General features: G+C 38.0%; 233 protein-coding genes and 3 tRNA genes (1 of these 236 cut by a window edge). 146 read left to right on the top strand and 90 right to left on the bottom strand.

The features are described from left to right. The 4 genes from DEU42_RS06760 to DEU42_RS06745 all read right to left on the bottom strand — a co-directional run. On the bottom strand, positions 1-388 hold the 5' portion of the coding sequence (locus DEU42_RS06760; RefSeq protein WP_114757518.1) for an ABC transporter ATP-binding protein. The gene continues 431 nt to the left of window position 1, outside the view; 388 of the gene's 819 nt are visible here — the first part of the coding sequence; it begins with the start codon at positions 386-388; its stop codon lies beyond the left edge, outside the window. Continuing rightward, positions 385-1128, bottom strand: coding sequence for an MlaE family ABC transporter permease (locus tag DEU42_RS06755; RefSeq protein ID WP_114757517.1), 744 nt, complete (start codon positions 1126-1128; stop codon positions 385-387). The genes DEU42_RS06760 and DEU42_RS06755 overlap by 4 nt, the downstream gene beginning before the upstream one ends. 83 nt (positions 1129-1211) lie before the next feature. Continuing rightward, positions 1212-2060 carry a glycosyltransferase gene (locus tag DEU42_RS06750; protein WP_114757516.1) on the bottom strand — a complete coding sequence of 283 codons (849 nt, stop codon included), beginning with the start codon at positions 2058-2060 and terminating at the stop codon, positions 1212-1214. Between the two features lie 6 nt (positions 2061-2066). Next, positions 2067-2591, bottom strand: a complete 525-nt coding sequence (locus DEU42_RS06745) for a methyltransferase (RefSeq protein ID WP_114757515.1) — start codon at positions 2589-2591, stop codon at positions 2067-2069. Between the two features lie 99 nt (positions 2592-2690). Here DEU42_RS06745 and DEU42_RS06740 point away from each other — a divergent pair, with 99 nt between their 5' ends. Then, positions 2691-4160, top strand: coding sequence for a lipopolysaccharide biosynthesis protein (locus DEU42_RS06740; RefSeq protein ID WP_114757514.1), 1470 nt, complete (start codon positions 2691-2693; stop codon positions 4158-4160). Between the two features lie 4 nt (positions 4161-4164). On the opposite strand, the gene DEU42_RS06735 is transcribed toward DEU42_RS06740, so the two are convergent. The 3 genes from DEU42_RS06735 to gcvP all read right to left on the bottom strand — a co-directional run bounded on the left by DEU42_RS06735 (position 4165) and on the right by gcvP (position 8674). After that, positions 4165-5223 carry a 3-oxoacyl-ACP synthase III family protein gene (locus tag DEU42_RS06735; protein WP_114757513.1) on the bottom strand — a complete coding sequence of 353 codons (1059 nt, stop codon included), beginning with the start codon at positions 5221-5223 and terminating at the stop codon, positions 4165-4167. Between the two features lie 127 nt (positions 5224-5350). Continuing rightward, on the bottom strand, positions 5351-5722 hold the full coding sequence (locus tag DEU42_RS06730; RefSeq protein WP_114757512.1) for a group III truncated hemoglobin: 372 nt from the start codon (positions 5720-5722) through the stop codon (positions 5351-5353). Between the two features lie 102 nt (positions 5723-5824). After that, positions 5825-8674 (bottom strand): aminomethyl-transferring glycine dehydrogenase, encoded by a 2850-nt coding sequence (gcvP, locus tag DEU42_RS06725; RefSeq protein ID WP_114757511.1) that lies wholly within the window; start codon positions 8672-8674, stop codon positions 5825-5827. A 135-nt stretch (positions 8675-8809) separates the two neighbouring features. Between gcvP and DEU42_RS06720 the strand changes: the two genes are divergently transcribed. Next, positions 8810-9631 carry a hypothetical protein gene (locus DEU42_RS06720; RefSeq protein ID WP_114757510.1) on the top strand — a complete coding sequence of 274 codons (822 nt, stop codon included), beginning with the start codon at positions 8810-8812 and terminating at the stop codon, positions 9629-9631. Positions 9632-9636: 5 nt separating this feature from the next. Here the strand turns inward: DEU42_RS06720 and DEU42_RS06715 are convergent, their stop codons facing one another. Genes DEU42_RS06715 through DEU42_RS06700 form a run of 4 tightly spaced genes read right to left on the bottom strand, consistent with a single transcriptional unit; the run spans position 9637 to position 11837 of the window. Next, positions 9637-10512, bottom strand: a complete 876-nt coding sequence (locus DEU42_RS06715; protein WP_114757509.1) for an SAM-dependent methyltransferase — start codon at positions 10510-10512, stop codon at positions 9637-9639. A gap of 11 nt (positions 10513-10523) precedes the next feature. After that, on the bottom strand, positions 10524-10955 hold the full coding sequence (locus DEU42_RS06710; RefSeq protein ID WP_114757508.1) for a hypothetical protein: 432 nt from the start codon (positions 10953-10955) through the stop codon (positions 10524-10526). Then, the gene (locus DEU42_RS06705) at positions 10936-11274 is read right to left on the bottom strand and encodes a hypothetical protein (RefSeq protein WP_114757507.1); all 339 of its coding nucleotides are present in this window, start codon (positions 11272-11274) and stop codon (positions 10936-10938) included. Before DEU42_RS06705 ends, DEU42_RS06710 begins: the two co-directional genes overlap by 20 nt. A 56-nt stretch (positions 11275-11330) precedes the next feature. Further along, complete coding sequence (locus tag DEU42_RS06700; protein ID WP_114757506.1) at positions 11331-11837, bottom strand: GbsR/MarR family transcriptional regulator; 507 nt, start codon at positions 11835-11837, stop codon at positions 11331-11333. A 168-nt stretch (positions 11838-12005) separates the two neighbouring features. On the opposite strand from DEU42_RS06700, the gene DEU42_RS06695 reads away from it, so the two are divergent. Further along, positions 12006-12668, top strand: a complete 663-nt coding sequence (locus DEU42_RS06695) for a hypothetical protein (RefSeq protein WP_114757505.1) — start codon at positions 12006-12008, stop codon at positions 12666-12668. Between the two features lie 199 nt (positions 12669-12867). Beyond that, positions 12868-13392: a hypothetical protein gene (locus DEU42_RS06690; RefSeq protein WP_114757504.1), complete on the top strand. Its 525-nt coding sequence runs from the start codon at positions 12868-12870 to the stop codon at positions 13390-13392. Positions 13393-13450: 58 nt separating this feature from the next. On the opposite strand, the gene DEU42_RS06685 is transcribed toward DEU42_RS06690, so the two are convergent. The 4 genes from DEU42_RS06685 to DEU42_RS06665 form a co-directional block, all read right to left on the bottom strand. Further along, positions 13451-15478 carry a M3 family metallopeptidase gene (locus DEU42_RS06685; RefSeq protein WP_114757503.1) on the bottom strand — a complete coding sequence of 676 codons (2028 nt, stop codon included), beginning with the start codon at positions 15476-15478 and terminating at the stop codon, positions 13451-13453. 298 nt (positions 15479-15776) lie between these two features. Beyond that, positions 15777-16007: a hypothetical protein gene (locus tag DEU42_RS06675; protein WP_114757502.1), complete on the bottom strand. Its 231-nt coding sequence runs from the start codon at positions 16005-16007 to the stop codon at positions 15777-15779. Between the two features lie 30 nt (positions 16008-16037). Next, a complete protein-coding gene (gene purE, locus DEU42_RS06670) occupies positions 16038-16526 on the bottom strand; it encodes a 5-(carboxyamino)imidazole ribonucleotide mutase (protein ID WP_114757501.1) in 489 nt (162 codons plus the stop codon). Between the two features lie 71 nt (positions 16527-16597). Next, positions 16598-17749 (bottom strand): 5-(carboxyamino)imidazole ribonucleotide synthase, encoded by a 1152-nt coding sequence (locus tag DEU42_RS06665; RefSeq protein WP_114757500.1) that lies wholly within the window; start codon positions 17747-17749, stop codon positions 16598-16600. 208 nt (positions 17750-17957) lie between these two features. Between DEU42_RS06665 and DEU42_RS06660 the strand changes: the two genes are divergently transcribed. After that, a complete protein-coding gene (locus DEU42_RS06660) occupies positions 17958-19421 on the top strand; it encodes a glycoside hydrolase family 130 protein (RefSeq protein WP_114757499.1) in 1464 nt (487 codons plus the stop codon). Positions 19422-19499: 78 nt separating this feature from the next. After that, the gene (locus DEU42_RS06655; protein WP_233506634.1) at positions 19500-20780 is read left to right on the top strand and encodes an MFS transporter; all 1281 of its coding nucleotides are present in this window, start codon (positions 19500-19502) and stop codon (positions 20778-20780) included. 65 nt (positions 20781-20845) lie between these two features. Here the strand turns inward: DEU42_RS06655 and DEU42_RS06650 are convergent, their stop codons facing one another. Both DEU42_RS06650 and DEU42_RS06645 read right to left on the bottom strand, forming a co-directional pair. Next, complete coding sequence (locus DEU42_RS06650; protein WP_114757498.1) at positions 20846-22078, bottom strand: cation:dicarboxylate symporter family transporter; 1233 nt, start codon at positions 22076-22078, stop codon at positions 20846-20848. 12 nt (positions 22079-22090) lie between these two features. Beyond that, positions 22091-22651, bottom strand: a complete 561-nt coding sequence (locus DEU42_RS06645) for a hypothetical protein (RefSeq protein WP_114757497.1) — start codon at positions 22649-22651, stop codon at positions 22091-22093. 377 nt (positions 22652-23028) lie between these two features. Here DEU42_RS06645 and DEU42_RS06640 point away from each other — a divergent pair, with 377 nt between their 5' ends. Beyond that, entirely contained in the window at positions 23029-23637 is a 609-nt protein-coding gene (locus DEU42_RS06640; protein WP_114757496.1) for an acyloxyacyl hydrolase, read from the top strand. On the opposite strand, the gene DEU42_RS06635 is transcribed toward DEU42_RS06640, so the two are convergent. Then, positions 23634-25778: a TonB-dependent receptor gene (locus tag DEU42_RS06635; protein WP_114757495.1), complete on the bottom strand. Its 2145-nt coding sequence runs from the start codon at positions 25776-25778 to the stop codon at positions 23634-23636. The two genes, DEU42_RS06640 and DEU42_RS06635, sit on opposite strands and share 4 nt — an antisense overlap. 75 nt (positions 25779-25853) lie before the next feature. Then, positions 25854-27131 (bottom strand): PQQ-dependent sugar dehydrogenase, encoded by a 1278-nt coding sequence (locus tag DEU42_RS06630; RefSeq protein ID WP_114757562.1) that lies wholly within the window; start codon positions 27129-27131, stop codon positions 25854-25856. 183 nt (positions 27132-27314) lie between these two features. Here DEU42_RS06630 and hpt point away from each other — a divergent pair, with 183 nt between their 5' ends. From hpt to DEU42_RS06620, 3 genes are read left to right on the top strand one after another with little or no spacing between them, the layout of a single operon-like run. Beyond that, the gene (gene hpt / locus DEU42_RS17585) at positions 27315-27845 is read left to right on the top strand and encodes a hypoxanthine phosphoribosyltransferase (protein WP_233506633.1); all 531 of its coding nucleotides are present in this window, start codon (positions 27315-27317) and stop codon (positions 27843-27845) included. A gap of 21 nt (positions 27846-27866) precedes the next feature. Beyond that, positions 27867-28439, top strand: coding sequence for an adenylate kinase (locus tag DEU42_RS17580; protein ID WP_233506632.1), 573 nt, complete (start codon positions 27867-27869; stop codon positions 28437-28439). Between the two features lie 15 nt (positions 28440-28454). Beyond that, entirely contained in the window at positions 28455-29732 is a 1278-nt protein-coding gene (locus tag DEU42_RS06620; RefSeq protein ID WP_114757494.1) for a hemolysin family protein, read from the top strand. A 45-nt stretch (positions 29733-29777) separates the two neighbouring features. Here DEU42_RS06620 and DEU42_RS06615 read toward each other — a convergent pair whose 3' ends face one another. Continuing rightward, positions 29778-30515, bottom strand: coding sequence for an MBL fold metallo-hydrolase (locus tag DEU42_RS06615; protein WP_114757493.1), 738 nt, complete (start codon positions 30513-30515; stop codon positions 29778-29780). Between the two features lie 241 nt (positions 30516-30756). Between DEU42_RS06615 and DEU42_RS06610 the strand changes: the two genes are divergently transcribed. From DEU42_RS06610 to DEU42_RS06585, 6 genes are all read left to right on the top strand, one after another. After that, positions 30757-32202: a T9SS type A sorting domain-containing protein gene (locus tag DEU42_RS06610; protein WP_158537858.1), complete on the top strand. Its 1446-nt coding sequence runs from the start codon at positions 30757-30759 to the stop codon at positions 32200-32202. Positions 32203-32366: 164 nt separating this feature from the next. Beyond that, complete coding sequence (gene obgE, locus DEU42_RS06605; RefSeq protein ID WP_114757491.1) at positions 32367-33368, top strand: GTPase ObgE; 1002 nt, start codon at positions 32367-32369, stop codon at positions 33366-33368. Between the two features lie 196 nt (positions 33369-33564). Beyond that, on the top strand, positions 33565-35583 hold the full coding sequence (locus DEU42_RS06600; protein ID WP_114757490.1) for an LTA synthase family protein: 2019 nt from the start codon (positions 33565-33567) through the stop codon (positions 35581-35583). A gap of 197 nt (positions 35584-35780) precedes the next feature. Then, a complete protein-coding gene (locus DEU42_RS06595) occupies positions 35781-37925 on the top strand; it encodes a S46 family peptidase (protein WP_114757489.1) in 2145 nt (714 codons plus the stop codon). 122 nt (positions 37926-38047) lie between these two features. Beyond that, positions 38048-39406, top strand: a complete 1359-nt coding sequence (locus DEU42_RS06590) for a UDP-N-acetylmuramate--L-alanine ligase (RefSeq protein ID WP_114757488.1) — start codon at positions 38048-38050, stop codon at positions 39404-39406. A 140-nt stretch (positions 39407-39546) separates the two neighbouring features. Continuing rightward, entirely contained in the window at positions 39547-40152 is a 606-nt protein-coding gene (locus DEU42_RS06585) for a hypothetical protein (RefSeq protein ID WP_147278073.1), read from the top strand. 464 nt (positions 40153-40616) lie between these two features. Here DEU42_RS06585 and DEU42_RS06580 read toward each other — a convergent pair whose 3' ends face one another. Further along, positions 40617-41219, bottom strand: a complete 603-nt coding sequence (locus DEU42_RS06580) for a DUF1287 domain-containing protein (protein WP_114757486.1) — start codon at positions 41217-41219, stop codon at positions 40617-40619. Between the two features lie 92 nt (positions 41220-41311). On the opposite strand from DEU42_RS06580, the gene radC reads away from it, so the two are divergent. Continuing rightward, entirely contained in the window at positions 41312-42010 is a 699-nt protein-coding gene (gene radC / locus DEU42_RS06575; protein ID WP_114757485.1) for a RadC family protein, read from the top strand. Between the two features lie 33 nt (positions 42011-42043). Here the strand turns inward: radC and DEU42_RS06570 are convergent, their stop codons facing one another. Further along, complete coding sequence (locus tag DEU42_RS06570; RefSeq protein WP_114757484.1) at positions 42044-42682, bottom strand: NAD(P)-dependent oxidoreductase; 639 nt, start codon at positions 42680-42682, stop codon at positions 42044-42046. Between the two features lie 248 nt (positions 42683-42930). Between DEU42_RS06570 and DEU42_RS06565 the strand changes: the two genes are divergently transcribed. The 6 genes from DEU42_RS06565 to DEU42_RS06540 are packed head-to-tail and all read left to right on the top strand — an operon-like array spanning position 42931 to position 47291. After that, positions 42931-43335: a hypothetical protein gene (locus DEU42_RS06565; RefSeq protein WP_147278072.1), complete on the top strand. Its 405-nt coding sequence runs from the start codon at positions 42931-42933 to the stop codon at positions 43333-43335. Between the two features lie 58 nt (positions 43336-43393). Next, a complete protein-coding gene (locus DEU42_RS06560) occupies positions 43394-44020 on the top strand; it encodes an ABC transporter ATP-binding protein (protein ID WP_114757482.1) in 627 nt (208 codons plus the stop codon). After that, a complete protein-coding gene (locus DEU42_RS06555; protein WP_114757481.1) occupies positions 44020-45384 on the top strand; it encodes an FtsX-like permease family protein in 1365 nt (454 codons plus the stop codon). The genes DEU42_RS06560 and DEU42_RS06555 overlap by 1 nt, the downstream gene beginning before the upstream one ends. Further along, on the top strand, positions 45377-45874 hold the full coding sequence (locus DEU42_RS06550; RefSeq protein WP_114757480.1) for a hypothetical protein: 498 nt from the start codon (positions 45377-45379) through the stop codon (positions 45872-45874). Before DEU42_RS06555 ends, DEU42_RS06550 begins: the two co-directional genes overlap by 8 nt. Beyond that, a complete protein-coding gene (locus DEU42_RS06545; protein WP_114757479.1) occupies positions 45874-46563 on the top strand; it encodes a YjjG family noncanonical pyrimidine nucleotidase in 690 nt (229 codons plus the stop codon). The genes DEU42_RS06550 and DEU42_RS06545 overlap by 1 nt, the downstream gene beginning before the upstream one ends. Positions 46564-46568: 5 nt before the next feature. Continuing rightward, the gene (locus DEU42_RS06540; RefSeq protein ID WP_147278071.1) at positions 46569-47291 is read left to right on the top strand and encodes a hypothetical protein; all 723 of its coding nucleotides are present in this window, start codon (positions 46569-46571) and stop codon (positions 47289-47291) included. Between the two features lie 57 nt (positions 47292-47348). Here the strand turns inward: DEU42_RS06540 and DEU42_RS06535 are convergent, their stop codons facing one another. After that, positions 47349-48623 carry a replication-associated recombination protein A gene (locus DEU42_RS06535; RefSeq protein ID WP_114757477.1) on the bottom strand — a complete coding sequence of 425 codons (1275 nt, stop codon included), beginning with the start codon at positions 48621-48623 and terminating at the stop codon, positions 47349-47351. 118 nt (positions 48624-48741) lie between these two features. Here DEU42_RS06535 and DEU42_RS06530 point away from each other — a divergent pair, with 118 nt between their 5' ends. Beyond that, positions 48742-49548 carry a rhomboid family intramembrane serine protease gene (locus tag DEU42_RS06530; protein WP_114757476.1) on the top strand — a complete coding sequence of 269 codons (807 nt, stop codon included), beginning with the start codon at positions 48742-48744 and terminating at the stop codon, positions 49546-49548. Between the two features lie 10 nt (positions 49549-49558). Here the strand turns inward: DEU42_RS06530 and rlmB are convergent, their stop codons facing one another. From rlmB to DEU42_RS06505, 5 genes are all read right to left on the bottom strand, one after another. Then, positions 49559-50293 carry a 23S rRNA (guanosine(2251)-2'-O)-methyltransferase RlmB gene (rlmB, locus tag DEU42_RS06525; protein WP_114757475.1) on the bottom strand — a complete coding sequence of 245 codons (735 nt, stop codon included), beginning with the start codon at positions 50291-50293 and terminating at the stop codon, positions 49559-49561. 70 nt (positions 50294-50363) lie between these two features. Continuing rightward, positions 50364-51263 (bottom strand): hypothetical protein, encoded by a 900-nt coding sequence (locus DEU42_RS06520; protein ID WP_147278070.1) that lies wholly within the window; start codon positions 51261-51263, stop codon positions 50364-50366. Between the two features lie 12 nt (positions 51264-51275). Then, the gene (locus DEU42_RS06515; protein ID WP_114757473.1) at positions 51276-52970 is read right to left on the bottom strand and encodes a SusD/RagB family nutrient-binding outer membrane lipoprotein; all 1695 of its coding nucleotides are present in this window, start codon (positions 52968-52970) and stop codon (positions 51276-51278) included. Between the two features lie 11 nt (positions 52971-52981). Beyond that, positions 52982-56131 (bottom strand): SusC/RagA family TonB-linked outer membrane protein, encoded by a 3150-nt coding sequence (locus DEU42_RS06510; RefSeq protein ID WP_114757472.1) that lies wholly within the window; start codon positions 56129-56131, stop codon positions 52982-52984. Positions 56132-56247: 116 nt separating this feature from the next. Beyond that, positions 56248-57912, bottom strand: coding sequence for a hypothetical protein (locus DEU42_RS06505; RefSeq protein WP_233506630.1), 1665 nt, complete (start codon positions 57910-57912; stop codon positions 56248-56250). 181 nt (positions 57913-58093) lie between these two features. Between DEU42_RS06505 and rpsL the strand changes: the two genes are divergently transcribed. The 46 genes from rpsL (at position 58094) to DEU42_RS06275 (ending at position 92416) form a co-directional block, all read left to right on the top strand. After that, positions 58094-58474, top strand: coding sequence for a 30S ribosomal protein S12 (gene rpsL / locus DEU42_RS06500; RefSeq protein WP_114757561.1), 381 nt, complete (start codon positions 58094-58096; stop codon positions 58472-58474). Positions 58475-58500: 26 nt separating this feature from the next. Further along, a complete protein-coding gene (gene rpsG, locus DEU42_RS06495) occupies positions 58501-58977 on the top strand; it encodes a 30S ribosomal protein S7 (protein ID WP_114757470.1) in 477 nt (158 codons plus the stop codon). 20 nt (positions 58978-58997) lie between these two features. Beyond that, entirely contained in the window at positions 58998-61133 is a 2136-nt protein-coding gene (gene fusA / locus DEU42_RS06490; RefSeq protein ID WP_114757469.1) for an elongation factor G, read from the top strand. A gap of 11 nt (positions 61134-61144) precedes the next feature. Then, positions 61145-61450, top strand: a complete 306-nt coding sequence (rpsJ, locus tag DEU42_RS06485; RefSeq protein WP_020213633.1) for a 30S ribosomal protein S10 — start codon at positions 61145-61147, stop codon at positions 61448-61450. Positions 61451-61701: 251 nt separating this feature from the next. Then, complete coding sequence (rplC, locus tag DEU42_RS06480; RefSeq protein WP_114757468.1) at positions 61702-62319, top strand: 50S ribosomal protein L3; 618 nt, start codon at positions 61702-61704, stop codon at positions 62317-62319. Further along, entirely contained in the window at positions 62319-62948 is a 630-nt protein-coding gene (gene rplD, locus DEU42_RS06475) for a 50S ribosomal protein L4 (RefSeq protein ID WP_114757467.1), read from the top strand. The genes rplC and rplD overlap by 1 nt, the downstream gene beginning before the upstream one ends. Positions 62949-62955: 7 nt before the next feature. Continuing rightward, positions 62956-63246 carry a 50S ribosomal protein L23 gene (rplW, locus tag DEU42_RS06470; protein ID WP_114757466.1) on the top strand — a complete coding sequence of 97 codons (291 nt, stop codon included), beginning with the start codon at positions 62956-62958 and terminating at the stop codon, positions 63244-63246. A gap of 6 nt (positions 63247-63252) precedes the next feature. Further along, on the top strand, positions 63253-64077 hold the full coding sequence (rplB, locus tag DEU42_RS06465) for a 50S ribosomal protein L2 (protein ID WP_114757465.1): 825 nt from the start codon (positions 63253-63255) through the stop codon (positions 64075-64077). A 10-nt stretch (positions 64078-64087) separates the two neighbouring features. Beyond that, a complete protein-coding gene (gene rpsS, locus DEU42_RS06460; RefSeq protein WP_114757464.1) occupies positions 64088-64366 on the top strand; it encodes a 30S ribosomal protein S19 in 279 nt (92 codons plus the stop codon). A 9-nt stretch (positions 64367-64375) separates the two neighbouring features. Further along, positions 64376-64789 carry a 50S ribosomal protein L22 gene (rplV, locus tag DEU42_RS06455; RefSeq protein WP_114757463.1) on the top strand — a complete coding sequence of 138 codons (414 nt, stop codon included), beginning with the start codon at positions 64376-64378 and terminating at the stop codon, positions 64787-64789. A 5-nt stretch (positions 64790-64794) separates the two neighbouring features. After that, positions 64795-65550, top strand: coding sequence for a 30S ribosomal protein S3 (rpsC, locus tag DEU42_RS06450; RefSeq protein ID WP_114757462.1), 756 nt, complete (start codon positions 64795-64797; stop codon positions 65548-65550). Between the two features lie 19 nt (positions 65551-65569). Beyond that, the gene (gene rplP / locus DEU42_RS06445; RefSeq protein WP_114757461.1) at positions 65570-65989 is read left to right on the top strand and encodes a 50S ribosomal protein L16; all 420 of its coding nucleotides are present in this window, start codon (positions 65570-65572) and stop codon (positions 65987-65989) included. A 13-nt stretch (positions 65990-66002) separates the two neighbouring features. Further along, positions 66003-66194, top strand: coding sequence for a 50S ribosomal protein L29 (gene rpmC, locus DEU42_RS06440; protein WP_114757460.1), 192 nt, complete (start codon positions 66003-66005; stop codon positions 66192-66194). A gap of 17 nt (positions 66195-66211) precedes the next feature. Next, positions 66212-66469, top strand: coding sequence for a 30S ribosomal protein S17 (gene rpsQ / locus DEU42_RS06435; protein ID WP_057671665.1), 258 nt, complete (start codon positions 66212-66214; stop codon positions 66467-66469). Positions 66470-66471: 2 nt separating this feature from the next. Beyond that, on the top strand, positions 66472-66840 hold the full coding sequence (rplN, locus tag DEU42_RS06430; RefSeq protein WP_007803649.1) for a 50S ribosomal protein L14: 369 nt from the start codon (positions 66472-66474) through the stop codon (positions 66838-66840). An 11-nt stretch (positions 66841-66851) separates the two neighbouring features. Next, positions 66852-67166 carry a 50S ribosomal protein L24 gene (rplX, locus tag DEU42_RS06425; RefSeq protein WP_114757459.1) on the top strand — a complete coding sequence of 105 codons (315 nt, stop codon included), beginning with the start codon at positions 66852-66854 and terminating at the stop codon, positions 67164-67166. Between the two features lie 2 nt (positions 67167-67168). Beyond that, positions 67169-67720, top strand: coding sequence for a 50S ribosomal protein L5 (gene rplE / locus DEU42_RS06420; RefSeq protein ID WP_114757458.1), 552 nt, complete (start codon positions 67169-67171; stop codon positions 67718-67720). A gap of 3 nt (positions 67721-67723) precedes the next feature. Next, positions 67724-67993 (top strand): 30S ribosomal protein S14, encoded by a 270-nt coding sequence (rpsN, locus tag DEU42_RS06415; protein ID WP_114757457.1) that lies wholly within the window; start codon positions 67724-67726, stop codon positions 67991-67993. A 71-nt stretch (positions 67994-68064) separates the two neighbouring features. Continuing rightward, positions 68065-68463, top strand: coding sequence for a 30S ribosomal protein S8 (rpsH, locus tag DEU42_RS06410; RefSeq protein ID WP_114757456.1), 399 nt, complete (start codon positions 68065-68067; stop codon positions 68461-68463). 16 nt (positions 68464-68479) lie between these two features. Then, entirely contained in the window at positions 68480-69022 is a 543-nt protein-coding gene (gene rplF / locus DEU42_RS06405; protein WP_114757455.1) for a 50S ribosomal protein L6, read from the top strand. Positions 69023-69043: 21 nt separating this feature from the next. Continuing rightward, the gene (rplR, locus tag DEU42_RS06400; protein WP_114757454.1) at positions 69044-69394 is read left to right on the top strand and encodes a 50S ribosomal protein L18; all 351 of its coding nucleotides are present in this window, start codon (positions 69044-69046) and stop codon (positions 69392-69394) included. Positions 69395-69400: 6 nt separating this feature from the next. Next, a complete protein-coding gene (gene rpsE / locus DEU42_RS06395) occupies positions 69401-69925 on the top strand; it encodes a 30S ribosomal protein S5 (protein ID WP_114757453.1) in 525 nt (174 codons plus the stop codon). A 14-nt stretch (positions 69926-69939) separates the two neighbouring features. Then, positions 69940-70122 carry a 50S ribosomal protein L30 gene (gene rpmD, locus DEU42_RS06390; RefSeq protein WP_114757452.1) on the top strand — a complete coding sequence of 61 codons (183 nt, stop codon included), beginning with the start codon at positions 69940-69942 and terminating at the stop codon, positions 70120-70122. A gap of 12 nt (positions 70123-70134) precedes the next feature. Next, on the top strand, positions 70135-70587 hold the full coding sequence (gene rplO, locus DEU42_RS06385) for a 50S ribosomal protein L15 (protein WP_114757451.1): 453 nt from the start codon (positions 70135-70137) through the stop codon (positions 70585-70587). 14 nt (positions 70588-70601) lie between these two features. Then, positions 70602-71945, top strand: a complete 1344-nt coding sequence (gene secY, locus DEU42_RS06380; RefSeq protein ID WP_114757450.1) for a preprotein translocase subunit SecY — start codon at positions 70602-70604, stop codon at positions 71943-71945. 8 nt (positions 71946-71953) lie between these two features. Next, complete coding sequence (infA, locus tag DEU42_RS06375) at positions 71954-72169, top strand: translation initiation factor IF-1 (protein ID WP_026714631.1); 216 nt, start codon at positions 71954-71956, stop codon at positions 72167-72169. A gap of 12 nt (positions 72170-72181) precedes the next feature. Next, the gene (gene ykgO, locus DEU42_RS06370) at positions 72182-72298 is read left to right on the top strand and encodes a type B 50S ribosomal protein L36 (RefSeq protein ID WP_002987490.1); all 117 of its coding nucleotides are present in this window, start codon (positions 72182-72184) and stop codon (positions 72296-72298) included. Positions 72299-72300: 2 nt separating this feature from the next. After that, entirely contained in the window at positions 72301-72675 is a 375-nt protein-coding gene (gene rpsM / locus DEU42_RS06365; RefSeq protein WP_114757449.1) for a 30S ribosomal protein S13, read from the top strand. Positions 72676-72683: 8 nt separating this feature from the next. Then, positions 72684-73067: a 30S ribosomal protein S11 gene (rpsK, locus tag DEU42_RS06360; RefSeq protein WP_114757448.1), complete on the top strand. Its 384-nt coding sequence runs from the start codon at positions 72684-72686 to the stop codon at positions 73065-73067. A gap of 84 nt (positions 73068-73151) precedes the next feature. After that, positions 73152-73757 carry a 30S ribosomal protein S4 gene (gene rpsD / locus DEU42_RS06355; RefSeq protein ID WP_114757447.1) on the top strand — a complete coding sequence of 202 codons (606 nt, stop codon included), beginning with the start codon at positions 73152-73154 and terminating at the stop codon, positions 73755-73757. Positions 73758-73778: 21 nt separating this feature from the next. Then, entirely contained in the window at positions 73779-74771 is a 993-nt protein-coding gene (locus DEU42_RS06350; protein WP_114757446.1) for a DNA-directed RNA polymerase subunit alpha, read from the top strand. 32 nt (positions 74772-74803) lie between these two features. Further along, positions 74804-75307: a 50S ribosomal protein L17 gene (gene rplQ, locus DEU42_RS06345; RefSeq protein WP_114757445.1), complete on the top strand. Its 504-nt coding sequence runs from the start codon at positions 74804-74806 to the stop codon at positions 75305-75307. A 164-nt stretch (positions 75308-75471) separates the two neighbouring features. Beyond that, positions 75472-76581, top strand: coding sequence for a glutamine-hydrolyzing carbamoyl-phosphate synthase small subunit (gene carA, locus DEU42_RS06340; RefSeq protein ID WP_114757444.1), 1110 nt, complete (start codon positions 75472-75474; stop codon positions 76579-76581). A gap of 188 nt (positions 76582-76769) precedes the next feature. Beyond that, positions 76770-78065: a phosphopyruvate hydratase gene (eno, locus tag DEU42_RS06335; protein WP_114757443.1), complete on the top strand. Its 1296-nt coding sequence runs from the start codon at positions 76770-76772 to the stop codon at positions 78063-78065. A 226-nt stretch (positions 78066-78291) separates the two neighbouring features. Then, positions 78292-80217: a tetratricopeptide repeat protein gene (locus DEU42_RS06330; protein ID WP_158537857.1), complete on the top strand. Its 1926-nt coding sequence runs from the start codon at positions 78292-78294 to the stop codon at positions 80215-80217. Next, complete coding sequence (locus DEU42_RS06325) at positions 80210-80971, top strand: LytR/AlgR family response regulator transcription factor (protein WP_114757441.1); 762 nt, start codon at positions 80210-80212, stop codon at positions 80969-80971. Before DEU42_RS06330 ends, DEU42_RS06325 begins: the two co-directional genes overlap by 8 nt. 99 nt (positions 80972-81070) lie before the next feature. Further along, the gene (locus tag DEU42_RS06320) at positions 81071-83149 is read left to right on the top strand and encodes a T9SS type A sorting domain-containing protein (protein WP_114757440.1); all 2079 of its coding nucleotides are present in this window, start codon (positions 81071-81073) and stop codon (positions 83147-83149) included. A gap of 118 nt (positions 83150-83267) precedes the next feature. Beyond that, a complete protein-coding gene (locus DEU42_RS06315) occupies positions 83268-85343 on the top strand; it encodes a T9SS type A sorting domain-containing protein (RefSeq protein ID WP_114757439.1) in 2076 nt (691 codons plus the stop codon). A 174-nt stretch (positions 85344-85517) separates the two neighbouring features. Further along, a complete protein-coding gene (locus tag DEU42_RS06310; protein ID WP_114757438.1) occupies positions 85518-86801 on the top strand; it encodes a citrate synthase in 1284 nt (427 codons plus the stop codon). A gap of 156 nt (positions 86802-86957) precedes the next feature. After that, positions 86958-87872, top strand: a complete 915-nt coding sequence (locus DEU42_RS06305) for a dimethylarginine dimethylaminohydrolase family protein (protein ID WP_114757437.1) — start codon at positions 86958-86960, stop codon at positions 87870-87872. A 10-nt stretch (positions 87873-87882) separates the two neighbouring features. Continuing rightward, positions 87883-88818 carry a citrulline utilization hydrolase CtlX gene (gene ctlX / locus DEU42_RS06300; RefSeq protein WP_114757436.1) on the top strand — a complete coding sequence of 312 codons (936 nt, stop codon included), beginning with the start codon at positions 87883-87885 and terminating at the stop codon, positions 88816-88818. Position 88819: 1 nt separating this feature from the next. After that, positions 88820-89233 carry an RrF2 family transcriptional regulator gene (locus DEU42_RS06295; RefSeq protein ID WP_114757435.1) on the top strand — a complete coding sequence of 138 codons (414 nt, stop codon included), beginning with the start codon at positions 88820-88822 and terminating at the stop codon, positions 89231-89233. Between the two features lie 78 nt (positions 89234-89311). Then, a complete protein-coding gene (locus tag DEU42_RS06290) occupies positions 89312-89575 on the top strand; it encodes a DUF2061 domain-containing protein (RefSeq protein WP_114757434.1) in 264 nt (87 codons plus the stop codon). Further along, on the top strand, positions 89544-90263 hold the full coding sequence (locus tag DEU42_RS06285; protein ID WP_114757433.1) for a phosphoadenylyl-sulfate reductase: 720 nt from the start codon (positions 89544-89546) through the stop codon (positions 90261-90263). The genes DEU42_RS06290 and DEU42_RS06285 overlap by 32 nt, the downstream gene beginning before the upstream one ends. Before the next feature lie 3 nt (positions 90264-90266). After that, positions 90267-91172, top strand: a complete 906-nt coding sequence (gene cysD, locus DEU42_RS06280; protein WP_410501018.1) for a sulfate adenylyltransferase subunit CysD — start codon at positions 90267-90269, stop codon at positions 91170-91172. A gap of 2 nt (positions 91173-91174) precedes the next feature. Beyond that, complete coding sequence (locus tag DEU42_RS06275; RefSeq protein WP_114757432.1) at positions 91175-92416, top strand: sulfate adenylyltransferase subunit 1; 1242 nt, start codon at positions 91175-91177, stop codon at positions 92414-92416. An 80-nt stretch (positions 92417-92496) separates the two neighbouring features. On the opposite strand, the gene DEU42_RS06270 is transcribed toward DEU42_RS06275, so the two are convergent. The 3 genes from DEU42_RS06270 to DEU42_RS06260 form a co-directional block, all read right to left on the bottom strand. Next, positions 92497-93129, bottom strand: coding sequence for a MarC family NAAT transporter (locus DEU42_RS06270; protein WP_114757431.1), 633 nt, complete (start codon positions 93127-93129; stop codon positions 92497-92499). A gap of 34 nt (positions 93130-93163) precedes the next feature. Beyond that, positions 93164-93550: a hypothetical protein gene (locus DEU42_RS06265; protein WP_114757430.1), complete on the bottom strand. Its 387-nt coding sequence runs from the start codon at positions 93548-93550 to the stop codon at positions 93164-93166. A gap of 199 nt (positions 93551-93749) precedes the next feature. Beyond that, positions 93750-94472, bottom strand: coding sequence for a hypothetical protein (locus DEU42_RS06260; RefSeq protein WP_114757429.1), 723 nt, complete (start codon positions 94470-94472; stop codon positions 93750-93752). Positions 94473-94631: 159 nt separating this feature from the next. Here DEU42_RS06260 and DEU42_RS06255 point away from each other — a divergent pair, with 159 nt between their 5' ends. Beyond that, entirely contained in the window at positions 94632-94994 is a 363-nt protein-coding gene (locus DEU42_RS06255) for a CoA-binding protein (RefSeq protein WP_114757559.1), read from the top strand. Here DEU42_RS06255 and DEU42_RS06250 read toward each other — a convergent pair. Further along, on the bottom strand, positions 94978-96477 hold the full coding sequence (locus tag DEU42_RS06250; protein WP_114757428.1) for a sodium:solute symporter: 1500 nt from the start codon (positions 96475-96477) through the stop codon (positions 94978-94980). The two genes, DEU42_RS06255 and DEU42_RS06250, sit on opposite strands and share 17 nt — an antisense overlap. A 111-nt stretch (positions 96478-96588) precedes the next feature. Here DEU42_RS06250 and recR point away from each other — a divergent pair, with 111 nt between their 5' ends. From recR to DEU42_RS06090, 32 genes are all read left to right on the top strand, one after another. Further along, complete coding sequence (gene recR, locus DEU42_RS06245) at positions 96589-97209, top strand: recombination mediator RecR (RefSeq protein ID WP_114757427.1); 621 nt, start codon at positions 96589-96591, stop codon at positions 97207-97209. Between the two features lie 109 nt (positions 97210-97318). Then, positions 97319-98308 carry an SDR family oxidoreductase gene (locus tag DEU42_RS06240; protein WP_114757426.1) on the top strand — a complete coding sequence of 330 codons (990 nt, stop codon included), beginning with the start codon at positions 97319-97321 and terminating at the stop codon, positions 98306-98308. A 9-nt stretch (positions 98309-98317) separates the two neighbouring features. Next, positions 98318-99589, top strand: a complete 1272-nt coding sequence (locus DEU42_RS06235) for a nucleotide sugar dehydrogenase (protein ID WP_114757425.1) — start codon at positions 98318-98320, stop codon at positions 99587-99589. Positions 99590-99744: 155 nt separating this feature from the next. Beyond that, positions 99745-101139, top strand: a complete 1395-nt coding sequence (locus DEU42_RS06230) for a UDP-glucose 6-dehydrogenase (RefSeq protein ID WP_114757424.1) — start codon at positions 99745-99747, stop codon at positions 101137-101139. A gap of 56 nt (positions 101140-101195) precedes the next feature. Next, positions 101196-102251, top strand: a complete 1056-nt coding sequence (gene rfbB / locus DEU42_RS06225) for a dTDP-glucose 4,6-dehydratase (RefSeq protein ID WP_114757558.1) — start codon at positions 101196-101198, stop codon at positions 102249-102251. Next, positions 102251-102799, top strand: coding sequence for a dTDP-4-dehydrorhamnose 3,5-epimerase (rfbC, locus tag DEU42_RS06220; protein WP_114757423.1), 549 nt, complete (start codon positions 102251-102253; stop codon positions 102797-102799). Before rfbB ends, rfbC begins: the two co-directional genes overlap by 1 nt. A 1-nt stretch (position 102800) precedes the next feature. Then, positions 102801-103658, top strand: a complete 858-nt coding sequence (gene rfbD, locus DEU42_RS06215) for a dTDP-4-dehydrorhamnose reductase (RefSeq protein ID WP_114757422.1) — start codon at positions 102801-102803, stop codon at positions 103656-103658. Beyond that, positions 103658-104536: a glucose-1-phosphate thymidylyltransferase RfbA gene (gene rfbA, locus DEU42_RS06210; RefSeq protein WP_114757421.1), complete on the top strand. Its 879-nt coding sequence runs from the start codon at positions 103658-103660 to the stop codon at positions 104534-104536. The genes rfbD and rfbA overlap by 1 nt, the downstream gene beginning before the upstream one ends. Before the next feature lie 69 nt (positions 104537-104605). Beyond that, positions 104606-107020, top strand: coding sequence for an SLBB domain-containing protein (locus DEU42_RS06205; protein ID WP_114757557.1), 2415 nt, complete (start codon positions 104606-104608; stop codon positions 107018-107020). 8 nt (positions 107021-107028) lie between these two features. After that, on the top strand, positions 107029-108102 hold the full coding sequence (locus DEU42_RS06200) for a lipopolysaccharide biosynthesis protein (protein WP_114757420.1): 1074 nt from the start codon (positions 107029-107031) through the stop codon (positions 108100-108102). A 62-nt stretch (positions 108103-108164) separates the two neighbouring features. Next, positions 108165-109436, top strand: a complete 1272-nt coding sequence (locus tag DEU42_RS06195) for a nucleotide sugar dehydrogenase (RefSeq protein ID WP_114757419.1) — start codon at positions 108165-108167, stop codon at positions 109434-109436. Positions 109437-109495: 59 nt separating this feature from the next. Further along, a complete protein-coding gene (lhgO, locus tag DEU42_RS06190) occupies positions 109496-110680 on the top strand; it encodes an L-2-hydroxyglutarate oxidase (protein ID WP_114757418.1) in 1185 nt (394 codons plus the stop codon). 22 nt (positions 110681-110702) lie between these two features. After that, positions 110703-111830: a DegT/DnrJ/EryC1/StrS family aminotransferase gene (locus DEU42_RS06185; RefSeq protein ID WP_114757417.1), complete on the top strand. Its 1128-nt coding sequence runs from the start codon at positions 110703-110705 to the stop codon at positions 111828-111830. A gap of 5 nt (positions 111831-111835) precedes the next feature. Then, positions 111836-112408: an acyltransferase gene (locus tag DEU42_RS06180; protein ID WP_114757416.1), complete on the top strand. Its 573-nt coding sequence runs from the start codon at positions 111836-111838 to the stop codon at positions 112406-112408. Positions 112409-112423: 15 nt separating this feature from the next. Next, positions 112424-113434: a Gfo/Idh/MocA family protein gene (locus tag DEU42_RS06175; protein WP_114757415.1), complete on the top strand. Its 1011-nt coding sequence runs from the start codon at positions 112424-112426 to the stop codon at positions 113432-113434. 2 nt (positions 113435-113436) lie between these two features. Further along, positions 113437-114690 (top strand): oligosaccharide flippase family protein, encoded by a 1254-nt coding sequence (locus DEU42_RS06170; protein ID WP_158537856.1) that lies wholly within the window; start codon positions 113437-113439, stop codon positions 114688-114690. A gap of 448 nt (positions 114691-115138) precedes the next feature. Continuing rightward, positions 115139-116002, top strand: a complete 864-nt coding sequence (locus DEU42_RS06165; RefSeq protein ID WP_147278068.1) for a hypothetical protein — start codon at positions 115139-115141, stop codon at positions 116000-116002. Then, on the top strand, positions 115974-117050 hold the full coding sequence (gene wecB / locus DEU42_RS06160; RefSeq protein ID WP_114757412.1) for a non-hydrolyzing UDP-N-acetylglucosamine 2-epimerase: 1077 nt from the start codon (positions 115974-115976) through the stop codon (positions 117048-117050). The genes DEU42_RS06165 and wecB (DEU42_RS06160) overlap by 29 nt, the downstream gene beginning before the upstream one ends. A gap of 1 nt (position 117051) precedes the next feature. Further along, positions 117052-118257, top strand: coding sequence for a glycosyltransferase family 4 protein (locus DEU42_RS06155; protein ID WP_114757411.1), 1206 nt, complete (start codon positions 117052-117054; stop codon positions 118255-118257). After that, positions 118258-119475, top strand: a complete 1218-nt coding sequence (locus tag DEU42_RS06150; protein WP_114757410.1) for a glycosyltransferase — start codon at positions 118258-118260, stop codon at positions 119473-119475. Positions 119476-119477: 2 nt separating this feature from the next. Next, the gene (locus DEU42_RS06145) at positions 119478-120926 is read left to right on the top strand and encodes a right-handed parallel beta-helix repeat-containing protein (protein WP_114757409.1); all 1449 of its coding nucleotides are present in this window, start codon (positions 119478-119480) and stop codon (positions 120924-120926) included. Positions 120927-120949: 23 nt separating this feature from the next. Beyond that, positions 120950-122095, top strand: coding sequence for an N-acetyl sugar amidotransferase (locus DEU42_RS06140; protein ID WP_114757408.1), 1146 nt, complete (start codon positions 120950-120952; stop codon positions 122093-122095). Next, complete coding sequence (gene hisH, locus DEU42_RS06135; RefSeq protein WP_114757407.1) at positions 122095-122718, top strand: imidazole glycerol phosphate synthase subunit HisH; 624 nt, start codon at positions 122095-122097, stop codon at positions 122716-122718. The genes DEU42_RS06140 and hisH overlap by 1 nt, the downstream gene beginning before the upstream one ends. Then, positions 122712-123488 (top strand): AglZ/HisF2 family acetamidino modification protein, encoded by a 777-nt coding sequence (locus DEU42_RS06130; RefSeq protein WP_114757406.1) that lies wholly within the window; start codon positions 122712-122714, stop codon positions 123486-123488. The genes hisH and DEU42_RS06130 overlap by 7 nt, the downstream gene beginning before the upstream one ends. Positions 123489-123581: 93 nt before the next feature. Then, positions 123582-124616, top strand: coding sequence for a polysaccharide biosynthesis protein (locus tag DEU42_RS06125; RefSeq protein ID WP_114757405.1), 1035 nt, complete (start codon positions 123582-123584; stop codon positions 124614-124616). A 1-nt stretch (position 124617) separates the two neighbouring features. Next, entirely contained in the window at positions 124618-125040 is a 423-nt protein-coding gene (locus tag DEU42_RS06120; protein ID WP_114757404.1) for a sugar epimerase, read from the top strand. Between the two features lie 14 nt (positions 125041-125054). Next, complete coding sequence (locus tag DEU42_RS06115; RefSeq protein WP_114757403.1) at positions 125055-126173, top strand: NAD-dependent epimerase/dehydratase family protein; 1119 nt, start codon at positions 125055-125057, stop codon at positions 126171-126173. A 30-nt stretch (positions 126174-126203) separates the two neighbouring features. Further along, positions 126204-127343: a non-hydrolyzing UDP-N-acetylglucosamine 2-epimerase gene (gene wecB / locus DEU42_RS06110; protein ID WP_114757402.1), complete on the top strand. Its 1140-nt coding sequence runs from the start codon at positions 126204-126206 to the stop codon at positions 127341-127343. Positions 127344-127356: 13 nt separating this feature from the next. Next, a complete protein-coding gene (locus DEU42_RS06105; RefSeq protein ID WP_114757401.1) occupies positions 127357-128529 on the top strand; it encodes a glycosyltransferase family 4 protein in 1173 nt (390 codons plus the stop codon). Between the two features lie 5 nt (positions 128530-128534). Further along, on the top strand, positions 128535-129428 hold the full coding sequence (locus DEU42_RS06100) for an NAD-dependent epimerase/dehydratase family protein (protein WP_114757400.1): 894 nt from the start codon (positions 128535-128537) through the stop codon (positions 129426-129428). Positions 129429-129448: 20 nt separating this feature from the next. Next, positions 129449-130399 carry an MraY family glycosyltransferase gene (locus DEU42_RS06095; protein WP_114757399.1) on the top strand — a complete coding sequence of 317 codons (951 nt, stop codon included), beginning with the start codon at positions 129449-129451 and terminating at the stop codon, positions 130397-130399. A 335-nt stretch (positions 130400-130734) separates the two neighbouring features. Continuing rightward, positions 130735-132660: a polysaccharide biosynthesis protein gene (locus DEU42_RS06090; protein WP_114757398.1), complete on the top strand. Its 1926-nt coding sequence runs from the start codon at positions 130735-130737 to the stop codon at positions 132658-132660. Between the two features lie 63 nt (positions 132661-132723). Here the strand turns inward: DEU42_RS06090 and DEU42_RS06085 are convergent, their stop codons facing one another. Both DEU42_RS06085 and DEU42_RS06080 read right to left on the bottom strand, forming a co-directional pair. Continuing rightward, positions 132724-133842, bottom strand: coding sequence for a DUF4105 domain-containing protein (locus DEU42_RS06085; protein WP_114757397.1), 1119 nt, complete (start codon positions 133840-133842; stop codon positions 132724-132726). A 4-nt stretch (positions 133843-133846) separates the two neighbouring features. Then, positions 133847-134836 (bottom strand): PorV/PorQ family protein, encoded by a 990-nt coding sequence (locus tag DEU42_RS06080; RefSeq protein WP_114757396.1) that lies wholly within the window; start codon positions 134834-134836, stop codon positions 133847-133849. 187 nt (positions 134837-135023) lie between these two features. Here DEU42_RS06080 and DEU42_RS06075 point away from each other — a divergent pair, with 187 nt between their 5' ends. Together DEU42_RS06075 and DEU42_RS06070 are read left to right on the top strand one after the other, a co-directional pair. Next, on the top strand, positions 135024-135776 hold the full coding sequence (locus tag DEU42_RS06075; protein WP_114757395.1) for a CDP-alcohol phosphatidyltransferase family protein: 753 nt from the start codon (positions 135024-135026) through the stop codon (positions 135774-135776). A gap of 3 nt (positions 135777-135779) precedes the next feature. Further along, positions 135780-136640, top strand: coding sequence for a glycoside hydrolase family 25 protein (locus DEU42_RS06070; protein WP_114757394.1), 861 nt, complete (start codon positions 135780-135782; stop codon positions 136638-136640). A 145-nt stretch (positions 136641-136785) separates the two neighbouring features. Here the strand turns inward: DEU42_RS06070 and DEU42_RS06065 are convergent, their stop codons facing one another. From DEU42_RS06065 to DEU42_RS06045, 5 genes are read right to left on the bottom strand one after another with little or no spacing between them, the layout of a single operon-like run. Beyond that, positions 136786-137235: a GNAT family N-acetyltransferase gene (locus tag DEU42_RS06065; RefSeq protein ID WP_199509061.1), complete on the bottom strand. Its 450-nt coding sequence runs from the start codon at positions 137233-137235 to the stop codon at positions 136786-136788. Positions 137236-137283: 48 nt separating this feature from the next. Beyond that, the gene (gene lptB / locus DEU42_RS06060) at positions 137284-138069 is read right to left on the bottom strand and encodes an LPS export ABC transporter ATP-binding protein (protein WP_114757393.1); all 786 of its coding nucleotides are present in this window, start codon (positions 138067-138069) and stop codon (positions 137284-137286) included. A 12-nt stretch (positions 138070-138081) separates the two neighbouring features. Further along, positions 138082-138444, bottom strand: coding sequence for a carboxymuconolactone decarboxylase family protein (locus DEU42_RS06055; protein ID WP_114757392.1), 363 nt, complete (start codon positions 138442-138444; stop codon positions 138082-138084). Then, positions 138437-139273 carry a twin-arginine translocase subunit TatC gene (gene tatC, locus DEU42_RS06050; protein WP_233506629.1) on the bottom strand — a complete coding sequence of 279 codons (837 nt, stop codon included), beginning with the start codon at positions 139271-139273 and terminating at the stop codon, positions 138437-138439. The genes DEU42_RS06055 and tatC overlap by 8 nt, the downstream gene beginning before the upstream one ends. After that, the gene (locus tag DEU42_RS06045) at positions 139273-140238 is read right to left on the bottom strand and encodes an SIS domain-containing protein (RefSeq protein ID WP_199509060.1); all 966 of its coding nucleotides are present in this window, start codon (positions 140236-140238) and stop codon (positions 139273-139275) included. Before DEU42_RS06045 ends, tatC begins: the two co-directional genes overlap by 1 nt. Before the next feature lie 88 nt (positions 140239-140326). Between DEU42_RS06045 and recQ the strand changes: the two genes are divergently transcribed. Next, entirely contained in the window at positions 140327-142522 is a 2196-nt protein-coding gene (gene recQ / locus DEU42_RS06040) for a DNA helicase RecQ (RefSeq protein WP_114757391.1), read from the top strand. 199 nt (positions 142523-142721) lie between these two features. Here the strand turns inward: recQ and DEU42_RS06035 are convergent, their stop codons facing one another. Continuing rightward, positions 142722-142958 carry a hypothetical protein gene (locus DEU42_RS06035; protein ID WP_114757390.1) on the bottom strand — a complete coding sequence of 79 codons (237 nt, stop codon included), beginning with the start codon at positions 142956-142958 and terminating at the stop codon, positions 142722-142724. A gap of 160 nt (positions 142959-143118) precedes the next feature. Between DEU42_RS06035 and DEU42_RS06030 the strand changes: the two genes are divergently transcribed. The 3 genes from DEU42_RS06030 (at position 143119) to DEU42_RS06020 (ending at position 147667) form a co-directional block, all read left to right on the top strand. Beyond that, entirely contained in the window at positions 143119-144174 is a 1056-nt protein-coding gene (locus tag DEU42_RS06030) for a DUF2891 domain-containing protein (RefSeq protein WP_114757389.1), read from the top strand. Positions 144175-144281: 107 nt separating this feature from the next. Beyond that, positions 144282-145847 (top strand): NAD(P)/FAD-dependent oxidoreductase, encoded by a 1566-nt coding sequence (locus DEU42_RS06025; RefSeq protein ID WP_114757388.1) that lies wholly within the window; start codon positions 144282-144284, stop codon positions 145845-145847. Positions 145848-146053: 206 nt separating this feature from the next. Then, positions 146054-147667, top strand: coding sequence for a serine hydrolase domain-containing protein (locus DEU42_RS06020; RefSeq protein ID WP_114757387.1), 1614 nt, complete (start codon positions 146054-146056; stop codon positions 147665-147667). Between the two features lie 42 nt (positions 147668-147709). Here DEU42_RS06020 and DEU42_RS06015 read toward each other — a convergent pair whose 3' ends face one another. The 5 genes from DEU42_RS06015 to DEU42_RS05995 all read right to left on the bottom strand — a co-directional run bounded on the left by DEU42_RS06015 (position 147710) and on the right by DEU42_RS05995 (position 151119). After that, a complete protein-coding gene (locus tag DEU42_RS06015) occupies positions 147710-148417 on the bottom strand; it encodes an alpha/beta hydrolase (protein WP_114757386.1) in 708 nt (235 codons plus the stop codon). Position 148418: 1 nt separating this feature from the next. Beyond that, the gene (gene ygiD, locus DEU42_RS06010; protein WP_199509059.1) at positions 148419-149309 is read right to left on the bottom strand and encodes a 4,5-DOPA dioxygenase extradiol; all 891 of its coding nucleotides are present in this window, start codon (positions 149307-149309) and stop codon (positions 148419-148421) included. Positions 149310-149393: 84 nt separating this feature from the next. Further along, on the bottom strand, positions 149394-150221 hold the full coding sequence (locus tag DEU42_RS06005; protein ID WP_114757385.1) for a helix-turn-helix domain-containing protein: 828 nt from the start codon (positions 150219-150221) through the stop codon (positions 149394-149396). 11 nt (positions 150222-150232) lie between these two features. Then, positions 150233-150694: an RES family NAD+ phosphorylase gene (locus tag DEU42_RS06000; protein ID WP_114757384.1), complete on the bottom strand. Its 462-nt coding sequence runs from the start codon at positions 150692-150694 to the stop codon at positions 150233-150235. Continuing rightward, positions 150691-151119 (bottom strand): antitoxin Xre-like helix-turn-helix domain-containing protein, encoded by a 429-nt coding sequence (locus tag DEU42_RS05995; RefSeq protein WP_114757383.1) that lies wholly within the window; start codon positions 151117-151119, stop codon positions 150691-150693. Before DEU42_RS05995 ends, DEU42_RS06000 begins: the two co-directional genes overlap by 4 nt. A gap of 230 nt (positions 151120-151349) precedes the next feature. Here DEU42_RS05995 and DEU42_RS05990 point away from each other — a divergent pair, with 230 nt between their 5' ends. Beyond that, the gene (locus DEU42_RS05990; protein WP_114757382.1) at positions 151350-152009 is read left to right on the top strand and encodes a TetR family transcriptional regulator C-terminal domain-containing protein; all 660 of its coding nucleotides are present in this window, start codon (positions 151350-151352) and stop codon (positions 152007-152009) included. A 1-nt stretch (position 152010) separates the two neighbouring features. Continuing rightward, positions 152011-153321 (top strand): ABC1 kinase family protein, encoded by a 1311-nt coding sequence (locus DEU42_RS05985; protein ID WP_114757381.1) that lies wholly within the window; start codon positions 152011-152013, stop codon positions 153319-153321. Positions 153322-153373: 52 nt separating this feature from the next. Here the strand turns inward: DEU42_RS05985 and DEU42_RS05980 are convergent, their stop codons facing one another. The 3 genes from DEU42_RS05980 to DEU42_RS05970 form a co-directional block, all read right to left on the bottom strand. Then, positions 153374-153766 carry a DUF1398 domain-containing protein gene (locus tag DEU42_RS05980; RefSeq protein WP_114757380.1) on the bottom strand — a complete coding sequence of 131 codons (393 nt, stop codon included), beginning with the start codon at positions 153764-153766 and terminating at the stop codon, positions 153374-153376. 68 nt (positions 153767-153834) lie between these two features. Further along, positions 153835-154554, bottom strand: coding sequence for a siderophore-interacting protein (locus DEU42_RS05975; RefSeq protein ID WP_114757379.1), 720 nt, complete (start codon positions 154552-154554; stop codon positions 153835-153837). Positions 154555-154630: 76 nt separating this feature from the next. Further along, positions 154631-155497: an AraC family transcriptional regulator gene (locus DEU42_RS05970; protein ID WP_114757378.1), complete on the bottom strand. Its 867-nt coding sequence runs from the start codon at positions 155495-155497 to the stop codon at positions 154631-154633. 130 nt (positions 155498-155627) lie between these two features. Between DEU42_RS05970 and idi the strand changes: the two genes are divergently transcribed. The 6 genes from idi to DEU42_RS05940 all read left to right on the top strand — a co-directional run bounded on the left by idi (position 155628) and on the right by DEU42_RS05940 (position 158404). Beyond that, on the top strand, positions 155628-156155 hold the full coding sequence (idi, locus tag DEU42_RS05965) for an isopentenyl-diphosphate Delta-isomerase (RefSeq protein WP_114757377.1): 528 nt from the start codon (positions 155628-155630) through the stop codon (positions 156153-156155). 63 nt (positions 156156-156218) lie between these two features. Next, positions 156219-156629: a 6-carboxytetrahydropterin synthase gene (locus DEU42_RS05960; RefSeq protein ID WP_114757376.1), complete on the top strand. Its 411-nt coding sequence runs from the start codon at positions 156219-156221 to the stop codon at positions 156627-156629. Between the two features lie 23 nt (positions 156630-156652). Continuing rightward, complete coding sequence (locus tag DEU42_RS05955) at positions 156653-157618, top strand: type I phosphomannose isomerase catalytic subunit (RefSeq protein WP_114757375.1); 966 nt, start codon at positions 156653-156655, stop codon at positions 157616-157618. A 55-nt stretch (positions 157619-157673) separates the two neighbouring features. After that, positions 157674-157940 carry a hypothetical protein gene (locus tag DEU42_RS05950; RefSeq protein ID WP_114757374.1) on the top strand — a complete coding sequence of 89 codons (267 nt, stop codon included), beginning with the start codon at positions 157674-157676 and terminating at the stop codon, positions 157938-157940. Positions 157941-158021: 81 nt separating this feature from the next. After that, positions 158022-158095 (top strand) — tRNA-Thr (locus DEU42_RS05945). Positions 158096-158330: 235 nt separating this feature from the next. Beyond that, positions 158331-158404 (top strand) — tRNA-Thr (locus DEU42_RS05940). 40 nt (positions 158405-158444) lie between these two features. On the opposite strand, the gene DEU42_RS05935 is transcribed toward DEU42_RS05940, so the two are convergent. The 13 genes from DEU42_RS05935 to DEU42_RS05875 all read right to left on the bottom strand — a co-directional run bounded on the left by DEU42_RS05935 (position 158445) and on the right by DEU42_RS05875 (position 167423). Further along, positions 158445-158891 carry a hypothetical protein gene (locus tag DEU42_RS05935; protein ID WP_114757373.1) on the bottom strand — a complete coding sequence of 149 codons (447 nt, stop codon included), beginning with the start codon at positions 158889-158891 and terminating at the stop codon, positions 158445-158447. Between the two features lie 60 nt (positions 158892-158951). Further along, a complete protein-coding gene (locus DEU42_RS05930; RefSeq protein ID WP_114757372.1) occupies positions 158952-159353 on the bottom strand; it encodes a hypothetical protein in 402 nt (133 codons plus the stop codon). Positions 159354-159371: 18 nt separating this feature from the next. Next, the gene (locus tag DEU42_RS05925; protein WP_114757371.1) at positions 159372-159671 is read right to left on the bottom strand and encodes a hypothetical protein; all 300 of its coding nucleotides are present in this window, start codon (positions 159669-159671) and stop codon (positions 159372-159374) included. Positions 159672-159830: 159 nt separating this feature from the next. Continuing rightward, on the bottom strand, positions 159831-160382 hold the full coding sequence (locus tag DEU42_RS05920; protein WP_114757370.1) for a hypothetical protein: 552 nt from the start codon (positions 160380-160382) through the stop codon (positions 159831-159833). A gap of 337 nt (positions 160383-160719) precedes the next feature. After that, the gene (locus DEU42_RS05915; protein WP_114757369.1) at positions 160720-161448 is read right to left on the bottom strand and encodes a DUF4369 domain-containing protein; all 729 of its coding nucleotides are present in this window, start codon (positions 161446-161448) and stop codon (positions 160720-160722) included. A 145-nt stretch (positions 161449-161593) separates the two neighbouring features. Then, a complete protein-coding gene (locus DEU42_RS05910; protein ID WP_114757368.1) occupies positions 161594-161905 on the bottom strand; it encodes a hypothetical protein in 312 nt (103 codons plus the stop codon). Between the two features lie 44 nt (positions 161906-161949). After that, a complete protein-coding gene (locus DEU42_RS05905) occupies positions 161950-163779 on the bottom strand; it encodes a peptidase M61 (RefSeq protein ID WP_114757367.1) in 1830 nt (609 codons plus the stop codon). Between the two features lie 83 nt (positions 163780-163862). Beyond that, entirely contained in the window at positions 163863-164171 is a 309-nt protein-coding gene (locus DEU42_RS05900; protein WP_114757366.1) for a DUF3784 domain-containing protein, read from the bottom strand. A gap of 8 nt (positions 164172-164179) precedes the next feature. Further along, on the bottom strand, positions 164180-165568 hold the full coding sequence (locus tag DEU42_RS05895; protein WP_114757365.1) for an alpha/beta hydrolase: 1389 nt from the start codon (positions 165566-165568) through the stop codon (positions 164180-164182). Positions 165569-165596: 28 nt separating this feature from the next. After that, positions 165597-166175, bottom strand: a complete 579-nt coding sequence (locus DEU42_RS05890) for a YIP1 family protein (RefSeq protein WP_114757364.1) — start codon at positions 166173-166175, stop codon at positions 165597-165599. Between the two features lie 13 nt (positions 166176-166188). Then, a complete protein-coding gene (locus tag DEU42_RS05885) occupies positions 166189-166470 on the bottom strand; it encodes a DUF2089 family protein (protein ID WP_114757363.1) in 282 nt (93 codons plus the stop codon). 123 nt (positions 166471-166593) lie between these two features. After that, positions 166594-166863, bottom strand: coding sequence for a DUF2805 domain-containing protein (locus DEU42_RS05880; RefSeq protein WP_114757362.1), 270 nt, complete (start codon positions 166861-166863; stop codon positions 166594-166596). A gap of 206 nt (positions 166864-167069) precedes the next feature. Continuing rightward, positions 167070-167423, bottom strand: coding sequence for a DoxX family protein (locus tag DEU42_RS05875; protein WP_114757361.1), 354 nt, complete (start codon positions 167421-167423; stop codon positions 167070-167072). Between the two features lie 43 nt (positions 167424-167466). Between DEU42_RS05875 and DEU42_RS05870 the strand changes: the two genes are divergently transcribed. Beyond that, positions 167467-167979 (top strand): hypothetical protein, encoded by a 513-nt coding sequence (locus tag DEU42_RS05870; RefSeq protein WP_114757360.1) that lies wholly within the window; start codon positions 167467-167469, stop codon positions 167977-167979. Positions 167980-168101: 122 nt separating this feature from the next. Here DEU42_RS05870 and DEU42_RS05865 read toward each other — a convergent pair whose 3' ends face one another. Then, positions 168102-168509 carry a DUF2721 domain-containing protein gene (locus tag DEU42_RS05865; protein WP_114757359.1) on the bottom strand — a complete coding sequence of 136 codons (408 nt, stop codon included), beginning with the start codon at positions 168507-168509 and terminating at the stop codon, positions 168102-168104. Between the two features lie 152 nt (positions 168510-168661). Between DEU42_RS05865 and DEU42_RS05860 the strand changes: the two genes are divergently transcribed. Further along, positions 168662-169198, top strand: a complete 537-nt coding sequence (locus tag DEU42_RS05860; protein ID WP_114757358.1) for a pyridoxamine 5'-phosphate oxidase family protein — start codon at positions 168662-168664, stop codon at positions 169196-169198. A 68-nt stretch (positions 169199-169266) separates the two neighbouring features. On the opposite strand, the gene DEU42_RS05855 is transcribed toward DEU42_RS05860, so the two are convergent. Then, on the bottom strand, positions 169267-170025 hold the full coding sequence (locus tag DEU42_RS05855) for a helix-turn-helix domain-containing protein (protein WP_114757357.1): 759 nt from the start codon (positions 170023-170025) through the stop codon (positions 169267-169269). 88 nt (positions 170026-170113) lie between these two features. Between DEU42_RS05855 and DEU42_RS05850 the strand changes: the two genes are divergently transcribed. Then, positions 170114-170362 carry a hypothetical protein gene (locus tag DEU42_RS05850; protein WP_114757356.1) on the top strand — a complete coding sequence of 83 codons (249 nt, stop codon included), beginning with the start codon at positions 170114-170116 and terminating at the stop codon, positions 170360-170362. Positions 170363-170365: 3 nt separating this feature from the next. Continuing rightward, positions 170366-171073 (top strand): DUF3667 domain-containing protein, encoded by a 708-nt coding sequence (locus DEU42_RS05845; protein WP_114757355.1) that lies wholly within the window; start codon positions 170366-170368, stop codon positions 171071-171073. A 78-nt stretch (positions 171074-171151) separates the two neighbouring features. On the opposite strand, the gene htpG is transcribed toward DEU42_RS05845, so the two are convergent. Further along, positions 171152-173032: a molecular chaperone HtpG gene (gene htpG, locus DEU42_RS05840; protein WP_114757354.1), complete on the bottom strand. Its 1881-nt coding sequence runs from the start codon at positions 173030-173032 to the stop codon at positions 171152-171154. A gap of 362 nt (positions 173033-173394) precedes the next feature. On the opposite strand from htpG, the gene DEU42_RS05835 reads away from it, so the two are divergent. Continuing rightward, positions 173395-173847, top strand: coding sequence for a lipocalin family protein (locus tag DEU42_RS05835; RefSeq protein WP_233506628.1), 453 nt, complete (start codon positions 173395-173397; stop codon positions 173845-173847). A gap of 24 nt (positions 173848-173871) precedes the next feature. Beyond that, positions 173872-174570, top strand: a complete 699-nt coding sequence (locus DEU42_RS05830) for an OmpA family protein (protein WP_114757353.1) — start codon at positions 173872-173874, stop codon at positions 174568-174570. Positions 174571-174681: 111 nt separating this feature from the next. Here DEU42_RS05830 and DEU42_RS05825 read toward each other — a convergent pair whose 3' ends face one another. Then, on the bottom strand, positions 174682-175296 hold the full coding sequence (locus tag DEU42_RS05825) for a hypothetical protein (RefSeq protein ID WP_114757352.1): 615 nt from the start codon (positions 175294-175296) through the stop codon (positions 174682-174684). Positions 175297-175682: 386 nt separating this feature from the next. On the opposite strand from DEU42_RS05825, the gene DEU42_RS05820 reads away from it, so the two are divergent. Further along, positions 175683-176642, top strand: a complete 960-nt coding sequence (locus DEU42_RS05820) for an ABC transporter ATP-binding protein (RefSeq protein WP_114757351.1) — start codon at positions 175683-175685, stop codon at positions 176640-176642. Here DEU42_RS05820 and DEU42_RS05815 read toward each other — a convergent pair. Next, positions 176639-177025 carry an energy transducer TonB gene (locus DEU42_RS05815; RefSeq protein ID WP_114757350.1) on the bottom strand — a complete coding sequence of 129 codons (387 nt, stop codon included), beginning with the start codon at positions 177023-177025 and terminating at the stop codon, positions 176639-176641. The two genes, DEU42_RS05820 and DEU42_RS05815, sit on opposite strands and share 4 nt — an antisense overlap. A gap of 211 nt (positions 177026-177236) precedes the next feature. Here DEU42_RS05815 and DEU42_RS05810 point away from each other — a divergent pair, with 211 nt between their 5' ends. After that, positions 177237-178250, top strand: a complete 1014-nt coding sequence (locus tag DEU42_RS05810) for a 3-oxoacyl-ACP synthase III family protein (protein ID WP_114757349.1) — start codon at positions 177237-177239, stop codon at positions 178248-178250. 192 nt (positions 178251-178442) lie between these two features. Continuing rightward, positions 178443-178946 carry a murein L,D-transpeptidase family protein gene (locus tag DEU42_RS05805; RefSeq protein WP_114757348.1) on the top strand — a complete coding sequence of 168 codons (504 nt, stop codon included), beginning with the start codon at positions 178443-178445 and terminating at the stop codon, positions 178944-178946. 150 nt (positions 178947-179096) lie between these two features. On the opposite strand, the gene DEU42_RS05800 is transcribed toward DEU42_RS05805, so the two are convergent. Continuing rightward, positions 179097-181499 carry a TonB-dependent receptor domain-containing protein gene (locus DEU42_RS05800; RefSeq protein ID WP_114757347.1) on the bottom strand — a complete coding sequence of 801 codons (2403 nt, stop codon included), beginning with the start codon at positions 181497-181499 and terminating at the stop codon, positions 179097-179099. 379 nt (positions 181500-181878) lie between these two features. On the opposite strand from DEU42_RS05800, the gene argS reads away from it, so the two are divergent. The 5 genes from argS to DEU42_RS05775 all read left to right on the top strand — a co-directional run bounded on the left by argS (position 181879) and on the right by DEU42_RS05775 (position 189781). Beyond that, entirely contained in the window at positions 181879-183660 is a 1782-nt protein-coding gene (gene argS, locus DEU42_RS05795; protein ID WP_114757346.1) for an arginine--tRNA ligase, read from the top strand. 10 nt (positions 183661-183670) lie between these two features. Next, entirely contained in the window at positions 183671-185170 is a 1500-nt protein-coding gene (locus DEU42_RS05790; protein ID WP_233506627.1) for a hypothetical protein, read from the top strand. Continuing rightward, on the top strand, positions 185160-186593 hold the full coding sequence (locus tag DEU42_RS05785) for a LysM peptidoglycan-binding domain-containing protein (RefSeq protein ID WP_114757345.1): 1434 nt from the start codon (positions 185160-185162) through the stop codon (positions 186591-186593). The genes DEU42_RS05790 and DEU42_RS05785 overlap by 11 nt, the downstream gene beginning before the upstream one ends. Before the next feature lie 3 nt (positions 186594-186596). Further along, positions 186597-188267 (top strand): MBOAT family O-acyltransferase, encoded by a 1671-nt coding sequence (locus DEU42_RS05780; protein WP_114757344.1) that lies wholly within the window; start codon positions 186597-186599, stop codon positions 188265-188267. 113 nt (positions 188268-188380) lie between these two features. Next, positions 188381-189781, top strand: coding sequence for a peptide-N-glycosidase F-related protein (locus DEU42_RS05775; protein WP_114757343.1), 1401 nt, complete (start codon positions 188381-188383; stop codon positions 189779-189781). A 49-nt stretch (positions 189782-189830) separates the two neighbouring features. Here DEU42_RS05775 and DEU42_RS05770 read toward each other — a convergent pair whose 3' ends face one another. The 3 genes from DEU42_RS05770 to DEU42_RS05760 are packed head-to-tail and all read right to left on the bottom strand — an operon-like array spanning position 189831 to position 193817. Then, positions 189831-192353 (bottom strand): TonB-dependent receptor plug domain-containing protein, encoded by a 2523-nt coding sequence (locus DEU42_RS05770; protein WP_114757342.1) that lies wholly within the window; start codon positions 192351-192353, stop codon positions 189831-189833. Beyond that, entirely contained in the window at positions 192353-193252 is a 900-nt protein-coding gene (locus DEU42_RS05765; RefSeq protein WP_114757341.1) for a FecR family protein, read from the bottom strand. The genes DEU42_RS05770 and DEU42_RS05765 overlap by 1 nt, the downstream gene beginning before the upstream one ends. Positions 193253-193295: 43 nt before the next feature. Then, positions 193296-193817: an RNA polymerase sigma factor gene (locus tag DEU42_RS05760; RefSeq protein WP_114757340.1), complete on the bottom strand. Its 522-nt coding sequence runs from the start codon at positions 193815-193817 to the stop codon at positions 193296-193298. Between the two features lie 274 nt (positions 193818-194091). Here DEU42_RS05760 and DEU42_RS05755 point away from each other — a divergent pair, with 274 nt between their 5' ends. From DEU42_RS05755 to DEU42_RS05740, 4 genes are all read left to right on the top strand, one after another. Beyond that, positions 194092-194562: a hypothetical protein gene (locus DEU42_RS05755; RefSeq protein ID WP_199509058.1), complete on the top strand. Its 471-nt coding sequence runs from the start codon at positions 194092-194094 to the stop codon at positions 194560-194562. Between the two features lie 203 nt (positions 194563-194765). After that, the gene (locus DEU42_RS05750) at positions 194766-196100 is read left to right on the top strand and encodes a LamG domain-containing protein (RefSeq protein ID WP_114757339.1); all 1335 of its coding nucleotides are present in this window, start codon (positions 194766-194768) and stop codon (positions 196098-196100) included. Between the two features lie 196 nt (positions 196101-196296). Continuing rightward, positions 196297-197637, top strand: coding sequence for a signal recognition particle protein (gene ffh / locus DEU42_RS05745; RefSeq protein ID WP_114757338.1), 1341 nt, complete (start codon positions 196297-196299; stop codon positions 197635-197637). 97 nt (positions 197638-197734) lie between these two features. Continuing rightward, the gene (locus DEU42_RS05740) at positions 197735-198619 is read left to right on the top strand and encodes a bifunctional 5,10-methylenetetrahydrofolate dehydrogenase/5,10-methenyltetrahydrofolate cyclohydrolase (protein WP_114757337.1); all 885 of its coding nucleotides are present in this window, start codon (positions 197735-197737) and stop codon (positions 198617-198619) included. Between the two features lie 43 nt (positions 198620-198662). Here the strand turns inward: DEU42_RS05740 and DEU42_RS05735 are convergent, their stop codons facing one another. The 3 genes from DEU42_RS05735 to rluF all read right to left on the bottom strand — a co-directional run bounded on the left by DEU42_RS05735 (position 198663) and on the right by rluF (position 203475). Beyond that, positions 198663-199499 (bottom strand): SDR family NAD(P)-dependent oxidoreductase, encoded by an 837-nt coding sequence (locus DEU42_RS05735; RefSeq protein ID WP_114757336.1) that lies wholly within the window; start codon positions 199497-199499, stop codon positions 198663-198665. Between the two features lie 181 nt (positions 199500-199680). Next, positions 199681-202251, bottom strand: coding sequence for a fibronectin type III domain-containing protein (locus DEU42_RS05730; protein WP_114757335.1), 2571 nt, complete (start codon positions 202249-202251; stop codon positions 199681-199683). A 354-nt stretch (positions 202252-202605) separates the two neighbouring features. Further along, positions 202606-203475 (bottom strand): 23S rRNA pseudouridine(2604) synthase RluF, encoded by an 870-nt coding sequence (gene rluF, locus DEU42_RS05725; protein WP_114757334.1) that lies wholly within the window; start codon positions 203473-203475, stop codon positions 202606-202608. Positions 203476-203647: 172 nt separating this feature from the next. On the opposite strand from rluF, the gene DEU42_RS05720 reads away from it, so the two are divergent. Further along, positions 203648-205315: a S8 family peptidase gene (locus tag DEU42_RS05720; RefSeq protein ID WP_114757333.1), complete on the top strand. Its 1668-nt coding sequence runs from the start codon at positions 203648-203650 to the stop codon at positions 205313-205315. Positions 205316-205339: 24 nt separating this feature from the next. On the opposite strand, the gene DEU42_RS05715 is transcribed toward DEU42_RS05720, so the two are convergent. Beyond that, positions 205340-206200, bottom strand: coding sequence for an alpha/beta hydrolase (locus DEU42_RS05715; RefSeq protein WP_114757332.1), 861 nt, complete (start codon positions 206198-206200; stop codon positions 205340-205342). A gap of 46 nt (positions 206201-206246) precedes the next feature. Continuing rightward, positions 206247-207026, bottom strand: a complete 780-nt coding sequence (locus tag DEU42_RS05710; RefSeq protein WP_114757331.1) for a zinc ribbon domain-containing protein — start codon at positions 207024-207026, stop codon at positions 206247-206249. Positions 207027-207175: 149 nt separating this feature from the next. Between DEU42_RS05710 and DEU42_RS05705 the strand changes: the two genes are divergently transcribed. Further along, a complete protein-coding gene (locus DEU42_RS05705; protein WP_114757330.1) occupies positions 207176-207691 on the top strand; it encodes a DUF6584 family protein in 516 nt (171 codons plus the stop codon). A gap of 2 nt (positions 207692-207693) precedes the next feature. On the opposite strand, the gene DEU42_RS05700 is transcribed toward DEU42_RS05705, so the two are convergent. After that, positions 207694-208785 carry a Nif3-like dinuclear metal center hexameric protein gene (locus tag DEU42_RS05700; protein ID WP_114757329.1) on the bottom strand — a complete coding sequence of 364 codons (1092 nt, stop codon included), beginning with the start codon at positions 208783-208785 and terminating at the stop codon, positions 207694-207696. Between the two features lie 264 nt (positions 208786-209049). Here DEU42_RS05700 and DEU42_RS05695 point away from each other — a divergent pair, with 264 nt between their 5' ends. The 3 genes from DEU42_RS05695 (at position 209050) to DEU42_RS05685 (ending at position 211420) form a co-directional block, all read left to right on the top strand. Continuing rightward, on the top strand, positions 209050-209484 hold the full coding sequence (locus DEU42_RS05695) for a hypothetical protein (protein ID WP_114757328.1): 435 nt from the start codon (positions 209050-209052) through the stop codon (positions 209482-209484). A 126-nt stretch (positions 209485-209610) separates the two neighbouring features. Further along, entirely contained in the window at positions 209611-210636 is a 1026-nt protein-coding gene (gene lpxK, locus DEU42_RS05690) for a tetraacyldisaccharide 4'-kinase (protein ID WP_114757549.1), read from the top strand. Next, positions 210608-211420, top strand: a complete 813-nt coding sequence (locus DEU42_RS05685) for a purine-nucleoside phosphorylase (RefSeq protein ID WP_114757327.1) — start codon at positions 210608-210610, stop codon at positions 211418-211420. The genes lpxK and DEU42_RS05685 overlap by 29 nt, the downstream gene beginning before the upstream one ends. A gap of 34 nt (positions 211421-211454) precedes the next feature. Here DEU42_RS05685 and gap read toward each other — a convergent pair whose 3' ends face one another. The 3 genes from gap to DEU42_RS05670 all read right to left on the bottom strand — a co-directional run bounded on the left by gap (position 211455) and on the right by DEU42_RS05670 (position 214397). Next, positions 211455-212459 (bottom strand): type I glyceraldehyde-3-phosphate dehydrogenase, encoded by a 1005-nt coding sequence (gene gap, locus DEU42_RS05680; protein ID WP_114757326.1) that lies wholly within the window; start codon positions 212457-212459, stop codon positions 211455-211457. Between the two features lie 40 nt (positions 212460-212499). Continuing rightward, positions 212500-213390: a lipoyl synthase gene (lipA, locus tag DEU42_RS05675; RefSeq protein ID WP_114757325.1), complete on the bottom strand. Its 891-nt coding sequence runs from the start codon at positions 213388-213390 to the stop codon at positions 212500-212502. 179 nt (positions 213391-213569) lie between these two features. Beyond that, on the bottom strand, positions 213570-214397 hold the full coding sequence (locus DEU42_RS05670) for an energy transducer TonB (RefSeq protein WP_114757324.1): 828 nt from the start codon (positions 214395-214397) through the stop codon (positions 213570-213572). A 140-nt stretch (positions 214398-214537) separates the two neighbouring features. On the opposite strand from DEU42_RS05670, the gene bla reads away from it, so the two are divergent. Beyond that, on the top strand, positions 214538-215266 hold the full coding sequence (gene bla, locus DEU42_RS05665) for a BlaB/IND/MUS family subclass B1 metallo-beta-lactamase (protein ID WP_114757323.1): 729 nt from the start codon (positions 214538-214540) through the stop codon (positions 215264-215266). Here the strand turns inward: bla and DEU42_RS05660 are convergent. From DEU42_RS05660 to recF, 6 genes are all read right to left on the bottom strand, one after another. After that, positions 215263-215829, bottom strand: coding sequence for an RNA polymerase sigma factor (locus tag DEU42_RS05660; RefSeq protein ID WP_199509057.1), 567 nt, complete (start codon positions 215827-215829; stop codon positions 215263-215265). The genes bla and DEU42_RS05660 overlap by 4 nt on opposite strands. Further along, positions 215820-216926, bottom strand: coding sequence for a glycosyltransferase (locus tag DEU42_RS05655; RefSeq protein WP_114757322.1), 1107 nt, complete (start codon positions 216924-216926; stop codon positions 215820-215822). The genes DEU42_RS05660 and DEU42_RS05655 overlap by 10 nt, the downstream gene beginning before the upstream one ends. Positions 216927-217019: 93 nt before the next feature. Continuing rightward, positions 217020-217391 carry a four helix bundle protein gene (locus tag DEU42_RS05650; protein ID WP_114757321.1) on the bottom strand — a complete coding sequence of 124 codons (372 nt, stop codon included), beginning with the start codon at positions 217389-217391 and terminating at the stop codon, positions 217020-217022. Between the two features lie 65 nt (positions 217392-217456). Continuing rightward, positions 217457-218479, bottom strand: a complete 1023-nt coding sequence (gene murB / locus DEU42_RS05645; protein ID WP_255418242.1) for a UDP-N-acetylmuramate dehydrogenase — start codon at positions 218477-218479, stop codon at positions 217457-217459. A 37-nt stretch (positions 218480-218516) separates the two neighbouring features. Next, positions 218517-219182: a DUF2461 domain-containing protein gene (locus tag DEU42_RS05640; RefSeq protein WP_114757319.1), complete on the bottom strand. Its 666-nt coding sequence runs from the start codon at positions 219180-219182 to the stop codon at positions 218517-218519. Between the two features lie 52 nt (positions 219183-219234). Beyond that, positions 219235-220314 carry a DNA replication/repair protein RecF gene (gene recF / locus DEU42_RS05635; protein ID WP_114757318.1) on the bottom strand — a complete coding sequence of 360 codons (1080 nt, stop codon included), beginning with the start codon at positions 220312-220314 and terminating at the stop codon, positions 219235-219237. 145 nt (positions 220315-220459) lie between these two features. Between recF and DEU42_RS05630 the strand changes: the two genes are divergently transcribed. Together DEU42_RS05630 and ribH are read left to right on the top strand one after the other, a co-directional pair. Continuing rightward, positions 220460-221236, top strand: a complete 777-nt coding sequence (locus DEU42_RS05630; protein ID WP_114757317.1) for a tetratricopeptide repeat protein — start codon at positions 220460-220462, stop codon at positions 221234-221236. Positions 221237-221238: 2 nt separating this feature from the next. Next, entirely contained in the window at positions 221239-221730 is a 492-nt protein-coding gene (gene ribH / locus DEU42_RS05625; protein ID WP_114757316.1) for a 6,7-dimethyl-8-ribityllumazine synthase, read from the top strand. A gap of 265 nt (positions 221731-221995) precedes the next feature. Here ribH and DEU42_RS05620 read toward each other — a convergent pair whose 3' ends face one another. From DEU42_RS05620 to trxB, 5 genes are all read right to left on the bottom strand, one after another. After that, the gene (locus DEU42_RS05620; protein ID WP_114757315.1) at positions 221996-222367 is read right to left on the bottom strand and encodes an iron chaperone; all 372 of its coding nucleotides are present in this window, start codon (positions 222365-222367) and stop codon (positions 221996-221998) included. 49 nt (positions 222368-222416) lie between these two features. Continuing rightward, positions 222417-222887 carry a VOC family protein gene (locus DEU42_RS05615; protein WP_114757314.1) on the bottom strand — a complete coding sequence of 157 codons (471 nt, stop codon included), beginning with the start codon at positions 222885-222887 and terminating at the stop codon, positions 222417-222419. A 110-nt stretch (positions 222888-222997) separates the two neighbouring features. Then, positions 222998-224155, bottom strand: a complete 1158-nt coding sequence (locus DEU42_RS05610; RefSeq protein ID WP_114757313.1) for an FAD-dependent oxidoreductase — start codon at positions 224153-224155, stop codon at positions 222998-223000. A 29-nt stretch (positions 224156-224184) separates the two neighbouring features. Continuing rightward, the gene (locus DEU42_RS05605; protein ID WP_114757312.1) at positions 224185-224940 is read right to left on the bottom strand and encodes a helix-turn-helix domain-containing protein; all 756 of its coding nucleotides are present in this window, start codon (positions 224938-224940) and stop codon (positions 224185-224187) included. An 83-nt stretch (positions 224941-225023) separates the two neighbouring features. After that, entirely contained in the window at positions 225024-225989 is a 966-nt protein-coding gene (gene trxB / locus DEU42_RS05600; RefSeq protein WP_114757311.1) for a thioredoxin-disulfide reductase, read from the bottom strand. 166 nt (positions 225990-226155) lie between these two features. Between trxB and DEU42_RS05595 the strand changes: the two genes are divergently transcribed. The 3 genes from DEU42_RS05595 (at position 226156) to DEU42_RS05585 (ending at position 229759) form a co-directional block, all read left to right on the top strand. Next, positions 226156-226230: transfer RNA gene (locus DEU42_RS05595), tRNA-Pro, on the top strand. A gap of 292 nt (positions 226231-226522) precedes the next feature. Continuing rightward, complete coding sequence (locus DEU42_RS05590) at positions 226523-227755, top strand: site-specific integrase (protein ID WP_114757547.1); 1233 nt, start codon at positions 226523-226525, stop codon at positions 227753-227755. A 618-nt stretch (positions 227756-228373) separates the two neighbouring features. Further along, entirely contained in the window at positions 228374-229759 is a 1386-nt protein-coding gene (locus DEU42_RS05585; protein ID WP_114757310.1) for a S41 family peptidase, read from the top strand. Positions 229760-230686: the final 927 nt, after the last annotated feature.

Genomic DNA, 230686 nt, shown 5'->3' with positions numbered 1-230686 from the left:
CATCCTTAAGGTTAACCCTGTCCAGTACCTGATTTACCCTTTCTTTTATCTCACGGCTTCTCATATTGGTAAACATCTTAAGCGGAAATGCTACGTTATCCTCCACATTCATGGAGTCAAATAGAGCACTTCCCTGAAATACCATTCCTATCTCTGTACGAAGTGTTCTTTTCTCGTCAGGAGTAAGTTCAGAGTATATCCTTCCATCAAAAGAGATGGTACCTGAGTCAGGTGTATGAATGCCTAAAAGTGTTTTTAGCATAACGGTTTTTCCCGATCCGCTTCGCCCTATGATTAGGTTTGTTTTTCCTGTGTCAAATGTTGTTGAGATGCCTTTTAATACTTTAGACTCCCCAAACGCTTTCTCTATGTCTTTAACTTCAATCATGAGCTTAAAAGTAATTGGGTTACTATATAGTTAACCAAAATGATTACAACACTGGTCCATACAAAGGATGTTGTACTTGCTTTTCCTACCTCCAGTGCTCCGCCTTTCATGTAATATCCGTGGAACGAAGGTATGGTTGCCAAAAGAAACCCGAATATGGATGTTTTAAAGAATGCATAGAAAATGTGGAAAGGAATAAAGTCCTGTTGTAACCCCTGAAGGAACTGATCACTGCCTACAAATCCGCCATACACACCAGCCAGCCATCCGCCAAGAATACCAAGGAACATAGAAACAGCAATGACAAACGGATATAAAAGGAAAGCGATGATTTTAGGGAATACAAGATAGTTTAATGAATTAACCCCCATTACTTCAAGGGCGTCTATCTGTTCAGTTACGCGCATAGTACCTATACTCGAAGTAATGTACGAACCGGCACGTCCGGCCATAATGATGGAGATGAATGTTGGTGCAAACTCCAGGATAACGGATTGTCTTGTTGCAAATGCGATAAGCATTTTTGGAATAAGCGGGTTGGTAAGGTTAAGTGCAGTTTGTATTGCAACAACCCCACCAATAAAGAACGAAATAAAGGATACAATTCCCATCGAGCCTATAATAAGGTCGTCTATTTCTTTAAAAATCAAAGGCTTCATTACCGTCCACTTTGTAGGTTTGTTGAAAACCTCCTTCAGCATCAGGAAATAGCGCCCTATCTGGTGTATTGCTTTTATCATTTAGAGTCTGGAAATAAATGGCTAAAATACCGAATTGTAGCCAGTAATCAGTATTAGTTAATAGTTTTTTAATACTCCCGTGTTTAGAATAGTTTCTCTTTTATCTTCTTCCACCTATAACTGCGGATGTATTTTGCCTGCTCTTCGCTAACCAGTAATGCTTTGCCTTCTTTTTTGGCTTTCAGAAAGCCATTTATGTAATCGATGAAAAGAAAAGGTTTCTTTTTGCGCATGGCCAGTTTTGCTCCGGCAATAGCGGTTATTGTAAATCCGTAGCCCAGTGTGTAAAAAGCTTCACCTTGTTTGTAACGTGCTGCTTTGTTGTAGTTGGCTCCGGTAGGTTTAAGGTGCTTTACTTTAAGCCTTTCGATAGTTATTACTTTCCAGCCGTAGAATTTTGCCAATAACTCGTCAACGGTGTCCCATCCCATTGCAGTACGAAGTCCGCCCATTTGGATGAAAAGTTCTTTACGGTATGCTTTAAATGCTCCACGGATGTGGTCTTTATCGGTCAGGTTTTCCAGTATCCATTCGCCGTTTTTTTCTATGTAGGCAAATCCTCCTGCCATACCTACTTTTTCATCGTTTTTAAAGGCTTCTAAAACCGTTTCAAAATAGTCAGAAGGAAGGATGAGGTCAGCGTCCAGTTTTACGATGATATCATAATTGTTATCAATTGTTGCCTGTCCGGCATGAAAAGCCTGTATTACTTTGCTTCCCGGCATGTGTACAGCATCTGATTGTTTGTTTACCAAAGTGATCCACGGATGCTTTTCGGCAAAATCAGTAACTATCGCAGCTGTTTTATCAGTTGAATTATCATTTACCACAACAACTTTGGCCGGTAGTACAGTTTGCGCTGCAAGCGATTGCAGGGTCAGTCCCATAAAGGCTTCTTCGTTGTGGGCAGGTATGATTGCGTAATATCTCATTATGAATTATTTTGCCCTTTCGGCATAAACAATATAATATCTTGGGGTTATCGAGCGTAGCAGTGGTCGGATACCCAGTTTTTTTGCAGGGTTAGTCCATTTTTTACGGTCTTTAATCACCCATCCTGTTTTTTCCAGAAGCCAGTCCAGCTGCCAGTCTTCAAACTCATGGTAGTGCCTGTCCCACATGTCTGTCTTACTGCGATATGCCGGACTAAACCAAAGACGTAACGGAACAGAAATAATAAGCTTGTCACTTTTTACATTCTGTAATACCGTAAAAGGATTCAGCAAGTGTTCAAAAATCTCGAATGCCGTAAATACATCATAACCACCTTTTGCCAACGCGCTTTGGTCCACATCAACATCTTCGCCTGTAGTATTGGCAACAGTATAGCCTTCCTTTTTCATAATTTCAGAGAAAGGATTTTGTACACCAAGATCCAGTATGGAATTGTTTACAGGGATATGTTTTTTGAGGAATTCAAGCGTTAACGCATAGCGTTTATGGGGAAAGGTATTTTCGTACATCGCGACAATTATATTGAAGGTCAAAAATATGAAAAAGTATAGTCTTATTTGATAATTGCAGCCTATATTTGTTATTGGCTTATATCACACCCTTCACTATTGAAAAGCAAAACGTTACATAAGCAGGTTGTTTACTTTGCTATTATCAACTACCTCGGTACTGCCATAGGTATTATTTCGGCACTATTTATCTATCCAAGGGATTTCGCCTTCTCGGGAACAATTAAATTTGTTGATAATATGGCTCAGATGCTGTATCCCATTATGGTGCTGGGGGCCTCTCATGCCCTGATAAAGTTTTACCCCGAGCTTAATGATGAGAAAAGAAAACAACTTTTCAATTACAGTATGCTTTCGGTTGCCACAGTAAGTGTGCTTGTACTTCTTGGAATTTTCATTTTTAATACAGTTGCAGATTATAAAGATGCCATGCTGATTTATTTTGCGTTTCCGGTAGGTCTTTCCCTTGCTTATATCGATCTTTTTAGGAAACAGGCACAGGATCTGCAAAGACTTGCCGTACCTACTCTTTTCGAAAAAATCATACCTAAAGTTGTGCTTCCGTTATTGTTTCTTTTAGTTATAAAGAACATTGCAGGTGTAAACGAATCCCTCTTTATTTATGCAATTTCTTTTGTGCTGATAGGCGTGTTTATTGGAGTATACCTTTTCAGGCACTTTAAGCCGGGCTTCAACTACAGGTTCAAGACGTTATTTGGAGAAATTTCGAGAAAAGATTATTTCAAATACAGCCTTTTTTCCTTTACGGCAAGTTTAGGCTCGTTATTAGCCTTCAGGATAGACGGTATTATTATTTATAACTGGATATCCGAGGAAGCAAATGGTATATTCAGTAACGGAGCTACACTGGCCTCTACATTACAGATTCCTGCAGTGGGAATGTTTGCCCTATATGCACCATTGATCTCTAATTACCTTAAAGATGGTAATCTTACCGAGCTGAATGTGAAATACAAAGAAGTAGCCCGCTTGCTTTTCTTCATAGGAGCAGTATTGTACAGTTGTATCGTTTTGGGTATAGATGATCTTTTCAGTCTGCTTCCTACGGGTCCTGCGCTAAAGCAAACAACACCTATCATTTATATTTTAGGGTTTAGTGTACTGATAAATATGGCTACTGGTTTTAATACCGAGATTATTACCTATTCTAAATACTACAGGTTCAACATGATTGCTATCTGTTGCCTTATATTTGTAAATATTGGGCTTAACATATTCTTTTTGAGTTGTACTGAATTAGGAATAATAGGAGTTGCCTATGCTTCTTTTATATCTGTCACTTTATTTAATATTCTTAAGCTGCTGTTTCTTTATAAGAAATTTGGGCTTTTGCCTTTTGATGTTAAATTCGCAAAGATGATGTTGCTTTTTGCTCTGAGCGGAGTTTTGGTTTACATTTTGCCTGATTCAGAATACCATTTGCTAAATCTTGTCTATAAAACAGGACTTTCCCTGCTTATAAATGTAATAGCTGTATATAAATTAAGGCTTGTCTATCAGGTAAATGTTACCATAGACAAAGCCTTAAATAAATTGTTCAGAAAGTAAATCCTTAAATCTGATATACAAAAGCATTGATGTTCATTCCGGCACCTACTGATGCAAAAATGACTATATCGCCTTTATTTAGCCCCTGATCTTCTAACTGTCCTTTTATAAGTAAATCATATAGAGTAGGTATTGTTGCCACACTGCTGTTGCCAAGGGTATGAATACTCATAGGCATTACTTTTTCGGGAACTGATTTTCCATGTAGTTTATAAAAACGCTGTACTATGGCTTCATCCATTTTTTCATTAGCCTGATGAATCAAAATTTTCTTTACGTTATCTATACTAACGCCGCTTTTTTCAAGACACTCCTTCATAGCTTGTGGAACACGGCTCAAAGCAAACTCATATATTTTACGCCCGTACATTTTGATGTAGCGCACATCAGGATCATGATCTTTGTTGAATGAATTTCCGAAGAAAAGAAAATAGGCTTCTTCAAAAGTGTAGGAAGCTGTTTCGTGAGCAAGGATTCCACCTTCGTCTTCGGTGGCTTCAATGATACTGGCACCGGCACCATCAGAATAGATCATGCTATCCCTGTCGTGCGGGTCAACTACTCGCGAAAGTGTTTCAGCACCTATTACAAGGCATCTTTTGGCCATACCGGCCTTGATATACGCCTGCGCCTGAATAACACCTTCAACCCAGCCCGGACAGCCAAACAGGATGTCATAAGCAACACATTTAGGGTTTTTAATTTTAAGACTGTGTTTGACACGTGAAGCAAGGCTTGGTAGTATATCAGTTTGTATAGCACCGTCTTTTACATTTCCAAAATTGTGTGCAAAGATGATGTAATCTAATGTTTCGGGGTCTATTTTTGCATCTTCAATAGCTTTTTGAGCTGCAAAATAAGCAATATCAGAAGTTAGCAGGTTTTCCTCTACATAGCGGCGTTCTTCAATGCCGGTAATCTGTTTGAATTTTTCGGTTACTACTTCGTTGGTATATGAAAGTGGCGTTCCGTCATCGTCTAAAAACAGATGTTTTGCAAAGTCAGCGTTGGTTACAACGCGGTTTGGGATGTAACTCCCGGATCCTGTTATTCTGATATTCATAGTATAGTATGTTTGTTTAAGGCTAAGTTAACCAAATATACCATACAAAAAGGTTAAAAGTAATATGCTTGCATACTATTTTAAAGAATAGTTATTTTTTTGTTATAAAAATTAATCAGTCAATAATTTAGTGTGCCGAAACCTTTATTTTCATAATTGTAGCTATTGAAAGAGCGCGTGTTTTTATCTTTTCTGCATTTGCACCTTCAAACAATTCATCTACAGTATCATTAAAATGACCCAACCAAACGTCAAAGTGTTCGCTTGTAAGCTGTTCTTTATCGTTTAGTTCCATGTGCACATGCATTGGGTTGTTGTGATATGGGCCTGTATGGAACATACTTAGTTCCCAAAAGTCTGTAATTTTAGGCAAATGACTTTCCAGGTCTATTTTAGCTATATCAGTAAATATATAATTAACTCTCTCGTCGTTTAGTAAGCGTGTGTAGAATGCTCTTGTAAACACTTCAAGATCGGTTCTTGATTCTATGTCTTTCATTTCAAATTCTTTTCAGCAAATGTAGTCAATGACTTTTATTCGTTTTTATGATATAAGTCAATAACTGGTAAAAGAAAAGGGCTGCAATCGCAGCCCTTTATATTAGTTTTCCATGTAAGCCTCAATTGGCGCACAAGAACAAACAAGGTTCCTGTCTCCGTAGGCATCATCAACACGACGAACACCAGGCCAGAATTTATTCTCGTGTAGGTACTCAAGCGGGAATGCCGCTTTTTCTCTTGTATAAGGGAAATCCCAGTTGTCTGTAGTAAGCATTGCTAAGGTATGTGGAGAGTTCTTCAGTACGTTGTTTTTGTCGTCTGCTGAAGCCTCTTCGATTTCTTTACGGATAGCAATCATCGCATCACAGAAACGGTCAAGTTCCTCAAGGTTCTCACTCTCGGTAGGCTCGATCATTAATGTTCCAGCTACGGGGAATGATACTGTTGGCGCGTGGAAACCGTAGTCCATTAAACGCTTAGCGATATCAGTAACCTCGATACCGTTAGCTTTAAACGGACGGCATTCGATGATCATTTCGTGAGCAGCACGACCCATTTCACCTGTATAAAGTGTATCATAGTGACCTGCTAATCTCTCTTTAATGTAGTTAGCATTAAGGATAGCATGGTGTGTAGAGCTTGTTAGTCCTTCAGCGCCAAGCATAGTGATGTAGCCATAAGAGATAAGGCATACAAGGGCAGAACCCCATGGTGCAGCCGATACAGCAGTAATAGCATTGCTTCCTCCTGTAGGTATTACAGGGTTTGTTGGAAGGAATGGCACAAGGTGCTCCGCAACACAGATAGGTCCAACACCCGGTCCACCACCACCGTGAGGGATAGCAAACGTTTTGTGTAGGTTAAGGTGACATACGTCAGCACCAATAGTTGCAGGGTTAGTAAGACCAACCTGAGCATTCATATTAGCACCATCCATATATACCTGACCACCATTTTCGTGGATTATGTTTGTAAGTTCGATGATAGAAGCCTCGTATACACCATGTGTAGATGGGTAAGTAACCATCAAACATGCAAGGTTATCCTTGTGAAGGATAGCTTTTGCTTTAAGGTCTTCTACGTCGATGTTTCCGTTCTCAGAAGTTTTGGTAACTACAACTTCCATACCTGCCATGTGAGCAGTTGCAGGGTTGGTTCCGTGAGCCGATGCAGGGATAAGTGCAATGTTTCTGTGGCCTTCACCTCTTGACTGGTGGTAAGCACGGATAACCATTAGTCCTGCATATTCTCCCTGAGCACCAGAGTTTGGCTGTAATGTAGTACCTGCAAAACCAGTGATTACGTTAAGTTGCTCTTCAAGTTTTTTAAGCATCTCCTGGTAGCCCTGAGCCTGTTCAACAGGAGCAAACGGGTGAATGTTGTTCCAGTTAGGCATACTTAGAGGAAGCATCTCTGATGCTGCGTTAAGTTTCATGGTACAAGATCCAAGAGAGATCATAGAGTGGTTAAGGGCAAGGTCAAGACGCTCCAGTTTTTTGATGTAGCGCATGATAGCCGTTTCACTGTGGTATTTGTTGAATACATCGTGAGTAAGGAACTCGCTTGTCCTGTTTAATGAACCAGGGATAGCAACAGTTTCAGTAAGGGCAGTTACCTTATCAGCAGTTTTTCCTGCAGCTTCAGCAAATATGCTTACGATGTCGTTAATGTCGTTTAGAGAAGTTGTCTCGTTGAAAGCAACTGCTACAGTGTCGTTAGACGGGTAGTAGAAGTTGATCTCTTTTTTCTCGGCAGCAGCCTTAACTTTAGCAGCATCCGCTTTTACAAGAATGGTGTCAAAGAAAGAAGTGTTTACCTGCTCAATACCAAGTTTAGCAAGAGCCTCTACAGTTGTAGCAGCAGATGCGTGAACTTTATCAGCAATATACTGAAGACCTTTTGGTCCGTGGTACACAGCATACATACCTGCCATTACAGCAAGAAGTACCTGAGCTGTACAGATGTTAGATGTAGCTTTTTCACGTTTGATGTGTTGCTCACGAGTCTGTAGTGCCATACGTAAAGCACGGTTACCGTTAGTGTCGATAGTAACACCAATGATACGTCCCGGCATGCTACGCTTGTATTCTTCTTTAGTAGCGAAGAAAGCAGCGTGAGGACCTCCATAACCCAGAGGAATACCAAAACGCTGAGTAGTACCTACCGCAACGTCAGCTCCCATTTCACCAGGTGAAGTCAATTTTACAAGGCTTAATATATCAGCAGCAACAGCTGTTTTGATGTCGTTTGATTTTGCTCTTGAAATAAAAGCAGCATAATCGTAAACCTGACCATGTTTGCCAGGGTATTGAAGCATAGCTCCGAAGAAATCGTCGCTGAATTCAAATGTTTCGTGGTTGCCTATTACAAGCTCAACACCAATTGGAGTTGAACGTGTTTGAAGTACAGAAAGGGTCTGAGGAAGAATTTCTTCAGAAACGAAGAATTTGTTAGCATTAGCTTTTTTCTTTTCGCGAGAACGCACGTCAAATAAAAGTGCCATAGCCTCAGCAGCTGCTGTACCTTCATCAAGAAGTGATGCGTTTGCGATTTCCATACCTGTAAGTTCAATTACAGTAGTCTGGTAGTTAAGCAAAGCTTCAAGACGTCCCTGAGCAATCTCTGCCTGGTATGGTGTATAAGCAGTATACCATCCCGGGTTCTCAAAAATGTTTCTTTGGATAGGAGCCGGAACAATAGCAGGGTGGTAACCTAAACCGATATAAGACCTGAAGATCTTATTTTTGTTTCCTAACTGCTGAATGTGGCTGCTGTATTCATATTCCGTCATTGCCGGCTCAAGGTTCAGAGGAGCCTTAAGGCGAATGTCATCCGGTAGTGTTTCGTAGATTAATTGGTCAATAGATTCGACACCAATGGTCTTAAACATATGTTTCAGATCATTCTCCCTAGGGCCAATGTGTCTTAAAGCAAAAGCATCTGTTTTCATTATTTTCTTATGCGTTGTTTTTAGAGGCACAAAATTAGTTATTTATATTCAATTTTTAATGCCTTTTTGCGACCGAATTTTGTGATTTTTTCATTGTAAATATGTTACTGTTAGGATATTGATTAATTTTGTAAGATGAGTGTTATAAAAAAGCTTTTCTGGCTCTATGTCTATGGTAGTATGCACGTTGGCGCATCGGTGCTTGCACTGATACTGATGACCAACCATATGTTTCATATTCCCTTTAACTGGGCAGTAGCGGTTTTTGGATTCTGCGGAACCATGTTCAGCTATAATTTTATGAAGTACGATGGACTTTTCCGCGTTAAAAAAACAGCAGGAAGGCGGGTAAAATTTGTAGTTTTTCTTAGTACGCTCGCGCTGATTGCAGCCGGAGTAAGCTTCTTGTTTCTGGAACGCATAACCCAAATTACAGCAATAGTATTTCTGGTACTGACGGCCCTTTATACCGTTCCGTTTTTTCCGAATACCAAAAACCTGCGAAACTGGAGTGGGGTTAAGATCTATATTGTGGCATTTTGCTGGGCTGGTATCACTACAGTTGTGCCTATATTAAATGCACACGCACCCATAAATAGTGACATATTTCTGAAATTTACCCAAAGGTTTATGCTGGTGATTATGCTGATACTCATTTTTGAGATCATCGACCTTAAAGAAGATGATCCACACCTTAAAACCATACCGCAGCAGATAGGAGTGAGGCGTACTAAAATACTGAACCTGATTTTTTTAGTGCCGTTCTTCTTTTTAGAATTTCTAAAGATCCATGTTGATTATCGCCAGATAGCGGCGAACCTCATCATGGTTATTACCACGGCATTATTTACGGTTTACGCTACGCCTCAACGCCCAAAATACTATACGTTATTTTGGGTGGAGAGTATACCGATCTTTTGGTTGGGACTGGTTTTGCTGATAAGTAGTTTATGTTAATTCTGCTATTTAGTACATGTTATTATATAATACCCAAAATTGTTCATCTGCACTCCTGATAACAAAGCAAACAGAGAGCCCTTAAGGTTATTGATGGTTTGTGCTTTCAGTTTTTCATGGTTCAGTATTTTACGTAACACAAATCCGCTGATTGCAAAAGGCACATGCAGTACTGATGGTGCAACCCTAAAAGAAATGTCTTCAATAACTATATTGCTGAAACCGATCTCTTCAAGGCTTTTTTTGACAGAAGGAATATTACCCAGTTTTTCAAGGCTCCATCCATTGCAAAGATTTTTATAGCAGCAGCTACCGCCTGGACACAGGTCTTTGATTTCTTTTTTAAGAAAAGCATCGGATACAACCAGTTTGGCTCCGGGTTTTAATATGCGGTAGGCTTCTGCGAAAGAATCATTACTATGTCCGCTATGGCAAAAGCTTTCTATTGCGATGGCACCATCAAGTGAATTGCTTTGAAAAGAAGTGTTATTGTAGTCTTCAATCTTTATGTTGCCATTAAGTCCGGCAAGCATCTTATTGCCTTCCGTAGCTTGGAATTCGGATAATGTTACTCCATGAATGCTCAGGTTTTGAAAATGCCTTAATCCATAGCGCATTGTTCCGCCCATGCCACACCCAAGGTCTGCAAATGTTTGATTGTTATTGGTAGTAAGTCGAGTAAATATCTGACGGTTCATTTCATTGAGCATGCTGTCCCTTCTGAAAAGGTTACTTCGAGTTGGACTGTAATAACCAAAGTGCATATTGTAATCACGGCTCCAGAATTCGTAGTCTTCTGTAGCTTCATTATAGAGTTCAGCGGTTTTAAAGTTGTTGTCTTCATGAAGAAGACTGGTGTGTTGGTGTTGTAGCGTAGTCATGGTTGATTGGTTTATAATAATTTAAGGTTGTGAAGCAGTAGCAGGGTATAAACAACAGCAAATAATACAAACAAGACGTTCATAAAATAGCTGCCAATTTTGAAATGCAGCCTTTGCGGAATCTGGTACATGGGGTAATAGGCAATTTGCGTAGCCACCTTGCCAACCCAATACGCAGCAATTAATCCGGTAATGGCAATAGCCAGATGGGTTTGATTCTTCAGGTCGTTAGTAAGGAGAATAGCAATTAATCCAAAGCTGAAGTTCAATCCCTGAATGTACCTGCCATAGGTTTTTGCAATTTCCTGATTGAGGGGTTTGAGTTGTTTTACATCATTATACCAGTCAAATACCTGATGCCTGATATATGGATAAATGAGGGCTGTAAAGATCTGGCCGCATCCTCCAAAAATGATTAGCCAGTTAGGGATGGTTAGGTTCATGATTTTCGTTTTTAGCTTCAACAAATAATATAGCAGTCAGGTATATTGCCAGTAGTGGAGGCAAAGCCCATATCCACTGCCACGATGTGTTTATCCATAGTAGGAAGAAGAGAATGGTTACGATAAAGTAAATTGAAAGAAATACGTCCTTGAAATCTTTTTGAATGAACAGGCATATTGCCCATATTACCTGGAAAAAGCCTGTGAATATTGGAATTATGGCAGCTATAAACCATAAGGGATTGTAAATGAATCCCAGTAGCGCCAGAGCGATTGGTGTTCCTACAAAGAAATAATTGAGATGTAAAATATTTTTCATTATATTGATAATTTTAAACTTTCAGAAAAAAATGAAACATTTTTTGATAAAAAAAGCTAACGCATTAGCTTCATAACAAGTCCGGCAAGCCAGTTGTCTTTATATTCGGTTGCTTTTTCGAGCATGTTATCAGCTTTTAGCACAAAGTCATACAGCTTTTCTGTCTGATCCGTAAAATGTTTTGCCTCGGCAGATTTATCATCTTTTACTCCTGTAGATACTTCTTTAAGTACTTTAAGGGCAGGTTTAATTTCTCTTTTGCTGCGTTCCTGTGCAATTTTTACGGCCAGTTCGTCAAGGTCTTTCTCGGCAGTAAAGAACTCACGGCGTTCTCCCTGTTTGAATTCTTTATACACAATGCCCCAATCCATAAGGGCACGAAGGTTCATGCTGGCATTACCACGAGATATTTGCAGTTCCTCCATAATGTCTTCCATAGAAAGCGGTTCGTGAGAAATCATGAGTAGGGCATGAATTTGTGCCATGGTCTTATTGATTCCCCACTGAGAGCCTAATGCCCCCCAGGTTTGTACGAACTTATTTTTTGCTTCTCTGAATTCCATACCCCAAATGTATAAATTTATTTTCAAACTTTCAAAAATATTTGAAAGTTATTTAAGGAGATTTCTCTATAGGTAAAAACCTATTCCTTTTCAGTTGAATACAGAAGTAATTCAAAAAAGGTAATAGTGAATTTTGAGGTATCATAAATAACCTTAAAATATACTATTATGAAAACAAAAATTACAATGCTGATGCTGCTTATATGTGCGGCAATACAGGCTCAGACTGTAAAAGTGAGTGCTTCTGAACCTGATGCGAATATTATAGTTAACGGACAGCAGGTTGCTGTAGGGACCTATAAACTAAAGATCGATAAAGACGAATGCTACAAAGTGAAAGTTGAAAAACCGGGTTTTCTTAAATATGAATCAACGGTATGTGGAAAAAAAGCGGGTCCGGAAGCGCCTAAAAGCGTTTATTTTGAAATGAAAAGAGATGATGCTGAAGAAGCTTCCATTAAAACTGACCATGCTAATGTTGATTTTTCAATTGAAGTAAATAAAGACCTGAATATTAATGAGGCATGGAAGCTTACTTCCCAAATCGTAACCGATTATTTCGATGCTATTGAAGTTAGCGACAAAGAGACTTCATACCTGCGTACGGCATGGAGTGTGCAGTCGTTCCAACAGAATACTATAAGAACACGTCTTATAATAAAATTGTCTAAATCAGAACCGCTAACATTTAAAGTGAAACTGGTGAGCGAATCATCAGGGGCAAGTGGTACAAGTGTTAAGGCTGATGAACAGTTTCACGACTGGGATAGGGTACTTCGCAAATACCAGAATGTTATCTCCGATTTCTCAACACGTCTTGCAAAAAAATAATTATTAAAACATGGTTATTTTATGATAGGTGCCTGTCGTTTATTGGCTGGTTTGGCACCGGTAATTATGTGTAGCCCTGCGGATTCATCCCGGGGCTATTTTTTTGTTTCTGAGAGGTTTGAAAATCAGGTAAAAACACCTATTTCAGGAACTGGATTTATGTTGAGATTTGTATCTACACATTAACCTATTTAAATTTATGACACCACAACAGATTATAGAAAAAATTTTACTGGGAGGTCTTCTGGGTCTTTTGGGACAGGGTATTAGAATGGCTATTGGACTAAAGAAATTATCTGATGCCAATGCACAAACCAGCAACAAGGAGGATCTTAATGGGGGCCGACTTATGGTTAGCCTTTTTATTGGATTTTTAGCTGGTGCGTTGTATGTTTTGGTAAATGGTTTTTCCGATCAGCCTGATGTGCAGAATGGCGAATATATAGGGAATCAGTTTGTTTTTACTGTAATTGCGGCCGGTTATGCGGGTAGCGATTTTATTGAAGGCTTATTCAGTACTTATATTGCTAAAATGCCAATGACAAACTCAGGAAGCGGAGGTGTTGCGGTAGCAACAACAAGTCCTGTTGATGTCACGCCTGTTACTGCACCCGATACACCGGCTATAGTCAGTCCGCCATCAGCGGAAAACACACAGCCTGTAACTGACGCACAGGTAAACGAACCACATGACGAATCAGGTCTTACGCCAAATCCGGCCTAAAAAATAAACCCCAAAGTCGAATGCTTCGGGGTTTTTTGATATTAGAGTTTTAAATAATCTATAATAATCCTGCTCTTTTCAATAAAGCTTCAGGTCTTGGTTCGTGACCTCGGAAACGTTTGTAAAGTATCATAGGGTGTTCCGTTCCTCCTTTAGAAAGAACATTGTCTTTGAATTTATTAGCGGTTTCCCTGTCAAAGATGCCTTTCTCCTGAAAATATTCAAAAGCATCGGCATCAAGAACCTCAGCCCATTTATAGCTGTAGTAACCCGATGAATATCCTCCCTGGAAAATATGAGAGAAAGCAGTACTCATTGCGTTTTCCTTTACATCTGGATAAAGCTGGGTAGGGGCAAACTGTTCGGTTTCAAAAGTTTTAAGGTCGGTAATGCCTGTTGGGTCGGAGCTATGCCATCCCATATCCAATAATCCAAAGCTTAACTGGCGCATTGTAGCCATTCCTTCCTGAAAACTCGCACTTTCTTTTATCTTATTAATATACTCCATTGGAATAACTTCACCTGTTTGGTAGTGGTGAGCAAACAAGGCTAAAGCTTCCGGCTCATAACACCAGTTTTCCATTACCTGGCTTGGTAGTTCTACAAAGTCCCAGTATACACTCGTTCCACTCAGGCTTGGATAAATAGTGTCGGCAAGCATACCGTGTAGGGCATGCCCAAATTCATGGAACAACGTGGTAACTTCGTTAAATGTAAGTAGCGAAGGTTTTGTTTCAGTTGGCTTTGTAAAGTTGCAAACTATAGAAACATGAGGTCTTTCGTTTACACCCTCTTTTACATATTGCGATTTGAACGACGTCATCCAGGCGCCATTGCGTTTCCCTTTACGCGGGAAGAAATCGGCATAGAAGATTGCGACAAGATTATCGTTTTCGTCTTTTACTTCGTATGTAGTAACGTCTTTATGGTATTTGTCGATGTCCTGCACTTCTTCAAATGTAAGGCCGTATAATTTACCGGCAATGGTAAAGGCACCGTTAAGCACGTTTTCCAGCTTGAAGTATGGTTTTAGTTTCTCGTCGTCAAGATTGAATAATTTTTGTTTCAGCTTTTCGGAATAATAGGCACCATCCCATTTCTCCAGATGATCAATGCCGTCAGTTTCCTTAGCGAAAGCTGTCAGTTCGGCAAATTCTTTTTGGGCAGCCGGTTTAGCTTTAGCTAAAAGGTCGTTCAGGAAAGATTTTACCTTTTCAGGACTTTCTGCCATACGTTCTTCCAGTACAAAATTGGCATGAGAGGCATAGCCTAATAGCTCGGCGCGCTGATGGCGTAGTTTAGCTATTTTTAAGACAATTTCCTGGTTGTCAAATTTGTTCTTCTGGAAACCTTTGGCACCAAAAGCGATAGCCAGTTCTTTACGTAATTCGCGATTGTCCGCATACGTCATAAAAGGAACATAGCTAGGATAGTCCAGTGTAAATATCCAGCCTTCTTTTTCAAGTGATGCTGCCAGTTCACGCGCTGCTTCTATAGTTCCTTCCGGCAAACCTGAAAGATCAGCTTCGTTAGTTATGTGTAATTGGTAGGCATTGGTTTCAGCCAATACGTTTTCCCCAAACTGAAGGCTAAGCTTAGAGAGCTCCATGTCTATTTCGCGAAGTTTATTCTTTTTGTCTTCCGGTAGATTGGCTCCGTTACGAGCAAAGCTTTTGTACTGTTTGTCAAGAAGTGTCTTTTGTTCTTCAGTAAGGTTCAGACTGTCTTTTTGGTTATAAACCGCTTTTACGCGTTCAAAAAGTGCAGTATTGAGTCTTACATCATTGCCAAATTCTGATAGAAGGGGAGAAACCTCCATGGCAATCTTCTGTATCTCATCATTGGTTTCTGCTGAATGCAGATTAAAGAAAATGCTTGAAGCACGTTCCAGAATCTCACCGCCAAAGGTCATGGCTTCGATAGTGTTTTCAAAAGTAGGTGTATCAGGATTGGCAACTATCGCGTCAATTTCTTGGCGTGCTGCATCAATGCCTTGTTTTATGGCAGGTAAAAAGTCTTCATTCTTTATGCTGCTAAAAGGAGCAGTATCATGTCTGGTGGTGAATTTTTTAGTAAGTACGTTCATCTTACATTAAGATTATTTTAGTTTAAATTTGCTTAAATCCTGATAGTTATTCCAGAATCTAAGTAATTCTATTCTATTGTCGTCAATTCTATAGAATAATGAAACTTGTTTTACGATGATTAGTTTGTAAACATTTTTATAACCTGTCTTTACAAAAAAATATTATTTTTTTGAAGTAGATCGATGTTATATTCAACTTCTTTAATAAAAGAAATGACCTCTTTGGGAGACCATTCATTTTCCAGATATTCGATATTTTTCCAATAATCAATCTTTGCAAGAGGAGACCAGATTATCTTCATTCTTTAAAATATTTTGAATATCTGGCTTTTGTTTCTTCCATTACCATACTGTGCGGTATTCCTTGCCCATTTTCTAATTCAGAAATTGAAGCATCGATGTATTCTTTTTGTTTAGAACTTAAATTAGTCTCAGATTTTAGTAAATCCATGATTTTCTGAACTAATTTAGAATCTTCTAAATCAAGAATCAATTTTGCAAGTTCTATTTTTGAAGCCTGAATATCCATAGCAGCTTTGTTTTTACCAAAGTTACAAAACTATTTTCTATTCTTCAATTCTTCAGATGCCTTGTTTACAGCTTCTTTAAGGCTTAATTTATAAGCAATCATTTTTGCCTGTACAAGTTTGTCATGGCTGCCTAATATCTGCGCTGCAAGGATACCTGCATTTTTAGCTCCGTTAAGAGCTACTGTTGCTACAGGTACGCCACCCGGCATTTGAAGGATAGAAAGCACGCTGTCCCATCCGTCAATAGAGTTGCTTGATTTTACAGGAACACCTATTACAGGAAGTGGACTCATACTCGCTACCATTCCCGGTAGGTGGGCTGCTCCACCTGCACCGGCAATAATTACGTTTACACCACGAGTATGTGCTGTGGTGCTGTATTCAAAAAGTTTTTCGGGTGTACGGTGAGCCGAAACGATATCTACTTCTGTTTCGATTCCAAATTCTTTTAATACATCTATGGCATCCTGCATTACCGGCATATCCGATATAGAGCCCATTATAATTCCTACTTTCATTTTTAATGTTTTGAGTTTCGGGTTTTGAGTTTCGGGTTAACGCTGGACCCTAAACTTATAACCTTGAATAATTAAGCGATTACTCGTATTGTGTTTTTTACTTCGGCTGCAATTCTGCGTGCTTCGGCAATGTCTTCATTTACTATGGTAACGTGTCCCATTTTACGGAAAGGCCTTGTTTGTTTCTTTCCATAGATGTGAGGGGTAACGCCATCCATACCAATTATCTTTTCGATGTTTTCGTAAACAACATTTCCTGAAAAGCCTTCCGCTCCTACAAGATTTACCATGATCCCGGCTACTTTACTGTCAGTGTTTCCAAGTGGAAGGTCAAGTATGGCACGGATGTGCTGTTCAAATTGTGATGTATAGCTGGCTTCAATAGAATAGTGTCCGCTATTGTGTGGTCTTGGAGCTACCTCATTTACTAAAATCTGGTCATCTTCCGTCTGGAACATTTCTACAGCTAAAAGACCTACATGGTTAAAGTGTTCAGACACTTTAAGAGCAATGGCTCTCGCTTTATTAGCAACTGTATCATCAATACGGGCAGGGCATATAACATACTCTACCTGATTAGCCTCTGGATGGAATTCCATTTCTACAACCGGATATGTTTTTATATCGCCGGAAGGATTTCTGGCAACAATAACAGCAAGCTCGTTTTTGAAAGGTATCATTACCTCAGCAATACACTGAACATTCGGCATTCCGTTAAAACTTTCTGCACAGCGTATTACTTTAACGCCATTTCCGTCATAACCACCTTCGGTGCTTTTCCATATAAAAGGAAAAGAAAACTCTCCATTAGCAACAGCCTCTTTTAGTGTATCAAGATTGTCAAATCTTTTATATTCGGCTGTTGGTATATTATGTTGTGCGTAAAAATCTTTTTGAGTTCCTTTATTCTGTATAAGGTTAAGGTTTTTTGGTGAAGGATAAACTTTAATACCTTCTGCTTCCAGTTTTTCAAGAGCCGGAATGTTTACCAGTTCAATTTCAAAAGTCAGGACATCAACCTGTTTTCCAAAGTTATATACGGTATCAAAATCCATAAGGTCGCCCTTAAAGAATTTGTTGCTTCCTACCTTGCAGGGAGCTTCATCACTAGGGTCCAGTACATACGTTTGAATGTCAAATTTACGGGTATCGGTTAGCATCATTTTGCCAAGCTGTCCGCCCCCTAAAATGCCTAACTTAAAATCAGAAGAAAAATAATTCATTTATCAGCTTTTATTTTGCAACCGCAAAGATACTTAAAACTATTGTGAATTTTACATTTCGCTATCATTACTCCTGGCTTCTTTATGTAGTTTTCGTGTAGTATTTTACCTTAACTTTAGCATTTTAGCCCGATATTGATATAAATTATATTTGTATTTTAGAGGTTCACAAAATCTGCCCCCTTTAGCAGATATAAATACTATCCTTATGAGACTGACGATTGAAAGGAAACCTGTTAAGGTGTCGCCGGATGCTACTCGTGTTATAGCTCGTTATTTTTTTAATGGAGAAGAGCGCGCTATAGATTTGATTCGAAAAATATTGGTGTTGGATAAAGATGAGGTTTTTGCATTGGTATCACCACTGTTGCAGGATTTCTCCAAACGACACCGTAATATTACCCGTAAGCTATTGCGCAATTGCGAACGCGTAAAACGCTACATTGACATCGCCGGAGGTGATTTTGAAAAAATGGATGAGTTTTGCAAACTGCTTATAGGGTCTTACTTTACCCATGAGTATTCTATTGAGTCGGCTGCATTCTTTAATCCGTCTGTTATTCCGGATCCCGACCAAACCAATCTTGAGGAAGGACAGTTACGTGTTATTATAAGCTTCAGAGCGGTTGGGGAAGGACACGTTTCGTCAGTAGCATTTCGCAGGGCTATTATTGACAGGAATAATGATATTACCGTTATCCCGGCCAGTAACTACATAGATGAAGCTGAAAAGATACATAATGTAATTTATCAGAAACACCTGTTTCTTAAAAAAGCGCAAGAGGCCGATATAAATGAAGGATTTCTTAATGATGTTACCGAAAAGCTAGATGACCGTTTTGATTATGAACAACTGAAAAGCCTGGTAGCTGAGGCAAAGGGAAAAACATCTGATGCCAAGACTATAAGGCAGTACAATCTTGTATTGGCACTTTCGGATAGTTACCGAAGGATATCTTTTTCTAAAGATACTGATATCAGCGACAGGGTTATCTTTCCAATTTCTGATTTTGAGAGCAAAGGTATAGAAGATGCCCGTTTTGTTAAGTTTACAGATGATAGTGGAAGGACTATTTATTATGCCACTTATACAGCTTATGATGGGGTACATATTATGCCAAAACTTTTAAAAACAACTGATTTTTATGAATTCAAGACCAGTCCGCTAAATGGTGCCGGGGCAAAAAATAAAAATCTGGCTTTGTTCCCAAGAAAGATAAACGGAAAGTATGCAATGCTTTCACGTATCGATGGCTGGAATAATTACCTTATGTATAGCGATAATATTAACGAGTGGGATGATCCTGTAAAGATACAGGAACCAAAATATCCATGGGAGTTTGTTCAGTTGGGAAATTGTGGTTCACCAATTGAAACAGAGGCCGGCTGGCTTATACTTACCCACGCCGTGGGATCAATGCGCAGGTACAGCATTGCAGCCTCCCTGTTGGATATAAATGATCCTTCCATAGAAATTGGAAGACTGAAAGATCCGTTGATTGTACCTAACCCCGATGAGCGTGAGGGTTATGTGCCTAATGTGGTATATTCCTGTGGAGGGATAATTCATAACGGTGAGCTTATTATTCCTTATGGATTGTCAGACCACAGCTCGGGTTTTGCTACGGTAAATCTTGATACATTGCTTGACAGGCTAAAAAACGGAGGTTGATAGTTTTCAGTATCAGCCTCAGTTTTCAGTCCTGAAATAGAATATCTTTGTGTAAAGTAACCAATAGCATACATTACATTGGAAAATGAATTGCCTGAAGAACCAGGAACCGGATTTTGGGCTAAGAACCCATCGTTAAAAATAAAAGAATTCCAGTCATTTCTAAGCATACGTTTCGGGCTCATTTTTGCCCTTAATATGCAAATTACCATAATCTATTACTGGGTTTATCATATCACTAATGATAAGCTTTCTTTAGGTTTGGTCGGTCTGGCCGAGGTAATACCGGCAATTGGCTGTTCGCTTTTTTCAGGGCATTTCGTAGACCTTAACGAAAAACGGAAGATGGTGCTCTTTTGCATTGTTTCCTATGCTATTATTGCGGTGTGTCTTTTTACGCTTACTACTCCTTTTTCACTTGATGAGCTAGGTGTAAATACAACATTGTATTTTATCTATTTTCTTGTTTTTTGTGGAGGTATAGTTCGTTCGTTTATGGGGGCTTCTGTTTTTTCATTGTTCGCTTTGATAGTGCCAAGGAAAAACTTTGCCAATGCTACGAGCTGGGGTAGTATGGCCTGGCAAACGGGTTCAATGCTGGGGCCATTGGCGGCAGGACTGGCTATTGCGTTAGATGGTGTGTTAGCGGGAATGTTTACAGTGGTTATCATTCTTTTGCTACTGCTTGTTCCGATTCTCTCTATAAAAACGAAACCTATACTGAAAAAGGAAAAAGAGCCCATGCTGCAAAGTCTTACCCAGGGTATTCGCTTTGTGCTTAAAACTCCTGTGTTGCTTGGTGCACAGCTGCTCGATATGTTTTCGGTTTTATTTGGTGGGGCGGTAGCGTTACTGCCGGTATATCAAAAAGAAATATTACATGTTGATGAGGTAGGTTTTGGATTATTGCGATCTGCACCGGGTGTAGGCGCTATGCTTACGCTGGCTATATTAGCCTTTTTGCCGTTGAAAACTTATCCCGGGCGTAAACTGTTCGTCGCTGTGACCGGATTTGCACTTTGTATTATAGGTTTCGGACTATCGACTAATTTTATACTCTCATTTGCGTTCTTACTGTTTTCCGGAATGTTTGATGCAGTAAGTGTTGTGATAAGAAGTACTATACTTCAGCTGGTAACACCGGATGACATGCGTGGCCGTGTTGGAGCAGTTAATACCATTTTTGTAAGCTCGTCTAATGAACTAGGTGATTTTGAAAGTGGTGTTATGGCGCATTGGTTAGGCACGGTTCGGGCAGTTGTAGCAGGCGGTTGTCTCACACTGGGGGTAATTGCTATAACATTCTTCAGTGCACCGCAACTACGAAAATTTGGTTTTGACGAAGACAAGGAAGAGTAAAGTAAGCAGTGTTCAGTATTTAGTAAACATACTCAACTGCCAACTGAATACTGAACACTGAGGGGCTATTCAATTCTCGGATTATCAGCGTCTACAAACTCACCTTCCGATTTTGAGATGACAATGGTTGCTACACCATTTCCTATAAAATTGGTTAGAGCGCGGGCTTCACTCATAAATTTGTCTACACCAAGTAAAAAGGCTAGTCCTTCCAAGGGTATTTTGTGTATGGCAGTAAGGGTAGACGCAAGTACGATAAATCCGCTGCCTGTAACACCCGCAGCTCCTTTAGAAGTGATCATTAGTAACCCTATGATGGTAAGGATCTCTTCAAAGCTCAGATGTACATTATATAATTGAGCCAGAAAGATAACAGCCATGGAAAGGTAAATGGAGGTGCCATCAAGGTTAAAAGAATAACCTGTGGGTACTACCAATCCTACGACCGATTTACTGCATCCCATTTGTTCGAGCTTTTCCATCAGGTTGGGTAAGGCAGTTTCTGAAGATGAGGTTCCCAGTACAATAAGCAGCTCGGCTTTAATATATTTGATGAACTCAAATATGCTGAACTTATAATACCACATTATACTGCCTAAAACGACAAAAATAAAAAGCCCCATTGTTATATATACCGTGAGCATCAGTTTTCCTAATGGAATGAGTGTGTGCAGTCCAAACTTACCAACGGTATACGCCATGCCTCCAAAAGCCCCAAGCGGAGCAAGGTACATAACAATCTTCAATGCTTTAAAAACATAATCGGAACATACGTATAGTATTGATACTCCTTTTTCGCGTTTAGGGCTGTAGTTTAAAATAATACCTGCTAGTATTGCGGCAATTAGCACTTGTAAGGTGAAGTTGTCTAAAAAGAACTGCCACCAGCTAAAACTGCTTCCGCCCGAGGTGTATTGGCTGGCGTCCTGAACATCCAGTCCAGTTTTATCTATCTTTCCCGGTTCAAGGAGGTAAGCAACTCCCACGCCTATTGCTAGGGCGAAAGTAGTTACAACTTCAAAATACAATAATGATTTGATGCCTATGCGACCTACTTTTCGCAGGTTGCCCATACCGGCTATACCCAGCACTATGGTAAGGAATATAATAGGACCAATAAACAGTTTGATGATTTTAATGAACCAGTCGCCTATAAATTTCATTTGTGTTGCGTTTGCCGGATAATAATGTCCAAGCAAGATTCCGCACAAGATAGCGATCAGTACCCAAAAGGTCAGATTGGTTACTATTGTATATAGTGTTGATTGTTTTTGTTCTATAGAAGACTGTTGTTTCATTTGTCGAAGATACTAAAAGCGGTTTTGTTTGCTTAATCTCTTAAGAATATCTTTGGCGGCGGCTTTATAAGCGGCGGTATGTTTGGGAGTATCTTCCGTTAGTATTCGGGTAAGTTCAGGGTAGATCCATTCTTCATTTTTACCCAAAAGAAAAAGCGTTCGCATAGAATAAGCTTTAGTGGCTACTTTAGTTTCGGGGTTGATAAGCCAGTCAAAGCAGGCTTCGGTTATTAGTTCTTTGTGCTTTGCGCTAAGAAATCCGTTTTGCTTACTGTTCTGTTCGGTAGCAAAAAGACATATTTTAGATATTGGGCGCAGAGCACTTTCGTTTTTGAAAAGTGACAAGGTTTTGCAAAATGTATCGAGATAGGGAGATAACCATTCAATCTCAGTTTCAAAAACAAGTTCACATATCCAGCAGGCTTTATGATGGTTTTTGTCGGTAACGTCAAAAGCGATAGTAAGCAGGTCGGGTAGCAGGTTTCTGTCGTTTAAAACCTCTCCTGAAAGTAAATCACGAATAGGGCGATGCGCAGTGCTGTTTACTATTTGATTATAGAAGTTAGTATTCACGGTTTTTGGTTTTGAAGCGAAAAATACAAAAATAAAAAACGGGGCGAATTGCCCCGTTTAACAAAATTGACCGAATTAGTAGTTTATGATTTGTAGCCGCTTCCCGGTTTACTTAGCTAAACAAAACCTTTTTTATGAGGATTTGAGTTTGGCAAGCGAAATAAGGTCAGTTTCATTTCTTTAAGGTTGTTTGTCTAAACTCATCTTAACTAATGCAAATTTCTCAAATGAGTTTTGTAATTCAATAGTGTTATAGCGGAAAAAACGTGACATTATGGGTAAAAGTGGAGATATTTAGTCTGTTTTATTAAAAAAACGGCTTCGTATATGATGGTGTATTAAAATAGGTATATTTGCCCAACCAATTTAACAGCCCCATGCTTCGTAAAATTACATTCTTAATGCTATTGTGCTGCGCCGGTCTACAGGCGCAGGAAACTGAAAAAACGTCACGTTATACTATAGGTCTTGCTTATGGTAACGGTGGTGAATTCAATAATACGGATTACACCTATACTAATAACTACATTCAGGGACAAATCTATTATTCGCTAAATCCCGGAAAGAAATGGGAATTTCAGGTGGCTTTACAACCGGAAGTTAATTTCGCACGCCACAGATTGAAAAATCCTTATTTTGTAAAACCGGGTGAGTCTGATGAAACAAGGGCAGAATACATGAAACTTAAAGATATTCGTGAATACATATTAAATGTTGCCTTTTTTGCACGTTATAATATTACAGAAGATTTCAGTATGTATGCAATGGGTAATGTTGGCCCTATGATAACGGATACAGAAACGGAAAGGTTAACTAAAGGTTTTGCTTTTTGTGATGTCTTTGCTTTGGGAACTACCTATAAATTTGGAAAAGTAGGTCTTGATGTCAGGGTTGCCGCCAGACATACATCAAATGCAGGGTTACAGAATTCTAATGCAGGGTTTAATACTAAAAATATACAATTTGGTGTAATAATGCCACTTTAAAAACTATAACTAAACGTTACGTTTCCATAATAGTTTACAGGTAATCCGGGATAGTAATATCGGGGTGCAGCTCCGTTTGTACCAACTGCATTTACCAAAACCATACTTGCATAATGGGTATTGGTAATATTGTTCACGCCCGCTGAAATATGTGATGATAATCCTTTAAAGAGCTCAAAGCGATAACCTGCTTTTGCGTTAAGTAATGAATAACTATCAGCATAGGCAGAGTTAGCATCATTCATAGGTGTCTTATCAACATAATAAAGGTCAGATGACAGATAGAATCCTTTTTTTTCTATCATTATTCCTGCATTTATCTTATTTGATGGAACTCCCGTAAGTTTATTGCCTGAATAATCAATACCGTTATTGAGGAACTCTTTAAACTCATATTTTCCTATCGAAGCAGTTGCATATGGTGAAATCGTGAGGATTTGCTCAATATCCCAACGGTAATTAATATTTACTTCAATACCCTGATGAAGTGTTTCTCCGGCATTGACTCCAATATACTGATCATCATCTACGCGTTGTGCCACGAGCAGGTCGTTGATTTGCATATGGTATAATGAAATTTCGGCATACAGATTTTTATTAAGAAAATAGAATTTGCCTCCCACTTCAAAATTATAGCCATTCTCAGGTTTTATGTTCGGATTGATTGTACCATTGGCGGTTAATGTTTCCTCTATTGCCGGTAATGAAAAGCCACGGCTGACAGATGCATAAACCGTTTGCAGCGATGTGGGTTTAAATAGTAGGGATAGCTGAGGTGACCAGATGCCTTTATAGCTGTAATCTTGTGACGAAATTATATCGGGAGGGTATGTCGTGTCAAGTTCAAATTGGGTTTTGTTGTAGTTTACACCTGCCTGTATTTCCCATTTTTTGGCCAGCTGCAAACGCAATTGTGCAAATGCATTAATAAAATTCCTTTGTTGCTTGCTACCCGTTAGCTGTGCTCCCTTTAATGTGCCATTTCCATTATTGTCCTGATACAAATTCTCATACGTACCACCATCAAAACCATCATTAAAATATTCAAGGCCGGCAATGAATTCGGTTTTCATATTCCCGATTTTTCCATTCCCAAAAAACTGTGTACGCCCTCCCCAGGCAATATTATCCTGAGTAAGAATGTCAAACGGACGTGGTTCGTAGCTGTCTTTAGCATTGATAAATACTGAGGTTGAATTTTTTAGCCAATCTGTTGCTTTCCAGTCATAAGCTAATCCACCCAGATAAGAATCATACTGTTCATAGCCTTTTGATGCTGCCCATGTTGGAGCTGCTGTCCTTGGATCGTTGTCAAAAGTTTCTTTGTTGACAGAACTGGGGATGTAAGCTTTCATATAAGTGTAGTTGCCAAAATACGTCAGTTTACTGTTTTCCTTTCTGAAAAGTTCGCCTGCAAGTGTTATGCCTTCCCGTTTATAGGTGCTGTTGTTACGCCAACCGTCAGTTTCCAGTTTGTGATAGTTCAGGTTCAGGCTTCCGTTTTTACTGTCAAATCCATAACTTATAGTGTTTTTGTTTAATCCGTACGAACCTGTAGTTGTGCTTATGGCTGCCCTACTACTGTGGTAGGCAGATTGTTTTGGCGTAAGCAGTATGGCTCCGCCAAGGCCGGCGCCATACAGGCTTGAAAAAGGGCCTTTTATTACTTCAACCTGATTAACGATTTCGAGGTCTATGTCTTCTATTGTGGTCTCGCTATCGCCTGATGTTAGTGGAATACTACCATAAAATGCACGGATCTTATTGGTTCCGTAAGGCGTCCTTGCTCCGATACCACGAATAGAAATCCGGTTTGTATTCAGTCCGCCGGATTGCATATATACTCCCGAAAGCGTATTTAATGATGCTGAAATGTCAGAATTGTTATTGCGCTGCAACTGGGCTGACGATAATATTCCTATTGCTGCGGGTGCATTTAACAGACTATCGTTGATGTGATAGTTGCTTATTATAACTTCATTTAACGTGTTAGCATTTAGAGGTATGATTTTACCTGCTAAAAATGACAGGTCAACAGTTTTTGTAATAGAATCTGTTTTTGTTTTTTCCGGACTATCCTGGGCGAAGGATTTTCCCGATAAAATCAAAAGCAATATAAGGAGTATTGTTTTTTTTGTCATTGGATGGTAAGTTACCGCTAAAGTAAAAAACCTGCAGTTTATGCTGCAGGAATTGATGTGATATTATGTGTTATTTTATTTATTCGCAGAAACTCTCCATAGTGTGTTGCCACTGTCATCATTCACTAATAGCGAGCCATCATTCATAACTGTTACATCTACGGGGCGACCATAAGCCTGGGCTTTTTTCTCATCTGCGATAAAGCCTGTTAAGAAATCTTGTGGCGGACCAGATGGTTTACCATTTTTAAAAGGCACAAATAAAACTTTATATCCGCTCAAAACAGATCGGTTCCATGAGCCATGCTGTCCTACAAAAGCACCATTGCGATACTGTACAGGAAATACGTCTTTATTATAGAATGTAAGTCCAAGTGAAGCTGTATGATTTCCAACGGGAACATCAGGAATAATCGCTTTTGCTACAAGGTCTTTGGCTTGTCCTTTCAATCTGGGATCTTCGATCTGTCCATAGTAAGAATAAGGCCAACCGTAAAAGCCGCCTTCTTTTACACTGGTTATGTAATCAGGGACAAGATCATCGCCCAGATCATCACGTTCGTTTACGGCAGTCCATAGTTCTTTGTTTACAGGGTTCCAGTCCATGCCCACGGGATTGCGGAGCCCGCTTGCAAAGATACGCTCTCCCGTTCCGTCAGGATTAATCTCAAGAATATTGGCACGTCTAAATTCAGTTTTTATACCGTGTTCTGCCACATTACTCGCTGATCCTACCGAAATGTATATTTTAGATCCATCGGCATTAGCCAAAAGATTACGTGTCCAGTGATTGTTATAGCCTCCGGCAGGAAGCTCTACAATTTTTGTTGCTTTATCGGTGCGTAATTTAAGTTCGCCTTCTTTATAGGGGTAGCGGTACAATCCGTCGGTATTGGCAACATAAAAGTAATCCTTGAGGATTAGCATACCATAAGGCTGGTTCAGCTTTTCGGCGAAAATAGTTCGGGTCTCAAAATTCCCATCTTTATCCTTATCCCTAAAAACAGTTATTTGGTCTGCGCTGTTCATTGTTCCCGATTCGGCTACAAAAATATCGCCATTGGGAGCTATGTATGTATTGCGTGGATTTTTAAGGTCACCTGCGAATTTAGTAACTGTAAAGCCAGCGGGGGCTTTTGGGGTTTGTCTCTCTGGCCAGTCTTTCATGCCATTTCGCTTGGTTACTGATTCTGAGGAATATGGTGCGGGTAATGTAAGGTCTCCTATAGCTGTTTTTACCGTAGTGCTGCCTTCTGCTTGTGCTTGCTGTTTTTCTTCTTTTGAAGGTTGTTGTTTACATGAGCTTACAGCTAACAATCCCAAAATGGAAAAGGTAATTATATGTTTTTTCATAATGTAGGAATAATAGAATGATTTGTTTTTACCTAAATTAGATATTTTGGCAGCTAAAGCCTTGAGTATTAATTCTACTTTAACAGTCATAAAAATATTGCAAAATAAAGCGGCACATGTAAGGAGCTGATTGGTAATTAGTATATTTGCACATTGTCGTAAATAATAAACAATATTAAAACAGTGATACAGCTTCACGATAAACATTTTGTTCCTTTTATAAGTGCTGCCGAAATTGATGCTACAATAGGCAGACTGGCCAAGCAGGCTGAAGAAGATCTTAAAGGAGAAATACCGGTTTTTATAGGAGTATTAAATGGCTCTTTTATGGTAGTATCTGACTTTGTGAAAAAATATTCACAGCCTTGTGAGGTAAGCTTTGTAAAGATGTCTTCTTACGAAGGTACTACGAGTACAAACAGTGTAAAACAACTTATAGGCCTGAGTAAAAGCCTTGAAGGTAGAAGTGTTGTTATAATTGAAGATATAGTTGATACAGGGAACACCGTTGCTGAACTTAAAAAGATTTTTGAAGGAAATAACCTGAAACAATTGAAGATTGCAACATTGTTTTTTAAACCTGAGGCCTACAAGCAGGATATAAAACTGGATTATATCGGGTTTGAGATTCCTGATAAGTTTATTGTAGGCTACGGTCTTGATTACGACGAATTAGGCCGAAACCTGCCGGAGGTTTATCAATTGAAAGAATAAATAATACAACTTAAATATAAAATGATCAATATTGTACTTTTCGGAAAACCGGGTGCCGGTAAAGGGACTCAGGCTGAGTTTTTAAAAACTAAATACAACCTTACCCATATCTCTACAGGTGATATTTTCCGTTACAACATTAAAAATGAAACGCCTCTTGGACTTGAAGCGAAATCTTATATCAACAAAGGTGAGCTTGTTCCGGATGCGCTTACAATAAAAATGTTACAGGATGAGATAGAAAAGAACCCTGATACAAAAGGTTTCCTTTTTGATGGTTTTCCGCGTACGACTGAACAGGCTGATGCACTTGACGAATTTCTGAAGACTAAAGGATGGGGAGTAACTGCTACTGTAGCGCTTGAGGCTGATGATGAGGTGCTTGTTGCCCGTCTTCTTGAAAGAGGTAAAACCAGTGGTCGTGCGGATGATCAGGATGAAACTCTTATCCGTAACCGTTACCAGGAATATAACGAGAAAACTGCTCCACTTATTGAATATTACAAAGCGCAGGGTAAATTCCACGCAGTAAACGGTATAGGTGAGATAGCTGAAATAACAAACCGATTAAGCGCGGTAATCGATACGCTTTAATTTAAAACTTAACGCTTGGAAATAGCCATAATATTATTTCTGATTATTTTAAACGGGGTTTTCTCCATGTCAGAGATCGCATTGATTTCGGCAAGAAAAAATCGTCTTGAATCTGCAGCTAAAAAAGGTAATGCAAGTGCACAAACGGCACTTGATCTTGCGAACTCGCCTAATAAGTTCCTTTCAACGGTGCAGATAGGTATTACACTTATCGGTATATTAACCGGTATTTATTCGGGTGATAAAGTAACCGACAATGTTAAGGTTTTTATCGAAAGTTTTGAAGTGCTTAAGCCTTATGCAGCAAATATATCAGTAGGTATAGTAGTTGTTATACTAACGTTTTTCTCATTGGTTCTTGGTGAGCTGCTTCCTAAACGAATAGGACTAAATTATCCGGAAACTATAGCGAAAGCGGTGGCTATACCGATGAAGTACATCTCGATAGTTACAGCTCCGTTTATTTGGCTGCTTACTTCGTCTACAGAATTCCTTTTGAAGGTTTTCAACATTCGCCCAACGGCAGATGGAAAAGTTACCGAAGAGGAAATCAAAGCCATTATTAAGGAAGGTACAGAAGGAGGAGAGGTTCAGGAGATTGAACACGACATTATGGAAAGGGTATTTCATATTGGAGATCGTAAGGTAAATTCCCTTATGACCCACCGTAAATCAGTGGCTTATCTTTCTACCGATTCTAACAATGAAAAGGTTCGAGAGATAATGCTTCAGGAGCTACATTCTGTATATCCTGTTATTGATGGGGCAAGCCTGGATGATGTGATAGGGGTAGTGTTGCTAAAAGACATTTTTGCTAATTATGACAGGAATGATTTTAGCCTGAAAGAAATCGTAAAAGAGCCTGTATATCTGATAGAGCATACCTCGGCATACAAGGCACTTGAGATATTCAAAAAAACTAAAGTACACTATGCATTGGTAACAGATGAGTATGGTGTATTCCAGGGATTAATTACCCTTAATGATATCCTTGAGGCATTAGTAGGTGATGCTTCCGATTTTTATGAAGACGAGTTTAAGCTTGTTGCTAATGAAGATGGAACCTGGACGGTAGACGGACATTATCCGCTGCATGATTTCCTTACTTATTTTGATCTGGATGATTTGACGAATGATTATGAAGTGACTACCGTTAGCGGACTTGTAATGACAGAGCTTTCATACATACCAAAAGTAGGTGAGAAGCTTGCATGGAATCTTTATGAGCTTGAAGTTTTAAAAATGGACGGTGTAAAGATCGAGGAAGTAAAAGTAAGATCACTAAAAGAATAACATTTTTTAGAAATATGAAAAGCCGGTTTATCCGGCTTTTTCTGTTTATAATGGCGTTACATTACGGCTAAATTCATGGTAGAATAATACTGTCCAGTTTTCAGTTTTAGCCTGTTCTTCCCATAGCAGCCTTAATTCTTTTGCTTTTTTGCCGTCGTAGTCTGATTTGTAGGCGATATGGAATTTCAGGTAGCTTTTTTGAGGGAGATTATCTGCGCCATAAAAAGCAGTTTCATTTCCTTCTTTTATCCAGAATACCTGATGAAAAGGAGAGTGTCCTCCTGTTACCTGATATGTAATATATTCGTTTATGTTGCCCTCGATGTCATTCATGGCAACAAGGTTTGGTAGTTTTGAGAAGAGTTTTAAGTATTCGTGATCGAACGAATAGCTTTCTGTTTGCTCTAAAGCATACTCTAATTCTCTTTGCTGATAATATATTTGAGCATTAGGGAAATAGGGTTTAATAGCGTTGCCATTAATTTGTCCTAAGCCTTCGATGTGGTCTTTATGAAGATGCGATAGCAGAATCTTACTTACCTGCTCCAGTTGATAGCCGGCCTCCTCTATGCGTTGAAGCAGTACAACCTGATTGTTTTTTATGTAACCCGTTCCTGCATCGAATAAAACCAGCTCGTTGTTAGGCAACACTATCAAAAATGGACATACGCCCATTTTTAACAACTTTGGATCGGCTGTTTCAACTTCATTTCGTTGTATTTGAGTAAATATTTTGTCTTTAGTAACGGTAAATATGCCCTCATTGAGCGGTATGATCTTCATGTATTTCATATTTGATGCAAGTTACTAAATGATGGTCTAAGTTTGGGTAAACATCTGTTAATTATAGTATTTAAAAACACGTGGTTTTAATTAAAGCATTCTCAGTTGTTGTTTTTATAAAGCGTTGATTTATAGTTGTTGTCACGTTTTCGTTTAAAAATGTCACGTTTTGTCCGCAATTAAATAATGGTTTTTTGAGAAGCATTATTGTCATTTGTAGTATAACAAAATGAACTCTATAATGATTAAAAAACTATTCGCATTCTTCTTCATTGTGTTTACTGGGGGAGTATTTGCACAGGCGCCGACTATTGAAGGTGATGTAATGTTGTGTCCTTACACAGACGGAACAGCAATGATAACAAATACTGATGAATATGATTCTTATCAGTGGTATTTCAAGTATTGGTTTTTAAATGATGACTTCGAAGCTATAGAAGGAGCTAACGCTGCATCATTTACATATGATTGGTATACTTATGACCAAGCACTTTTAAAAGTTGTAGTTACTAAAGATGGCCAGACGTATGAGTCAAATGAAATTCAGATTGACAGTTATAACTGGTCTAGTCTTTTAATAAGAAACCAACTTCAGGGTAACGTACATTTTGAATTTGATGAAGAAACGTTACAGCAAAAGTATGTAATGTGTACAGGAGCAAAAATTGTACAAACAGTTCTTGAGCCTTATACCATTGTTCAATGGTATAAAGATGGTGTTGCAATTGAAGGGGCAACTTCAATTACTTACACTATTACTGAGCCAGGTGTTTACAATGTAGTTGCAGGGGTAGAAATATGTCCTAATGCTACTTCAGCATCAATACCTGTAAATGTTGTTGCAAGCGACGATTGTGGTCCGGCTACCCCATCTCCACTCGTGATTCAGGGAGATACTATGCTTTGTCCGGACACTTACGGGCTGACTTTCGTAACTAATGCAGTAGGTTATGATACCTACCAATGGTATGCAAAATTTGGTGATGAGGAAGAATTCACAGCTATTGAAGGCGCTACGGTTGCATCTTTCGAATATGACTGGAATACTTATGATCAGGCTACTTTAAAAGTAGTTGCAACAATTGGTGAAGATTCTTATGAGTCGAATACTATATTTATTGACAGTTATAACTGGTTACCGCTTTCATTCACTGCAACACCAAGTGAAGATGTAGAAATGGATGGTCCTGATTACCTGCTTTGTGAAGGTGATACAGTTGCATTGGCATTACCGGGAGCTGCAGAAGATTATATCAATATTCAGTGGTTTAAAGACGGTCTTCCTTTAGAGGATGGTTATGAAGCAAGCTATGTAGCGACTACTCCGGGTGTGTACCATGTTGATGCAGCAATGGCTGTATGTGCTAATAACATAATGAGTACTTATGATAACCCATTAACAATTACTGCTAATCCTGATTGTACATTAGGAGTTAATGATCCGTCACTGTCAAATGCAGTTACAGTATATCCAAACCCAACAAACAACATCCTTAACATTGCTCTAGCTGAAAATTCCCCAATTCACGATTACAGCATTGTGGATGTTTCGGGGAAGGTGCTTCTTAATGGAAAAATTAATGCATCTCTAACAGCTATTAATGTAGAAAGCCTTTCTTCAGGCACCTATTTTATTAAGCTTAATGGCAATAACGCTCAGGCTGTAAAAATGTTTATAAGAAACTAAAGAGACTACTAAATTTTGTCAACTTGATGAAGCGGGGCACTTGAGCCCCGTTTTGTTTTTTAATAAGTTCTGTTTTGTCTAAAGTGGCTTAAATAGGCAAATTCATAAAAATAGCTTACTTTTGCACCCACAACCACAAAACAATAAACAATTAACAGGAAAGCATGACAGAAGGGAATTTTGTAGATTACGTAAAGATATATGTGTCTTCCGGTAAAGGAGGTAAAGGGTCTACACACCTGCACAGAGAAAAGTTTATTGAAAAGGGTGGGCCTGATGGAGGTGATGGTGGCCGTGGAGGACATGTTTACCTGATTGGGAACAAGAGTTTGTGGACATTGTATCACCTTAAGTTTGCAAGACACATTAAAGCTACCCATGGTGGCGATGGTGGTAGTGCACGCAGTACCGGTGCAGATGGTGAGGATAAATACATTGAGGTTCCGTTGGGAACTGTGGTTCGTGATAAAGAAACTAACGAAATACTTTTCGAGATTACAGAAGATGGCGAAAAACAAATTGTAGCCAAAGGTGGTAAAGGAGGTTTGGGGAACTGGCATTTTCGTAGTGCAACAAACCAGACGCCAAGATATTCGCAGCCGGGAATGCCTGCAGAAGAACGCGATATCATTCTTGAGCTTAAAGTTCTTGCTGATGTTGGCTTGGTAGGTTTTCCTAATGCCGGAAAATCAACATTACTATCGGTACTTACTTCTGCTAAGCCTAAAATTGCCGATTATCCGTTTACGACTCTTAAACCTAATTTAGGGATTGTAGCCTACAGAGATTTCCAATCATTTGTAATTGCCGATATTCCCGGAATCATTGAGGGGGCTGCAGAGGGTAAAGGACTAGGACATTATTTTTTAAGGCATATTGAACGTAACTCAACATTATTGTTTTTGATTCCTGCGGATGCTGAAGACATCAAAAAAGAATATGATATACTTCTGGATGAGCTAAGACGTTATAATCCTGAAATGCTTGATAAAGACAGGCTGATTGTGGTTTCTAAATGCGATATGCTTGACGATGAACTTAAGGCTGAAATGAAAACAGCACTTGATAAGGAATTTAAAGGTATGCCTTATATGTTTATCTCGTCTGTTGCGCAACAGGGACTTACTGAACTGAAGGATAAGCTTTGGCAAATGCTGAACAACTAATACTATTCTTAAATATACTAAGGCCGACTTTTAAGTAGGCTTTTTTTGTGTTTTATACTTAGTTTTCAATACATTAAAAATTAAACATTTGTTTAAATAATCGCATTTGTTAACTTAATTTTAATAAAAACCCTATATCTTTGCATCGTAAAAATTTTTAGTTAACATTTTTATAACTATTTGATAGCAAAATATTATGAAATTCAATTATAAAAACAGTCTTTTTGTTTTGTTAGTGAGACTGTTTACGGTGTATGTGGTTTTTATGTTATGCCGTCTCGCTTTTTTATACTTTAATAGTGATCTTATTGATCCGATACAGGGAAAAGATGTGTTAAGTCTTTTAAGAGGCAGCCTGATGTTTGATACGGTTTCTATAATTTACATCAATTTGTTATTTATCGTTATGTCTTTGATTCCATTCCATTTCAGGGAGAATAAAATGTATCGTAAAGTAATGTTCTGGGTGTTTATGGTGACTAATGGACTGGGTTTGCTGATTAATGTTGCCGATATTTTTTATTACCCTTTCAAACAGGCAAGAATTGTATTGGGCGATTTCTTTCTTTTGGGAGAAGATGCTTTTGTGCCGCTTTTAGCTGATTTTGTTGCAGACTATTGGTACGGCTTTATTTTTTATTTTCTATTGCTGGTTATTTTATACCAAAGCTATAAATGTTCATGTGAAGGAAAACAGGAGTTTTTAGAAAAAAATGAAACTGTTACTCCTAAAAGATATTATATCGTTAATAGTGGTTACTTTTTGGCAATGATGGTAGTAGTGGTATTCTTTGTGAGGGGAGCTACATTTTCAGCGGCATCGTTTCCTATAGGTATGAACGATGCATTCCTGTATACCGAAAACCCTACGCATACCTCTTTTATGCTAAGTAATCCGTTTTGTTTTATTAGGACAATAGGTAAGTCGAAAGAGGCAAAGGCATTGAAATATTTTGATGATAAGATTGCCGAAAATATATACCCTACCACTCATAATCCTGAAATATTAGAGGCGTTTGATATTGACAGAAAAACCAATGTAATGGTTATTATATTGGAAAGTTTCGGTAAGGCTCATATAAAAAGCCTTTCAGATCAGTTTAAACCCGGACAGGAAACCAATACTCCTTTTCTTGACTCACTTTTTCAGGAGGGTTATCTGTTTACTAACGGACATCAGAATGGTTACCGCTCGGTAGATGCTCTTCCCGCTATCTGGGCATCAATACCAACATTTAAAGAACACTTTTTGTCAATGCCTAACTCGGTGGCTCCTTATTATGCATTGCCACAGTGTATGAACGATATGGGGTACAATACGGCGTTCTTTCATGGAGCTGTAAAAGAATCTATGGGATTTGTGTCTTTTGGTAAAAATACGGGGATAAAGAATTTCTACTCCCGTGGCGAATATGAGCAGGAGAATGGCACGGCTGATTTTGACGGTAAATGGGGTATATGGGATCACAAGTTCATGCCTTTTGTTCACAAAAAGCTTAATAAGATGAGTGATACCGGCAAGCCATTTTTTGCTACATTCTTTACGCTGTCTTCACACCATCCGTATGCTATTCCTCCGGGATTACCCAAACAGTTCAGCGAGGGCACATTGCCCATTCACCGTGCTATAAAGTATTCAGATTATGCATTGGGTGAATTCTTTAAAAGCATTGAAAAGGAACCATGGTATAAAAACACTCTTTTTATAATTACTGCCGACCATTCATCAGGGGCAGATAATAAGAAATTTAAAAAGGCGCCGTTTGACTATACCATTCCGATATTCTTCTTTAAGCCGGGCAGCACAATGAAAGCGAAAGATGATAAGATTATGCAGCATATTGATATTATGCCTACACTGCTGGGAATGATGAATTATGACAAACCGTATTTCGCTTTTGGTAAAGATCACTTTGATAAAGAGGCTGCCAAAAATCATTTTGTGATTAATTTTTCCAATGGTGCTTTCAATTTTATAACCGATGATTATTACTATCTGTTCAATGAAAAAGATGTATTGCTTAAATCGGATTACAGAAAAGACCCGCTTGGGAAGCATAATCTTATTAAGCATATAACCAAAGCAGACGAAGAAGATATCAACAGATTTAAGGCTTTTATACAGGAATATTATACCCACTTAAATAAACGCGACTATCTGCCGGAATCTGAAAAGAAAAAAGGACTGGCCATGGTTGGGTTATCAAAAGAGTAATAAGATGCCGAAAGGCATCTTTTTTTTACGGGAAAATGTATTCTTTACATAGTTTTTACAACCCTATAATTTTATTGAATTCTCAAAAAAAAGTATCTTCGCAGCACAAAATTTAAAAATAGTTAGTGGTTATGCTGTAACAAAAATGAATTTACAGTGACTATTAGCTAACGACTATTAACTTTTATCCACAACAAATGAAAAAAATTATTTTATTCCTTACCATGTCACTCATGGTTCTGCCGGTAAGAGCTGACGAGGGAATGTGGTTTTTGATGTTCATTGAGCGTCTTAATCACAGGGATATGCAGAAAATGGGACTTCAGTTAACAACTGAAGAGATTTACAGCATTAACAACCATAGCTTAAAAGATGCTATCGTTCAGTTTAATGGTGGCTGTACAGCTGAGATCATCTCTAAAGACGGACTTGTTCTTACGAACCACCACTGCGGTTATGAGGCAATCGCTGAACTTTCTACTCCTGAAGCTAACTGGCTTAAAAATGGTTTCTGGGCTGCTAACCATGCAGGGGAGCTAAAGCCAAAAAGCCTTTCAGTTCGTTTCTTTGTAAGAATGGACGATGCTACAAAAAGAATATTAGGGAAACTTAATCCTAATATGACTGAAGCAGAAAGAGAAAAAGCTATCCAACAGGAAAGCGCTGCTATCGAAAAAGAAAACAGTGAGAACGGTAAATATGTAGTTTCTGTTCGTTCTTTCTTCCAGGGTAATGAATTCTATTATTTTGTTTACCAGGATTATAACGATGTTCGTCTTGTAGGTACACCTCCTGAGAGCATTGGTAAATTTGGTGGAGACACTGACAACTGGGAGTGGCCTCGTCACACAGGTGATTTCTCAATGTTCCGTGTATATGCAGATGCAAACGGTAACCCAGCTGAATACTCTGAGAAAAACGTTCCTCTAAAACCTAAACACTACCTACCTGTAAGTTTAAAAGGTGTTCAGGAGAACGACTTTGCAATGATCCTTGGATACCCGGGCCGTACTAACCGCTGGATGCCGGCTGGTGGTATCGAGCAGAATGTTAAGTATGCTTACCCTGCCTGGGTTGAGTCATCTAAACTTGGTATGGACAAAATGAAGGTGCATATGGACAAAGACCAGAAAGTGCGTCTTAACTATGCATCTAAATATGCTCAGGTTGCCAATTACTGGAAAAACCGCCAGGGTATGATCGATGCGCTTACAAAGCACAAAACAGCAGCGACTAAAGCTAAAAATGAAGCTGAGTTCAACAAATGGGCTAACAAGCCTGAGAACAAAGCTAAGTATGGGGATGTAATCACTACTATTAACGGTTACTATGCTAAAACAAACGAGAAAGCGCGTCATGATAACTACCTTGTAGGTATGCTTAGAACAAGTGCTTTTGCAGCTACACCAGCAGGTTTAGGTCGTGGACTTGAGCAGTATGCTAACTCTAATGAATCAGGAAGAGCGGCTATGAAAGGTGATCTTGATGCTTATATCGAAGAAGTATACGGTACAATGTACCTGCCTATAGAGAAAGATGTGCTTGCAGCGCAGCTTAATCTTTACGCTACTAAATCAACAGGATACGAAATTGCTCCGCTTGTTGCTAAAATTGGCAAAGAGAACAATTACAACTACACTACTTATGTAAATAATGCATTTGACAATAGTATCTTTGGTACGAAAGAGAAACTTGAAGCATGGTTGGCAAATCCAAGTGTTGAGACACTTAAAAATGACCCGCTTTACCTTCTTTCATCTGATTTGATGACTAAATACAGAGCTAAATCTGAAGAGCAGCAAAAACTTGATGCTGATTTCTCTAAATCATTCCGTTTACTTGTAGAAGGTCTTAGAGTTGCTAATCCGGATGTTAAATATTATCCTGATGCTAACAGCACACTGCGTTTAACTTACGGTAAAGTACGTTCGCTTCCTAAAGATAAGAGAAACGATGCTAAGAAAAACTACTACACTACTATGCAGGGTGAAGTAGCTAAATACAAACCAAATGATGAGGAGTTCGATCTTCCGAAAAGACTTCTTGAGCTTTATGAGAAAAAAGACTTCGGTCAGTATGCTGATAAAGCAGGTTATATGCCTGTAAACTTCCTTACGGATAATGATATTACAGGTGGTAACTCAGGTTCTCCGGTACTAAATGGCAAAGGTGAGCTTATCGGTCTTGCGTTTGACGGTAACATCGAAGCTATGGCCGGTGACGTTATCTTTGATAAAGACCTTCAAAGAACCATCAACGTTGACATCCGTTATGTACTTTGGGTAATCGACAAATACTCAAATGCTAAACACATTGTTGACGAGATGACAATCGTAAAATAATTATATAATTACGTTCATATTCATAAGAAATCCGCTTCTCATTGAGAAGCGGATTTTTTTGTTTTTTACAACTATATAATTCTTTCATTTTGGCTACATTTGAAGTCTTAAGAAATAAAATAATGCGTACACATTTTATAGCTATAGGTGGTGCTGCTATGCACAATCTGGCACTGGCACTTCACTCAAAAGGATATCAGGTAACGGGCAGCGACGATGCCATTTTTGAACCTTCACGTTCACGCCTCGAAAAGAAAGGACTGCTTCCGGCAGAAATGGGTTGGTTTCCTGAAAAGATAACAGCTGATATCGAGGCTATAATTTTAGGAATGCATGCCAAAGCCGATAACCCTGAATTGCTTAAAGCCCAGGAGTTAGGTTTGAAGATCTATTCATATCCTGAATTTCTGTATGAGCAATCTAAAAATAAAACCCGTGTGGTTATAGGTGGTTCTCATGGAAAGACAACCATTACAAGCATGATACTACACGTTATGCACTATCATAATATTGATGTTGATTATATGGTGGGAGCTCAGCTGGAAGGATTCGATACGATGGTGCACCTGACAGAAGAAAATGATTTTATTGTTCTTGAAGGCGATGAATACTTGTCCTCACCAATGGACAGAAGGCCAAAATTCCATTTATACCAACCGAATATCGCTTTAATAAGTGGTATTGCCTGGGATCATATCAATGTATTCCCAACGTATGAGAACTACGTTGACCAGTTTAAGATATTTATCGAGAAAATTACTAACGGTGGTATTTTAGTTTATAATGAGAATGATCCGGAAGTAAAACGTGTTGCAGAAGAAGCTACAAACCCTATCCGTAAATTAGCATATCATACTCCTGAATATACTGTTCAGAATGGGGTAACGCTTCTTGAAACTCCTGAAGGGCCTATGCCTATAGAAGTTTTTGGAGCGCACAACCTGAACAATCTTGCCGGGGCAAAATGGATTTGTCAAAATATGGGTGTTGATGAGGCTGATTTTTATGAGGCTATTGCCAGCTTTAAAGGTGCAAGTAAACGTCTAGAGAAAATCGCTCAGAATGGTAAGAATGTAGCCTATAAAGATTTTGCGCATTCGCCAAGTAAAGTAGCTGCAACAACTAAAGCTGTAAAAGAGCAGTATCCTGATAAAACCCTTATTGCCTGTCTGGAACTCCATACTTACAGCAGCCTTAATGCAGAATTCCTGAAAGAATATGAAGGAGCGCTTGATAATGCTGATGTGGCGGTAGTGTTCTATTCTCCTGATGCAGTAAAGATTAAACAATTGGAGGAAGTAACTTATGAGCAGATAGCTAAAGCCTTCAATCGCGAGGACCTGATTATCTATACCAATCCTGATGCTTTTAAGGATTATCTTTATAACCTAAAGTATGGTTCTGAAGGGGTTGCTCTGTTGCTGATGAGTTCGGGTAACTATGGAGGGCTTAATTTTGATGAAGTAAAGAATCTTATATAGTTGAAATAACTTATATAAATAGCCTGCTGGTGAAAACTTAGCAGGTTTTTTTTGTTTTAAAACAATAAAATTGTAGGTTTTGCAGTACAATATAAGTTTTTGATTTTGGTTATATGCTTATAAATCAAACTTCAATCACTATGAAAAAAATCGTAACAATAATGGCTATTGTCATTGCTTTGTCATCTTGTTCTAATGATGATGACAACAACAAAAAAGAATTCTTTAACCTTAAAGTCGGGAACGAGTGGGTGTATAAAAGATATACTATAAATGGAGATCAGGAAAATTATTCCGGTAAAACAGATACTGTAAAAGTTGTTGGAATTGAAAATATCGATGGAAAAGAATATTTTAAACTAACAAGTGCAGATGATTTGTTGGATGGAGAAGCGTTTTTAAGAATTGACAAATCGGGTCATCTTATTAATTCTTTAGGGAGGGTTTTACATCCGGGAACCGATAGTAGTTTTACAGAAACACGTCCTGCAAATTTAAATTATGAATTTGGTACTACAACTTATACTTTAAAAGATAAGACTACCATAACGGTAGAGGGGCAAAATTATGAAGTATTCCCATATTCAGGTTATTTTACTCCTTACCCGGATAAAAATTTGCCTGAGGGAGTAGGGGTTGTAGAGGGGTATTCTCCCGGTATCGGTTTTGTCATTAAAAAGTACAGGTATATATCAACCGCGACAGGTTTCATAGAATACAGACTTGTTTCTTATGATCTGAAATAGAAATAGATGATTTATTGAGTATCTGAAAGTACTATATGATGTTTCAGATGTATTTTTTACACCCTGCTGGTAGAAAGCTTATTTTCTGTTAGTAGGGTTTTTAGTTGCTTGAAAAATAAAGTTTTAGAGTAAGTATGTCACTTAAAATACCCGATTATGTCACTTTTTTCCCGCGCTTATTTATACCGCCTTATTAAGATTCAATAAAAAAATGTGCTAATGTTGCCTAAAATTTCAAATAATAAGTTTTAGGTATTCCGGGTTCGCCATTTTTAGATTTTAAAGTTTTTAATTAAAAGTAGTGTAATTTTTTCTTTAGAGGTCTAATAATTTAGGTTTAGCAAGTCATAAAGGCGGCCCGGTTTTTTAGCATTAACAGGGGCATAAGGCATGATGATAAATTTTGGTAATCCAATCCATCCAACCAATCCAAACCAATAACTGTCTTTTTAGCCCCTGTTTTTTTATTTTTTATATCGGTAATGCCCGGTAATTTCATAGTTAAAAAGCACATCTTCCATTACCTGTCCTGAGCCAATATTATGCACGATCAGGTATCTTCCTGATGCTGCTTTTTTGCCTACAACCATTCCAATATGCACATGTCTGTCGGATAATCTCCAGGTAACGATATCTCCGGGATTATAATCGGCAGTTTTTTGCGTTTTGGGAAGTACTTCTCCAAAACGGGAAAAGAAAACCTGTAAGTTAGGCACGCGTCTGTGGTCTATGTTAGAATCGGTGGATTTTAATCCCCAGGCTTTTGGGTATTTGTCAAAATTCTTTTTCATGTCTTCATGCACTTCTTTTTGTAAATCGATACCCAATTTGCGATAGGAACGAATTACAACATCGGTACAAACGCCTTTGTCTTTAGGAACATCGCCATTAGGGTAAGGAATGGTGAAATAGGTGGGGTCGTATTCAATTGAAGGATTGACTATAGATATTGCCGCGTCTGAAAGTTTTTCATAAAAGTCTTTAGGTTTTGTAGGTTTCAGATTTGTAGTATCAGAGGTGACATTGTTAGTGCATGCTAATAAAAGCACAAATAGTATGTGTTTCATAGTGAGATTGTTTTGTTTTGAAACGAAAGAAATATCTCATATAGTATAATTTCAACAGTCATTTTCTGTACATTAGTATTTTACATCTTACTATGGAAGAATCTACAGGTAATTTCTCAATTAAATACTGGGCGGAAGACGATCAGCCACGTGAAAAGCTTATGCTTAAGGGAAAGGCAGCCTTAAGTGATGCCGAACTCATTGCCATACTTATAGGCTCGGGTAGCCGTAATGAAAGTGCGGTTGAGTTGAGTAAAAGGATATTAGCCAGTGTAGATAATAACCTTAATGCGCTTGGTAAGCAGAGTTTACAGCAATTAATGAGTTTTAAAGGAATTGGCGAAGCTAAGGCTATTACTATTGCTGCGGCGATGGAACTTGGACGAAGAAGACGTGATGAAGCCGGAGTTGATTTAAAGCGAATTACGTCAAGCCGGGCGGTGTTTGAGATCATGCAGCCTATAATTGGTGAATTGCCCCATGAGGAGTTTTGGGTGTTATACCTGAATAACTCTAATAAGGTTACTTATAAGTCACAGCTTAGTAAAGGCGGTATAACCGGTACTGTGGTAGATGTTCGTATTGTGTTTAAAACCGCTTTAGAGCAAAACGCTACGGGTATAATTTTGGTACACAATCATCCTTCGGGCATATTACAGGCGAGTGAACCTGATAAGCAGATAACACGTCAGCTTAAAACGGCAGGGCAGGCTTTAAGTATTAATGTTCTTGATCATGTTATAGTAACCGAAAATGGTTATTTAAGTTTTGCTGATGACGGGATTTTGTAAAATAAACGGTGAGCCTTGGCTCACCGTTACAGTTTAAATATTTGCTATAAAAGGAGCTTTCCTGATATAGGTAGGGTCGTCAATCTGATCAATGACAAACTTAGCAAGTGATGTCGCGCTGATTGCATAACCCGGACAATCCAGGAGGCTGATGTTTATTTCCGGTTTTTCATCGGTTTGCATAATCATAGGCAAGCGAACCATTGTCCAGTCTACATCACTCTTAACAAGTAGTTCGTATTCCTGTTGTTTGTTTTTTGTAGTTTCGGGATAATGTGTCATCATCCATCCGGTAGCCATTTTAGACTTTTCTCCTTTATCATCATAAGGAGTGTCAACATTTAATCCGGTTATAACAATATAACGTCTAATGCCTGTCTCTTCCATAGCCTTAATAATATTAGCCGTTGAAGTCGTGAAAATCGTTGATGGATTTGGCGAGATACCCATGCCCAGCATGCTTATAACAGCATCACAGTCTTTAAGTAGTGATACGAAAGTCTCGTAATCGCTTACATTGCCTTTCAGAAATTGTTCAGGAGAGAAATTCGAATTTTCAGGATTTCTAACCATTGCTTTAAATTTGATATGGTGCTTTTTGAGCTCTTTTATCAAAAAGCTTCCGGCTTTTCCGGTGCCGCCGATAACGGCAATTTTTATGGTAGGTTTCATATATGTACTTTATTAAATAATAATAGATTATTTCTCCGGTAGCTGGAAATGCTCCGGAAACTGCAAAAGACCTGCTTTTGCCTACGGTATTATTTTATAAAGCAATCCTGATAGGGCAAATATAGTGTAAATTAAAAAGTAATCTTAATGTAATCAGTATTTTGAATTAAACCTTTCCTATCGTTTTGTTAATTAATTTACGGGGTTATAGTTTATGTTTTAATTTTAAAATAAAAAAAAAAATAGCTATGCATAACTACACTATGACCTTTAAATATGATGGGGAGTTTGATTTGCCCGATGAGCCGGAAGTAAGGGATAGGGAGTTGCCTGCGATGGTACTTGAAAAACTTGAAAAACACCAGTTTGAACTTGTCGATTTTAATCTTACTGAAAATTATGACAGGGAACACGCTAAAGTCTATATAAGTGATCCTTACATTCATCGTTCTGTTTTGGAAATTCGCCTGGATTTATCAATGACAGACCTTAAAAGCCGCAAGTCTATTTATGCACGTTGCCTTGATGCTCTTCAGGATGATGAGTTAAATCTTGAACGTGCTTTTGAAAATGATGATAAAGAAAAAGGCATGTTGCAAAGTATTATTGTCTTTGAGATGAGAAATAACCATAATGTTGAGCACAATGCCTAAGTGTTAACTTTTTTTATCATTCTCTTTTCGCTAAATTGCAGGTCAATTACAAATTGGCATGATAAGTACAAAAAATATAAACTTCTCTTATGGGCAAGGGACAGCATTCAGCTTTCCTGATATAGCCACATCGAGAGGAGAGAGCCTTCTGATAACAGGAGGTTCCGGAAAAGGAAAAACTACACTTTTACATCTTTTAGGAGGGTTGCAAAGACCCCAAAATGGCGACATAATTATAGAGGATACCAATATTGTTACTCTTTCAGAAAAACAACTGGATCATTTCAGGGGAAAAAATATAGGGCTGGTGTTACAGCAATCTTATTTTATTGCTTCACTGGATGTACTGGAAAATGTTGTGCTGGCTTCATGGCTGGCAACAGGTAAACAGGCTGGCGATAAGGCCAGACAGCTTTTAGAACAGCTTGATCTTAAAGAGCATCTTCATAAATTACCATCACAATTAAGTATTGGCCAACAGCAAAGGGTTTCAATTGCCCGCGCACTTATTAATGAGCCTAAGCTGTTATTAGCCGACGAACCAACCTCGAGCCTTGACGATGAGAATGCTTTTAAAGTTGCCGATATGCTCGGTCATCTTGCAAAGCAGTTTGGAACTGCATTGGTAATTGTAACACATGATCAAAGGTTAAAAGACCGTTTTCCTAACCAAATCTCTCTGTAATGATCACAAAAATAGCCTGGAAAAATATTTGGTTCAAGCCATTAAATACAGCACTAAGCATTATACTCTTAACAGCCAGTGTTGCAATCATAACCTTGCTGATACTATTGGAGCAGCAATTCGAAAAAAAATTCAATGATAATATTGATGGTGTGGATATGGTGCTTGGTGCACAGGGAAGTCCGTTACAGTTAATATTGTCGTCGGTTTATCAGGTAGATGCTCCTACCGGTAATATTGATTATACTGAAGCAAAAAAATGGATGCACCATCCTTTTGTTAAAAGCGCTATTCCATTAGCTTTTGGAGATAATTACAGAGGTTTTCGTATAGTAGGTACTACGCCTGAATATCTTTCAAAGTACGGAGCGACAGTGTCTAACGGTAAAGTGTTTATCAAAGACTTTGAAGTTGTGGTTGGTAGTGAAATCGCCAAAAAAATGGGGATAAAAGTAGGTGATAAATTTTTTGGCTCTCATGGGGATGCTGAAGAAGGAGAGGTGCATGATAGCCATTCTTATATCGTTACAGGAATAGCTTCGCCTACAGGTAAGGTTGTAGATAATCTTATACTGTGTAATATACAAAGCGTATGGGCAATGCACGATCATGAGCATGAAGAAGGGGCAGAAGAGGAACACGACCATGCACACGAGGCTGTTGCTGATACCCATGATCATCATGATCACGCTGAAGAAGTCCATAATCACGATCATGAAGCCCATACAGACGAAACACACAGCCATGATCATGATGGCCATGTTGGGGAAACCCACGACCATGATCATGAAGAGGCTACTGTAGTTAATGAAGAAGGAAAAGAAATAACAGCCGTATTATTGAAATTCAGGAATAAGAATGCAATTTTTATGTGGCCAAGGATTATTGCCCAAAATACTAAAATGCAGGCAGCTCTTCCGGGTATAGAAATCAACAGGCTGTTTACTTTATTTGGTATTGGTCTTAATGCATTACAGTATCTGGCATATGGTATAATGTTAATATCTGGAATCAGTATTTTTATAGCATTATTCAATACGCTAAAGGACAGGAAATACGAATTTGCATTATTGCGCGTTAATGGTGCAAGCCGTTTACAGTTATTATCTCTTGTTCTTATAGAAAGCCTTCTTTTATGTATTACAGGCTATGTGTTTGGAACGATTGTTGGTAGGATAGCACTGGTGTTTATTTCGGGTTCATCGGAGGATGAATTTAAAATGTCATTCAATCCTTTTGAGTTTGTTTGGGAAAAGGAAGGATATTTGTTCCTGCTCACTATCTTTGTAGGGATTTTGGCAGCGGTTATCCCTGCCGTGAAAGCATATAGTTTAAATATTTCAAAAACTCTTGCAAATGCGTAAGACTTATTTATTTTTTGCCCTTATTGTTTCGGGGTTCGTTTTAATGTCACTTGGTACACCTTCAGATACTGCGGTTAACAAACCGAAAGGAGAAGCTACCTACATAACCGCTAATGATACACTTACGTGGAAATTGTTAGCTCAGATAAAATACCTTAAAAAGCCAAGCAAAGATTATCCTGAAGGGGTAATGTATCCGGTAATTAACCCTACACTTAAGGCAAAAAACAAAAAGCCCGTTACCATGAGTGGTTTTATCGTGCCTATTGATAATAAGAACTATGCCCTGAGCAAAAATGTTTTTGCTTCTTGTTTCTTTTGTGGAAAAGCAGGACCGGAGACCATCATGGGGCTAAAGTTTAAAAATCCGAATATTAAGCTTAAGACCGATCAATATGTAACTGTTGAAGGGACTTTCAGATACAATGATACTGACGTTGATGACTGGATTTATCATGTAGATAATGCTGTTATTACTAAAGGTAACTAATGAAGATAACTAATAAGAGAGCTGTTTTTTTTGATCTCGACCATACGTTGTGGGATTTCGAAAAAAATTCTGCGCTTGCTTTTCAGGTTATTTTTGAAGAACTCGATATCAAAGTTTCCCATCAGGAATTTAATAAGCATTATTCACCTATAAATGCTAAATACTGGAAGTTATATCGTGATGGTGAAATAACGCAACAGGAGTTGCGCTATGGGCGCTTAAAAGATACTTTTTTGCTGATCGATTTTACCGCTGATGATATTCTGTTGGAAAGGATTTCGCAGCGATACATAAGGCTGCTGCCTGAAAATAACAACCTTTTTGAAGGTGCTGTTGAAGTACTGGATTATCTTAAAGGAAAGTATAGTCTGCATATTATAACTAATGGTCCTGACGAAGTTCAGGAACGTAAGCTGAAAAATGCTAATATTGACCATTACTTCGATACTATTACAAATTCTGAACTGGCTGGTTGCAAGAAGCCCCATGCGGGTATTTTTGAATATGCTCTCAAGGCGGCAAATGTCGACAGGAAAGAAAGTATAATGATAGGAGACTGTATTGAGGCCGATGTACAGGGAGCTATTGACTGCGGTATGGAGGCTATTTTTTTTAATGAGCATAATCTTGAAGCTCCTGCTTCAATAATGCAAATCAATCACTTACTTGAAATAAAAAAGATTTTATAATTGCTATGAAAAAGACTATACTATTGTTTGTTTTGCTAATGTCGGGAATCGGCTTTGCGCAAAGTATAAATGACTATAAATATGTAGTTGTCCCTGAAAAATTTGAATGGCTAAAAGAGGATAACCAATATAACCTGAATTCATTAACTAAAATGATTTTTGAAAAGTATGGGTGGCAGGTTTATCATCCAACTCAAAAGATGCCGGATGAACTTGCCTTGGACAGGTGTAAAGCACTATATGCTAACGTAAAAAATGACTCAGGATTACTGAGTACTAAGCTGGTTATTGAGTTGAAAAATTGTGATGGTAAAGTTGTATTTACCTCTGCTGAAGGGACTAGTAAAGAAAAAGCATATCAAAAAGCATATTATCAGGCGCTTCGTGAAGCATCACAATCAGTAGCGCAACTGGATTATAAATATTCAGGTAAGAATGATAAGCCTGTGAAAGCTGCTGCTTCAGTTCCGGCACATCAACAGGCTGCAACTCCTGAAACGGTAAACAATACTAACCAGCTTTTTGCACAGCCAATAGCTAATGGCTATCAATTGGTAGATAGTACTCCTAAAGTGATTTTGAAAATATATAAGACATCGCAGCAGGATTCATATACTGCTGTATCAGAAACTAAAAATGGGGTAGTGTTCAAAAAAGGTAATGACTGGGTCTTTGAATATTACCAAAATGATAAATTGGTTTCTGAAAAACTAAATATTAAGTTTTAGTTTCAAAGTTTCAAGGTTTTTTGACTTAGTTTCTCTGCGGCTTTGAAACTTTGCTATTTAATACCCGTACTTCTTCCAGCGGTTTCTTAAAAATTCTCGGGTAGAGTTTTCTCTTGAATTATTTCCCGGGTCATAAAAAGCTGTGTTTTTAATTTCATCGGGCAGGAATTCCTGATCGGCAAAATTATTGTCATAATCGTGTGCGTATTTATATTCATCACCATAGCCTAACTCTTTCATAAGTTTGGTAGGAGCATTCCGCAGATGTAATGGTACCGGTAAGTCTCCTGTTTGTTTTACAATTTGCTGGGCCTTTCCTATGGCCATATAGCTGGCGTTACTTTTAGGAGAAGTAGCGAGGTAAATTGCACATTGGCTCAATAGTATTCTCGATTCCGGGTAACCGATGGTTGAGACAGCCTGAAAGGTGTTATTTGCCATAATTAAAGCTGTTGGATTTGCATTTCCAATATCTTCTGACGCTAGTATTAGCATTCTTCGCGCAATAAACTTCAGGTCTTCGCCACCTTCAATCATTCTTGCCAGCCAATAAACGGCTCCATTGGGGTCGCTCCCTCTCATAGATTTTATAAAGGCTGAAATTATGTCATAGTGCTGTTCTCCAGTCTTGTCATACAGTACAGTGTTTTTCTGAACGAGCTGCATTACTCTCTCGTTAGTTATCTCAATTATTTCGCCATCGGTAGCATTTATTACCAATTCAAAAATATTCAGGAGTTTACGGCCATCGCCACCCGAAAGGCGAAGTAGTGCCTCTGTTTCTTTTAGGTTTATATTTTTGGTTTTCAGGTAGGCATCGGCTTCCATTGAACGATGCAACAGTGCTTCAAGGTCATCTTTTGTAAAAGCATTGAGGATATATACCTGACAGCGGGATAATAAAGCGGGTATAACTTCGAAGCTGGGGTTTTCAGTCGTAGCACCTATAAGTGTAACCCAGCCTTTCTCAACAGCTGCCAAAAGCGAATCCTGCTGTGATTTGCTGAAGCGATGGATCTCATCAATGAATAATATCGGATTCTTAGCGGTAAATAACCCGCCACTTTGTTTGGCTTTGTCAATTACATCACGGATATCTTTTACGCCTGCATTTATGGCGCTTAATACATAAAAAGGGCGGTTACTTTCCTGAGCCATTATTTGCGCCAGAGTTGTTTTTCCGGTGCCGGGAGGTCCCCATAAAATTAATGATGGAATGATACCGCGTGCAATCTGGTGTGTTAACGAGCCGTTCGGCCCTACAAGATGCTGCTGGCTTATATATTCTGATAAATGTTGCGGACGTATGCGTTCTGCCAAAGGTGCTTCCATGTTGTAAAATTACATATTTCGATATTGATGACAATATGAGTTAGCATAAGTTTTATATTTAAAATATGACAAAAAAGCATAGATTTTAGTTTGGATATATTTTTGATTTCAAAGCAGTATGACCGATACAAACGAATTTAAGTTTTCACCTTCCGTTTTTGCCTGGCCGCTCTATTTTGTATTGTTGCTTTGGTTAGTATATTGGGTAGAAGTGAAATACCATATATATCTTAATGATTATGGGATTCTTCCAAGAAGCCTGAAAGGATTGAGAGGAATAGTATTAAGTCCTTTTCTTCACGGAAGCCTGGAACATCTCTATAATAATTCGATACCGTTACTTGTGCTTGTTGCTGCGCTAAGGTATTTTTACAGGCAGTATGCCTTACAGATAATTGTATATGGCATTTTGCTCTCAGGATTTATTACATGGTTGATAGGCAGGGATTCTTACCATATAGGCGCTAGCGGACTTATATATGTGCTTGTCAGCTTTATCTTTTTTAAAGGAATGCAAACGGGTTACTATCGATTGGTAGCTTTATCACTTACTATAATTGTACTTTATGGTGGAATGGTATGGTATGTTTTTCCGGGTGAAGACCAAACAATATCCTGGGAAGGCCATTTGGGCGGACTAGTGAGCGGACTGTTGTTTTCAAGAATATATAAAACCCCTGAATATAAAAGACAAATTGTTTATGACTGGCAGCGACCGGACTTCGACCCCAAAGGAGATCCTTTTATGAAGCGGTTTGATGAGAATGGCAATTTTGTAAACCCACCCAAACCTGAAGATATAGAGGTTGTAGATGCTGAAATACTGTCTCCTTTGCCTTCACAAACTATAAGGATTGTATATACTTATGTTCCAGTTCAGAATGGTAATGACCAAAAAAAAGAGTCTGATGAACAGACTCTTTAATTAAGTGTTTTTATTGTCTTTGTCTTACAGCTTCATATAAAAAAGCACCACAAGCCACAGATACATTTAGAGAAGAAATTGTTCCGAACATTGGCAGTTTTGCCTTTTCATCTACAATCTTCAGTACTGAAGGATTGATACCTCTGTCTTCTGATCCCATAATTATAGCTACAGGTTCTGTTAAGGCAATGTCATAAATATTGTTGTCCGTTTTTTCAGTTGCGGCAACGGTTTTTATTCCTGAGCCCTGAAGATGAAAAATAGCATCCTTTATATGCTCCACTTTACAGATAGGAACATTAAATACCGCACCGGCAGAAGTTTTTACAGTGTCTCCATTTACAGGTGCTGAACCCTGCTTTTGAACGATGATGCCATCAACTCCGGTACATTCAGCGGTCCTGATTATAGCACCAAAGTTACGCGCATCTGATAATTGATCTAAAATAAGGAATAGGGGAGTTTTTCCGCTTTCCATTACTTTTTCAATTAATGACTCCAGGTTATGGAAAGAAATAGGGGCGATGGTAGCAACAGCACCCTGATGGTTGTTATGGGTTAATCTGTTCAGTTTTTCTACAGGAACGTAGCTAAAGTTAACATTGTTGGCTTTCATGGCCTTCATGAGGTCTTTCATAAGATCTCCCTGCGCATCTTTCTGAATAAATACCTTGTCAATTTCTTTTCCTGCGTGTATAGCTTCTATTATAGCTCTTATACCGAAAATCTGATGTTCTTTTTCCATGGTGCAAAGGTATAAAAAAGAGGATGGCTATTGCCATCCTCCATTGAAATATTGAATATAGAAATTTCTCTTATGGAACTTTGGTTAATGTAGTTGTTCCTGTGTCGCCAAAATCATTAACCCAAGTGTAGGTAATAGTGCCATCACCATTCACAACACCATCGATTGTTACATTAGCTCCAAAAGGATCTGTAAACGAACCGCTCAATGTACCACATACGTCAGTGATATCTCCTTCAACTTCAAACGTTAGTCCATAGATGTCATACCATAGTATGTATAGACCTCCAAAAGCATCAGATAATGTGTAGCTTCCTCCGCCATTGTCAGTTAGTACTATATCATACGGATAATCTGTAATCGGATTTTCATCCGGTGTAGGTCCAGAATCTGTAGAGGCACCACTTGATAAAGCAGTGTAAGTACCACCTAAATCAGAAGGGCAAGATACATTGTAGATTTGAGTTACTTTAAATAATGGTGAATTCTGGATGTCAGTACCATAGTTTCTTCCACCTGCGTCGGTCAGCATACTAACAACAGTTCCGTCTTCTAACGTTAGATCTCCGGTAATTACCAGTTGGTCTCCCAATGAAAAATCTGCGTCTGAATTTAAAGCAGCAAAGGTGTCAATAAGCTGTTGTTTGCTAAGAGTTACAGTTGTTGGGAAAGTAGTAACATCATTAGCTAATACTACTTTTTCAACTGATCCGTCTCCGGCGAAATAGTAACCTACAACATCCATTGAAGATACTGTTCCCATCCCTATGTCAGCTGTGAAAGAGATTGAAACGTCTTCCCCTTCCTGTATAGCTAACAAGTCAATTATGGGTTGTGAACCTTCAACTTTCTGAATATCCGGAACAGCACTGGTTTTAAGGTTCAGTTTGCTGTCCCCACCGTCATCATCACACGATAACGCCATGGTTAAAGCGAATAATGAAATAAATATATATTTTAGTTTTTTCATGGCTTTATGTTTTTAGTTATCCCAGAATATAGTGTAAGTGCCTGGGTTTTTTTGAGCCGGTGCACTAGCATTGGCGTTCAGTTCACTTTGTGGCCAAAATAAAGACACCTGGAACAGGTTGTTTTGTACTGTTTGCGAATCGATAAGTGGGAAACCATCATTGTTGTTTAATTGATACTCTGGTGACGGTCCGTTAGGGTTGGCAAGTACAGGAAATCCTGTTCTTCTGTAATCAGTATATTGATCAGCCGGATCGCCAAAAGTTGCTACCCATTTTTGTGTCATTATGATTTCCAGTTTTTTGGCAGCATCGCCGGATGCATATTCTGTCATAACATCTGCAATGAAATCAGTTACATCAGATGAGCCTGTAAGTACAGGTACGTCCTGAGTAGTTCCTGTTCCGGCAACAACAGCATCAACTTTTGCAAAGCTGGCATTCATGGCTTCTTCAAGCTGGGTACCTGCATCACCTGATAGTACACCCGCAAGCATAAGTTCCGCTTTTATGTAAAGGAATTCATCATAAGTAAGGATTCTTTTAGGAGCACGGCCTGTTCCGCCATTAATATCCATAACTCCTCCTTCGCCATCATCATAACGCCCCCCTGTTGGGAATATGCCGGGGTAAGTATATGAGTTTTCAGCCGATGAATCTCTCCATGGCCCTGTACTTCCAAAACGGATTGAGAAGAAACCTGTTGAGGCATCCCAGTAATCCGCTTTTGGATTACCTGTTTCTGCGTCTCCCTGGTCTGGTGGGAATTGTCCTGCCGTAAGCTGGTTAAAGAAGTAATACGGAATCCTTGGGTCAGGGTTGCCTGTATGGATATTAGGATTCATGCCTTTAAGGATCTCATAAAACCATGGACTCATATAAGTAGAGAACTGTGTACTTCCGTAAGACGCTACAAAGAATCTGTTTCTCTCGTCAGAAGGAGTCTGGTTTGTAGTGTGCTTAAACTCAAAGTCATCAGCACTCGATTCCATGAAGTTGTCTTCGGCTACCAATGCTGCAAAATCTGCGGCATTAAATAATGGAGTATTTCTCACCTGATTGTACAGTTTGAATTTGAAAGTGTTGGCAAATTTGATCCATTTATCCATATCACCACCATAAAAAATGTCGTTAGTGCTTGGAGTTATTACACTTTCTGTAGCCATGTTAACTTTAGCCTGTTCAATAAGTTCAAAAACTGCAGCATAGACTTCTTCCTGATTATCAAACTTAGGAGCTATGATAGCTTCATCTTTAAGTTTGTTTGCTTCGGAGAAAGGTATGTCTCCCCAAATATCAACAGCAAATGCAAGAAGGTATGCTTTCTCCATTTGCGCAATTCCCACATATGCAGGAGCTTCATCCCTGGTTCCCTGATCAATAATACTGTTTAGGTCTGTTAGTGTAAGGTAAAGATTGTTCCATTCGTTTTGAAGGTTGATGTTGTCAACCTTTGTGCCGTATTGATCCGGTTCTTCCCTTACTACCATTTGGTGCGTATAAACCTGCATGATGTCTCCTGTGTAAAACTGGAAGTCGCCTGCGGCACCAAGAGCAACCTGAGTATTAGTTAGCAGTGCGCTTAGAGGAGCAATGCTGGGGCTGTCCTTATCTGTGTTTACATCATAGTATTCATCACTACATGCAGTGGCGAATAGAGCAACTGTTAAAGCTGCCAATCCGTATTTTGTATATTTAATTATTTTCATTTTGTTTTTTTTTAGAAGGATACATTAAGTCTGAAGCCGTATCTTTTTGCTGTTGGTGCTGCCGATACCTCAATACCCTGTAGGTTTGATGAACCATAACTAGTTGTTTCCGGGTCGAAGTTGGTGTACTTAGGTACATTCGGTGCCCAGTACCATAGGTTGTTGGCAATAAAGCCAAAACTGATTCTTCCAAAAGGTGTTTTCTCAAGTATCTTGGCAGGAAGATCATAAGTAAGACTTAGTTCTCTTAATCTGTATACAGTTCCATCATAAATTCTTGCTTCATCAACACTGTTTATGGCAAAAGTGTTACTTCCTGAAGGCGAGAAGTACAATTCGTTAGTGCTGATAGTGGTGTTGTTTGGAATTTTATTTCCGTTAGCATCCAATACAGGTGTTCCATCGTTATTTCCATAGTATCCCGGAATAATATGTACTCTCTCACGATCTTCAGTATCTTTAGTTACACCACGACCAAGAAGCTGTTCGATTGTAGAAGAAGAAACATCTCCGCCTTCTCTCCAGTCAATTTGTGCTCTTAGTGTTATTCCTTTGTAGCTAAAGGTGTTGATGAAGTTCATTTTAAAGTCAGGGTTTGGATCACCAATGATTCCCAATTCAGGATCTTGTACAATACCTCCCGTTGCCTGATTGATCAGGTAATTTCCTTCCTCATCTCTTGCAAACCGGGTTCCGTAGAATACACCAAATGGCTGTCCGGGAATTGCATAAGCAACCTCATTCGCGTCAAGCTGAGTTCTTTCCAGCCCGGGATATAATTCAGTAACCTCATTTTTGTTTTTAGTGAAGTTGGTAGTCCATGTCCATTTAAAGTTTTCAGTTTGTACCGGAACCAATGTAAGTCCCACTTCAAAACCTTTATTGGTCATGGCAGCACCATTAGTAGCATATTCCTGATAGCCTGTAGATACTGGAACTGCTACAGGTAGGAGAAGATCGTATGCGTCTTTGTTGTAATAAGTAAAGTCAAGGGTAATTCTGCGTTTAAAGAATTCCAGATCTGTACCGATTTCAAACTCTTTTGCAAATTCAGGAGTTATACCTTCATCTGATAGAGTTGGCCTGTTTCCAACAGCAGGGTTCTTGTTGTAGGCATTGTTAAGTACAAAGTTGTTGTTTATAAATTCTGCGTATGTATCCCTACCTACTTTAGCATAACTGGTTCTTAATTTAGCGAATGTTAATACATTACTATTCATTTTAAGCGCTTCAGTAAGAATTAGAGATAAACTTCCCGATGGATAGAAGTATGATCTGTTAGCTTTTGATAATGAAGATGAAGAGTCATTTCTGGCAGTACCATTCAAGAATAGCCATTCGTCATAAGAGAACGTTGCATCTGCAAAAAAACCAACTGTTCTCTTTCTGGTGGTTCCATCTGCAAGGTTGGTCACTGTATTTGTATTACGTAAGCTGAAAACATCTTCAACAATGAATTCACGGCCGTAGTAGCCTATTCTTGAAGTAGAATTTTGGAATACGTTATTACCTAAAAGTCCTTTAAAACCTATTTTGTCAGTAAGCTTGTAATCAAAGTTTACGATTAAGGTAGATTCTATGTCCTCATTGCTGAAGTTATCTATAGTTAAAGAGCCTACGCCTTGGTCTGCTCTTGAGTTTTTGTCGCGTATTTCTCTACGATCCAGGTCATATTTGTTAACACCTAGTCTGTATGAAGCAGAGATGTTGTCGTTAAACGCATATCCGAAGTTGATACCAGCAACAGTTCTTTGCGTATTAGTAGTTATCTGGTCATGCTTCCAAGACCATAGTGGATGATCATATCCAGCATTTGGAATAACACTTCCGCCTGTAATAGGATCTTCGTAAGGTAAGCTGAAATCCCAGTTTCTGGCAAGGAATAGTGTTCTTGCGAAAGAGGAAGAAGCACCGTCAAATTGGTTTTCACCAAAGAAACCTCCTACTTGTTTTGTTGTTGCATAGCTCAGGTTAGCACCTACTGTAAGTCCATTTTTAAGCTTAAAGTTACCACCAGTTGAGAATGATGTTCTGTCGTAGGTATTGTATGGGATGTAACCATTCTGATCAAGGTCTGATATCGTTAAGTTAAATCCGCCATCTTGTCCTCCGTAATTAAGGTTTAAAGAGTTCTCTAAAACAGTACCTGTTCTGAATAAGTCTTTAACGTTATTAGGTTTAGCAACATAAGGCATTGTGTCGCCAAACTGGTCAGGGAAAGCATTTTTTAAGTTCGGCCACGTTGGGATAGTTTCTAACGAATCAAAACGAGGTCCCCAAGAACCATTAGCATTACTGTATATAAAGTTGTTACCTGCGCCATAAGTGTTTTGGTAGTCCGGCAGGTTAGCAATGTTTTCAAAATAAGTACCGTTACTGTAGGTAACAGACATTTTGTTATTAGTGTTACCTGAAGGGTTTCCTGATTTAGTGGTAATCACGATTACCCCATTCATAGCTCTTGAACCGTAAAGAGCAGATGCTGCTGCACCTTTCAGTACGTTCATTGTAGCAATGTCGTTAGGGTCAAGAGATGAAAGACCATTTTGGTATCCACCACCACCAGTTACCTGGCTTGAGGTTGTAACCTCGGTGTTGTTGTAGGCAACCCCATCTACGATGATCAGTGGTTGAGTATCACCTGTTACACTACTGATACCCCTAATCGTAATCTGGTTGGCTGCACCCGCAACCCCGGTAGATACGTTTACGTTAACTCCCGGTACTTTACCGTTTATTGCACGGATAAGATCCGGCTCGGAGTTCTCAGTAATGTCAGCACTTTTAATGCTGCTTACCGAATATCCCAGGTCTTTAGGATTTCTTTTGATACCAAATGCGGTAACTACCACAGCTTCAAGCTCTGTTGCGTCATCTGCCATGGTAATATTCATGGTAGTTGAACTTGCCAGCGTTTCTCGTGTTGTCATACCAATGTAAGAAAACACAAGAATGTCGGTCGGAGCGGCCTGAATTGTGAAATTACCGTCAATGTCGGTTTGGGTTCCTGTGGATGTGCCTTTAACGACAACATTTACTCCCGGAATTGGGAAACCACCTGAGTCTTTAACTGTACCGGATACAGCTCTTTGCTGTGCAAACGAAATTTGCATCATTAACGCCATGAGGAGCGTTAACAAAACACGTAGCCTTGTCTTCATTGAAATAGATTTGAGTTAGTTTCCCAAATTTCTGTTGAAGTATCGTGATACGCAAGTTTTTTGTGAAAAAATTTAGAATTTTTGTAATATTTTAAGATTTAACGTAGGTATAAGTGTTAAAACCTTGTGCGGAAGCTAATGTGGATTATGGAGTTTGATAGCTTGATTTGCTGATTGTTAGAGCTGCCATTGGCATAAATGATATTAAAAAGCCCTGTTTTTGTTAATAAACCAAATCCGAAGCCTAATCCTAATAAATTGTTTTGTGTTTTCGATGTTTCGTCTTCAAAATAGGCGTAATCTGTTATGGAATGTACATACATGTTGGGCGAAAGTATGTATCTGTACTCTGCCATTAGTGAGAGTAAGAGGTTAGCCTGCAGGCTGTTTTCGTTGAATCCTCGTATAGAGTTAATTCCGCCAAAGCGAAATAATTCGTTTATGATGTAGGTGTTGCTTTTGAGGTAATAATCCTGGGTTTTCAGGTTAATGAGGTTTTGTTTGTTCAGGTATAAATTATGTGAAAAATTAGCCTGTATAAAATACTGGTCTGAGTTTCCTGTTTTCGAGGTTCGTTTTCCTGTTCCGGCTTTTATCAATGCAATAGTTTTTTCGGGAAAGATGAAGTCGTCCAGATTGTAGTCAGTAAAATCGAAAGTCGAGGTGACGAATGAGTTATTGAAGTCGCTTAGTGAGCTGTTGTTAAGATTTTGGATATCTACGGATTGGGTTTGCTGAAGGCCGACAAAAAGTTTTGAGTTGTAACTGAAATAGTAGCCGATGTTTATGTCGGTTGCTGTGTTTTGAAAAGTGCTATCCTGTTTAAAAATCTTCAAACTTCCCTTTAGTCCAATAGGGCTTCTAAATATGTAGGGTAATTCAAGTGCTGCGTTGAATGTGGTTTGTTTGTTGCCGTCGCTTTTCCAGAAAAGGTTAAACTTCTCGCCGGTGTTTAATACGTTGTTAAGTAGTAAGTCGAGATACCCGTTAAATATAACTTTGTTTTGGTCGTCATTTGAAAATCCTATGAAGCCGTCAAAGGTGTTGGGTTTTGCTTTTTCAAGATATACATAAACTTTGGTGGTGTCCTGTTTGAATAGTATTTCCGGGTAACGGATCTGGTTGACAAAACGCAATGCGCTAAAGTCATTGTAAATGCGTTGAAGGTTTTCCTGATTGAAGGTTTTTCCTTTGTATTGTCGTGTTATGTTTTTGCGAATGCCCTCAGGAAATTTTGTGTAGCCCTCAATCACTATGTTGTTAAGGGTTCGTTTTTTTTCAGTGGATGCTTTTAGTGTTGCCGACAGGGAATTTCCTTTCGACGAATAATCAGTTAGCTGCATGCTGCTTAATGAGTATCCTTTTTTTTCCAGTGCGGCTACATGGCCGGACATAAAACTTTCTACATCACTTATGGGTAATGTGATTGTGTCGTTTTTTAGTTCGAGAAGCTGCTTTGTTTCTGCTGAAAGTTTTCCTGTATATATATGTATATTTCTGGTTTTTGTTCCAATAACATATTTGTATAAAAAAAGGCTGTCGTTTATCTTATTTCTTTCGATAAGGTTGTTTTCAAGATATCCCATTTTTAAAAGCTTTCCTGAAAGGGTGGTGGCTTCTTCGTTTATTGATTTTACATTTTCATGCGTCTTGTTGTAGCTTATGGAGTCTATGGTTTTTCTTTCGGACTCGCTGCTGCCTTCAATTTTTAGGTGCAGGCTTTGAGCTTTTGCAAAAAAGCATGTGAGTAATAAAATAAATATGAGAAGGGGTCTTTTCAATGCAAAAATGTTAGCCGTAAAAATAACGCAAAAAATGCAGAAAAAATATGAGGGGCTGTTTTTGAAAGATAAGGCGTTTGAAAATTAATGTTTTATGATTTGTTTTGTTGATAATTATTTATACATTTGCAACCCCGTAAAAAGCGGGTTTTTTAAACATAAGAAATTTTTAATATTAATTATGCCAACAATTCAGCAATTAGTAAGAACAGGGAGAGCCCAGATAACTAAGAAGAGTAAATCGGCTGCTTTAGATTCTTGCCCTCAAAGAAGAGGGGTTTGTACACGTGTTTACACTACTACACCTAAGAAACCGAATTCTGCAATGCGTAAAGTTGCAAGGGTTCGTTTAACTAACGGTAATGAGGTGAATGCTTACATTCCTGGAGAGGGACACAATCTACAAGAGCACTCGATAGTATTAGTTAGAGGCGGAAGGGTAAAAGATTTACCGGGAGTTAGGTATCACATTGTGCGCGGAGCGCTTGACACCGCTGGTGTTAACGGAAGAACACAAAGGAGATCTAAATACGGTGCTAAACGCCCTAAAGACAAAAAGTAATTTTAAAAAACTTTTAAAGTAAAGACATGAGAAAAAGACAGGCCAAAAAAAGACCTCTTTTACCAGATCCAAGGTTTAATGACCAATTAGTAACACGTTTTGTAAACAACTTAATGTGGGATGGTAAAAAATCAACTGCCTTTAAAGTATTCTACGATGCTATTGATATCGTTGAGACTAAAAAGCAAGATGCTGAAAAATCAGCTCTAGAAACTTGGAAAGATGCTCTAACTAACGTTATGCCTCACGTAGAAGTGCGTAGCCGTAGGGTAGGTGGTGCTACATTCCAGATCCCAATGCAGATTCGTCCGGACAGAAAGATTTCTATGGCGATGAAATGGATGATTCTTTATGCAAGAAGAAGAAACGAGAAATCTATGGCTCAAAGACTGGCTTCTGAAATTTTAGCTGCTGCTAAAGAAGAGGGTGCTGCTGTTAAAAAGAGAATGGATACTCATAAGATGGCAGAAGCTAACAAAGCGTTCTCTCACTTTAGATTTTAATTGATAAAGTAAATTTAGAAATGGCTAGAGACTTAAAATATACAAGAAATATAGGTATTGCTGCTCACATTGATGCTGGTAAAACAACAACAACTGAGCGTATCCTGTTCTATACAGGTAAATCACACAAGATTGGTGAGGTTCACGATGGTGCGGCAACTATGGACTGGATGGCGCAAGAGCAGGAGAGAGGTATTACTATTACTTCTGCAGCGACTACATGTACATGGAACTTCCCTACAGATCAGGGAAAACCTGTAGCTGATACAAAAGATTACCACTTCAACATCATCGATACTCCGGGACACGTTGACTTTACCGTAGAGGTAAACCGTTCACTTAGGGTTCTTGATGGTCTTGTATTCCTTTTCAGTGCTGTTGACGGTGTTGAGCCTCAATCAGAGACTAACTGGAGACTTGCTGATAACTACCGTGTTCCTCGTATGGGATTCGTTAATAAAATGGACCGCCAGGGATCTAACTTCCTTGCAGTTTGTCAGCAGGTAAAAGACATGCTTAAATCTAACGCGGTGCCAATTGTACTTCCAATCGGTGACGAGGCTGATTTTAAAGGTGTTGTGGATCTTATCAAAAACCAGGCTATCGTATGGCATGATGAAACTCAGGGTGCTACATTCGATATCGTGCCTATTCCTGATGATATGAAAGAGGAGGCTCACAAGTACAGATCTCAACTAATCGAAGAGGTTGCTGCTTATGATGAAAACCTTCTTGAGAAATATATGGAGGATGAAGATTCTCTTACTGAGGATGAAGTAAACGAAGCGCTTAGAAAAGCTACTATCGATATGGCTATCATACCGATGCTTTGTGGTTCATCATTCAAAAACAAAGGTGTTCAGTTCATGCTTGATGCAGTTTGTAAATTCCTTCCTTCTCCACTTGATAAAGAGGCTATCGAAGGTACAAACCCTGATACTGATGAGCCAATTTCACGTAAGCCATCTGCGTCTGAGCCGTTCTCTGCTCTTGCGTTCAAGATCGCAACTGACCCTTATGTAGGTCGTCTTGCATTCTTCAGAGCTTACTCTGGCCGTCTTGATGCTGGATCTTATGTTCTTAACAACCGTTCAGGTAACAAAGAGCGTATCTCTCGTATCTATCAGATGCATGCTAACAAACAAAACCCAATCGAATATATCGAGGCTGGTGATATCGGAGCTGCAGTAGGTTTCAAAGATATCAAGACTGGTGATACTCTATCTGATGAGAAAAACCCAATCGTTCTTGAGTCTATGAACTTCCCTGATCCGGTAATCGGTATCGCTGTTGAGCCTAAAACTAAGGCTGACGTTGATAAAATGGGTATGGCTCTTGCTAAGCTTGCTGAGGAAGATCCTACGTTTACGGTTAGAACTGACCAGGCTTCTGGACAAACTATTATCTCTGGTATGGGTGAGCTTCACCTTGATATCCTTGTTGACCGTCTTAAGCGTGAGTTTAAAGTTGAGGTTAACCAGGGTGAGCCACAGGTAGAGTACAAAGAGGCTATTACACGTTCTGCTAACCACAGAGAGACTTACAAAAAACAATCTGGTGGTCGTGGTAAATTCGGTGATATCGTATTCCGTCTTGAGCCGGCTGAAGAAGTTGATGGTAAAGTTCCTGTAGGTCTTACTTTTGTTAACGAGGTAAAAGGTGGTAACATTCCTAGAGAGTTTATCCCTGCTATCGAGAAAGGTTTCAAAGAAGCTATGAAAGCTGGACCTCTTGCTGGTTACGAAATGGACAGTATGAAAGTTACTCTTATAGATGGTTCATTCCACCCTGTTGACTCGGATGCTCTTTCTTTCGAGCTTGCAGCTAAAATGGGTTACAAAGAGTCTGCTAAGGCTGCCGGTGCAGTTATCCTTGAGCCAATCATGAAACTTGAGGTTCTTACACCTGAAGAAAACATGGGTGACATCGTAGGTGACCTTAACCGTCGTCGTGGTCAGATCAATAACATGGATGACAGAGCTGGTTCTAAAGTTGTTAAAGCTAGTGTGCCGCTTTCTGAAATGTTTGGTTATGTTACTACACTAAGAACATTGTCTTCTGGTCGTGCAACATCTACAATGGAGTTCTCTCACTATGCTGAGACGCCATCTAACATTGCTGACGAAGTAATCAAAAAAGCAAAAGGTAACGCTTAATTTAAAAGAAAATGAGTCAAAAAATCAGAATAAAATTAAAATCATACGATCACAGCCTTGTAGACAAGTCTGCTGAGAAGATCGTTAAGACTGTAAAAAGTACAGGTGCTGTTGTAACTGGTCCTATTCCGTTACCAACTCACAAAAAAATCTTTACTGTACTTAGGTCTCCACACGTAAATAAAAAATCAAGAGAGCAGTTTGAGGTTAGCTCATACAAAAGACTTCTTGATATTTACAGTTCATCTTCTAAAACTATCGATGCTCTTATGAAATTAGAGCTTCCTAGTGGTGTTGAAGTTGAAATCAAAGTCTGAGTTATTTAAATAACTATATGAAAGTCTCCGGAATAGCTATTCCGGAGATTTTTTTTTGGTTACTCTGAAACTGTTGAGTTTGCTGTTGAAAAACCGTAATTTTTTGATTTAGAATCAAATATTTTTGATTTATTTCAATTATTTTATTGTAACTGTTTGATAATCTAAATTTAATAATTACTTTTGCACCCCTGTTTGGAGTATTCTGTTACTTCAAATTGAAGGGAATTAATAATTAATAACTAATATTTATGTCTGGGTTAATTGGTAAAAAAATCGGCATGACCAGTATTTTCGATGAAAACGGAAAAAACATTCCGTGTACAGTAATCGAAGCTGGACCATGCGTTGTTACCCAAGTCAGAACCAACGCGGTTGACGGGTATGAAGCGTTACAACTTGGTTTCGATGACAAAGCAGAGAGACATGCTACTAAAGCGGCTGTAGGTCACTTTAAGAAAGCAGGTACAGTTGCGAAAAAGAAAGTCGTTGAATTCCAAGATTTTGTTAACGAGCACAAATTAGGTGATGTTATCACTGTGGATCTTTTCGCTGAAGGCGAATTTGTTGATGTACAGGGTGTGTCTAAAGGTAAAGGTTTCCAGGGTGTTGTTAAACGTCACGGTTTTGGTGGTGTTGGACAAGCTACTCACGGTCAGCACAACCGTCTTAGAGCGCCGGGTTCTGTAGGAGCATCATCATATCCTTCACGTGTATTCAAAGGAATGCGCATGGCAGGAAGAACAGGAGGAGATAATGTAACAGTTCAAAACCTTAGAGTTTTAAAAGTAGTTGCTGAAAAGAATCTACTTGTGGTTAAAGGAGCGATTCCTGGACACAAAAACTCTTACGTAATCATTCAGAAGTAATGGAAGTAAAAGTATTAGATATCAACGGAAAAGAAACTGGCAGAACGGTAACCCTTTCTGATTCAGTATTCGCAATTGAGCCTAATAAGCATGCTGTATACCTGGACGTTAAGCAATATCTTGCTAACCAAAGGCAGGGAACTCACAAAGCTAAAGAAAGAGCTGAGGTAACTGGTAGTACACGCAAAATTAAGAAGCAAAAAGGTACAGGTACTGCCCGTGCGGGATCTGTTAAGAATCCATTGTTCAAAGGTGGAGGTACGGTTTTCGGTCCAAGACCAAGAAGTTACTCTTTCAAACTGAACAAAGGCCTTAAGCGTTTAGCAAGAAAATCTGCTCTTGCTTTGAAAGCGAAAGAATCAAATTTAATAGTTGTTGAGAACTTCGAATTCGAAGCGCCAAGCACTAAAAATTTCATTAACGTTTTGAAAGCTTTAGGGTTAGAGAATAAAAAATCACTATTCGTGTTGGGTGATACAAATAAAAATGTATATTTGTCGTCACGCAATTTGAAGGGTTCTAATGTTGTAACTACTTCAGAATTAAACACTTACAATGTTTTACATTCAAACAGTTTAGTTCTTTTAGAAGGTGCATTGGAAGGAATTGAGGAAAATTTAAGCAAATAATAGGGCTATGAGTATCATTATTAAACCTATCATCACTGAAAAAATAACTAAAGACGGGGAAGTTTTTAACCGTTTTGGTTTTGTTGTTGACAAAAAAGCAAACAAGATTCAGATTAAGAAAGCCGTTGAGGCTGCTTATGGCGTTTCTGTTGTTGAAGTTAACACAATGAACTACAGGGCTGATAGATCGGTTAAATACACTAAGAGTGGTTTAATCTCAGGAAAGACAAATGCTTACAAAAAAGCAGTTGTACAAGTACAGGAAGGTGAAACAATAGATTTTTATAATAATATCTAATAGAAAATGTCAGTTAGAAAATTAAAACCTATTACCCCGGGTCAGCGTTTTAGAGTTGTAAATAGCTTTGACACTATTACAACTGATAAGCCGGAGCGTTCATTGATCGCACCGAAAAAAAACTCTGGAGGTAGAAATAGTCAAGGAAAGATGACCATGCGTTATACAGGCGGTGGTCACAAACAAAGGTATCGTATTATCGATTTTAAAAGAACTAAAGCTGGAGTTCCTGCTGTAGTTAAAACTATCGAGTACGATCCAAACCGTTCAGCATTTATTTCCCTATTGTATTATGCTGATGGAGAGAAAACGTATATCATTGCACAAAACGGACTTCAGGTAGGTCAAACCGTAGTTTCTGGAGAGAATGCTTCTCCTGAAATCGGAAACTCAATGCCTTTAAGTAAAATTCCTCTGGGAACTGTTATATCTTGCATCGAGCTACGTCCAGGCCAGGGAGCAGTAATTGCTCGTAGTGCTGGTACTTTTGCACAGTTAATGGCAAGAGATGGAAAATATGCAACAATCAAAATGCCTTCAGGTGAGACAAGATTAATCCTTCTTACATGTTCAGCAACGATTGGAGCAGTTTCTAACTCTGACCACCAATTGATCGTTTCTGGTAAAGCTGGTAGATCAAGATGGTTAGGTAGAAGACCAAGAACAAGACCGGTAGCGATGAACCCTGTTGATCACCCGATGGGTGGTGGTGAAGGACGTTCTTCTGGAGGTCACCCACGTTCTAGAAAAGGTCTTCCGGCTAAAGGTTACAGAACTCGTTCTAAAGTTAACCCGAGTAATAAGTATATCGTAGAACGTAGAAAGAAATAATAAGTAAGATATGGCACGTTCATTAAAGAAAGGACCTTTCGTTCACTATAAATTAGAGAAGAAAGTTCAGGAAAATATCGAAAAAGGGAACAAAGCAGTTGTTAAGACTTGGTCTAGAGCTTCTATGATTACCCCGGATTTTGTTGGACAGACTATCGCAGTACACAACGGTCGTCAATTCGTACCGGTTTACGTTACAGAGAATATGGTAGGTCATAAATTAGGAGAATTTTCGCCAACGCGCTCTTTCAGAGGCCACGCTGGTGCAAAAAATAAAGGTAAAAAATAATAAGAAGCTATGGGAGTTCGTAAAAGAGAAAGAGCAGAGCAGACTAAAGAAGCGAATAAGCAAATTGCATTTGCTAAGCTGAATAACTGCCCTACTTCACCTAGAAAAATGCGCCTTGTTGCGGATTTGGTAAGAGGTCAGAAAGTAGAATTAGCTCTTAATATATTAAAGTTCAGTTCAAAAGAAGCTTCTCGCAAACTTGAGAAATTGTTACTTTCTGCTATCAATAACTGGCAGCAAAAGAACGCTGAAGAAAGTTTAGAGAATGCAGGCTTATTTGTTAAAGAGATCCGTGTTGACGGTGGTATGATGCTTAAAAGGCTAAGACCAGCTCCACAAGGTCGTGCACACAGAATAAGAAAACGTTCTAACCACGTTACTATCGTGCTTGGAGCTACTAATAATAACACACAAAGCAACTAAGAGAAATGGGACAAAAAACAAATCCAATAGGAAATCGCCTTGGTATTATCAGGGGTTGGGATTCTAACTGGTATGGTGGAAATGACTATGGTGACAAGCTTGCCGAAGATCATAAAATCAGGAAATATATCCATGCCCGTTTATCTAAAGCTAGTGTTTCTAAGGTAATCATCGAGAGAACCCTTAAGCTTGTAACCGTTACTATTACTACTGCCCGTCCTGGTATCATTATCGGAAAAGGTGGTCAGGAAGTAGACAAGCTAAAAGAGGAACTTAAGAAAATTACTGACAAAGAGGTTCAAATCAACATCTTTGAAATTAAAAGACCTGAACTTGATGCTTACCTTGTAGGTACAAGTATTGCTCGTCAGATCGAAAGCCGTATCTCTTACAGAAGAGCTATCAAAATGGCTATCGCTGCTGCAATGCGTATGAACGCAGAAGGTGTGAAAGTGATGATCTCTGGCCGTCTTAACGGTGCTGAGATGGCACGTTCAGAAATGTTCAAAGAAGGAAGGATTCCTCTATCAACTTTCAGAGCAGACATTGATTATTCACTAGCTGAAGCTCACACTACTTATGGTAGAATGGGTATCAAAGTATGGATAATGAAAGGTGAGGTTTACGGTAAAAGAGATCTTTCTCCGTTAGTAGGTATGGACAAAAAACAGTCTAAATCTTCGGGATCTCAGGATAGACCACAAGGAAGACCAAACGGTCGTCCGGGTGGAGATAAATCTAACCAACGCAAAAGAAAGTAATTTAAACTAAAGAAGTAAAATGTTACAGCCTAAAAGAACAAAATACCGTAAGGTACAGAAAGGTAAGATGAAAGGCGTGTCTCAAAGAGGTCACGAACTTTCTAATGGAATGTTTGGTATCAAATCTTTAGATTCGACTTTTATTACTTCTCGTCAGATTGAAGCAGCTCGTATCGCAGCAACTCGTTTCATGAAGAGGGAAGGTCAACTATGGATAAAAATTTTCCCGGACAAGCCTATCACTAAAAAACCTCTAGAGGTAAGGATGGGTAAAGGTAAAGGTGCAGTTGAATACTGGGCTGCAGTTGTAAAACCGGGAAGAATCATGTTTGAAGTAGGAGGAGTTCCTTTGTCAGTAGCTAAAGAGGCGCTTCGCCTTGCTGCTCAAAAGCTTCCTGTAAAAACTAAGTTTATCGTTGCCAGAGATTTCGAAGCATAATTAAAAATTTATTATGAAACAATCTGAAATAAAAGATCTATCTGCAGCTGAGTTACAAAGTAAACTTGGTGAGTTGAGAAAAACATATGCCGACCTAAGAACTGCTCACGCTATATCTCCAATTGAGAACCCACTACAGATCAGAACTGTAAGAAGGTCTATCGCTAGAGTAGCAACTGAGTTAAGTAAAAGAGAGTTACAATAATTGTAGTCTGCTGAAAGATGGAAAAAAGAAATTTAAGAAAAGAGAGAATTGGTGTTGTTACCAGTAATAAAATGGAGAAATCAATTGTGGTTTCCCAAACTACAAGAGTAAAACACCCATTATATGGTAAGTTCGTGTTGAAAACTAAGAAATTTGTTGCACACGACGAAACAAACGACTGTAACATTGGTGATACAGTAAGGATTATGGAAACACGTCCTTTATCTAAATCAAAATGTTGGAGGTTAGTTGAAATCATTGAAAGAGCTAAGTAATTATGGTACAACAGGAATCAAGACTTAAAGTAGCAGACAACACAGGAGCGAAGGAAGTTTTAACTATCCGTGTTCTTGGAGGAACGAAAAGACGTTATGCCTCTGTTGGAGATAAAATTGTAGTTTCTATTAAAGATGCAACACCAAACGGAAACGTTAAAAAAGGTGCTGTTTCGACTGCAGTTGTTGTACGTACCAAAAAAGAAGTGAGAAGAGCCGATGGTTCATACATCAGATTTGACGATAACGCTTGCGTATTGTTAAATGCTGCTGGTGAAATGAGGGGAACTCGTGTTTTTGGTCCGGTTGCAAGAGAACTTCGTGAAAAACAATTCATGAAAATTGTATCATTAGCACCTGAAGTGCTTTAATTATTCTAAAGATGATAAAGCTAAAGATAAAATCTGGAGACACTGTAAGAGTAATTGCCGGAGACCATAAAGGTTCTGAAGGTAAAGTACTACGTGTTCTTCGTGAGAAAAACAAAGCGATCGTAGAAGGCGTTAACATGGTGTCTAAACACACTAAACCAAGCGCTAAAAACCCACAGGGTGGTATCGTGAAGAAAGAAGCTCCTATCCACATCTCTAACATCGCCCTTGTTGATCCTAAAACTAAGGAGACTACTAAGACAGGTGTAAGAAAAGAAGGAGATAAGAACGTGAGATTTTCAAAAAAATCTAATCAAGTATTATAGTGATGGCTTACATACCAAGATTAAAAGAAGAATATAAGAGCCGCGTAGTTGCTGCTCTTAAAGAAGAGTTCGGTTACAAAAACGTAATGCAGGTTCCTAAACTTGAGAAAATCGTTTTGAGCCGTGGAGTTGGTGCAGCTGTATCTGATAAGAAACTTATCGATTATGCAGTAGACGAGTTAACAAAAATTACCGGTCAGAAAGCTGTTTCTACCATTTCTAAAAAAGACGTTGCGTCTTTCAAACTTAGAAAAGGTATGCCGATTGGTGCTAAAGTAACTTTACGTGGAGAAAGAATGTATGAGTTCCTAGACAGGCTTATCACTTCTGCACTTCCACGTGTAAGGGATTTCGGCGGAATCAAGGCTACAGGATTTGACGGAAGAGGTAACTATAACCTGGGTGTAACTGAGCAAATCATTTTCCCTGAAATTGATATTGATAAAGTTAACAAAATATCAGGTTTAGATATTACATTTGTAACTTCTGCACAAACTGATAAAGAAGCGAAGTCATTATTAGCAGAATTAGGTTTACCTTTTAAAAAGAATTAAGTTATGGCTAAAGAATCAATGAAAGCCCGTGAGGTAAAAAGAGCGGCGCTGGTAGCAAAATATGCTGAGAAAAGGAAAGCTTTATTAGAAGCTGGAGATTACGAAGGCCTTCAAAAACTACCTAAAAACGCTTCTCCGGTACGTATGCACAACCGTTGCAAACTTACAGGAAGACCAAGAGGTTATATGCGTCAGTTCGGTATTTCACGTGTAACTTTCCGTGAAATGGCTAACAATGGCTTGATACCAGGAGTTAAAAAAGCAAGCTGGTAAAAAACAGAATTATAAATTGGTTTCAGGTTCGGCCGTAACAGGCCGAAAACCGTTACCGCAAATTACTAAATATGTATACAGATCCAATCGCTGATTTCTTAACAAGAATCAGGAATGCAGTTAGAGCTAACCACAAAGTGGTTGAAATCCCTGCTTCTAACCTTAAAAAAGAAATCACAAAGATTTTATTTGATCAGGGCTATATCCTTAGCTACAAATTTGATGACAATGCTGTTCAAGGTACCATCAAAATCGCTCTTAAGTATGACAAAGACACTAAAGAGTCTGTAATTAAAGATATCCAAAGAATTAGTAAACCAGGTTTACGTAAATATGCAGGTGCTGATAACCTTCCAAGAATCCTTAACGGATTAGGGATAGCTATCGTTTCTACTTCAAAAGGTCTTATGACTGGCAAGCAGGCGAAACAGCTTAATGTTGGTGGTGAGGTAATTTGTTACGTATACTAATAAAAAGACTTATACGATGTCAAGAATAGGTAAAAATCCAATTACAATACCTGCTGGTGTTACTGTAGAAGTAAACGGCAACGTTGTATCAGTTAAAGGTAAAAAAGGCCAGCTTACACAAGATTTCTCAGATGTTACTGTGAAAATCGAAGAGGGTCAGGTTTTAGTTGAAAGATCTTCTGATCATAAAGATGAAAGATCTAAACACGGTTTATACAGAGCACTTATCAACAACATGATTGTTGGAGTGAATGAAGGCTTCACAAAAGAGCTTGAGCTTGTTGGAGTAGGTTACAGAGCTTCTAACCAGGGTCAAAAACTGGATATCGCTCTAGGTTTCTCTCACAACATCGTTCTTGAGGTTGTACCTGAAGTAACTGTTGAGACTGTATCAGAAAAGGGTAAAAACCCTATCATCAAACTAGCTTCTCATGATAAACAACTTTTAGGCCAGGTTGCTGCAAAGATCCGTTCTTTCCGTAAACCTGAACCATACAAAGGAAAAGGAGTTAAGTTTGTAGGTGAAGTACTAAGAAGAAAAGCAGGTAAATCAGCTTAATAAATCTTAAAATCTAAGACTATGTCATTAAACAAATCTGAAAGAAGACAAAGAATTAAGTTCAGGATCAGAAAGATTGTAAGCGGAACTGCTGCTCAACCTAGACTTTCTGTATTCAGGAGCAATAAAGAGATCTATGCTCAAATCATAGACGACGTTAACGGTGTAACCCTTGCGGCTGCCTCTTCAAGAGATGCAGGTATCACTAAAGGTACTAACATTGAAACTGCTGCAGCTGTTGGAAAAGCAATTGCAGAGAAAGCTTTAAAAGCTGGTATTGATACTATCTCTTTTGACAGAGGTGGATACCTTTACCACGGACGTGTTAAATCATTAGCTGAAGGCGCAAGAGAAGCCGGACTAAAATTCTAAGAAATTATGTATCATAATTATAAAAACGTAGAACTTGTAAAACCAAGCGGTCTTGAACTTAAAGATCGTCTGGTTGCTGTAAATCGTGTTACTAAAGTTACAAAGGGTGGTAGAGCTTTTGGTTTTTCTGCTATTGTAGTTGTAGGTGACGAGAATGGAGTAGTAGGTCACGGTCTTGGTAAATCTAAAGACGTTTCTGAGGCTATTGCTAAAGCTGTTGAGGATGCAAAGAAAAGCCTTGTAAGAATTCCACTTTCAGGCCAGTCTGTTCCTCACGAGCAAAAAGGTAAATTTGGTGGTGCACGTGTACTTTTAATGCCTGCTTCTCACGGTACCGGAGTTATTGCCGGTGGTGCTGTTCGTTCAGTACTTGAGTCAGTTGGTATCCACGACGTACTATCAAAATCTCAGGGATCATCTAACCCTCACAATGTTGTTAAAGCTACTTTTGATGCTTTACTTCAAATGAGAAGTGCTGCTACTGTTGCAAAACAGAGAGGTGTATCATTAGAAAAAGTATTCAAAGGATAATTCACAAGGAAATCATGGGAAAAATAAAAGTAAAACAAGTAAAGAGCAAAATCAACTGTCCTGAAACTCAAAAAAGGACTCTTGAGTCGCTTGGCCTTCGTAAACTAGGTCAGGTTGTTGAGCACGATGCAACTCCTGCTATCCTTGGAATGGTAAATAAAGTTAAACACTTAGTTTCTGTTGAAGAAGCTAACTAACAAAATACACTCATGGATTTAAGTAACTTACAGCCTGCAGAAGGTTCAGTTCACAATAAAAACAAAAGAGTAGGTAGAGGAGAGGGTTCTGGAAAAGGTGGTACTGCTGCACGTGGTCACAAAGGAGCTAAATCTCGCTCTGGTTATTCTAAGAAAATAGGTTTTGAGGGTGGTCAGATGCCATTACAAAGACGTGTTCCTAAGTTTGGTTTCAAAAACATTAACCGTAAGGAATATGAAGGTGTAAACCTTGACACGCTTCAAGCTCTAGTAGATAACGGAATTGTTACAGATACTGTAGATTTTGCAGTATTAGTAGAAAACCGCTTAGCTACTAAAAATGAAATGGTAAAGATATTAGGAAGAGGAGAGCTTAAAGCAAAACTAAAAGTAACTGCTCACAAATTTACTGCGACTGCTAAGGCTGCTATCGAAGCTGCTGGTGGAGAAGCTGTAACTTTATAATCTTTATAATTCATATGAAGAAATTTTTCGAAGCGTTTGCCAATGTCTGGAAAATAGAAGAACTAAAAAACAGAATTTTAGTTACTTTGGGATTGTTACTAGTGTACCGTTTTGGTGCACATGTAACGCTACCCGGTATTGATGCTACACAATTAAACAAATTAACAGATCAAACCCAGGGAGGTATTGGCTGGCTTATCGATGTATTTACAGGTGGTGCGTTTTCGCAGGCATCTGTATTTGCATTGGGTATAATGCCTTACATTTCTGCTTCTATTGTTGTACAGCTAATGGGTATTGCTATACCTTATCTTCAGAAACTGCAAAAAGAAGGTGAAAGCGGAAGAAAGAAAATCAACCAGATTACGCGTTGGTTAACTATCGTTATCACTCTTGTTCAGGGTCCTGGTTATATCTATAACCTTTACAGAACCCTTCCTGCAGAAGCATTTATGATGCCTTCTACATCTTTTGCATTTCTTTTCTCTTCTGTTGTTATTCTTGCTACAGGTACCATCTTCGCGATGTGGCTTGGTGAGAAAATTACAGATAAAGGAATCGGTAATGGTATTTCACTACTAATATTAGTGGGTATCATCGCAAGAATGCCACAGGCTTTCATTCAGGAGTTTACCTCGGTAGTTACTGAAAACAATGGTGGGCCTTTGAAATTACTTCTTGAAGTTGCTGTATGGTTAATGATTATCATTGCATGTATCCTTATGGTTATGGCGGTGAGAAAAATACCTGTACAGTATGCGAGACGTACAGCATCTGGCGATTTTGAACAAGATATGTTAGACGGAAATAGGCAATGGATACCGTTAAAGCTAAACGCTTCGGGAGTTATGCCTATAATCTTCGCTCAGGCTATTATGTTCATACCTGCAGCATTAGCAGGACTTTCCAAGTCTGATGCGGCCGCAACCATCACTTCTCAATTTCAGAATGTGTTCGGTTTGGCGTACAATGTAGTTTTTGCTTTATTAATTATAATTTTTACGTACTTTTACACCGCGATTACGGTGCCTACTAATAAGATGGCTGACGACCTTAAGAGAAGTGGTGGTTTTATACCTGGTGTTAGACCGGGTGTTGAAACCGGAGACTACCTTGATAAGATTATGTCGTTGATCACTTTCCCTGGCTCATTGTTCCTTGCACTACTGGCTGTGTTCCCGGCTATAGTGTTTAACTTTGGAGTTCAGCAACAGTGGGCGTTATTTTATGGTGGTACATCGCTGTTAATTATGGTCGGGGTTGCGATCGATACTATTCAACAGATAAATTCTTATCTATTGAATAAGCATTATGACGGTTTGATGAAAAGTGGTAAGAATAGAAAAGCAGTAGCTTAACAATTTTTATGGCAAAACAATCAGCAATAGAACAAGACGGATCGATAATAGAGGCATTGTCCAATGCCATGTTCCGTGTTGAATTAGAAAACGGGCACGTAGTAATTGCTCACATTTCAGGAAAGATGCGTATGCATTACATCAAATTACTTCCGGGTGATAAGGTGAAACTGGAAATGAGCCCTTACGATTTGTCCAAAGCAAGAATTACTTATAGATACTAAAGCTATTATAAAATGAAAGTAAGAGCATCAGTTAAGAAAAGAAGTGCCGAGTGCATCATTGTGCGTAGAAAAGGCAGATTATATGTTATTAACAAAAAGAATCCTAGATTTAAACAAAGACAAGGATAATTATGGCAAGAATTGCAGGTGTAGACATACCTAAAAACAAAAGAGGAGTTATTGCTTTAACTTATATCTTCGGAATTGGTAGAAGCAGGGCTGAAGAGATACTTGGAAAAGCTAACGTTAGCGAAGATAAAAAAGTTCAGGATTGGAATGATGATGAAATCAGTGCAATTCGTGAGGCAGTATCTTATTTCAAAATCGAAGGTGAGCTTCGTTCTGAGATTTCATTAAACATCAAACGTTTAATGGATATCGGATGCTACAGAGGTATCCGTCACAGAGCTGGTCTTCCACTACGTGGTCAACGTACTAAGAACAACTCAAGAACTAGAAAAGGTAAGAGAAAAACTGTTGCTAACAAGAAAAAAGCAACTAAATAATAAGTAGTATGGCTAAAGCGAATACAAAAAAACGTAAAGTTATTGTAGAATCTACAGGTGAAGCTCATATCAGTGCTACTTTTAATAACATCATCATTTCTTTGACTAACAAAAAAGGTGAAGTTATTTCTTGGTCATCTGCAGGTAAAATGGGCTTCAGAGGTTCTAAAAAGAACACTCCGTATGCAGCTCAGATGGCAGCAGAAGATTGTAGTAAAGTAGCTCTTGAGGCTGGTCTTAAGAAAGTGAAAGTTTACGTTAAGGGTCCTGGAAATGGTAGAGAATCTGCTATCAGGTCTCTTCACAATGGAGGTATTGAAGTTACAGAAATCGTTGACGTAACTCCACTACCACACAATGGTTGTCGTCCTCCAAAAAGAAGAAGAGTATAATTTTATAGTATAATCAAAACAGGATCAAGGATTATCGGAGGATACGACCTGAATTCATAATCCCCTGTTTATTAATTTTTAGAAATGGCAAGATATACTGGTCCAAAAACTAAAATCGCCCGTAAATTCGGTGAGGCGATCTTCGGAGATGATAAAGCCTTCGAAAAAAGAAATTACCCTCCAGGGCAACATGGTTTAGCCAAAAAGAGAGGTAAAAAATCTGAATATGCTGTTCAGCTAATGGAAAAGCAAAAAGCTAAGTACACTTACGGAGTTCTTGAAAAACAATTCAGAAACCTGTACGAAAAAGCTGCTGCATCTAAAGGTGTAACTGGTGAGATCCTTCTACAACTTTGTGAAGCTAGACTTGACAACGTAGTATTCAGGATGGGTATTGCTCCTTCAAGAAGGGCTGCTAGACAAATCGTTTCTCACAGACACATTACCGTTAATGGAGAGTTGGTAAATATTCCTTCTTATCACCTAAAAGCGGGAGATAAAGTTGCTGTACGCGAGAAATCAAAATCTCTTGATGCAATCGAGCGTTCTTTATCTAATTCTGCTCACGTTTATGAGTGGATCACTTGGAACAACGATACAAAAGAAGGTACTTTTGTTTCAGTACCTGCCAGGATTCAAATCCCGGAAAACATCAAAGAACAACTAATCGTAGAGTTGTATAACAAATAATAATTGACATTAGTCGAAAATATGGCAATATTTAATTTTCAAAAGCCCGATAAAGTTATCATGATCGATTCTACCGATTTCCAAGGTAAATTTGAATTTAGACCTTTGGAACCGGGATATGGACTGACAGTTGGTAACGCACTTAGAAGAGTTTTGCTTTCTTCATTAGAAGGTTATGCAATTACTTCAGTTCGAATTGAAGGAGTTGACCATGAGTTCTCTACAATAGCAGGGGTAGTTGAAGATGTAACAGAGATAATACTGAACCTTAAACAAGTTCGTTTTAAACGTCAGATTGAAGACATTGATAACGAATCAGTTTCTATATCTTTCACAGGAAAGGATCAGCTTACAGCTGGTGATTTCCAGAAATTTATTTCAGGATTCCAGGTATTAAACCCTGATTTTGTTATCTGTAATATGGATAGCAAAATTAACATCAACCTTGAGCTTACTATCGAGAAAGGTAGAGGTTATGTGCCTGCAGAAGAGAACAAAAAGCAAAACGCAGCAATAGGAACTATTTTTACTGATTCAATCTTTACTCCGGTAAAGAATGTTAAGTATGCAATAGAAAACTTCCGTGTTGAGCAGAAAACAGATTACGAAAAGCTGGTTTTTGAAATCATCACAGATGGTTCTATTCATCCTAAAGAAGCGCTTACTGAGGCAGCAAAAACACTGATTCACCACTTTATGCTGTTCTCTGATGAAAGAATAACACTTGAGGCCGATGAAATTGCACAAACAGAATCTTATGACGAAGAGTCATTACATATGAGACAACTTCTTAAGACGAAGCTTGTTGATATGGATCTTTCTGTAAGAGCATTAAATTGTTTAAAAGCGGCTGAAGTTGATACGTTAGGCGACTTGGTATCGTTCAACAAAAATGACTTAATGAAATTCCGTAATTTTGGTAAGAAATCGTTAACTGAGCTTGATGAGCTTGTTGCTTCTAAAAATTTACACTTCGGAATGGACTTAACGAAATATAAATTAGATAAAGAATAATCTGAACCCTCTGGGTTTAAATTACAACAGCAATGAGACACGGAAAAAAAGTAAATCATTTAAGCAGGCAGGCAGGGCATAGAAGATCTATGCTTGCTAACATGGCTTGCTCACTTATAGAGCACAAGCGTATCAATACGACTGTTGCCAAAGCTAAAGCGCTTAAACAATATATTGAGCCTCTAGTTACTAAATCGAAAGAAGATACAACTCACAACAGACGTATCGTATTCGCTTACCTTCGCAACAAATATGCTGTTACTGAACTTTTCAGGGAAGTAGCTGCTAAAGTTGGTGATCGTCCGGGTGGATATACTCGTATCATTAAGCTTGGTAACCGTCTTGGTGACAACGCTGATATGGCGATGATTGAGCTTGTAGACTTTAACGAACTGTACAACGCTACTAAGAAAGAAGCTAAGAAAACAACTCGTAGAAGCCGTACTGCTAAAAAAGCAGACGTTGCTGCTCCTGTTGCTGAGGCTCCTGCTGCACCAGCTGTTGAAACAGAAGAGAACAAAGAAGCTACTGAATAATCATGATAGTGATTTTTCAATAATACAAAAAAGGATAAACTTTAGAGTTTGTCCTTTTTTTTTGGTCTACTTGAACGTTTTATATAAAGCAAATAAGCTGAACGTTTTAGAAAGCCAATTTTTTGAAGTAAATTTGCACCCGAGAAGAAAATAACAACGCGTAAATGAAATATTCAAATCGAAATCAGGCAATCCTCCTTTTAGCTGACGGTACTGTGTTTTATGGTAAATCTATAGGTATCGAAGGAACTACATTTGGAGAAGTATGCTTTAACACCGGAATGACCGGTTACCAGGAGATATTTACTGACCCTTCTTATTTTGGGCAGATAATGGTAGCGTCTAACGCTCATATTGGTAATTACGGTACAAATGCTGAGGAAATTGAGGCTGAAAAAATTATGATTTCAGGCCTTGTGTGTAAAAATTTCAGTTTTAATCCATCAAGGGTGAACTCTGATAAGAGCCTTTTGGATTATTTTACTGAGCAAAATTTAGTTGCCATATCGGATGTTGATACAAGAGCACTTGTAAGCTATATTCGTGATAATGGTGCTATGAACGCTGTTATATCTACTGATGGTACTTCTCTTGAAGACCTGAAAAAACAATTGGCAGGCGTTCCGGACATGAAAGGGCTTGAGCTTTCTTCTAAAGTCTCTACTAAAGAGCCTTACTTTGTTGGGAATCCTGATGCTAAATACAAAATTTCGGCACTTGATCTTGGAATTAAGAAGAACATTCTTAGAAACCTGGCGAAAAGAGATTGCTACATTAAAGTATTCCCTTATGATGCAACTTATGAGGATATGAAAACTTTTAACCCTGATGGTTTCTTCCTTTCAAACGGTCCCGGCGATCCGGATCCGCTTTATTCAGCTCAAGAAACAGCAAGGAATATATTAGCTAATGATGAGCCTGTATTTGGCATCTGTCTTGGACACCAGGTATTAGCGCTTGCAAATGGCATTCCGACATATAAGATGTTTAACGGGCACAGAGGGATTAACCATCCGGTTAAAAACCTAATGACGGGTCATGGTGAAATTACATCTCAAAACCACGGTTTTGCAGTTGTAAGGGAAGAACTTGAAAAACATCCTGACTTTGAAATAACGCATGAACATATTAATGACGGTACTGTTGCGGGTATGCGTATGAAGAGCAAAAACTGCTTCTCTGTTCAATACCACCCTGAGGCTAGCCCGGGACCACACGATGCAAGCTATCTGTTTGATCAGTTCATTGCTAACATAGAAAAAAGTAAAAACTAATACGATTTGGGCTAATATTTATTAGCCCAAATTTGTTTTTTGGCGGTACTGAAGCTGATTTGTATATAAACCTATGAAGCTAAATCGTTTGCGTTTATAAGTTTTTGAAAATGGCCTTTTTCAGTCTCGCAAAATGTTTAAATTTGTTAGGTTTCACAAAAAATAAATAACAAACAAAAAACTATATAATGAGCATTATTATTAAAGTACACGCTAGACAGATACTTGATTCACGCGGAAATCCTACTGTAGAAGTAGATGTAATTACAGAAAACGGAATCCTTGGAAGAGCAGCGGTGCCTTCGGGAGCATCTACAGGTGAGCATGAAGCTGTTGAATTGCGTGACGGTGGTAAAGCCTACATGGGTAAAGGAGTTTCTAAAGCTGTTGAAAATGTAAATACTGCAATTGCCGGAGAAATCGTTGGTATGTCTGTATTTGAACAAAACGCTATTGACAAAGCGATGATCGCTCTTGACGGTACTGCTAATAAATCTAATCTTGGTGCTAATGCTATCCTTGGTGTTTCTCTGGCTGTAGCTAAAGCTGCGGCTAATGAATTAGGGTTACCATTATACCGTTACATAGGTGGTGTTTCGGCTAATACACTTCCTGTTCCTATGATGAACATCATCAATGGTGGTTCTCACTCTGATGCGCCTATCGCATTCCAGGAGTTTATGATCATGCCTGTTAAAGCTACAAGCTTTACTCACGCTATGCAGATTGGTACTGAGGTATTTCATAACCTTAAAAAAGTACTTCATGACAGAGGTCTTAGTACTGCTGTGGGTGATGAAGGAGGTTTCGCACCTAATTTTGAAGGTGGTACTGAAGATGCTATCGAAACAATTAAAAAAGCTATCGAAAATGCCGGTTATACTTTTGGAGGAGATGTTAAGCTTGCGCTTGACTGTGCAGCGTCTGAGTTCTATGTAAACGGTAAATACGACTATACTAAATTTGAAGGTGCTACAGGTAAAGTAAGAACTTCTCAGGAACAGGCAGACTATCTTGCTGAGCTTGCTAATAAATACCCAATCATCTCTATTGAAGATGGTATGCAGGAGAATGACTGGGAAGGTTGGAAATACCTTACAGAGAAAATTGGTGATAAAGTTCAGCTTGTAGGTGACGATTTATTTGTTACTAACGTTGAGCGTCTTGCTAAAGGTATCGAAACAAGTACTGCTAACTCAATCCTTGTGAAAGTTAACCAGATTGGTACGCTTACTGAAACTATCGCTGCTGTAAACATGGCACATAACGCAGGTTATACTTCTGTTATGTCACACCGTTCAGGAGAGACTGAAGATAACACTATTGCAGATCTTGCAGTTGCTCTTAACTGTGGTCAGATTAAAACAGGTTCTGCTTCGCGTAGTGACCGTATGGCTAAATACAACCAATTACTTAGGATTGAAGAGGAGCTTGCTGAAGTTGCTTACTTTCCGGGTGAAAAAGCATTTAAAGTAAAACAATAATAGTTTATACGCTATAAATTTGAGGCTATCTGAATAAGATAGCCTCTTTTTTTTATAAATTGATAACGCTAAAACCATTGCAAATTCTAAATGACAGGCTTCAAATTCTAAACAGTTGGATTTTAAATAAGAATGAAATTATAAATTTGTTTTATATATACACTCTATGAATATTTTCAGGATTCTAATTTTAACTGGTTTAATGCTTCTTTTTAGTGAGGGTGCAATGTCACAGACAAAAGCATTGGACAGCCTGTTTACTGAATTAAAGAAAACATCATCGGACTCATTAAAAATAGATGTTCTTAATGCTATTGCTGAGCAATATGAAAATGAACCTGCTAAAATGATGGAGTATTCCCGAAAGGCACTTACCCTTTCGGAAGAAAAAAAACTGAAAAGGCGCATGGCTTATTCATGGTTTAATGTTGGTACAGCTAATATTTTACAAAGTAATTATGCTGAAGCCCTTAAAGATTTTACTAATACACAACTGCTGTATGAGGAATTAGTAAAAGCTCCCGGGAAAGAAAATGTTTTAGAAATAAAAAACGCACTTGCTGCCACTTATGGAAGCATAGGTATTGTTTGTTCTGAGCAAAATAATTATGCCAAAGCACTGGAGTATTATTTTAGAGCATTAAAGCTTTATAGGGAAATAAAAAAAGACGATGTTGTAGTTGCGGTTTATAATAACATTGGTAATCTCTATGAGATACAAAAAGAGTACAGTAAAGCTCTTGAATATTTCAATAAAGCATTGTGGATACAAAAGAAAATTGGTGATAATTCTGCTGCCATAACAATTACCAACATAGGTAAAATATATCTTGCAAAAAATGAAGACAGTAAGGCCTTCGCTTCTTTTAAGGATGCGGAATCTATATTCAAAAAACATGCTAACTATCGTGGGATGGCCGAATTGTACAATAACTTGGGGAATTATTATAAAAAGAGAAACATTCCGGATAATGCAGAAGCGTATTACATACTTGCACTAGAGTTGTTTCAACAGATAGGAGAAGAATATGGCGCATCTGCTTCATTAGGTTATTTGGGCAGTTTGTATGCTTTTGAGGGTAAAAATAAAGAAGCTATAAAATATCTTGAAAGGTCATCAGCACTGGCTGAGCAAATAGGAGTGCCCGAACAGGTTAAAGAGTCTGAAAAAATATTAAGTGAAGTTTATGAGAAAATGGGTAATGCTCCAGAAGCATTAAAGCATTATAAAAAATATAGTGCTGCCAAAGAAAGCATTAATGACAGTGAAAATATTAAAAGCATGGTTCGTGAAGAAATGAACTATGAATTTGAACGTAAAGAAGCGTTGCAGAAAACAGAAAATGAAAAAAAGCAGCTTATATATAAAGAAGAAGCTAAAAGACATAAACTTCAAATGTTATTTACAGCTTTGTTTATATTGTTGCTTTTTGGTATTGCTTTTCTAATTTACAATAGGTTGCAGTTAAAAAAAACATTAACGTTGCAGCGAGATCTGGCCGAGTATGAGCAAAAAGCATTGCATTTACAAATGAATCCTCATTTTGTGTTCAATTGTCTTGGCTCTATTTCCAGCTTTATAGTTCAGAATGGCAAAGAATCGGCGATTAAATACCTGGCAAAATTCTCGAAGCTGATGCGTCTGACTCTTGAGTATTCGAAGGAGTCACTTATACCTATAGACAAGGAGATTGAAAGTCTTCAAAATTATCTCGAGCTTGAACAGTTAAGGTTTAATAAGATATTTGACTTTTCGATAACTAAAGATTCTGCTATCGAAGATGATATGGCACTTCCGCCTCTATTACTTCAGCCATTTGTTGAAAATGCAATAATTCATGGGCTGGTTCCTAAAAAGGGAGGGTTTATTCAGGTTGATTTTAATATTGCTGGGGAAAAATTAATTTGTACTGTTACTGATAATGGAATAGGAATAAATAAGTCGAAAGAACTCAAAGAAAATTTAGTAACAGTTCATAAATCCATGGCTCTGGAAATAACCCGTAAGCGATTGGAAGTAATTCAGGCAGTGACAGCAAAGAGTGCCAAGGTGGAAATAAACGAACTTATAGGGGAGGATGGACAGCCTTCAGGAACAAAAATTATCTTACATTTACCTATACAATTCTCATCTGATCAAAAATATGATTAATGCTTTATTAATAGACGACGATAATAACCTTAGGGAGGGTATGAAGGCGCTGCTTGCTATGTATGCTCCTGATATTCGTATTGTAGGTGAGGCTGATAGTGTGAAATCCGGTATTGCCGCGATTGAGCAGCACCGTCCGGATGTTATATTTCTGGATATCCAATTAGGTGATGGAACCGGATTTGACATCTTAGAACAGTTTCAGCAAAAAGCAGGGAGCCTGACATCACACGTAGTGTTTATTACAGCTCATGAAGAATATGCTTTAAAGGCATTTCGTTTCAGTGCACTTGATTATTTGTTAAAACCGGTAGATCCTGATGATCTTAGTAAAGTAATAGATAAAATAAAAAAAGTACTTAATACGAATGACAACTATGCTCATATCGACTTACTTCTGGAAAACATCAGAAAAAAGGTAGATAAGTTTAAAAGGATAGCGCTTTCTACTTCAGATGGTATTCATCTTTTTGAAGTGAGTGATATCATTCGTCTGGAGTCTCAGGATAACTATACTAAATTTTATATAAAAGATAATAAGCCTGTTCTGATTGCTAAAACACTTAAGGAATATGAAGATATGTTGTCTGAACATGGATTCGAAAGGATACATCAGTCGCACCTTATAAACCTGTCTTATTTAAAATCGTATATCAAGAAAGATGGCGGCTATGCAGTAATGGGAGATAACAGTCATTTACCCATATCGCAACGAAAGAAAGAGCGTTTGCAGGAATTACTGAAATCACTTTAATGCGAATACTAAATCAGCTTTGGCGAATTCTAAATCAAAAGGCTGAAATAGCTTGAAAAAATTATATTTGACGTCAAAACAAAAGCTAAACACTTTGCAATGAAAAAAATAATTCTCTATTTATTACTATTAGTTACTTGTCATGCAGGTGCTCAGGCAATTGTTGTACCGGATGCTAATTTTATGGCTAAGCTTTTGGCTTCAAGTCCTACTAACAATATTGCTAAAGATAGTGGAGGAGACTCAATTGCAATAGATGCAGATGAGGACGGTATTATTACTGTGGCAGAGGCAGAAGATGTAAGAGAGCTAAATGTTTCGGGTTCTAATATAAACTCTCTTACAGGGATAGAATATTTTATAGATATGAGAGTGCTTAACTGCAGCAACAATGTAATTAATGGAAGTCTCTCTCTGACCTCTTTGACAGATCTTAGAGAAATAAACTGTTCAAACAATCAATTGACTTCATTACTTATTAATGGGCTGGATCATCTTGAAATTCTTGATTGTGGTGTAAATCAACTATCTGTTCTTGAGCTTACAGGTTTAGGTTATCTGGAGTCGTTAGCATGTAATGATAATAATCTTGGTTCTCTTGATGTAAGCAGCAATACAGAATTGTCATACCTTTCATTTGCAAATAATGATCTTGTAACCCTTTTTATTAAAAACGGGGCAGATGAAGCTTTTGACGCTGCCAACTGGAGTACTAATCCAACGCTTGAATATATATGTGCTGATGAATTTCAGGTTGCAACCATTCAGGGGTATTCGTCACTTTCAGCAACAACCCAAGTGAATTCTTATTGCTCTTATGCTCCTGGAGGTGTATATAACCGAATTACAGGTGTGGTGAAATTTGATGGGAATAATAATGGTTATTGTTCTGATGTAGATGATTATGCGATACCTTCATTGCGATTAAAGGTAACCGGAGGGACAGAAAATTATGAAGATGAAATTTTTACCAAAGCTGATGGTAGCTTTATTTTTTACGTAGGGCTTGGAGAGTACCATATAACTCCGGTTTTTGAAAATGAGTACTTTACTTCGTCGGTTGTGGCAGGTGCGAATTTTACAGTAGTTGATGGTGCTGAAATGGTCAGAGATATATGTGTTCATAAAACTGCTGCCAATCATCCGGATGTTGAAGTGGTAATAGCCCCTCTTACAGATGCTCAGCCGGGTATGAATGCTATATATAAAATGATCTATAAGAACAAGGGTAACCAAACTGTAGCCTCTGGAAATGTTACCTGTTTGTGGGATAGTGAACGATTTAGTTATGTTTATGCCAGTCCTTTTATTGATGTTATTGGTACTGACACTTACACGTGGAATTATACTGGCTTAAAGCCTTTTGAATGTAGAGAGATAATAATGGAGCTTAATGTTAACAGTCCGACTGATACAACGCCGGTAAATGTAGGTGATGTGTTAGAATTTGAGATGACAATCAATCCGGGGTCTGACGATATGCCGGGAGATAATGCTTTTTATTTCAATCAGCCTGTTGTAGGCAATTTGTCGTCTAATACTATTACATGTATTGAAGGTGATGTTGTTTCTCCTGATGCTATTGGTGAATATCTTCATTATGTGGTTAATTTTGAAAATACAGGTACTCAAACAGCCAATTTTGTAGTAGTAGAAATGGATGTTGATACTGATCAGTTTGATATTGCTTCATTAAGACTGGTTAATAGTTCGGCAACTACAACAAGCCGTGTTGCAGGTAATAGGATAACTTTCAGGATTGAAAATGCTAATATGAATGCGGCAGATCACGGTAATATATTATTTAAGCAAAAAAGCAAATTTAACCTTACCTCAGGTGCTACTGTTACAAGTACTGCACGGGTGTTCTATGACTATAATGCACCGGTTCAAACCAATGATGCCAATACTACATTTGCAGTACTAAGTGCAGGTGATTTTGAAATGGATAATTCGGTTAAGCTATATCCGAATCCGTCAAAAGGGATTGTGAAAATTGAGGCTGATACAACAATCAAAATAATATACCTGTATGATATTCAGGGAAGACAACTGGAAGCAGGCTTTAATAATGAAGATAATGCTGTGCTTGATGTGTCAGAAAGGGCTGCAGGAATTTACTTTGTAAAAATAATTACAGAAAAAGGAATGAAAGTTGAAAAACTGATTAGGGAATAAGAATAATTAATTGTTATATAAAGGTCAATACTAATGTATTGGCCTTTTTTTATTGCCATGCTGTAACATGGTAACAGAAAACTTAAACTAAACTATAAACTAATTAATTACTTAAACCATGAAGAAAATTTTACTTTCGGCATGCATGCTGTTAGGTGTAGCTGCCAGTGCGCAAATTATTTCTATTCAAGATGCCAATTTAAAAAATAAGCTTTTAAGTGCAAACACTTCTAATTTTGTAGCTATTGGTACAGGTAATCAAAGTATAATTCTTGATGTAAATGCGGATGGTGAGATCGATCAAAGTGAGGCGGATCTTGTATACTATCTAAATGTAAATAATGCTGGTGTAGTATCTTTAAGCGGACTTGAAGATTTTACAAATCTTAAATCGCTGCAGGTTAGAGGAAATAATATCGTTTCGGTTAATCTTTCTGGCTTCACTAATCTTGAATATTTTGACTGTATGGAAAGTAATATTCATTCTTTGAGTGTTTCAGGATTAAATGCATTAGGATCAATTTATTGCGATGACAATCCTTTGTCTTATCTGGATCTACACGATCTTCCTGCAATTCGAGAGGTATATTGCAGTAATACACTGCTAACAGAGCTTAATTTGAGCCAAATACCAAGTCTTGAATGGTTTAGGGTTAATGATAATCCTTTATTAACAAAAATAAATATTCATAATGGTAGCATTCTTCCTCATCCTATGGAGTGTGATTTAAGCAACCTTCCAAGCCTTTTAATGCTTTGCATTGATGAAGATGAAGATGATGTCATGCTGCCATATTTTGAATCGAACCAAATTTTACCGCCATACATGAGTACAACTTGCGAATATGTTCCCGGACAGGTTTACAACGCTATTTCGGGAAAAATAAGGCTGGATCTTAATGGCAACGGTTGTACAGATGCTGATACATCTCCTGGTTATTATCCGGTGAAAATTTCTGACGGGACAAACGAAAAAATTAAATACACAAACCAAAATGGAGAATACATTGCATTTGTGAAAGCGGGTACTTATACTATAGAAGCAACATATAACGGTACTTTATTTGCAAGTATTCCTGCAAATGCATCGGTTACTTTTGCTTCAATAGACAATGAATCTTTTGTTCAGGATTTTTGTATTGCACCAAATGGTGTGGTAGACGATGTTACTGTTACTTTAAGTGCAGGATTCTCTATGCCGGGTTTTGATACCTACTGCCATGTTTATATAAGAAATAATGGTAATACAGTTACTAACGGAACAGTAACTTTTAATTATGATGATAACGTGCTTGATTATGTATTAACTACACCTCAGGCACCCACAGTGGCGCCGGGTACAGTTACATGGGGATACAGTAACCTTAAACCATTTGAAAGCCGTAGCTATACAATTAAGCTAAATGTAAATTCTCCTACAGAAACTCCTGCCGTAAATATTGATGATATCCTGACTTTTGATGCAGTTATAGGCGTGCAGGGTAATGATGTAAATCCTGGTGATAATACATATGAAGCACAGTCTTTAGTAGTAGGGTCATTAGATCCTAACAATATTATTTGCATGGAGGGAGATGAAGAACCTGTAGAGAACATAGGCAAGTATCTTAACTATGAAGTAAATTTTGAAAACACAGGTAATGCGGCTGCCACATTTGTAGTGGTTACACAGGAAATTGATGATACAAAATTTGATGTGAATTCATTTGAAGTAATTAATAGCTCGCATGCAGTAGATGTTACACGTATTGGTAATCTTGTTACATTCATGTTCGACGATATCAATCTAGGTGCAGCTGCTCAGGGTACTATTGTTTTCAGGGTTAAAACGCTTGCCAGTCTTGAGGAAGGTGACCAGGTAATGAATAGAGCTAATATTGTTTTTGATTACAACTACGCCCTTGTTACAAATGAAGCTGTAACCACATTTGAAACTATCCTTGGTATAAATAATCCTGTAATTGACCAATCGATTAAGGTTTATCCTAATCCTTCAGCAGACGTTGTAAATGTACAGTCTCAAAATGAGATCAATATCATAGAATTATATGATTTACAAGGAAGGTTGTTACAGATAAATCAAATAAATACAGTAAGTGCACAATTAGACCTTACAGGCAGGCAAAGTGGTATTTACTTTGTTAAGATAACTACCGATAAAGGCAGTAAAGTTGAAAAGCTGATTAAGGAATAGTCGCAAGACCTTAAATTTTACATATTTATCAAAAGTCAATGCTGCAAAGTATTGACTTTTGTTTTTTAATGGCATATTTAACGTTTTTAATAAGTAATTTTCTTTATAAATAAATTGTAATTTATTAAATTCGCAGGAATATATTTTTCAAAACAATAATTCACACTACAAATCATGTCAAATACTGCAATATTAGAGATTGATGGCAAGAAATATGAGTTTCCTGTAATCGTGGGAACTGAGAACGAGACTGCTATTGATATCGATAAACTACGCGGCTTAACAGGCGCTATAACTATAGATCCGGGTTATAAAAATTCAGGATCATGCAAAAGTGAAATTACTTTCTTAGATGGTGAGCAGGGAATCCTTCGTTACAGAGGTTATTCTATTGAAGACCTTGCAGAGAAGTCTCACTTCCTTGAGGTTTCTTACCTTCTTATTTTTGGTGAGCTTCCAACAGCTGATCAGCTTGAAAAGTTTGAAAATGATATTAGAAAATATACTCTTGTAAATGAAGAGATGAAAAACATCATTGATGGTTTTCCTAAAACTGCCCACCCAATGGGAGTTCTTGCTTCATTAACAAGTGCACTTACAGCATTTAACCCTAAATCGGTTAATGTTGCCAGCGAAAAAGAAATGTATGAGGCTATATGCAAAACAATGGGTAAATTCCTTGTTATTGCTACATGGACGTACAGAAAAGCAATGGGTTATCCTCTAAACTATTATGATAATACTATTGGATATGTAGATAACTTCATGAAACTGATGTTCTCTCTTCCAACAGGTCCTTATTCTGTAAGCCCAACAGTTGTGAATGCGCTTGATAAATTATTCATCCTTCACGCTGACCACGAACAAAACTGTTCTACATCTACAGTAAGAATGGTAGGTTCATCTCATGCAGGCCTATTCGCTTCTATCTCTGCAGGTGTATCTGCATTATGGGGTCCGCTTCACGGAGGTGCTAACCAGGCAGTACTTGAAATGCTTGAAGAAATTCAGGCTAACGGTGGTGATGCTGATAAATACCTTGCTAAAGCAAAAGATAAAGATGATCCGTTCCGTTTAATGGGCTTTGGTCACAGAGTTTACAAAAACTTTGACCCTAGAGCTAAGATTATCAAAAAAGCTGCTGACGAAGTTCTTGCTGCTCTTGGTGTTGACGATCCGGTACTTCAAATCGCTAAAAGACTTGAAGAAGCTGCGCTTCAGGATGAGTACTTCAAATCAAGAAACCTATATCCTAACGTAGATTTCTATTCTGGAATCATCTACAGGGCTATGGGTATACCTACAGAAATGTTTACGGTTCTTTTTGCAATTGGGCGTCTTCCGGGTTGGATCGCTCAGTGGAAAGAAATGCGCGTAAACAAAGAACCTATCGGTCGTCCGCGTCAGGTATATACTGGTTCTCCACTTAGGGATTTTATTCCGGTTGAAAAAAGATAATACGTCTTATTTATATAGAAAGCTGCTCAATGAGCAGCTTTTTTTATGGGAGCAAGTAGAGATTCTTTAGTTTATGGATAAATAAATTATCAATATTAATAGAAAAGTTTACAATGAGCAGTTCATTTTCTATATTTGCGCAAAACCAAATATGCCATGTTGCAACTCAACGTTAAAAACGAAACCTCGCGGCTTCGCGCCGTAATATTAGGGACGGCTACGAGCAATGGGCCTACTCCGCTGGAGCATGAGGCCTATGACCCAAAATCATTAGAACATATAAAAGCAGGAACTTATCCTGTAGAACCGGATATGGTAAAGGAAATGGATGCCCTTGCCAAAGTTTTTGATAAATATGATATAAAAGTTTATCGCCCGGAAATTATTAAAGATTATAACCAGATATTCAGTAGGGATATTGGTTTTGTGATTGAAGATATATTCATTAAAGCAAATATTCTTCCGGATCGTGAGCGTGAACTTGACGCTATTCAATATGTGATTGATCAGATTGATCCTAAAAAGGTGGTGCGTCCGCCGGATGAAGTACATATTGAAGGCGGCGATGTAATGCCCTGGAATAATCATATTTTCATCGGCACCTACAAAGGGAGCGATTACAAAGATTTTATAACAGCCCGTACCAATATGCAGGGTGTTAATTATATTAAAGAGCTTTTTCCAAACAAGATTGTAAAAGAGTTTGACCTTGTTAAGTCGAGGATAGAGCCACGCGACAATGCCTTGCATCTTGATTGCTGCTTTCAGCCTGTAGGTGAAGATAAAGGTGTGATTTATAAAAGTGGATTTAGAGAAGAGGCAGATTATTTGTATCTTGTAGACTTGTTTGGTATGGATAACCTGTTTCATATAGACAGGGAAGAAATGTATAACATGACATCTAATTTTTTCTCTATTGATAAGGATGTTGTTGTTGTAGAGAGAAACTTTACAAGATTAAAAAACTGGCTTTTGGAAAGAGGCTTTACTGTTGAAGAAGTGCCTTATGCTGAAATTGCCAAACAGGAAGGTTTGCTAAGGTGTTCTACTTTACCCCTTATAAGGGATTAATTTTAATACAATGAGACAGATTACCGATACTATATTAATGATACGCCCGGTGGCATTCAGGATGAATGAGCAAACGGCTGTAAACAATTATTACCAAAAAGTTGTAGATAAGCTTTTGCCCGAAACGGTTAATGCTAAAGCGCAACAAGAATTTGATGCTTTTGCTGAAAAGCTGAAAGCAGCAGGTGTAAATGTTATTGTGGTAAACGATAGTACAGATACCGATACACCGGATTCTATTTTTCCTAATAACTGGGTGTCATTTCATGAAAATGGGGATGTGGCATTATACCCTATGTTTGCTGAGAATCGTCGTAGTGAGCGCCGTGAAGATATTCTGGATATGCTGGAAGACCAGGGCTTTGTTATTGAGAATATTGTAGATTATACTTCGGCAGAAGATGATGATATTTTTCTTGAAGGTACAGGAAGTATTGTTCTTGACAGGGCTAATCACAAAGCGTATTGCGCTTTATCTCCACGTGCTGATGAAGAACTGTTGATAGAGTATTGTGAAGATTTTGAATATACTCCTATAATTTTCGAAGCGTACCAAACAGTTAATGGTGATCGTAAGCTTATTTATCATACGAATGTAATGATGTGTATTGGCGAAACATTTGCCGTTATATGTGCTGATTGCATCGATGATAAAAAAGAGCGTAAGATGGTTCTTGAAAACCTGAAAGAAGATGGTAAAGAAGTTATTTTGCTTACGGAGGAGCAACTTAATAACTTTGCAGGAAACATGCTTCAGGTTAAAGGAGTTGACGGAAAAAGTTATCTTGTAATGAGTGAAGCCGCTAAGCAGGTTCTTACTAAAGACCAGATTACCAAAATTGAGAAACATACAGAAATACTTAGCGCTAACCTTGATACCATTGAGGCTTGCGGAGGCGGAAGCGCTCGCTGCATGATGGCTGAAGTATTCCTTCTTAAACAATAATATGCTTTCAAAAAAAACTAAATATGGGTTAAAAGCGCTGATCTACATTGCTAAGCAAGGTGGAACAGCGCCTGTGCTCATATCTGATATTTCTGAAAAAGAACAGATTCCTAAAAAATTCCTTGAGGCCATTTTGCTGGACCTTAAGAAATTTGGCATTCTTGGTTCTAAGAAAGGAAAGGGTGGAGGATATTATCTTATGAAAGATCCTAAAACTGTTTCCGCGGCTACGCTTATCCGTGTTCTGGATGGTCCTATTGCTATGCTGCCATGTGTTAGCCTTAACTATTATGAAAAATGTGATGATTGTCCTCATGAGGATAAATGTTCTCTCCACAGGTTTATGGCAGACGTGCGTGATTCTACTCTTAATATATTGCAACAGAAATCGTTACATGATTTAACATTATTGTAGCGCTTTTTTTTACCTTATTACTCTATAATATCTATAGAGTAATAGTATATTTGGAAAAATATAATTTCAGGAGACACTATGATTGATATACTAAGTGGTAAAAAGAATTTCTCACTAAAGGATAGTCCTAAGATATCTGCCATTAAGGCAGTTACATGGCGTATAGTGGGAACAATAGATACTATGATCATTTCATATATATTAACCGGTAACGCTAAAGTTGCAGTTTCGATAGGTGGTTTTGAAGTATTTTCTAAATGCCTCCTATATTTTTTGCATGAAAGAGCCTGGGCCAGAATAACACGTAAAGATGGAGAAGGAAAGATTACAGTATCTGAATAATGAACTTATTGGATTGACGGTGGCTGAAGCTTTGGTCTTTGTAGTTAGTGCAGTAGAAGGCAAAAAAGTGTTCTCTACCTCTTTTGGGATTGAAGACCAGTTGCTGACGCATTACGTGGCTCCATTGGCAAAGGATGTTGAAGTGTTTACCCTTGATACCGGCAGGCAGTTTAACGAGACTTATGAGGTGTTTCAGCGGACGCAGGATAAATATCCACAGCTTACCATAAGTACTTTTTTTCCAGAGCAGGGAGATATTGCCACTTATGTGAATCATCATGGTATTAATGGCTTTTATGATAGTGTTGATAACCGTAAAGAATGCTGCCGTATCCGTAAGGTAAAGCCGTTGCAAAATGCGATTAAAGGAGCCTCGTTGTGGATAACCGGGCTTCGTGCTGAACAATCGCAAAACAGGGAGGATATGCAATTTCTTGAATGGGATGATACTAACGGTTTGGTTAAGTACAATCCATTGTTGCACTATTCATTAAAAGATGTAGAAGCTGAGGTAGAGGCTAATAATATACCTGTTAACAGCCTGTATAGAAAAGGCTATCTGAGTATAGGCTGTGCGCCTTGTACCCGTGCGCTTCTTGAGGGTGAAGATTTTAGGGCAGGACGCTGGTGGTGGGAAAATGGAAAAAAAGAATGTGGATTACATATACACTCTGATAAAAACTATTGATAAATGACTCATTATATACAATCACATTTAAAAACGCTCGAAGACGAGAGCATTTATATAATTCGTGAGGTAGTGGCACAGTTTCAAAAACCGGTGCTACTCTTCTCTGGAGGGAAAGATTCTATAACGCTGGCCAGGCTTGCACAAAAAGCTTTTTATCCGTCTAAGATACCTTTTCCATTCCTGCACATCGATACAGGACATAATTTTCCTGAAACTATAGAATTCAGGGATCAGTTGGTTAAAGAGCTGGGAGTAGAACTTATTGTTCGCTACGTTCAGGATAGTATTGATCAGAAAAAAGTTCAGGAAGAAACAGGAAAGCATGCTAGTCGTAATGCACTTCAAACCGTTACCTTACTGGATGCTATTGAAGAGTTTGGTTTTGATGCCTGTATGGGAGGTGCACGTCGTGATGAGGAAAAATCGAGGGCAAAGGAACGTATTTTCTCCGTTCGTGATGATTTTGGACAATGGGACGCTAAAAAACAGCGACCTGAATTATTTAATATCCTGAATGGAAAGATTCATTTTGGAGAGAATGTGAGGGCGTTTCCTATAAGTAACTGGACAGAAGAAGATGTTTGGAGTTATATAGCTCAGGAGGGTATTGGATTGCCTTCTATTTATTTTGCACATCAGCGTAAGTTGGTTAAAAGGGATGGTGCTTATCTGGCGCATTCGGAATATCTGAACCTTGTAGATAGCGACGAAATTGTTGATACCGTTGTCCGTTTCCGTACAGTAGGAGATATGACCTGTACTGCAGCTTTTTTATCTGAAGCATCAACGATTCCCGATATTATGTATGAAAACAAAGCCTCTAAGTCTTCTGAAAGAGGTGCCCGAATAGATGATAAACGATCTGAAGCGGCACTGGAGCAAAGAAAGAAAGGAGGGTATTTTTAATTATGGATTTATTACGAATTAATACTGCCGGTAGTGTAGACGATGGTAAAAGTACGCTTATTGGCCGCTTTTTGAATGACAGCAATGCGCTTACCAAAGAACAGATTGAACTTATAGAAAGAAAGACCAAAGAGAAAGGACTGGAAGATCTTGATTTTTCGGTTATAACTGATGGGCTTATTGCCGAGCGTGAGCAGGGGATTACTATTGATGTGGCGCATATTTATTTTTCTTCAACAGAACGAAAATTTATAATTGCCGATAGTCCCGGGCATATTGAATATACACGTAACATGGTTACAGGGGCATCGAATTCAGAGGTGTCTATTATTCTTATTGATGCGCGTAAAGGTTTGCTGGAGCAAACCTACAGGCATTATTTTATCAGTTGCCTGTTACGCCTTGAAAATGTAATCTTCTGTATCAATAAAATGGATCTGGCAGATTATAGCGAAGATGTATTTCTTTCCATAGCCTCAGACATTAATAAGATGGCGGCCCAGTTTGAATATAAGCCTGTAATTCACATACTGCCGATAAGTTCATTAAAGGGAGATAATGTGGTGGAAACTTCAAAATATACCGGTTGGTATACAGGGAAGACCTTGTCTGAAGTACTTCATGAGATTATACCGAACGGTATAAACACAGATGATTTCAGGTTAGATGTTCAACAGGTGTTACATGTTCAGAATACTGAATTTACCGATTACAGGGCGTATGCAGGAAGAATAATAAGCGGAGGGATTGCAGTGGGTGATTCCGTTACTGTATTGCCTTCAGGTCAAAAAAGCGAAGTAACTGAGATAAGGAAGTTTACAGATACGCTTAGTGAGGCAAATACTGGTGAATCGATTCAATTGCGTTTAAAAGATGAGATAGATATCAGTCGTGGCTCTATGCTGGTAAAATCGACAGATGAAAAGCTACTTAATAAAGATATTGCTGCTACTTTAGTATGGATGGATGAAAAGCAGGCTACAGCTTCCGGTAAGTATTTGCTTCAGGCGGGAACGCGTACTGTGGCCTGTAAATTACAGCAAATTGAAGGTGTAATACCTCCGGAGAATCCTTCAGCTATTGCTGAAGCCAGTAATTTAAAGCTGAATGATATTGCTAAAGTACAGTTAAGAACATCAAATCCGGTTTTTCTGGATTCCTTTAGCCAAAACAGGTTAAACGGTAGTTTTATACTAATAGATACACAGTCAAATAATACAGTAGCTGTAGGATTTGCTGATTAAGAATAAAGGTGTCAGGTTAGAGTTTGTTTGTTATTTTGTTTAGAAAGCTGTATTCCTCAAGGAATACAGCTTTTTCTTTTTTAATTAAATGGGATTGTCTTAAGGATGTTTACTACAGAGCTGCTGATATACTGTACTCCAATGGCAATAACTATAAAGCCTATTATCCTTGAAATGGCTACAATGCCTGATGCCCCCAGTATTCTCGAAAGGTAATGGGCGCTACGCAGCATCAGAAAGATAACTAGTGCTACAGCGGCCATGGCAAGGCAGGCAATGATTTTTTGTTCGATTGCTGTGTAATCCTGATACAAGGCGATTAATAATGATATGGATCCCGGTCCTGCCAGCATTGGTATGGCAAGAGGAGTCAGTGCAATGTCATTTCTTTTTTGTGCATCGTTCTCTACTTTTTTATTTACGCCACGCGTCTTTTTGAATTTGCCCGTTAAAAGAGAGAATCCTGAATTTACAATGATAAAGCCTCCGGCTATACGCAGGGCGTCAATGCTAATACCAAAAAAAGCAAGTACGTACTGGCCTATGAAAAATGAAATAAGAAGGATTATGAAAACATTTACAGCAGTCCAGAATGAAATGCGGGAGCGTTCGGCCAGACTATCGTCCTGGGTGAGTCCAACAAAGATAGGTATCGCGCCAAGCGGGTTGATCACTGAAAAAAGAGCTGCAAAAATGTAAATGAATAATTCCATAGAGTTTGTTGATTTTTATGGCAAAGGTATAGTTTTATAATATGGGCTGCTTTTCTAAATCGTTAATTTGACCATCTTCATAATAACAAATCGAAAGTTGTGGTTGCACTGCAAACATAAGGGCTTCGTAGCCTTCTTTTACCTGTGTTTCTAAAGATACGAGGTAACAGTTGTTTATAATGCCAAGGTAGGTAAGCAATGGTGAATATAGTGTTATTCCTATTTTGTGTTTAGAGCTATCGGTAATATCAGAATTGATAATGTTGAACTTGTAATTTACTGAAGGCAAAAACGTAGAGCCAAGCACATTCTGTAGCCGGCATTCGCGATACGTATCTTCAGATATATACCTTTCCCATGCTGAAGTTGATGAGTTGTCGATAATTACGCGATAGGCAAGGCGAATCTTTGGGTACGGCATAATGAATCTTTGTAAAAGCAAAAGAGAGAAATTGCTTTCTCTCTTTCAAATATAAAAAAATAAACTACTAAAAAGGTAGGCACTACCTACTGAACTTTAATTTCTTGCTACTTCAAATCTGCCATTCGAATTGTAGATGCTAACTATGTATATTTAATATCCTGATCACCCTTACAGCAACCCATTTTTAAGTCGAAATTTAAGTTGCTACAAATCCGTTTAAAGGAGCTTCAATAAGAAGTAATATTGCATTCTCAGAGAGTGCTTCCATTTCAATTTCTTTAGTATCCCATAAGGCAAGTCCATCGCGTTCTTCCATAAGGCAGCCCTGAATCTCAAAAGCACCACTTATTACAAATGCAAAAATACCGTTAGCCTTATTGCATGGGGTGTAAATGGTTTCGGCGCGTTCTTTGAATATGCCCATATGAGCCGAAAGCCCATTTTGATAACTTTCAAAAAGCTTATGTAGTGTGTTTTTTGTTTTAAGGTCAGCATGTGTAATTAGAAAGTCCTGGGGTAATAGTACTTCTGATTGTATAGCTGAAGAAAAAGTTATGTAAAGATAATTTATCAGGCTGTCTTCGTAAGGGTTTCTAATGTTTATCGCTGTGTTTTCGTATTTATGGTATATAAATGCTTCACCCGGAACTACAATTTCTGAATTGTTGGTTTCAAAATTGCATTCTGTAGCTCCAACCAATGGTAAGATCATTAAAGTTGTGCCAGCCGACAAGTTACGTGTAACAGTTTTATTAGCGGCCAGCGTTTCGTCATTTAATGCTGTAAGTGTTCCGAAAGGATGTCTTGCATCATGGCTGAATCCGTTAAAATTAAATGTAGCGTGCAGCCTGTGTGTTTCGTCTTCGGCATGACCCCGTGTATGGGCTTTAAATATCTGTGATGGTTTTTGCTGTATCATAAGGTGTTGGATTTGTACAGTCAAATGTATTGATTATTAGGATGAGGTGTTTTCTGTTTGAGGTTAACGGTACTTATGTTGAGGTAAAACGTTAGGGTAACGATAAAAAGCAATGATAACTATTACTATTTGAGTAATTTTGATGTAAAAGTTATGGATATGAATAAGAAAACACTTGTAATGGGGGCTTCGACTGATCCGGGACGATATGCTTATAAAGCGATAAAGATGCTGCAGCGTTACGGACACCCGGTTGTGGCTATCGGTAAAAAAGAGGATGATCTTGACGGTACTAAAATAGAAAAGGATCACGTGGCATTTGAGGATGTAGATACTGTTACACTATATCTAAACCCCATGAATCAAAAACAGTATTATGATTATATTATTGCGTTGAAACCGGAACGCGTCATCTTTAACCCGGGAACAGAAAATCCTGAATTGTACGCACTGCTGCGTGAAAACGGAATTGATATTGAAGTTGCCTGTACTTTGGTAATGCTTTCTACAAATCAGTACTAAGTTGTTTTTTGCTGATGCTTAGTAATAAAAGTAACGTTATAAGCCCGTTTATGATGATCAGTTCGTTGTCAAAAACATAATCGCCGAAGAATAAAGACGAATTCATGCTTATGAATAATGTTAGCAAAGGAGAAGCGATACAGATAAAAGGTACAAGTTTATCTTTTACGCTACGGTTTTTCATAAATAACCCAAAACTGTAAAGACCAAGCAAAGGTCCGTAGGTATAAGATGCTATTCTGAATATCATGCTCACTACTGAGGCGTCATTAATGGTGTTGAAGATTATGATTACTAAAAACATCAGTACAGAAAAGGAGATGTGAACAAAATGCCTTCTTCTCACTGCGTTTGTTTTTCCGGCGTTCTGTTCCTTATCCATACCAAGAAAATCGACGCAGAATGAAGTGGTAAGGGCAGTTAGTGCCGAATCGGTAGTAGCGAAAGTTGCGGCGGTTAATCCTAAAAGAAAGACTACTGATGGTATAAGCGTAAGATGATTGAATGCAATTTCAGGGAAAAGTAAATCAGTTCTTGGTTTTCCATCTACCATTGGCACATCAATGCCATTGTTATTAGCATAGATGTAAAGTAATGCACCTACTCCCAGGAAGAACAGATTGATGACCACAAAGATTCCTGTAAAGGTGAACATGTTCTTTTGAGCTTCTCCAATATTCTTGCAGCTAAGGTTTTTTTGCATCAGATCCTGATCCAGGCCTACCATGGCAATGGTAACGAATATTCCGCCGAGTATCTGTTTTACAAAATGAAATTTGCTGGTAATGAAATCTTCAAAAAAGAATATTTTTGAATAGTTACTTTGCTTTACAGTTTCAAAGGCTTCAGGCAGGCTTAGGCTAAGACTGTCGCAAATGAAGTATATGGTGAAAAAGACTGACGAAACCAGGAATAATGTTTGCAACGAATCGGTAATGATGATTGTTTTAAGTCCGCCTTTATAGGTGTAGGCAAATATCAATAGTAATGATATAAGCACCGTCATCCAGAATGGAACTCCAAGACTATCGAATACATAGCGCTGTAAAACGATAACGACAAGATAAAGCCTGAAAGCCGAGCCAATGGTACGGCTGATAAGGAATATCATGGCCGATGTTTTGTAGCTGTAGTAACCCAGCCTTTTTTCGATGTATCCGTATATAGAGGTAAGATTCAGCCTGTAATAAAGGGGAAGCAACACTTTAGCTACAATAAGGAAGCCTATGGCATTACCAAGTATGAATTGGAAATATTTGAATTGTTCGCCACCGGGAGCTCCAACTTCACCGGGAACTGAAATAAAAGTTACTCCGGAAAGCGCAGTGCCTATCATGCCAAAAGCTACCAGATACCACTTCGAATTTTTATTGGCTTTAAAAAAAGTATCGTTGCTACTGTCTTTTTTGCTTACTAGTCTGGAAATAAGAATCAGGATTCCAAAATAAACAATGATGATAGATAGTATGGTTAATGGCTGCATAGTACAAGGTTTGTTTTACAAAACAACTAAAAATATTTCAATAAAATACAACGGTCGAAATTTGATTGGCTATAAATGCACTTTGGCAGCTGTTTAGTACCTTTGTACACTATGGAAATGTCTTCTAAATTACTTGAAAGGGCGGTTGCTGAGATTTCTCAGTTACCGGGCATTGGTAAGCGCACGGCACTCAGACTGGCGTTACATCTTTTAAAACAACCTGCCGAACAAACACAACTGCTTACATCGGCATTGCAAAAAATGCGTGATGAAATTCAGTTTTGCCATCAATGCCACAATATAAGCGATGTTGAGGTGTGCGAGATTTGTGCGAATACTTCGCGTGACAGGTCGGTAATTTGTGTAGTTGAGGATATTCGTGATGTTATGGCAATTGAAAATACAAACCTTTTTAAAGGTATTTATCATGTATTGGGGGGAAAAATATCACCTATAGATGGCATAGGGCCAAGCCAGCTGAACATTGTCACATTAGTTGAAAAAGTAAAAACAGGCAGCGTAAAAGAACTGATATTTGCCCTTAGTTCGACCATGGAGGGAGATACAACTAACTTTTATATTTATAAGCAAATAAAAGAGTATGGTATAGTGACTTCGGCTATTGCGAGGGGTATTGCCGTGGGTGATGAGCTGGAGTTTGCAGATGAGGTTACCCTAGGGCGAAGCATACTGCATCGTGTGCCGTTTGAAAATTCTTTAAAAAGTAGTTAGGAAATTCAGATTTTGTACTGTAATATACCCATTCATAAGTATAGCAATAAACAAATATAGTAGCTATATTTGCAGCTGCTTTGATAGCAACCAAACACCAACCAATTTAATGCAGAATAATTTACAGGAAAAAATCCTGATTACCGGGGGGGCAGGATTTATCGGATCCAATCTTTGTGATCATTTTATAGCTAAAGGCTATAAGGTGGTTTGCCTGGATAATTTTGCAACCGGTTTCAGGAAAAATATTCAGCATCATCTTACAAATTCTTCATTTACACTTATAGAAGGAGATATAAGAAATATGGACGATTGTCGAAGGGCTGTCGAAGGGGTTTCTTATGTTTTGCATCAGGCAGCATTAGGTTCGGTGCCGCGTTCCATAAAAGATCCGATAACAACCAATGACGTGAATGTTGGTGGTTTTTTAAATATGCTTACTGCCAGCCGCGATGCCGGAGTTAAGCGGTTTGTGTATGCTGCAAGTTCATCTACGTATGGCGATTCTGAATCGCTTCCTAAAGTGGAAGACAAGATTGGAAAGCCACTTTCTCCTTATGCCATTACGAAATATGTAAACGAGCTCTATGCCGATGTTTTTAGTAGAACATATGGTATGGAAACGATTGGTTTGCGTTATTTTAATGTTTTCGGAAGAAGACAGGATCCTGCCGGTGCCTATGCTGCAGTTATTCCAAAATTTGTATTACAGTTCATGAAGCATGAAAGTCCTGTAATAAACGGAGATGGTAATTATTCCCGCGATTTTACTTATATTGACAATGTCGTTCAGATGAACGAGCTGGCAATGCTCTCTCAAAATAAAGAGGCTCTTAATACAGTATATAATACTGCTTTTGGAGACAGGACTACCTTAAAGGAACTTGTGGGATATTTAAAAGAGTTTTTATCAGAATACGATAATGCTATAAAGAGCGTTGAGGTAATTCACGGTCCGCAAAGGGCGGGTGATATACCGCATTCGCTGGCCAGTATTGAAAAAGCCAAACAACTGTTGAATTATAATCCTGAATTTTCAATCAGGCAGGGATTAAAGGAAGCAGTTGCGTGGTACTGGGAAAATTTAAAAAATGCCTGATAAGAAAGAATGAAAATAACTATTATAGGATTAGGCTATGTAGGGTTGCCATTAGCTGTAGCTATGGCAAAGAAGCATGCTGTTGTGGGGTTTGATGTGAATCTGGACAGGATTGCAGCGCTTAATAAATATCAGGATATTACATTAGAGGTTAGTGCCGATGCGCTTAAAGAAGTAGTTAAGGGTAACAACTCTAACAGTGAAGGGTTATTCTGTACGTCAGAACTTGAGGATCTCAAAGATTCTGAATATTATATTGTTACGGTTCCTACGCCTGTAGATAAAAATAATAAACCTGACCTTACGGCCCTTTACAGGGCAAGTGAGACCGTTGGAAAAGTGTTGAAGAAAGGCGATATAGTTATCTATGAGTCTACTGTATATCCGGGTGCTACAGAGGAAGAATGTATTCCTGTGCTGGAGCGTTTTAGTGGCTTGAAGTTTAATGAAGATTTCTTTGCAGGTTATTCTCCCGAAAGGATTAATCCGGGAGATAAGGAACATACTGTAGAGAAGATATTGAAAGTAACTTCGGGTTCTACTCCGGAGGCAGCTCAAAAAGTTGATGCGCTTTATAAATCGGTAATTACTGCGGGTACGCATTTAGCTCCATCAATAAAAGTGGCTGAGGCGGCTAAGGTGATTGAGAATGCGCAACGCGATATTAATATAGCTTTTGTAAATGAACTTTCTAAGATATTTAACTGTCTGAATATAGATACGTATGCTGTTTTAGAGGCTGCTTCTACCAAATGGAATTTCCTGCCGTTTAAGCCGGGGCTTGTTGGTGGACATTGTATAGGTGTTGATCCGTACTATCTGGCACAAAAAGCACAGCAGGTTGGGTATCATCCTGAAATAATACTTGCAGGAAGAAGGCTCAATGACAGTATGGGGCAATATGTGGCTTCGCAACTGGTAAAGCTGATGATTAAAAAAGGGATAGAAGTTAATGGTGCGAATGTGCTTATGCTGGGGATTACTTTTAAAGAAAACTGTCCTGATGTTCGTAATACAAAAATAGTAGACGTAGTACATGCACTTAGTGATTATGGTATTAAAGTAACCACTTTTGACCCATGGGCAGCAAAGGAAGAAGTGTTGCATGAATATGGGCTGGAAACGGTTAATGTACTGCCTTCTGGTAAATATGAGGGAGTTATATTAGGGGTTGCTCACAAAGAATTTGAATCACTGGATTTTGACTCATTAAAACAACCTAAAAGCATTCTTTATGATGTTAAGGGAGTTTTAGGAGATATCGCTGATGGTGGCTTATAGTTGGGTTTTTAACTTTGAGTTAACATAAAATAAGAGATTCTTTCATTTATAGAGTGAAAAAGATTGTAAGTTTGCGGATTATAATATAAAATTGATTTGAGGTTATCTGAGTCTGAATATGAAGGGGTTAGGTAAATGTATGAAACTTGTAGTAAATGAGTACAATTAAAAATATATGCTGTATAGGGGCAGGTTATGTGGGTGGGCCAACTATGGCTGTAATTGCACATAAATGTCCTGATATTAAAGTTACGATAGTTGATTTAAATGCAGAAAGAATTGCTGCCTGGAATGATGAGGATGTTAATAATATTCCCATTTATGAACCGGGTCTTGCAGAAATAGTAGCTTCGGCGCGTGGAAGAAATCTTTTTTTCTCGACAGATATTGATAAGGCTATTGATGAAGCTGAAATGATATTTATTTCAGTTAATACCCCAACTAAAACCTATGGTGTTGGAAAGGGTATGGCTGCCGATCTTAAATATATTGAGCTTTGTGCCAGGCAAATTGCGGCAGTAGCTAAAAATAATAAGATAGTTGTAGAAAAATCTACCCTGCCTGTAAGGACAGCTGAAGCTTTAAAAAATATCCTTGATAATACAGGGAACGGGGTTAAATTTCAGATATTATCAAATCCTGAATTCCTTGCAGAAGGTACGGCTGTACAAGATCTTCTTTCTCCGGACAGGGTACTGATAGGCGGTGGCACTGATGCTGAAGGTCAGGTAGCAATAAAAGCGCTTGTTGATGTTTATGCAAACTGGATTCCGTCGGAGAGGATACTTACCACAAATGTATGGTCTTCTGAACTTTCTAAGCTAACAGCGAATGCATTCCTGGCTCAAAGGGTTTCGTCTATTAATGCTATGTCAGAGTTATGTGAAAAAACAGGTGCAGATGTTGAAGAAGTAGCCCGTGCTATAGGTATGGACAGCAGGATAGGTTCTAAATTCCTGAAAGCTTCTGTAGGTTTTGGAGGTTCTTGTTTTCAAAAGGATATCCTAAACCTTGTTTATATAGCAAAATCGTATGGTCTAAGTGAGGTTGCTGATTACTGGGAACAGGTAATTATTATGAATGACCATCAAAAGAAGCGTTTTGCTTCAAATATTGTCAGGACGCTTTATAATACTGTTTCGGGTAAAAAAATTGCTTTCCTGGGGTGGGCTTTTAAGAAAGATACGAATGATACAAGAGAATCAGCTGCAATATATGTAGCTGACGATTTGCTTTTTGAGCAGGCTAACATTGCAGTATATGACCCTAAAGTGAAAAGCGAAACCGTATATAGGGATCTTGACTATCTTGGAACAAGGGGTTCGGCTGAAAACAAAGAAAATGTTAGTGTTTTTAATGATCCCTATGGGGCTTGTAAAGATGCGCATGCTATTGCTGTATTGACAGAGTGGGATGAGTTTAAGTCGTATGACTGGCAAAAGATTTATGATAACATGAAAAAGCCTGCTTTTGTTTTTGACGGAAGAAAAATACTTGATGGAGACAAGTTAAAAGAAATAGGTTTTGTATTTCAGGAAATAGGAAGATAGTATACTATCAATAAATGATTAATCGCCTAACCGCAGGCATTTTTAATAAAAATAATATGCGAAAGATTCTTATTACCGGAGGTGCAGGTTTTATTGGTTCACATGTTGTAAGAAGATTTGTGAATAATTATGCTGATACTCAGATTTATAATCTTGATGCGCTTACCTATGCAGGTAATCTTGAGAATATAAAAGATATTGAGAATAAGCCTAACTATACCTTTATTAAAGGGGATATAACTGATGCCGCATTTATTGATGGTATTTTTGAAAAACACCAGTTTGATGGGGTACTTCATCTTGCTGCCGAATCTCATGTTGACAGATCAATTAAAGATCCTTTAGCATTTGTGAAAACTAATGTTATAGGAACCATGAATCTTCTAAATGCTGCCAAAAAAAATTGGGAAGCTAATTATGAGGGGAAAAGATTTTATCATATCAGCACTGATGAGGTTTATGGTACTTTAGGTTCAGAAGGCTTATTTACTGAAGAAACGCCTTATGATCCGAATTCACCATATTCGGCTTCTAAAGCTGCTTCCGATCATTTTGTGAGAGCTTATGGAGAGACTTACGGTTTGCCTTATGTTTTGACTAATTGTTCGAACAATTATGGTCCTTTCCATTTTCCGGAGAAGCTTATACCGTTATTTATTAATAATATAATTAACCAAAAGCCACTGCCTGTTTATGGTGATGGTAAATATACACGCGACTGGCTTTTTGTAGAAGATCATGCAGTCGCTATTGACTTAGTTTTCCATCAGGGGAAAAATCATGAAACTTACAATATTGGAGGATTTAATGAATGGCAGAATATTGACCTTGTTAAGTTGTTATGTTCAATAATGGATAAAAAACTGGGTAGGTCAGAAGGAACATCAGAATCATTGATTACTTATGTAAAAGATCGTCCAGGGCATGATTTACGCTATGCAATTGATGCTACTAAAATAAATAAAGAGTTGGGTTGGAAACCTTCGGTGACTTTTGAAGAAGGACTTGAAAGGACAATTGACTGGTTTTTAAACAATCAGCAATGGCTTGATAATGTTACATCCGGTGAATACCAAAAATATTATAACAACCAATACAACGAATCGAAATAATGGAAATCGAAAAAACCGGATTGGAAGGGTGTTTAATCCTTAAGCCAAGGATTTTTGGCGATGAAAGAGGATATTTTTTTGAAAGCTATAATGAATCTGTTTTCAATAATTTGACTGGTATTCAAACAAAGTTTGTTCAGGATAATCAGTCATTTTCAACATATGGGGTTCTTCGTGGTCTTCATGCTCAGGCAGGAGAACATGCACAGGCAAAACTTGTAAGAGTGCTTCAGGGTGAGGTGCTGGATGTGGCAGTTGATGCACGCCCGGATTCACCTACTTTTGGGCAACATGTTGCCGTAAGACTAAGTTCAGAAAATAATCTTCAGCTTTTTATTCCAAGAGGTTTTCTTCACGGATTTGTAGTTTTATCTGAGACCGCAATTTTTGCATATAAATGTGATAACTATTACAATGCTGCATCTGAAAAAGGAGTATTGTATAGTTCTCCGGAACTAAATATTGACTGGATTGTGGATGCTGAAAAAGTAAGCCTTTCAGAAAAAGATTTGATATTGCCAACATTTGCTGAAGTTTACAAAAAATAGGATGAGAAATATTATTGTAACCGGAGGGAACGGACAGTTAGGAAACGCTATAAATTCTATAGAAACGGAGTTTGGAAATGGTGATAATTACATTTATCTGACAGCTGAACAACTGGATGTTACCAGTGTGGATAGTATTACCGAAGCTGTAAAAGTTCACAAACCTTTTTACATAGTAAATTGTGCGGCGTATACTGCTGTTGATAAGGCTGAGTCTGAAAAAGATCTGGCATTTTCTATTAATGCTGCCGCAGCAGAAAATCTGGCAATAATTTGTAAAAACAATAGTATAAAACTGATTCATATATCTACAGACTTTGTTTTTGGGGAAACGAATCCGCTTCCGTTGACAGAGGAGATGAAAGCAGTACCCACAAGTGTGTATGGAGCGACCAAATTGGATGGGGAAAAATTAATAATTCAGCATTTAGAAGAGCATTTTATAATCCGTACAAGTTGGCTTTATTCTGAATTTCAGAATAACTTTCTTAAAACAATGATACGTCTTGGTAATGAACGTGATGAACTTTCAGTAGTTTACGATCAGGTAGGTACTCCCACTTATGCTGTTGATTTGGCAGGGTTTATCATGCATATAATTAATTCTGATTCATTAGCTTATGGAGTTTACCATTACAGTAATGAAGGGGTGGCTTCATGGTATGATTTTGCTTATGAGATTTTTAAGCTGAATGACATTAAAATCAATCTTAAACCAATAACATCTGATAAATTTCCAACGCCGGCTAAACGTCCAAACTATTCAGTAATGAGTAAGGATAAAGTAAAAGAGGTTTTTGGTATATCAATTAATCATTGGATGGAGAGTTTAGCAAACTGTATAAAAAAACTTAACTAATGAAGGGAATTATACTAGCTGGAGGGTCAGGCACAAGACTATATCCTTTAACAAAATCAATTTCTAAGCAATTGATGGCTATTTATGACAAGCCGATGATATATTATCCTCTTTCGGTTCTCATGCTAGCGGGTATAAATGAGATTCTGATAATCTCTACTCCTCATGATCTCCCTAATTTCAGGAATCTTCTTGGAAATGGTGATGATTTGGGAATAAAACTTGAATACGCCGAGCAACCAAGTCCGGATGGGCTTGCACAGGCTTTTATAATTGGAGAGGAATTTATAGGCGGAGATGATGTATGTCTGATATTGGGAGATAACATTTTTTATGGGCATGGACTTACAGGACTTTTAAAAAAGGCTGTAAAAAACGTAACTACCGATAGGAAAGCTACAGTTTTTGGATACTATGTTCAGGATCCTGAGCGATATGGTGTTGCAGAATTTGATTCGTCGGGTAATGTTATATCTATCGAAGAGAAACCACTTACTCCTAAGAGTAATTATGCGGTTGTAGGTTTATATTTTTATCCTAATTCTGTAGTTGAAATGGTGAAGAAAATTAAGCCTAGCAACAGGGGAGAGCTTGAAATTACAACCATTAACCAGGAGTATCTGAATTCAAATGAATTAAAAGTAGAGCTAATGGGACGAGGTTATGCATGGTTAGATACCGGCACGCACGAGTCTTTGTTAGAAGCTTCGAATTACATACAGACTATAGAAAAAAGGCAAGGCTTAAAAGTAGCTTGTCTTGAAGAGATTGCTTATGAAAAGGGATATATATCAAAAGAAAAACTTATTGAACTTGCCACTCCTCTTCAAAAAAATGAGTATGGTAAATACTTATTGAGGCTGGTATCGAGAAAATAATTATTGTACTAGTATTTAGATTTTTAGTTTTAGGCTATTGATTTTAATTTTAGTTTTATATAAATGAATATGAACAAACTAACATTTTATTTTTGCTGTTTTTTTATCCTTTTTACAGGGACAATTTTTGCACAGGATTTATTTAACGGAGTTGATCTGAGGGTAGCCAATGTTGATCAGCTATCGGATCAGCAAATTGCCCAGATTCAGGAACAGCTTAAGAGCAATAATGTTTCTATAGATCAGGCTGAGACTATTGCTGTGTCAAAAGGGATGCCTAAATCTGAATTTGCAAAACTGCGTTCCCGTCTTGCGGCAACAAAAACATCGGGTACATCTTCTGGTGTTTCAGCAGGAAATGCCGGTAGTTTGATTGACAGAAAGATGGTTGCCACGCCTCAGGCTATGGCAACAGCTTCTAATCCTATCATCTTCGGTTCAGAATTATTTAATAATCCTGCTTTAAGTTTTGCTCCCAATGATAAAATTGCTACGCCACTAAATTATGTTTTAGGTCCTGGTGATGAGCTGCAGATAAGTGTTTATGGAGTTCAGGAATTCAACTCATCTGTTCCTGTAAATGTTGAAGGGAAAATAAGTATACCTTATGTTGGGCAGATCCCTGTTTCGGGAATTACCATCGAAGCTGCAATACAGAAGATAAGAAGCTCTATGTCTAAAATATATAGTACACTTGGTTCCGGTCAGTCTAAATTGTCTGTGAGTTTGGGAAACATAAGAACTATCAAAATTACTATAATAGGTAGCAAGTTGCCGGGTAATTACTCTATTTCGTCACTCTCTACTGTTTATAATGCATTACACATAGCAGGAGGGCCATCAGATAATGGTAGCTATCGTAATATCGAACTAATAAGAGGGAATAAAGTTATCAAGAATATAGACATATATCGTTTTTTGGCTGGAGGTGATCAGTCTGATAATGTAGGTTTACTTGATAATGACGTAATACGAATTCCGGTTTATAAAAACAGGGTTACAATCGAAGGTGAAGTAAAGCGTCCGGGTATATTTGAGATTAAGGGAGAAGAGACTTTCTCGGATTTATTAAGTTTTGCTTCGGGTTTTACAGAGATGGCTTATACGGCATCAGTAAACGTTGTGCAGAAGACAGGTAAAGAATTTAAAGTTACTGATATTGTTGAAAATGAATTTTCAAGCTATAAACCTAAGTCAGGAGATATTTTTAAAGTATCAAAGATTTTAAATCGTTTTGAGAACAGGATTACTGTCGAAGGGGCTGTTTTTAGACCTAATCAATATTCGTTTGCTCCAGGAATGCGTATTAGTGATCTGATACTAAAAGCAGATGGATTGCGTGAGGATGCATATGTTCAGCGAGGAAGACTAATAAGGATTAAGGACGACCTGACAACAGAAATTGTAGAGGTTAATATTGCTAAAGCAATAGATGGTGATCCTTCGGCTAATTTAGAGCTTAAGAAAGAAGATGTTCTTACAATATATTCCTTATTGGATTTTAAAGAAAACTATAGTGTATTTATTGAGGGAGAAGTTAAGAGACCGGGGAATTATCAATATTTTGAAAACCTTAGTTTAAATGATTTGATAATTCAGGCAGGTGGGCTTACAGGTGCAGCTTCAAAGAAAGTAGAAATTGCCCGCATGATTAAAGGTGAGAATATTGATAGTTCTAATCCGCGTAAGGTTGAAGTCATCGATATAGAAATTAATACTTTAGGTAATGAGCAGGCTCAAAACATTGAGTTGCTACCATTTGATGTAGTTAATATTCGAAGAATGCCTGTTTTTGAGCAACCGGAACTGGTAATCCTGAGTGGTGAAGTAGTTTATCCTGGAAAATATGTTATTGAAAATAAAGACGAGCGTATAGCTGATGTGATAAAACGTGCAGGAGGTTTATCTCCTCAGGCAAATATTTCCGGTGTTAAAATTAAGCGTCCTATAAAGGATGATCAGGTTGAAGATTTAAGTCGTATAGATCTAAATTTAGGCCATGGGGATACAATTCAGAAGAAATTGACTGATAAAGTTGTAAAGCTTAGATATACTGTGATTCCTGTGGATTGGGAAAAAATTATTAAAGACGAAAAACACTATTCAAACGTACTGTTACTTCCGGGGGATGAAATTGAAGTTACTGCATTTGATGAAGCTGTTAAAGTTTCGGGTAATGTTCTTTTAAATTCTGAAATACCTTATCGAAAAGGAAAAGGGTTTAACTATTATATTAATTCTGTTGGGGGAGTAGATAACAAAGGATGGAAGAAAAAAGCTTATATTATTTATCCTAATGGTAAAGCCGACGTGACAGGCTCATTCTTGTTTTTTAAATCTTATCCTGATGTACAACCGGGATCACAGATTGTGATTCCTTCGAAACCGGAAACCAAACGAATGACTACTGGAGAAATTGTAGGTATTGCAAGCATTCTTACAAGTCTTGCAGGTGTGGTAATTGCTATCATAAGTGTAAAATAGAAGTAACGATGGATAATGTTAATAAAGTGAAAATTCAGGAAGATCTTAATGTAAAAGATATTACTATGATAATTAAAGATTGGTGGTATTATTTTCTGTCAAAATCTAGATTAATACTACTTACTGGAATATTAGGTGGCGCTATAGGTGTAGCATATTCATTAAAGAAGAAAGATATATATGTTGCGAAATTATCTTTTGCTGTTGAAGATGATAAACAAGGTGGTATAGGGGGAGCCATGGGGCTTGCTAGCCAGTTTGGTCTTGATGTTGGAGGCGGAGGCGGAGGTATATTTACAGGAGCTAATCTTGTAGAACTTTTTAAATCAAGGAGTATGGTTGAATCAACGTTACTTATGCCTGTTATTGAAAAAAATAAAACCATCTCTTTGGCTGAAATGTATATAAGCGAAAATGGTTGGAGAAATAAATGGAAAGATATGAAACAACTTAATAATGTTCAGTTTTTGGCTGGTAAGGGTAGAGAAAATTTCTCAAGATCTCAAGATAGTATTTTAGAATTGATTTATAGAGATTTGTCAACAAATAGTCTTAGTATAATTCAAAAGGATAAAAAAGCATCCATATATACAGTTGAAGTGAAATCTACAAATGAAATTTTCTCAAAAACTTTTAATGAAGCGTGGGCAAACGTAGTCTCTGATTTTTACATAGATACCAAGAGTAAAAAAGCGCGTGTGAATATGGCCATATTACAGAGACAGCTTGATTCAATTAGAGGTGAACTGAATGGGTCTATAAGAGGCGTTGCTGCTGCAAACGACAGAACTTTTAGCCTTAATCCAGCATTAAATATTCAAAGAGTTCCATCTGTAAGAAAACAGGTTGATGTACAGGCGAATACTGCAATTTTGACGGAGCTGATTAAACAAACTGAATTGTCGAAAGTGACATTACGAAAAGAAACACCACTTATACAGATAATAGACAGGCCAATTTATCCTTTGTCAAAAGAAAGTTTTAGCTTGGTAAAGGGAATTTTTATGGGCGCCCTTACAGGAAGTTTTTCTGCTGTTTTGTTCTTGATATTTAAAAAGATATTTAAAGATATGATGATTTAACTTCTCAAAATTTACAATAAAAGATTTAAATAGTTTAGGTAATATAAATAACATAAAAACATATGAAAATTGCTGTAATTGGACTTGGATATGTAGGACTGCCTTTAGCAAGATTATTCGCTACGAAATATTCGGTTGTTGGATTTGATATTAATCAGGATAGAATTAACGAATTAAAATTGGGAAAAGATAGTACATTTGAAGTTGAAGACGATCTTCTTGCAAGTGTTCTTGTTGAAAAGCCTACATCTCATAGTGGTCTTTATTGTTCGACTGATATTAATGATATTTCTGATTGTAACTACTATATTGTTACTGTGCCTACGCCTGTGGATAAAAATAACAGACCAAATCTTACACCTCTTTATAAATCTAGTGAAACTGTTGGGAAAGTACTTAAAAAAGGTGATATTGTGATTTACGAATCAACCGTTTATCCAGGCGTTACTGAAGATGAATGTGTTCCTGTTTTAGAAAGAATTAGTGCACTTAAGTTTAACACCGATTTTTTTGTTGGGTATTCTCCTGAAAGAATAAATCCCGGAGATAAAGAACATACTGTAGAAAAAATTTTGAAGGTAACTGCGGGTTCAACACCAGAAGTTGGTGTTAAGGTAAACGATCTCTATAAATCGGTTATAAGTGCAGGTACTCATCTAGCTCCTACAATAAAGGTAGCTGAAGCAGCGAAGGTTATTGAAAATTCACAACGTGATATAAATATTGCCTTTGTTAATGAACTGTCAAAAATATTTAACTGTATGGATATAGATACTTATGCAGTGCTTGAAGCAGCCAGTACTAAATGGAATTTTCTTCCATTTAAACCAGGACTTGTGGGAGGTCATTGTATTGGAGTGGATCCTTATTACTTAGCACAAAAAGCTCAAGAAGAAGGATATCATCCTGAGATTATACTTGCAGGAAGAAGGTTGAACGATAGTATGGGAGAATATGTTGCCTCACAGGTTGTAAAACTTATGATAAAGAATGGGATAATTGTAAATAGCTCTCATCTTTTAATGCTGGGCATAACTTTTAAAGAGAATTGTCCTGATGTAAGAAATACAAAAATCATAGATGTTATAAAAGTCTTCAAAGAATATGGTATTGATGTAACAATTTATGATCCATGGGCTAACAGTTCTGATGTTGAACATGAATATGGTTTTAGAACTTTAGATAAATTGCCTAAAAAAACTTTTGATGCAATTGTTTTGGGTGTTGCTCATAAGGAATTTGCCAGTCTAGATTACAAGATGCTTAGAAAAGAAAAAAGTGTTTTATATGATGTGAAAGGCGTTCTCGGTGATTTAGCGGATGGGAAATTATAAATTAAATAAATTTATTTGTTTCAGCGGATATTCCAGACTATTTGCTATAAAGAATTATTATGAAATATGATGTAATTATTATCGGTGCCGGACTTGTAGGATTGGCTACAGCATATCAATGTCTTAAAAAAAATCAGAATCTGAGGATACTGATTTTAGAGAAAGAAAGCATTGTCGCTAAACACCAATCCGGACATAATAGCGGAGTAATCCATAGCGGGATTTATTATAAGCCGAAGAGCCTTAAAGCTAAAAACTGTCTTGAAGGGTATGATTCTATTATAAATTTTGCCAAAGAACATGATGTTAAATATGATTTGTGTGGCAAAATTATCGTAGCGACTTCTTCTGAAGAGATTCCACTTTTAGAGAATATATATAATAGGGGGAGAGAGAATGGATTGCAGAATCTTAGATACCTGTCGAGAGATGAATTCAGAGAGATTGAACCCCATTGTGAAGGGGTAAAAGCTATTAAAGTTCCACAAACAGGAATAATTGATTATCCGGGTATAGCAAACAAGATTAAAGATCTTTTTGTTGCTTTAGGAGGTGAAATAGAATTTTCCCAGCTGGTAAATAATATAGTTGAGAATATAGACAGAATAACTGTAATTACCGATAAAAAAGAGTTTATTACAAAAAAACTAGTTTCTTGTGCAGGTCTTTACTCTGATAAGATCACGAAAATGACGAATGATAAGAACGATGTAATTATTATTCCTTTCCGTGGTGAATATTATAAGCTGAAAGAAGATAAGGAGTATTTGGTAAATCATCTGATATATCCTGTTCCTGATCCTAATTTTCCATTTTTAGGAGTTCATTTTACTAGGATGATTGGCGGTGGTATCGAAGCCGGGCCTAACGCTGTTTTGGCTTTTAAAAAGGAAGGATATAATTTTTCAGATTTTAATTTTTCTGAAACAATGCACACGCTTACTTGGCCGGGTTTTAGGAAAATTGTGGCAAAATATGGTAAGACAGGCCTTGGAGAAATGCATCGTTCGCTTTCTAAGAGTGCTTTTACTAATGCATTACAAAAGTTATTACCGGAAATACAGGAGCAGGATCTTGTTCCCGGAGGTTCAGGTGTGCGTGCACAGGCTTGCGACAGAAATGGTGGGCTTTTAGATGATTTTGATATTGTACGGAATGGAAATATCATCCATGTCAGAAATGCACCTTCCCCAGCTGCAACATCGTGTTTGGCAGTAGGGAATACAATAAGTGAATTGATATAATTAAACCATAAAAAAATAGGGAATGAAAATCCAAATGGTTGATCTAAAAGGTCAATATGATAAGATAAGAGAAGCTGTAAATACAGAGATACAAAATTGTCTAGATAATACGGCGTTCATTAATGGGCCTGCTGTTAGCGAATTTCAAAAAAGTTTTGAAAATTATTTAGATATAAAGCATGTTATACCCTGTGCTAATGGAACTGATGCTTTACAGATAGCTATGATGGCTTTGGATCTAAAAGCCGGTGATGAAGTTATTTGCCCGGCCTTTACATATGTTGCTACAGCTGAAGTGATTGGTCTTTTGGGTTTAAAACCGATTATGGTTGACGTAGACCCTGATATATTCAATATTCAGCTTGATGGACTGGACAAATATATTACCCCAAATACTAAAGCTATAGTTCCGGTGCACCTTTATGGTCAGGCGGCAGAAATGGAAAAAATCATGGAGTTTGCAAAAAAACATAATCTTTTTGTTATAGAAGACAATGCGCAGGCAATGGGTTCCGATTTTACATTTACCGATGGTACGACCAAAAAAACTGGTACTATTGGACACATAGGCTGTACTTCATTTTTTCCGTCTAAAAACCTTGGGTGCTATGGAGATGGTGGTGCAATAATGACTAATGATGATGCATTGGCAGCCAAAATAAGAATGATAGCAAACCATGGGCAGGAAAAGAAATATTACCATAAAGTATTAGGATGTAATTCGCGTCTAGATACCGTTCAGGCAGCTGTTTTGAAAGTAAAACTGGAACATTTGGATGAATATTCTGCGGCCAGAAATAAAATGGCTTCTTATTATGATGCAGGCTTAGCTGATATTAAAGCGTTAGAGATTCCTAAAAGGGCTTCTAATTCTACACATGTTTTTCATCAGTATACTCTGAAAGTGAAAAATGGTAAAAGGGATGAGCTTCAAAAGTATCTTTCGGAGAAGAATATACCAACTATGATTTATTATCCATTGCCATTATACAAGCAAGAAGCTTTTCAGCAGTATGTTTCTGAAGGATTTTCGCTGCCTGTAACCGAGATGCTTTGCGACGAAGTGATATCATTACCGGTTCATACCGAGTTTAATGAGGAAATATCAGATTTTATAATATCAGAAATTAAAAACTTTTTTAAATTATAATACTTATGGCAGACTTTTTTGCACATGAAACAGCTGTGATCGATGAAGGTTGTGAAATAGGAAAAGGTACTAAAATCTGGCATTTTTCTCATATAATGCCGGGATGTACTTTGGGTGAAAATTGTAATATCGGACAGAATGTTGTTATTTCTCCTAAAGTAGTTTTAGGCAAAAATGTAAAAGTTCAGAACAATGTTTCTATTTATGAAGGCGTCACCTGCGACGAAGATGTTTTTTTAGGCCCGTCGATGGTTTTTACAAACGTTATTAATCCCCGAAGCGCTGTTAACCGTAAAAATCAATATCTAAAAACCCATGTGGGTAAAGGCGCCTCAATTGGTGCAAATGCAACTATAGTATGTGGTCATAACATTGGTCAGTTTGCATTTATTGGTGCCGGTGCTGTTGTTACGAAAGAGGTAGCTGATTATGCTTTGGTGGTTGGAAATCCGGCACATCAAATGGGATGGATGAGTGAGTTTGGTCAACGATTGGAGTTTGATAATGATGGTATAGCGAAATGTATTGAGAGCAATGAAACATATAAATTAGAGAATAACAAAGTTGTAAAACTTTAAAAATAACACCAACCAATGAACGATAAGATAAAATTTGCTGTAATAGGCTGTGGGCATATTGGCAAAAGACATGCTGAAATGATCAGCAGGAACGATGAAGCAGAACTTGTTGCACTTATAGACGTTAAAGATAAATCAGCACTTGGAATAGATCATTTCAATGTTCCTTTATACAATTCTTTAGAATCATTTTTTAAATCAGGAATTGATACTGATGTTATAAATATTGCTTCACCAAACGGTTTCCATGCAGAGCAGGGAATGAAGGTGCTGGAATCAGGAAGACATTTAGTGATTGAAAAGCCGATGTCTTTGACAAAAAAAGATTCTGAGGCATTGATTTTTAAAGGCCTGCAAAAACATAAACAAGTTTTTTGTGTTATGCAAAATCGATATTCACCGCCTTCGGAATGGTTAAAAGATATTTTAGAATCAGGTAAATTAGGGAAAATCTTTATGGTGCAGATCAACTGCTACTGGAATAGGGATAATCGTTATTATAAGGCTGATTCATGGCACGGTAAAAAAGATCTTGATGGGGGGACTTTGTTTACTCAGTTTTCACATTTCATAGACCTTATGTATTGGTATTTTGGAGATATCACGAACATTCAGGCAAAATTTGCAGATTTTAACCATAAAAAACTAACAGACTTTGAAGATTCAGGATTTGTTTCTTTTGATTTTGTAAATGGAGGTATGGGATCTTTAAATTATTCAACTTCTGTATGGGATAAAAATTTAGAGAGCAGCATTACGGTTATTGCAGAAAATGGTTCGCTAAAAGTAGGGGGACAGTATATGAACGAGGTAGAATACTGTCATATAAAAGACTATCAGATGCCTGAACTTGCACCAACTAATCCGGGTAACGATTATGGTGCATACAAAGGTTCTGCTGCAAACCACCATTATATAATTGAGAATGTTATTGATGTGCTTAAAGGAAGAAATACTATTACTACTAATGCACTTGAAGGTATGAAAGTAGTAGATATAATCGAAAGAATTTACAATCTGAAATAATTTTGCTCAAAACAATATTTAATAACTCTTTCCTAAGGAATGTTTCAACTTTGGCTAGTGGTACAATTATTAGCCAGATTGTTGTTGTGCTTTCATCCACTGTATTATCGAGATTATTTTCGGTAGCTGACTTTGGAGAGTTATCCGTTTTTACAAGTTTTACCGTATTTTTTGCTGTACTTTCTACCGGAAGATATGAGCAGGCTATTGTTTTGTCAAAGGGTATTAACGATGCCTATAAAATTGTTAAGCTTATATTTTGGATTGCTACAGCAATTTGTTCGGTTTATTTTATCACGGTAGTGTATTTTAAATTGTTTTACGGAGGAGAAATAAATCTTACTTTTTTAAAAAGCAGAACTGCCTATTATTCTCCGTTTTATATTTTTAGCCTTGCGATTTTATCGTCGCTGGGTTACTTTTTCCTGAGGGAAAACAAGTATAAGATAATAACTGTAGCCAATTCCCTACAGGTTATTTCTACAACTGTATTTAGTATCTTTTTCGGATTCTTAAAGGTACATGACGGAATGATAATATCTATGATTATTGGTGCATGTACAGCTGTAGTATATTATTTATCGAGGGGGAAAGCTTTGGTTAAGAATGTATTTGCTTCTGAGAATGTGAAAGAGATTGGGTTAAGATATATTTCATTTCCAAAGTACATGACATTTTCTGATATGTCATTAACGGCGAGTCAGCAGTTTATACCTGTATTGTTTTCGATATTGTATTCGTCTACCATTGTTGGTTTCTTTTCAATGGCAAACAGAATGATAAGGCTGCCTAATATTTTGATTACATCTGCAGTAGGCAATGTCTTCAGGAATGAGGCAATGCAGCAAATCAGGGAAGAAGGAAATTGTGCGAAACTGTATAATTCCACATTTAAAAAGCTTCTGATCATTTCGTTACCTGCGTTTTTATTTATTTTTTTGATTTCGCCGGTTGCGTTCAGAGTCTTTTTTGGTGAAAACTGGGTTGAAGCAGGAAACTATGCAAGAGTTTTATGCATTATGCTTTTCAGCGAATTTATTTCCAGTCCGTTAAATGTGATTTTTACAATAAGGGAACAGCAAAAGAAGTTTATGTATTTGCAGATTCTTAATATGATTATTGGCAGTATATTAATCTATGCAGGTAAATATTATTTTGAGAGTCCGCTTTATTCGCTCTTGCTGTTTTCATGTAGCGGATTGTTATTCAATATGATTTTTCTATACTCTTCTTATAAACTGGCAAAGGATGTTTAGAAATTTTATAAGTAAAAAATATTCTGTGTATATTATCGGAATAGTATATTCTATACTATTCTTTTACGGGTATATAGTTTTTTTGGAACCTAATTACGGATATGCCGGTTTTGCCATTATTCCCGAAAGAATGGACATGCCGTGGTTAGGTTTCTTCACGTATATTTTAGTATTGGTACCTTTATTTTTTTATTCAGGGATCAATTTTATATCCAGCTTTATAAGCATTTTTATATACTATATTCTTTATATACCTATATTGTTTACATTATTTCTTAATATGCCGTTTTCTGTACCAGATGTTGTTAGGGTAGAGATATTGTTTTGCATAAGTATGTCATTGCTTTTTTGTGCTGACAAGATTAAATTCAGCACTTATTTAATCTTACCATCGAGAATTAATGTTTATAAACTTGTTTATATACTTACAATACTATGTACCGTCTATATGCTGTTTGTTTATCGTAATAGTCTTAGATTAGTTTCTTTTGCAGACGTTTATGATTTACGGTCTTCAAATGATGAATTAGGAGGTAATTTTTTTACTGCATATTTATCTTCATGGCTTTCAAATGCTTTTATACCTTTAACATTTGTTTATGGGCTGTTTGCATCCAAGAGGCTCTATGTATGGGTGGCAACTTTTGCATGTTTGGTTATTTATATGGCAACGGCAGGAAAGAGTGTAATTCTCTTCCCTCTTTTTATGTATGGCTTATACCAAATATTGAAAAGGGTAAATCTTAACGGTTCCTTTTTCGCCATAGGTGCGGCATTAATAGGAATAATGTTATTTACGCTGCTTATAGACCTTAATGTTTTTATTGGAGCAGTTTTTTGGATGAGGACTTTGGGAAATGGAGGTTTGTTAGCTAATTATTATTATCAGTTTTTTTCTGAAAACCCAACCACCTATTATTCCCATATCAATTTTGTTAATGCCATAACGCATTCATACCCTTACGGGGATGTTCCTTTGGGGAGGGTTATCGGACTGGAATATTGGGGGGAAACAAATTCTAACGCAAGTTTTTGGGCCACGGATGGAATAGCCGCAATGGGAGAAATTGGCATCTTATTCTCGAGTGTTATTTTATTTTTTATTTTTATATTCTTTAACCGCGTTAGTAAAGGATATAATAAAGTTTTTTTGATTTTGGTTTTAGTACCATTTATTAACTCGCTCCTAAACATGTCTTTATTTACGAGCATGCTTACAGGAGGAGGATTCGTAATTTTTTTGGTGTTAATGTTTAGTTCATCAGTCAATAATAAATATATTAATGAAAATTTTAACAATAGTTGGCGCTAGGCCGCAATTCGTAAAAGCAGCAGTCCTGAGCAGGGCAATTAGTCAAAGGAGTGATATCACAGAAATACTTGTTCATACAGGTCAGCATTATGATGCTAATATGTCTGATGTTTTCTTTGAGGAGATGAACATTCCGCAGCCGGATTACAATCTTCATGTACAAAGTAAATTGCATGGAGATATGACAGGTAAAATGATGAGTGAGATTGAGAATATTGCCATAAAAGAAAATCCGGACTGGATATTAGTATATGGTGATACAAACTCTACACTTGCCGGTGCTTTGGTAGCTTCGAAATTACATATCAAGCTTGCTCATGTCGAGGCAGGATTGCGATCATACAATAATTTGATGCCTGAAGAGATAAACCGAATTTTGACAGACAGGGTGAGTGATATACTTTTTTGTCCTACCACAACAGCTGTAGAAAATCTTCAGAAAGAAGGCTATGGCAATTTAAAAGGAAAAAAAATTGTTCAGACAGGAGATATAATGCTGGAAGCGTCTCTTTATTATGCGGCTAAAAATCAGCATTCAAAATTAGATTTGCCTTCTAAATTTATTTTGTGTACTGTTCACAGGGCTGAAAATACAGACAACCCTGAAAAGCTGAAAACTATTTTTGAATCCTTAAATGAAATTGGGAAAGATGTTCCGGTTGTATTGCCAATTCACCCAAGAACAAAAGGAAAACTGAATGATATATTTACTGATGCTGAAACTAGATTTCCAAACATTAAACTTTTAGCCCCTATAGGCTATTATGATATGATTTGGTGTTTGCAGAATTGTGAATTTGTTATAACCGACAGTGGCGGATTGCAGAAAGAAGCTTATTTCTTTAAAAAGTACTGCTTGACACTAAGAGACCAGACAGAATGGGTTGAACTTGTTCAAAACGGTTATAATATCTTAAGCAATATTGATAAAGAAGATATTTTAAATAACTTCAGTAAATTAAAAGATATTAATAAGAATTTTGACGAAGAGCTTTACGGTGACGGTAAAACAGGATTACAGATAATAAATGAACTTTTAAATTATTAAGATGAGATTTGTACACGTAGAGGATTTTGTTCATCCAAATGCAGGATACCAGCTTAACCTTCTTGGAAGATTACAGGTTAAACAGGGGCATGAGGTTATTATTGTGACTTCTGAACTGGAACATGTTCCGGATTTTTTGGTTAGCTTTTTTGGAAAAGAAAATATAAAAGAAAAAGACGAAAAATATTTTCAGGAAACTGGCGTGAGAATTTTAAGATATCCCACTTATGGCTGGTATAGCAGCAGGGCTATCTTTAAATTAGGATTGCATAAATTCCTTAAAAAACTAAATCCTGATGTTTTGTTTATTCACGGTGAAGACACCCTTACGGGAATGAAGTTGCTGATGTCTTACAAAAGCATGAAAATGCCATATGTACTGGATTGCCATATGCTGGAAATGGCTTCGGTTAATAAATTTAGTGCGCAATTCAGGAAATTTTTCAGAAGATTTATTACGCCAATTATCCTGAAAAATAATATTCCTTTAATTAGGGTTGTTGGTTCTGATTTTGTTGAAAAACATTTCGGAATTCCATTAGAAAAAACCCATCTTCTGTCTTTTGGGACGGATACCGATTATTTTAAGCCTGATGCAGAGGACAAGTCCCGCTACAGGAAAGAATTGGGCTTTGGTGATGATGAATTCATTGTACTTTATGCCGGTAAACTCGATGTTCATAAGGGAGGTATTTTTCTTGCCGAAACACTAGAGAAAAAGTTTGAAGTACCTGAAAATAAAAAATTAAGATTTGTAATTGTAAGCACAACTTCAGATAATGATTATGGGCGTCAGGTAGATGAAACCCTGGCCAGATCTGAAAACCTGATAAGCAGGTTTCCTACTCAAACCTATTCTGACCTGGAGAAATTTTATAAGCTTGCCGATATCGCTGTTTTCCCTAGGCAATGCAGCATGAGCTATTTTGAGGTGCAGTCGTGTGCACTTCCGGTAGTTTTAGAAGAAAATGAGATAAATGTTGAAAGGGCATCTAATAAAAAAGGGTTAATTTTTGCTGATCAGGATATGCAGGATTTCAGGTCTAAGATTATGCAATTTGTAACAATGGATAAGGGAGAATTAGAGACTTACAGGAATAATTCTAGAGAGAATATATTGAAAAATTATGATTATCTTCCAATTGCCCAGCAGTTTACAGATGTAATGATTAATGAATATGAACGCTTTCATTCAATAAAAAGCTAAATGAATGTAAAAATTCTGCAAATCTCAAGTGAGCTGAATGTTGGTTCAGTAGGAAGAGTATCTGAGCAAATAGGAGATTTGATCCTGGCTGAAGGCTGGGAAAGTTACATAGCATACGGAAGAGAAGCAAAGGAGAGTAAATCCGTCGCCTACAAAATAGGTACCCATAAAGACTTATTGATGCATGGTGTTTATACCAGGCTAACTGATAAGCATGGTTTTGGGTCAAAGCAGGCTACTAAAAAACTGGTTCAGTATATTGATGATGTAAATCCGGATATTATCCATCTGCATCATTTGCATGGCTATTATATAAATATAGAGGTACTCTTCAGCTATCTTCAAAATAAGAATATACCTGTTGTATGGACTTTTCATGATTGTTGGTCTTTTACGGGGCATTGCGCACATTATGATTTCATAGGTTGTGATAAATGGAAAAAACATTGCTCTAAATGTCCGCAATTGTCTGAATATCCGCAGAGTTTCGTGGATAATTCTTATGATAATTATGACAAAAAAAAGGAGTTGTTCCGATCGGTTGCAAACATGAGCATTGTTGCGGTTTCTAACTGGATAAAAGATCAGGTCAAAGAATCATTCCTCTCTGATATACCATGTTATGTAGTTCAGAATGGTGTTGACGTAAATGTATATAAACCTGTTGATACAGGAGATTTTAGAAGAAAGTATAATTTAGAAAATAAAAAAATCATTTTAGGTGTTGCAAGTCCCTGGTCTGAGAAAAAAGGGCTTCAGGTTTTTTGCAACATAAGCGAACAATTAGGCGATGATGAGCAAATCGTTTTGGTTGGATTGTCAGCAAAGCAGATCAAAAATCTGCCGGATAAAATTTTAGGAATAGAAAGAACTACAAATTTACATGAGTTAGTGGCATTGTATTCTACTGCTGATGTATTTGTAAATCCAACTTACGAAGACTCTTTTCCTACTACTAATCTTGAATCTATGGCATGCGGAACGCCTGTTATAACATTTAATACCGGCGGAAGTGTGGAGTCTGTTACGGAGGAAACCGGGATAGTAGTTGAAAAGGGTAATGAAAGTGCATTAATGGGAGCAATCAGTGAGGTTGTAAAAAACGGTAAGCAACATTATTCCGAAAGTTGTATAGAAAGGGTTTCGACTTATTTCAACAAGAATAATTGTTTTGATAAGTATATAAAATTGTATAAAAATATTTTGTCTTCTAACTAAGTATGAATCCGAAAAAACTGATATTTTTTCTTTTAATCTGCATGAGCACTTTAGCCTTTTCCCAGAACAGGCGTAGAGGCGATACCTTGTCTATTACACTGAAACCATCTTATGATGATTTTTCGGCAATACAAAAAGCATTAGATAACAAGGGCGGCAAATATTTGAAAATAATTTTAGACGGAAAATTTGTTGTTGGTAAAACATTAGTTACAAGAAGAAATAACACAATGCTTTTTTTTACTAAAAAGTCACAATTAAAATCGGTATCAAATATTAATGGCATACTTTTAATTGTTCATAATAACTGTATCGTTAAAAATGGAAAATTCATTGGGAATAACCAATCAACAGATACTTTTTATAACGGTTTTGGGGTTCAGCTGTCTGATACAGAAAATTGTAAAATTTTAAATTCTGAATTTAGTGGCATTAGCGGGCTTCCGATATTTTTATCTTACAGCAGGAAAGGCTGTAAAAATAATATAGTTGAGAATAACCGTATCTTTAAGCCTGCGATTAATTTAAGTCAAGGAGGAGATGAAGCCGGAATTATGCTGGGATATTCAGGAGACGGTTACTTTCATGAAAACAATACCATTTCCAATAATGTTATTGACGGGGGAGATGTACTTGAGATAGGAGCCGGAATTATTGGGCATGGAAGAAATAATACCTTTTCCGGCAATGAGATTTCTAATTGCCTCTCTTATGGTATTGTTGCCTACGAATCTGCGTATACAGATGTTTCGCTCAGCGGGACTATCGTGAAAGGAAATACGATTAGAAATATTGGTCAGGTTGGAGAAAAAACTACTGTTAAAGGTATGGGAATCTATCTGATGAAATCAATGGATTCTAAAGTAAGCGAAAATAAATTGTACAATACCCTGAGAAATTCTGATAAAAGCGAAACGTTGGGCGCCGGAGCAATAGCCATAAGCGGAGCCATAAATGCTATCGTTGAAAATAATTTAATAGACGGCTCCGGAATGTATGGTTTTGTTAATGACTACAGTTTTAATTTTAAGTTCAGGAATAACACCATAAAAAACACAGTCAAATCAGGGGCTTATTTTATAAATGTAAGCAATGGAGATATTGAAAGCAATTATTTTGAAAATATTGGGGCTGTAGTTTTAAGAGGATATTTTGAAAATACCGGACTTGATTATATAAAAAAGCAATGGAAAATATCGACCTATTTAAATTTAGAGACAGGACAGAATTTAAAAATAATTAATAATACCTTTGATTCAGAAAAAGAAATATTATACTTCAAAGGAACTTCGGGTAAGGAGCAGAAAATAGAAAATAAGATAAAAAATAATATTTTTGCAGATAATACTATTGTAAGAAGAAGCAATACCCCATTAAAAGATGAAGATATTGCCTTTAGGACAGAAAGTGGTAACAACATAATTAAAAACAATATAATTAAGAAAAATTAGTCATACTGTTGTTGATAGAAAAGATGGATAATAAAAAAAGTATACAGGTTTGCGTTAATTGCGTAATGGATAGTACTGATGAGACTATCATTTTTGATGATAAAGGAATGTGTGACTACTGTCATAATTATTATGATACGATACTTCCTAACTGGCACACAGACGAAAAAGGGCGTGCTGAGATCATGAAAGTTATAGATAAGGTAAAAGCTGATGGTAAGAACAAAGATTACGACTGTATGATCGGGATTAGCGGGGGGCTTGACAGTAGTTACCTTGCCCACGTTGCGGTTAAAGAATTTGGTCTTCGTCCTTTGTTTTTTCACGTTGATGCAGGCTGGAATTCTGACGTTTCTACCCACAATATCCAAAAATTAATGGATGGCTTAGGTGTAGATTTGTATACAGAAGTTGTAAACTGGGAAGAAATGAAAGACCTTCAGCGTGCTTTTATAAAATCTCAGGTTCCGGATATTGATACTCCTCAGGATTTAGTATTCTTTTCGGCATTATACAATTATGCTGCAAAAAATGGCCATAAATACATTATTACAGGAGGTAACTTCTCTACAGAATGCGTGCGCGAGCCACTGGCATGGGGAGCATACTACCAAACCGATATGGTATATGTAAACGATATCCATAAAAAGTTTGGTGAAAGGAAATTCGAAACTTTCCCAAGATGTGATATATTCAAATATAAAATCCTGTACAGATTAGTACATGGAGTTCGTGTTGTAAAGCCACTTGATTACGTTCCGTTCGTTAAGAAGGATGCTGAAAAACTGCTTAAGGATCTTTATGGATGGCAGGGATATCAGCATAAACACCATGAGTCAAGGTTTACAAGGTTTTATGAGTCTTTCTGGCTTCCAAGGAAGTTTGGGTTTGATAAAAGAAAAAATCACCTTTCAAGTTTAATTTTGACCGGACAGGCAGACAGAGACCAGGTTTTAGATCGTATTTCAAGGCCTGAACTACCGGAAGATGAATTAATGAAAGAGTTTGAATATGTAGCAAAGAAACTTGATTTTACTACAGAAGAATTATGGGGCTATTTTAACGGGCCTAATAAGACTTTTAAAGATTATAAAAATAATTACAAACTGATTCAGCTTGGCACAAAAGTTATGCAGCTGTTAGGTTTGGAAAAAAGAGCTTTCAAATAATGGTTGGGATTATTGATTATGGCGTAGGCAACATCAGTGCTTTTAGAAATATCTATAAACAGCTGAATATCCCTGTCAAAACAGTTAGCAAGGAGAGTGAATTGGCAGACGTTACAAAAATAATACTGCCGGGCGTGGGCCATTTTGATTATGCCATGACCCGATTTCAGGATTCCGGTATGGTTGATAAGATTAACCATTTGGTTGTCCAGGAAAAAACACCTGTGGTAGGTATTTGTGTAGGTATGCAGATGATGGCCAAACGCAGTGATGAAGGTAATTTGCCGGGTTTAGGCTGGATAGATGCTGAGGTGAAAAAGTTTGATTCTAATCTGGCCGTGGGCCAGACTAAACTTCCATTGCCGCATATGGGATGGAATGATATCAAATCTGAAAGAAATACGCCCATACTTACGGGACTGGAAAATGATGCACAGTTTTATTTTTTGCATTCATATTATTTTGTGTGTGATAACCCCAACGATATAATTGCTACTACAAATTATGGTGGTAATTTTACCTGTGCCGCTAATCATAATAATGTATATGGCGTTCAGTTTCACCCTGAAAAAAGCCATAAGTATGGAATTCAATTACTTAAAAATTTTGCTGAATTATGTTAAGGCCCCGTATAATTGCCAGTCTTTTAATTAAGGATAATGGTTTAGTAAAAACCACAAAATTCAAGGAGCCACGCTATTTAGGAGATCCCATGAATGCGGTTAGGATTTTTAATGAAAAAGAAGTTGATGAGCTGGCAGTCTTTGATATCTCTGCTACTGTAAATGGTAGAGGCCCTAATTTTAAGATGATTGAGAATTTTGCCGAAGAATGCCGTATGCCGCTTTGTTATGGCGGAGGTATTACTAAGGTGGAAGAGGCCCAACAGATTTTTTCGCTTGGTGTTGAAAAAATTGCTCTTAGCGCTGCGGCGTTTAAAAGCCCGGAATTGATTACAGAGCTTTCTAACAAGGTAGGAGCACAATCTGTAGTGGTTGTTCTGGATGTTAAAAAGAAGCTTTTTGGAGGGTATGAAGTTTATACCCATAACGGAACCAAAAGCGTTGGCAAAAACCCATTTGAGCTTATTGAGAAGTTCCAGGATCTGGGTGCCGGAGAAATTGTAATCAATAATATTGATGAAGACGGCATGATGAAAGGTTATGATCTTGCATTAGTTGAAAAAGCAAGAAAAACAACTATACTTCCAATGACTGTGTTAGGGGGAGCCGGAAGTCTGGAAGACATAGGTAAGCTTATCGAGAAGTTTGGAATTATTGGAGCTGCAGCCGGAAGCCGATTTGTTTACAAAGGAAAGCTTAAAGGCGTTTTGATCAATTATCCTAATAACGAAGAAAAGAGAGAGCTGATAAAGACTTACTTTAAATTGTAGGCAAAGCCAATTCGTTATAATATAAAACATATCCCGAAAGGGAATTATATAATATGCGTAGCAGCCTATTGTATAAAATAATATAAACCAGCCATGCAAATCAAAAATAAAACCCTCTTAATCACTGGAGGTACAGGTTCTTTCGGGAACGCTGTTTTGCAGCGTTTTCTGCACACCGACCACTTTAGCGAAATCCGTATTTTTTCTCGCGATGAAAAAAAACAGGATGATATGCGTAACCTGCTGCAAAGCGATAAGCTGAAATTCTACATCGGTGACGTTCGCGATTATGCGAGTGTTGAGCGTGCAATGAGAGGTGTTGATTATGTATTTCATGCAGCAGCCCTTAAACAGGTACCTTCATGCGAATTTTTCCCAATGGAGGCTACAAAGACTAACGTTATAGGTACCCAAAACGTTATAGATGCTGCAGTTGTACACAAAGTAAAAAAAGTGATCTGTCTTAGTACTGATAAGGCAGCATACCCTATCAATGCAATGGGTATCTCTAAAGCTCTTATGGAAAAGGTAGCCATAGCTGCCTCAAGAAATGCGGACGAAACTACTGTGTGCCTTACCCGTTATGGTAATGTCATGGCTTCCAGAGGTTCTGTTATACCTCTTTTTGTTAACCAGATAAAAGCCGGTAAAGACCTAACTATTACTGATCCTAATATGACCCGTTTTCTTATGTCTCTTGAAGAGGCGGTGGAATTAGTGCTTTTCGCTTTTGAGCATGGAAATCCTGGAGACTTGTTTGTAAATAAAGCGCCTGCAGGAACCATTGGAGATTTGGCCGTTGCTCTTAAAGAATTGTTTAAAGCTGATAATCTGGTGAAGATTATTGGTACACGCCATGGTGAAAAATTATATGAGACTTTGTGTACTCGTGAAGAGATGATAAAGGCAGAGGATATGGGCGAATTCTACAGAATTCCTGCTGATAACAGGGATTTGAATTATGCTCAGTATTTCTCAGAAGGAGAGCAGGATATTTCCCTGATTGAAGATTATCATTCGCATAATACCACTCAGCAGGATGTAGAAGGAATGAAGAAACTGCTATTAAAACTTCCTCTTATCCGCAAGGAAGTATTGGGTGAGGATGTAGCGCAATACCCTGGTTAATATGTTACCTCAAATCATAAAAGGCAATGCTCATTCTGACGACAGGGGTGTATTGTATTACAATAATAACTTTAATGCTTCGGCAATAAAAAGATTATATTTTATAGAAAACAGGGATGCTGATTTTATCAGAGCGTGGCAGGGTCATAAAATTGAACAAAGGTGGTTTAGTGCTGCTAACGGTAGCTTTGAGATAAAACTTATCGCTGTCGATAATTGGGAATCGCCATCTGTAAATCTTGAACAGCATATTTTTAAAATTAGTTCAGAAACGCTTGACGTACTCCATATACCTGCAGGTTATATAAGTAGCATTAAAGCTTTGACTGATAAAGCAAAATTGTTGGTTATGGCCGACTATGGTCTAGGAGAGATTAAGGATGAATACCGGTATGATGCCGGATATTTTGATACAAACAAATAAAATAGCTGCTTAATATGTTAAAGATTGGAATTACAGGTCAGGCAGGTTTTGTGGGGAGCCATTTGTACAATACATTAGGATTGTTCCCTGAGGAATTTTCCCGTATCGATTTCAAAAGAGAATATCTTGATAATAATAATCAACTTGACGATTTTGTTTCAGGCTGTGATGTAATAGTTCATCTAGCCGCAATGAACCGTCATGAAGATGCTCAGGTTATCTATAATACCAATATTGATCTTGTAAAAAAGCTTGTAGCTTCTTTAGAACGTACAGGAAGTACCGCTCATGTGCTGATGTCTTCATCTTCTCAGGAAGAACGCGATAATTTATACGGGCAGTCAAAAAAAGAAGGCAGGGAATTATTAGCTGCCTGGGCAGCCAAAGCAGGAGCTACTTTTACTGGGCTTATAATACCTAATGTTTTTGGTCCTTTTGGTAAACCAATGTATAATTCTGTAGTGGCTACTTTTTGTCATCTTGTTGCCAATGGAGGTACACCTAAGATAGATGTTGATGGTGACATGAAACTGATTTACGTAGGTGAAGTAGTTTCGGAAATTATCAGCAAAATAAGAACAAAAGCTAATGAAGCGCTGTATATAATGCCACATACAGCCGAAGCTAAGGTTTCAGAAGTGCTGAGACTTCTTAATGATTATAAAGAAGTGTATCAGGACAGGGGAGAAATTCCTGCTATAAATAATACATTTGAATTGAACCTGTTTAATACGTACAGGTGCTACATCGATATAAAAAATTATTTTCCGGTTAAATTTACCCAACACACTGATCCAAGAGGTAGTTTTGTTGAGGTAATACGTTTAGGGGTAGGGGGACAGGTTTCTTTTTCTACTACAGTTCCCGGAATAACACGTGGTAACCATTATCACACAAGAAAGATAGAGCGTTTTGCTGTTATTAAAGGAAAAGCTCTTATTCAGCTTAGAAAGATAGGTACCGATGAGGTGCTCGATTTTTATCTTGATGGTGATGAGCCGTCGTATGTGGATATGCCTATTTGGTATACGCATAATATTAAGAATATAGGGGATGAGGTTTTATATACCAATTTCTGGATTAATGAATTCTTTGATCCGAATGATCCTGATACTTATTTTGAAAATGTTTAATTGTAAATAATCAGCTTAGCTGTTGAAGATATGAGATTAAAATTAAAAGTGATGACTGTGGTAGGTACCCGACCTGAAATAATCAGGCTATCAAGGGTAATGGCTGCTTTAGATGCTTCTGATGCGATAGAACATATAATTGTGCATACAGGGCAAAATTATGATTACGAACTTAATCAGATCTTTTTTGAAGATTTAGGAATCAGAAAACCGGATCATTTTTTAAATGCAGCAGGAGCAACAGCTACTGAAACAGTAGGTCAGATTTTAATTAAAATAGACCCGTTGCTGGAAACTGAAAATCCTGATGCTTTTTTAGTGCTTGGTGATACTAATAGCTGCCTTTGTGCAATCCCTGCGAAAAAACGTCATATCCCGATTTTCCATATGGAAGCGGGTAACCGCTGTTTTGACCAAAGAGTGCCGGAAGAAACCAACAGAAAAATTGTTGACCATGTTAGTGATATCAATCTTACTTATAGTGATATAGCACGTGAATATCTTTTAAGAGAAGGACTACCTGCAGACAGGATCATCAAAACCGGTTCGCCAATGTTTGAAGTTCTGAATCATTATATGCAGGAAATTAAAGCTTCTGATATTCTTGAACGACTTGAGCTTGAAGAAGGTAAATTCTTTGTGGTTTCTGCCCACCGAGAAGAGAACATAAGTAGCGACAGGAATTTTACAAGGTTGATGGAAAGCTTTAACCTTATCGCCGAAAAATATAACTATCCTGTTATTGTAAGTACACATCCGCGTACACGTAACATGATAGAAAAGAAAAATATAGCAATGCATCCTAATGTAAAATTCTTAAAGCCGCTTGGTTTTAATGATTACAATGCATTGCAGATGAGGTCTTTTGCGGTACTGTCTGATAGTGGTACTATTTCTGAAGAATCATCAGTGCTTAACTTTAGGGCGTTAAACATTCGTGAGGCACATGAAAGGCCAGAAGCTATGGAAGAGGCATCGGTTATGATGGTAGGGAACAATCCTGAGAGAATTATGCAGGGACTTGTTCAGTTGCAATATCAGAAGACTGGTGCAGAAAGAAATTTTAGGCCTGTTGCTGATTATTCGATGCCAAATGTATCTGAGAAAATGGTTCGTATTATCCTGAGCTATACCGATTATATTAAACGAACTGTTTGGAGCGAACAATAATACCGGAGATACTATGAATTGGATTATTTCGGAGTTGTTTTACCCGGATGAAGTTTCTACAGCGCAGATACTTACAGACATTGCGCTGAAGAAGATTGATAAAGGGGAGGTAAATGTTATATGTGGTCCTTCAGGATATGAAAAGTCATACAATACCCAAAAAAAGGAATTAGACAGCAGAGTTAAAATCCATAGGATAGATTTACCTTCTTTGGATAAGAACAAAATTATACAGAGAATTTTAAGATTGCTTCTCCTGACTCTAAAAATGAGTTGGGCAATATTGGTTAAAGTTAAGAAAAGGGATGAGGTTTTTTTGACGACTAATCCAACATTTCTTATAATAACGATTGCTGTACTTAAAAAAATTAAGGGATTTAAACTCGAAATACTTGTTCATGACGTTTTTCCTGAAAATCTGGTACCGGCCGGATTGATTAAGCAGGATAGCTTTAAGTACAGACTGTTAAGTAAGATTTATAATTCGTCATATAGAAAAGCTGACAGGATTATCGTTTTAGGTGAAGATATGAAAGAGCTCTTGGAGAGAAAAATTGCTCCTAAAGCTGGCCGAATAGATGTTATACCAAATTGGTCTGATAATGATATACACCCTATAACTGATTTTAATATGTCAGAATATTTGGGCGTAAATGTAGATAATAAGGTCGTTTTTGGTTTTGCCGGAAATTTAGGTAGGGTCCAGGGGGTTCTTGAGTTTATTGATTTATTTACCCGTGCTGCAAATCCGGATCTTGCTTTGGTAATTATTGGAGATGGCGCACTTAGGAGTGAAATCCAGAAGAAGATAAAGTATGAGGATTTACAACCTGTCCATTACCTGGGGCCTAAACCAAGAATGGAACAGAATTTATTTTTGAATGCCTGTGATATAGGTGTGGTAACTTTAATAGATGGAATGAAGGGACTCGGCGTACCTTCTAAAACATATAATCTTTTGGCAGCTGGAAAGCCTCTTTTTTATATCGGAGATCATAATTCAGAAATTGATACTTATGTAAAAAAATATGATTGTGGATGGTCTTTTACCTGGGCTAAAGAGTCTGAGATTCTTTCTTTTTTAAAAGGGTTGCCAGGAAAATCAAACGAAGTGTCAGAAAAAGGAGTTAATGCTCTTAAGGCGTCGAAGAATTATGAAAAAGATAATGTACTAAATTTATTTTAGCCAAAGTGAAATGTTTATTAACAGGAGCAAATGGATTTTTAGGGAAATCTATAGCGCAGGAAATTTCAAAAAAATATAAACTTTTCAGTTTATCGAGAACTTCGGGAGAATATAAAGTTTATTTAGAAGATGGTGCTCCTGATTTTGGACAAAGTTTTGATTTAGTAATTCATGCTGCCGGAAAAGCGCATAGTGTTCCCAGAACCAAAGTAGAGAAACTTGAATTTTATAAAGTAAATGTTGCCGGAACTGAAAATTTACTGAAAGGGCTTGAAATGTCAGGTTTGCCAAAAGAATTTGTTTTTATAAGCTCAGTTTCTGTATATGGACAGGAAACCGGGACAGATATTAATGAAGAACATGCATTAGAAGCCAAAGATCCTTATGGGGTTAGTAAGATTGAAGCCGAAAACATAGTTTTAAACTGGTGTAAGTCTCATAGTATCGTATGTACTATTTTGCGTTTACCCTTGCTGGTAGGTAAAAATCCTCCGGGTAATCTTGGAACAATGATAAAAGCTATTGACAAAGGCTACTATTTTAATATAGCAGGCGGAAGAGCCAGAAAGAGTATGGTTTTAATTAAAGATGTTGCCTCATTTATCCCCTTGGCAGCATCGGTTGGAGGGGTTTATAATCTTACTGATGGTGTCCATCCTGCATTTAGTGATCTTAGCTATGCTATTTCTAAAAAGAAAAGCTTTAATCTGCCTTTGGTAATCGCTAAAATTATGGGCAAATTTGGAGATTTGCTCGGAGATAAAGCACCAATTACTTCACTGAAGGTGAAAAAAATAATTTCTGACCTTACTTTTAATGATACTAAGGCGAGAAAAATCTTAAATTGGAATCCTGAACCAGTTTTAGATTTCCTTTCAAAAGAGAAAAATCTTAACTAACAAACAGCTATTACTGAATAATGCATTATATAATAATATTGATAACTTTTTTTGCCTTAGAGTTAATCTACTTTAAGATTGCAGACCATTATAATATTATAGATAAACCGAATCATAGGTCATCTCATACATCGATAACATTAAGGGGAGGAGGCGTGATATTTCCTTTGGCAATGCTCTTAGCCTGTATATTTGGGGATGCTTCAGTTGCTGTTACTGCGGCGGTAGTATTGGTGGGAGCAATAAGCTTTATAGATGATATAAAACCACTGCATCAACTTCCAAGAATAGGTTCGCATCTTATAGCTGTAACACTGGTACTTTATGATGTTGGCATGCTTAATTCCGAATTATTGTTTTTAATTCTGATAATTTATATCCTTGCTATCGGATGGATTAATGCCTTTAATTTCATGGATGGGATTAATGGTATTACTGTACTCTACGCTCTTGTAGCAATAGGTTCTTTTGGCTGGATTTACAAAGACAGTTCTTCAATAAATCTGATTATTGTAATGGGATTATCCTGTTTAGTGTTTGCTTTTTTTAATGTAAGGAAAAAGGCAAAAACTTTTGCCGGAGATGCGGGTAGTGTAAGTATGGCATTATTCCTTGCCTATTTTATGATAAAAGTTATATTCGAGACCCAAAAATCGGCTTATATACTTTTTTTTAGTGTGTATGGTATTGATGCTGTTATAACCATTTTGTATAGGTTAAAAAATAAAGAAAATATTTTTCAGGCTCATAGAAGTCATTTATATCAATATCTGGCTAATGAACTGAAATGGTCTCATATAACGGTTTCGCTTTTATATGCTTTTGTACAGCTTATGATCAATATGTTAGTTTTTTACATGATTTCTGTGGATATAATGACACCTGTAACTATGCTGATAATGCTTTTGATTATGTCAGGAGCCTATATTTCTATCCGTAAAAATGTAAAAAAGAAAATAGATTATGATTGAGGAGTGAAAGCTCTGTAGATATTATCTTGATTAAGGTGATGTTATTTTTATGATATTAGATTGTTGTTAATTTTGTCTTATTGAATATAAAAAGCGTTCTTTTTTAAAATAACAACAATACTTTATTTACATTTGTAGTGCAAATCAAACCTGCTATATTAACCTAATTTTTTGAATTATCAATCTTGGTTATCTCTTTTTATTCTCAAACGAATAGTTAAATTCGTATGAAAAAATGTTTAGCTGTATCTTTTTTACAGTATTTTTGGTTTAAATGGAGGGCTGGCAGAATTTGTGACTGATAATTTGATGTTACTGTGAGTGAGAAAAAGAAAATGAGTTCCCACAAAATATGGGAATCTTTACAGAGTTTAGGATATATGCCTCGTTGGATTATCCTAGTGCTTGATGTTATTGTCGTAGCCTTTACTGGCTTAGTGTCTTATTACCTGATATATCGTACCGGGCTTGTTTATATAAAGCAGGAAAATCTGTCTATAAGTATACCTGTATATATTATAGTAAGTATAATGTCGTTCCGTGCATTTAGGACATATGCCGGTATTATCAGACACTCATCTTATATAGATGCAGTAAAGATTTTCTTCTCTCAGTTTACTACTGCGTTCTTACTACTGTCTATCAATACTCTTTTTGATAATATTACAGGTCATTTGCTTTATCTTAATATTGGAATACTGATAAATGCAATTTTTTCTTTTAGCTGCCTTTTTCTATATAGGGTCATGGTAAAGCAGTTATTTGAGAATTATTTTAATTTTAATAATCAAAAGCTTGTCAGAGCTATTATTTATGGATCAGATGCTAATGCTATAGCTGTAGCTAATGCTCTTAAATCAGAACTTCCTGCTCGTTTTAAGATTGTTGGATTCATAGATAAATCAAGCCATAACAAATCAAAAATGATATTGGGGCTTCCGATACTTCAACACAAGAAGAAGGTTTCGGTTTTAATGAGGATATTTAATGCTGAAGCTCTTGTAATTGCTGATAAAAGCCTTTCGAAAGAAGAAAAACTTGCTTTGGTTGACGAATGTCTTGAGTTTAACTACAAAGTATATACGGTACCACTTATATCTGACTGGGAGGACCAGAAGGAAATATCTAAAAAGGTTAAGAATTTCCAGATTCAGGATTTGCTTGAGAGGAAACCGATTGTTTTGGATAATAAATCCATTTCATCACAGCTAAAAGGAAAGACGGTTCTTATTACAGGTGCTGCGGGTTCTATCGGAAGTGAGATAGTAAGACAGGTTATACAATTTAATCCTGCTATTATTGTAATGCTGGATCAGGCTGAAACGCCATTACATCATTTAAGCCTTGAAATGAGTAAATATGATTGTAATTCTGAAATATACAGCATTATTGCCGATGTTAGGGATAAAATTGCAATTGATAAGATATTTGAACGCTTCAGGCCTGAGGTAGTTTATCATGCTGCAGCTTACAAGCACGTGCCTTTAATGGAGGAAAATCCATCTCAGGCGATTTTTGTAAACGTTCAGGGTACTAAGAATGTAGCTGAACTGGCTTGTGAGTATAATGCTGACAGCTTTGTTATGGTGTCTACAGATAAGGCCGTAAATCCAAGCAACGTAATGGGGGCCAGCAAACGTATTGCTGAAAAATTTGTGCAATCGCTGCATAATAATATCCTTATGCAAGATGGTAATTGCCGAACCAAATTCATTACTACACGTTTTGGTAATGTGTTAGGTTCTAATGGATCTGTAGTGCCTCTTTTTACTAAGCAAATTGAGAATGGTGGGCCAATTACACTTACGCATCCTGATATCATCCGTTATTTTATGACCATTCCTGAAGCTTGTCAGCTGGTGCTTGAGGCCGGTGCTATGGGAAAAGGTGGTGAGATTTATATTTTTGATATGGGTAAGCCGGTTAAGATTATCGATCTTGCTAAAAAAATGATTATGCTTGCAGGTTATGTGCCTGAGAAAGATATAGCTATCAAGATTGTAGGATTGCGACCTGGGGAAAAGCTTTATGAAGAATTGCTTAATGATACTTCTAAAACGCTGCCTACCCATCATGAGAAAATTATGATTGCTCAGGAAGAATACGAGAATTTCGATAGCCTAAAGCTTAATCTTTCTGATTTGATAGAGTCTGCAAATAATTATAATGCAGAAGAGGTTGTTGCAAGAATGAAACTTATAGTGCCTGAATACATAAGTATGAACTCTACTTATGAGCTATTAGATAAAAAGACTTCATAAGGGGACAAAAAAAGAGAGAGCAGTTAAATTATAACTGCTCTCTCTTTTTTTATGATAGTTGTATTAATTCTTTTTAGCTCTCAGAATAATCCTTGTTAGTGTTATTGCGCTTAACGCGATTAAAGGTAACAAGGAGAGTAGATGAGGTTTATTCAGTGTTAATAGTATATATAGTCCAAGTAGCGCTAAACACGTGTAAGAAGTAATTATAATCGCTTTTTGTTTATTGCTGAAAATAAAATATAGCAATATTAGGAACAAAGGGTTAAATAATAATGCATTGTAATTGTATATTAGTTCTGTATGTAATGAATACATTCCTAAAAAGCTTAGAAAGACACCTAAGAGCCCAAAAATGGCTAAAAATGAGCGTTGAAACAGTTTTTTTCCGGTAAGAGGCAATAGTAGTAAGCACGCTATTCCAAAAACATAAATGCTATTAAAGCTAAAAGACTGTTTTTCTATAGTGGCTTTAAAAACTGTTTCTGTAGATTTTGCCAGCGGTCCTGATGCTGTGGTGGTGTTGTTTACACCTTGCAAAAGTTCATCGGGAAGGAATAGCTTTTCAGAAGTTTTGTCAGTAGGAGCGCCAAAGGCAATGTTTATGCCTAAATCTTCAATAAACATCCCGTCAAGCCTTTTATGGATGATCTCCCTGTAAGTCATTCCGCTATCTGAATTCTTCAGCGATATTTTTTCCGGCAGATGTTTATTTATGATGTCTGCAACCATAGTCGTGCAGTTGCGATGTATGAACTTGTAAGTATAAAAACGTTTGTCGCTTCCTAATATAGCGGCAAGTTCATCTGCGATAGCTTGCTTTTGCTGATGGGTAAGGTTTAGTTCCTGAGAAAAAACATCTCTGTTGTAATACTGATAAGTATATACAAAATCTTCATAAGAGCTTGCTGAGGCAAAATACTGCAAATCGCCTTTTACAAATTTTGGGTAAAAGTTAGGAGTGTCAAAATCAAAGGTTCCAAAGTTGTATACAACATCAAATCGGTTGGCGGGATCATATACTCTTATGGCAGTGTGTCCAAAAACAGAATACAATTCTTTGCCGGGACCGCAGGTTAATAAACTTATTTCTGCTTGTGGAGACAGAGGAGTCTGAGCAAAAGTCTTAACAGTTACTAAAAGTGTGAATAATAAAGTAGTTAAAACTCTAATGTTTTGCATGATGTTATCTTCTGAAAATTCCTAAATCAACTTTAAGGGAAAATATGTTAGAATACAGGGCAGCACTCTGGTCGCCAATGTCGGTGAGGGCATAATCTACTTCGATACCTTTGTATTTGAAACCTAGCCCAATATTAGGCTGAAAGCTTAATGAACTTTTTCCGTCAATGTCTTTCAGGTTTTGAAAGTTACCCACACCAGCCCTTAAAAAAGCAAGGTCTATATAACCAAATTCGAAACCAACTGCAGGATCAATACTCACTGCCTCAGTAGAGATAATGTCGTTGGTTTGCGCAAACTGTATATTCAGGTTGGCAGCTGCCAAAAGGCTATAGTCATAATGGAAGATGAATTTTTTAGAAACCCCAAACTGAGCTTTAGGAAGAGTGATCTCAGTTGTTTCGGGTAATTCCTGGTTTTCTCCCGGTACAGCGTCTTTTATTGTGTTGTAAGCTTCCTCATCAATCTGCCAAACGTTATAAGTGGTGGTGATATCGCGAAGCATCAATCCGATTTTCCATTCGTTTTTTGATTCATATTGGAAACCTAAGTCAAAACCAAATCCCCATGAGTTAGCGAACTCGCCTATGGTCCTGCGGATTACCTTTGCATTAACACCCCAGTTAAAACCGTCCAACGGAAGTTTACGTGAATAGGATATTGTTACGCCATAATCGGCAGCAGAGAACAGGCTTATGCGGTTGTAGTCAATGTTTCCTTCACTGTCAATAAGCTGGGTAGTATTAAGAATGTCATCTACACCAAAACGAATTATTGAAATACCAAATGCACTTTGATTATCTATCGGCATAGCAAAGGCAGCATAGTCATATTGGGCAATATTAGCAAAGTAGCTGGCATGCATCAGAGCAAGCTGCTTGTCTTCAACGTTTACAAGCCCTGCTGGATTCCAGTATCCTGAATTTACATCGGCCGTATGGCCCGTAACAGCATTGCTCATGCCTAGGGCAGCTGCGTCTACACCAATATTCATGAATTCATTGGAGTACTTTCTAACTGTCTGGCTATAAGTAAAAAAGGAAAGTGATAAAGTTAAAACAAAAAATATCTTTCTCAATGCTGTTATTTTGTGCAAATATGACATAAAATTCTCAATTACTAAACTCCATTTCTATTAACTTATTGTGTTAACTTTGTGCTTATAAAAAATAAAACCCACTATGGCATTTAAGAATCATATTCCTAATCTTATTACGCTGTGTAATCTTGCAGCCGGACTTGTAGCACTTATCTATACTTTCGACGGACATTATCAAATGGCGTTCGTATGGGTCTTCATAGGTATATTCTTTGATTTTTGGGATGGATTCTTTGCCAGGATATTAAAAGTGCAGAGTGCCATCGGGCTTCAGCTGGACTCGCTGGCCGATATGGTAACAAGTGGTGTTGTGCCCGGAATGGTAGTTTACAAGATGCTTTCGGATATCGCCGAGTACCAGGGAGAATATAACCTGAGTTCAGATAATCTTTATCTTGGGCTATTGCCTTATGCCGGTTTTATCATTACGTTAGGTTCATGCTACAGGTTGGCTAAATTTAATGTAGATACCCGTCAGACAGATTCTTTCATTGGTTTGCCAACACCTGCTAATGCTTTATTTATATTGAGCCTTCCGGTTATTGAGGCTCATTCTGACGGAACAGGTCTTGTGTTCGATATGCTTAGCAATCCGTATGTGCTTGTGGGTATATCAGTGCTTAGTGCTTTTATGCTTAATGCTGTAATTCCGTTATTCTCACTTAAGGTTAAATACTTTAACTGGGAAACCAATAAAATACAATTCATATTCCTGATACTGTCAGTATTGTTGCTCTTCTTCTTTCAGTATATAGGTATTCCGCTAATCATCCTATCGTATGTGTTATTGTCGGTAATAAATAATATGTTCCTTGCTAAACCTGACGCGAAATAATATATGAAGCGCCAGCCGTCTAAACCTGTAAGGAGGACGAAATCAAGAAAAAAATCTAAAAAAATAACTCAGGGCACGATACTTAAGTATTCTGCCCTTTTGTTGTTTTGTGGCTTTTTGGTAGCAATGGCCTACCAGTACCGTCATGGGTTTTTATACTGGCTCGGCTTTAAAACCGATAAACGTGTAGAAGCATTATCTAAGGAAGAACGTAAGATTGAAAACCTTCGTATCTATGAGATTGTAGAGCGTCATAAGGAAAAGGTCTTTGGGATTGATGTGTCACAATATCAGGATAAGATTGACTGGGAAACGCTAAGGAATAATAATGATGAGTTTCCTTTGGGCTTTGTATTTGTTCGCGCTACAGCCGGAAAGAATAAGGTTGATAGTGAATTCAAAAACAATTGGATTAGAGCCAAAGATCAGGGCTATCTTCGGGGTGCCTATCATTACTATCGTCCGGATGAGAACTCATTAAAACAAGCCGATAATTTTATAAAGAATGTGACGCTTTCTAAAGGCGATCTGCCTCCGGTGCTGGATATAGAAAAGATACCGAATGGGCAAAGTCTGGATAGTCTTCAGGTGGGTTTAAAACGCTGGCTTGATAAGGTAGAAGGTCATTATGGCATGAAACCGATAATATATAGTGGTGAGAGTTTTTATACCGATTTTCTTAAAGAAGAATTTGAAGGCTACGACCTTTGGGTGGCAAGCTACAGTTTTTTTGAGGATGAGATACGCAACGACTGGCTTATCTGGCAGTTTACTGATAAAGGCGAACTGAAAGGTATTAAAGGGATGATAGATGTGGATATCTATAATGGAAATATGGAGGAGTTAAGACATCTCTGTAAATAAAAAAAAGCATTCCGGTTGGGTGGAATGCTTTTTTGTTTTGGCGTGTAAAATTGGTTGATTGGATTGTAATTTGTTGGTTGGTTTGTTTTTCAAAAGTAGGTAAGCGTCCATCTAAAAAAAATACCCAATAATGGGTATTTTTCAATTATTTTAAGATTTTCTCCATACAGCAGCTTTTCTCCATTCCGGCATATTGCCCATAGTTCGGGATTATTTTGTAACCGCTTTTTTTATAGAGTATTACAGCTCCGGAATCGGCTACGGTTTCCAGTATACATTTTTGGAATTCCTCTTCCAGAGCCCATTTTTCGAGTTCTGAAAGCATTTTTGAGGCGATTCCCTGTCCACGTTTGTCTTCGGGAACGAACATTCTTTTTATTTCTGCCGTACCTTTTTCATATTCTTTAAAAGCGCCGCAGCCTACTGCCGTTTCGTTTTCATATGCAACAATAACATTCTTTATGGTGTCAATTTTATTGTACTGATCATAAAAGGCATGATCGTCACCATCGCGATCGGCAAGATACGCGTCAAGGCTTTTTACCAGTTTTTGGAAGTCAGCATTGGTAGAGTCGGTTCGTAGTAATCGTATCATAATTATCGGCAATAAAAAAGCGCGGATGAACCGCGCTGTATATAGTATTTAAAATTTCTCTTCATCTGGAATCTCCGAAGCTTTAGGCTCCTTGTGGAAATCCAGTTTCTTGCGTCGAAGCTCAAAGTTTTGCCCAAGGTATACCTTACGTACCATCTCATCCTGAACCAAGTCTTCAGGTACTCCCGCCTTCAGGATACCTCCTTCAAACATAAGGTAACTCTTTTCGGTAATGGCAAGGGTTTCCTGTACGTTGTGATCTGTTATCAGGATACCGATGTTTTTGTCTTTTAGCTGTGCAACGATACGCTGAATGTCTTCAACGGCAACCGGGTCAACTCCTGCAAAAGGCTCATCTAAAAGGATAAACTTCGGGTCGGTAGCCAGTGCGCGTGCAATCTCGGTACGACGGCGCTCACCGCCCGAAAGCAGGTCACCACGATTAGTACGGATGTGCTGTAACGAGAACTCATCGATAAGTGCTTCCATTTTTGCTTCCTGTTCTTTTTTAGACAGGTTGGTAAGCTGCAGCACGCTCAGGATGTTGTCTTCAATGCTTAGCTTTCTGAATACCGAAGCTTCCTGTGCAAGGTAGCCAATGCCGTGCTGTGCACGTTTATACATCGGAAAATCGGTAATCTCGGTCTTATCAAGGAAAATCTTGCCGCTGTTAGGTTTTACAAGCCCAACAATCATATAGAACGAGGTTGTTTTTCCGGCACCGTTTGGACCCAAAAGTCCAACGATCTCACCCTGATTAACTTCTACCGAGATGCCTTTTACAACACTTCGCCCTTTATATGTCTTTATTAAATTCTCTGCTCTTAGTTTCATGTATGTCCTGTATTAAACAGTTGTGTTGCCTGCACTCTCATCAAGCGCTTCCCAAAATTCGTAAGCCCTGCGCAGGTGAGGGATAACAATAGTACCACCAACAAGCGTGCCGATACTTAAAGCTTCCATTACCTCGGCTTTGGTAAGTCCTTCTTTGTGGCAGGTTTCCAGGTGGTATTTTACGCAATCATCACAACGAAGAACTACAGAAGCCACAAGGCCTAAAAGCTCTTTGGTTTTTACGTCAAGTGCACCTTCCATATAGGCATTGGTGTCAAGGTTAAAAATACGTTTGATGACCTTATTGTCGTCCGCCAGGAGCTTTTCGTTCATTTTTTGGCGGTACTCGTTGAATTCTTTTACTATATCAGCCATTGTTTTCTGCCTTTTCTATTTTTGCTTTGTTTTTTTCGATTCGTGCCGCGATAAAGATACTTACCTCATAAAGGATAAGTAGTGGTATCGATACTATAGTCTGGCTCACCACATCGGGAGGGGTAACTATAGCAGCAATGATCAGTATGACAACAATTGCATATTTTCTGTATGTGCGAAGGAAATTTGCCGAAACCAGTCCTATTTTAGAAAGGAAGTACATGATTATTGGCATTTCAAATACCAGTCCGCACGATATTGCTGTTGTTTTTACAAGACTAAGATACGAATCCAGGTCGATATCATTCTTAACTACGTCACTAATCTTGTAGTTGGCCAGGAAGTTTAAGGACAATGGTGTAATTAGGTAATGTCCAAAAATTACGCCTATAAAGAAAAGCAATGATGTCATGACAATAAAGCCAACAGCATATTTTTTCTCCTTATCGTATAAGGCCGGGCTGATAAATTTCCAGAACTGCCAAAGGATAAAAGGGAAAGCCAGGATGAAACCTGCAGTTATTGATGTCCAGATGTCAGTGGTAAACTGGCCATCCATTGTTCTACTCTGTATCTCAAAAGGTAGCTCCTGAATACAAAAGCTTTTATCGAGATCGTATTTATTAGCAAGGTCGCAAAAAATTCGGTAGGTTATAAAGTCACCTTTTACAGGAGCGAATATAATCTGATCGAAGATAAAACTACTAAAAGCAAAGGCAATACATCCTCCGATTATAATACCAGCAGAGCTTCTTACCAATAGCCAGCGCAGTTCTTCCAGGTGGCCCAGGAATGACATTTCACCAGCATTATTCTTTTGTTTAGCCATTATACTATTCCTTCTTTTAAGATATCATGTAAGTGCAGTATGCCTTTATACTCGCCATTATCGGCTACCACAAGCTGGGTGATGGAATGATTCTCCATGGTATTAAGGGCATCGGCAGCCATGTCAGTACTTTTTATTGTTTTTGGGTTGCGGGTCATGATATCCGCTGCGGTTACTCCTGCAATATTATCCCTGTCATTCAGCATTCTTCGGATGTCTCCGTCGGTAATGATACCAACGATCTTTTCGTTTTCGATTACTGCAGTAACACCAAGTCTTTTTTCTGAAATCTCCACAATAGCTTTTTTAATGCTGCAATCAGGGCTAACCTGTGGCTTGTGTGTACCGTCGAGCATATCACCTACACGAAGCAACAGCTTTTTGCCCAATGCACCACCCGGATGGTATTTTGCAAAGTCCTCGCTCCTGAAATCACGCATCTCCATAAGACAAACGGCAAGTGCATCGCCCAATACAAGCTGTGCGGTTGTACTGTTGGTAGGGGCAAGGTTGTTAGGACAAGCCTCTGACTCTACATACGCATTAAGTAAATAGTCGGATTCTTTTCCAAGGAAAGAAGATTTATTGGCCGTCATTGCAATAAGAATATTGCCAAAACGTTTTAACAAAGGAACCAATACTTTAATTTCAGGACTGTTTCCGCTTTTTGAAATGCAGATAACCACATCGCCGGGCTGTACCATGCCTAAATCGCCATGAATGGCTTCGGCAGCATGAAGGAATATTGATGGTGTTCCTGTAGAATTAAGGGTTGCAACAATTTTTTGAGCAATGATGGCACTCTTGCCGATTCCGGTAACTACAAGCCTTCCTTTACTGTTGTAAATTATCTCGGCTGCTTTGGCAAAATCATCATCAACGAATTGTACCAGGTTAGCAATGCTCTCACTTTCAGAAAGTATAGTTTTTTTGGCCGAAGCCAATATTGCGTCTCTATTTATCAAACTTGTGAAATGTTTAAAAAGTTGTGCGTGTTAAAGATTTTTGTATCTTTATGTTCTGCAAATTTATGTAAATTACTATTAATAAATAATGAAATCGACCGAAATTGACTTGCACAAAGAGTTAAAAAAATATTTTGGTTTTAACAAATTCAAGGGCCTTCAGGAAGATGTTGTAAAGAGTATTATTTCAGGCCACAACACATTTGTTATTATGCCTACAGGTGGCGGTAAATCATTATGTTACCAATTGCCTGCGCTGGCACTTGACGGAACTGCAATCGTAGTTTCTCCCCTTATCGCGCTTATGAAAAACCAGGTGGATGCCATCAGGAGCCTTTCATCTGAGCCCGGTATTGCACACGTACTTAATTCCTCGCTTACTAAGACAGAAATTAATCAGGTTAAGAAGGACATCTCTTCGGGATTGACGAAATTGCTTTATGTTGCTCCGGAATCACTGACAAAAGAAGAATATGTCAGTTTCCTGCAAAGCGTACCGCTTTCGTTCGTAGCCATAGATGAAGCTCACTGTATATCGGAATGGGGGCACGACTTCCGTCCGGAATACCGTAACCTGAGGAGTATTATTCGCCAGTTGGGCGATGTACCTGTTATAGGGCTTACAGCTACTGCTACGCCTAAAGTACAGGAAGATATCCTGAAAAACCTCGAAATGACCGATGCGAATACTTTTAAAGCATCGTTTAACAGGGCCAACCTGTTTTATGAGGTTCGTACCAAAACCAAGAACGTTGAATCGGATATTATTCGTTTTATTCGTCAGCATAAAGGAAAATCGGGTGTTATCTACTGTCTGAGCCGTAAAAAGGTAGAAGAGATAGCACAGGTATTACAGGTAAATGGCATTAGTGCCGTACCGTATCATGCCGGCCTTGACGCCAAAACCCGCGCCAAACATCAGGACATGTTCCTTATGGAAGATGTTGATGTGGTGGTGGCTACCATTGCCTTTGGTATGGGTATCGATAAACCGGATGTTCGTTTTGTAATACACCATGATATCCCTAAATCATTAGAGAGCTACTATCAGGAAACCGGACGAGCCGGACGTGATGGCGGTGAAGGCCACTGTTTGGCTTACTACTCTTATAAGGATATCGAAAAGCTTGAGAAATTTATGTCGGGCAAACCGGTAGCAGAACAGGAGATAGGTTTTGCACTGCTTCAGGAAGTTGTGGCTTATGCCGAAACTTCGATGTCGCGACGTAAATTCCTGCTGCACTATTTTGGTGAGGAATTTGACGAGGTAAATGGCGAAGGTGCCGATATGGATGACAATGTTCGTAATCCTAAGAAAAAAGTTGAAGCTCAGGATCAGGTAGTGACATTGCTGAAAGTGGTAAAAAATATCAATCAGCTGTATAAATCCAAAGAAGTTATCTTTACCCTTATAGGTAAGATCAATGCCGTTATAAAAGCGCATAAGACCGATTCGCAATCGTATTTTGGTTCCGGTTCTGACCATGACGAAAAATACTGGATGGCGCTTATACGTCAGGTGCTTGTAGAGGGCTATCTTTCTAAAGATATTGAGACCTATGGTGTACTGAAGCTTACTGCCGAAGGTGAGGACTTTATAAAGAATCCAAAATCGTTCATGATGAGTGAAGATCATGATTATAACGAGAATGAGGAGGAGGCTACCGTTACGGCGGCTAAATCTTCAGGAACTTCTGATGAAGTGCTTATGGGGATGCTGAAAGAGCTTCGTAAAAAAGTGGCAAAAAAACTAGGGGTACCTCCGTTTGTGGTCTTTCAGGATCCTTCGCTGGAAGATATGGCACTTAAATATCCTATTAGTATCGATGAGTTGGGTAACGTACACGGAGTAGGTGAGGGTAAAGCCAAGAAATATGGTAAGGACTTCGTTGAACTGATTGCGCGTTATGTTGAAGATAATGACATCATGAGACCGGATGATCTTGTAGTAAAATCTACAGGAGCCAATTCAGGACTTAAGTTATACATCATCCAGAATATTGACAGAAAGCTATCGCTGAATGATATTGCTAAGGCTAAAGGACTTGATATGGATGCGCTGCTTAAAGAAATGGAGCAGATTGTTTATTCAGGAACAAAGCTGAATATCAGTTACTGGATAGATGATATCCTTGATGAGGATCAGCAGGAGGAAATCCATGATTACTACATGGAGTCAGAATCCGACAGCATCAAAGACGCTTTAAAAGAATTTGATGGCGATTATGATACCGAAGAGCTACGACTAATGCGTATTAAGTTTATCAGTGAAGTAGCGAATTAGTATTCAGTCGCAGTCACAGTTTACAGTTTGAAACACACACACACACACACACACACACACGAAAAAAATATAAAAGAAAATCCTGAAGCAATTCAGGATTTTTTGTTTTTATACAATATGAGATTGAAGTTTACTGTTTTCCACTGAACACTGAACACTGAACACTGAACACTGAACACTGAACACTGAACACTGAACACTATACCTCGTAAAGCTCTCCTCTATGCGGCTTCAATGCATCTCTTACCTGTATCATGTGCTCATCAGTCACAACCATCCACGCAATGGCATGCATATCAGACAGGATATCAAATCCAGTGATGTTAAGTGGTAGTTTTTCTATGACGATATATTCTTTAAGGTGTATCTCGTGGTGTTCGGCAGTTTTGGCTCCGGCTTCACCACGGAAATCCCATATCAGTTTTATTTTTCTCATTTTTTAAGTTGCAAAGTTTCAGAGCGGCAAAGTTACAAAGTTTAGCCAACCTGCAAGGTTTTTGAAACCTTGTAGGTTTTAATTATGGTAAAGTATTTATATTTATGCCGGTCATACCTACAAGCTTTTGAAAACCTTGCAGGAAATAAAACACAACCCAATGAAACACCTATACCTAACCGCATTTCTCTTTTCAATAACCATAACATCTGCCCAGGAACTAAACCTGCAACAAGCGAACGCTCTCGCAAAGTTGCCTGTAAAATGCCTTCAGCAGGAATACCCAAATAAGCTAAGCCAGCTTTTGGCTGATGCCTCTGAAATTCAGTCGCCAAAACAACTGCATCCTGCTTTTTATGGGTGTTTCGACTGGCATTCCTCCGTACACGGGCATTGGAGCCTTGTCTATCTGCTAAAGCAATTCCCTAATCTTGAAGGTCGGGAAGAGATCATCAATAAGCTAAAAATAAACCTGTCAAAAGAAAACATAGCGCAGGAGATAGCTTATGTGAACAAGAAACATGAAAAGTCATACGAGCGTATGTATGGCTGGGCATGGCTGCTGAAACTCCAACAGGAATTGAATACATCTGATGAGCCTTTTGCTAAAGAACTGGCTGCTAACCTGCAGCCGCTTACGACACTTTTAGCAGAACGATACATTGAATTCCTGCCTAAGCTGAATTACCCCATACGTGTCGGCACCCATACCAGTACGGCATTTGGGCTTAATCTTGCATGGGATTATGCGGTTCATGCCAATAATCAACCTTTACAGCAAAGTATCAGAACGAATGCGCTTCGTTTGTTTAAGAATGATATCGATTGCCCGTTTGCGTGGGAGCCAAGCGGTACCGATTTCCTTTCACCATGTATGGAAGAGATAGGCATTATGCAACGTGTTATGCCTGCCAAAGATTTCCTGAAATGGCTTAAGGACTTTGCACCGGCATTATTCGACAAAAAGTTTACATGGAAACCGGGAGAGGTGTCCGACCGTACCGATGGTCACCTGGTGCATCTTGACGGACTTAACTTTAGCCGTGCATGGAATTTATACACGCTTGTAAAACAATACCCTAAAGAATTAGGGCACTTAAAGTCTTTGGCTGATACCCATTTTAAATATTCATTGCCATCTATAACCGACGGCAACTACGAAGGCGAACACTGGCTGGCATCGTTCGCATTGTTTGCTTTTGAGATGAAGGAGTAGTTAGGATGCTTTGTCATTGCGAGCGAAGTGCAACGTAGCGTGGCAATCTTAGATTGCTTCGTCGTACCTCCTCGCAATGACTGAAAAATAATTACTATTTTTGCCCCATGCCAAGAGAACTTCAGATACAGGTGGCGCCCGAAGTAGCCGCACAGCAACCATTATTAGTTAACCATATTGCTAAACTCATGCAGGTAAAGCCTGAGGAGATACGCCATGTGGCTATTATTAAGCGTTCTATTGATGCCCGTCAAAAGGCTATCAAGATCAACCTTAAAGTAGCTGTATACTGGAATGAAGACTATACCGAAACCAAAGCTCAGCTTCCTGATTATAAAGATGTTTCCAATAAGCAGGAAGTAATTATTATTGGGGCAGGCCCTGCGGGATTGTTTGCTGCATTGCAGCTTATTGAGCTTGGACTAAAACCCATAGTTTTGGAACGCGGTAAGGATGTACAGGAGCGTCGCCGTGACCTGAAAGCAATAAACCGTGACCATATTGTTGGTGAAGACTCTAACTACTGTTATGGTGAAGGTGGTGCAGGCACTTACTCTGATGGTAAACTCTATACACGTTCTAAAAAGCGTGGTGATGTAGACCGTATCCTCGAATTGTTCGTTGGTTTTGGTGCCAGCGAAGAGATACTGGTGGAAGCCCATCCGCATATTGGTACGAACAAACTGCCGAAGATCATCAAATCAATGCGTGAGAAGATTATTGAGTTTGGCGGTAAGGTACTGTTCGATACCCGTGTGGTAGATATCTTGGTTAAAAATAATGAAGTGGAGGGCGTTGTAATACAAAATGGTGATACAATAAATGCCTCTAAAATAATACTGGCTACGGGACATTCTGCCCGTGATATCTTTGAACTTTTAGACCGTAAAAAGATATTCATAGAAGCCAAACCTTTCGCCCTTGGTGTTCGTGCAGAGCACCCTCAGGCACTGATAGACAGCATACAATACAGTTGTGATTACAATACAGGCAGGGGAGAGTTTCTTCCTCCGGCACCATACTCTATTGTAAAACAGGTGAATGGCAGGGGAATGTACTCGTTTTGTATGTGTCCGGGTGGGGTGATAGCGCCTTGTGCTACAAGTCCGGGAGAGGTGGTAACCAATGGATGGTCGCCGTCAAAACGTGATCAGGAGACAGCCAATTCAGGTATTGTGGTAGAACTTAAACTTGAAGATTTCAAGCCGTTTGCCAAGTATGGCGCCCTTGCCGGAATGGAATTTCAAAAGGCTATAGAGCAGAAAGCATGGCATCTGGCCGGTGAGACCCAACGTGTTCCGGCACAGCGTATGGTCGATTTTACGCAATCTAAAGTATCGGCTGATATACCTAAAACCTCATATGTACCGGGTACTACCTCGGTGGAATTAGGGCAGGTATTTCCGGGGTTCATTACCCAGGTGTTGCGTCAGGGATTTGTCGATTTTGGCAAATCAATGCGCGGTTACCTGACCAATGAGGCCATTTTGCATGCTCCGGAGTCAAGGACTTCATCGCCTGTGCGTATACCTCGTGATAATTTTACGTTGGAACACCTGCAGATCAAAGGGTTATATCCTTGCGGCGAAGGTGCAGGCTATGCAGGTGGTATTATTTCAGCGGCGATTGATGGCGAAAAATGTGCCATAAAGTGCGCCGAAAGCCTAGCCTAATATTACGCTTTTTGCTCTCAAAACGCCATTTTCGTGCGTAAAATTACACTTAGTCAAAAGTTTGAAATTCAGAAGTTTGCAAAGTAATGTTTCTTTTTTAGTTTTTATTATGTAATGTTTTTGGTTACAGTTAAAGGGTGATTTTGTTTTTAAGTTGGCATATTTTTTTATATTCGCAAACAGATTAATTTTCCTACACACTACCAATGAAAAAAATAGTTACCCTTTTCCTTTTTATATTTTCCTTTTCAGTTTATTCCCAATACAATTTTAAAGTAGCCGATTCGGTTTTGGCATCCTATAACAAACCTGGCTCACCGGGTGTAACTGTATTGGTTAGTAAGGATGGCAAAGTCATTTACCAAAAAAGCGGTGGTTATGCTAATATCGCCAAAGGTGAACTGATAAATAACAAAACCTTATTTAATCTTGCTTCCGATACCAAGCAGTTTACGGCTGCCTGTATTGTTATGCTTTCGCAAAAAGGCAAACTGAAGCTTGATGATAAGCTATCGAAATATTTTCCGGATTTTCCTGAATATGCGCAAAAGATAACCGTTCAGGATCTGCTGAACCACACAGCCGGACTGGTGGATTACCGCACGGCATTCTGGATGGGAGGTAAGGAGATAGATGTACTGTCGAATAATGATATAAGGAAAATGCTAAAAGCAACTCCTTTAAATTTTGAACCCGGAACGGAATGGAGTTATAGTAACTCTAACTACTGGTGCCTTGTTCAGATTGTTGAGCAGGTGTCGGGAATGCCTATAAGTAAGTTTGCGGAGAAGAATATCTTTAAGCCTTTAAAGATGAAAGATACCCATTATCACCGTGGGGTTGCAACACTAAGGAATGCTGCTATAGGTTATAAGATGGATGATGTTACATACATAGAAATTGATAAGGATACGGGAGTACCAGGAGGAAGTGGAATGTTTTCCACAACGAGCGATATGCTAAAATGGCTTTTTGAAATGCAGAGTAAAAAAGTGCTTGGAGTCGCTTTTTGGGCTGCTATGCTAAACGGTCAAAAGTATACAATCGGTAAAGAGGTGTATTATTCGAACGCCTTGTTTTTTCAGGCTTTGAATGGTAAAAAGGCTATTCATCATGGCGGTGATCTGGATGGTTACCATTCTGATATGAGTTATTTTCCTGATGAAAATGTTGATATCATTGTTTTTACCAATAGAGGAGACTTTAATGTTATGAGTATGCAGAAGGCTATTACCAGCCAGCTTTTCGGGTTCAAATATTCATGGCCGGCAGTAGAAAAACCTGTAGTTGTAAAGGTGCCGGGTGAAAAAATAGAACAATATTCAGGTGTTTATGAGGCTGAAGGAATGCTGTTTGAAATTACTGTGGCCGAAAACGCAATACATGCTTTGCAATTCTGGGATGGCTCCAACTATGATATCCCAGCAACGGGACAGAATTCTTTTACCTTAGCTCAGGCGGGTGCTGATTTTTTATTTGAGGATATAATCAATGGTAAGGCGCAGACTATGAAACTGACTCAAGAAGGAGAGACAATGCCTTTTAAACGTGCAGAAAATTATGATTTCCCTGATTTTAGCCGTTTTGAAGGAAGCTATTTTTGCAGCTCATTAAATGCAAAGTATACTTTTTCTCAGCAAAAGGGGAAGTTATTTTACAGTTTGAATGGGCAGAACCCTAAACAGGTTTCGGTGATAGAGGAAGATACTGTTTATATTGGGCCTTCAATAGTATTGACATTTCATCGTAATAATAATGAGGTTATGGGATTTGCACTCAATCATGTAAGAGTTAAAAATCTTGAATTCGTAAAGATCTAAATAAGAATCCCCTCCGCATAAATGCAAAAGGGGACAGGGTGGTTAAATAGACGTTTTACGAAGCCATTTTAGCATATCAGCAGTCATTTGTGGCAGAAGCTGATGTGCGGCATGGTATTCATGATATTCTGGTGTAATGCCTTTATTTTCCAGCCATTGTTTGGCATCGCGGGCATAGTCAATGGTCAGCAGCTCATCTTCAATGCCGTGTGAGATAAAGACGTTCAGTTTTTTTAGTTCTTCAGAGGGTTGCACCATTGGGTGTATTTCCTGCAAAAGCCTGCCACTCATTACGGCAATGCCTTTTACCAGTCCCGGATTGGTAAGCGCAACGCTGTAGGACATAATGCCTCCCTGGCTGAAACCACCCAGAAAAATATTCTTTTCGTCAAAGCTGTATTTTGCTTTCATTTCACCTATAAACTTTGCAATAAGCTGGCGGCTTTTTTCCTGTTCTTCAAAATTGATCACAGGTTTTCCGGTTGCGAAATCAACATGGAACCAAGCATATCTTCCTGTGCTTAGGGTAAGCGGTCCGCGTGCGGATATAACAAGGAAGTTATCAGGAAACTGATTGGCAAGGCTAAAAAGATCGTGTTCATTACTGCCTACCCCATGCATGAGTATGATAACAGGAGCGTGAGCAGATTTTATTTTTGGCTCACGAACCATATAGTGAAGTGAAGCCTTTTCCTGGCTCTGTAATGTCATGGTCATTAATGTTAAGAGTAAAGTTAGTGTAGCTTTCATGTTATCCTATCTTAACGGAAGTCATGGTTAGTGAGCCTCCTACTGCCTTGTCGTTAAAGATACTTATGTCTTCGTTTTCTCCTTTTAGGGCAAGTGTGTATAATAAAGGCAAGTAATGTTCCGGCGATGGGATAGCCAGTTCAAATGCTCTTCCCTGGGAAGCGAAATTGATGAGCGATTTGTGGTCGCCCGATTTTATATACTCTTTAATTTTATTGTCGGCTTCAAAAGCCCAATCGAAACCAAAGTTGTCAGTGTGGATGTTCTTCCAGTCCAGCATCCTCAGGTTGTGTACTATGTTACCGCTACCTATGATAAGCACGCCTTTTTTACGCAATGCTGCAAGCTCTTTACCTAATTCGTAATGGTATTGCGGCGGTTTGGTATAGTCGATGCTGAATTGTATTGTAGGTATATTGGCATTAGGGTACAGGTGTTTTATAACCGACCATGCACCGTGATCCAGTCCCCATTTATCATCCAGTTCTACATGGGCAGAGGTAACAAGCTGTTGCGTTTGTTTTGCCAATTCAGGGCTTCCGGGAGCCGGATACTGTACATCAAAAAGTGCTTTAGGGAATCCTCCAAAATCGTGTATTGTTGGCGGATTCTGCATTGCAGTTACAAAGGTTCCTCTTGTTTCCCAGTGTGCCGATACACACAGTATGGCGGTAGGCTCGGGTATTTGTTTGGCAATTTTCCTGAAGTTGGCAACAAATTCATTTTCTTCAATGGCATTCATAGGGCTGCCATGTCCTAAAAACAGGGCCGGCATGGTAACGCCTTTATTTTCTATATTTTGGGATAGTTTTCCTAATTCGCTAAGGCCCATTAATCCTGCGCCTGCAAATGGCAATGCTGTTATGCTCTGTAAAAACTGTTTGCGATCCATAATGATAATCCTTAAAATAATACTACAAAGTTCAGCAATACTGTCGTGCAGCGGGTAACAGTTTTAGGTAAAAAGGTGGTACAATCAGGAAATGAGCTTTTGCATAGCTTCCTTAAACTTGGTAGGAGTCTGGCCCGTACGCTTTTTAAATACCCTTGTAAAGTAGGCTTTCTCGTTATATCCCAGTTCAAAACCTATTTCAGAAACTGTTTTGTCAGTATAAATAAGCAGGTTTTTTGCTTCAATAAGTTTTCGGGTTTCTATAAGTTCCGATACGCTTTTTTGCATGATCTGCTGGCAGATGAGGTTAAGGTTTCGTGCTGACATAAACAGCTTTTCGGCATAGAAGTCTACACCCTCCGGCCTCCTGAAATTATTTTCAAGCAAAGCAAGGAAGTTTTTAAAGGTAATGCTGTTCGTCTTTAGAAGGTCATTTTCAGCATCCGCTTTTTTCCTTTCATTCTCAATCATCATGAACAGTGCCGAAAGCAGGTGTTTTATGATAGAGAGATTGGGTTGAGGAATGCCGTATTCCTTGTCCATCATTTCACAAAGTGTAACCAGGCGATTAAAACAGTCGTCTTTTTGGGTTGTAATAGTAGCGTAGTTATGGTAAAATGAATAAAGGCTAAAAGTAATTTCGGGAATGAATTCGCTTTTAAACCGCACTACCCACATATCGCATTTACCATCTTTTAGTGCCGGTTTTACCCTGTGTACTTTTCCTTTAGTAATAAAGCTTACAAAAGGCGCTGCGTAGGTGTTGGTATCAAAGTCTATAAAATGTTCCAGTTCGCCTTCCATTGCTATGATAAGTTCTTCGTAGTCGTGATTGTGCGGATTGTTAGGCAATGTCGCAATGCGAAGGGTTTCTTCGGGTGTAAGGCGGTATATTTTAAATAACTGGTCCATTGCTGAGTTTGTTATCTTATAAAAAGTCTCTCATCAAAATCAAAAGGCTCAATAAGCTTTACTTTGATTTTTTTAAAATCTTTGTGTGATGGATTGATGAGGTAATTGAATTCGCCCTGTACTACTGCTGAAGGTACTTTGAGTACGGCTGTTTTTTCTTGAGTTACGAATGCATCTCCTATTTCCTGTGTTGAATGGGCGTGAGGGAGCGATTTCCAGTTCTCAGGAAGGGCAGGAGGTTTTATCTCAGTAATCTGTACCGTGTTGGGAATCTCAATCGCAATGAGTACATAATCTATTGGCAATATGCCAAGGGGGGTATGTACAGCGATTTCTGTAGTGCAAAGCGCACGCGATTCACTGGTGTATAGCATTGCTGTACCTTTGCTGTTCCAGCGGCCACCTGCTTTTTCGGCACCGCGTCCGCTAAGATCATTGGCGTATACTTCTTTGCTCAGTCGGAAAACTATCATGCCAGCACCCCGTGTTCTATTCTTATAAGCTCATCTTTAAGAAGGCCTATCCCGAAAGAGCTGTCAAAAAGCTCTTTTGGTTTTATTTTGCCAAGTGCAAGATTTTGGGTGTTTAACCAAGTATCAAAGTTATGGCTGTTGCCAAAAACTTCTATTCCTTTTTTGTACAAAAGAGCTATCTCTACTATCTTTTCTGACTGAAGGGCATCAAAGGTGCGCTCTTCTTTTTTGTAGCGTTGCATAGTGCGCTCAGAAACATGCAAAAAGCCTGACCATTCGGCAAGGTCGAACGGGCTTTTTTCCATAAAGTTTACAAACACGGGGAATTGTATTCCCTGACGTACCAGTGATATCAACGACATGATGTTTTTATCATCAATGGCATTGTAACTGATGTTGTTGCTGAAAAGGTCAATCGCTTCCATGGGCTTCAGAGTTTGATAATGACAAAGTTACGAAACTATTTTTAGTTTAGCGACATTTGTCGTTAAATTTTTCAAACATGGCAAATGTTAAAGTTATTTTTATTTCAGAAAAAAATGAAACTTTGTGATGATTTAGCATGGATTTTGCGTACATTTACCTGTATTTAAAACTATTAACCGTCCTGCAGGTTTAAGAAAAGGTCAAATTTGTCAGGACTAAATTTATTGCCATGGCAGTTAAAAAAATAATACAAGTTTCTAAATCTGATATTATTGATAAATATTCAGATTATTGCCTGATGAATGGGCATAAGCCGGCATCAGTGTATAAGTTTTCTAAAGAAAACGGTTTTGACGAAGCAGAATTCTATAAATTTTTCACTTCATTCGATTCGCTGGAGCATTTTTATTTTGCAGAAATGTTTAATCATTCACTTAATGTATTGCAGCAGTCGCCGGCCTATGCGGAATATGGCGGCGTAGAAAAACTTTCGGCATTCTATTTTACCTTTTTTGAAATGGCTACAGCTAACAGAAGCTTTATAGTCTATATGATGGAGGAGGGAGGTCTCGGACTAAAGAATGTGAAAAAACTGAAATCACTGCGTGCTGAATTTTTAGTATATGCGGAAGCGGTGCTTGAAAAGCCGGTACTAGCAGGTGATGAAAGGGCAAACAAGCTTCAGGGCAGAGCGCTGAGTGAAGGAGCCTGGCTACAGTTCTTATCAATCTTTAAATTTTGGATGGAAGATACCTCACCGGGGTTTGAGAAGACCGATGTGTACATTGAAAAATCAATTAAAGCGTCGTCAGACCTTGTGTACAACAGTCCGTTGAGCAGCCTTTTCGACCTTGGAAAGTTTGTTTGGAAAGAAAAATTTACCGTATAATATGAAAAGGCTTGATTCTATTCCCACAAATAAGATTGAAAGGGTGACCAAACTGGTTACCACTGGTGCAAAGGTAGGGGGGAATTACCTTAAATATTACGGACAGAAAATTGTTAATCCTGAGATGACAAAAGATCAGCTGCATGAAGATAATGCTGCGGATATATATGACGGGCTTAAAGAATTGAAAGGTAGCGCGCTCAAAGTGGCACAGATGCTGAGTATGGAAAAAAATTTGCTCCCCCAGTCGTATGTGGAGAAATTTTCACTGAGCCAGTTTTCGGTACCGCCGCTTTCGGCACCATTGGTGATGAAAACGTTCAGGAGCTATTTTGGTAAGGAGGCGCACATGCTGTTTGATGAATTTAGTGCCGATTCTATTAATGCTGCAAGTATAGGGCAGGTGCATCGTGCTAAAAAAGACGGGAAAAATCTTGCTGTAAAAATACAGTATCCAGGTGTAAGAGAGAGTATTGGTACTGATATTGCTTTGGTAAAACCAATAGCCATACGTATGTTTAACCTTCAGGGAGCTTCGGACGAATATTTCAAAGAAGTGGAAGATAAACTTATAGAGGAAACCGATTATGTGCTGGAACTAAAGCAGAGTGAAATGATAAGAGAAGCCTGTTCTCACATTGAGAATTTGAGATTCCCTAAATATTATCCGGAGCTTTCGTGCGAGAAGATTATTACAATGGACTGGATGGAAGGTATTCATCTTTCTGAATTCTGTAAGATGGAAACATCTCAGGAAAAAAGAAATAAAGTAGGACAGGCACTATGGAATTTCTATATGTATCAGATACATGAGCTTAAATATTTTCATGCCGATCCGCATCCGGGGAATTTTCTGGTGGATGCCGATGCGAACCTCATGGTTATTGATTTTGGCTGTATGAAAAAAATACCTGACGATTTTTATGTGCCTTATTTTGATCTGGCTAAAAAAGAAAATCTAAATGATCCGGTATTCTTTAATGATAAGCTGTACGAACTTGAAATCCTGAAAAAAACTGATTCAGCTAAAGAAGTAGAGTTTTTCTCTACGCTGTTCCACGACTTGCTAACGGTATTCACTCAGCCTTTTCAACAGGATAATTTTGATTTTTCGGATACAAAATTCAGCGATGCTATAGCGGGTCTTAGCGAAAAGTTCGCGAATGACAAAACACTTAGAAAAATGAATGGTAATCGTGGATCGAAACACTTTATTTACGTTAACCGCACATTTTTCGGATTGTACAGCCTGCTATTTGACCTGAAAGCAACTATAGATGTAAGTACCTATAAGGGATATGTCGCTGTATGATAAAAAATATTGAATACTATAAATGCCACGCGATAATGTGGCATTTATTATTTTAAGGCACGGGTATCTCTTCTTCGAGCATATTGTGTTCAGTTTTATCAAAATACGTGCAGGTCATCTCAACCATATCCACTACCCATTTTTCTACGCCATCCTGAGCACAGTGGCTGCAAAAGGTCAGATAATCGGTTTCTCCGGCCTGATGTGCATTTAGATGGTGGATAAAGCTGCTTTTATCGCCTTTGTCGGCTATTGTTTTAGGTTCATAAACTGCAGGGGACTGTACCCTGTAATTGTCGCTGCCCCAATATACGGTATGGCCGTCTTTTACATAGGTGTTGTAGTGGATAATTCCCAGCTTTATAAGATCCTGAACGTACTGGGGGAAATCGGCACCGCTCTTAACTTTTGAGTGTGCCTGTTTGATTTGGTCTAATGTAAACATACTACTCAAGTTTAGGGTATTAAAGGTACGAAAATTAAATACAGAGTTATAGGTTCAGGTAAATGTTTTTATTCCAGTCCTTTTTTATGAGGATGCCAAAATGGTTTTGTTTTTATTTGTTTTGGTGAAAAATTCAGTTCCTTTTTAAAATAGTTATGAAGGCCAACACAAATTGAGGTTTCACCGGCTATGTATACTGCGGTATTTTCTTTGCTGACGCCACTCCATGAAATTTCGGCAATCAGGTCTTCCAGTGTATTGGCACACGATTCAAGGAAACCAAAGTTTCGTTTTGGATATATATCATCAAAATAATGTTCTTTACTTGAAGAATAAACTATTCCCGAGGCTTTGGCCATGAGCCCGGTGTGGCGGTTAAGTTCGTAAAGGTGTGCCAGTGAGGAAATATCTCCTAAAAACAAATGATTGTCGGCATCAGGACTTAACGTGAACTTTCCTTCCGGTCCGCGGAAGTAGATAGTATCGCCATATTCAAGGTTCTGAACCCATTTTGCTCCCTGTCCGTTTGAGAAAATACACACGGCAAGATCGGCTTGGTTTGTAAGTTCGTCATAATACCAGATGGAGTAGGTGCGGACCAGATTAGAAAGTGACATCATGTTGTCAAGCCCAACCAATACTCTGAGTTGCTGTCCCGGAATATAATTCTTTAGGTTGTCGCCATTTATTTTTATCCTGATGTGGTAGGTAGTTGGCGTTATCTGTTCTTTATGAATTAGTTCTGCACTGCGGAACGTTTTGTTGATAATAGATTGTATAATGCTCATGTTGTGATTAATTACTGATGCAAAGTACCGTCAACAGGCTTAAAAATCCATTTTATGAATCATATAAATTATTGGACTATTCGCGGAATTTTTTTCTGAATGATAAAGGCGTCTGACCTGTTATCTTTTTAAAAAGGCGTGAAAAATAAGTGTGGTCATCATACCCAAGCACATAGGCAATTTCCTTAATATCGGCATCGGTATAGTATATTTGCTTCTTGGCTTCAGTAATCATTGTTTTCTGTAGCCAGTGAGTTGCGGATAATCCTGTAGTTAAGTTTAGGCAGTGATTCAGGTGTGATGTGGTGATATTAAGTTTTTTGGCATAGAATGATGGTAATTGAAGGAAAGAATATTGCTCAAGCAATTCTTTGAATTTGGCGGTTATAATGGCTGCCTGACTTTTGGGGTTAGTTTTTACGTTCCTTTTTTTATAATACAATGCACAGGCCTGGCTCAAAAAGGCGGTAAGCAGGCCGTTAAGGATTATGGATTTATACAGGTTGTCAGAGGTAAATGTCTGGTGTAGTAATGCAGCCGTATCTTCAAGGTCTTTTCCTTCACCTTCTTCAAATTTGGCATATTGCTGCTGAGCCGAGAGATTTTCCAGCATATCACGTAGATGGTTTGGTATGAGGAAAGACTCTACCGACATAAAAAATCCCTTTACATCGTCGCTGGTATTTTTGGGAGCATGTACCTGAAAAGGCTTTACCACCATCAATCCTTTTGCAACAAGCTCAAAATCTTCCATATCGCAATGAAATGTTGCTGTACCCTGCAACGTTATCAGGAAAATATAATGATCGTCCATATGCTCCTGCATATAGTCTTCGGGTCCTACTTCTTTTTTTACATCTTCAAAAGAAACATAATCAAGATCAATACCTCCCACGGCACGGGCGTCCTGTTTATTTATGGGGATGTTTTTGATGGTTTTCATAGCAAAATTATGGGATTATAAATGTATGGTTTTTTAAAACATGTACAATATTGTCAACTACTGCTATCAAAACGTTAAACGATCTGTTATCCGCAAAGTTTTTCTTATTTTTGAAGACTATTAGAAAGCTATGACAGAAGAACAGGTAATACTCGTAAACGAGAACGATGAACAGATAGGGCTGATGCCTAAAATGGAAGCTCATGAAAAGGCTTTGTTGCATCGTGCTTTCTCGGTTTTCATACTAAATTCCAAAAACGAGATTATGCTGCAGCAGCGTGCGGCTCACAAATATCATTCTCCCTTATTGTGGACAAACACAACCTGTAGCCATCAGCGTGAAGGAGAGACAAATATTCAGGCTGGAATGCGTAGGCTTAAGGAAGAAATGGGGTTTGAAACCGAACTTAAAGAGCTTTTTTCATTCATCTATAAGGCGCCGTTTGATAATGGCCTTACTGAACACGAGCTTGACCACGTGATGATAGGGTATTATAATGATGCCCCGGATATTAATACTGATGAAGCCGAAAGCTGGAAATGGATGAGCATTGAGGCTGTAAAAGAAGATATGCAACTGCATCCCGAATTATATACCGTATGGTTCAGGATTATTTTTGATGAATTTTATCATTTCTTAGAAGACCATAAATTATAGTTGGCAGTCGCAGTATTCAGTTAGCAGTGCCTATAAAAAATATAAAATAGTCAATAGATAATTATGAGAGTAACCGTAAGCAGAAGTGCCCATTTTAATGCTGCCCACCGCCTGTATCGTAAAGACTGGAGTGATGAGCAGAACAACGCTGTTTTCGGTAAGTGCAACAATGCAAACTTTCACGGGCATAATTATGAGCTTATCGTAAGCGTGACCGGAGAGATCGATCCGCAAACAGGGTATGTTATCGATATAAAAATACTTAAGGATATTATTGCTGATGAGGTAGAAACGCCTTTTGACCATAAGAACCTTAATCTTGATGTGCCCGACTTTGCCGACCTGAATCCTACAGCTGAAAACATCGCTGTAGTGATATGGAACAGGATAAGAAGGCGAATAGACAGCGTAATGGATATTGAAGTGGTGTTGTATGAAACGCCACGCAATTTTGTTACGTACAGAGGAGAATAATCCAAATCCAAAAAACATATATAATGAAATTGTATCCGCTGGTCTTTGAACCCATCCTGCAGGACAGGATATGGGGTGGGACTAAATTAAGAACCGACCTTGGTAAAGACAATCTGCCTACTGAAACTACCGGTGAAAGCTGGGAGCTTAGCGATGTAAAAGGCAATGTAAGCGTAGTGGCTAACGGTGACTATAAAGGACAGAAACTTACCGATTTGTTAGAGCAGTTCCCTGCCGAAGTGCTGGGGTATAAAGTACACGAGAAGTTCGGTAAAGAGTTTCCTTTGCTGTTTAAATTTCTTGATGCAAGAGATGACCTTTCCATTCAGGTGCATCCTAATGATGAACTGGCAAAAGCCCGTCATAACTCATTCGGCAAAACTGAAATGTGGTATGTTATGCAGGCTGATGAAGGAGCAAGTATTATTGTTGGCTTTAAGCAAAAATCAAGCCCTGAAGAGTATCTTGAGCATCTAGAGAACAAAAGCCTTATTGATATACTAAATGAGGTGCCGGTAAAAAAAGGTGATGTTTTCTTCCTTGAAACCGGAACCATCCATGCTATTGGTGCCGGTATTGTTATTGCCGAGATTCAGCAGACTTCTGATATTACCTATAGGATATATGACTGGGACAGGGTCGATGCTAACGGTAATTCCCGTGAATTGCATGTAGAGTTGGCGCTTGATGCTATGAACTACAATACTACCGATACCCAAAAACATTATACCACGGTAGAGAACCAGGCTAACGTAATGGTAGACTGCCCTTATTTCACGACAAGCTACCTGCCACTTAATGGCAGTACGGGTGTGAGTAAAGACGGCAGCAGCTTTACGGTTTATATTTGTACCGAGGGTGAATTTGCTGTAGAGGCTAATGGCGAAAAATATAATTTCAAAAAAGGAGACACCGTGCTTATTCCCGCGTCGTTAAAGGTCTATCTTCTTTCGGGAGAGGCTACATTGTTAGAAATAGGTATTTCTTAACAGCATAATCAAAGAATAAGCTTAACTTTGCAAACAATTTAAAAACAAAATAGAGATGGCAAGCGTAAAAAACTTAAAGAAAGACATCAATTTCGTATTAGGAGATATTATCGAGGCAGTTTATGTTTGGGAAATAGCAACAGGCGGAAAACCAACTGAAAAAACTGAAGCGCTTATAGATGAGGCTATTGTACTTTTCGACAGCCTGATCGCTAAAGTAAACCAAAAAAACGTAGAAAATAAAAAAGCACACTTCAGAGCTATCAACAAACAGCTTGAAGATTCTGCTACACAATTAGTTGAGAAAATCAACGCGCTGTAAGCAAAAAAAATCAATAAAACGGGGCAATAAATAGTTGCAAAATTCAAAACCGCACTATATATTTGCACCCGTATTGAGAACGCCGGTGTAGCTCAGCTGGCTAGAGCAGCTGATTTGTAATCAGCAGGTCGTGGGTTCGAGTCCCTCCATCGGCTCAATAAAAAACCGCTTAGGAAACTAAGCGGTTTTTGTGTTTTTTGGCCTCACCCCAACCCTCTCCAAAGGAGAGTGAGCAGCTTCACTCGGGGATTATAATAAATAATAAGAGTAAGCGGGCATGAGTGCTCCCCTCTTGAGAGGGTTAGGGGTGTGTTCAATCTTTTCTTTATTTTTCTTACTATAGTTTTGCAAAATTGAAAAATCATTATATATTTGCACCCGTATTGAGACGCCGGTGTAGCTCAGCTGGCTAGAGCAGCTGATTTGTAATCAGCAGGTCGTGGGTTCGAGTCCCTCCATCGGCTCAATAAAAAACCGCTTAAGTAATTAAGCGGTTTTTGTGTTTTATGTGGTAATCGTTTTTTTCTTTACTAGTCCGATTAAAATATTTGCGATTAACAAAGGCTGCGCTGCAATTGCAATTAAAACTATAAGCGTAATACCTGTATTAAATATCTCAGAGCTGTTGTCTAAAATATCATCAGGATTACTTGTTGCTAAAGTTATTGCCCATAGAATATAGTATGCAATAAAACTGCCTATTGTAATTATGGTGTGTATAGCTATAAGTTTTTGATTTAATATTTTTCCAGACACCTTATAAATAAGTCCTATTATAAAATATATTAGCGTAAGGCCGGTGTATAGATGTGAATGAGCCATCACGTAATACGTGTCATGAACATTTACATCAAACACGCTGTTTTCATCGGATATGAACTCTGTAAAGGCAAGAAAGCCTAATATAATGGCCACCGCCCAAAAATACTGATATAGGTTACTAGCTCTCATATAAACAAATCTAATAAAAAACCGCTTAAGTAATTAAGCGGTTTTTGTGTTTAACCCGAGTTATTGCTTTTTAAGATAATCTTTGAGTTTACTACCATCTTTATTGATTTGCGTACGTTTTAAAACATTCTTGTCAATATAAAATACATCGGGTTTTGTGCCGCAAATTGTTCCTTTTTTATATTTAGGGTTATTGTTGAGGCTATCAATAATAAAACGTATCTCATCGCAATATAAATAGAGTGAGTCTCCTTTAACTCTCCAATGTCCTTTTGTAATTTGTGCACAATCTTCTCTTTCGAAGGATTTATCTATATTGATTTTTATAGTGCTTCCTGTAGGATAGTTATTGAAAAAACTATCGATTGTTGAAGCTGTTGATTTATAATTGCCTGTTATATCAATTTTATTTGATGAACATGATGTAATTAATACTAATATTATCAATCGCAATTTTGTCATTTTTTACAATATATTATCTTAATTATTGGATAAATAATTGGTTATCTCATTGTTTGTTTTGTTTGTCAAAAAGTTTATTTCATTAATTATAAAATCTATTTTTATTTTTTGAGAGTTATCATTATACAAATTTTTTGTTTTATTTAAATAGGTAATAATTTTTAAATTTTCGGCATCATCTATTAAAATAGTCCCTGAATTTGGATTAGCTGTTAAGTCCTGTGTCATTGGTAAAATAATATCTCCGATTAGTTCTACTGACTCATAACAAAACGGTAATGTTATATTATCTTTAGGGATATTAAGTGAATAATACATATTTACTAATTCTTTACCTTTGTCTTTTTGTAGTAAGTATTCATCCCTGAATGTTCTTAAAGATGTATTAACGGGTGCTATTTCATGTTCTTGTTGTTCATCTCCTTCTAGGATTGGTCCATCTACTTCATCTTTAGGGCAGGGTTTGCCAATGCAGAACTATTTTTCTGGGCCATGTTGCCCTTCTTGCGCTGTACATCTTTGATCTTTTGTGTTGTAAATACAAGGGGGACTGCATTGAACACTAGATTCACTAATGTTTATCATTTCGATATCTAAAACTTCTTGGAATTTTTCATAAGAAACATTTTTAGGTAATCGACTAAAATTAATAAATGAAATTGCAGTAACCTGATTTTCATTTAAAATTAAACGAGAAACAGAATAAATATCATTTGATGAAATTATATTTGTTTTCAAGTCTGAAAGATTGTTTGTTTTCGAGAAATGATTGTCGTATTTAGTGTATACTAAAGAATACACAGTATTGTTTCTAATTTCATACAAAAGACATCCTGTAATATCATTAGAGGAAATGTTATAATTATTCTCAATATCATAATTTACGTTTTTAGTATAAAAAACTAAACCTAAGATATTGGATGAGTCAATTGGGATGTCTAGTTCATCTAAAGTTGATTGGAAGTCGGAAAAATCTTGTTGATTTTTATACATAAAGCCATAATCACTAGTTGAAGCATATGTTATCATTTTGTGGTTTTTTCCTAATATCTCATACTCAATTGTTTTAGATTCTGCCTTCTTACACGTTTCACATTCGAAGGTGAAGTGTTGTCACAAGATAAATAGACAGCTGCTAATAGAATAACTGAAATAAAATAAATTTTTTCATGATTTTAATTTAGTTGACTTGTTAAAAATATGTAAATATTTTTTTCATTTAGTTAATTAATTCTTAAAATATTATCGTTTTTAATTGATTTAAGCTGTTTACAGGGTATTGGTGTCGTTTATATAGTCTATAAAAAAAACCGCTTAAGTAATTAAGCGGTTTTAAATTGTTTACAGTGGCTGAATATTGCGACTTTTATTTTACTTCAGCTGTTTCGGCTTTTTTTCTTTCAGCTACATATTTGGTCAGCATCTTTCCATAAAGAGATTTAGCCACTCCGGGAGACATGCTTTTTTGTATTGTGTCAAGATATTTAATATTAATGTCTGCAATTTCGGATAATGCGATATAAGGGCCAATTTCGTGTTTGGCATTGTTTAGCGCAAAATTTGCTGTGTAAAGATATCTTCTCTTTAAATGCTGATCGAACTTTAATGAAATGCTGTCAAGTTGGGTTTTGTTACCGGCTTTGGTTGCTTCCAGATTTTTTGCTACAAGATCCAGATTGTCATTACTGAATCGTGATCTTATTTTTTGAAAATCTTCATAAAGTTTCTGGTTTTCAGAACCTGTAATTTTAGCCTTGTAAAAGAACTCGTCATTACTTGATTCGATTTTCATATTGCCTGGTTCAGCAAAAAAAGGAAGGTTATTATCTACAGATGTAGTCTGGCCTCTGTCAAGGAAAAGGTAAAGCATTTCAGGAGAATCTATTTTTAACCATGTCTCAAAAGTAGATTTACCGTTAAATTCGATTGTGTCAATTGCAACAAGCGACGTGTCTACCACTTTCTTGATATAAATCTTTCCTTTTTTAAGACCTTTAATGTTTCCGGTAAGGTGCAGGTTGGCATCCGCAGGTTCTTCTTTATTACACGAAACAAGCAGTGCTAGTGCCATCAGGGCAAGAATAGTTTTTTTCATATACTGAGAAAACAGGTTTTTAAAATTTTCCGCAAAGTAAGCAAAATAATGGAGGTATTCTTAGGGTATTTTTAAGAAAATAAAGACTGAAATAAAAAAGGCTTCCGTATTAGGGAAGCCTTGTGTATAATCAGAATGTTCTATTTTAGTCTATAAGCATATTAACCAGCTTAACGTTGCTGCGGTGTACAAAGTCTACAAAGTAACCCGTAAGTCCAAAAGTAGATTTTTCTGCAGTCGTACAGGCTTTGGTTGTGCCATTGTTTCGGTATTCTTTCTGGCTTGCCATTGCAGGTTTAGCAGAAGTTTCCTGTACTTTAGCCTGTTTAGCAGCAACTTTCTTGCATCCTGTTGTCTCGTGGGTTTCAGGGGCAGGCTTTGGCTCGGTATTTTTTTCTGTGTTTGCAAAAGCTGCAGTACCAAGTACAAGAAGCGCCAGGGTTAATAAATTTTTCATATTAGGTTGATTAGTAGTTTAGTAATTGTTGTAAATGTACAAAATTATCCTTTAAGCCATGCTTCTTTCAGCTTGTTTTTTGCTGATTCAGTAGCATGGAAACCTTCTGTTTCTTCCACAGGAAGCTTTACTGTACCTTTTATATCCTGTTCTTTACTATCACGTCTTATTTTTACCGTAATAGCATCACCTTCTTTCCACCCTTCACTGGCTCCTAAAAGGTCGTAAATGTTATCAAGGTTGTAAGCTTTACCATTAACGCCTAATATAACATCACTGTTCCTAAGTCCAAGGTTTGTCATAAACGCATTAGGTGTAACAGTTGGCAGGATTACGATTTCTTTTGCAGGATTGATAGTTACCATAGGGATCTGGCCATCTTTAAGAAAAGGATTTCCGGGAGTTTTGATCGTAGTTTTAGTAACGCCCATTTTTGTAAAATACTGATCGTAAGGTATAGGTGTTGTTCCTGCAACATATTTTTTCAGGAACTCTCCAACTTCCGGATAGGTTAGTCGTGTAATGGTTGCAAAAAGATCTTCGTCATTAAAAGGTTTGTTGCTTCCGTACTCTTTAGACAGATCCCTCATAAGAGTTAGTATTCCTTTTTGCCCGTTGCTGCTTTCCCTCATCTGAATGTCAATGCACATTGCGATAAGAGCACCTTTAAGATATACATTATAGTAAGCATCTTTATAAGGCTTCAGCAATATGTTTTTACTCATGTTGGTAAAGTTCATCGTGTCGTCAAATCCTTTTGACTGCGCAATCTTTTCGGACATCCTCTGATAAAATTCATCCTCGGTAATAAGTCCCTGATTAACCTGGAACAGGTTAGCGAAATATTCGGTAACACCTTCATACATCCAAAGATGCTCGCTCATTTTTGGTGTATTGTAATTGAAATAATGTATCTCCTTAGAGTGTACGCTTAATGGAGTTACAATGTGAAAGAACTCATGTGAAACAACATCTTTCAATGTGCTTTTTAACTGGTCTAACGGATAATCCTCCGGCATTACAACTGTTGTAGAGGTAGTATGCTCTAAAGCTCCATAACCGTGGGCATCGTCCGGAGTACCATCGGTAAGATAAATAAGTACGCTGTATTTCTTAGTACTGTTTATAGGGCCCAGGAATTTCTTTTGTGCACGCATCATAGTCTCCATTTCCGGAGTAAGCATTTTTGCGGTTATTTTTCCGGTAGGAGAGTATACAGCGATAAGAATATCCATATCATCTACTTTAAAAGTAGTATAATCCGGTTTGGTATACATGATGGGATGATCTACAAGATCAGGGTAACGTGGTGATGTAAATACATCTACCTCATTGCTTGCATCGGTATCAATAAGAGAGGTAGCTCCCCATAGGTTTGAAGGATGCGAAATCGTCACAGTATAAGGAGTTTCACCCTTGTTTTCGAAATAACCTATAAATCCGTGAATGTTCAGCACAAAGTTTTTGTCTGCAAGAATATTGGTTCCGGCAGGAGAGAAAATATCATGAGTGTTTTCGATATCATAGGTATCGTTAACAAGATAAGTCACTTTTGCCAGTTTTTTGGCACCCTCAATTTTCCATGAATTTTCATCCGGTTTTGTAACTGTAAGCTCTTTTCCTTTTTTGTCAAAAGCTTTAAAGCCTTCTACATATTTTCCATAATTGTCTTCAGAGTAAGTTCCCGGAACAATTTTAGGAATAAAAAAGGTAGTGGTTTCCGTGTCAAATGCAGGCGGAGTGATGCTTACCATCACTTTGTCGTCTTTTACATTCTTAAGGTCTATGGCAACCTGAATGTCTTTGCTTTTTTGAGCAAAAGCCATACTGCCTAATGACAACGCTATAGCAAGCGTACAGATGAATTTTTTCATAGTTTGGATCTTATACTTTGTAAGTCGATTGAAAGCTTTATTTGTTACAAAATAAATTGAAAAATATCTTACTATGTTACAAATTATTTATCATAACGGTACTTTTTCGAGTTAGATCGTAGTAATATCCATAATGTTCCGATAAGCAGGGCAGGTATCTGTATATATTCTCCCAGTTCGGGCCATACAGAATACTGAATAAGTATTTCAGATACTATCAATACAGCAGCCATGCCAAAGAAAACATTCCTGAACAGCGTGGCTATGGCTTCAATATTTATTTTAGCCTTTTCTGCCGGCGACATAGTGTTGTAGCCGGCGATAAGGTTGTACATTTTGCCATATTTTACTGCTATTGCAGCTACGATAAATATAAAAGCAACAGCAAGCATAATTGTTTTTATTGTTTAAGTATCCAGTTGGTAATTTCATCAAGTGCTACCGGAGCCATGGTTTGTTCTATCTCACCATATTCCTGAAGTGATCCTGTGGTGCATTCCTGAAACAGGTGGTTCAGGTTCATTAGCTTTTTGGTAGTTACTTTTTTATTGCCTCCTTTTTCGGCAGCTCTCTTTATGCCATCAAGATTTGCATCGGCGGCTACCTGTATGTCTTTACTGCCGTTAATAGCAAGAATAGGGCACTTAAGTTTTTCAATGACCGGTGCAGGGTCATACCTAAGAAAATATACAAACCATGGCGAAGTAAGTTGCTCGGTTTGTCCGGCAACAACACGGACAATTTCATCTTTAGGCACTCCTTTAGAAGCAAAGAAGGCACCAAATTCTTTTGTCAGGATATCGTTAACTGTAGCCTTTCTGATTTTCTCGTCGTTTTCGGTTGTTATGGTGTTATATACTTTTCTTAAGGTGACTCCCATTGTTGTAAGTTCATTTTCAGGAATGCCGTCAGCCTTCCCTGCAAGGTAGTTTTGAAGCACCATTAGTTCACTGCCTTTAATGCCAGGGCCGGCAAGGGAAACTATAAACGCTATATTGGCATTTTTTTCAGCTACCAGTTGCGCTATCAGTCCGCCTTCGCTATGACCTAAAAGGCCTATTTTCTTTTTATTTACTTCTTTTCTTGTCAGCAGGTAATCAAATGCCGCCTGGGTATCGGTAGCAAAATCGGCAGATGTATCATTTATTGGATTTCCACCCGATTTTCCAACACCTCTGTCGTCATAACGAAATACTCCTATACCGTTTCGTGTAAGATGATCGGCCAGTACAAGAAAAGGTTTGTGATCCATAATTTCCTCATTACGGTCTTGTGCACCACTTCCGCTGATAAGTATCACTACCGGATAAACACCGTCTTTTTTAGGTAGTGTAAGTGTTCCGCCCAGGTTAATACCTGCCTTTTCATTTTTGAACATTACATCTTCGGTGTAGTACGGGAATGGTGCTTTAGGTTCCTGAGGGCGTTTTACTTTGGTTTCTATTATTTCACCTTTGCTAAGATCTAGTGCCAATGCATAAGTTCCCTGATTAAAAGTTCCTTTAATAATGCCGTTTTCGAGCTTCCCTTTGTAGCTGATACCTGCTGCCGCAATGGAAAAAGTAAGAGTATTGTCTGTAAAAGCAATTTTGTCCACAGGCATATCTTTAGCTCCCTGATCGGGGCTGTCCATAGTAGCAGTATAACCTCCAACACCCGCAGAGATGTTTAGGACAAGACGTAATTTACCGCCCGGTATTACAAGGTTGCCCTGCCATTTTCCGGAAATGTCCTGTGCGAATAGCGATGCGGAAAACAGCATCATAAGTAATAAAAATGTTTTTTTCATGATGATTAAGCTATGATTGATGATTGAACTATTGGTAGATCAGTGGGAAAATAAAAAATGAAACAATTTCTATTAATAGGATTGTTACAATAAACATTACTATTTGTTTTGTGGTTTTAAGATTTGAGGCCGTTTTAACTCCATTGTACAGTAAGGCGAAGAACCAAATAACTAATGGTATTAAAAGTAGGCTGATCAAAAGAACAGGAAGGATTTCAGGGAGCATTTTTTCAATGGTACCCGGATCATCGCCCACAACGGCATCAATTTTTGCCATGTAGCCGCCTACACCGGCAAGAGTAGTTATATAGAGAGGAATTCTGGCAATAAGAACAGTACTTAAAATATCTATAGGCCTTGTTTTTTTATTGATACTATAGCTATAGATAAAAAGACCTGCAAAAAGGAGAGCAATGGCAAATATGTTTTCTGTAAAAGCAAGAACGAATGTTGTGTCCTCGCTGCCTATATGCATATCCAATGCTCCATTGTAATGTGCCCCAAACAGGTAGGCCAGTAATGAACCGAACGGAATTCCTAAAAGGCCTATAAAAAGTAATGGGCGGGCGTCATATTTCTCAAAAGGGTTGAATAATAGTTTTTTCATAAGTGGTTAGTGGTTATTCTTCTGGTGTTAGTTTTTTTACTTTTTCAATGAGGTCGTCCAGACGGTTGCGTACTGTAGGGTAACTGATCCCCATTTGTGCAGCCATTTCTTTAAGGCTTCCACTAGTCAGGAAAAACTGAAGTATAAAAGCCTGTTCGTCTGCCGGAAGTCGCAGCAGGGGTGGAAGAGGGAAGTTGCCTGTTACTTCGGTGTTGCAGGAGGGACACGATAATCGTGATACCTGCAATGATGCCGAACAGCTGGGGCAGGCAATGGGGAGTTTTGGTGTTTGCATGATTGATGATTTAATTTTAAACAAAGTTAAATAAAATTAAATACAAGTTTAATAAAATTAAAATAAATTTTCTTTTTGTTTGGATTTAGGTCAAAAAAAGCTCCCTAATGTGGGAGCTATATATTAAAATTTATTTTTAAAGTAATATTTTGAATCCAGTTCATCATCTTCTAAACTGTTAATGGGTTTAGGCTTAGGTTTTTTGGATGCCACCTTTTTCTTCCACAATTCAAAATTATCCTGAGATAATTTTTTATGCATAATCTCTGTCACTTCCTTTTCCGATAGGCCAAATTCTTTTTTGATTTCTTCAAAGGGTTTTCTCTCCTCCTGGGCTAGCGTTACGATTCTTTCCAGCGCTTCCCTATCTAATTCAGTATGGTTCTTTTTCATCAGATGAAAAATTAAATCAGGTAATATTTTAAATGTTTAAGATTCTTTACTCAATATTAGTAAAAAAAATAATCGAATATGTAGGAGTCTTTCTTTTTGAAGTTTTTTTAAAATTTTTTAAAATTCAATTAATAATTTCAAAATCTTACCGTCGTGATGTCAAAAGAATTACATTTTTTCTTTCTTGAGAGCTCTCTTGTTGGTAATCAGGTATACAGAAAAGCCCAATAAATTAACACTAACTGAATCGGTAGCCTGATGAGGCGTACCCATTTTGGCAGTCCTAAAGCTGCTTTCTCGTTGGTATACATGTATACATTTGCCGGGAAAATGGCAATCAGCAATGCGATGATTCCCCATGCGGCAAAAGCTGATGCGACAGGAATACAAAGTAATATTCCTAAAATGATTTCGGCAACGCCACTTATTATGTTAAGCGATTTTGGAGAAGGCAATGATGGCGGAATCATCTTCATGTAAATGCGAGGTACCCTAAAATGATTAATACCTGCCAGTATGTACAATAATGCCATTAAATATAAATGCCAGGGTAGTGCCATAATTGGTGTTTTACTCAAAGTTAATCTTTTATATCTTTGAAGTATGATAAAATCGATGCTTAAACTTTTCTACCTGTCAGTTCTTTTCCTGCTGTTATCATGCGGAAAAGAAAAAAAGGAGTCCGGACCGTCCGAGCTTAATGATACCACTACGATAGTTATAGTGCCAAGGGATACTTCAGTGATTTCTGTTAGTAATAATGATGTTATAGAAAAAGAAGCACATGTACAGGTAAAAAAAACTACCGGATGTGATATGCTGCATAAAGGAATTTTTGTTTACAAAGATCCTCAGGGACAGGATGTGAAGGTAAGTATTACAGATAATGTATGGACCGAAGAGCACAAAAACGGACAGTATGTAACCATCGCTAAAATGAAATGGACCGGTCAATGTACCTATGAAAACACGTTGCTGATGTCTTCGTTACCAGGCTTTAGCTTGCCACCCGGAACTGTAATGCAGGTAACCATCGATAAAGTAGAAGGTTTTGATGTCTATTTTACGGCTACTGCTGCGGGTAAGAGTTACCATAGTAGGCTAACGAAAATATAGTTGGTTTGGTGATAGGGTTATTCGTTTTACTAATCACTAATAAAATACAATGTATATACATGTTAGATTTTATTATTCACCGGAGTGAAGCTAACAAATAATCAGATCCACAAATAACCGAATCAACTGTGTTCTTTCGCTTCTTCAATCAAATCATTAAGGTGAATACGTAATGCTTTTACCGATATGCTTATTTCCCAAAATGAAATAGCGAGAGAGCCTAACAACAGCAAAAGACTTAATCCGAAAATATAAGCGCCCCAGTCCTGTACTCCGCCAAAAAGCAAAGCCATTGAAAATACCGAAAAGAACAGGCTCAGCACGCCATACATCTGCATGTGGCGAATCAGGGTCAGCCTTTTGTTAAGGTTGGCAATTTCCAGCAATATACTTTTCGTCTGATTCGCTTCATAATTTGCTTTCAGTCCGCGTACTATGGTAGCGATGGTCAGGAAACGATTGGTATACGCTAATAATATCAATGATGTTGCCGAAAATAAAAGGGCAGGAGTTTCTATTGGGAGGTTCATCTGTGTGTTTTTTGGTAGAGTAAAGTTATGAACTTTTACATAACCTTACCATCGTAATATTAAGATACTTTAAGGTTAATTAGTATACTGCTAACAACTAGGAGAGTGTAATTGCTTTAATTTTAATATAATAACAATTAAAAACAATAGCTATGGACTCGATTAACAAACAACAGAAAGAAGATAATTTTAAAGACCTGATAGGACAGGAGGCTCTGGATAAGATAAAATCACTGTCGGATAAATCAGGAGGTTGCTTTTTTTGTACCCGTATAGAAACAGGAAAACGTTTTGAAACGCGCCCTATGGCTCCTGAAAAAATTGATGATGAAGGTAACTTCTGGTTTCTGAGCGCTAATGATTCCCACAAGAACAAAGAGATTGAAGCCGACCCCGCAGTACAGCTTTTATTTCAGGGTTCATCATACAGTGATTTTATGACGCTTTATGGCAAAGCTACCATTAGTACCGACAAACAAAAGATTGATGAACTTTGGGATGCTCAGATGAAAACGTGGTTTACCGAAGGCAAAGACGACCCAAGGATTACCGTAATTAAATTTACGCCGACAGATGGTTACTACTGGGATGTAAAAACCAATATGGCGATATCCATGATAAAGCGACTGTATGGTGCTGCGGTAGGCGAAACCTACGACGACTCAATACAAGGGAAAATAAAACCTTAAGAATAATGTTAGTTATTAAAAGCCATCTTTCAGAAATGAGGGATGGCTTTTATTGCTTATTATAATTTTTATATAATCTTCCTGTTTACCGCATAAGCAAGTGCTTCGAGTATATTACTAACATTAAGGCGTTCAAAAATCTTCCTTCTGTAATATTTAATAGTATCAGGTGCTACATATAGTTTTTCGGCAATTTCATTTATAGTAAGTCCTTGTGCGTGAAGTTGTAAAACCTGTATTTCTTTTTTGGTCAGGCTGGCTTTATTTGATTTTTGCCATACTCGTGTTGAGGTATCGAGTGTCCACATTTCGTCACTGCCTTGTTTGTAGATTTCAATGTTTCCGACAGTCTTATGGTTTGATATTGACACCGCGCACAATGATTTCCATAGTTTGCCCTCAGTTGTAAGCAAAAGCGGCGTAAGTTTATGGTTAATGAGAACTTTTTTATTGTCTTTATTTATAAGATGGAAGTCGTAAGTAATCGAATAGTTTTTCTTTTCTTCAATCGGGAGGCGTTCGTAAAAATCAAACCCGGCTTCATTTATTATTCCCAGTATTTCAAGGTCTTTTTCGGGTACATGCCTGAAATAAAACTCATACCCCATTTCCTTTACTTCGTTAGCTGTATAGCCGCACAGGAATAACGGATTGTCGGAGACATAATCAAAAGACATCTTTTCATAGTCAATCACATACACACTTTCATAGGTGAGCCTTGCAAATGCTTTTACCACTTCAATGTAGTCGGGGCTTTTGTTTTGGTCAGAAGCCGATATTTCGCCGATAGTATTTCTGGTAAGCAGGCTGGATTTTGGATTGTTCATGGTTGTTGGTATTCACTTCAAATTTACACTATAGTGTAGTATTAAAAAACTTTTTTGTGCGAACCTTTGTTGTAAACCAACCGCCATTATGAAAAAAATAGCTGAACTTACTCTAGAAGAGCTTTCACTTCGAAAATCGAAACTAAAAGGTGTAGTAATAGGTTATGGGATATTGATAGTTATTGCCTTGTTACTTTTGATTTATCTACAAGCAAAACCCATACTTTTTGTTCCTGTTTCGGTTTTGCCTGTAATTGGGCTGCCATTGTTCCTGTCGTTAAAAATGACGATGGACGAAATAGCAAAACGAAAGGAAGAAGGTGATATAAATTTATAATTTATGGATACTGCTGTAAACTGTAAAAGCTGTAATGAGCCGATAAATAAAAACTTTTGTGCAAATTGTGGACATCCTGCTGTGCTAAAAAGGGTAGACAGCCATTATCTGTTGCATGAAATTCAGCATGTGCTGCATTTTGAAAAAGGCATAGGCTATACCGCAAGAGAATTGCTCTTAAGGCCGGGAATAACAGTAAGGAGATTTCTGACCGAAGACAGGAGCAGGCTTATAAAGCCTATAATTTTTATAATAGTAACTTCTTTGGTCTATTCTGTAGTCAGTCATTTTTTTCATACCGAAATAGAAATGCCGGTTCTTTATAATTCGGCAGTTTTCAAGATACTGCAATGGTTACAGGGGCATTATGGCTACGCAAGTATCATAATGGGTATGTTTATTGCCTTTTTTCTTAAGCTGTTTTTCAGGAAGCTGTCCTATAATTTATTTGAGATATTAGTACTGCTGTGTTTTGTAATGGGCATTGGTATGCTCATTAGTGCTCTATTTGCATTAATGGAGGGCCTGACTCATATTGAATTAAGCAATACAGGTTATCTCATAAATTTTTTATATAGTATATGGGCAATTACCATGTTCTTTAAGGGTAAAGTAGTCCATTTTTTTAAAGTCTTTGTTGCATATATAACGGGTGTTTTGGTATTTGCTATTCTCGCTATACTTTTAGGAGTCTTAATCGACTATCTATAATTTTTCAACCAATCAATCAATAAAAAACCTGCAGTTCTCACTGCAGGTCTATTGTCTGACATATATTATCTAGAAGTCTTATTTTATCAATTCAAAACTACGTTTTACAAAAGCTGTGAGCTCTTCGCCTTTCAGTAGGTTTTGCGATAGTTTTGCAAGGTCAAGCGCCTGTTTTACCAAGGCTTCCTGATGCGTTTTGTCAGTTGAGTTCAATATATTTGAAGATAACTCATGGTTAGTGTTTACCACTACATTATACATGTCAGGGAAATTACCAAACATACCCTGTCCGCCACTTGCGCTCATTTCTTTCATACGGCGCATGAACTCAGGCTGTGTAATCATAAAAGGAGCAGCATTGCTGTCCATCGCCTCAAGCTGTACCGAATAGCCCGATGCAGGGATGAACTCCTGAATAGAAGCTTTTAGTTTTTCCTGCTCTTCGTCGCTTAGTTTAGAGATTTGTTGCTCATCTTTTTTGATAAGTTTGTCAATATGATCGGCATCTACACGGGCAAATGTAAAGTTCTCATTATCGGCTTCCAGCTTCTGGATAAGGTGCGACACGATAGGCGAGTCAAGAAGCAATACTTCATAACCTTTATCCTGAGCAGCCGCGATGTAACTGTGCTGTGCATCTTTGTTAGAAGCATAAAGCACGACTAATTTGCCATCTTTGTCCGTTTGTGTCGGAGCCAGTTTTTCTTTTAGTTCATCAAGGGTAAAGAATTTGCCATCAACAGTAGGGTATAATACAAATGAACCTGCTTTTTCGTAGAATTTAGGCTCGCTAAGCATACCATACTCAAGAACGATTTTGATGTCATTCCATTTTTGCTCGAAATCTTCACGGTTTTCAGTGAATAGTGATTTCAGCTTATCAGCCACCTTACGGGTAATGTAGTTCGATATTTTCTTTACAGCACCATCTGCCTGAAGGTAAGAACGTGATACGTTAAGCGGAATGTCCGGTGAATCGATCACACCACGAAGCATGGTAAGAAATTCCGGTACGATGCCTTCAACATTATCTGTTACGAATACCTGGTTTTGGTATAGCTGTATCTTGTCTTTTTGTACCTGAAGGTCGGCCGAAAGTTTCGGGAAGTATAAGATACCAGTCAGGTTGAACGGATAATCTACATTAAGGTGTATGTTGAAAAGCGGCTCTTCAAACTGCATTGGGTACACTTCCTGATAGAAGTTTTTATAGTCTTCATCTGTAAGGTCCGATGGCTGTTTTGTCCATGCCGGGTTAGGGTTGTTGATGATGTTGTCAACTTCAACAGTTTCAGCTTTGTAATCTTCAGGTGCGTCTTCCGGTTTTGGAAGCGTTTCTCTACGGGTACCAAATTTAATAGGCACCGGCATGAATTTGTTGTATTTTCTAAGAAGTTCTGAGATTCTGTTTTCCTCAAGGAACTCTAATGAGTCTTCAGCAATGTGAAGGATGATTTCTGACCCTCTGTCAGTTTTGTCAGCCGGCTCAAGCGTAAATTCAGGACTTCCGTCACACGTCCAGTGAACCGCAGGTTCGTCTTTATAAGATTTAGTAATGATCTCTACTTTTTCAGCCACCATAAAGGCAGAGTAGAAACCAAGGCCGAAGTGTCCTATGATGCCTGAGTCTTTAGCTGAATCCTTATATTTTTCAAGGAATTCTTCAGCACCCGAGAAAGCGACCTGATTGATATATTTCTCAACCTCTTCGCCTGTCATACCTATACCCTGATCGATGATGTGAAGTTTTTTACCTTCTTTATCAATCTTTACCTCAATTACAGGGTTTCCATATTCAACTTTAGCTTCGCCAATACCCGTAAGATGTTTTAGCTTAAGGGTTGCGTCTGTTGCGTTTGAAACCAATTCACGTAAAAAGATCTCATGGTCGCTGTATAGGAATTTCTTGATTAAGGGAAATATGTTCTCTACCGAAACATTAATTTTTCCTGTTGTCATAGTAATAGGTTTTTATATGTTTTAACTTTCCACTGTATACTCAAATAAAATACCAATCGGCAAATGATGACAAATTGACATTTTTACTTTCTTCCTCTTTTCAGGTATTCACTTTTTAAACGGTTAATTGTTAAAAAAATCGCTTTTAAGAAAAGATTAATATGGGGTGTGCTTAAAAAATCTGTTGATAAAATTACTTTGGTAATCAATACTCCTGTGTGTTTCAGACTGATGCGTTGTAGCTAAACTTAAAAATATTCTTATTAAAAAAATAACTCCCGAGTTGTTTTGTACATCACTTATTCATTAATTTTATACTGCAAAAAATCAATGGATTTAAACCTTTAAAACCTTTTTAAACTATGAAAAAATTTCTTTTTTTAAGCATGTTTGTCATTATGCTGGCTTCATGCGGAGGCCTTGACACAAAATCGCAATCAGGTCTTAAAGGAAACTGGACTATTACTAATGTAACATATCCCGGTTCAGACTATATTAAAGTGACTTCTTTTGATGTTGCTGATTCAAAATGTTTTGTTGGCAGCAGCTGGAACTTTGTATCAAACAACAACAAAGGAACTATGAATGTAAACGAAAGCGGAAATTGCCCTTCTTTTAGTAGTCCTATTGTATGGACAGTTACTAAAACAGGAGATTTTACACTTAAAATCACTGAAGGTGCAAAAGCTAAAAGAGTAACAGAAGGTTACTTCCTTAAAATGAGAAACCAGAGTGAAACTTCTTTTCAGCTTGTAGATAATGTAAATGTAGGCGGTAAAAATGTTGAGGTAGTTTACCAGTTCTCTAAAATGTAATCAATAAAATCAAATATTTAACTCATGAAAAAGACAAAAATTTATATGCTTACACTTGCACTAATCGCAAGTATAGGATTCACTTCATGTGAGGCTGTTAAAAATACAAATAATACTCAAAGGGGTGTTGCTATTGGGGCTGCTTCAGGTGCTGTTATAGGAGGTGTACTTGGTAACAATGTAGGTAAAGGTGGTAATACGGCTCTTGGTGCTATCATTGGGGGTGTTGTAGGTGGTGCTGCCGGTGGTGTTATTGGTAACAGGATGGATAAACAAGCCCAAAAAATTGACCAGGCCCTTCCGGGAGCTGATGTTGAAAGGGTAGGAGAGGGAATCAAAATTACATTAGGTGAAAACTCAGTAAACTTTGACCTTGGTAAATCTACGCTTACTGCAACAGCTAAAGCTAACCTTGACAAGCTTGTTCCGGTATTCAACGAATATCCTGATACGGATATTCAGATAGTAGGTCATACAGACAGCAGCGGTAGCGATGAGCTTAACCAAAAACTTTCTGAACAAAGAGCTGCGTCCGTAAAAACATATCTTTCAGGAAAAGGTATTAAAGCTGCCAGAATTGTTACTACCGGTCGTGGAGAAACTGAACCTATTGCTGATAATACTACAAAAGAAGGTATGGCTAAAAACCGCCGTGTAGAATTTGCTATTACTGCAAACGAGAAAATGAAAGCTGATGCTCAAAAAGAAGCGGCAAAACAGTAATTATTTCTCATTATCATAAAGAAAGAGGCTGCCTGATTAGGCGGCCTCTTTTGCATTAAGAAAGTAGTTAGTTATAGTTAAGACGCAGCGTAGCTACGAATATTCTTTTTATTACCACCAATCTGACCTGTTTTTATTGCGTCCGAAGTAGTAGGTAAGCCCTATTGATGCATTCAGCATTTTTCCGGTATAGGTGCCGTTATATTCGCTGTAAAAAGAGTTTTGTTGCCTGAAATTTAATATCCCTGATAAATCACCTCTCAATGCAAAAGAATCGTTTATGTACAATTGAACCGTGCCTCCTATTATAAAATTACCAATATTGTCATAGTCTCTCTCTTCAAACGGATTAAGCCTTGTGTAACCTACTCCGCTATGTAGAAGCAAACCCACAGTACTATTGGTAAGTTCTCTGAAATTTAATACCCTTCCTATATTGTATACCGCCTGAACAGAAGCCCTGTCGAGAATACTTCCTGTGCCGGGTGTTCCGTTGTCGTCAATACGATCATGGGCATAGTCAAATTTAACACCCCAATATTCATTAGCCATATATCGGAAGCCGATACCTGAATGTTTAAAACTGGTTTGTGTCGGATTCCGTGTATAGGTTAGTCCATATTCTGCCTCAAATGAAAACTGGTTAAAACGGTTGCGTGTAACGCTCAATTGTGAAAATGCCTGTGTGGTTAGCGCAAGAGCTAAAATTGTGATTGTTTTCTTCATACTGTCAGGCAGAGCCCCTACTGTTAAATTAGTTAATTACAAAATCCAGGGCAGCAAATAATTACGTATATATAATTATCTGTTGCTAAGGCCGCTACTGCGGCATATATAGTAAGGGATGTTTATTTATTGGTTAGATTGGTTAAGGCGTTTTCAGGTTCTGAAAGCGCCTTTTTTGTTTCCGTCCGGCCAATAAAAAGTGAGTATAGGTGATATTTGTACAACGCTATATGTTAAAGAATATTGATAAGGCAGTTGTTAAAAGAATATTAAAGTTTTTAAATACCCTATTCGGAGAGTAATTACATATTTTAGGTCTTAATATTTGTTAAGCAGGGTGGAGTGTATTCCCTAATTGAATATTTTTGCAGAATAATAGAACACAAATGCTTGCAGTAAAGAACATCTCATTCGGTTATACCGATAAGATCATTCTCCACAATATAAATTTTACCGTAAAAAAAGGCCAGAACATTGCTGTTATTGGCGAAAGTGGCTGTGGCAAGAGTACGCTGCTTAAACTTATTTACGGTTTATTCGATCTTAACGAAGGTGAAATAACATACAAAGGAGAGGTTGTTACCGGGCCTAAGCACAACCTTATTCCGGGAATGCCTTATATGAAATACCTTGCACAGGATTTCGATCTTATGCCTTATGTAACAGCCGCTGAGAATGTAGGGAGTTTTTTATCTAATTTCTATCCTGAAGAAAAACAACGACGCATTGCTGAGTTATTGGAGATTGTAGAGATGAATGCTTTTGCCGATATAAAGGCAAAGTACCTTAGCGGAGGACAGCAGCAGCGTATCGCATTGGCTAAAGTGCTTGCGCTTGAGCCTGAAGTGCTATTGCTGGATGAACCTTTTAGCCATATTGATAACTTCAGGAAAAATGCTTTAAGACGTAATCTTTTTGCTTATCTGAAACAAAAAGGGGTTACAGTAATTGTGGCTACGCATGACAGTACCGATGCGCTGTCATTTGCTGATGAAACCATAGTGCTTAAAAACGGGAAGGTACTGGATAAAGCACCTTCTAAAGAAATATATTATTTCCCTCACGATAAATATACTGCATCGCTTTTTGGTGAGGTGAACGAGATAAAGCTGGAATTGCTTACACTTACCCAAAACCCTGAAGAAACGGTATTGATATATCCGCACCAATTAAAGATAACCGAAGGAGGCCCGTTAAAAGTAGTTGTAAAACAATGCTATTTTAAAGGGAGCCGTTATCTTATAAAAGGAGCATTAAACCGTCAGGTTATATTCTTTGAACATAACAAGGAGATTGAGGTAAATACCGAAGTAGCTCTTGCTGTTGACAGGGAAGCTTTTGGCTAATTAAAGTGTAAAGGTAACTTATAGTATGCTTTTATCGGTTGACCTTCCTCTTCTCCCGGTATCCATTTAGGGCTATCGGCTATAATCTCTCTGACTTTTTTATCAAATTTAGGGCTAATTCCTTCCAGGGTTTCAACTTCGCTGATACTCCCGTCTTCATTTACCATAAACGTTACCAACATAGAGCCTGGCCTGTAGCTTATGGCACGTTGCGTCTTTGGGTGAATCGAATTAAGGAATGCCTTGAGACCTCCGGGATATTCCGGTGCTTTCTGTTTTTTGTTGGTTTCTTCTTCGGTAGTCAGTACATCATGAACTCTTTCTTGTGCACCGGGGGAAAATGCAAAAAATGCAGATAAAAAAGCTGTAGCTAATTTCTTCATAAAAAAAGTTTATGGTTCAAATATAAAATAAACTTTGAGTAAAACAAATAGTTTGATAATCAAATCGTTATAAGGTTAATTTTTTCTGATGAAATAAAACTTGTTTAAAGAGGCTTGAAAGTTGTATTAACTAAAAATCAGGCATTAAATGAGGTTTAATTTTAAAGAATGTTTAATTTTGTAAACTGATTTTTAATAAAATAATCAATTTATGTATCATTCAAAAATCTCTGGATTAGGTTATTACGTTCCGGAAAATGTTGTGACAAATGAAGATTTGTCTAAAATAATGGAGACCAATGACGAGTGGATCCAGGAGCGTACCGGCATTAAAGAAAGAAGACATGTTGTAAAAGGTGATGGCGATACTACAACCACAATGGGGGTTAAAGCTGCAAAAATTGCCATTGAGCGTGCCGGTATCGATAAAGAAGAAATTGACTTCATCATATTTGCAACCCTTAGTCCTGACTATTATTTTCCGGGTCCGGGTGTTCTTGTGCAAAGAGATCTTGGTATGAAACGCACTGTTGGAGCACTTGACGTGCGTAACCAGTGTTCGGGTTTTATCTATGCTATTTCGGTTGCCGATCAGTTTATCAAAACAGGAATGTATAAAAACATTCTGGTAATAGGTTCTGAGCTGCATTCTACCGGTCTTGATATGACAACACGCGGACGTGCTGTATCAGTAATTTTTGGTGACGGTGCAGGAGCAGCTGTTCTTAGCAGGGAAACAGACCTTACAAAAGGTATTCTTTCTACACACCTTCACTCTGAAGGACAGCATGCCGAAGAACTTTCACTTATTGCTCCTGGTATGGGTAAACGTTGGGTTACTGATATTATCGCTGATGCCGATCCTAATGATGAGAGCTACTACCCATATATGAACGGACAGTTTGTATTCAAGAATGCAATAGTTCGTTTTAGCGAGGTAATCAATGAAGGACTTAAGGCTAATGATCTTCAGGTAAGCGATATCGATATGCTTATTCCTCACCAGGCCAATCTTAGGATTTCACAGTTCATACAGCAAAAATTCGGTCTAACTGATGATCAGGTGTATAACAACATCATGAAATATGGTAATACTACTGCAGCGTCTGTGCCAATCGCGTTAACCGAAGCATGGGAACAAGGCAAGATTAAAGAAGGCGACACTGTGGTATTAGCTGCCTTTGGTAGCGGCTTTACCTGGGGTAGTGCCATTATTAAATGGTAGGCTTTAGTTGTCGTTTTTAAAGTTATAAAGTCAACACTGCTACTGAAATATAATATCCCACTTAATTTGTAAATAAGAATTAAGTGGGATTTTTTATGGGTTGGAGTGAAGCTTTCTTCTCTTGAAAGGAGTAGGCGTATCTTTTATTCCTATTTTTGAAATCTAAATTCTACGATTTATAATCTAAAATCTATGCTTTGGTTATTATTTCTTATTTCGTTTGGCTTTGTTGTTTGGTATTGGTATCCTCCTGCAGAATTACCCAAAGGTACTATCATAGATAAGCTGGTTGTACGAAAGTCAGAAAGAAAAATGGAAGTCTATTCTGAGGGGAATCTTATAAAAACCTATGATATAGCTTTAGGTAAAGACCCTGTTGGGCACAAACAGTTTGAAGGCGATAATAAAACACCTGAGGGTATTTACATAATCAACGACCGGAATCCGCGTAGTGCTTATTATAAGAATTTAGGAGTGTCGTATCCAAATGAAACGGATAAGGCTAATGCATTAAAACTTGGAAAATCTCCTGGAGCGGATATCAAGATCCACGGGCTGCGAAATGACAGGGGGTATATGGGGAAGCTCCACAAAATGGAAGACTGGACAGCCGGTTGCATTGCTGTTACCAATGATGAAATGGATGAATTATACGCAACTGTAAAGCAAAACGCGGAAATTGAAATTTTAAAATAGAATTGAGAATAAAGATCAAACATCCAGCATCTCACATCTCAATACAAAAAAATAAAAAACAAAAACCCCGGGCGCAACTCCCGGGGTTTTTCCAACCTAAACCTAAATTTAATATGAAGATATCATATTAAGTTGTCGCCAGGCAGTAGCTTAGAACATTCCACCACCTGCTTGTTTTGTATTATCGTCGCGTTGCTTGCGTTGTAATGCCCTGTTTTTACCTCCTCCAAACATATAGTTAATTCCGAAGTACACCGTACGGCTTTCCCAACGGAATTCTCCTTCCTGTGGAAACGGATTTTTTGATTCGAAACCATAACGCATAGTTTTGAACATATCGTTGTAGCGAAGACTAAGTGTCATTTTGTTGTCAAGCAGGGTATAACGCATACCACTGTCTATTTTATACATGTTTTTAGTATCATTCTGGATTCCGTTTACCGGCCCGCGGTAGAAACCAAATACGTTAAAGTTTAATCTGCTGTTTGCTTTTAGGTTAACGTTAAGCCTTGCGTTAAAAGCATTTGTTGTTATGCTTTTGGTTTCAACGATATAGGTTCCGTCGGTCTGCTCGATAGAGATTCTGCCTTTTTGATCAATACTCGAAAAGTCTATTGCAGGCTGCATGTCCAGCCATTTGTTCACTTTATAGTTTGCAGAAACTTCAAAACCAAAGGCATTGTTGTTGTTGAAGTTGCCATAGCTCATTACCTGGTCATCTTTGTTTGCGGTAGTTTCGTTAGGATACAGTATTCTGCTAATCTCGTCATTTATCAATCTGTAGAATACACCACCAGTTATAGAAGACCCTTTACCAAACATTTTGGTATAATTAAATTCAATTGAATTAGTAAACTGTGGTTTCAGTTCAGGATTGCCTATCGAGGTGAAAAGCGGTGTAGCAAACTCCCTTATAGGTTTTGTCTGCTCAAGGCTTGGCCTGTCTACACGACGGCTGTAGCTTAATTGCAGCATATTTTTCTCATTAAGGCTGTATGTCAGGTAAGCCGAAGGGTATACTGTTAGGTAATCATCTTTAAACGCCGGTATACCGGTATTGTTTGCAGTTACTTTGTAGCTTTCGAAACGCGCACCCAGCTGGTAACTAAATTTCTCAAATTTCTGCCCGTATGTGGCATATAGTGAATATATATCCTGATCGTAGGTGTAATCAACATATTCCTGGCCAAGTTCAACAATAAGCGGGTTTGTTGTACTATAAATGTTGTCTGAGCGTATCAGCCTTGCTTCGGCGCCAAGCTCTAGTGTAGACTTATCGCTCAAAGGATTTACATAGTCTAGATTTAAGGTCATGTTTTGACGGTTGTCCTCTACATTGTCATAATAAAATCCAGGAACAGTACCGATTGTGGTGTTGTAATCTACATTCTGATTCTCCTGAGAGTCGTTATAGTTGCCTTCGAAATCAAGGGTATGTCCTTCTTTTTCAAACTTATGCTTAAAAGCCAGGTTGTAGGAGTTGTTATAGCTGTCGCCGTCCAGATCAGATACCTGTGAGATATCCGGCTGTCCTAAAGAAGGGTCGTAAGTAGCATTAGTAGCTATGGTAGCAATGCCGCTGCTGTAGTTTTGGTTGGTATATACTGACAATGTGTTGTTGTCATTAATGTAGTAATCCATGCCAATTTTACCAAGGAAGTTTTTGTTGTCATTCACGACATCGATAAGCTGATGTGAGTCTTTGTCAAGGCGGTTAACATATCCACCGTTAAATTGCTTGCCCTCATTACTGCCAAGGGTTGTAAAGAAATTAACTTTCCCTTTGCGGTAGTTCATGTCTAACGAATTGTTGGTTTTAGGAGTTTCACCAAAAGTGAGACCGGCATTAAAGCTTCCGTTAAAACCATCCTTTGAGTTTTTATGAAGTACGATGTTTATAATACCGCTCATCCCTTCCGGATTGTATTTGGCACTCGGATTGGTAATCAGCTCAATTTTTTTAATAGTGGTTGCGGGAATTTGCTTTAGCAACTGGGCAGGATCGATATTGGTAGGCCTTCCGTCTACAAGTACCCTTACATTTGTGTTTCCGCGAAGAGAGATATTACCGTCCTGATCAACATTTACCGATGGTATATTATTCATGATCTCCGATGCAGTACCTCCCGCAGTGGTTAAGTCACGGCCTACGGTTATAACCTTGCGGTCCAGCTTTTGCTCAATGGTAGAAACTTCTTTTACGATGTTTACTTCGTCAAGCGTTGAAGCTTCTTCGGTAATATTAATAGTGCCGAGATTTACGCTTTTTGATGAATTGTTGAGATTTGCCGTAAGGTTTACGGTCTTGTATCCCATAAACTGTATTTCTACAGCATAGTTTTTTAGCGGAAGGCTTTTGATGGTAAAAGTTCCGTTTTCTTCAGAAATGCCTCCGCCGGTTACAGTACCATTTTCCTTTAGGACAATGCTTACGTAAGGTAGTGCCTCTTTTGTTTTACTGTCAATAATTTTACCCGATATGGTACCTGTGTTTTGGGCAGCCATAGTCATGATACTCCCAAACAGGAGCATGCATAAGAACTTAAATTTCATTGTTCGTGATTTGATTGATGATTTTTTGGCAAAGGTACTGTCTGTAAAACTAACATTCAATACAAGTTACCCTTCATGCATTGGCAGAATTTAATAACAATCCTGCTTTATGCATTTAACAATAAGACAATCAAGAGTGTGTTTTGTTACAAAAAAATGCGAAAAAAATATTATTTAGAAAGAAACAAAATAAGCTTAACAAATTTTGAAGAATTTTGGTGTACCTTGTACTAAAATGAAATCTACTGTTAATCAGTGTCTTCGTTTTTTTTTGGATAATAAACAGATTGGGCTTTAAATTATGATTTATTTAGAAAAAATCGTTTCAGGACGTTGGTAAAATATGTTTATCTTTGCACGCTTAAAAAAATAATACAAAATGGCATTATCGAATATCTTAACTTTCCAAATTATCAAAGCAGTTGAAGCTTTGTATGGTGTAACTGTAGAAAAAGTTGAAATACAGGCTACACGGAAAGAATTTGAAGGTGATGTTACCATGGTTATTTTTCCACTGCTTAAGGTTATAAAAGGCACTAACCCTGCCGAGCTTGGTAGTAAAATAGGAGAGTACCTGGTTGAAAATACTGCTGAGGTAGAAAAATTCAACGTGGTAGGTGGTTTCCTTAACCTTGTTATTGCCGATGCATACTATATCAACTATTTTAACGGCATTAAGAACGATGACAAATTTGCTTTTCCGGCACACGACCCGAATGGCAAAGCTGTTATGGTAGAATATGCCTCGCCAAATACCAATAAGCCACTTCACTTAGGACACGTCCGTAATGTATTGCTTGGGTTCTCGGTTGCCAATATTATTGAGGCAGCAGGTAAAAAAGTATACAAAACACAGGTTATCAATGACAGGGGTATTCACATCTGTAAGTCGATGCTGGCGTATGAGAAATTTGGACATGGTGAAACTCCGGATAGCGATAACATAAAAGGAGACAAACTTGCAGGTAATTATTACGTCGAGTTTGATAAGCACTATAAAAATGAAATAAACGAGCTTGTAGCTTCAGGTATGACCGAGGAGGAGGCTAAGAAAAAAGCTCCAATACTTCTTGAAGCACAGGAAATGCTTCGTAAATGGGAGGCCGGTGATGCTGAGGTAATGGCACTTTGGAATAAAATGAACGGCTGGGTTTACAAAGGGTTTGAAGAAACCTATGCAAACATAGGCGTTAGTTTTGACCAGAACTATTATGAAAGCAATACCTACCTTTTAGGTAAAGACGTAGTTGCTGATGGTCTTGCTAAAGGTGTGTTTGAAAGAGATCCTGACGGTTCAGTTTGGATCGATCTTACATCTGATGGTCTTGATCGTAAGATTGTGTTGCGTTCTGACGGAACATCGGTATATATCACTCAGGATATCGGAACTGCTATCCAGCGTGTGAAAGATTTTTCAGATGTTGGGGGTATGGTATATACTGTGGGTAATGAGCAGGATTACCACTTTAAAGTGCTTTTCCTAATCCTTAAGAAATTAGGATATGACTGGGCTCAGAACCTGTACCACCTGTCTTACGGAATGGTTGACCTTCCGTCAGGAAAAATGAAGAGCCGTGAGGGTACTGTAGTTGATGCAGATGACCTGATGGCAGAAATGACCGCTACTGCAAAAAGCATCTCTGAAGAACTGGGTAAACTTGAAGGTTACTCAGACGAGGAGAAAGCAAAATTATATGAGACTATTGGCCTTGGTGCCCTTAAATACCAGATGCTGAGGGTAGATCCTAAAAAACGTATCCTTTTTGATCCGAATGAGTCTATTGACTTTAACGGAGATTCAGGACCTTTTATACAAATGTCGTATGTAAGAACAAGGGCTATATTGCGTAAAGCTGATTTTGATTTAGCTAAAGATGTGACAGATGTTGAACTTCATGCAAAAGAAAAGGATCTTATAAAGCAGATGGAACTTTTCGTTACTATAGTTCAAACGGCTGCTCATTCCTACAGCCCGGCTATAATTGCTAATTATGCTTATGACCTTGCTAAAGAATTCAGTTCTTACTACCAGGTAGTATCTATACTTGGAGAAGAAGATATGAATATAAAACTATTCAGGGTTCAGCTTTCTAAGAAAGTTGGTGAAACTATAAAAGCTGCTTTCGGCCTGCTTGGCATTGATATGCCAGAGCGTATGTAATTGTTGAGTGATGAACCAGAATAAGCCTTACTTTTTTCAGTCGTATGCCATTATAGTGATATCAGTGATATCGCTATTGGTGTTTAAGCCATTTTTACCAAAGAAGATATTCTCGGAAACTCCTGTTGCAACTAAAAATGTAGTAGTAGACAGCCTTGCGCTCGAAGCTGCAGCTGAAGATGAAGGTGTAGCGGAAGAACAAAACGATACATTACAGGACAACAGCCGTATTAGCTTTGAGGCTGTAAACGGTATTAAGTTCCCGACTGAAAATTTTGATGATTATAAAGGTTATCAGCATTTGGTACTTTTCTATGAAAAGCTACTTCAACTGGAAACCAAACAACAGGGTAATGTAAGGATCGCCTACTTTGGCGACTCGATGACTGATGGCGATATGATCGTTAAAGAATTCAGGGCAAGCCTTCAGAATAGGTTTGGCGGTGAAGGTGTAGGGTTTGTAAATATTACATCGGAGTCGGCACCATCAAGAAGCACGATATCGCACCAGTTCTCATCTAACTGGAAAACTCTTTCGTATCTAAATGTGAAAAATCCGGTTAAGCCATTTGGTGTTAACGGACACGTATTCTTTGTTAAAAAAGATACAGTTGAGCCGGTTTGGGTAAAATATAAAGCAAGTAACCTTTCGCATTTGTCTTCACTAAACAATCCTACACTTTTCTATGGTAAATCAGGAAACAGGGAGGCAAGTGTAAACTTTATAGTAGGTAAAGATACTATCGCTAAAAAACTGAATCCGTCAAAAAGGGTAAATACGCTTAGCCTTGGGACAGGAGATATAAAATCGTTTAAGGCTAACTTTGTTAAAGCTGATTCGATTCCTTTCTATGGATTTAACTTTGATAACGGCAAGGGGGTTCATGTAGATAACTTCTCTAACAGGGGTAACTCAGGACTTCCTATTGGAACTTTTAATACTGAGGTAATGAAGGCTTTCAATGAAAAGCTTGGTTATGATCTTATAGTGCTTCAATATGGTACTAACGTACTGAACTATGGATCGCTAAATTATAGCTGGTATGAGAAGAAAATGGCCAGAGTTGTGGCGCATCTTCGCGAATGTTTCCCGGGTGTCGCTATACTGATTATTTCTACCGCGGATAAATCTACCAAGTATGATCTTGAAATGAAAACCGATTCAGCCGTAGTGCCTCTTACACGCGCACAACGTAAATATGCCGTAAGTTCTGAGGCTGCCTATATTAATCTTTATACCCTGATGGGTGGTGACGGCTCGATGGTAAAATGGGTTGAGGAAGCACCTGCAAAAGCAAATAAGGATTATACGCACTTTAACTTTAGAGGAGCTAAGCAAGTATCAGATCTTATTTATAAGCAGATAAATAATGGTTACGAACAGTACAAAAAGCTAAGGGGAATGGCTCCATCCGTTCCGTCAGCATCTACAGTTGCGGAGCCGTCTAAACCTGTTGTTAAAAAACAGGATTCTATAATCAAAAAACCTGACACCACAAATGCAGAATAAGCTATTAGCCATACTATTCCTGCTGTTGTGTTTTTCTGCATCAGCACAGGTCGATACTACCGAAGTGGAGATAGATTCTGTGTTTGCAGGTTACGTAAATATTGATACTACCGAAATTGTTTCCGGTGACAATATTATTACCAATACTTCTGCCTTAAAGCTTGTTTTTATGAAGCTTTATCAGATGGAAAAAGAAAAAAAGGGGCATGTAAATATTGTTCATGTTGGCGACTCCCATATCCAGGCTGACTTGATGACAGGGGTAATACGTAAAAGCTTGCAGGAGCGTTTTGGTAATGCGGGTTGCGGGTTTTCTTTTCCGTATAAACTGGCACGTACCAATGGCGGACGTTATGTAGGCTTTAGTTCGAATGCCTCATGGCAAAGCAGAAGAAATATATATGCACCAGAAGCCGGAATGAATGTAGGGCTAAGCGGTATAGCTCTTAAAACCCGTGAAGATTTTGTACTGGCTCTTAATGTAAGGGATAGTTCTTACGACTTTAATACCATAAAGGTTATCACACCGGGTAATAAGCCTTATTTCGATTTGGCAACAAGTTCAAAAACTATAGTGCTTGAATCTACGGTTCCTAAAAAAATAACCCACCGTATTAAGAGCGGGGAGGTTTTAGGAAGCATAGCTAATAAATATGATGTAAGCATTGCTCAGATAAAAAAAGCAAACGGACTTAAAAGTGATAATATCAGGGCAGGAAAAATTCTTAAGATTCCAACAAGCCAGATGCAAAAGAAACAGGTAAAACGATCAGAGTTTATACCTCTTGCACTTACAACCGAAGCAAAGGCTAGTTCGTATCACAGCGATGCCCAACTGGATAAAATTTATCTGTTGCCTGCTAAAGGACCTGTTGAATATACACTTAGCGGAGTATCTCTGGAAAAAGATGATGCCGGGCTGTTATATCATAGTATAGGTGTTAACGGAGCGAAATGTTCTGATTATAATAAATATCCTTTGTTCTTTGATCAGCTTCCTGCGCTTAGTCCTGATCTGGTTATTATTTCTCTAGGAACCAATGAGTCATTTGATAAAATGAATGGTGATGCTTACAAAACTCAGATGAATACTTTCATTGCAAATGTAAAGGAAAAGAATCCTGATGCAGCGATATTGGTAATGACACCACCACCGTCATTATTTAAAAGGAAATATCCTAATATGTTTGTCGCAGATTATGCCAAAAAGATATTAGTTGAAGAGACTGAAAAAAATTATGCCACCTGGGACCTTTTTTCCGAGATGGGAGGGCTTTTCAGCGTTAACCGAAATGCTGCCAAAGGACTGATGAGTACAGACAGGGTACATTACTCTAAAGATGGATATGAAAAACAGGGCAGGCTTTTTAGTGAAGCTTTCCTGAATGCTTATGATAATTTTAAACTTAATAACGGTTACTAACTAATGCAGCAGCTTTCAGATATTTTTTCGCAATTTTCAGGCGAAGACATAGTAAAATTGTTTGCCTATGACGCAAAATCCCCTTTGCTATTCAATACCTGGAGGTTTCTGGGATTGTTTCTGCTGTTTTATCTTTTTTATATACTGCTAAGGAATACATTTAGGGCAAGGCTTGTATATACCATTTTTTTCTCGCTTTATTTTTATTTTAATTCGAGCGGTATGCTTTTCGTACTGCTGCTGTTTTCTTCAGTTGTTGATTATACGCTTGGTTATTTCCTTTACAGGGAAGAGCGTACCACATACCGAAAGATCTACTTGTGGTTTAGTGTAATTGCTAACCTTACGTTTTTAGGGTATTTTAAGTATACAAACTTTATAATAGGAACGTATAATGACCTTTTTGGAGCTCATTTCGAATTTTACAAAGTAATACTTCCGGTGGGTATTTCATTCTATACCTTCCAGTCGATAAGTTACATTATAGAGATCTACAGAAAAGAAATAGTACCTACTAAAACCTATGTTGATTATCTTTTCTTCGTATCGTTCTTTCCACAGCTTGTGGCGGGTCCTATTGTGAGAGCTAAGGATTTCATTCCGCAAATTTATGCTAAGCTTGAACTTACGAGGGAAGATGTAAACAGGGCGTTGTTCCTTATTATTGGCGGACTTATCAAAAAAACGGTAATATCCGATTATATATCCATCAACTTTGTTGACAGGGTATTCGACCTTCCTAATGCCTATACGCCATTTGAGAACCTTATGGCTGCTTACGGCTACACTATCCAGATCTACTGTGATTTCTCGGGCTACAGTGACATGGCGATAGGTATAGCGCTGCTTTTAGGATTTAAGCTGCCTACTAACTTTCGTACACCATATAACTCGTCTTCTATCACCGAATTTTGGAGAAGATGGCACATATCACTTTCTACATGGCTAAAGGATTTCCTTTATATATCGGTAGGTGGTAACCGAAATGGCTCTTTTGCGGGTTTCTTTTTCCCGGTGGTGTTTTTCCTTTCATTAATAGTTTGGGGTGCAACTTATGGCCCCGAGAGTAACCTGCCGCTTATACTTGGTATTGGTTCTTTATTGGTGTTCACACTTACTTTTGCGCTTTCAAGAGACAAAGACAGAACCATGTTTACCAATGTGAACCTGATGACAACCATGTTGTTGGGCGGACTTTGGCATGGTGCGAGCCTACGTTTCATTATTTGGGGTGCATTGCATGGTATGGCTTTGGCAGTACATAAATTATTTGCAGAATATTTCCCTGAGCGAAAAGGGGCACCTAAAACAGGAGCAAAACGTGTATGGAACTTCTTTTCTATAATTCTGACTTTCCATTTTGTCGCATTTTGCTGGTTGTTTTTCCGTGCGAAAGATTTTCCTACAGCATTGGAGGTAATTAATAACATAAGCCTGGTTAAGTTTGCCCCTGAACAATGGCAAACTATCATTATGGGGTATAAAAATGTATTCCTTCTGATGCTTATAGGTTATGTATGGCATTTCCTTCCGGATAGTTTCTCGTCTACACTGAGAAATACTTTCGATAAAACCCCTCTTGTTGTTAAGGGGATTATTCTGGGATTGGTGTACTGGCTGGTTTATGCTGCAGCTTCTGCAGGACCACAACCATTTATTTATTTTCAGTTTTAGGGTTATATGTAGGAATATTTCGTTTTTAGCTGAAAATCAGTATTTTTGAAAGCTAAATGTGTGTTTTAGGTTAATTTTTTGTGTACTTTTCGCCCCTAAATTAACTTATTACTATGAAGAAAACTTTACTATTACTCTCGTTACTTGCAGGTTTTGCAGTTCCGTTCAAAACTATGGCACAGGAGGCGTATACGCTTACGCCGTTTGATGGTGCTATTTTTTATGGAATGTATGGTGAAACTGTAAGCGAACCTGTTCCTGAAGGACTTATTCGTAACTCTAACTCTTCTTATGGAAGAATGCTTACGCAGGAGGAACTTGATGCATTCGGTAATACACTTACCATGACGGTTACACTTAGCCCGCTTTGTGATAACTATGACAGGATTGGTAATGTAAACCTTGCCTTTGTACCTAAAGGACAAACAACTTATGATTATAACGAGGTTAAAAGAATTGAGATTGGTCGTTTTATTACTCCTTTCATGAGGCTGACTAATACTACTGTAACGGAGGTTCCTTATGTATATGATCTTAATCATTTAACGAACCTTTTCCACGATGAGGCATTAACAGCGGTTTATGATCTTTGGATAGAACTTGAGGTTTATGGTTATCAGGGTGGCCCTGGCCAGGGAGGTGCGGCTGTTGAAATTCCAATCTGTGCTAACAGAAAAGATGTTTATATGGGCTCTTTAACTTTCGAGTCTACTACTGATGAAAATATTGCAACACCGACTTCTTCATTTGTTACACCATTGTCTTTTAAGTATGAGCTAAAAAACTATACCCTTGATGGTACAGATGTATTAAATCAGACAGTAAGATCATTGTATGTAACTCTTGATGCTCCGGTTCAAAACGCACAGCTTCATATTATTACTTCTAACCACGGATCAAATAGTCAAGGTGAAGAGTATGTTAGAAGAAACCACTTTATCTATTTTGATGATGAATTAAAACTACAATATAAACCGGGAGGTGTATCATGTATACCTTACCTTCAGTACAACACTCAGGTAAACTGTATTTATTACCAGTGTAACGGAACAAGCAACCCTCCTGTTATGCCTGATGATGATGCTTATTGGTATTGGAATAACTGGTGTCCTGGTGATAAAATTCCTAACCGCGTTGTTGAGTTAGGAGATCTTGCGGCAGGTCTGCACACATATAGAATTGAAGTTCCGGATGCAGTATTTGCAGGAGATCAGGGATACTTTCCAATGTCTGTTTACCTTACAGGAGAAGGCATTGATGGTTTAGTATTAGACAAAGAAACTTTCCTTAAAGAAGCGGTAAGTGTTTACCCTAACCCAACAAATGATTTTGTTACAATAAATACAGGCGGTCTTGCTATTAAATCAGTAAATGTGGTTAATACTTTAGGTCAGAATGTTTACACAGGTTCTTCTGATAAAATTGATATGACTCAATTCCAGTCAGGAATTTACATGGTAAAAATTGCATTTGACAATAACCAATCGGTGGTTAAGAAGATCATTAAAGAATAATGATTTCTATTACAATTTAAAAAGCGCCTTAAAGGCGCTTTTTTTATGTCTAAAATGTAAATTTTATAAGTGCATTAGGGGTGCGCTCAAGCGCATAGGTATTTACAACTTCGATACCGTTGTTGTCACTGTTAATACGGTAATATCTGTTTATGATATTTTTGCGGTTGAAAATATTTTGTACTGAAAGGCCTAACTGTAATTGCGATTTTTCAGTAGCTTTTATAACATAAGAAGCAGAGAAGTTTACCTGGAAAAAGGTTTGGATGTTTGCCGAGTTAGGTGCTGCATACTGAACAACAGGACTGGAAGGTGTAACAAATTCGGGTGCGTTGCTAATCGCAGGCGTAAAAGGTTTGCCGGTAAACCATCTGGAACCTAATGCGATTTTTACTTTTTTCCACTCATAAATTGCAGCGGTATTTATAGTATGTTCGATCTCAAAACTGCTCGGAAATTTGTTCGGAATAAAGTTGTCAAACTTATAATTGTTGTCGTTTAACGTATAGCTTAGCCAGGTATAGAAGTTTTTGAATTGTTTCTGAACAAGGAACTCACTACCCCATACGGAATATTGTCCTGTGTCATGCAAGAGTTCCAGCTGATCCTGGAAGCCCTGTCCACCTGAGGTAATACCTTTTACTCTTTTATAATAATTTTCTAAAGATATAAGCCAGCCATTGCGTTTATAGGTTGCTCCTATAGATAATTGCCTGCTTTTTTGAACGGGTACATCCTTATCGTTAGATAACACCCATCTTCTTTTCTCTATGCCCAGAAAGTCACCCTGAAGTTCTACAATCTGTGAAGTGCTCTGACTTTTCATTTCGGCAAGGCCTTCAAGCTGCCAGTCGGGAGTCAGAGTATAATTTACCTGTAAACGTGGTTCAGGGTAGACCATGCCAAATTTGGTAATGTAATTTAAACGCACTCCGGCTCTTGAATGCAGTTTTTTATTTTCGGTATCATATTCAACTTCGCCAATAAGAGCGTGGGTTCTTAAAACCTCTTTAATATTCCTGCTGTAAGATGGTTCGTTAACCTGATCTGAATTTTCGATACCTATCTCGTTATATTGATACCCGGTGTGCAACTGGTAACGGTCGGTTAGCTTTTGATGGTCAGCGATCTTTAGCCCCATGTCAAGGATAGTATTGCCCTGCTGCATTACCTGTCCTGACTGTATTGATGAGTTGTTTCCGTCAACATTATAATAAGAAGTATAAAAACTGGCTTCGCTGCTGTGTTTTTTATTCCATTGCGTATTCCAGCCTGCCGAACCGCCAAGTGTTAGCTGCTGAAGATTACTGCGTTCTGTAATAACCACACTCCCTTGAGTAAAGTCAAGATTGTTTCTAATGCCAATGAAGTCTACAAACAGGTTGTGCTTAGATCCTATTTTCTGATGATATTGTCCTGTAAAATCATAGAAGTAAAATTCTTTGTCGCTTTGGTAGTTTATTTTGGTGCTCTGATCCAGGTCGGTAACTATGGTGTTCTGAAATATCCTTTTAGAGTACTTGCTATAGGTAGGGAATTCTATGGCATCAGTAAATGAGCGTCGGGCTGAAATTTCGAAATTTGCATTTTCACTGGCTTTTATCCTCGTGTAAAAGTCAACATTGATCATGTTGCTTCCAAAGGTAAAATTACTATTTCCTATATCTTTAGTATGAGAGGATATATCAACTGCGCTCGATACGCTCTCTCCATAAAATGCAGAGGTTCCGTTCTTAAAGATTTTTACCTCATTACCCAGGTTAGGGTTAATTGCCGAAATTAATCCAAAGAAGTGACCGGTTTGATAAAGGCGTATGCCATTCCATAAAAACAGGTTTTGGTCGTGCGTACCACCCCTAACATTAATGTTAGATACGGTTTCATCGATGCTGCTTATGCCCGGAAGTTGCTGCATGGTAAGCAACACGTCGGGTTCTATTAGTCCGGGTAGGATACCAAACTTTTTAGGTTTGAGCGTAAAGCTTCCATCTTTTTTTTTGGATATACCCGTGGCAATATAACGCTCGGTAATCAGTTCCTGAAGTTCGAGTACTTCGAGTTTTAAAACAATGGCTTTACAGTCATCCTTAAACTCTTTTACGTTTATGCTTATGGGTTCGTAGTTAAGGTGGTCGATAAAGATACTTCCGGTTAGAGTAGCGGGCAGTTCAAAATAACCATCCTGTCGGGTAACAATTTTGCTGTTGTCCGGAAGTTGTATGACAGCCCTGTCTACGGGATCGCCAACTTCATCGATTATGTAAGCACAACGTTTCTTAGCTATTGATGGGGCAGAATATATTACAATATATCCACCAACTTCTTTGTAGCTTAAATGGGTACGGTTTTCTATGTATACCAGTTTGGCTTTTAACGGAAGGAATATTTCGGGTGGTGAAATAAGTTTGCCTTCTATGTCTTTATCGGCATAGTTAAACTTTACATTATGGTAAAGCGCCATGTCTTCAAGCAGTTTTTTGAGCTCAATACTTTTATTTTCGTTCTGCCCAAAAATATTGGGGACGATAAATAAAAGCGGTAAGAACATCAAAAGATGCCTGATTTTTAGCATTATTCAACAGAGAGTATGATTTTATTGCCTGCTTTATGTGATTTTAAATGGTGAGCAGTTTCAATAATCTCAAGGGCATCCCCAATGTTGTTCATTGGTATTTTACCGGAATGCTTTATAGTACTGATTTGTTTATCCGAAAGTTCGATATCCACACGGTACTGGCGTTTCATTTCTTCAATGATTCGACCCAGTTCTTCATGCTGATAGTTTACCTCATAAGTAAGCCATCCCGGTTGAGTATCTTCGTCTGAAGGCATATCTAACTGTTTGCCATTATCAAAAGCTACACTCATTCCCGGTGTAAGCAGGATAGTGTTTCCATTACTGCTTACTCTAACCTTACCCTCAAAACAGGTTACATCAAAACGGTTGTCCCTTGCTTTTACATTAAACTGCGTACCTACTACGGTAACTTTTCCCATAGTCGTAATCACATCAAATGTCTGGCCTTTGGCAACTTTAAAGTAAGCCTCGCCATCAAGATGCAATTTACGATTATTTTTCCAATTCCAGGCTTTATAATCGGCTTCAGATCCCGAGTTTAATGTCACAGATGAGTTGTCCGGTAGCAGGAATTCTGTACGCTGTCCGTTTTCAGCAAAGGCTGTTGTGGTTTTATTAGTATATACAAAGTAAGTTACACCTAATGCAAGGATTAGCATTGCTGCAATTCTAGATATCCATGGGCTCATGGTTCTTACTTTTACCGGTCTGTTTTTGTTTGCCTCAATTCGGGAATACAAAGTATCCATGTCAGCTTCAGGAATGGTAAGCTGCGCAGAATATTCTTTTATCTTATTGTAAGTAGCATACTCAGGCGTGGCCATGAAGGCTTTTAGTTCCTTCTCGTCCAGCTCATTATTGAGCCATTTTGCTAACATATTCTCGTTGTTCATTTTTTATCCCTTTTTTACTATAACAGCTTTCTTTTAAATTACCCTACCTAAGGTTGTCAATTTCTTTTCGTAGTTCTGTTAGTGCTCCGTGAAGCCTCTTTTCTACAGCCTTTACACTTATACCGAGAATTTCGGCTATCTCATGATATTTCTTTCCATCGATACGATGTAAAAGAAATGCCGTGCGCTGGGCTTCTGTAAGTTTAGCAATGGCATTTTGCAGTTTTGTCTTAAACTGATCTTCTTCAAGTAAAAATTCCGGACTCTGGTTATCGGTGTTTTTTGGAGCACTTTTTTTAGAATACTCCAAAACAACTTTTTGATGCGCAATATGATTCAGCGTTGTATTGTTGGCAACGGTGTATAAAAAAGACTTGGCTTTGTCTAAAGGTACATTAGCGCAGTTTTCCCATAGCTTTATAAATGCTTCCTGGGTAACATCTTCTGCCTGCTCTTCGTTTCCGTATTTGTAGTACAGGTAATTGCGTAATGATTTTGCATGGTTTTTAAAAAAATTAGCAAAAATAATATCCTCGCAAATGCCCTTTAGTGAATTGTCTTTCATTTTGGCTTGTAAAAGTGGGCGTAAATTATAAAAAAAATAGAAGTTGCATACAAAGCGTTGTAAAAAATTAAAAATGTGCTTTTTGGACAAATACTAAATCAACTTTTGCAAATTCTAAACCAGTTTGGGCAACTTCTAATTTGCAATTTTAAATCGTGTAGAATTTTACTTTATTTGTATCAGCATTAATGAGTGAAACTTTAAAAAAATTATAAAATTTTGCTCTATATGTTCATCATTACTAATTTTACACTAATATTTTAATACTAAACCAATGAAAAAAATCAATCTATTTGTTGCTTGTCTTGCTTTTATGGGACTGACTGCCTGTTCAGACGATGACGGGAAGTATAATGTAAACGGCAATGCAAATGCAGTGGCAAACAACCTGAAGTCAGGAACCTGGAGAATTACTCTTTTTCAGGAAGACGGTAATGACGAGACAGGGAATTTTGAAGGGTATAATTTTACCTTTGGTGAAAATGGAGTGCTTACAGCTACTAACGGGACCAATACTTATACAGGTGCATGGTCGGTTTATGATGACGATAACAGCGATGATGATAGTACTGATGACAGCTTTGACAGCGATATTGATATTGATATAACTTTCACAGAGCCTCTTGAATTTGTTGATTTGACGGATGATTGGGATATTGCTGCCAGAACAGGAACAGAGATTAAACTTGTTGATGTGAGCGGAGGCGATGGAGGAGTTGATTATCTTACTTTTCAGAAAAACTAAGTAGTATAGTCTTTTTGGGAGGTTTTATTACCGTATAGAAGGTATTTTGATTCAGAAGATAAGCTTCTGGAGAGTAACATACATGAAAAAGAACCCTGATTTTATAAGGCCAGTCACTTCGGTGATTGGCTTTTATTTTTAAAAAAATAAAAAAGCAGGTAGGGTTTTTTTAAATTTGACTGTTTAAGATTATATCACATAGAATGATAAAAAGATTTTTTGCTGTTTTGATATGCGTATTTGCGGCAGTTTCCTGCCAAAATGAATCGGTAAGTGAAAATACCGAAGCATTAACTCGTAGCTCCAATTTGACGGATGTGTTGAAGTCAATTTCGGCTAATGATACAGCAGAGGATAATGTGATTGACAGTACCAGTTGCTATAAGATAAAGCTTCCGGTGCAAATTATGGTTAACGGGCAGCAAATGAGAATTGTTTCACCGTCTCAATATGAGGCTGTAGCGGCAATCTTAAATGAAAGCGAAGAAGATGATGATCGCGTTACTTTGTTTTTTCCGATAACAATTGCAGATCAGGATTATAATGAGGTAACTGTTGAAAATCAGGAATTGTTTGATGCGATTCGTGAAACCTGTACTGATCCGGTTCCGGCAATAGGAGATGATTGTGTTTCATTAGTGTTTCCTCTGAATTTTTACCGTTATAACAGTGGTTTTCAGATTCAGAACACTTATGTGCTTAACAGCAATAAAGATCTTCATGTTATGCTGATGACTTTGGGACCTAATGAGTATTACTCAATAGGGTATCCAATTTCGTTAAATGTAAAAGATGGCGCAGGAATAACTGTGTTTTCAAATGAAGAGTTACTGAGTGCTATAAATTTTGCGCTTCAAGGCTGTGAGCAGGGCGGATGCACTAATCCGGGCGTACTAGTAGAAGATTTATCTCTTTACATTACGTTCTCAAATGGAGTTGTAAAAGACCTGAAGGGTAGCGAAGTTACTGTGCCGCAGGATATAGTTTTTACAGCCGACAGACAGGGCAATCAAAAATGTGCGGTAGCTTTTAATGGTTCGCAGTTTTTACAGGTAACAAAAAGTGCTGATAATGCCATTGTACAAGGCCAGCCATATAGTATAAGCCTTTGGTTCAGGATGCAGAATACCAATGGTGGCGACGTTGAAAAGCTTTTCTCAAAAGGAAATGCAACAGGAGAAGGCTTTCTGCTGGTAGTTAAACAGCTTAATGCTCCTTTATACGCCGCAGGTAATGTTGAAATTGCGGATGCTGACTGGAAAACGGATGCAGCCCTTCCGGTAGATACAAGTAACTGGCATCATTTGGTAGTAACAGTAGATGAGGCTAATAATATAAAACTATACCGTGATGGTGAGTTAAGAAATAGTCAGGATGCTTCTGAAGCCAATATTGGAAATGTAGCAATGGATTATTTTATAGGAAGCGGTTTTACAGGTTTCCTTGACGACCTGAGAGTCTACAAAAAAGTGCTTTCGTTTACTGAAGTTCAGGTTTTATATGAGCTTGAAGGCGATTGCAATACATGTTTAGAATAGTTGTGTTTTTTTAAATATTCAAGTTTTTTTCCGAAGAAAACCGGCCCCTTCCCAGGCCGGTTTTCTATTTTTTAGAGTTTGGTATGCCAAACCTTTATTATAATCGTCTCAAAGCATACCTTTTTATTTGTGTAAACACTGCATCTTAAAAATCAAATTCTTAAATTTGCACCTCTATAAAAAGAAACCCTGATTTATGTTTGATAATTTAAGTGAAAAATTAGACAAAGCCTTACATATACTTAAAGGTCACGGAAAGATAACCGAGGTAAACGTAGCCGATACTCTTAAAGAGGTTAGGAGAGCATTACTGGATGCCGACGTTAATTTTAAGATCGCTAAAGATTTTACTACTAAAGTAAAAGAAAAAGCGATTGGCGAAAATGTACTTACTACATTACAGCCAGGCCAGCTTATGGTTAAGCTCGTTAAAGACGAACTTACCGAACTTATGGGAGGAGATGTTTCCGGTATTAACCTGTCGGGAAATCCTACGATAATATTGATGTCAGGTCTTCAGGGTTCTGGTAAAACTACCTTTTCGGGTAAACTTGCCAATTACCTTAAAACTAAAAAGAACAAGAAACCGTTATTGGTTGCCTGTGATATTTACCGTCCTGCGGCTATCAACCAGCTACACGTTGTAGGGGAACAGATAGGTGTAGAAGTATATTCTGAAGAGGGTAACAAAAATGCTGTTGAGATTGCTCAAAATGCCATCAAACATGCTAAAGCTAACGGATTTAATGTAGTTATCGTCGATACTGCCGGTCGTCTAGCGATCGATGAAGAGATGATGAACGAAATTGCTAACGTTCATAAAGCGATAGAGCCAAACGAAACCCTATTTGTTGTGGATTCAATGACAGGTCAGGATGCTGTTAATACTGCAAAAGCATTTAACGACAGACTGGATTTTGATGGTGTTATCCTTACCAAACTTGATGGTGATACCCGAGGTGGTGCCGCTATCTCTATTAAATCAGTAGTTAACAAGCCAATTAAATTCATTGGTACGGGTGAGAAGATGGAAGCAATTGATGTTTTCTATCCAAGCCGTATGGCCGATCGTATCCTGGGTATGGGTGACGTTGTTTCCCTTGTTGAGAGAGCACAGGAGCAATATGATGAAGAAGAGGCAAGAAAACTACAAAAGAAAATCGCTAAAAACGAATTTGGTTTTGACGATTTCCTTGCACAGATTCAACAGGTTAAGAAAATGGGTAACATGAAAGACCTTGTTGGGATGATACCCGGTGCAGGAAAAGCACTAAAAGATGTTGAGATCGAAGACGACGCCTTTAAACATATAGAAGCTATCATTTATTCAATGACTCCGGGAGAGCGTAGCAAACCTGCAACCATTGATGTAAAAAGAAAGAACAGGATCGCAAAAGGATCGGGTACCTCTATACAGCAGGTAAACCAACTGCTGAAACAGTTTGACCAGATGAGCAAAATGATGAAGATGATGCAGGGTGGTGCCGGTAAGAACCTGATGCGAATGATGGGCGGAATGAAAGGAATGAGGCCTTAAAATACAGAGACGCGGTTAAACGCGTCTTTTTTTATTATATTTAACTGTCACGGCAGTATTCAATTGAACATCTATTTTCAAAAATAAAACACGAACAATGCAATTACTCGACGGAAAAAAAGTTTCGGAAGATATCAAGAATGAGATTGCCGAAGTTGTAGCAAAAATGAAGAAGAACGGCGAAAAGGTGCCACACCTTGCAGCTGTAATCGTTGGTAACGACGGAGCGAGCCTTACTTATGTAGGGAGCAAAGTAAAAGCCTGCGAGCGTGTAGGATTTGAGTCTACACTTGTAAAAATGCCAAGCACTATTTCTGAGCTTGAGCTTTTGAAAAAAATTGAGGAACTTAACCAGGACGATAACATCGACGGTTTTATCGTACAGCTTCCGCTTCCAAAACAAATAGACGACCAAAAAGTACTTATGGCGATAGACCCAAGCAAAGATGTTGACGGTTTCCACCCTGAGAATTTTGGTAAAATGGCACTGGATATGACTACTTTTATTCCTGCAACGCCATTTGGTATCCTTGAGCTTTTAGAGCGTTATAATGTAGAGACTGCGGGTAAGCATACAGTAGTTATCGGACGTAGCCACATCGTAGGCCGCCCAATGAGTATCCTTATGGGGCGTAAAGGTTTCCCAGGAAACTCAACCGTTACGCTAACGCACAGCCATACTAAAAACATTGCACAGATAACAACTCAGGCTGATATCATTATCACTGCCCTTGGTGTGCCAAATTACCTTAAAGCAGAGATGGTTAAGGATGATGCAGTAATTGTAGACGTTGGAATTACACGCGTTGCGGATGATACAAACCCTAAAGGTTATGTTATTACCGGCGACGTTGACTTTGAGAACGTAAGTAAAAAAGCGTCTTTCATCACTCCGGTTCCGGGTGGGGTAGGGCCAATGACAATTGCCATGTTGCTTAAAAATACACTTCTTGCAAGAGAGCTTAGAAGAGACAAAAAGTAATTTTTTATGATAGAAAAGGGAGCCGATTGGCTCCCTTTTCGTTTTAGAAATCTGTAGATGTAGTTGTGTCTTTCAGATTCTCAAATTCATTCATCTGACTCTCAAATTTGGCAGTTGCCCTTCTGTAGGCATCACTTCCTAATAATAGATGAAGAGGTGGATTTTGTTCAAAAGCAGTCTGTATCATTATGGCAACGCCTTTTTCAGGGTCACCGGCTTGTTTACCGTCAAGCCCCTGATATCTGATAAGCATTTCATTTATGTTATCATAAGCACCATTCCTATTTTTTGGAACAGCTAATGACTCTTTAGAAAGGAAACTTGTTCTGAAACCACCCGGTGCCACAGCTGTAACGGTAATGCCGAAAGGTTGTACGTCCTGTGCCAGTGCTTCAGATAAACCAATTACTGCCGACTTGGCTGCTGAATAGGCAGCCCATCCTGAACCCGGCGCAACACCTGCTATGGATGCTATATTTATTATATGTCCTGATTGCTGTTTACGCATGATAGGCAACGTATGACGTATAGTATTAAACACAGCGAATACATTAATATCAAAAGCAGCGCGAACATCACGATCTTCTACTTCTTCAAGGCTTCCGCCAATGCCATAACCAGCATTGTTCACTAGTACATCAAGCCCGCCAAATTTAGCTTCAGTTTTTGCTATCGCTGCTGCAACCGAACTATCGCTTGCCAGGTCTACTTCCAAAGGCAGAAAGTTTTCTGAATCGCCAATAGTTTTAATAAGTTCAGCAGTTGTGCGCGATGTGGCAGCTACATTTTGTCCCGTGGCTAAAAGCTGTTTCACGAACAATAATCCGAAACCTTTTGATGCTCCGGTTACGAACCATATTTTTTGTTTATCTGTTTTCATTGTTATTAATTTAATGGTAGTACAAATTTCGGAAAACTTTGTGTCTAAACGTTTATGGCTTTCAAACGGTTAGTTGTATTAATCAAACAGGAAGGGCTGCCTCATTGAGGCAGCCCTTTTTTTCATAGCTTTTTTAAGACTATCTTTTCAGATAGCCCCTATTTATCACCGTAACCTAAATTTATTCTTTGATGATTTTGATTCGTTTTGATCCGTTTTCACCAATTACATTTACAAGGTATGCTCCTGTAGAAAGCTGTTGAAGATTTATAACAGCATTCTGTGTGTTTACATTTTGAGTATGTACCAGTTGTCCGGTAATGCTGTATACTTCTACTTTTTCAATTGTAGACTGTGCATTAAGGTTAAGTACATCTTTTACAGGGTTTGGATAAGCTGTAATGTTTTTTAGGGTATTATCACCAAGACCAGCAACTTCTTCAGTTGTGAAAGGAATAGTTATCCATCCACTGTTTGAAGGTCCACACTGAACTCTGATGAATGCATAATACTGTGTGCCCGGTTCAAGTCCTTCATAAGTTTTAGAAGTACCGGATTCATTTTCCCATCCTTCTGTAGGTAAAGTATCGGTAGTGCCATATGTTATATGGTAAACGTTTGGAGTAGCATTTCCTGATGTTGCTGCTTCCCATGTTATTGTAGCAGTGGTTGTAGTAACCGTTGCTGAACCATTTGTTGGTTCGCCACAATCAATAACTTCAATTTTAAAATCATCAATATAAATAGCACCCTGGCCCGCCTCGCTGTAAGCATTGAAACCAAAATAGTAAACACCTGTAGGCATGTTGAAGTACTCAATGGAATTTTCCTCCTGTGTCCCTCCCGTTATGCCTTCGTGTGTACCAAAGTTGTTGCCAATCTGGTAGTTTGGATTAGGATTGCTATTAAGTGTTACTTTCAGGTTTTCAGTAGAAGTACCGTTATTACCATATTTATAAGATACTTTGTAAAGTGTACCTTCTGTAAGCTGGATTCCCTGAGTATAGAACCATGAATTGGCAGCATCGTTAGTAGCTGTATATACAAGAGTATTACTTGTAAATCCGCTACCAGGGTTGTTTGCGGTTACCCAGTCATTTCCTGATATCGCTTCCTGAGCAATAGTACATTCAGGTGTTGCCGGAACTGTCGCTGATTCGAAATCAAGTATATAAGGAACAGTTGTAGGTTCGCAAGCCGGTGTTGTAAAGCTGATGCTCTCTGACCAGTCACCCATTAGTGGACCACACTGGCTTCTTACAAAAATATAATACGTAGTACCGGGAGTCAGGTCAGTGAATTCTTTTGTTAATGCCGGTACATACTCACCGCTTTCAGGAGCAGTATTTGTTGTAGGGTGCGCAACCAAGTAACCAAAACTCGTGTTTTCTTCCGGAGTTTCCCATGAAATTGTTGCCGATGTTGGTGTAATAGCTGTTGCTGTAATATTTAGCGGTACACCACAATCCCAGTCTTTTACTTCAATATTGTCTACATACAGGTTACCCGCATTAGCCTCGCTGTGAGCATTAAATCCAAAGTAATATACGCCGCTCGTAGGAACAGTTACAATTCCTGAAGTATGTACGGTAGGAGTATTGCCTGTTATGTTTGTTAAATCATTTACTGTACCAATTACCGATGCAGCGTTAGGGCTTGTCGCTATTACTGTAGCAAGGCTTTCAGTTGTTTCACTACTGTTATTGCCATAACTATATCTTAGTTTGTAGAAACTTCCTACATTAAGTTGGATACCCTGAGTAAAGAACCATGCATTTGCCGTTTCTGTTCCTGCAGTATATTGTAATGCGTTGCTTTCAAATCCACTGCCCGGATTAGCTCCTGTTACCCATTGATCACCTGATGTACATGAAGGCAGGGATGGCGTTGTTGCTGTTTCAAAATCTTCTGTGTAGGGTACAGTTGTAGCTGCACAGGTAGGAGTTGTAAATATTACGGGCTCACTCCATCCACCAACTACAGGCTGGCATTGTGTACGCACAAAAAGATAGTAAGTAGTTCCCGGTTGCAGGTCGGTAACATCGTTAGAGGTTAAATTGTTGTAATGAATATCTCCAGCATTGGTAGGAGGTGTATTACTTGTCATGTAACCATAATGATATACAGTAAACATATCTGTATTGTTGTTTGCTGTATCATCCCATGTAAATGTTGCTCCGGTTGTAGTTAGGTTTGTTACCTGGATGTTTTCCGGATTATTACAAGTTACAGGTTCTACAACAATGTCATCAACATAGATGTTACCCTGATTGGCAGCACTTGTCGCATGGAAGCCTAGATAGTAAGTAGCCGTACTTTGTGCAGGGAATGTTGTTAAAAGGAATGTAGTTGGAGTACCTCCCGTAATACCTGCGTGAGTTTGGAAAGCCGGATCTGCACTTGTTCCTGTTGTACCCAGTGTGACTACAAGATCTTCTGTTGAAACTCCGTTGTTACCGTAACGATAGGAGATCTTGTACCATACACTTTGCGTCATCGCAATTCCTTTTGAAAAGAACCAGGCATTTGCTGCCTGTGTGTTGCCGGTATACTTAAGGGTGTTGTTGTCAAACCCATTTCCGGGGTTGTTAGCAGTTGTCCAGGTATTTGATCCTGAAGCTGTTGAACATGAGGGTAATGAGGGCACCGTAGCCGTCTCAAAATTCTCTGTGTAGTAGGATAGTGGTGTACAGTCCTGAGCCCATGTTTGCGAAGCAAAACACAGGCCTAATAGCAAGATAATTTTTTTCATAGTAGTTTAGTTAATTTTTGAATCTTGCTAATATATAAACTTAACTAAATGATTATCAATGAAATATTATTATAACAAAATTTATTTTAATGTGATATTTTTGTAAGAAATTCGTTTTAGCTTGTAAGTAAATAACAAATAATAACGCAATAATAAATTTTTGTTATAATTATTAAATACTAAAGTAAAGTTAGCTTATGGTTTTTTAGACCATAACAAATTGAAATAACCTTACAAATACATCGTAAGGTTATTAAAGTGTTATAATATTGCTATAAATTAGCTTATTGTTGAATGCGATTTCTTAAAGCGTGTTAAAATGTGAAAATACGTGAATTTTTAACACTCGTTATATCAATCTTTTTTACGTGGATTATTCCTTCTATTGGTGTTAAAAGGCTTACTGTTATTACCGTTTCTGTTGTTTTGTGGCCTGTTTGGATTTATAGGTCTGCGGGCAGCCGAGATTCTTCTCGTTGGTTCTTCTTTTGGAAGACTTGCCTCTTCTGTTTTGCTTGAAGGTTCAATAAGAGTGTTAAGTTCTTTAATTTCTGAGGCGGTAAGGTCTCTGTATCTTCCAACAGGCACATCAAGCGATATGTTTATGATACGGATACGTTTAAGGGCTGTAACATCATAACCAAGGTATTCGCACATACGGCGGATCTGACGATTGAGTCCCTGAGTAAGTACTATCCTGAAAATGTATTTGCTTATTTGTTCTACTTTACATTTTCGGGTAACAGTATCGAGGATAGGAATCCCGCTACCCATGCGTTGTATAAACCTGTCGGTAATAGGTTTATTAACGGTAACAATGTATTCTTTTTCGTGATTATTGCGTGCGCGTAATATCTTATTTACAATATCACCGTCGTCAGTCATAAATATAAGTCCTTCACTGGCTTTGTCAAGACGGCCAATGGGGAATATTCGTTTAGGATAATTGATATAGTCTACAATATTATCTTTTACATCAGTATTAGTAGTGCATTCTATGCCTACCGGTTTATTGAATGCTAAGTAAATGTGTTTTGAAGTTTTCTCTTTTATAAGTTTGCTGTCTATACGCACTTCGTCTTCAGGAGAAACTTTAGTTCCCATTTCCGGTACTATACCATTTATGGTAACCCGGCCTTCTTCTATAAGTTTGTCGGCTTCCCTGCGTGAGCAATAACCGGTTTCCGATATAAATTTATTCAGACGTTTCAATTCTTCTTCCATACTGCAAAAATACTACAATTTGGCACGTAAACCATATAGAATTGTTGATAAGCTTTTGGCTAAAACGTTGTAAATGTTAAAATTATTAACAAATAGAATTGTGTTAAAACTCTTTTTATACATTTGGAGGAACCAGATGTAAATCGCTGTTTACTAATCAACTAAATTATCTATGAAAAGAAAATCACTCATTATCTCATTTTTGTTCCTTTTTTCAGGGGCTGTAGAAGCCCAAAACCGAAAAGGAACGCTTAAGCTCCGAAAGGGCACTGACGCTCACAAACTATACGTTTCTTTTAACGACGGTGTAAATCTTGGCAATAGTCAGGATTATATAAAAGACCTGTCTGTTTATATTCCTGAATTTAAAGAACTTTCGGAAGAGTATAATATTACTATCCGTAAAACTATCGCTATTAACCCTTCAAAACTTGCAGAACTGGAAGCACTTGCAGTGAAAAATACAGGAAGTGGCGCATCGGTAAGAAAACTGTCTAATATCGTTGAATTGAAGATTGAAAATCCGACAAATGAGCGACTAATGGCTTTGGGACAAAAACTTGAAAAGTTTAGCGGTGTGGAATATTGCAGTCTTATGTCGGCTAAGCCTATTCCTTTCCCTCATGATATTGAGCCTGCAACACCTTCTCTTTTAGAATATCAGAATTATATCACTGATTATGGTGTTGATATGGTTTATGCCTGGGATTTGGGATTAACCGGGCAGGGGATTAATATCCGTGATCTTGAAGGGAGTATGAATCCACTGCATGAAGAGCTGAACGACCGTAATGTATCCTTTGCCGATAACATAACTATTCATCCTGATATTATTGATGATGAGACCCATGGAACAGGTGTTTTCGGGATATTATATGCTGATCCCGGAAATTATGGAATTACTGGTCTGGCTCATGGGGCTAATGAACTTGTAATGTATTCGGTACTTACGGTAGAGGCAGAATATGATGTGCCTTTCTCAATATCAAAATGTTTTGAGCAATCAACAGAGGGTGACTTTGTTATTTATGAATTGCAGACTGACGGGTATGGCGAACTTGAAGATTATGGTCCATCAGAATACGATCTTCCTGTTTGGGATCTGACTAAGGCAGCTACTGATGCAGGTATCATCGTTGTGGCTGCTGCCGGAAATGGAAATCAGGATTTGGACAGTCCTATATTTGACGAATATAATAGTCGTGGCGACAGCGGAGCTATTATAGTTGGTGCCGGTAGCCCTGATGAAGCTCACGATCGCTTGTGGTATAGTACCTATGGTGAAAGAGTTGACCTTCAGGGTTGGGGGTTGAATGTGCTTACTGCCGGAACGGGTCAGGCGTATATTGTTAACGATGATAATAACCAGACTTATACCTGGTTTAGCGGAACGAGTTCAGCAACGCCTATAGTGGCTTCATGCGCCATAGTTTTGCAGTCATATTATCATGCTAATACAGGCGAATACCTGAGTGGGGTAGAGCTTAGAGAAATTTTAAAACAAACAGGAAAACCACAAGGATTGGCTTTAGAGGGTAATATCGGTCCGCTGCCTAATATGCCTCAGGCTATAGAGGCGATGGATGTTTTGCTAGGAATAAACAGTATTGAGAAAAACACATTTATAGCTTATCCTAATCCTGTTGCCGAAAGACTAACCATTACCGGTAATTTTAGTGAGAGTGTTTCTGAAGAGGTCTATAATACTTTAGGGCAGCTGGTGTATGAAGCGAAAGGAATTGAAAATGGCATTGACTTTAGTGGTTTTTCAAAAGGGGTTTACATTGTAAAAGTTAAAGACAATGGAAAGACCCAATCAAGAAAAGTGATTAAGAACTAAAGATGCAATAAAGCAAAAGCGGAATTACCATTCCGCTTTTTTATTTTCAAAAAGGAAGTCGTAAACAGAGTTGTAAAGGGCATCGCCATGCATACTGTGTCCGAGTCCTTTGGTGGTTACAAATTTTGCGTCGGGCCAGGCTTTGGCTATTTTCTCCGCTTCCTTAAATGACACAACCGTATCATGAACATCATGTGCAATAAGTCCTTCAATCTTTATTTTGGACGCAAACACACTACCTGAAAATTCATGGGTTTTGATTTTGTAATGCTCAAAGAAATGTTTTTCAAGCAACTGAAATACATTGCTGTTAAGACTTAAGATACCGGCGTAATTTTTTAATAAGGTATTAAGGTCGCAGGGAGCACCAAGCGTAACTAGTTTTTTAATGTATTCATTTTGGTAATGCGACTGGAAATAAAGAGCAGTTGCACCGCCAAGGGAATGGCCAACAAGATAATCGGGTTTAAATTTCTGTACTGCAACATTTACAAATTCGGCATAACGGGGCATACTGAATTCTGATCCCGATGAAAGTCCGTGCGCCGGAGCATCAATCGCTATTATGGTAGTGCCGGATTTTTGTAGATGACCTATCAGAAGCTCCCAGCGCGAAGCATTGCTTTCCCATCCATGCATCAATAAAACTTTGGTGTCATTACCTTTCCATGTATATATCTGGAAAAGAAAATCGTTGTGGGTTATCATTTCAGCATCTGCTTCTTTAAGTACATCCGGAAGTGCTTCTTTAATGAGTCTGCCGTCCCGGGGATGACTAAAGAATTTATAAGCAAGCCAGCTGGCCTTTTTTGGGTATATGTAACTAAGGATGTTAATATATAGCCCAAGTGTCTTTGAAATAACGAATGTAAGTAACTTTTGCATTAAAGCTAAGCTAAAAAAAATCCCCGACCAGACGGGGATTTTAAAATTATATTTTAGAGAACAGTTGTTCCATTTTTTCTCTTTCTTCTTCAGCAAGAACGCTGTCTACAAGAATTCTTCCGCTGTGCTCGTCAGTAATGATTTTTTTACGTGCAGCAATCTCCATCTGTGTTTGAGGAGGAATAGTGAAGAATGAACCTGCAGATGCACCTCTTTCGATAGAAACTACAGCAAGACCATTTCTAACGCTTGTTCTGATTCTTGTGTAGGCAGCAAGAAGTCTGTCTTCGATCATAGCCTGATATTCCACAGATTTTTCTGAAAGGAAAGTTTCTTCTTTCTGAGTTTCAGCCATGATAGCATCAAGCTCTGATTTTTTGTGGTTCAGGTGAGATGATTTAGCATCAAGACGCTCTGAAGACTGTGCGATAGTCTCTTTCTTGTGCTCGATAGAAGCTTTCATTTCTTTAATGTGCTTCTCAGCAAGTTGTATTTCAAGTTCCTGAAACTCTACTTCTTTAGTAAGAGAGTTGAATTCACGATTATTGCGAACGTTCTTTTGCTGTTCAGTATATTTTTTGATGGCAGCTTTATGGTCTTCAATTGCAGATTTCTTTTCTTTAATCTGCTCTTCAATAGACTCAAGGTCAGTTTTAAGCTTTTCAAGTCTTGTGCTTAATCCGGCAACTTCGTCTTCAAGATCTTCCACTTCTAACGGAAGTTCTCCTCTTACGTTCCTGATTTCATCAATTCTTGAATCAATTAACTGTAAATCATAAAGTGCTCTTAATTTGTCTTCAACACTTAGTTCCTTGATATTCGCCATATTTATAAGTACTTAACTGGATTTGTATTTTCTTCCGATAAAATGAATGCAAAATTAGCGATTTTTTTCGTAAGATAATCAACTATATAATTTTTTGTTTATACGGTTTGGAATTTAATTTATATTAGTAGTGTCAAACCAACTCATCGATGTATCTACAAAATCAGCTGCAGCAGGCCGAGGCCGAAATTAAAAAAGGCCAAAAATTTAAGGCAGTAAACAGGCTTAAGAATGTTATAAATTCATTTCCAGACGAAATGGGAGCAAGAGCTATGCTAGCTCAATTGTATTACGAAGCCGGATTTTATGATGCTGCGGGTCTTTATTGGATACTTGCTGAGCCCACAGAAGATTATATTAAAGAATGTGTCACTGTCTATAAAACATCTGTAAATTATTCACCTATTCAGATATTAAAAGATATTAAATACAGGGGAGATAAACTGAGACTTCCTGCCTATGCGTTACAAACTCTTGATCAACTTGAACAGGAAAAATATAAAAAGAACCAGTCTTCAAAGAAGTACAAGCAACGCCTTGCTGAAGAGGCAGCTTCTAAAAGATATGATTGGATAGGTGGGGCAGTTTTTCTCCTTATTGCATTAGTATTCATCTTTGGATTTGTAAATGGCATTATAAGTCTTTGGAATATTATCTTTAACTAATTCTAAAAATATTTTACAGGATTGGTGTCGGTTTGAGTAATCAATACTTTTATATTGACTTTTTTACTTAGATAGTCGGCTATATAATTCTGTGTGTAACGTTCGCTCTCAAAATGTCCTATATCAGCTAAAAGGAGTTTACCTTCAGCTTCATAAAACTGATGATATTTAAGGTCTGCGGTAAGAAAAGCGTCCGCTCCTGATGCTATCGCATTTTTAATAGAAAAACTTCCTGAACCACCTAATACAGCTACTTTTTTTATCGGTTTGCCTGTGTAAGCGCTGTGTCTGATGCCTCCAGCCTGCATTTTATCTTTTACAAAATTCAAGAAGGCTTTTTCTTCCATGGGTTCGATAAATTCACCTGTCATGCCTAAACCAATATTCTGGTGCGAATTGTTTAGGTTATAAATTTCGTAAGCGACCTCTTCATAAACGTGATTGCTGAATAATGCTTTCAGAATTTTTGATTCGAGGTGCTTTTCAAAAGTAACCTCGATCTTTATTTCGGTATTTTCCATGAATTCGCCTCTGTTGCCTATCTCGGGATTACTGTTTTCATTACCCTGATAGGTTCCCAGTCCCTGCGAATTAAAGCTGCAGTTCTCGTAGTTGCCAATATTTCCGGCGCCGGCGTCGAAAAGTGCGTTGCGTAGCTTAGTGTGATTTTCAGGAATGGTGTAAGTAACCAGTTTACGGATATAGTTCTCTTTTGGGATGAGTACTTTAGTATTGGTAAGACCTAAAGCATCACAAAATATTTTATTTACACCATATTGGTGATTGTCTAAAGCGGTATGTACAGCATATATGGCGATGTCATTTTTTATGGCTTTTATAATAGCCCTTTCAACATAATTTTTGCCGGTGATTTTTTTTAAGCCTGAAAATAATATTGGGTGAAAGCAAACGACAAGATTGCAATTCTTGTTGATAGCTTCATCAATCACACTCTCCAGTGCGTCATGACATACTAATACGCCTGTTGCTGTAGTATCAGGGCTGCCTGTTAATAGCCCTACGTTGTCAAAGTCTTCTGCATAGGCTAAAGGAGCCATTTGTTCGAGAACGGAAAGTATGTCTTTTATTAGCATGATTTGAGTATTACTGATAAACAAAAATAGTGTTTCTCACGCTATTGTTTTAAATCAAATCATAATTAAAATTCCTATTATTTAAACATTTAGTTATTATATGAGTTTTTAGATGGTTATTCGTTTTGTTTTGTTAAATTAACTTAATTTTTTGGTTGTTTTTTTCTTTTTTTTGTTTTTTGTTGATGATGTTATTGTTTTTTAGAGGAATTTATTTATGTTTGCGTTGAAAAAATATCAAACCAATTAAAATCAATTTAACCAATGAAAAAACTTAGAATTGTACTTTTTTCTGTACTGGCGCTTGGATTAACAACTGTATCATGTGGTGATGATGATAGCTCATCAACTGGAGGAAAACTAGAAGGATCATGGGTTTACGCAAAAGAAGGAATTGCGGCTCAGGGTCAGGAAGTTCTTCAGGATTATACTCATACTACAGGTTGTGATAAAGATTATATCGAAATCACAGCAACTAATGTTAAAGATGTGTGGTATGACAACAACGGTACTGAGTGTGAGGAAGGTTCAAGTACTTCAACTTACACAAGAAGTGGTAACACTCTTACAGTAGTAGAAGATGGTACTACTACGACTGTTAATATTGAAAAATTAACTTCTAGTGAATTAAAAATCAGCTCTAGTGAGACTATGAATGGTACTACTGTTAAGTATGTTACTACTTTCACAAGAAAATAATTTTTTCTGATCAAATATAGAAAGCGCCCTGATTTCAGGGCGCTTTTTTTATAATGCCTATACCTTAAGATTTGATATTAAATTAATCTTAAAAAATTATCTTTGCTATACAGCAATACTGCAATGATGAAATTCTTACGTAAGCTTCTTTTTCCTTTTTCGTTTATTTATTTACTGATTACAGCAGTACGTAATTTTTTATTTGATAAGGGTGTTTTTAAATCCTATACTTTTCCTGTTCCGGTAATTGCGGTAGGCAATCTGAGTACCGGCGGAACCGGTAAGAGCCCGCAAACCGAATATCTTATAAGGCTGCTTAGCGAGCAGTACAGAGTGGCTACATTGAGCAGAGGGTATAAGAGAAAATCTAAAGGTTTTATATTGGCTAATCAAAACAGTAATGCTGATATATTAGGAGATGAGCCGTATCAGTTCTACAGTAAGTTTCCATCAATACAGGTGGCTGTTGATGCCGACAGAAAAAATGGTATTGAGCAGTTATTAGCATTACAATCAAAGCCAGAGGTTATTATCCTGGATGACGCCTATCAGCATCGCAGGGTTAAGGCAGGTTTTTATATTTTGCTTACTTCCTATGGGGATCTATATGCTGAGGACTACTTATTGCCTGCGGGTAATTTACGTGAGAGCAGAAAAGGGGCTCAGAGAGCAAATTACATTGTGGTAACGAAATGCCCTTCTGATTTAAGTAAGGTCGAGATGGAAAATATAAAAAAGAAGCTCAAGCCAAAAAAATCACAAAAGGTTTTCTTTACTAGTATAAAATATGATGAATATGTATATTCGAAAGAGGTTTCGATAAATATTGATGATTTATCCGAACAACCAAAAGTTTTGGTTGCGGGCATTGCTAAGCCTAAGCCTTTTTTTGATTATTTAATGGAAGATTATGATGAGGTTATGGCTTTTCCGGATCATCATAATTTTACCGAAAACGAAATTACTGTTTTAAATAAAAAGGCAGAGGATAGACGAATCGTTACAACTGAAAAAGATTATGTGAGACTGGTAGATAAGTTGCCTGCTGACAGATTGTTCTATCTTCCTATAAAAAGCAGACTGTTAAACGATAAAAGTGATTTTGATAATACAATTTTAGATTATGTGGGAAAAAGTACAGCAAACTGCTAAGTATATTTCTGATAAAACCGGATTTACTCCGCGTTATGGTGTTATTCTGGGATCAGGTCTTGGGAGTTTTACAGATGAAATCGAAATAGAGCATACACTTAATTATGATGAGATTCCTAATTTTCCGGTTTCAACCGTTGAGGGGCATTCAGGCTGCCTTGTTTTTGGGAAAATAGGTCAAAATAATGTTGTGGCCATGAAAGGCCGCTTTCATTATTATGAAGGTTATGGAATGGATGAGGTTACCTTTCCTGTGCGGGTAATGAAAGCCCTGGGTGTTGAAAAGTTAATTGTTTCTAACGCTTCAGGGGGTGTTAATCCTTTTTATAAAGTAGGTGATATCGTTTTGATTTATGACCATATCAATTTCTTTCCGGAACACCCGTTAAGAGGTAAGAATGACGAACGTTTTGGGCCACGATTTGTAAATATGCATGAGGCTTACAGTCGTAAAATGATTGCTAAAGCCAAAGAAATTGCAGTAGCCCAGTCGATTGATGTTAAGGATGGTATTTACCTTGGATTACAGGGGCCAACCTATGAAACAATGTCGGAATACCGAATGGTTAAGATTCTTGGAGCTGATTGCGTAGGAATGTCAACTGTACCTGAAGTTATTGTGGCAAGACATATGAATATGGAAGTATTCGGTTTGTCTGTGATTACCGATATGGGTAATGAGGAAGGTATTGAAACATTAAGTCATGATGAAGTGCTGCAGGCGGCTAAGATGGCGGAGCCAAAAGTGAAAGCACTTATAAAAGAACTGATTATTAAATATTAAGTATAATAAAAAATGCCACAATTTGTGGCATTTTTTATTTCTGTTCAAGATGAATAATAAGGTCTATTATTCTTGAAGAATAGCCTATCTCGTTATCATACCATCCAACCACTTTTACCATTCTGTCGATTACAGATGTTAGTAGCGAATCGAATAAGCATGAATTGCGGTTTCCTAAAATATCTACCGATACAATTGGGTCTTCAGTATAAGCTAATATTCCTTTAAGTTCGTTTTCTGATGCTTTTTTAAATGCAGTATTAATTTCTTCGATGCTTACTTCACGTTTTACATAACAGGTGATGTCTGTAAGCGAGCCATCCGGTACTGGTACACGTATACCGCCGCCACCAATTTTTCCAACAAATTCAGGGAATATTTTCGTCAGTGCTTTTGCAGCTCCTGTGGTGGTTGGTACTATTGATTGCGCTGCTCCGCGTGCCCTTCTCAGGTCTTTATGAGGTTGGTCGTGAAGGCTCTGGTCGGTAGTGTATGAGTGAACCGTAGTGATATACGCTTGTTCAATCCCGCAAAGGTCATTGATGATCTTCATCATTGGAGCGGCATTGTTTGTTGTGCAGCTTGCATTAGAAATTACTTTCTCAGTACCATCCAGAATATGTTCGTTAACGCCTAATACAATGGTCTTAATGCGGTCATCTTCAGGAGGTGCAGACAGTATTACTCTCTTTGCACCGCTTTCAATGTGTATATTAGCATCTTCCAGGGTTTTAAATTTACCTGTAGATTCAATTACAATGTCTATATTGAATGATTTCCAGTCAATATCAGCGGCATTTTTTTTGCGCAGGAAAGGGTATGATTTTCCGTTTATGATTAAGCTGTTTTCCGTGTGGGAAACCTCAAAGGGTAATACGCCGTGAATACTGTCGTATTTAATCAGATGCGCCATGGTGCGGGCATCGGCAATATCGTTAATGGCTACCACGTCAATAGAAGGGTGGTTAATCAAAAGCCTGAAAAGGTTTCGACCGATGCGGCCAAAACCGTTAATGGCAATTTTTGTTTTTGTATTCATTTCGTAAAACTGTCAATTGTAAACTGACAACTTTAAACTATTAAAGAATATGTTTTTGTGCTTTGTATGATGAACGTACCAGTGCACCGCTTTCTACATGGCGGAAACCAAGCTCTAACCCGATTTGTTCGTATTTTGCAAATTGCTCCGGAGTAATGAACTCTTTTACGGGTAAGTGTTTTTTACTTGGCTGAAGGTACTGGCCTATAGTCAGTACATCAAGGTTAACTGCGCGAAGATCGTGCATAGTCTGTATTACCTCTTCTTCGGTTTCGCCAAGACCAAGCATAATACCCGATTTTGTACGGTTAATTCCGTTGTCTTTCAGGTAACGCAGTACTTCAAGGCTACGCTCATATTTTGCCTGGATACGCACCTCGCGGGTAAGTCTCTTTACGGTTTCCATGTTGTGCGAAACTACTTCTGGAGCAACCTCGATAATACGATCGATGTTTCTTTCGATTCCCTGGAAATCAGGAATAAGTGTTTCAAGGGTTGTGGTAGGATTCATCCTGCGGATAGCCTTAACGGTTTCAGCCCAGACTATCGAGCCGCCATCTTTAAGGTCGTCACGGTCTACACTCGTTACAACGGCGTGTTTTATATTCATCAATTTGATGGAACGTGCTACTTTTTCCGGTTCATCCCAATCTACAGTTTCAGGACGGCCTGTCTTAACGCCACAAAAGCCGCACGAACGTGTACAGGTATTACCCAGAATCATAAAGGTTGCAGTTCCTTCCCCCCAGCATTCACCCATATTAGGGCAGCTTCCCGATGTACAGATGGTGTGAAGCTTGTATTTGTCTACAAGTCCGCGAAGTTCAGTGTATTTTTTGCCTGTCGGTAATTTTACTCTAAGCCATTTTGGCTTTTGCGTAAGCAGTCCGTTTGAGGCGGTAGGTCTTACAGTGTCTAAAACAGTTTCCATAGAAAAAACTTTGAGGTACAAAGATACTACTTATTTGTATATGTAAGGTTGTTTTCAATAGATGTGGTTAGTTGTGATAATTCTTTGCTTAAATGGTATCTCTTTTCTTAAATGTTTTATTTATTACTTAATAAATCAGGGTTGTTTTAAATGATAAAGCCCCAATCAAGGGGCTTTTTTTAGTTTACTTTTACTGTTATCGGAAGGCTGTAGGCTGTTCTTACGGCTTTCCCGCCTTTCATGCCCGGTTTCCATATTCCTTTAAGAGATTTTAGTACTCGTACGGCTTCTGCGCCCATGCCGTAGCCCGGATCGCGTGTGGCTTTTATGTTGCTTAGTGTGCCGTCAGGTTCAACTACAAACGATACCAAAACTTTTAGGGTTGATACATTTTCCAGTTCGGGACTATTGAATCTTCTGGCTACATCTTTGTAAAATGCATCTAATCCGCCCGGATATAAAGGTGCAACATCAACAAAGGTTTCAATTGTACCTTCGGGGTTTCTTCCTGTACCGGGGCCGACACCTGTCCCCGGACTGGGAGCTGTCGATGTTCCGTCAACCTGTCCTCCTTTAACTCCCTCGCCTGTAGTTGAGCCCGGATTTGTGTTCAGTACATCATCTGTTGTTGGCAGGTTTACCGTTGTTGGGGCAGATGTTGCTACGGGTTCGGTAAACGCTACTGTAGGTTCTGATGATGCCGCTCCGCCTGAGGCAGGTTCCTGCGGCTGTGGTTTTGGTGCTTCAGGAATTACATAGGGTTCTACTTCGATAGTTTTAGTATCTGGAAGTGTAAGGCCTCCATCAACAACAATGTTATCCGTTTTAAAATAATTTATTGCAGCCGGTATGGTAATTAAAGAAACAACTAATCCTATACCGGTTACCAATGCAAGCATGGTTGTTTTAGGATCCTGTTTACGTAGTTGGTAAGCTCCGTATTCCTGATTGCGGCCTTCAAATACAAGGTCGATCCATCCGTGGTTGAAAACGCTGATTTTTGACATAGCAGTGTGATTTTTGGTTGTTAATAATAGTATGTATACATACTAAAACGTTTTCGTTGTTTTTAATATTGTAGGAAATAGCATAATTATTTAAAATGTAAATAATCGTTTCACATTGTAGGGTTTTTTATATTTGTGGTATGAAAAAGATCGTTTTTGCAATTATTATGCTGCTTTTTATTTCTGTTATGGCTGTAGCCCAGAATACTAAGTTGAAATTCAGGAAGATTAATGATGATGTTTATACCTATACAAACTATCATTTATTTTCCGGTTCGCCATTTCCGTCAAACAGTTCCTATCTGGTTACGGATGATGGGGTAGTGCTTTTTGATACTCCTTGGGATGAAACCCAGTTTCAGCCCTTACTTGATAGTATAGATAAGAGGCATAATAAAAAAGTGGTATTGTGTATAGCAACCCACTTTCATGACGATAGCTCTGCCGGTTTGGAATATTACAGGAGTAAAGGGATAAAAACTTACACATCAAAGTTTACTAAAGAATTAGCTGCAAAACACAATGCGAAACAGGCGGAATTCACTTTCGAAAACGACACAGTATTTACCATAGGAGGACAGCGGATAGAGACCTTTTATCCAGGAGAAGGACATAGTCATGACAATATAGTAATATGGCTTCCAAAAGATAAATTTCTTTTTGGTGGTTGTTTTCTGAAAAGTGTTGAGAGCGATAATCTTGGGAATTTATCCGATGCTAATGTAAATGCCTGGGATGAATCACTTCTAAGACTGATGAAAAAATTTCCTAAGCCTGTATATATAGAAACCGGTCATTTTAAAGGTTCAAAAGGATGGAAGGCGGTAAAGCATACCCTTAAGCTGGTTAAGGAATATAAACCGGATTAGTCTTTTTTGCTGATGATCTCGGCTAAAAGTTTCTTGGCTCTCAATAATTTTACCTTTACATTATTAAGAGGCTCATTAAGCTGATCGGCAATTTCCTGATAGCTTAATTCCTGAAAGTAGCGAAGCTGTATCACTTCCTGATATTGTGGTTTCAGTTTTTTAATACATTCTAAAAGGCTGGAAAGATTTTGTTCCCTGATGATTTCATCTTCGGGAGTAGGAGAGCTGTCAGCTACATTATAGGCCTGCTGATCCTCTTCATCGGTAATATCAATAAAAAGGGATGATTTCTTTTTACGTAGTAAATCTATATGCACATTTTTAGCAATGGCTATGAGCCATGTGTTAAATGCATATTCCGAATTATATGTTGTAATCCGGTCAAAGGCTTTAGCAAATGTTTCGATTACAATATCCTCTGTGTCGGCTTCATTTTCGGTGCGCTTAAGCATAAAACCGTATACTTCATTCCAATAGCGGTCAAGCAAAAAAGTAAAGGCAACCTGGTCACCTTTTTTTGCTTTATCTATATGTTGTTGTATTATTTGAGGGGTTATTTCCAATGCGCCGGTTTTGAGAACAAATTGGTAAAGAAAACATTCAGTTGTGTGAAGGTAAGGATTATTTCAATAACCGGATACCAGTAAACTGTATCTTTTTCTTTTAATTTGGCTGCGCTGTATCCAAGGGTAAGCCAGCTGCCAAGATAACGCACAGCAACTACCGGAACCATAAACATCCAGTTGTATTGTAAAGCAAACAATACTGCCATGAGTGCAAAGAATGATAATTGTGTAAGGAAGAAAAACCTCAGTTGAAATTTATCGAAAGTGCTAAAAAATTTAGTGGTAAATACCTGTTTTCTTTTTTGTTTTCTCCAAGAGCTGAACGATTTTTTAGCTTGAGTGTAAGTAAAGCTTTCAGGAGCATAACAAAGGGTAGTGTTGCTTTTAGTTGAAGCCTGGTTAAGGAATAAAGAATCTTCACCCAGGCGTATGTTCATGTGTTCTATGTAACCGTTTACTTTAAAGAATTCTTCTTTTTTGTAAGCAAGGTTACGTCCGTCACCTGAGAATGGCTTGCCTATTTTAGCCCATGAAAAATATTGGGTAGCAGTAAGCATATTATCAAACCTGATGATCTTATTTACGAAAGAGTTTTTGACTTTCTCATAAGCGCCATAACCCAATACAATAGTACGGTTAGTTGTAAAGCGCGATGTCATTGCTGTAATCCACTCGTTAGATGTAGGGTAGCAGTTTGCGTCAATAAACAGTAAATAGTCTTTTTTGGCTGCCTTGATACCAAGCGTAAGTGCATATTTTTTATTGCCCCAAAACGCTTCATTGTTTTCAACTTTTACAAGACGGATGTTACTGTATTGTTTTTCAAATTCTTCAAAAATGTCAAGGGTTTCGTCACTTGAGGCATTGTCTATAAGTACAATCTCAAAATCAGGATAATCCTGCTCTGCTAAAACAGGAACAAGGTTTTTTACTTTTTCGGCATCGTTTTTAGCACAAACGATAACCGAAACAGGTACTTTTTTAGGTGTAATTTCCTGTGCCTGTGCAAAGGCAAATTTTCCGAATATTATAAGGTAATACACTAATTGTGTAACAACAACAGCGATAAAAACGTAGAAAATAATGTTCAGCATATAGGCGGGCGGCATTTGTGTTTCCAGCTGCAAAATTAGGAAAAAGTGTTCAGTATTCAGTGTTCAGTGTTCAGTCTGACAACGATTTTATAATCAGTTTTCATTAACGCCAAATTTTGAGGGGTTTAAAATCATGTAATTCAACAGTTTTCCAATTTCATCTGTTTCAATAATCAGTTCGGAATATATTTCATACGATATATATTTGCATTGATAACAAAATTCGATCCATACTTGTGTTTCTGAATTTTCAGCATCACAATCAGTAAGTTTGCTATGGAAATGTTTCGGGAATATTCTTTTTCTGTAAGCCTCGGCGATATTGGCTGGGACGCTTCTTGATGATCGTCTGATTTGGTCAGTAAGTGAATATTTTTCTTCAGAAGGAAAGCTTTTCGAAATCTCAAATATTTTCATTGCTAACGCAAAAGCTTTTTTATAGGCTATTAAATCCTGAAATGTCATACTAGAAAGGTAAATTTTCGATTTCAATTACTGACCACTGACCACTGACCACTGACCACTGACCACTATATTATATTAACTTCTGCTTCAATCCTGATTCCGAAGTTTTTATATACGGTTTCCTGAATATTTTTAGAAAGATCGAGCATCTGTTGTCCTGTTGCATTGCCATAATTTACCAACACAAGGGCCTGCTTTGCATGTACACCCGCATCGCCAAAGCGTTTGCCTTTAAAACCACTTTGCTCAATTAGCCAGCCGGCAGGTACTTTTACTTCAGTGTCTGATACGGTGTAGTGAGGCATGGTTGGGTGTAGCAGGTATGCTTTCTCAAACTCCTCTGAAGTTATTATTGGATTCTTGAAGAAACTTCCGCTATTGCCCAGCTCTTTTGGATCCGGTAATTTGCTTTGGCGGATGGCAGTTACAGCCGCACTAACATCTTTAATGGTTGGGATAACTATGTTGTTTTTGGTAAGTTCAGCAGCGATATCGCCATATGAAGTATTTATCTTGTGATTTTCTGTAGTCAGCCTGAATGTAACTGATACTATAATGTATTGATTTTTTAATGCACCTTTAAAAATGCTTTCGCGGTAAGCGAACTGACATTCTTCTTTAGTAAAAGTCTTTATTTCCTGAGTGGCAATATTCATGGCTTCGCAGCAAACAAAAGTGTCTTTAATTTCGGTGCCATAAGCGCCAATGTTCTGTATAGGAGTAGTGCCAACATTTCCCGGAATCAATGAAAGGTTTTCAAGTCCGCCAAGGTTGTTGCTGATACAGTACTGCACAAATTCATGCCAGTTTTCTCCGGCCATGGCTTTTACTTCGGCATATCCGTTTTCGTTTTTTACAATCTCTTTACCTTTCAGGTCAACGTGAATAACAAGTGCATCAATATCCTGTGTAAGCAGCATATTGCTGCCACCGCCAAGAATAAATAGTTTTTTGCCCTGATTTTCTTTTAGTGTTTCGGCTAGCTCGGCAATGGTATGCACCTGAATAAATTCTTTTGCAAAAGCACTGATGCCGAAAGTATTATGGTTTTTTAGAGGGTAATTCGCAACGATTTCCATAGTAAACATGAGGTTGTTTTGTGGTGCAAAAGTAAGGCTTTAAAACTTATTCGGTAGTGAGGCCACGATTTAAAAAATCGACAAAGGGTTTTAATACAAGCAGTTTTTTAGAGGCGTTTTTTATAAAATCCTTGCTTTCAATCTCTTTGTCAGACAGTTTAGCTGTTGCTGTAAAGCTTTTCAGTTTCAGGAATTCAATTGCGGGATGATCTTTTTCGTAATCCTTTGGCGCAGTTTTTAATGCATTTTCGGAGTCCAGTGCTCCATACAGTTTTTTGAATTCAGGATTTTCAACGATTTCTTCAAGGTCTTCATAAAACCCAGCAATTTCCCTGCGTATGCTTTTCAGCTGATCAGCGTCAGGCATATGCATACCGGCAGCAATAAATGATGCTCCTTTTTCTATATGAACATAATAACCGGCAAGGCTAGCATTTTTTGCACCAGGGCTCATCCAGATGCCCATATTGGTTTTATAAGGTGATTTGTCTTTAGAAAAGCGGATGTCTCTGTTGATGCGGAAAGAACATTCCTTAAAGCCAAGCTGGCTCAGGCTTTCATCTTCTTTGCTTAATTCGGCAACAAAAGCTTCTACAGTTTCTTTATAATCATTTTTGTATTCTGCATAACGCTTTTGGTTTGCCTGAAACCAGTCACGATGATTGTTATTCTTTAAATCCTCAAGGAATTGAAAGGTGTCTTTTGATAGCATGATTTGATTGATTTTTGAATAGTAAATGTAGTGCTTTAATCTGAGATTATAATTACAGATTAAATAAGGTATAGCTCTGATGCGTTTCCTTTACAATGTTTTCGGTACGCTCCGGATGAGTGTCCGAGATAAAGATCTGTCCAAAAACCTTATCGTCTATCATCTGGACAATTTTGGCAACACGGGTTTCATCCAGTTTATCGAAAATATCATCAAATAATAAGATGGGAAGTACCCCGCTTTGCTTTTTGATGAATTCAAACTGAGCAAGCTTTAATGCGATAAGGAAAGACTTTTGCTGTCCCTGTGAACCGAATTTCTTTATTGGGTGTCCTTCGATCTCAAAAAGCAGGTCATCTTTGTGTATCCCTACGCTGGTGTATTGTAGCACACGGTCGCGTTGCAGACTTTCGTCAAACAGGTCTAGCAATCTTTTATTGTGCAAATGACTGTCATACCTCAGGCTTACATCTTCAGCTGAGTCAGTTATCGACTGATGATGCTTGTTGAAAATAGGAATGAAATCCTCTAAGAATCGCTTACGCTTTTCAAAAAGAGAGTGTCCAAGCTCGTCCAGTTGCTCGTTATATATAGATAAGGTGTCCTTGTCAAAGGTATGATTCAGGGCAAAGTACTTCAATAGGGCATTGCGTTGCGCAACAACCTTTTGGTAATTAATGAGCTCCTGAAGATAGGCGGGGTCAAGTTGTGAAATTACACTGTCGATAAACTTACGACGGGTTTCACTGCCTTCGGTAATCAGGTCGCTGTCTGATGGAGAAATAATAACAAGCGGTATAAAACCTACGTGTTCAGAGAATTTATCATAGATCTTTCCGTTGCGTTTCAGGACTTTTTTCATCCCTTTTTTCAGGCTGCAAACAATCTGTTCATTACGGTTATCTTTATCAAAAGTACCGTCTATCACAAAAAAGTCTTCTCCGTGCTTGATGTTTTGTACTGCTAAGGGATTAAAATAGCTTTTTCCGTAGGCTAAATGATAAATAGCATCCAGTACATTTGTTTTTCCCACACCATTCTTTCCGGTAAAGCAATTTATTTTAGGGTCAAATTCATAATTTGCCTCAGCAATATTTTTATAATTGAGGAGCGATAAATTCTTTAAATACATGGGGTAAACGGAATCCTGATTGTGAGAACCTTGTGCAAATCAAGGCTCTTTTCTTAATATGCCGCAAATTATCGAAAAATATCGACAAAAGATATTTTAATATTCAATAAAAATTTTATTTTTGCGACTCATTAAAATAACTTAAATGGCAACGTACAACAAAAGAGGCTATAAAGCTCCAAAACCCGAAGTAGTGACAGAGGTTGAACCGGTAGAAGAAACTTTTGACGGAAAAAGCACAACAGCAGAGGTGTTTAACGCCCTTGATGAGACTGCTTCTAAAACAGAAGACTGGGTAGCTAAGAACCAAAAAGGTATCCTTGTAGGGATAGGTGTTGTAACTTTTGCAGTACTTGGTTATTTTGGATACTCAAGATTTGTAGATGCTCCTAAAGAAAATACTGCTGCTGAGGATATGTTCCAGGCTCAGCAATATTTTGAGCAGGCTGTAAATGCACCAACTGCAAGTGATTCTTTATTCAACCTTGCTCTTAAAGGCGGTGAAGGTAAACTTGGCTTTGTAGGTATTATTGAGAACCATGCCGGTACAGATGCAGCTAACCTTGCTGAATACTATGCAGGTACTTCATACCTAAATATTGGTAAATATAAAGAAGCAGTAGAGCACCTTGAGAAATTCAGCACTAAAGATGAAATCCTTGACGCTATGGCTAAAGGAGCTACAGGTGATGCTTTTGCTCAGTTAAAAGATAATAAGTCAGCTCTGGAGTTCTATGAAAAAGCAGCTAAGGCAACGTCTAATGATCTTATAGCGCCACGTTTCCTTTTCAAAGCGGGACAAACGGCACTTGCTTTAAACCAAAAAGCAGATGCTCTTAAATATTTCGAAGAGATTCAGGATAAATACAGCACTTCTGCAGAAGGAGCTTCTATTGATGCCTATGTTGCAATGGCTGAATAAGTATGGCTACAATAAATAAAAACTTATCAGAATACGATAAAAATACTGTCCCAAACGCGAAAGATTTTCGGTTTGGGATTGTTGTTTCTGAGTGGAACGAAAATATAACTGCAGGCCTATATAAGGGTGCTATTGAAGCATTGCTTGAAAATGGAGCGTTGGCAGAAAATATCATTTCATGGGATGTACCGGGAAGCTTTGAGCTTATTTATGGCTCAAAAAGAATGATAGATACCCAAAATGTTGATGCTGTTATAGCTATAGGCAGTGTTATACAAGGGGAGACCAAGCACTTCGACTTTGTGTGTGAAGCGGTTTCACAGGGTATAAAAGATCTTAATGTGCAAACTGATGTACCTGTAGTGTTTTGTGTGCTTACCGATAATACCATGCAACAGGCTATCGATCGTAGCGGTGGTATTCATGGTAATAAAGGTACCGAAGCAGGTATAGTAGCTATTAAAATGGCTTATTTAAGACAACAAACGAAATAATTTTTAAAATTTATTTTACTCAATATCAGGCTCTTTCGAAAGAAAGAGCTTTTTTTTTGAAAAAAAATACACTTTTTTAAATCCAAAGAAAATAGTCTTTCGTATATACCTGTAAGTAAACGGATTTAATGGTACATCTGACAGTATTACGAATTCGTAATTTGTTCCCAAAAAGAAATAAGCCATTTAATTAAAGTAAGGTGTGGTTTTATGGCTTCCCCTTTTCACCGCAAGGATGAAAAGGGTTTTTTGTTTTTATATGTTCTTACTTTTTCTTTTTAAGTCCTGACTTTTGAATATTCTCCTCAACCCTGAATTTTACTATTTTAGCGATGAGGTCCAAAGGCAGAGGTTTATCAAAAGGGAATTGTATCGATCCTTTTCCTGTTTTATAATTACTTATTTCTTTTTGAAATGCTTCGTTACCGGAGGGTAGGGCATAAAAGCCTATATGGTTCGTGAAAGCTGCAAAATAAACCAGATTTCCATTTAGTTTAAATGCAGGCATACCATAACTTATGCTTTCCTCGGCATCAGGGGCTGTTTTCTGAACAGTTTGGCGCACTTGCTCTAAAAGCTTTTGTATTTCAGGGGAAAAGCCTGCAATGTATTCGTTTGTGTCTTTAGGTTTATCCATAATTGAAAAAATTAACCCTAAAGCCATGCTTTAGGGTGTTCTTTATTATTTATTCAGCTGCAGCTTTAAGTTTCGCTATATCCAGTTTTTTCATTTGCATAAGAGCACGCATTACTTTCTGGCTTTTCTCGGTATCTTTCTGATTTAGTAAATCTCCCAATCCTTTAGGGACTACCTGCCATGAAACTCCAAACGGATCTTTTAGCCAGCCGCACATACTTTCGCTGCCTCCATTGGCTGTAAGGCTATTCCAGTAACGATCTATTTCTTGTTGGTCATTACATTCAATTACAAATGATACCGCTTCGTTAGGAGTAAAATGTGGTCCTCCGTTAAGAATCATGAATTCCTGCCCTTCAATTTCAAAAACGGCGGTAAGGACTGAGCCTGCCGGCATTGGGGCTCCTTTTTCGTAATGCGATACTTTTTTAATCTTTCCGTTTTTAAATACAGTTGTATATAGCTCAAGAGCTTCTTCCACCCGCCCATTGAACCAGATACAAGGGGTTATTTTTTGCATAATAATTAGGTTTTACTGTTTGTTGTTTATTAAAGTATACTCAAAGGTACCTAATCTAATTATGTCTGTTGCGGTGTAAATCTGACAATCAGGAGGGTAAATTGAGACAATTAGTGTCTGCTAAAAAAGGCAAGCATTTTTTCAAGCGCACCTTCAGAGTGCATCATTTCGCCATTTTCTAATGATTCTTTTGCTGCTTGCGAGGCTCTCTTACGCATATTGGTTTCATAATAAGCAATAGCTTCCCGAATATTGTCAAATTCGTAGGAGGTCAGGCACTCGCTTAATTCTAAAGCATCAAGCATGGCCATATTTACGCCCTCACCTGCAAAAGGAGGCATTACATGGGCAGCGTCACCTAATAAGGTAAGATTTGACTTTGCTTCCCAGGTTTGGTCTATAGGCATGCAGTATATTGGTCGGGGTATAAAAGAGGCGGCGTTTTCAAACAATTCGTTCCATATAGTGCCCCATTCAGCATATTGCTGTTTGAACCATTTGAGCATTTGTTTATTGTTGCTATAATCAAGTCCGTTGTCATTTGCCCAGTTCTGATATGTTTTAAAACTAGCATAGAATCCAATATCTCCATTGCCTTTTTGTCCTCCCAGTATACATTTTGAATTGCCGAAAGCCATTATCTTTCCACCATCCAGCATAGTGCTAAAAGTGGGTGCAGTTTCTGTAGCGTTATAAATGTTCCCTTCAAGCATTGTTATTCCCGAATAAAACGGTTTAATATCGGTAAGGTAGGGACGTATTTTAGAGTTGGCGCCATCGGCACCGATTACAATATCTGCATAAAATGAAGCGCCATTTTTAAAATGTAGTAACCATCCGTCGCCGTGTTCTTCCATTGTTATAAAATGACTGTCCCATACAATAGTGTCAGGCTTGAGGGATTCCATTAATATATTCCTTAACGGACCACGGTCTATCTCGGGGCGAAAATGTTCATGTCCAAAATTTTCATCAGGTTTTGCTTCGTGGTCTTTAAAAAGAATTTCTGCGTTATGGTTTGTAATAATAGCTTTATCTGCACCGGGCATATAATTCTTTTTGAATTCGTCTAATAGGTCTGCTTTACGAATAGCTGCCAGTCCTGATTCGTCATGCAGGTCAAGAGGGGAACCCTGTACCCGGGCATATTTATCAGTGTCTCTTTCATACACTTTTACATTGGCTCCTTTAAGCTGTAGCAGTCTTGCCAGTGTAAGTCCACCAGGTCCACCGCCAACGATGGCGATTTGTTTATCATTTAATTTCATACTGTCATTTTTTAATTAACAGGACAAAATTATTGCTGCTTCAGTACAGATAATAGTATAAATCGGTCGTCTTTATTTTTGGATAACTCTTTCGGAATAGCGCCCGAAAATTTTTTGATCTCTTTTATGAAATGATTTTGGTCGGTAAAATTAAGCTCAGGGAAAAGCTGCCCGTGAGCAATATGCTTTAATGATATCCTGAACCGAAGTATATTGCAATAAGCTTTTAATGATAGTCCGAACTGTTGTGTAAAATAGCGGTTAATCTGTCTACTGCTCCAGCCTACTTTTTCAGAAAGTTCCCTTACGGTCATTTCTCCGTTTGAAACATAGATCAGTTCAAAAAGCTTCCGTTTTCGTTCATCAATCTCTTTTGGTAATAAGTTTTTTACTGTCTGGGTTGCTTTCAGATAAAAAGTATCAAAATCATTCAGATCATCGGGTCCAAAGTTCCAAAAGTTAGTGGGTTGTACGTTAGCACTATCAAGAAAACCGGCAATAGGAGTCTTTAAAATATATTCGACAGCTAATGGTTTAAAACTGATTACGAAAGTGAGGGTACCGGGCATAATGGCTCTTGCTTCGGGATAGGTTTCAAGTCCCATAAGTGTAATATGAAATGGTTCGCAAGCTGATTTGGAAAAGAATAAGTCAATCCTGCCATCCGGCATAATTACAACTTCCTTGGGTTCATCGGATGGATTTTCGAACATTCCGATGCTTTCTACAAAATCACTGATGGAATTTTCAGGTGGGATGAATTTATAATTAAAGTTGTGACTCATTACCTATGCTTTTCTCAATAGCATAAAGCTAAATAAAAAAGCCGAACTATTAGTTCGGCTCTTACTTATTATATAGGCTTTTATTAAGCTATCTCGTGGTGAGTTTCTACTGTTGCAAGGTAACGCTCAGCATCTAGGGCAGCCATACAGCCTGAACCTGCGGCAGTAATAGCCTGACGGTATTCTTTATCCTGAACATCTCCTGAGGCAAATACACCCGGGATGTTAGTTTTAGTAGATTTACCTTCAGTGATAAGGTAACCTGTCTCATCCATATCAAGCTGACCTTTAAAGATGTCAGTGTTAGGTTTGTGACCAATAGCTATAAACAGGCCTGTGATAGCAATGTCATGTTTCTCGCCGGTTACATTGTTTACAATTCTAAGTCCGTCAACAACCTGGTCACCTAATACTTCATCAACTTCGCTATTGAAAAGTACTTTTAAGTTAGGAGTGTTCTCAACACGGTGCTGCATTGCTTTAGAAGCACGCATCACGTCTTTACGAACAAGCATTGTTACACTTTTACAAATGTTAGCAAGATAAGTAGCTTCTTCGGCAGCAGTATCTCCTGCACCCACTATAGCTACATCCTGGTTACGGTAAAAGAATCCGTCACATACTGCACATGCTGATACTCCTCCGCCTCTAAGACGTTGCTCACTTGGCAGGCCAAGATATTTAGCAGTAGCACCAGTAGAAATGATTACAGTTTGCGCGTGAACTTCTTTATTCCCGTCTATGATGATTTTATGCCATCCGCCAGCTTCTTTGCTAAATTCAACAGCTGTAGCCATCCCAATACGTACTTCAGTACCAAAACGCTCTGCTTGTTGTTGCAACTGTACCATCATTGTTGGTCCGTCAATACCTTCAGGATATCCCGGAAAATTATCAACTTCGGTAGTTGTGGTAAGCTGTCCACCTGGTTCCATACCGGTATAAACAACAGGTTTCATATCAGCTCTTGCAGCATAAATGGCTGCAGTATATCCCGCAGGCCCTGATCCTATGATAAGGCACTTTATTTTTTCAATTGTTTCAGACATAATATTCGTGGTCTTAATTTGCTCTGCAAATGTAAGTTTTAATTAAAATATTAGCTACTGAAAGTTATCAGTTTTCATTATTGAAAAATAAAATTCAGTTATCGCTTTGAGATATGGATTTTAGTAGTATATTTGCACCGCTCAAATGAGGTAATTCATTTGAATTCGGGGTGTAGCGTAGCCCGGTCATCGCGCCTGGTTTGGGACCAGGAGGTCGCAGGTTCGAATCCTGCCACCCCGACGAGTACAGAAACAAAAATGTACCAAAAGCCGTAAATATCAAGTATTTACGGCTTTTTTATTTTGTGTCAGATACCAAAATAAACCATATTAAATCAATATAAATGTGAGTTATTCGGTGAGTACTTTTTGGTTTTCGAAAAAGTACTCGCAAAAATGGGTTTAAAAACCTGTAATACAAATTATTACAGCGATTTTTTAACATTTGTAGCCAAACTGTGCCTGCTTGTGCCACCTTTTAATGAATAGCTGAATTGATGCGGTACTTAATGTCTAATTTAAAAACATTTGGTATGAAGAGCACAAGCACATTTGGTATCCAATTTATTATCAGGGTACCGGGAAAAGCAAGAAATACAGATGCCAGCATTTATGCGAGGGTAACTGTAAACGGGCGCAGGACAGAAATATCCCTGAAAAGAAAAATTGACCCAAAGGTCTGGGACGATATTAAAGGCCGCGCGAAAGGTAAACGTGATGAGATTGTCAAACTCAATAACCATTTAGAACGCGTACGTTCGATGATTGCCGACGGTTACCATAACTTAGTCCAGCAACGCAAAACAATTACCGTAGATGCCGTAAAACGCCTTTTCATGGGTGAAGAGAATGAAACCATCACATTGAAGTACCTGATGAACTACCATAATGAGGTAGCTGTCCATAGGCTGGCACCCGGGACGATGAAAAATTACGGTACGACCCAACGTTACCTTTCACAATTCCTACAAGAGAAATATTACAGAAATGATATCCTCCTTCACGAATTGAACTATAAATTCCTGCTGGACTTTGAAAGTTTCTTAATTGCCCATGAGCCAAAAGATCATCAAAGGGCATTAAGTAATAATGGTATTATGAAACATATCGAAAGGTTTAGGAAAATGGTTAATATGGCTATTACCCTGGAATGGCTTTCAAAAGACCCGTTCGCCAGCTTTAAAAAACATTTTGATAAAGTGGAGCGCCACGCCCTTACTCCCAAAGAACTGGATCATATCTCGAAAAAGGAGTTCAAGATAGAACGTTTAAGAAACGTCAGGGATATGTTTCTTTTCAGTTGCTATACCGGGCTTTCCTATATTGACTTAGCAGAGCTGAAACCGGACAATGTTGTGACGGGTATTGATGGTGAAGCATGGTTGAAGACCAGCAGGACAAAAACGAATACATCCGTAAATGTGCCGCTTCTACCGACAGCATATGAATTGATTGAGCTTTACAGTGACCATCCAAAATCTGTTGAAAATGGTACTATCTTTCCTGTTGTTTCCAACCAGCGTATGAATGGCTACCTAAAGGAAATTGCTGATATCTGCGGTATTACAAAGAGACTTACATTTCATATTGCCCGTCATACCTTTGCTACTACCATTACGCTTAGCAATGGTGTACCAATCGAAAGCGTATCCAAAATGCTGGGGCATACCACTATCCGCACCACCCAAATCTATGCTAAAGTAATCGAAAATAAACTTAGCGAAGATATGGGACGACTGAGGCAAAAGCTGGCTGAGGCAATATAATATAAAAGCTAATGACATAGAAAATTAACTTAGCAATCTATTTGAATTCCGCAGACACTGTCTGCGGAATTCAAATAGATTGCTATTCCAAGTATATCCTTTTGGTAAAAAGATTACAGAAATCTAAGTCGCATTTCACGGTTAAATGATGGGTTACAGGTTCGAAGGCTACAAAAATGTTACGTGGTAGCTTTTGCTTGTCTAAATACTAATTAGATAACTGTTGCAGTATACTATTGAAAATGATTATTAAATAGTTTTATAATTTTACAGGATTATAATAGCATACAAATTTTAAATCCGTTTTGATTTACGAGTTTATATTTTATAAATTCTGTACCAAAAATGAACCATCCAACACCAGAAAAAAACTGCAAGGCATTTCTAATCATCTTAAAATAGCCGTACTATAGAAGGGTTACTTCCTGCGGACTATACGCATAAATTCTGAAGTCTTCAAACTCAGGTTATGTTATTACAGCTTGATAAAAATTATAAAATGGTATAATAAATAGTTCTCTTTATCCTGTATTTTCTATACTTTTCTTATTACGCAACTCAAAGGTTGGTTTATGTTTAAAGATTTTGTTATTTTATAAGTTTAAAAAAAATCATGAGATGAAGACCCTTCTACTATACTCAATATTCTTCTTAGCTGCCTATGATGTTTTTAGCCAAGGGCATTTTAAGGCTGCCGCGTTGAGACAGGATATCGATAGTTTGGTGTATTATATTGAATCTGCACATCCCAATCCATATTATCGTTACTCCAGAGTAAAATTCTATCGGGACGTAGAAAAAGTAAAAAGAAACATTTCGGAAGATATGGATTATACTGCTTTCTATTTGGTTGCCCAGAGGCTGATAGCCAAACTTCAGGATGGACATATTGACCTGGAAATGCCACTCCATACATTTCAGGAAAGTAAGGTATATACCTTTCCGCTTAAAGTAGTCTTGAGTATGAATAAACCCTATATCCGTTCACAGGAGGATATGGATCTGGGACATAACAGGTTTATGAATCACGATATTGAAATATTATCGATAAATGGCATAACTGGAAAAAAAATAGTGAATGATGTTGTTGATTTGGTTACGGGTGAAACAGCTGCCTTCAGAGCCAGCTATGGATCAGAATATTTTGGTTTTTATTTTGATGTACTCTACCCTAGAAAAGGTTTTTTCGAAATAAGCTACAATGATAAAGGGAGAAAAGGTACGGTTAAGCTTTTGCCCGGGGATAGTCTTAAATTGGGTAAGCTACAGGTGTCGACAGAAAAAGCTGAAAAGGCAACATCTCCCTATGCAATGACCTACACGGCTACCGGAACCGCTATCATGAAGCTTGATGATTTTCTGGATTTAGAAACATTCAAAGTTTTTGCGGATGCTTCGTTTTCAGAACTTAAACGTAATGGTACGGCTAATCTGGTGATAGATCTTAGGGGTAACCTAGGCGGGGATTCGGATGTTGGGGATTACCTGTTGCAATATTTACTGAATATCCCTTTTCGCCAGTACGACCGCGTGTTGGAGAAAAACAGTGAGTTGCTTAAAAACCGGTTACGCATGCACAGGAAAGATAAGACATTGTCCGAAGAAGATTCCCTTTTACTTTCAAAGCCCAACGGCAGTATTGATACCATAAAAACTCAGGATCAAGTACCCTTACACCTTTCCAGTCGCTTTAGTGGAAAAGTATATGTATTGGTGAATAGCAGTACTTTTTCCTCGGCCGCAGATTTTGCGCAAGCATTTTCCTATTACAAGCGTGGGAAAATAATCGGAGAAGAAACCGGTGGATTGATTCTTAGTTTTGGCGACATTGTTCCAGCAGTATTGCCTCAAACCCGGCTTCCATTGGTGGTATCAAGTAAGTTGTACTTCAATATTGGCGCAAATGAAAATGACTGGCATGGGGTTCTTCCCGACATACTCTGTACTAGTGATCAAACTTTAGAGAAAGCGTTGACTTTAATTGGAATCGACGATAAAGGATAGGCTATAAAACAATCATTTTTAATTTGCTTTCGGCTTCCATCCCAATTTCTTTTGTCAGACTGCATAACAATTCCCATTATCACATCGTTTTATCTTCTCCCTGAGAATAACCAATTTGTCCCATAAATCTATCTTTCGGAACCAAATTTTTTCGAGTACTTTTTAATCATTCTAAATTTGTGTATTATCCAGCTAAGGCGGATGTTTCAGAGAAATGTTACACCCTGAAAAATTAACTAAGTTACCTCTTTTTTCATCAATTTTAATGGCGCTGCTAATTGCCTGAATGTTAATAAAAAACAATGATTAATTCTAAATCGCAAAGGGGGTAATCGAGTTCGGTTTATCAAATTAGCCTTTTAAACTAATTGCCTTAGACAAATCGTAGTTTTTCTCAGTTACGCTTGAAATAAAGGTTAAGCGCAACTATTAGTATTAGGATCACCTAAATAAAGAGTTTAGGTATCTTATTGTTGTGTACTTTTATATTAAACATTTTTCCCATTGCGTTAATAAAAGTATTACGTTAATAAACTAACTTCCCTCGTTTGTAACAAACATTCAACCATTGGATAGACCATACGTTTTAAGACTTTATCACCTGCTAAACTTTGTTTGTTTCAACTATAATAATTATTAAGTTATAAAACCTTTCCCAAGATAAACCGGTAAAAGGCAGCTAATGTATTGCGGGTAAAGCACGTTGGAAAAAGCAAAAGACTACGGCATAATGGCTTTGCTCGCACACTCACAAACCCACCCCTCGGGACTTATTCCGTTTCCTTTTGTTTTCCCGCTTTACCCGTACTGTTTACCTGCTTTCTTTTTCCGGTTTTCTTCTGAAAAAAAATTAATTGAAAGAAAGATGTTCTTTGACATAAACACATTAATAAAAAACGCCTGAAGGTAATATTTTCTTCTGCGTGC

Source organism: Flavobacterium sp. AG291, from assembly GCF_003350375.1.
Lineage (GTDB): Bacteria > Bacteroidota > Bacteroidia > Flavobacteriales > Flavobacteriaceae > Flavobacterium > Flavobacterium suzhouense.
This window is presented reverse-complemented; position numbering and strand designations above follow the sequence as displayed.

Bases quoted from the DNA above. Each gene is read 5' to 3' on its own strand.
- DEU42_RS06165 (WP_147278068.1), top strand. From the start codon at position 115,139: ATGCTGTTTGTTTATCGTAATAGTCTTAGATTAGTTTCTTTTGCAGAC.
- DEU42_RS05670 (WP_114757324.1), bottom strand. From the start codon at position 214,397: ATGTCAAAAATCAGCGTTTTCAACCACGGATGGATCGACCTTGTATTT.
- bla (WP_114757323.1), top strand. From the start codon at position 214,538: ATGAAAAAGATCGTTTTTGCAATTATTATGCTGCTTTTTATTTCTGTT.
- DEU42_RS05615 (WP_114757314.1), bottom strand. From the start codon at position 222,887: ATGCAAAAAATAACCCCTTGTATCTGGTTCAATGGGCGGGTGGAAGAA.
- rpsJ (WP_020213633.1), top strand. From the start codon at position 61,145: ATGAGTCAAAAAATCAGAATAAAATTAAAATCATACGATCACAGCCTT.
- DEU42_RS05925 (WP_114757371.1), bottom strand. From the start codon at position 159,671: ATGTATTATTCACTTAATATCCCTAAAGATAATATAACATTACCGTTT.
- DEU42_RS05900 (WP_114757366.1), bottom strand. From the start codon at position 164,171: ATGCTTGCTGTTGCTTTTATATTTATCGTAGCTGCAATAGCAGTAAAA.
- DEU42_RS06155 (WP_114757411.1), top strand. From the start codon at position 117,052: ATGAGATTTGTACACGTAGAGGATTTTGTTCATCCAAATGCAGGATAC.
- DEU42_RS06590 (WP_114757488.1), top strand. From the start codon at position 38,048: ATGCGTACACATTTTATAGCTATAGGTGGTGCTGCTATGCACAATCTG.
- DEU42_RS06285 (WP_114757433.1), top strand. From the start codon at position 89,544: ATGGAGAAGGAAAGATTACAGTATCTGAATAATGAACTTATTGGATTG.
- rpsK (WP_114757448.1), top strand. From the start codon at position 72,684: ATGGCTAAAGCGAATACAAAAAAACGTAAAGTTATTGTAGAATCTACA.
- DEU42_RS06230 (WP_114757424.1), top strand. From the start codon at position 99,745: ATGAGTACAATTAAAAATATATGCTGTATAGGGGCAGGTTATGTGGGT.
- DEU42_RS05655 (WP_114757322.1), bottom strand. From the start codon at position 216,926: ATGCTGAACATTATTTTCTACGTTTTTATCGCTGTTGTTGTTACACAA.
- DEU42_RS06200 (WP_114757420.1), top strand. From the start codon at position 107,029: ATGGATAATGTTAATAAAGTGAAAATTCAGGAAGATCTTAATGTAAAA.
- DEU42_RS06205 (WP_114757557.1), top strand. From the start codon at position 104,606: ATGAACAAACTAACATTTTATTTTTGCTGTTTTTTTATCCTTTTTACA.
- DEU42_RS06175 (WP_114757415.1), top strand. From the start codon at position 112,424: ATGAACGATAAGATAAAATTTGCTGTAATAGGCTGTGGGCATATTGGC.
- DEU42_RS06640 (WP_114757496.1), top strand. From the start codon at position 23,029: ATGCTTCGTAAAATTACATTCTTAATGCTATTGTGCTGCGCCGGTCTA.
- DEU42_RS06560 (WP_114757482.1), top strand. From the start codon at position 43,394: ATGATAAGTACAAAAAATATAAACTTCTCTTATGGGCAAGGGACAGCA.
- rplP (WP_114757461.1), top strand. From the start codon at position 65,570: ATGTTACAGCCTAAAAGAACAAAATACCGTAAGGTACAGAAAGGTAAG.
- DEU42_RS06530 (WP_114757476.1), top strand. From the start codon at position 48,742: ATGACCGATACAAACGAATTTAAGTTTTCACCTTCCGTTTTTGCCTGG.
- DEU42_RS05780 (WP_114757344.1), top strand. From the start codon at position 186,597: ATGCAGCAGCTTTCAGATATTTTTTCGCAATTTTCAGGCGAAGACATA.
- DEU42_RS06565 (WP_147278072.1), top strand. From the start codon at position 42,931: ATGCATAACTACACTATGACCTTTAAATATGATGGGGAGTTTGATTTG.
- DEU42_RS06070 (WP_114757394.1), top strand. From the start codon at position 135,780: ATGAAGCGCCAGCCGTCTAAACCTGTAAGGAGGACGAAATCAAGAAAA.
- gcvP (WP_114757511.1), bottom strand. From the start codon at position 8,674: ATGAAAACAGATGCTTTTGCTTTAAGACACATTGGCCCTAGGGAGAAT.
- eno (WP_114757443.1), top strand. From the start codon at position 76,770: ATGAGCATTATTATTAAAGTACACGCTAGACAGATACTTGATTCACGC.
- DEU42_RS06515 (WP_114757473.1), bottom strand. From the start codon at position 52,970: ATGAAAATAATTAAATATACAAAATACGGATTGGCAGCTTTAACAGTT.
- recF (WP_114757318.1), bottom strand. From the start codon at position 220,314: ATGTATTTAAAGAATTTATCGCTCCTCAATTATAAAAATATTGCTGAG.
- DEU42_RS06150 (WP_114757410.1), top strand. From the start codon at position 118,258: ATGAATGTAAAAATTCTGCAAATCTCAAGTGAGCTGAATGTTGGTTCA.
- hisH (WP_114757407.1), top strand. From the start codon at position 122,095: ATGGTTGGGATTATTGATTATGGCGTAGGCAACATCAGTGCTTTTAGA.
- rfbC (WP_114757423.1), top strand. From the start codon at position 102,251: ATGGAAATCGAAAAAACCGGATTGGAAGGGTGTTTAATCCTTAAGCCA.
- lipA (WP_114757325.1), bottom strand. From the start codon at position 213,390: ATGGAAACTGTTTTAGACACTGTAAGACCTACCGCCTCAAACGGACTG.
- rplN (WP_007803649.1), top strand. From the start codon at position 66,472: ATGGTACAACAGGAATCAAGACTTAAAGTAGCAGACAACACAGGAGCG.
- DEU42_RS05790 (WP_233506627.1), top strand. From the start codon at position 183,671: ATGAACCAGAATAAGCCTTACTTTTTTCAGTCGTATGCCATTATAGTG.
- DEU42_RS05970 (WP_114757378.1), bottom strand. From the start codon at position 155,497: ATGAAAACCATCAAAAACATCCCCATAAATAAACAGGACGCCCGTGCC.
- lptB (WP_114757393.1), bottom strand. From the start codon at position 138,069: ATGAAACTAAGAGCAGAGAATTTAATAAAGACATATAAAGGGCGAAGT.
- DEU42_RS05630 (WP_114757317.1), top strand. From the start codon at position 220,460: ATGGCAACGTACAACAAAAGAGGCTATAAAGCTCCAAAACCCGAAGTA.
- DEU42_RS06580 (WP_114757486.1), bottom strand. From the start codon at position 41,219: ATGAAACACATACTATTTGTGCTTTTATTAGCATGCACTAACAATGTC.
- DEU42_RS06630 (WP_114757562.1), bottom strand. From the start codon at position 27,131: ATGAAAAAACATATAATTACCTTTTCCATTTTGGGATTGTTAGCTGTA.
- DEU42_RS05710 (WP_114757331.1), bottom strand. From the start codon at position 207,026: ATGGCGAATATCAAGGAACTAAGTGTTGAAGACAAATTAAGAGCACTT.
- DEU42_RS06240 (WP_114757426.1), top strand. From the start codon at position 97,319: ATGCAGAATAATTTACAGGAAAAAATCCTGATTACCGGGGGGGCAGGA.
- DEU42_RS06705 (WP_114757507.1), bottom strand. From the start codon at position 11,274: ATGAAAAATATTTTACATCTCAATTATTTCTTTGTAGGAACACCAATC.
- DEU42_RS05935 (WP_114757373.1), bottom strand. From the start codon at position 158,891: ATGAGAGCTAGTAACCTATATCAGTATTTTTGGGCGGTGGCCATTATA.
- DEU42_RS05800 (WP_114757347.1), bottom strand. From the start codon at position 181,499: ATGAAATTTAAGTTCTTATGCATGCTCCTGTTTGGGAGTATCATGACT.
- DEU42_RS06735 (WP_114757513.1), bottom strand. From the start codon at position 5,223: ATGAATATCAGAATAACAGGATCCGGGAGTTACATCCCAAACCGCGTT.
- DEU42_RS06555 (WP_114757481.1), top strand. From the start codon at position 44,020: ATGATCACAAAAATAGCCTGGAAAAATATTTGGTTCAAGCCATTAAAT.
- DEU42_RS05720 (WP_114757333.1), top strand. From the start codon at position 203,648: ATGAAAAGAAAATCACTCATTATCTCATTTTTGTTCCTTTTTTCAGGG.
- rpsH (WP_114757456.1), top strand. From the start codon at position 68,065: ATGTATACAGATCCAATCGCTGATTTCTTAACAAGAATCAGGAATGCA.
- rplQ (WP_114757445.1), top strand. From the start codon at position 74,804: ATGAGACACGGAAAAAAAGTAAATCATTTAAGCAGGCAGGCAGGGCAT.
- DEU42_RS06665 (WP_114757500.1), bottom strand. From the start codon at position 17,749: ATGAATTATTTTTCTTCTGATTTTAAGTTAGGCATTTTAGGGGGCGGA.
- rpsG (WP_114757470.1), top strand. From the start codon at position 58,501: ATGAGAAAAAGACAGGCCAAAAAAAGACCTCTTTTACCAGATCCAAGG.
- DEU42_RS05685 (WP_114757327.1), top strand. From the start codon at position 210,608: ATGTGGGAAAAAGTACAGCAAACTGCTAAGTATATTTCTGATAAAACC.
- DEU42_RS05755 (WP_199509058.1), top strand. From the start codon at position 194,092: ATGAAAAAAATCAATCTATTTGTTGCTTGTCTTGCTTTTATGGGACTG.
- DEU42_RS06120 (WP_114757404.1), top strand. From the start codon at position 124,618: ATGTTACCTCAAATCATAAAAGGCAATGCTCATTCTGACGACAGGGGT.
- DEU42_RS06265 (WP_114757430.1), bottom strand. From the start codon at position 93,550: ATGCCGTACCCAAAGATTCGCCTTGCCTATCGCGTAATTATCGACAAC.
- idi (WP_114757377.1), top strand. From the start codon at position 155,628: ATGACAGAAGAACAGGTAATACTCGTAAACGAGAACGATGAACAGATA.
- DEU42_RS06520 (WP_147278070.1), bottom strand. From the start codon at position 51,263: ATGAAAAAACTAAAATATATATTTATTTCATTATTCGCTTTAACCATG.
- tatC (WP_233506629.1), bottom strand. From the start codon at position 139,273: ATGGCTAAACAAAAGAATAATGCTGGTGAAATGTCATTCCTGGGCCAC.
- DEU42_RS06000 (WP_114757384.1), bottom strand. From the start codon at position 150,694: ATGATAGTTTTCCGACTGAGCAAAGAAGTATACGCCAATGATCTTAGC.
- DEU42_RS05835 (WP_233506628.1), top strand. From the start codon at position 173,395: ATGAAAAAATTTCTTTTTTTAAGCATGTTTGTCATTATGCTGGCTTCA.
- rfbA (WP_114757421.1), top strand. From the start codon at position 103,658: ATGAAGGGAATTATACTAGCTGGAGGGTCAGGCACAAGACTATATCCT.
- secY (WP_114757450.1), top strand. From the start codon at position 70,602: ATGAAGAAATTTTTCGAAGCGTTTGCCAATGTCTGGAAAATAGAAGAA.
- DEU42_RS06260 (WP_114757429.1), bottom strand. From the start codon at position 94,472: ATGATACAGCAAAAACCATCACAGATATTTAAAGCCCATACACGGGGT.
- rplX (WP_114757459.1), top strand. From the start codon at position 66,852: ATGATAAAGCTAAAGATAAAATCTGGAGACACTGTAAGAGTAATTGCC.
- DEU42_RS06660 (WP_114757499.1), top strand. From the start codon at position 17,958: ATGAGACTGACGATTGAAAGGAAACCTGTTAAGGTGTCGCCGGATGCT.
- rfbD (WP_114757422.1), top strand. From the start codon at position 102,801: ATGAGAAATATTATTGTAACCGGAGGGAACGGACAGTTAGGAAACGCT.
- DEU42_RS05825 (WP_114757352.1), bottom strand. From the start codon at position 175,296: ATGAAGAAAACAATCACAATTTTAGCTCTTGCGCTAACCACACAGGCA.
- rpsN (WP_114757457.1), top strand. From the start codon at position 67,724: ATGGCTAAAGAATCAATGAAAGCCCGTGAGGTAAAAAGAGCGGCGCTG.
- DEU42_RS06325 (WP_114757441.1), top strand. From the start codon at position 80,210: ATGATTAATGCTTTATTAATAGACGACGATAATAACCTTAGGGAGGGT.
- DEU42_RS06700 (WP_114757506.1), bottom strand. From the start codon at position 11,837: ATGGAATTCAGAGAAGCAAAAAATAAGTTCGTACAAACCTGGGGGGCA.
- DEU42_RS06250 (WP_114757428.1), bottom strand. From the start codon at position 96,477: ATGCAGCCATTAACCATACTATCTATCATCATTGTTTATTTTGGAATC.
- DEU42_RS06510 (WP_114757472.1), bottom strand. From the start codon at position 56,131: ATGAAGACAAGGCTACGTGTTTTGTTAACGCTCCTCATGGCGTTAATG.
- DEU42_RS06635 (WP_114757495.1), bottom strand. From the start codon at position 25,778: ATGACAAAAAAAACAATACTCCTTATATTGCTTTTGATTTTATCGGGA.
- DEU42_RS06585 (WP_147278073.1), top strand. From the start codon at position 39,547: ATGAAAAAAATCGTAACAATAATGGCTATTGTCATTGCTTTGTCATCT.
- DEU42_RS06270 (WP_114757431.1), bottom strand. From the start codon at position 93,129: ATGGAATTATTCATTTACATTTTTGCAGCTCTTTTTTCAGTGATCAAC.
- DEU42_RS05640 (WP_114757319.1), bottom strand. From the start codon at position 219,182: ATGCTATCAAAAGACACCTTTCAATTCCTTGAGGATTTAAAGAATAAC.
- DEU42_RS06030 (WP_114757389.1), top strand. From the start codon at position 143,119: ATGAAACACCTATACCTAACCGCATTTCTCTTTTCAATAACCATAACA.
- DEU42_RS05705 (WP_114757330.1), top strand. From the start codon at position 207,176: ATGTATCTACAAAATCAGCTGCAGCAGGCCGAGGCCGAAATTAAAAAA.
- DEU42_RS17580 (WP_233506632.1), top strand. From the start codon at position 27,867: ATGATCAATATTGTACTTTTCGGAAAACCGGGTGCCGGTAAAGGGACT.
- DEU42_RS05920 (WP_114757370.1), bottom strand. From the start codon at position 160,382: ATGATAACATATGCTTCAACTAGTGATTATGGCTTTATGTATAAAAAT.
- DEU42_RS06600 (WP_114757490.1), top strand. From the start codon at position 33,565: ATGAAATTCAATTATAAAAACAGTCTTTTTGTTTTGTTAGTGAGACTG.
- DEU42_RS05605 (WP_114757312.1), bottom strand. From the start codon at position 224,940: ATGAGTCACAACTTTAATTATAAATTCATCCCACCTGAAAATTCCATC.
- rpsC (WP_114757462.1), top strand. From the start codon at position 64,795: ATGGGACAAAAAACAAATCCAATAGGAAATCGCCTTGGTATTATCAGG.
- rplW (WP_114757466.1), top strand. From the start codon at position 62,956: ATGAGTATCATTATTAAACCTATCATCACTGAAAAAATAACTAAAGAC.
- radC (WP_114757485.1), top strand. From the start codon at position 41,312: ATGGAAGAATCTACAGGTAATTTCTCAATTAAATACTGGGCGGAAGAC.
- DEU42_RS06075 (WP_114757395.1), top strand. From the start codon at position 135,024: ATGGCATTTAAGAATCATATTCCTAATCTTATTACGCTGTGTAATCTT.
- rpsS (WP_114757464.1), top strand. From the start codon at position 64,088: ATGGCACGTTCATTAAAGAAAGGACCTTTCGTTCACTATAAATTAGAG.
- DEU42_RS05765 (WP_114757341.1), bottom strand. From the start codon at position 193,252: ATGAACAACGAGAATATGTTAGCAAAATGGCTCAATAATGAGCTGGAC.
- DEU42_RS06610 (WP_158537858.1), top strand. From the start codon at position 30,757: ATGATTAAAAAACTATTCGCATTCTTCTTCATTGTGTTTACTGGGGGA.
- DEU42_RS05735 (WP_114757336.1), bottom strand. From the start codon at position 199,499: ATGAAAACAGATAAACAAAAAATATGGTTCGTAACCGGAGCATCAAAA.
- DEU42_RS06130 (WP_114757406.1), top strand. From the start codon at position 122,712: ATGTTAAGGCCCCGTATAATTGCCAGTCTTTTAATTAAGGATAATGGT.
- rpmC (WP_114757460.1), top strand. From the start codon at position 66,003: ATGAAACAATCTGAAATAAAAGATCTATCTGCAGCTGAGTTACAAAGT.
- DEU42_RS05905 (WP_114757367.1), bottom strand. From the start codon at position 163,779: ATGAAAAAATTCATCTGTACGCTTGCTATAGCGTTGTCATTAGGCAGT.
- DEU42_RS06035 (WP_114757390.1), bottom strand. From the start codon at position 142,958: ATGAGAAAAATAAAACTGATATGGGATTTCCGTGGTGAAGCCGGAGCC.
- DEU42_RS05865 (WP_114757359.1), bottom strand. From the start codon at position 168,509: ATGAACCTCCCAATAGAAACTCCTGCCCTTTTATTTTCGGCAACATCA.
- DEU42_RS06305 (WP_114757437.1), top strand. From the start codon at position 86,958: ATGTTGCAACTCAACGTTAAAAACGAAACCTCGCGGCTTCGCGCCGTA.
- DEU42_RS05700 (WP_114757329.1), bottom strand. From the start codon at position 208,785: ATGCTAATAAAAGACATACTTTCCGTTCTCGAACAAATGGCTCCTTTA.
- DEU42_RS06005 (WP_114757385.1), bottom strand. From the start codon at position 150,221: ATGGACCAGTTATTTAAAATATACCGCCTTACACCCGAAGAAACCCTT.
- DEU42_RS06065 (WP_199509061.1), bottom strand. From the start codon at position 137,235: ATGATACGATTACTACGAACCGACTCTACCAATGCTGACTTCCAAAAA.
- fusA (WP_114757469.1), top strand. From the start codon at position 58,998: ATGGCTAGAGACTTAAAATATACAAGAAATATAGGTATTGCTGCTCAC.
- DEU42_RS05750 (WP_114757339.1), top strand. From the start codon at position 194,766: ATGATAAAAAGATTTTTTGCTGTTTTGATATGCGTATTTGCGGCAGTT.
- DEU42_RS05975 (WP_114757379.1), bottom strand. From the start codon at position 154,554: ATGAGCATTATACAATCTATTATCAACAAAACGTTCCGCAGTGCAGAA.
- DEU42_RS05585 (WP_114757310.1), top strand. From the start codon at position 228,374: ATGAAGACCCTTCTACTATACTCAATATTCTTCTTAGCTGCCTATGAT.
- DEU42_RS06105 (WP_114757401.1), top strand. From the start codon at position 127,357: ATGAATTGGATTATTTCGGAGTTGTTTTACCCGGATGAAGTTTCTACA.
- DEU42_RS06140 (WP_114757408.1), top strand. From the start codon at position 120,950: ATGGATAATAAAAAAAGTATACAGGTTTGCGTTAATTGCGTAATGGAT.
- DEU42_RS06015 (WP_114757386.1), bottom strand. From the start codon at position 148,417: ATGAAAGCTACACTAACTTTACTCTTAACATTAATGACCATGACATTA.
- ykgO (WP_002987490.1), top strand. From the start codon at position 72,182: ATGAAAGTAAGAGCATCAGTTAAGAAAAGAAGTGCCGAGTGCATCATT.
- DEU42_RS06650 (WP_114757498.1), bottom strand. From the start codon at position 22,078: ATGAAACAACAGTCTTCTATAGAACAAAAACAATCAACACTATATACA.
- rpsQ (WP_057671665.1), top strand. From the start codon at position 66,212: ATGGAAAAAAGAAATTTAAGAAAAGAGAGAATTGGTGTTGTTACCAGT.
- DEU42_RS06310 (WP_114757438.1), top strand. From the start codon at position 85,518: ATGTCAAATACTGCAATATTAGAGATTGATGGCAAGAAATATGAGTTT.
- DEU42_RS05870 (WP_114757360.1), top strand. From the start codon at position 167,467: ATGATAAAATCGATGCTTAAACTTTTCTACCTGTCAGTTCTTTTCCTG.
- DEU42_RS05885 (WP_114757363.1), bottom strand. From the start codon at position 166,470: ATGCAAACACCAAAACTCCCCATTGCCTGCCCCAGCTGTTCGGCATCA.
- DEU42_RS06235 (WP_114757425.1), top strand. From the start codon at position 98,318: ATGAAAATAACTATTATAGGATTAGGCTATGTAGGGTTGCCATTAGCT.
- DEU42_RS05740 (WP_114757337.1), top strand. From the start codon at position 197,735: ATGCAATTACTCGACGGAAAAAAAGTTTCGGAAGATATCAAGAATGAG.
- DEU42_RS05995 (WP_114757383.1), bottom strand. From the start codon at position 151,119: ATGGAAGCGATTGACCTTTTCAGCAACAACATCAGTTACAATGCCATT.
- DEU42_RS06275 (WP_114757432.1), top strand. From the start codon at position 91,175: ATGGATTTATTACGAATTAATACTGCCGGTAGTGTAGACGATGGTAAA.
- DEU42_RS06750 (WP_114757516.1), bottom strand. From the start codon at position 2,060: ATGAGATATTACGCAATCATACCTGCCCACAACGAAGAAGCCTTTATG.
- DEU42_RS05980 (WP_114757380.1), bottom strand. From the start codon at position 153,766: ATGTTTACATTAGACCAAATCAAACAGGCACACTCAAAAGTTAAGAGC.
- DEU42_RS06710 (WP_114757508.1), bottom strand. From the start codon at position 10,955: ATGAACCTAACCATCCCTAACTGGCTAATCATTTTTGGAGGATGCGGC.
- DEU42_RS06085 (WP_114757397.1), bottom strand. From the start codon at position 133,842: ATGCAAAACATTAGAGTTTTAACTACTTTATTATTCACACTTTTAGTA.
- DEU42_RS05850 (WP_114757356.1), top strand. From the start codon at position 170,114: ATGAAAAAAATAGCTGAACTTACTCTAGAAGAGCTTTCACTTCGAAAA.
- rlmB (WP_114757475.1), bottom strand. From the start codon at position 50,293: ATGGAAAAAGAACATCAGATTTTCGGTATAAGAGCTATAATAGAAGCT.
- DEU42_RS06675 (WP_114757502.1), bottom strand. From the start codon at position 16,007: ATGGATATTCAGGCTTCAAAAATAGAACTTGCAAAATTGATTCTTGAT.
- htpG (WP_114757354.1), bottom strand. From the start codon at position 173,032: ATGACAACAGGAAAAATTAATGTTTCGGTAGAGAACATATTTCCCTTA.
- DEU42_RS06320 (WP_114757440.1), top strand. From the start codon at position 81,071: ATGAAAAAAATAATTCTCTATTTATTACTATTAGTTACTTGTCATGCA.
- DEU42_RS06185 (WP_114757417.1), top strand. From the start codon at position 110,703: ATGAAAATCCAAATGGTTGATCTAAAAGGTCAATATGATAAGATAAGA.
- DEU42_RS05805 (WP_114757348.1), top strand. From the start codon at position 178,443: ATGCTTTGGTTATTATTTCTTATTTCGTTTGGCTTTGTTGTTTGGTAT.
- DEU42_RS05715 (WP_114757332.1), bottom strand. From the start codon at position 206,200: ATGCAAAAGTTACTTACATTCGTTATTTCAAAGACACTTGGGCTATAT.
- murB (WP_255418242.1), bottom strand. From the start codon at position 218,479: ATGTTTACTATGGAAATCGTTGCGAATTACCCTCTAAAAAACCATAAT.
- DEU42_RS06695 (WP_114757505.1), top strand. From the start codon at position 12,006: ATGAAAACAAAAATTACAATGCTGATGCTGCTTATATGTGCGGCAATA.
- gap (WP_114757326.1), bottom strand. From the start codon at position 212,459: ATGAATACAAAAACAAAAATTGCCATTAACGGTTTTGGCCGCATCGGT.
- DEU42_RS06545 (WP_114757479.1), top strand. From the start codon at position 45,874: ATGAAGATAACTAATAAGAGAGCTGTTTTTTTTGATCTCGACCATACG.
- DEU42_RS06550 (WP_114757480.1), top strand. From the start codon at position 45,377: ATGCGTAAGACTTATTTATTTTTTGCCCTTATTGTTTCGGGGTTCGTT.
- trxB (WP_114757311.1), bottom strand. From the start codon at position 225,989: ATGTCTGAAACAATTGAAAAAATAAAGTGCCTTATCATAGGATCAGGG.
- DEU42_RS06540 (WP_147278071.1), top strand. From the start codon at position 46,569: ATGAAAAAGACTATACTATTGTTTGTTTTGCTAATGTCGGGAATCGGC.
- rpsL (WP_114757561.1), top strand. From the start codon at position 58,094: ATGCCAACAATTCAGCAATTAGTAAGAACAGGGAGAGCCCAGATAACT.
- DEU42_RS05950 (WP_114757374.1), top strand. From the start codon at position 157,674: ATGGCAAGCGTAAAAAACTTAAAGAAAGACATCAATTTCGTATTAGGA.
- DEU42_RS06125 (WP_114757405.1), top strand. From the start codon at position 123,582: ATGCAAATCAAAAATAAAACCCTCTTAATCACTGGAGGTACAGGTTCT.
- rplD (WP_114757467.1), top strand. From the start codon at position 62,319: ATGGAAGTAAAAGTATTAGATATCAACGGAAAAGAAACTGGCAGAACG.
- rpsD (WP_114757447.1), top strand. From the start codon at position 73,152: ATGGCAAGATATACTGGTCCAAAAACTAAAATCGCCCGTAAATTCGGT.
- DEU42_RS05590 (WP_114757547.1), top strand. From the start codon at position 226,523: ATGAAGAGCACAAGCACATTTGGTATCCAATTTATTATCAGGGTACCG.
- rplE (WP_114757458.1), top strand. From the start codon at position 67,169: ATGGCTTACATACCAAGATTAAAAGAAGAATATAAGAGCCGCGTAGTT.
- DEU42_RS05875 (WP_114757361.1), bottom strand. From the start codon at position 167,423: ATGGCACTACCCTGGCATTTATATTTAATGGCATTATTGTACATACTG.
- rplV (WP_114757463.1), top strand. From the start codon at position 64,376: ATGGGAGTTCGTAAAAGAGAAAGAGCAGAGCAGACTAAAGAAGCGAAT.
- lhgO (WP_114757418.1), top strand. From the start codon at position 109,496: ATGAAATATGATGTAATTATTATCGGTGCCGGACTTGTAGGATTGGCT.
- DEU42_RS06025 (WP_114757388.1), top strand. From the start codon at position 144,282: ATGCCAAGAGAACTTCAGATACAGGTGGCGCCCGAAGTAGCCGCACAG.
- DEU42_RS05695 (WP_114757328.1), top strand. From the start codon at position 209,050: ATGAAAAAACTTAGAATTGTACTTTTTTCTGTACTGGCGCTTGGATTA.
- DEU42_RS06020 (WP_114757387.1), top strand. From the start codon at position 146,054: ATGAAAAAAATAGTTACCCTTTTCCTTTTTATATTTTCCTTTTCAGTT.
- DEU42_RS05760 (WP_114757340.1), bottom strand. From the start codon at position 193,817: ATGAAAGACAATTCACTAAAGGGCATTTGCGAGGATATTATTTTTGCT.
- rplC (WP_114757468.1), top strand. From the start codon at position 61,702: ATGTCTGGGTTAATTGGTAAAAAAATCGGCATGACCAGTATTTTCGAT.
- DEU42_RS06080 (WP_114757396.1), bottom strand. From the start codon at position 134,836: ATGAATATTGGTGTAGACGCAGCTGCCCTAGGCATGAGCAATGCTGTT.
- wecB (WP_114757402.1), top strand. From the start codon at position 126,204: ATGAGATTAAAATTAAAAGTGATGACTGTGGTAGGTACCCGACCTGAA.
- lpxK (WP_114757549.1), top strand. From the start codon at position 209,611: ATGAAATTCTTACGTAAGCTTCTTTTTCCTTTTTCGTTTATTTATTTA.
- DEU42_RS05915 (WP_114757369.1), bottom strand. From the start codon at position 161,448: ATGAAAAAAACTATTCTTGCCCTGATGGCACTAGCACTGCTTGTTTCG.
- DEU42_RS05775 (WP_114757343.1), top strand. From the start codon at position 188,381: ATGAAGAAAACTTTACTATTACTCTCGTTACTTGCAGGTTTTGCAGTT.
- DEU42_RS05785 (WP_114757345.1), top strand. From the start codon at position 185,160: ATGCAGAATAAGCTATTAGCCATACTATTCCTGCTGTTGTGTTTTTCT.
- rpmD (WP_114757452.1), top strand. From the start codon at position 69,940: ATGGGAAAAATAAAAGTAAAACAAGTAAAGAGCAAAATCAACTGTCCT.
- DEU42_RS05815 (WP_114757350.1), bottom strand. From the start codon at position 177,025: ATGAAGAAATTAGCTACAGCTTTTTTATCTGCATTTTTTGCATTTTCC.
- recQ (WP_114757391.1), top strand. From the start codon at position 140,327: ATGAAATCGACCGAAATTGACTTGCACAAAGAGTTAAAAAAATATTTT.
- rluF (WP_114757334.1), bottom strand. From the start codon at position 203,475: ATGGAAGAAGAATTGAAACGTCTGAATAAATTTATATCGGAAACCGGT.
- DEU42_RS05860 (WP_114757358.1), top strand. From the start codon at position 168,662: ATGGACTCGATTAACAAACAACAGAAAGAAGATAATTTTAAAGACCTG.
- DEU42_RS05810 (WP_114757349.1), top strand. From the start codon at position 177,237: ATGTATCATTCAAAAATCTCTGGATTAGGTTATTACGTTCCGGAAAAT.
- DEU42_RS05985 (WP_114757381.1), top strand. From the start codon at position 152,011: ATGAAAAGGCTTGATTCTATTCCCACAAATAAGATTGAAAGGGTGACC.
- rpsM (WP_114757449.1), top strand. From the start codon at position 72,301: ATGGCAAGAATTGCAGGTGTAGACATACCTAAAAACAAAAGAGGAGTT.
- DEU42_RS06745 (WP_114757515.1), bottom strand. From the start codon at position 2,591: ATGTACGAAAATACCTTTCCCCATAAACGCTATGCGTTAACGCTTGAA.
- DEU42_RS06755 (WP_114757517.1), bottom strand. From the start codon at position 1,128: ATGATAAAAGCAATACACCAGATAGGGCGCTATTTCCTGATGCTGAAG.
- DEU42_RS06535 (WP_114757477.1), bottom strand. From the start codon at position 48,623: ATGGAAGCACCTTTGGCAGAACGCATACGTCCGCAACATTTATCAGAA.
- purE (WP_114757501.1), bottom strand. From the start codon at position 16,526: ATGAAAGTAGGAATTATAATGGGCTCTATATCGGATATGCCGGTAATG.
- argS (WP_114757346.1), top strand. From the start codon at position 181,879: ATGGCATTATCGAATATCTTAACTTTCCAAATTATCAAAGCAGTTGAA.
- DEU42_RS06180 (WP_114757416.1), top strand. From the start codon at position 111,836: ATGGCAGACTTTTTTGCACATGAAACAGCTGTGATCGATGAAGGTTGT.
- DEU42_RS06295 (WP_114757435.1), top strand. From the start codon at position 88,820: ATGCTTTCAAAAAAAACTAAATATGGGTTAAAAGCGCTGATCTACATT.
- ygiD (WP_199509059.1), bottom strand. From the start codon at position 149,309: ATGGATCGCAAACAGTTTTTACAGAGCATAACAGCATTGCCATTTGCA.
- DEU42_RS06115 (WP_114757403.1), top strand. From the start codon at position 125,055: ATGTTAAAGATTGGAATTACAGGTCAGGCAGGTTTTGTGGGGAGCCAT.
- DEU42_RS05650 (WP_114757321.1), bottom strand. From the start codon at position 217,391: ATGACATTTCAGGATTTAATAGCCTATAAAAAAGCTTTTGCGTTAGCA.
- rplB (WP_114757465.1), top strand. From the start codon at position 63,253: ATGTCAGTTAGAAAATTAAAACCTATTACCCCGGGTCAGCGTTTTAGA.
- DEU42_RS06350 (WP_114757446.1), top strand. From the start codon at position 73,779: ATGGCAATATTTAATTTTCAAAAGCCCGATAAAGTTATCATGATCGAT.
- DEU42_RS06595 (WP_114757489.1), top strand. From the start codon at position 35,781: ATGAAAAAAATTATTTTATTCCTTACCATGTCACTCATGGTTCTGCCG.
- DEU42_RS05895 (WP_114757365.1), bottom strand. From the start codon at position 165,568: ATGAAAAAAACATTTTTATTACTTATGATGCTGTTTTCCGCATCGCTA.
- DEU42_RS05930 (WP_114757372.1), bottom strand. From the start codon at position 159,353: ATGACAAAATTGCGATTGATAATATTAGTATTAATTACATCATGTTCA.
- DEU42_RS05890 (WP_114757364.1), bottom strand. From the start codon at position 166,175: ATGAAAAAACTATTATTCAACCCTTTTGAGAAATATGACGCCCGCCCA.
- wecB (WP_114757412.1), top strand. From the start codon at position 115,974: ATGAAAATTTTAACAATAGTTGGCGCTAGGCCGCAATTCGTAAAAGCA.
- DEU42_RS05610 (WP_114757313.1), bottom strand. From the start codon at position 224,155: ATGAAATTAAATGATAAACAAATCGCCATCGTTGGCGGTGGACCTGGT.
- DEU42_RS06145 (WP_114757409.1), top strand. From the start codon at position 119,478: ATGAATCCGAAAAAACTGATATTTTTTCTTTTAATCTGCATGAGCACT.
- DEU42_RS05730 (WP_114757335.1), bottom strand. From the start codon at position 202,251: ATGAAAAAAATTATCTTGCTATTAGGCCTGTGTTTTGCTTCGCAAACA.
- DEU42_RS06715 (WP_114757509.1), bottom strand. From the start codon at position 10,512: ATGACTACGCTACAACACCAACACACCAGTCTTCTTCATGAAGACAAC.
- rplO (WP_114757451.1), top strand. From the start codon at position 70,135: ATGGATTTAAGTAACTTACAGCCTGCAGAAGGTTCAGTTCACAATAAA.
- DEU42_RS06315 (WP_114757439.1), top strand. From the start codon at position 83,268: ATGAAGAAAATTTTACTTTCGGCATGCATGCTGTTAGGTGTAGCTGCC.
- rplF (WP_114757455.1), top strand. From the start codon at position 68,480: ATGTCAAGAATAGGTAAAAATCCAATTACAATACCTGCTGGTGTTACT.
- DEU42_RS06690 (WP_114757504.1), top strand. From the start codon at position 12,868: ATGACACCACAACAGATTATAGAAAAAATTTTACTGGGAGGTCTTCTG.
- DEU42_RS05820 (WP_114757351.1), top strand. From the start codon at position 175,683: ATGCTTGCAGTAAAGAACATCTCATTCGGTTATACCGATAAGATCATT.
- DEU42_RS05955 (WP_114757375.1), top strand. From the start codon at position 156,653: ATGAAATTGTATCCGCTGGTCTTTGAACCCATCCTGCAGGACAGGATA.
- DEU42_RS05830 (WP_114757353.1), top strand. From the start codon at position 173,872: ATGAAAAAGACAAAAATTTATATGCTTACACTTGCACTAATCGCAAGT.
- DEU42_RS05620 (WP_114757315.1), bottom strand. From the start codon at position 222,367: ATGGATAAACCTAAAGACACAAACGAATACATTGCAGGCTTTTCCCCT.
- DEU42_RS06570 (WP_114757484.1), bottom strand. From the start codon at position 42,682: ATGAAACCTACCATAAAAATTGCCGTTATCGGCGGCACCGGAAAAGCC.
- DEU42_RS05910 (WP_114757368.1), bottom strand. From the start codon at position 161,905: ATGAAAAATTTATTAACCCTGGCGCTTCTTGTACTTGGTACTGCAGCT.
- cysD (WP_410501018.1), top strand. From the start codon at position 90,267: ATGACTCATTATATACAATCACATTTAAAAACGCTCGAAGACGAGAGC.
- DEU42_RS05855 (WP_114757357.1), bottom strand. From the start codon at position 170,025: ATGAACAATCCAAAATCCAGCCTGCTTACCAGAAATACTATCGGCGAA.
- recR (WP_114757427.1), top strand. From the start codon at position 96,589: ATGGAAATGTCTTCTAAATTACTTGAAAGGGCGGTTGCTGAGATTTCT.
- ribH (WP_114757316.1), top strand. From the start codon at position 221,239: ATGGCTACAATAAATAAAAACTTATCAGAATACGATAAAAATACTGTC.
- rpsE (WP_114757453.1), top strand. From the start codon at position 69,401: ATGTATCATAATTATAAAAACGTAGAACTTGTAAAACCAAGCGGTCTT.
- DEU42_RS06290 (WP_114757434.1), top strand. From the start codon at position 89,312: ATGATTGATATACTAAGTGGTAAAAAGAATTTCTCACTAAAGGATAGT.
- rplR (WP_114757454.1), top strand. From the start codon at position 69,044: ATGTCATTAAACAAATCTGAAAGAAGACAAAGAATTAAGTTCAGGATC.
- DEU42_RS05990 (WP_114757382.1), top strand. From the start codon at position 151,350: ATGGCAGTTAAAAAAATAATACAAGTTTCTAAATCTGATATTATTGAT.
- DEU42_RS06195 (WP_114757419.1), top strand. From the start codon at position 108,165: ATGAAAATTGCTGTAATTGGACTTGGATATGTAGGACTGCCTTTAGCA.
- DEU42_RS05845 (WP_114757355.1), top strand. From the start codon at position 170,366: ATGGATACTGCTGTAAACTGTAAAAGCTGTAATGAGCCGATAAATAAA.
- DEU42_RS05770 (WP_114757342.1), bottom strand. From the start codon at position 192,353: ATGCTAAAAATCAGGCATCTTTTGATGTTCTTACCGCTTTTATTTATC.
- DEU42_RS06055 (WP_114757392.1), bottom strand. From the start codon at position 138,444: ATGGCTGATATAGTAAAAGAATTCAACGAGTACCGCCAAAAAATGAAC.
- DEU42_RS06730 (WP_114757512.1), bottom strand. From the start codon at position 5,722: ATGAAAGACATAGAATCAAGAACCGATCTTGAAGTGTTTACAAGAGCA.
- carA (WP_114757444.1), top strand. From the start codon at position 75,472: ATGAAATATTCAAATCGAAATCAGGCAATCCTCCTTTTAGCTGACGGT.
- DEU42_RS06090 (WP_114757398.1), top strand. From the start codon at position 130,735: ATGAGTTCCCACAAAATATGGGAATCTTTACAGAGTTTAGGATATATG.
- DEU42_RS06720 (WP_114757510.1), top strand. From the start codon at position 8,810: ATGAGTGTTATAAAAAAGCTTTTCTGGCTCTATGTCTATGGTAGTATG.
- DEU42_RS05880 (WP_114757362.1), bottom strand. From the start codon at position 166,863: ATGAAAAAGAACCATACTGAATTAGATAGGGAAGCGCTGGAAAGAATC.
- DEU42_RS06095 (WP_114757399.1), top strand. From the start codon at position 129,449: ATGCATTATATAATAATATTGATAACTTTTTTTGCCTTAGAGTTAATC.
- ffh (WP_114757338.1), top strand. From the start codon at position 196,297: ATGTTTGATAATTTAAGTGAAAAATTAGACAAAGCCTTACATATACTT.
- ctlX (WP_114757436.1), top strand. From the start codon at position 87,883: ATGAGACAGATTACCGATACTATATTAATGATACGCCCGGTGGCATTC.
- rfbB (WP_114757558.1), top strand. From the start codon at position 101,196: ATGCGAAAGATTCTTATTACCGGAGGTGCAGGTTTTATTGGTTCACAT.
- DEU42_RS05960 (WP_114757376.1), top strand. From the start codon at position 156,219: ATGAGAGTAACCGTAAGCAGAAGTGCCCATTTTAATGCTGCCCACCGC.
- DEU42_RS06255 (WP_114757559.1), top strand. From the start codon at position 94,632: ATGAATAAGAAAACACTTGTAATGGGGGCTTCGACTGATCCGGGACGA.
- DEU42_RS06685 (WP_114757503.1), bottom strand. From the start codon at position 15,478: ATGAACGTACTTACTAAAAAATTCACCACCAGACATGATACTGCTCCT.
- infA (WP_026714631.1), top strand. From the start codon at position 71,954: ATGGCAAAACAATCAGCAATAGAACAAGACGGATCGATAATAGAGGCA.
- DEU42_RS06330 (WP_158537857.1), top strand. From the start codon at position 78,292: ATGTCACAGACAAAAGCATTGGACAGCCTGTTTACTGAATTAAAGAAA.
- DEU42_RS06615 (WP_114757493.1), bottom strand. From the start codon at position 30,515: ATGAAGATCATACCGCTCAATGAGGGCATATTTACCGTTACTAAAGAC.
- obgE (WP_114757491.1), top strand. From the start codon at position 32,367: ATGACAGAAGGGAATTTTGTAGATTACGTAAAGATATATGTGTCTTCC.